The sequence below is a fragment of the Pseudomonas sp. TE12508 genome, from assembly GCF_056279485.1.
The window spans coordinates 112374-341547 of the sequence record NZ_JBWCCN010000004.1 but is presented as its reverse complement, the minus strand read 5'-3'; the positions used below and the strand labels follow the sequence as shown (position 1 = coordinate 341547).

Sequence of the window (229174 nt, the reverse complement as noted above, 5' to 3'; positions counted from 1 at the left end):
TCCTACACAAGCCTGCCACCGACTGAAAGGCGATGAGCGCTATCGGGTAGGACGCCACTCTGGTTTACTACCCGATACTTGGCCTAGACTGAGTTCTATCAGCTATGCCCCGCGTCCCGCTTCGTTTCTAAGGCCTTTTGCATGTCCGATCCTCGTTATCAGGTCGACGTCAGCGTCGTCACCCGCTATCTGGCAGAACAATCGCAACCCGAGCAAAATCGCTTTGCCTTCGCCTACACCATCACCGTGCAGAACAATGGCCTGGTGCCCGCCAAACTGCTTTCACGGCATTGGGTGATCACCGACGGTGACGGGCATGTCGAGGAGGTTCGTGGTGCAGGCGTCGTCGGCCAGCAGCCGTTGATCGACGTGGGCGAGAGCCATACTTACAGCAGCGGCACCGTCATGACGTCCAAGGTCGGTACGATGCAGGGCACTTATGAGATGGTCGCCGACGACGGTAAGCACTTCGATGCCATCATCGCTCCATTCCGTCTGGCGGTACCCGGAGCCCTGCACTGATGGCGACGTATGCCGTCGGCGATTTGCAAGGTTGCCTTGAGCCGCTGCAATGCCTGCTCAAGCAAGTCTCTTTCGACCCGGCAAAGGATCGCTTGTGGCTGGTGGGTGACCTCATCAACCGTGGCCCACAGTCGCTGGACACCTTGCGCTTCCTTTATAGCCTCCGCGAGTCGCTGGTGTGCGTACTCGGCAACCACGACCTGCACTTGCTGGCGGTCGGGCAAAACATCGAACGCCTGAAGAAGGCCGACACGCTTCGCGAGATTCTTGAAGCACCCGATTGCGCGGAGCTTCTGGAGTGGGTTCGGCAACAAAAGCTCATGCATTACGACGAACAGCGCGATATCGCCCTGGTCCATGCGGGCATTCCGCCGCAATGGTCGCTGCGCAAAGCCTTGAAGTGCGCCGCCGAAGTCGAAGAAGCCCTGCACGACGACAACCGCTTCGCGCCTTACCTCGACGGTATGTACGGCAACGAGCCGGTGAAATGGGACAACGACCTCAAAGGCGCAGCGCGCTTGCGAGTCATCACCAACTATTTCACCCGGATGCGCTTTTGCACCAGCGACGGCAAACTCGATCTCAAGGGCAAGGAAGGCATCGACACCGCGCCGCCGGGTTATGCGCCATGGTTTGCCCACAAGGAGCGCAAGACCAAAGGCCTGAAGATCATCTTCGGCCATTGGGCGGCGCTCGAAGGCCAGTGCAACGAGCCAGGTCTGTTTGCGCTCGACACCGGTTGCGTCTGGGGTGGCGCCATGACCCTGATGAACGTCGACACCGGTGAGCGCCTGCAATGTAAATGCGACGCCAGAGGTAAAACCCGGCCGCCAGTCGCCACCTCTATCCCCGAACAAACGTCAGCCAGCGCCCCGCGCTAGACTGCGCTTTCAGCCGAGCCACAGGAGCCCGCCATGAGCGAATTCAAACGTATCCCCCCAGAACAGGCCCAGGCCCTGCGCGAACAAGGCGCGGTAGTGGTCGATGTCCGCGATCCGGCAACGTTTGCCGCGCTGCACATTGCCGGCTCCAAGCATCTGGACAATCATTCTCTGCATGCTTTCATTCAGGGCGCTGACCTGGACGCGCCGACGGTAGTGGTCTGCTATCACGGCAATTCCAGCCAGGGCGCGGCTGCGTATCTAGTCAGCCAAGGCTTCTCCGACGTCTATAGCATGGATGGCGGTTTCGAGTTGTGGCGTACGACCTATCCTTCGGAAACGGCGCAAGGCACTTCCGAATAATTATTTTCAACGCGCGCAAGCCCCGGTCCCCGCGGGCTAGCGCGGTGACAGACGAACGGTCTGCCACAACTTATTACGCATCTTGCATTTACCTTCCAAATTCCCAACTATCCTTAAGCGCAGGCCATCCAAAACAGGGGAGAGCCGGTACACCGGCGCGCGGGTCATCGGGAGTAGCTTTCGGAGTCGTCAGCTCCGGGAGAGTTCTGGGGGGTAAACAGCAACTGCCTGTTCGGTTGCTGCCAGCATCGACTGAGTGATCCGGCGTCGGCTCCACGTATCGAGCGAGGTGACGTCATGAGTATCTTTAGCCACTTCCAACAACGCTTCGAGTCCACGCGCCAGGAAGAACTCTCTCTGCAGGAGTACCTGGAGCTGTGCAAAAAGGACCGCAGCGCCTACGTTTCCGCCGCCGAGCGTCTCTTGCTGGCCATCGGAGAACCGGAGCTGCTCGACACCTCGACCAACTCGAGGCTGTCGCGAATCTTTTCCAACAAGGTGATCCGCCGCTATCCGGCCTTTGAAGACTTCCATGGGATGGAAGAATGCATCGACCAGATCGTGTCGTATTTCCGCCATGCGGCCCAGGGTCTGGAAGAGAAGAAACAAATCCTCTACCTGCTGGGCCCTGTCGGTGGCGGTAAGTCGTCCCTGGCCGAAAAGCTCAAACAACTGATCGAGAAAGTGCCCTTCTACGCAATCAAGGGCTCGCCGGTTTTCGAGTCGCCCCTGGGTCTGTTCAACGCCACCGAAGATGGCGCGATCCTCGAGGAAGACTTCGGCATTCCCCGGCGCTATCTCAATACCATCATGTCGCCATGGGCCACCAAGCGCCTGGCCGAATTCGGCGGCGACATCAGCCAGTTCCGCGTGGTGAAACTCTATCCATCGATCCTCAACCAGATCGCAGTCGCGAAAACCGAGCCGGGAGATGAAAACAACCAGGACATCTCGGCACTGGTGGGCAAGGTCGATATTCGCAAACTGGAAGAGTTCCCGCAGAACGACGCCGATGCCTATAGCTACTCGGGGGCGCTGTGCCGGGCCAACCAGGGCTTGATGGAGTTCGTCGAAATGTTCAAGGCACCGATCAAGGTGCTGCACCCATTGCTGACGGCCACCCAGGAAGGCAACTACAACAGCACCGAAGGTTTGGGGGCGATTCCGTTTACCGGGATCCTGCTGGCCCACTCCAACGAATCGGAATGGCACACCTTCCGCAACAACAAGAACAACGAAGCATTCATCGACCGGATCTATATCGTCAAAGTGCCGTACTGCCTGCGCGTCAGCGACGAGGTGAAGATCTACGACAAGCTTCTGTTCAACAGCTCGCTGGCCAAGGCCCATTGCGCGCCCGACACGCTGAAAATGCTCGCTCAGTTCACCGTGCTCTCGCGCCTCAAGGAACCGGAAAACTCCAACATCTACTCCAAGATGCGCGTGTATGACGGCGAAAATCTCAAGGACACCGATCCGAAGGCCAAGTCGATCCAGGAATACCGCGACGCAGCGGGTGTCGACGAAGGCATGAACGGTCTGTCGACCCGCTTCGCCTTCAAGATTCTTTCGAAGGTCTTCAACTTCGATCCGCACGAAATCGCCGCCAACCCGGTACATCTGCTCTACGTACTGGAACAGCAGATCGAACAGGAACAGTTCCAGGCCGAGACCCGGGAACGCTATCTGCGCTTCCTGAAAGAGTACCTGGCGCCGCGTTATATCGAATTCATCGGCAAGGAGATCCAGACTGCCTACCTTGAGTCTTACAGCGAGTACGGTCAGAACATCTTCGATCGCTACGTGCTGTACGCCGACTTCTGGATTCAGGATCAGGAATACCGCGACCCGGAAACCGGCGAGATCCTCAACCGCGTAGCCCTGAACGAAGAACTGGAGAAAATCGAAAAACCGGCCGGCATCAGCAATCCGAAGGATTTCCGCAACGAAATCGTCAACTTCGTACTGCGCGCCCGAGCCAACAACAACGGCAAGAACCCAACCTGGCTCAGCTACGAAAAACTGCGGGTGGTCATCGAGAAGAAAATGTTCTCCAACACCGAGGATTTGCTGCCGGTCATCAGCTTCAACGCCAAGGCCAGCAAAGAGGACCAGCAGAAGCACAACGACTTCGTCACACGGATGGTCGAGCGGGGCTACACCGACAAACAGGTACGACTGCTGTCCGAGTGGTACTTGCGGGTCAGAAAATCACAGTAACCCGCTGCCGGTCAGACCGGTTGTCGTTAGCCCGAGGCCTGTTTACGCTTTTTCTGTTACACAGGCCTCTGGAGGTGTCCGAAATGCGGTAGCGAGGTTCAGGCAGCATCAAAGCGCTTGGGGGAGCGTGTACACCCTCCGGCACTGGCCTTATGCTGCGTTAACGCTCGCCCCTTTCAGGACAGCTTCTAAGGAGCAGTCATGAGCTATGTGATCGACCGACGTCTCAATGGCAAGAACAAGAGCACGGTGAACCGCCAGCGGTTTCTGCGGCGCTACCGTGATCACATCAAAAAGGCCGTCGAAGAGGCGGTCAGCCGACGCTCCATTACCGATATGGAACACGGCGAGCAGATCAGCATTCCCGGCCGCGACATCGACGAGCCGGTGCTTCACCACGGTCGTGGCGGCAAGCAAACCATCGTGCATCCCGGCAACAAGGAATTCACCAGCGGCGAGCACATTGCCCGCCCGCCAGGAGGTGGCGGCGGCAGAGGCCCTGGCAAGGCCGGTAACACGGGTGAAGGGATGGACGAGTTCGTCTTCCAGATTACCCAGGAGGAATTCCTCGAATTCATGTTCGAGGACCTTGAACTGCCTAACCTGGTAAAACGCCACCTGACCGGCACCGACACCTTCAAGACCGTACGCGCCGGTATCAGCAACGAGGGCAACCCGTCACGGATCAACATTATCCGCACGCTGCGTTCGGCCCATGCCCGACGCATTGCCTTGTCCGGCAGCAGCCGGGCGAAATTGCGCGAAGTCAAAGAGGAACTGCTGCGACTTAAACGGGAAGAACCGGACAACTTCGGCGATATCCAGGAGCTCGAAGCAGAAATCGAGAAGCTCAGCGCGCGCATTCACCGAGTGCCGTTTCTCGACACCTTCGACCTCAAGTACAACCTGCTGATCAAACAGCCGAACCCCAGCTCCAAAGCCGTAATGTTCTGCTTGATGGACGTGTCCGGCTCCATGACCCAGGCGACCAAGGACATCGCCAAACGCTTCTTCATCCTGCTGTACCTGTTTCTCAAGCGCAACTACGACAAAATCGACGTCGTGTTCATTCGCCACCACACCAGCGCCCGTGAAGTGGATGAGGAGGAGTTTTTCTATTCCCGGGAAACCGGCGGCACGATCGTCTCCAGCGCCCTGAAATTGATGCAAGAGATCATGGCCGAGCGTTATCCGAGCAACGAATGGAATATCTATGCCGCTCAGGCGTCCGACGGCGACAACTGGAACGACGATTCGCCGATCTGCCGCGACATCCTGATCAATCAGATCATGCCGTTCGTGCAGTACTACACTTATGTTGAGATTACCCCGCGCGAACACCAGGCCTTGTGGTTCGAGTACGAACGCATCGCCGAAGCCTTCTCTGACACTTTTGCCCAGCAGCAACTGGTCTCGGCCGGGGATATCTATCCGGTCTTTCGTGAACTCTTCCAGCGCAGGTTAGTGACATGACCGCCAAAGAGCAGAAGCGCCAACCCATTTCCACCGGCTCCGAATGGACATTCGAGCTGATCCAGGCCTACGACCGCGAAATCAGTCGTCTCGCGGCCCGCTACGCGCTGGATACGTATCCCAACCAGATCGAAGTGATCACCGCCGAGCAGATGATGGACGCTTATGCCTCTGTCGGCATGCCCTTGGGTTATCACCATTGGTCCTATGGCAAACACTTCCTCAGCACCGAAAAATCCTACAGTCGCGGCCAGATGGGGCTGGCCTACGAGATTGTGATCAACTCGGACCCCTGCATCGCCTATCTGATGGAAGAAAATACCATCTGCATGCAGGCGCTGGTGGTGGCTCACGCCTGCTATGGCCATAACAGTTTCTTCAAAGGCAACTACCTGTTCCGCACCTGGACCGACGCCAGCTCGATCATCGATTACCTGGTGTTTGCCAAGCAGTACATCATGCAGTGCGAAGAACGCCACGGCATCGACGCGGTAGAGGATTTGCTCGACTCCTGCCATGCGCTGATGAATTACGGGGTCGACCGGTACAAACGCCCGTATCCGATTTCCGCCGAAGAAGAACGCCGTCGGCAGAAGGATCGGGAAGAGCATCTGCAGAAGCAGATCAACGATTTGTGGCGGACCATTCCAAAAGGCGCGGACAAGTACAGCGACAAGGACAATGCACGCTTCCCCGCCGAACCTCAGGAAAACATCCTGTATTTCATCGAAAAACATGCGCCGTTGCTGGAGCCCTGGCAACGCGAAATCGTGCGGATCGTACGCAAGATCGCCCAGTATTTTTATCCACAGCGCCAGACCCAGGTGATGAACGAAGGCTGGGCCACGTTCTGGCACTACACCTTGATGAACGACTTGTATGACGAAGGCCTCGTCACCGATGGCTTCATGATGGAGTTTCTGACCTCCCATACCAGCGTGGTCTTCCAGCCCGGTTTCGACAGCCCCTATTACAGCGGAATCAACCCCTACACCCTGGGTTTTGCCATGTATCGTGATATCCGCCGGATATGCGAACACCCCACCGAAGAGGACTATCGCTGGTTTCCGGAAATCGCCGGAACCGACTGGTTGTCCAGTATCAAATTTGCCATGAGCAGCTTCAAGGACGAGAGTTTCATCCTGCAGTACCTGTCACCCAAAGTGATCCGTGACCTCAAGCTGTTCAGCATCCTCGATGACGATCAGAAGGACGATCTGCTGGTTCCGGCGATACACGACGAAGACGGCTATCGAACCATTCGTGAAACCCTGGCGGCGCAATACAACCTGGGCAATCGCGAACCCAACATACAGATCTACAGCATCGACCGACGTGGCGACCGCTCCCTGACCTTGCGCCACCAACAACACGACCGCAAACCGCTGGGCGATTCCACTGATGAAGTGCTCAAGCACCTGCACCGCCTCTGGGGCTTCGACATCCACCTGGAAACCCTGCAAGGGGATCAGGTGATGAAAACCCACCATGTTCCGCCCAGAAGCGAGCATGGCGAGGGGGATTACGGCCGGCTGGACTTGGCAGTCATTCATCTTTGATCCTGTTTTCTGCCTCCGGAAGTTCGACGCAAAGGTTATTCTGTCGGGCTAACGGAGGTTTTTTATGCAGATTTATAAAGTCGGCGGTGCGGTCCGCGATCGCCTGCTGGGCAAACCTGTCACCGATATCGACTGGGTCGTTGTAGGCGCCACCACCGAAGAAATGCTCGCCAAGGGCTTTCGTCCGGTGGGCGCGGACTTCCCGGTGTTTCTTCACCCCAAAAGCGGTGAGGAATACGCCCTCGCCCGCACCGAACGCAAAAATGGACGCGGCTACGGCGGCTTCATCTTCCACGCCAGCCCCGACGTCACCCTCGAAGAAGATCTGATTCGTCGCGACCTGACGATCAACGCCATGGCCGAGGACGATCAACAGAACCTGACCGACCCTTACCACGGTCAACAGGACCTCGTGGCTCGCTTGCTGCGTCACGTTTCCCCCGCGTTCGCCGAAGATCCTCTCCGAGTTCTACGCGTTGCTCGCTTTGCCGCGCGTTATGCGGAACTGGGTTTCACCGTCGCCCCCGAGACATTGGAGCTGATGCGTCAACTCAGCGAATCCGGTGAATTGGAGGCGTTGACGCCCGAACGCAGTTGGAAAGAAATCGCCCGCGCGCTGATGGAAGACCAACCCCAAGTCTTCATCGAGGTGTTGCGCGAGTGCGGCGCGCTCAAGGTACTGATGCCGGAAGTCGACGCGCTGTTCGGTGTACCGCAACCCGAAGCCCATCACCCGGAAATCGATACGGGCGTGCATACCCTGAGCGTGCTGGAGCAAGCGGCGCTGCACAAACAACCGCTGACCGTACGCTGGGCCTGCTTGCTGCATGACTTGGGCAAAGGTTTGACGCCCGAGGAAGAATGGCCCCGCCACATAGCCCACGAGCACAAAGGCCTGAAGCTGATCAAAGCGGTCAATGAGCGCTTCAAGGCACCGAAAGACTGTCAGGAGCTGGCACTGCTAGTGGGCAAGTATCACACCCATGGCCATCGTGCTCTGGAGCTGAAACCGTCGACCTTGCTGGAGTTGCTGCAGAGTTTCGACGTCTATCGTCGACCTCAGCGCTTTGAAGAATTTATCGCGGCGTGCGAGATGGACGCTCGAGGGCGTAAAGGCCTGGAGCAGAGAAGTTATCCACAGGCGGATTATTTACGGGGCGCGGCAACTGCAGCGCGAAGTGTTGCCGTTCAGCCGTTGCTGGAGAAGGGATTCAAGGGACCGGAATTGGGCGAGGCGATCAAGGGCGAGCGGCTCAAGACGTTGAAGGCTTACAAAGCGGCGGCGCCTGCTTGAAAAGCATCGCGGGCAAGCCCGCTCCCACAGGTGCGAGTCGTTTGTCGATTATGTAAACGACGCTAACTTGTGGGAGCGGGCTTGCCCGCGATGGCGTCATCCGCCTCACAACAAATTCAAAGGAGTCAGCTGCTCGCCGCGCCACTCAAAAGCCACCGGTGCTAACACCTGATCGATCTGCGCCTCATCCCACAGGGTTGCAAAGCTCTTGCCTACGCCCGGATGCACTCTATCCGGCGCAATCAGCGACAACGGCCACAGCACGAAGGCATTTTTCAGAATCTCTGCCCGCGGCAAGATCAAGCCATCGAAATTGCCCACCAGATCGCCGAAGAGCAGCACGTCGATATCCAGCGGCAAGCCCTTGCGGTCCGGCGCGTAACGGCCGTTATCCGCCTCGATGAATTTCAACCGTCGATCCAGCTCCATCAGCGGCAGATCGGTGAAGGCCGAGACCACAAAGTTGAAAAACGGCCCGCTCTTGATCCCCACCGGCTGGCTTTCGAATACCGCCGAGCAGCGCATATCCACCAGGAAACCCGCCAGGGCGTCCAGGCCTGCCTGCAAATGGGCTTCGCGCTCGATGTTGCTACCGAGCCCGAGATACACCTGAGTCAGCGACATCCGCGCTCGATCTCCACGCCAACACCACCCGTGGCAGCCGGAATGGCACCTGGCTTGGTCAGCTTGAGGCGCATCCAGGTGATATTGAATTCGCTCATCAGCACTTGCGCCAGGCGCTCGGCAAAGGTCTCCACCAGCTGAAACTGCGCCTGCTCGGCAAACGCCTGAATGCGCGACGAAACGCTCGCGTAGTCGAGCGCCAGGGTCAAGTCATCACCGGCGGCGGCCGGACGATTGTCCCAGGCGAAGCTCAGATCAAGTCGAAGACACTGTCGGATGCCTCGTTCCCAGTCGTAGGCACCGATCACGGTGTCGACTTCCAGGCCCTCGATAAACACTCTGTCCAAGCACTTCTCTCCACTGCACGACAAGGGCGCAATGCGCCGTTAGAATCAGGGCGTCCTCGCCCGGAATAGTTAGCATGTTTTGGTTACTGGCGATCCTCGCCTACCTGCTCGGCTCTCTGTCCTTCGCCATTTTGCTCAGCCGCCTGACCGGTAACCCCGATCCGCGAATGAGTGGCTCGGGCAATGCCGGCGCCACCAATATGTTGCGTCTGGCCGGCAAAAAACTCGCCATTCTGACCTTGCTCGGCGACCTGAACAAAGGTCTGCTGCCCGTATTGATCGCAGGTGCAGTGGGCCTTTCACTACAAGAACAGGCCTGGATCGGCGTCTGCGCCGTTATCGGTCACCTGTTTCCGCTGTACTTCCGCTTTCGCGGTGGCAAGGGTGTCGCCACCGCGGCTGGCATGCTGCTAGGGCTCTACCCGCCCGCCGCGCTGCTGGCGGTCTGCGCCTGGCTGCTGACGTTCTACCTGACCCGCACCAGCTCACTCGCAGCCCTGATTGCCACACCATTGACCCTGCCACTGCTCGCCTGGCAAGAACCAGCGGCATTACTGCCCATGAGCGCGCTCACAGGCCTGATCGTCTGGCGTCATCGCGGCAATCTACGCGACCTGTTTGCCGGGCGCGAACGGCATTTTTAAATACCGCACGTGAGCGCCGCTCATCACAGCGCCGACAATTGCTCCATCGGCCAGCGCGCCTGCACGCTGATCGCCAGGCTTTCATGCTGGCCGGCCTGCAAGCGCTGGCAACCGGCAAACGCAATCATCGCGCCATTATCGGTGCAGAACTCCGGACGGGCATAAAACACATCGCCCTTCATGTCGCCGAGCATTTTTTCCAGTGAAACCCGCAGTGCTTTGTTGGCGCTGACGCCCCCTGCGATCACCAGACGCTTGAGACCCGCCTGTTTCAGGGCACGCTTGCACTTGATGGTCAAAGTCTCCACCACGGCCTGCTGGAACGCCAGCGAGATGTCGCAACGGGCTTGCTCGCTGTCGTCCCCGGCGCTGACGCTCTGCTGCCAGGTGTTCAGGGCGAAAGTTTTCAGGCCGCTGAAGCTGAAAGCCAAGCCTGGACGATCACACATCGGACGCGGAAAAGTGAAACGTCCTTCAACGCCCTGCTCCGCCAGACGCGCGATCTCCGGGCCGCCCGGATAATTCAGGCCCATCATCTTCGCGGTCTTGTCGAACGCTTCGCCGGCCGCATCGTCGAGGGTCTCGCCCAAGAGCGTGTATTGGCCGATCCCATCGACCTGAACCAGCTGCGTATGACCACCCGACACCAACAAAGCGACGAACGGGAACTCCGGTGGTTGCGGCTCCAGCATCGGCGCCAGCAAGTGACCTTCCATGTGATGCACGCCCAAGGCCGGAATGCCCCAGGCAAAGGCCAGCGCCTGGGCGCAGGAAGCCCCCACCAGCAAGGCTCCGACCAGGCCAGGACCCGCGGTATAAGCGATGGCGTCGATCTCGGTCGGCACACAGCCGGCCTCGGCCAGAACCTGACGAATCAAGGGCAGCATGCGTTTGACGTGATCACGCGACGCCAGCTCCGGCACCACGCCACCATAGGCACGATGCAGATCGATCTGACTGAACAGCGCGTCGGCCAACAACCCGCGTTCACTGTCGTAAAGTGCGACACCGGTTTCGTCGCAAGAGGTTTCTAATCCCAGTACTAGCATGGGTTTGCGCCTTGTAGAGGCTGAATTCGAAGGCGCGCATAATAGTCGTCGCGTGATGCCCCGACCAGCGGTTTTCGATCAGAGGCTTTGCATTCCGAGCGATGAGGGGTTAACATCCGCAACCCTTAAAAACCGACGTCTTCAAGTGCTCTTTTGCCGCGAGGATGTTGACCCCGGTAATGAATGAAGGTAGCTCTGGATGCCAGCCGTCAAAGTAAAAGAGAACGAACCCTTCGACGTAGCTCTGCGTCGTTTCAAGCGCTCCTGCGAAAAAGCCGGTGTACTGGCTGAAGTTCGTAGCCGCGAATTTTACGAGAAGCCAACTTCTGAGCGTAAGCGTAAAGCAGCAGCCGCTGTTAAGCGTCACGCCAAGAAAGTTCAGCGCGAACAGCGCCGCGCCGTTCGTCTGTACTAATACACAGACGATCGTAGCAAGCTTCTGCCAAGCCCGGCCCCAAGCCGGGCTAATGGCATTTGCGGACAACGCTTGATGCTTCACCGTCAAAGCCGCAGACGCGACCGAGACAAATCTGCTTCACAGCGTCAGACCTGGCTCTTTTGCCAGCGGTGCACGTCTTTTCTGACGAGCCTTCCAAGGCTACTGACGAGCACACCCACTGATTCCTCTCACGACGATCAGCCCAAGGCACCTTCTTGCGTGCCCGCTTATGAGCTATCCGAGGCCAACGACTGGCCGTCGCCGGATTCAGCGAAACACTTTCAAATAGTCGAATACTGATTGGTATTAACGTCAGTGGATTTTCGGCAGATACACTTCCCGACAGCGATACGCAGACGACACAGGTCGAGCCGCACACCCTGCGTGCCTCGAACAACGACCCGCGTTTGGCCGCCCTTCGTTTTGGGTCCATTTCAGCGCAGATGACGAGAACGCCATGGCCGGGCTAATTCCCCAGAGCTTCATTGACGACCTTCTGAACCGCACCGACATCGTCGACGTGGTCAGCTCGCGCCTGCAAATGAAAAAAGCCGGCAAGAACTACACTGCCTGCTGCCCGTTTCACAAAGAGAAAACCCCCTCCTTCAGCGTCAGCCCCGACAAACAGTTCTATTACTGTTTCGGCTGCGGCGCTGGCGGTAACGCCCTCGGCTTCATGATGGACCACGACAATCTGGATTTCGTCCAGGCTGTCGAAGAACTGGCCAAAGCCGCCGGCATGGAAATTCCCCGCGAAGAAAGCGGTCGGGCGCACAAACCGCGCCAGCCTACTGATTCGCCGCTGTATCCGCTACTCACCGCCGCCGCCGACTTTTATCGTCAAGCCCTGAAAAGCCATCCGTCGCGCAAAGCCGCCGTGGATTATTTGAAGGGTCGTGGACTAACGGGTGAAATCGCCCGGGACTTCGGTCTCGGTTTTGCCCCGCCTGGCTGGGACAATCTGTACAAGCACTTGAGCAGCGATACCCTGCAGCAAAAAGCCATGATCGATGCCGGCCTGTTGATCGAGAACGCCGAAACCGGCAAGCGCTATGACCGCTTCCGCGATCGCGTGATGTTCCCGATCCGCGACAGTCGCGGGCGCATCATTGCCTTTGGCGGCCGGGTACTGGGCGACGACAAGCCGAAATACCTGAATTCACCTGAAACTCCGGTTTTCCATAAGGGCCAGGAACTCTACGGCCTTTATGAAGCACGCAAGAACAATCGCAACCTCGACGAAATCATCGTCGTCGAAGGCTACATGGACGTCATCGCCCTCGCCCAGCAAGGCCTGCGCAATGCCGTCGCAACACTGGGCACCGCCACCAGCGAAGAACACATGAAGCGCCTGTTTCGCGTCGTGCCCAGCGTGCTGTTCTGCTTTGATGGCGACCAGGCGGGCCGAAATGCCGCCTGGCGGGCACTGGAGGCAACCCTGCCATGCCTGCAAGACGGACGTCGGGCGCGCTTTCTGTTCCTGCCTGAAGGCGAAGATCCGGATACCCTGGTTCGCTCCGAGGGCACTGACGCCTTCCGCGCACGGATCAATCAGCACGCCCAGCCGTTGGCCGATTACTTTTTTCAACAGCTGACCGAGGAATCGGACCCGCGCTCCCTCGAAGGCAAGGCCCATATGGCCACCCTCGCCGCGCCGCTGATCGACAAAGTCCCGGGCGCCAACCTGCGCATCTTGATGCGCCAGCGCCTGAGCGAAATTACCGGGCTTAGTGGTGAAGCCGTGAGCCAACTGGTGCAAAGCACGCCTCAGCCTCAGGAAGCGCCACCCGCTTACGATCCAGGCATCGATTACGACGCCATGCCGGATTACAGCGACTACCATCAGCCGCAGGCACAAGAGATGTACGCGCCGCAGCAGGAGTGGACGCCGAAGAAGCCTGGCGCAGGCGGCAAAAAATGGGACAAGAAGCCGTGGGACAAGAATGGCAAACGCGGCGGTGATCGCGATCAACCGCGCGCGCCACGGATTCCGGCCGCTGTAGAGCCGCCTACCCTGGCCGCCTTGCGCACGCTGCTGCATCATCCGCAACTGGCTGAGAAAGTCGAGGATGCCGGGCACTTCGCTGCCGAGGACCATACCAACACGCAACTGCTGGTCGCCCTGCTCGAAGCCGTACAGAAGAATCCCAAGCTAAACTCATTTCAACTGATTGCGCGCTGGCACGGCACCGAACAAGGCCGACTGCTCAAAGCGCTGGCAGAAAAGGAATGGCTGATTGATGGAGATAACCTTGAACAACAGTTTTTCGACACCATTACTAGCTTGTCAGCCCGCCAACGCGAGCGAAACCTGGAACAACTTCTTCGAAAAGCACGTCAAAGTGAATTGAGTGCCGAAGAGAAAAATCAACTGCGCGACCTTTTAAGTCGCAATGTTTCCGCATCAAGCCCGACCTCAACTGGCGCGTGAGGTCATAGCTCAGGTATAATCCTCGGCTTGTTTTTTGCCCGCCAAGACCTTCAGTGGATAGGGTGTTATGTCCGGAAAAGCGCAACAGCAGTCTCGTATCAAAGAGTTGATCACACTTGGTCGTGAGCAGGGCTACCTGACTTACGCGGAGGTCAACGACCACCTGCCGGAGGATATTTCAGATCCGGAACAGGTGGAAGACATCATCCGCATGATTAATGACATGGGGATCAACGTATTCGAGGTTGCGCCAGATAAGGATTCCCTTATGCTGGCCGACGCCGATACCGACGAAGCCGCGGCCGAAGAGGCAGCAGCAGCGTTGGCAGCGGTCGAGACCGACATTGGTCGCACCACCGACCCAGTGCGCATGTACATGCGTGAAATGGGTACGGTAGAGCTCCTCACACGTGAAGGCGAAATCGAAATCGCCAAGCGTATTGAAGAGGGCATCCGCGAAGTGATGGGCGCAATCGCGCACTTCCCTGGCACGGTTGACCATATTCTCTCCGAGTACACTCGCGTCACCACCGAAGGTGGCCGCCTGTCCGACGTCCTGAGCGGTTATATCGACCCGGACGACGGCATTGCGCCGCCTGCAGCCGAAGTGCCACCGCCTGTCGACCCGAAAGCCGTGAAAGCGGACGACGACACCGACGACGATGACGCCGAAGCGAGCGATGACGAAGAAGAAGCCGAAAGCGGTCCGGATCCGGTCATCGCCGCACAGCGCTTTGGCGCTGTCGCCGATCAGATGGAAATCACCCGCAAGGCCCTGAAAAAGCACGGTCGTGGCAACAAGCTGGCAATTGCCGAGCTGGTAGTCCTGGCTGAGCTGTTCATGCCAATCAAACTGGTGCCGAAGCAATTCGAAGGCCTGGTTGAGCGTGTTCGCAGCGCCCTGGATCGTCTGCGTCAGCAAGAGCGCGCGATCATGCAACTGTGCGTTCGTGATGCCCGTATGCCGCGTGCCGACTTCCTGCGCCAGTTCCCGGGCAATGAAGTCGACGAAAGCTGGACCGATGCACTGGCCAAAGGCAAAAGCAAATACGCAGAAGCCATTGGTCGCCTGCAACCGGACATCATTCGTTGCCAGCAGAAGCTGACCGCGCTGGAAACCGAAACCGGTTTGACGATCGCCGAGATCAAGGACATCAACCGTCGCATGTCGATCGGTGAGGCCAAGGCCCGCCGCGCGAAGAAAGAGATGGTCGAAGCGAACTTGCGTCTGGTGATCTCCATCGCCAAGAAGTACACCAACCGTGGCCTGCAATTCCTCGATCTGATCCAGGAAGGCAACATCGGTCTGATGAAAGCGGTAGACAAGTTCGAATACCGCCGCGGCTACAAATTCTCGACTTATGCCACCTGGTGGATCCGTCAGGCGATCACTCGCTCGATCGCCGACCAGGCCCGCACCATCCGTATTCCGGTGCACATGATCGAGACGATCAACAAGCTCAACCGTATTTCCCGGCAGATGCTGCAGGAAATGGGTCGCGAACCGACCCCGGAAGAGCTGGGCGAACGCATGGAAATGCCTGAGGACAAGATCCGCAAGGTATTGAAGATCGCTAAAGAGCCGATCTCCATGGAAACCCCGATCGGTGATGACGAAGATTCTCATCTGGGTGACTTCATCGAAGACTCGACCATGCAGTCGCCAATCGATGTCGCCACTGTTGAGAGCCTTAAAGAAGCGACTCGCGAAGTCCTGTCCGGCCTCACTGCCCGTGAAGCCAAGGTTCTGCGCATGCGCTTCGGTATCGACATGAATACCGACCACACCCTTGAAGAGGTTGGTAAGCAGTTCGACGTGACCCGTGAACGGATTCGTCAGATCGAAGCCAAGGCGCTGCGCAAGCTGCGCCACCCGACGAGAAGCGAGCATTTGCGCTCCTTCCTCGACGAGTGATCACAGAACCCCCGGCCCAGGCCGGGGGTTTTGCTTTATGCAGATTAAATGCCCCGTACATCCCCCCCGCCGCATAGCCCGTCTACACTCGAAGCATTCCCCCAAGCCGTAACGAGACCGTTATGCCCAGATGGCCGACCGTGTTTTTTTTGCTGTCGCTGATGACCTGGACCGCAACGGCTGGCGCGTTGACTCTGACCGACGAAGAACGTAGCTGGCTAACGGCTCACCCGGAATTGCGCCTGGGCGTGGACGCGTCCTGGCCGCCGTTTGAGTTTCGCGACGAGCACGGGCGTTATCAGGGCTTGGCAGCGGACTACATCAACGTCATCCGTCAACGGCTGGCCATCAAACTCACGCCCATCGAGCCGGTCAGCTGGACTGAAGTCTTGCAGCAGGCCAAACAAGGCAAGCTAGACATCTTGCCGGGCATTATGTCGACTCCCGAGCGTCAGACGTATCTGTCGTTCACCCGCCCCTATCTCGACTTTCCGATTGTCATTCTGGCTCACGTCGGAGGCCCCCAACCGCGCAAACTCGAAGACCTCTACGGGCTGAAGATCGCCGTGGTGGAAAACTACGCCCCCCATGAACTATTGCGCACCCGCCATCCCGACCTGAATCTGGTGGCGATGCCCAACGTCAGCTCGGCGCTGCAAGCGCTCGCCACCGACGCCGTGGACGCCGTAGTAGGCGATCTCGCCTCCAGTGTCTGGAGCCTGCGCCAGCTCAAGCTCGACGGACTTTACGTCAGCGGTGAAACGCCCTATCGCTACCAATTGGCGATGGCCGTGCCACCGAACAACAAACTGTTGGTCAGCATCCTGGACAAAGTCCTGGCAGACATGACCCCAAGTGAAATCAGTGCGATCCAGGAACATTGGGTCGGTAACGTCCTGGACCATCGAACCATCTGGCTCGACGTGCTGATTTACGGCCTGCCTGGATTACTGTTTCTGATGATCGTGCTGGCAGTGGTTATCCGGATCAACCGCCGACTCAGTTCGGAAATTGCCCGACGGGTCGCTCTGGAACAGGAGCTGCGCAGCAGCGAATACCATTATCGCGGGCTGGTAGAGAGTCTTTCGGCCATCGCCTGGGAAGCCCGGATCAGCGATTACACCTACAGCTACGTGTCACCTCATGCTGAGGAGCTCCTTGGTTACCCATTGCCCCACTGGCTGATTCCAGGCTTCTGGCGCAACATCATCCACCCGGCGGATCTGACCCGGGCCCAAACCTTCTGCGACCGTGAAGTGGCAGCCGGGCGCGATCACAGCGTCGATTACCGGGTCATCACCGCCGACGGCCGCTGCCTGTGGGTCCGCGATATCGTCAGCCTGATCGAGCACGCCCATGAACCGGTACTGCGCGGGCTGATGATCGACATCAGCGAAGCCAAGCGCACCGAAGAGGCGTTGCGCCTGTCGGAACAGAAGTTCGCTTCAGTGTTCCAGCAATGCCCGGATATTCTGGTGATCGCGCGGCTTTCCGACGGTTGTCTGCTGGAAGTCAATGAAGCGTTCGAGGAACAGATCGGCCTCAAGGCCGAAGACGTCATAGGCCAGACCGCCACCGACCTGAACATCTGGGGCGTACCCGGCGTGGGGCCAGGTTTGTTGCAGCGTTTGCAGGCCGGCAGCATCCGCAACCTGGAGATGCCCTTTCGCCGCAGCAATGGCCAGGTGTTTACCGGCCTGATTTCCGCCGAGCCTTTCGATCTCGATACGACCCCGGCCCTGGTGGTCGTCGTGCGGGACATCAGTCAGCTCAAAGAAACCCAGCAACAACTGCAAACCTCCGAAGAAAAATTCGCCAAGGCCTTTCATGCCTCCCCCGATGGCTTGCTGCTGTCCCGGCAGAGCGACGGTTTGCTGTTGGAAGTCAACGAAGGCTTCAGCCGTATTACCGGTTTCAACAGCGCGATGTCCGTGGATCGGTCGGCCCTGGACCTGGGGATCTGGGTCAATCTCAACGAACGCAAGCAGATGCTCGAGTTGCTGCACCGGGATGGTTTCGTGCGCGACTTCAGTTGCCACATCCGTCGCAAAGACGGGCAGATCCGGCTCTGTGAGGTTTCAAGCCGGCCGTTGCCCATCGGCGATGAAGACTGCATGTTGACCATTGCCCGGGACATTACCGAGCGGCATCTGATGCAGGAGAAACTGCAGCAGGCCGCCACGGTGTTCGAGAGCACTGCCGAGGGTGTATTGATCACCGACACCCAGCAGCACATCAGTGCAGTCAATCGTGCGTTCACCGAAATTACCGGCTACAGCGAGAGCGAAGCTCTGGGCCATACTCCTCGCCTGCTCGCCTCGGGCCTGCATGACAGCGCATTTTATGCGGCGATGTGGCATCAGTTGACCGCCGACGGTCATTGGCAGGGCGAGATTTCCAACCGGCGCAAGAATGGCGAGCTTTACCCGAGCTGGCTGACCATCAGTGCAGTGCGCAACCGGGAAAAATTCATAACCCACTTTGTTGCGGTGTTCGCGGACATTTCCAGCCTCAAGCACGCTCAGGCCAAACTCGACTACCAGGCGCACCACGACCCGCTGACCGGCCTGCCAAACCGCACATTGTTCGAGAGTCGGCTGCTGACCGCACTGAACAGCCAGCAGGAAAACGGCGGCCAAGGCGCAGTGCTGTTCCTCGACCTGGACCGCTTCAAGCACATCAACGACAGCCTCGGCCACCCGGTCGGCGACCTGTTGCTCAAAGGCATCGCCGTGCGCCTCAAGGAGCAGCTACGCGATATCGATACCGTGGCACGGCTCGGTGGCGACGAATTCATCATCCTGCTCCCGGGCCTGCAACAGTCCAGCGATGCCGACAACATAGCCACCAAGCTGTTGAACTGCTTCGCCGCCCCTTTCCAGGCCGGTGAACACGAGTTTTTCATCAGCGCCAGCATCGGCACCAGCCTGTATCCCAAGGACGGCTGCGACGTCGCCACGCTGGTCAAGAACGCCGATGCCGCGATGTATCGCTCCAAGGCCAAGGGTCGTAACCGGGTTGAAAGCTACACCCGCGACCTCACCGCCCAAGCCAGTGAGCGCGTGGCGCTAGAACATGAACTGCGGCGCGCCATCGAGCGCAATGAGCTGTTTTTGTACTACCAGCCCAAAATCAGTCTGAATGACCATCGAGTGGTGGGTGCCGAAGCGCTGATCCGCTGGCATCACCCCACCTTTGGCGATGTACCTCCCGAGCACTTCATTCCCCTGGCTGAAGAAAACGGCATGATCCTGCAAATCGGAGATTGGGTACTTGAGACCGCCTGCCGACAGATGTACGAGTGGAATCAGGTCTATGAGTGCCTGGGCCCACTCTCAGTCAACCTCGCAGGCGCGCAACTGCGCCAGCCGAACCTGCTCGGCCGGATCGAGCAATTGCTCAAAGACAACCACCTCAATCCCGGCTTCCTGCAACTGGAAATCACTGAAAACTTCATCATGAGCCAGGCCGAAGAAGCGCTGGCGGTGCTGCATCAACTCAAACGCCTGGGTGTGCAACTGGCGATCGATGATTTCGGTACTGGCTATTCGTCCCTGAGCTACCTCAAACGCCTGCCGCTGGACATCCTCAAGATCGACCAATCCTTCGTCCGCGGCCTGCCGGACGACCCACACGACGCGGCCATTGTTCGCGCAATCATCGCCCTGGGCCGCAGCATGCAATTCACCGTCATCGCCGAGGGCGTCGAAACCCAGGCGCAGCAGCAATTTCTCACCGCCGAAGGCTGCGAACAGATCCAGGGTTACATCGTCAGCCTGCCACTTCCCCCCGACGAATTCGCCGCGACGTTTCTTCGTACAGCCATATTGGATTTTTCGGATAGCACAGCCGAGAAACCATCGCTATAATCCGCGGCCTACTGAGGGCCTATAGCTCAGTTGGTTAGAGCAGGGGACTCATAATCCCTTGGTCGTAGGTTCGAGTCCTACTGGGCCCACCAAACACGAAAGCCGCGCAAATGCGCGGCTTTTTCGTGTCTGTCACTCAGGTTTTCCTAACGCTTTTGTTTTTTCAACGCAGCTGAAACGTCCACAAAGGTCGCAGACACACAATAGAATTTGACAAACCAATCTTGCACTTCAGGATGGCACAACCTATAAATACTATAGAAAACTAATGACCATCCTTCTCCCCTTTCCACTGCCAAAAAAGAAAGCTCTTGAAATAATACGTGAGCTTTCGGAGGTATCGGAACGCATCTTCTACTCGCCGCACGCCAAGGCGCGGATGATTGAGCGAGGCGTGAGCATGCCGGATGTAATGGACTGTTTAGGTAAGGGGCAGATCACCGAAGGGCCGTTTCAGCAGCCTGGGGGTGATTGGAGGTTTACTATTTCTTGGTTTAGAGCTGGGTCACCTCTCCAGGTCGTCGGCGCAATCGACATCGATGACGACGGGACATTTCTCGTCATAGTGACCACGATACAAAAGAAGGGGTGAGTTTTATGTACCACTACGTAGAAAGCGGCCTACCAAACGTATGGCTTAGCAATGGCTTCGTGGTGAAAGAGACCGCATATGGCGAGTCTGTTGCCATCACGGATGTGAAAGGCCTACATGACGTAATCGGCAAGGCCATCGCGGAGAAGCCTTCATTACTGACAGGCGCCGAGTTCAGATTTTTGAGAAAAGAGCTTGGGCTGTCCCAGGAAAGCCTCGCCGAGATCGTAGGTTTGACGAGCCAGGCCGTCGCGATCTGGGAAAAAACCGATAAAATCCCGATGGTGAACGACCGGTACCTGCGGGGTCTTTATCTTGAAGCCAAAACTGGCGAAGCGGATCTGATGGCCGCTATCAATACCATCAACAAATTGGACCACGACCTTTACAAACTCAATCTGGAGTTTGCAGGTGAATGGCACAATCAAGACAAAGCATGCGCTTGAGCCTGAATGCTGCGATAGAGCCCGGCAAAAACGCCGGGCTTTTTTAGGCACTTTTCAGCCCCAGACACTCAACAATGGAATGGCCTGCACAGGCCGCAACCGCTCAAGCATTTCCCTCGTCAACACGACCTCATAAGTATCCGCCGGCCTACCCCATTGCTCCACAATGACCATGCCGTCTACCAGCGCCGCGCCCAGTCCGGTAATCGTATCGGCCAATGCCTCTACGATTTGTTGGGTCCGCAACCACACACGATCAGTGATTTCTTTAAGCTCGGCAGTTATGCGCTCGGACGACGCAGGATCCGTAGCAGGGTAGGATATATTTCGCAGCAAGTGCCGTAACTCCCTTACTTTTGCGTAATCCTGTTCTGCCCCGAGCTCTCCATTCAGGATGGCTGTCGCTTTCAATTTATCGACAAGTTTCCTGGCCGAATGCTTTGCAGGTAAGGTCTGACTCATGGCTCCTGCAAAGAGGACGATCAGCCGACCTTCCAGATGCTCCTTCATTTCTTCTATCGAGGAAATTGGCCGCGTCAAGATAATGGAAGCCCCGGCCTGATGCCTCAGGTCCATGGTGACTTTCAAGGTCACATCACCCGTTTCAAATCCCAAGGCTCGGGCAACCACGTAGTGCCCCATTTCGTGATTCGCGATCTGCAATGCATGTTCCCGTATAGCGGGAGGCATTTTCTTCATCATTCCCATCATCTCCCGTCACAGCCCTCCGTTGCGTATTCGACTATGAGAGTAACGGCTCGTGTCCATGCTATCGACCAGTGTTTAGCCAACCTAAATCAATCATTAACCATTTCGTTACATCAGTGTCCTGGTAAACCGACCGAGACGCATCTGATGATCCGGAAAAGGAATTTTTATGGTCGATATCACGCGTCGTTCAATCATGGGGTTTGCTGCCGCCCTGCCGTTTTTGGCGCACACACCGTGGGTTCGGGCGCAGAGTCCGACGGTCGCCGCGCCCGTTCCGTCCGATGAAATACTGATCAACTTCAATGAAAGCCCATGGGGGCCTACGCCTGCTGCCCGGCAAGCGATGGAACGAGGGATCGCCTTATGCGGGCGCTACCCCTATAAAACCCAATACAAACTCAATGCCCTGTTCGCCCGCCAACAAGGCGTGCCGCAAGAGTACGTTCAGACCTATAGCGGCTCCAAAGCGGCCTTGCAGCACGCGGTGCATGCCTTTACACAGAACGCCAGTCTGGTGGTCGCTACGCCCTCCTATGAAGATCCCGTTGAAGCGGCGCGCGGTATAAAAGTCCCGGTGCATGAAGTGCCGCTCAATGCTCAACACGCCCACGACGTTCAAGGAATGCTGGCAGCTGACTCGAATGCCGGATTGATCTACCTGTGCAATCCGAATAATCCGACAGGCACAATTACCCCGCGCGCGGACATCGAACGGGTGCTCGCCGGGAAACCCAAGGGCTCGATCCTGCTGGTTGATGAGGCCTACCTCGACTTTTCGGATGTGCCGACCTGCATTCCGCTGGTCAAGGATCATCCAGAGCTGCTGGTGCTGCGCACGTTCTCCAAGATCTACGGCATGGCCGGCGCCCGCCTCGGCGTGGCGGTGGGTCATCCGGCATTGCTTGAGCAACTGGAAGTATTCGGCAATTACAACGTGCCTGCCGTCTCGACGCTGCTCGGCGGGATTGCCAGCCTTGAAGACGCCGAACTGTTGCCCCAGCGAAAGCACAACAATGCCCGACTGCGTGATGAGACCATCGCCTGGCTGAAAACACGCGGCTTTCGCTGCACAGCGTCGCAGGCGAACTGCTTCATGATTGATGTCGGGCGCCCGGGGGATGAAGTCGTGAAGGCACTGGCCGATCGTGGCGTGCGGATTGGTCGGGTCTGGCAGAGCTGGCCGACCTGGGTTCGGGTCAGTGTGGGGACCGACGCGCAAATGCGACGGTTTCGCGAGGCGTTTGGTCAGGTCATCCAAGGCTAGTCCAGACAACCGCCACGAGCACCGTGCAGGATGTGCCTGTAACATGCCTGCCCATTGATCTGTGCCGCTGGAGATGCCCCTTTGCCTGACACCCGCCCGCCCGTCCTTGACGAAATCGACCGCCAATTGATCGCGGCCTTGCAAATCAACGCGCGCGAAAGTGTCGCCATGCTCGCCCGTCAACTGGGCATCGCCCGCACCACCGTCACGTCGCGCCTGGCGCGGCTGGAAAAGACCAAGGTGATCACCGGTTACGGTGTGCGCCTGGGACAGCGCGTGGTGGATGGGGGATTGCAGGCGTACGTCGGGATTACCGTGCAACCGCGGTCCGGCAAGGAAGTGCTGCGTCGTCTCAGCGCCATGGCGCAGGTGCAGCAACTGTGTGCGGTGAGTGGCGAATTCGATTATGTAGCGTGGTTGCGCACCGACTCGCCGGAGCAGCTGGATCAGTTGCTGGATCAGATTGGCAGTGTGGATGGGGTGGAGAAAACGACGACTTCGATCATCCTGAGTAGCAAGATTGATCGGGGGCAGCCGGTTTGAGTTTCAACCGATAATTCTTCATTGCCTGATCGAGCCTCATCGCGAGCAGGCTCGCTCCCACATTGAACAGTGTGTAGCGATACGTCGTCATATTGATCAAGTAATTAGCAAAATGACGACACATTGCGTCTTATTAACGTGTTCTACGCTCTCTAGAATGGCTGCCATCTTTTCCTATACTCAGACGCGCACTCTGCGTCAGGTCGCCAGCAAGGTCAGCCATGAACAAGAACAATCGCCATCCTGCAGACGGTAAAAAACCGGTCACCGTTTTCGGCCCGGACTTTCCTTTCGCTTTCGACGACTGGATCGAGCACCCGGCCGGGCTGGGCAGCATTCCGGCACACAATCACGGCGCCGAAGTGGCGATTGTCGGCGCCGGCATTGCAGGCCTGGTGGCCGCCTACGAATTGATGAAGCTGGGCCTTAAACCCGTCGTCTACGAAGCCTCGAAGATGGGCGGCCGTCTGCGCTCGCAGGCCTTCAATGGCGCTGAAGGCATCATCGCCGAGCTCGGCGGTATGCGTTTCCCGGTGTCGTCCACTGCGTTTTATCACTACGTCGACAAGCTCGGCCTCCAGACCAAACCCTTCCCGAACCCGCTGACGCCTGCGTCGGGCAGCACGGTAATCGATCTGGAAGGTAAAACTCATTACGCACAGAAACTGGCGGATCTTCCTGCACTGTTCCAGGAAGTCGCTGACGCCTGGGCCGATGCTCTGGAAGCCGGCTCGCAGTTCTCCGATATCCAGCAAGCGATCCGTGACCGCGACGTGCCGCGCCTCAAGGAACTGTGGAACACCTTGGTGCCGCTGTGGGACGACCGCACGTTCTATGATTTCGTCGCCACCTCCGAAGCCTTCGCCAAGCTCTCGTTCCATCATCGCGAAGTATTCGGCCAAGTCGGTTTCGGTACTGGCGGCTGGGACTCGGACTTCCCCAACTCGATGCTGGAAATCTTCCGCGTAGTGATGACCAACTGCGACGATCACCAGCACTTGGTAGTCGGCGGCGTGGAACAAGTGCCGCTGGGCATCTGGCGCCATGTGCCGGAGCGTTGCGTGCATTGGCCTGAAGGCACCAGTCTCAGTTCGTTGCACAGCGGCGCGCCACGCTCCGGCGTGAAAAAAATCGCCCACGCACCGAACGGGCGTTTTACCGTCACCGACAACTACGGCGACACACGCGAATACGCGGCCGTACTGACTACCTGCCAGAGCTGGCTGCTGACCACCCAGATCGAATGCGACGAAAGCCTGTTCTCGCAAAAGATGTGGATGGCCCTGGACCGCACACGCTACATGCAATCGTCGAAAACCTTCGTGATGGTCGATCGCCCATTCTGGAAGGACAAGGACCCGGAAACAGGCCGCGACCTGATGAGCATGACCCTCACTGATCGCCTGACCCGCGGCACATACCTGTTCGATAACGGCGACGACAAGCCAGGGGTGATTTGCCTGTCGTACTCGTGGATGAGCGACGCCCTGAAAATGCTCCCGCACCCGGTGGAAAAACGCGTGAAGCTGGCGCTGGATGCATTGAAGAAGATCTACCCGAAAGTCGATATCGCCGCGCGGATCATCGGCGATCCGATCACCGTGTCCTGGGAAGCCGACCCGCATTTCCTCGGAGCGTTCAAAGGCGCCCTGCCCGGCCACTACCGCTACAATCAGCGCATGTACGCGCACTTCATGCAGGACGACATGCCGGCCGAGCAGCGCGGGATTTTCATCGCCGGCGACGACGTTTCGTGGACGCCGGCATGGGTCGAAGGCGCGGTGCAGACGTCGCTCAACGCGGTGTGGGGGATCATGAAACACTTCGGCGGTGAAACTCACGCCGAAAACCCGGGTCCAGGAGATGTGTTCAACGAAATCGGTCCGATCGCCCTGCCCGAGTAAGAGGAATCCGAAATGCGCGTAGCCCTTTACCAATGTCCACCGCTGCCCCTGGATGTCGCAGGTAATCTGCAACGCCTGCATCAACTGGCGCTGGAGGCCAAGGGCGCAGACTTGCTGGTGCTGCCGGAGATGTTCCTGACCGGCTACAACATCGGCATCGATGCGGTCAGCGTGCTGGCGGAGGTGCACAACGGTGAATCGGCGCAGCAAATCGCGCGCATTGCCAAAACGACAGGGATCGCCATTTTGTATGGCTACCCGGAGCGTACCGAAGACGGGCAGATCTACAACGCCGTGCAGTTGATCGACGCCAATGGCGAGCGGTTGTGCAACTACCGCAAGACTCACTTGTTCGGCGACCTCGACCACTCAATGTTCAGCCCCGGGCCGGACGAGTTTCCGCTGGTTGAACTCAACGGCTGGAAGCTTGGCTTTTTGATCTGCTACGACCTGGAGTTCCCGGAAAACGCCCGGCGCCTGGCATTGGCCGGTGCAGAGCTGATCCTGGTACCGACGGCGAACATGATTCCCTACGATTTCATTGCCGACGTCACCGTCCGCGCACGGGCCTTCGAAAACCAGTGTTATGTGGCTTACGCCAACTATTGCGGGCACGAAGACGAGATCCAGTATTGCGGCCAAAGCAGCATCGCCGCTCCGGATGGTAGCCGCATCGCCCAGGCCGGACTTGATGAAGCGCTGATTGTCGGTGAACTGGATCGTCAGCTGATGATCGATTCCCGCGCCGCCAATCGCTACTTCCTCGACCGCCGTCCCGAGCTATACGGCGAGCTGAACAAGCCCTAATCCGCTAGCATTAGCGCTTCTCTGTTCTGGAAGTGCTCATGCCTGCGCTGAATCACCCTCGCCTTCATACTGAAACCCTCGCCAACGGCCTGCGGGTGACGTTGCGTCATGCGCCGGATTTGAAGCGCTGCGCCGCTGCGTTGCGGGTCGCTGCAGGCAGTCACGACGTGCCACTGGCCTGGCCGGGGCTGGCGCACTTTCTTGAGCATTTGCTGTTCCTGGGTACAGAGCGCTTTCCTGCAGGGCAAGGGTTGATGGCCTACGTGCAAGGTCATGGCGGGCAAGTGAATGCGCGAACCAGCGAACGTACGACGGACTTATTTTTCGAGCTGCCGCCTCAGGCGTTTAACGGTGGGCTGGAGCGTTTGTCAGACATGCTCGCTCATCCGCGTATGAATCCAGACGATCAGCGGCGAGAACGGGAAGTGCTGCACGCCGAATTTGTCGCTTGGTCGCGGGATGCGGCGGCCCAACAACAGTTCGCGCTGTACGATGGACTCTCGGCGGCTCATCCGTTGCGGGCATTCCATGCTGGTAACCGTTACAGCTTGCCGGTGCCGCACCCGGAATTTCAGCAAGCGTTGAAGGGCTTTTATCAGCAGTTTTACCAGACCGGGCAGATGACCCTAAGTTTGGCCGGGCCACAGAGTCTCGATGAGTTGAAGGAGATGGCACAGGCGTTTGCCGATGCTATTCCCTCCGGCGAGAAAGTCCCTCAGACAAAACCCACCCTGTTGATGGATTCTTCAGACAATAGTTATCAACAGGCTGGAGAACGTCGGCTGGATCTGCTGTTCACCTTCGAAACACTGCCCGACTCATCGCCCGAAGCGCTGGCGTTCCTGTGCCACTGGCTGAACGCCAAAAAACCCGGAGGCCTATTGGCGCAGCTGCGAGAGCATGGGCTGGCGGACAACCTGAAAGCCACGCCGCTCTATCACTACGCTGGCCAAGCCTTGCTGCACATCGAACTCACACGGCCCGCCCACGCTACGCAACCGGACAATGTGATCCGCGAACGGCTTCTGGATTGGCTGGGCTTTTTTGCCTCCCATCAGGATTGGGCCGAATTGCGCGAAGAGTACGCCGCCCTGCTGCAGCGCCAACAGCAAGTCAGCAGCGCCCTGCAACTGGCCCAACGAGACAGCGAACAGCTTGAACTCGGATTATCCGAACAGGGCGTTGTCGCCCTCAAGGCAATCCTCAAACAAATCGGCGCTGTGGATAACTTCACCGACCAGTGGCAACTGCCGACCCCCAACCCGTTTTTGCGCGCCGAGACGCCAGCCCCGAATGCCGGATTGATTCGCGGCCAGACCAGCGCCCATCGCGGCCTGCGGACTTTTGCCCAGGATCGCTCACGCAGTCGGCGCGAACGTTCGCCGATGCAGTTCAGTCAGGCGTTGCCGGATAACACGGATGAAGGTGCGGTTTATCTGCGCTGGCGTCTGGGATTCGCTCCTCACAGCCGACTTCAGTCGAATTTGGAAAACAACCTGCGGATGTTGCGTGAAGATGCGCGTCAGGCCGGTGTCGACTTTTCCTTCAGTGCTTCGGGCAACGAGTGGCTGTTGAAAATGACGGGGCTGCAGGAACCGATGCCGACAGTCCTCGAACATGCGCTGGAAGAACTGACAAAACCTGATGCCGATTTCTCACAGGAAGAGCCGGCGGCCGTTGCATTGATGCCGATTCGACAATTGCTCAAGGCACTGCCCGATCTATGCCTTGAGCACACCGTAGTCTCAGATGACCTACAGCAACTCTGGTCGGGCGCACGCTGGGACGGTCTGGCAACAAGCCTGTCTGCCCAGACACAAGCGGCGATGGGGCTTGCCTTGAGTCGTATTCCCGGCACTGCGGACAGTCAACTGACGCCGCCTCCGTCGATTCGGTCGCAGCATCTCTGGAACTCCGTCGATACCGCCTCCAGCGAACACGCGCTGTTGCTCTTTTGTCCGACAGCAACCCATGACATCGCCGATGAGGCCGCCTGGCGTTTGCTCGCACACGTATGTCAGACGCCGTTCTACCAGCGCCTGCGGGTGGAGCTGCAGCTCGGTTACGCCGTATTCAGTGGACTACGCCAGCTAAACGGTCAGACCGGGCTGCTGTTCGGCGTGCAATCGCCGAGCGTCGCGCCCATGAATTTACTGGAACACATCGAACAGTTCCTCAGCGAACTGGAAGGGATGATCGAACGCATCGATGACGCGACCTTCATCGCTCAGCGCCAAGCCCTGGCCGATCAATTCGACAGCATCGCCCTGCCCAACGCCCAGGCCGCCGAGCTGCTCTGGCAAGGCAAACTGGCCGGCCACTCGTCTGATTACCTGCAGCGTCTGCCTCAGGCGATTCTGATGGTCGACCGTGAAGCCTTGCTGGCAGCGGCACAACGACTGAACCGAGCCGACGGCGGATGGCGCTGCCTGGCCAATGAACCTTGCCCGACTACGCTTTGGCAAGTGGCAAAATGATCATTACCGGCGCTGCAATTAGCTTTCTCAAAGATTCGTGGCCAATCGCTCTGTAATTTTGAGTAACATAGCCACCTAACTATCTGAACATCTCCAGCTGGAGGTGGACTATATGTATAGGTCTCAACTGTCCCATCCACCTGAAGGAGCGCTTCTATGTCCTGGTCCAAACCTGCTTACACCGACCTGCGTATCGGCTTCGAAGTCACCATGTACTTCGCAAGCCGCTAAGCTCTGCCGTCTGGTAGAGAATGCAGTGCTACGCCTCGGCTCGCCGGGGCGTTTTTATTTTCAGCTTTCAATGATGGAGCGGCCATGTTTGTCCAGATTCTAGGTTCCGCCGCCGGCGGCGGTTTCCCCCAGTGGAACTGCAACTGCGTGAACTGCGCAGGTTTTCGCGACGGCAGCCTGCGGGCCGAGGCGCGCACCCAGTCGTCCATCGCGATTTCCGATGACGGCGTGAACTGGGTGCTGTGCAATGCTTCACCGGACATCCGCGCCCAGCTCCAGAGTTTTGCGCCAATGCAGCCGGGCCGCGCGCTGCGTGACACCGGCATCAGCGCAATCATCCTGATGGACAGCCAGATCGATCACACCACCGGCCTGCTCAGCCTGCGCGAAGGTTGCCCGCATCAGGTCTGGTGCACCGACATGGTCCACGAAGACCTGAGCACCGGTTTCCCTCTGTTCACCATGCTGACTCACTGGAATGGCGGGTTGAACTGGAACCGTATCGAACTCGATCAGAGCTTCACCGTCCCGGCCTGCCCGAACCTGCGCTTCACCCCGCTGCCCCTGCGTAGCGCTGCACCACCGTACTCGCCGCATCGGTTCGACCCGCACCCGGGCGACAACATCGGCCTGATCGTCGAAGATCTGAGCACCGGCGGCAAACTGTTCTATGCACCGGGCCTGGGCAAGGTCGACGTATCGCTGCTGAAGATCATGGCCAGCAGCGATTGCCTGTTGGTGGATGGCACGATGTGGGACGACGACGAAATGCAGCGCCGTGGCGTCGGCACGCGCACTGGCCGGGAAATGGGCCACTTGGCGCAGAACGGCCCTGGCGGCATGCTCGAAGTGCTGGAACAGCTGCCCAAGCAACGCAAAGTGCTTATCCACATCAACAACACCAACCCGATTCTCGATGAAGATTCGCCGGAGCGTGCGGAGCTGGTTCGGCGCGAGGTTGAAGTGGCGTATGACGGCATGAGTATTGTGTTGTAGGAAACCGAGACCGCTGCGCGGTCTATCGCGAGCAGGCTCGCTCCCACACTGGATGGGGTTGCCACGCGAAACCCTGTGGGAGCGAGCCTGCTCGCGATGAGGCCCGCACAAGCGCTACACATCTAGGTTTGTTTCCCGGAGAACCGCAATGACTGACACCGCAATGTCCCCCGCCGAATTCGAAGCGGCCCTGCGCGCCAAGGGTGCCTACTACCATATCTATCACCCGTATCACGTGGCGATGTATGAAGGCCGGGCGACGCGCGAGCAGATCCAGGGTTGGGTCGCTAACCGTTTCTATTACCAGGTGAACATTCCACTCAAGGATGCCGCGATTCTGGCCAACTGCCCGGACCGGGAGATTCGTCGCGAGTGGATTCAGCGTTTGCTGGACCATGACGGCGCCCCCGGCGAAGAGGGTGGTATCGAAGCCTGGCTGCGCCTCGGCCAAGCCGTCGGCCTCGACCCGGATCAACTGCGCTCTCAGGAACTGGTGCTGCCTGGCGTGCGTTTCGCCGTCGACGCCTACGTCAACTTCGCCCGCCGGGCCCGTTGGCAGGAAGCCGCCAGCAGTTCGCTGACCGAGCTGTTCGCGCCGCAGATCCACCAATCGCGCCTCGACAGCTGGCCGCAGCATTACCCGTGGATCGACCCGGCCGGCTACGAGTATTTCCGCACTCGCCTAGGCCAGGCGCGCCGGGATGTGGAGCATGGTCTGGCGATCACTTTGCAGCACTACACTACCCGGGAAGGCCAGGAGCGCATGCTGGAAATTCTCCAGTTCAAACTGGACATTCTTTGGAGCATGCTCGATGCCATGAGCATGGCCTACGAACTGAACCGCCCGCCGTACCACAGCGTGACCGAACAGCGGGTCTGGCATAAAGGAATCACCTTATGAGTTTCGATCGCAGCAAAACCCCGACCTGGCGTCCCGGCTACCGTTTCCAGTACGAACCGGCGCAAAAAGGCCATGTGCTGCTCTACCCGGAAGGCATGATCAAACTCAACGACAGCGCCGCGCTGATTGGCGGCTTGATCGATGGCCAGCGGGACGTCGCAGCGATCATCGCCGCACTGGACGCGCAGTTCCCCGACGTGCCCGAGCTTGGTGAAGACATCGAGCAATTCATGGAGGTTGCCCGTGCTCAGCACTGGATCGAACTTGCCTGACTCCACGTCAATCAAGTTACCGCCCAAGCCTGAAATCGGCCTGCCACTGTGGTTGCTGGCCGAGCTGACCTATCGCTGCCCGTTGCAATGCCCGTACTGCTCCAATCCGCTGGATTTCGCCGAGCAGGGCAAAGAGTTGACCACCGAGCAGTGGATCAAAGTCTTTCGCGAAGCCCGGGAGATGGGTGCGGCGCAGCTGGGTTTTTCCGGCGGTGAGCCGCTGGTGCGCCAAGACCTCGCCGAGTTGATCTTTGAAGCGCGCAAGCTGGGTTTTTATACCAACCTGATCACCTCCGGCATCGGCCTCACTGAACAGAAAATCAGCGACTTCAAGAAGGCCGGTCTGGACCACATCCAGATCAGTTTTCAGGCCAGCGACGAGCAAGTGAATAACCTGCTGGCCGGCTCAAAAAAGGCCTTCGCGCAAAAGCTCGAAATGGCTCGCGCGGTGAAGGCTCACGGCTACCCGATGGTGCTGAACTTCGTCACCCATCGGCACAACATCGACAAGATCGACCGGATCATCGAGCTGTGCATTGCCCTTGAAGCGGACTTCGTCGAACTCGCGACGTGCCAGTTCTACGGCTGGGCCCAGCTCAATCGGGTTGGCCTGTTGCCGACTAAAGAACAATTGGTTCGCGCCGAACGCATCACCAATGAATACCGCGCCAAACTGGAAGCCGAAGGGCATCCGTGCAAGCTGATTTTCGTGACGCCGGACTATTACGAAGAACGCCCGAAAGCCTGCATGAATGGCTGGGGCAGTATTTTTCTGACAGTCACCCCGGACGGAACCGCCCTGCCTTGTCATGGTGCCCGACAGATGCCGGTGCAGTTTCCCAACGTGCGCGACCACAGCATGCAGCACATCTGGTACGACTCGTTCGGTTTCAACCGCTTTCGCGGTTACGACTGGATGCCCGAGCCGTGCCGCTCCTGTGACGAGAAAGAAAAAGACTTCGGCGGCTGTCGCTGTCAGGCGTTCATGCTCACGGGTGACGCGAGCAACGCCGACCCGGTGTGCAGCAAGTCGGAACATCACGGCGTGATTCTCAAGGCCCGCGAAGAAGCCGAACACGCGACCCAGACCATTGAACAACTGGCCTTTCGCAATGAACGAAACTCACGCCTCATCGCCAAAAGCTGAACCCTTGAGCGCCGCCAGGGCTGTCGCGTCCGGCATCGACTTCGCCGAGTTACAGGTCGGGCAACATGGCCTGTTCTGGAACGAATACCGCCCCGAGGACGCCGCCTGCCGGATCTGGCAGTGGCGCGACGGCCAGGCTCGTTGCCTGACGCCGCCCACCTTCAGTGTGCGCAGCCGGGTGTACGAATATGGCGGCGGCGCGTTTTGTCTGACCGATGACGGGCTGGTTTTCGTCAACGAGGCCGATCAGCAGCTGTATCGGCAATCGCTGACGGGTGAGGCACCTGAGGCCCTGACTTCAAATGAATGCCGTTACGGCGATCTGCAATTCGCCGACGGGCAGGTGCTGGCGGTGGAAGAGAACCGCGATCAACATCGCCTGGTGGCTCTCGATCTGGTTGACGGCCAACGTCATCTGCTGGCCGAAGGTGCCGATTTCTACTCGGCACCGACCGTGAGCCCTGACGGGCAGCGTCTGGCCTGGATCGAGTGGAATCGCCCGGATCAGCCCTGGACCGTTACCCGCCTGATGGTTGCCGAACGCCAGAGCGATCGCAGTTTTGCGCAACCTCGATGTGTGGCCGGCGATAGTGCCCAGGAGTCACTGCAACAACCTCGATTCGATAACAGCAGCCGCCTGTATTGTCTGACGGATCGCGGTGGTCTCTGGCAGCCGTGGGTGGAGTCGAGCAACGGTCTGAGTCCACTTCCAAGCGCTGCCGCCGACCATGGACCCGCGCCTTGGCAACTGGGTGGTTGCACCTGGTTACCGTTGAGCGAAGACACTTATCTGGCGAGTTGGACCGAAGGTGGTTTTGGTCGACTGGGGCTTTGTCATGGCGATGGTTCCCGTGACGATTTCACTGGCGACTACAGCCGCTTCCGCCATCTCGCACAGGATGAGCACTTCATCTACTGCATCGCCGCTTCACCGGTCAGTTCATCGGCAATCATTGCCATCGACCGTGAAACACGCCAGGTCAACGTTCTGGCCGGCGGTATCTCACCGCTGCCCGCCGAACAGATCAGTCGCCCGCAAACCCTGCGTTATCCAAGCGGTTCGGGCGAGGCCCACGGTTTCTTCTACCCGGCAATGACCAACGACACGAAACCGCCGTTGGTGGTGTTTATTCACGGCGGCCCGACTTCAGCCTGTTACCCGATGTTCGACCCGCGAATCCAGTATTGGGCGCAACGCGGCTTCGCCGTGGCCGACCTCAATTACCGAGGCAGCAGCGGCTATGGCCGCGCTTATCGCCAGGCGCTGCATTTGAGCTGGGGCGAGGTGGATGTGGAAGATGCCTGTGCGGTGGTGGCCTACCTCGCCGATCAGGGACTGATCGACGGCGACAAAGCGTTTATTCGTGGAGGCAGCGCCGGTGGCTACACCACGTTGTGCGCACTGGCCTTTCACAAGGTCTTTCGTGCGGGTGCCAGCCTGTATGGCGTCAGCGATCCTGTTGCGCTAGGCCGTGCTACGCACAAGTTCGAAGGTGATTATCTGGATTGGTTGATCGGCGACCCTGAACAAGACGCCGAACGCTACGCCGCACGTACGCCATTGCTGCACGCGAATGACATCAGCGTTCCGGTGATTTTCTTTCAGGGCGAACTGGACGCCGTGGTGGTGCCGCAACAGACCCGCGACATGGTCACTGCGCTACAGGACAACGGCCTTCTGGTCGAAGCGCATTATTACGCCGACGAGCGCCATGGCTTTCGCAAGGCCGGCAATCAGGCCCATGCGCTGGAGCAGGAGTGGCTGTTTTATCGGCGGGTGATGGAGTTGGCGGACTGAAGCCTGCGCTCAGTGCAGGTGTTTGCGGTGCCCATTTGTGAGCAAGCCCGCTCCCACACTGGACCTTCTGTGAACACATTATGTGTGAACAGCAGAGATCAAATGTGGGAGCGGGCTTGCTCGCGAATGCGATCTAATCGGCGCGGCCAGACTCAGCGCTTGGCGATGATATACACCGCATGCACGATCCCCGGAATGTAACCGCACAACGTCAGCAGAATGTTCAGCCAGAATGCCCCGGCGAAACCGACTTGCAGAAACACACCCAGTGGCGGCAACAGAATGGCGATGATGATGCGAATAAAATCCATGGGGAAGCTCCTGATTGATGTTGGCTCTATGGGCCATACAGTTTATCGACACTGCGGTGTTCTTCAGGGTTCAGTGTGGATTCGGATTGCAGCCCTTAGTTGCGGACTTTGCTGGAGGAAATAGAAGTCTGGAGGAATACCTGAGCAGGCCGGGGATACTGGACGGGTTGAGCTGAGCACTTTTTTCCAGGCAAAAGAAAACCCCGCCGAAGCGGGGCTTTGCAGACTGTTTCCCTGACATCCATTTCACTCCGCCGTCCTGGCAGAATCCTACGTGTCCGTGTTGTTGCTTTGCGCTTCCTGCGCGACGTCCATGTGAAGTAGATTAGCTCTGGATCCAATCTTCGCCTATGGGAAAACAGCAGCACGTTATGTAAGAGAATGCTTACATAACGTTAAAGGGTCAGAATTGTCCTGCGTCCAGCAGGAACAGCGATTCGCTGCCCGCCTTTACCGACGCGCTCAACGAGTGAATACGCGGCAGCAGACGTGCGAAATAGAACCGCGCCGTACCGAGTTTGCTCGCGTAGAAATCGTCCTCCGCTTCCTTACCGAAAGCTGCCTTGGCCATCAGTGCCCACATGTAGGCGTAGGCCATGTAGCCGAATGCCTGCAGATACTCGACCGACGCCGCGCCGATCTCGTTCGGGTTATTTTTTGCACGATCCAGCAACCACGCGGTCAGTTCGTCGAGGGTGTCCACTGCATCATTCAGCGGCTGGGTGAACTCCGCCAGGTCAGCATTGGCTGTCGCGGTGAAGTGACGAATCTCGTCGGCGAACAGTGTGTAGAACGCCCCGCCGCTGCCGACGATCTTGCGTCCTACAAGGTCCAGCGCCTGAATACCGTTGGTGCCTTCGTAGATTTGCGTAATGCGAACATCGCGCACCAGTTGCTCCTGGCCCCATTCACGGATGTAGCCGTGACCGCCAAACACCTGCTGGCCGTGAACCGTGGTTTCCAGACCCAGGTCGGTCAGGAATGCCTTGGCCACCGGGGTCAGCAATGCAACCAGGTCTTCTGCGCGCTTGCGGGTGGTGGCGTCTTCGCTGAACTTGGCGGTGTCCAGCTGCATCGCCACGTAAGTCGAGAAAGCACGGCCGCCTTCGTTCGAGGCTTTCATGGTCAGCAGCATGCGACGCACGTCCGGGTGGACGATGATCGGGTCAGCGACCTTGTCTTTGTTTTGCGCGCCGGTCGGCGAGCGGCTTTGCAGACGGTCGCGAGCATACTCGATAGCGTTTTGGTACGAACGCTCGCCAGTGGCTAGGCCCTGGATGCCGACGCCCAGACGCTCGTAGTTCATCATGGTGAACATCGCCGCCAGGCCTTTGTTCGGCTCGCCGACCAGGTAACCCACGGCTTCGTCGAAGTTCATCACGCAGGTCGCGGACGCCTGGATGCCCATCTTGTGTTCGATCGAACCGCAGTTTGCCGGGTTGCGTGCACCCAGGCTGCCATCGGCATTGACCATGAACTTCGGCACCAGGAACAAAGAGATGCCTTTCGGCCCCGCTGGTGCGTCTGGCAGTTTGGCCAGTACCAGGTGAATGATGTTCTCGGTCAGGTCGTGCTCGCCGCCGGTGATGAAGATTTTGGTGCCGCTGACTTTGTAGGAACCGTCGGCCTGAGGCTCGGCCTTGGTGCGGATGATCCCCAGATCGGTACCGGCGTGCGGCTCGGTCAGGCACATAGAGCCGGCCCAAACGCCGGCGTACATGTTTGGCAGGTACGCCGCTTTCAACTCTTCGCTGGCATGGGCATTGATCGACAGGCAGGCGCCGGCGGTCAGCATTGGATACAGACCGAACGACAGGCTCGCGGAGTTGACCATTTCTTCGACCTGCGCCGAAACCGCCTTGGGCATGCCCATGCCGCCATAGGTCGGATCGCCACCGACACCGACCCAACCGCCTTCAGCATAAGTCTGATAAGCCTGTGGGAAACCGGACGGGGTGGTGACGGCACCGTCGGCCCAGTGGCAACCTTCTTCGTCAGCTGCACGGCTCAGGGGCGCGATGCTTTTGCTGGTGACCTTGCCGGCTTCTTCGAGAATGGCTTCGACCGTTTCAGCATCGACAGTCTCGGCCAGCGCAGGCAGTTCGGCCCAGAGTTTGGCGACCTCGAAAACTTCATTGAGGACGAAGCGCATATCGCGCAGGGGCGCTTTGTAGTCAGCCATGGCAAACCTCGCAAGATCTAAACAGGTGGTTCGTAGAATAGTGATTTCGTTGTGTCCGAGTGTACCTCAACAACTTTTACGACACATAGGGTCAACTCATGACTGTTTTGTTATTTTTAGTCACCAGCATTTCAGCGGAGATAGTTATCGCCTGCCAGAACGCATTCGCGGGCAAGCCTCGCTCCTACAGGTTGTGTCGCATGCATTTCACATGGACGACATAAAACCGTAGGAGCGAGGCTTACCCGCGAAGCTTTTCGGGTAACCGTCAGAGCGCAAACAACTCCGCCGGCAGCTTCATCAGGCAATCGCTGCCCGCCTCGATGGCCGCCCGATGAGCAGCCGTACGCGGCAGCAAACGCTTGAAGTAAAACTCGCTGGTCGCCAGTTTGCCTTTGCAGTAATCGGCATCGCCGCCGCTCGCATCCAACTGCGCCTGAGCCACCAACGCCATGCGTAGCCACAGGTAGCCGAGGATGATATAGCCGCTGTACATCAGGTAATCCACCGAGGCAGCGCCGACTTCATCCGGATTTTTCATCGCGGCCATGCCGACCTTGGTGGTCAACTCGCCCCACTGCTGATTCAGACTATTGAGCTGCGCCACGTAGCTGCCGAGTTGCGGATGCTCAGCGTTTTCCGCGCAGAATTTATGGACGATTTTGGTGAAGCCGCGCAGCAGTTTTCCCTGACTGCCAAGGACTTTTCGCCCAAGCAGATCCAGCGCCTGAATGCCGTTGGTGCCTTCGTAGATCGGCGCGATCCGGCAGTCGCGAACCAGCTGCTCCATGCCCCACTCACGAATGAAACCGTGGCCGCCAAACACCTGCATGCCGAGGTTGGTCACCTCCAGCCCGGTGTCGGTCATGAAGGCTTTGCAGATCGGCGTCAGGAATGCCAACAGGTCTTCGGCGTCCTGACGCGCCGTTTCATCCGGGCTCAGATGTGCAGCATCCAACAACTGTGCGGTGAAGTAAGTCAGCGCCCGGTTGCCTTCGTTGAAGGCCTTCATGGTCAGCAACATCCTGCGTACATCGGGATGAACGATGATCGGGTCGGCGACTTTTTCCGGTGCTTTCGGGCCGGTCAGCGAGCGCATTTGCAGGCGGTCGTTGGCGTATTTGATCGCACCCTGGAAACTTGCCTCACCCAGACACAGACCTTGCATGCCGGTGCCGAGCCGCGCGTGGTTCATCATGGTGAACATGCAGTTCAGGCCCTTGTTCGGCTCACCGATCAAGAATCCCTTCGCGTCATCGAAATTCAGCACACAGGTGGCCGAGGCCTTGATGCCCATTTTGTGTTCGATCGAGCCGCAGGAAACGCCATTGCGCTCACCCGCCTCGCCCTCGGCATCGGGTAGGTATTTAGGAACGATAAACAGCGAAATGCCCTTGGTACCGGCAGGCGCGTCCGGCAGTTTGGCCAGCACCAGATGAATGATGTTGTCACTCATGTCGTGCTCGCCAGCGGAGATGAAAATCTTGCTGCCGGAGATCGCGTAACTGCCATCGGCCTGAGGCACGGCGCGGGTCTTGATGATGCCCAGATCGGTGCCGCAATGGGCTTCGGTCAGGCACATGGTGCCGGTCCATTGGCCTGCGGTGAGCTTGCTCAGATAGGTTTGTTTCTGTTCTTCGGTGCCATGGGCGTGAATCGCCGACATCGCACCGTGAGTCAGGCCGGGGTACATGCCCCAGGAGGTATTGCTGGAACCGACCATTTCACTGATGACCAGCCCCAAAGAACTGGGTAAACCCTGGCCGCCGTAAGCCGGATCCGCCGCCAGACCATGCCAGCCGCCTTCCACGTACTGCGCGAAAGCCTGCTTGAAACCTGTAGGCGTTGTGACCACGCCGTTGTCGAAATGGCAGCCTTCTTCGTCGCCGCTTCGGTTCAGCGGTGCGAGAACGTTCTCACAGAATTTCGCGCCTTCTTCAAGGATCGCATTGATCATGTCCGGGCTGGCATCGGTGGCGCCCAGCGCGGCGTAGTTGCTGTGAAAATCGAAGACGTGGTCGATCAGAAAGCGCATATCGCGCAGGGGAGCTTTGTACTCGGGCATGGTCATTTCTCCGGCAGCAGATTGCTCAAACCTACTGCCGCGCACCACGCCTCACAATCACAGTCCAGACGCTGAATGCGCCATCATCACTCAACCCGCAGCGGCGTCCATGCGCACCGCGCCACGGCGGTTCTGACCGAAAGCCATCACACAGTTTCGCCCCGCGCCTTTGGCGCTGTAGAGCGCCTGGTCAGCGGATTTGAGCACTTCTTCCGGCGTGCGCTGCTCCAACCGTTCGGCGACGCCGATGCTGACGGTGACCGATACACTCGAGGCGCCTGAACCCGCGCGACGCTGGCGTCCTTGCTGGTCATCCTGGGGACGACTGTCCTGATTGCGCAGCTGGATGTTGTAGGTGGCGATGGATTCGCGGATGACTTCCAGGTGCGGCATGCACTCTTCGAGGGTTTTGCCTGCGAACACCAGAGCAAATTCTTCACCGCCGTAGCGATACGCCCTACCGCCCCCGCTGATTTTCGACAGCTTGCTGGCGACCAAGCGCAACACCTGATCGCCGACATCGTGGCCGTGGGTGTCGTTGAATTTCTTGAAGTGATCGACGTCGCCCATGGCCAGCACGTAATTGCGCCCCAGCCGTTGCATGCGTTCGTTCAGGGCGCGGCGACCCGGCAGGCCGGTGAGCTCATCGCGGAACGCCATCTGATAGGCTTCATGGGCAACTGCAGCGGCAATCATCAACATCACCTGGCTGCACATGATGTTCAGGGTAAACGGCAGGATGAAGGTCTTCGGCAACATCCAGAACAATCCCAACAGACCCACCAATTGCGCAGCATGCAAGGGTCTTGGGTTGCGCCAGTATTGCCAGGCCAGTAACAGGAACGAGGCGATGAATACCGGGTAGGACAACTGGATCAGGCTCATCCAGGCGCCATGCAGGGCTGGCCAGCGGATCTCCGAGAGCCACATCAACAGCGCCTGTGGGTAACTCTGTTCCAGCCCCAGCGCCACGCTGCCGAACGCCAGCAACACGGCGAAACGCGCCACCATGTCCTGAAACAGATGGGTGCGCTCCTGCCAGGCGGCGAACAAGCCGAAGAGTAATGGCAGCAACAGACAGCACAGATGGAAGACCACGCCGGCATCGTCACGGACTCTACCGTTGTCGCGGTAGTAGTCGGTCTGGGTGTCAAGCAAAAAGTAGGCGATGTACACCGTGACCATCAGGAACAGCTCGCGCTGTCGCCGATAAACCGCACAATACGACCCGCCAAGCAGCAGGACCATGGTCGGCAGGACATTGAACAATGACGTGAAGAATACGTTGAGATCTTTGACGTAGGCCGCGGCAAGCCCCGCCAGTAACAGGACCAGCGACGGCAGGAAATGGTTGATATGAACAGCAGAAGAACGCGGCAAGGGGTTGAGCTCCGGCCCGGGCAAATCAAAGATGGCATTGCGCCTTCACTTGGCGCAATTAAGCACACGCAATGTGATCTGCATCACACCACACCCTCTATAACGGCAGGAATTCGGTTTTTCTGAGCGATTTGCCAGGTATTTCAGAAAAAAAGTGGCTGATAGCCATTAGATCGATCAACCATGGCTTTTGACAGACTTTGGATCGCCGGAGCAGGAAAGCCTTCAGAGCCTGGCGTTTGGCAATACCATGCCTCATGCAACATGCGCGCCACTTACAACTGTCATTTCTGACAGTATCGGTCGTTGTTTTAACGGCGTTTAATTCCCTGTACCACTCACCGGAGCCCGACCACCACTTTCGGGATAGGAGAGTGTCGTCCGAACCTGACAGGAGTGACACGTATGGAAGAGCCAATTATCGGGGCAGTCAGCACCACTTCACTTGCTCTGATTCGTGATGCGATACCCAGGCTGCTACCGCTGAGCGTGGCGGAAGCCATACCCAATTCCGGTAACTTGATTCCCCTGACGGCGGCGGCACGTGACCTGCGTATTGGCATCCCGGCATTGCCACAGCCCGGTCCCGCCGGGTCGCGCCCCATTATCCGGATATACGCAGAGTTACCGTCTCCGGGTGAGTATGAAATCCTTGCCCACCATCAAATGGCGGCGTATCCCACCGGGGATTTCGAGGTGCTTGTACCGCGCCGTAAGGTCGGCAGTGAAGGCGAGTATCGGCTCACGTACGTTCTGGATGACGGCGACAATCGACTGAGCGCCACCGCCAGCACCCGGTTGCTGATTAAGAAGACTGCACCTTTTGGCTACCTGTCCATCACACCACCGCGCCCACTGCCGCCGGAGAATCTGGCGACGCCACTGATTACCGATGAATACCTGGCCAACAATGACCCTGTCTTGTTTCGGATTCCTGAGCATGCAGAGATCAACAACCAGACAGCGTTGCGCGGAGTGTTCTACTACGGACACACCGACGTCCACATGCAGGTGCCGTATACCCCACCGATTACCCTGCCTGACTTGCCGGCTGATCGCCTTATTCCCGTGTCGGCGGCCACTATTCGCAACCGTGGCAACGGCACGCAGCAACTGACCTACCGCCTCATTGACCAGGCGGGTAACCGTGCGCGGGACTCGCAGATACTTGAGATCAAGGTAGCCGTGCGAATCACCCCTACGAACATCGCCATACCCCGGGTGCCTCTGGCGATTGCGCCCGACAACACAGTGACTCTGGGGGATATCAACCAAAGTGAGCCGGCCGGGATGGAGGTGTGGCTGGACAGTGTTGACGGTTTGCAGATCGGCGACTCCATCACGGTGCTCGTCGGTGCGCTGGCGGCATTGGTTGTTGTGTATGCAGGGCAGTCGTTGCCGATGCGGTTGGTGGTACCTGCGGCACGCGTGCAAGCCGCTGTTCCGGGAGCCACCACCAATGATACGCCGGCCTCCGTCAGGTTCAGGATCATCAGTGGCGGGCGAAACTTCGACGGGCTGGACGCCAGGAATCTGATCTTCAATCTGTCGACCTTCATGCAGTTGCTGCCGCCAGTGGTGAGAAACCTGAACGACGGCAATCTCACCTGCAACTCCCCACAACCCGGCAACCTGCCCTATTCCAACCGTTTCATTGAGGTGTATATCCCTCCCTCGGTGCTCTTGCGGGCCAATGCGACCGTTACTGTGAACTGTGCACTCAGTCGACAGGACGATGGCTCGACGCTGATCAATCCGCCAGTCACCGTCTCCGCCTTGCTGTCAGCCGACGCTGCGACGCTGGGTCAGACCTTGAACGTGCCGTATCCATTGACCATGGGCCTGATCGGCAGAGGGGTAATGTACGTTTTCTATACGACGCTCAATGCGGCCGGGCAAGCGATTCGGTCAGCACCGGTGGCTGTACCGGTCAGGGGGGTTTTGCCGGGGAACTTCTATTGCGACGGCACGCCTTTTATCCCGACGCCTTGATGGATGCTGCAGCGTTGCGCGTCTGGCGCCCATAAAAAAACCGCCGCTCCCAAAAGAAGCGGCGGTTTATTGAAGAGTGGCGTGAGGCTTAGTAACCCAGCGCGAAGTCTTCTTCTTTCATGTCCATCAGGTTGTTGGCGCCCGACAGCATGGTTACAACGTGAGTGCGGGTACGCGGCAGGATACGCTGGAAGTAGAAGCGCGCAGTCTGCAGCTTGGCGGTGTAGAACGCCTCTTCGGTGGTGCCGGCAGCCAGTTTCTCGGCAGCCAGACGCGCCATGTCAGCCCAGAAGTAGGCAAGGCAGGCGTAACCGGAGTACATCAGGTAGTCCACCGACGCGGCGCCAACTTCTTCGCGGTCTTTCATGGCAGCCATACCGACCTTCATGGTCAGCTCGCCCCACTCTTTGTTCAGCGCAGCCAATGGCTCGACGAACTCTTTGACCGCGTCGTTGCCTTCGTTGGTCTGGCAGAACTTGTGGACGATCTTGGTGAAGCCTTTGAGCGCTTCGCCTTGAGTCATCAGCACTTTACGGCCCAGCAGGTCGAGTGCCTGGATACCGGTGGTGCCTTCGTACAACATCGAAATGCGGCTGTCGCGAACGTTCTGCTCCATGCCCCACTCGGCGATGAAGCCGTGGCCGCCGTAGATTTGTACGCCGTGGTTAGCGGATTCGAAACCGACTTCAGTCATGAAGGCTTTGGCGATCGGCGTCATGAAGGCCAGCAGTGCGTCGGCTTTCTTCTTCTCTTCTTCATCGACGCCGTACTTGACGATGTCGACTTGCTTGGCGGTGAAGTAAACCATCGCACGGTTGCCTTCGGCGAACGCCTTCATGGTCAACAGCATGCGACGTACGTCAGGGTGAACGATGATCGGGTCAGCGGCTTTGTCCGGCGCTTTCGGGCCAGTCAGGGAGCGCATTTGCAGACGATCGCGAGCGTATTTCAGGCCGCCCTGGAAACCGATTTCGGCGTGAGCCAGACCTTGCAGCGCGGTACCCAGACGTGCGGTGTTCATGAAGGTGAACATGCAGTTCAGGCCTTTGTTCGCCGGGCCGATCAGGTAACCGGTGGCCGCGTCGAAGTTCATCACGCAAGTGGCGTTACCGTGGATGCCCATCTTGTGTTCCAGGGAACCGCAGGTCACAGCGTTGCGTGCGCCAATCGAGCCGTCTGCGTTCGGCAGGAACTTCGGAACGATGAACAGGGAAATGCCTTTGGTACCGGCCGGTGCATCCGGCAGACGTGCCAGAACGATGTGGACGATGTTGTCGGCCATGTCGTGTTCGCCGGCCGAGATGAAGATCTTGGTGCCAGACACTTTGTAGGAACCGTCGGCCTGAGGTTCGGCCTTGGTGCGCAGCATGCCCAGGTCGGTGCCGCAGTGCGGTTCGGTCAGGCACATGGTGCCGGTCCATTCGCCGGAAACCAGCTTGGTCAGGTAAGCCTCTTGCTGCTCAGGCGTGCCGTGCTCGGAAATGGTGTTCATCGCGCCATGGGACAGGCCTGGGTACATGCCCCACGACCAGTTGGCTTCGCCAACCATTTCGCTGACGGCCAGACCCAGAGACTCTGGCAGGCCTTGGCCGCCGTGCTCTACGTCGTGAGCCAGGCTTGGCCAGCCACCTTCGACGAATTGCTTGTAGGCTTCTTTGAAACCGGTCGGCGTTTTAACGCCGGACTCGCTCCAGGTGCAGCCTTCGGTGTCACCCACGCGGTTCAGCGGAGCCAGCACCTGCTCACAAAACTTGGCGCCTTCTTCGAGAATGGCGTCAACCATGTCTGGAGTTGCGTCTGCACAAGCCGGAAGGCTCTGATAGTGCGCTTCGTAGCCGAGCAGTTCGTCACGAACGAAGCGAATATCACGCAAGGGGGCCTTGTAGTCAGGCATAGCGATAAACCTCTGCTGATGTAACCGGGAATGAACGACCGCGTTGATTTGTTGTGGCGGTCAAACAGTTGTTTGAAACATACGTTTACGCCCAATTCTTGTCAAGCGCCGATCTTTTGCCGTTCGTCATCGCGTCATGAAAACCTCGGACACGCCGCTGCCCACCGCCGTTGACTGAGCAACACGCCATGTAGGAGAGATTAGTTGAGGCAGAAGGACTTACGCAGAAAAACGCCGCGAACAGGCGCGGCGTTGGAGTAGCGGATTCAGCGAGGGTTCAGGCAAATGTATCGATCAGCGTACCCAGCATTTCATCGGATGCCTTGGCGACTTTGACGCCCAGTTCCACCTGGAACTTGCCTTGGGACATCTCGACCATATTGCTGGCCAGATCCGATTGCTGGCTGCGGTCTACCGAACGCAGGCGATCAACCTGAACCTCGGAGGATTGACTGGTGACCGAACGCTCGATGGTGTTGTTGGCGATCTGACCCGAAGCCTGATCGACGCGGTTCTGCCCGGTCTGAATAGTGCTCAGACCGGCATAAAAAGCGGTGTTTCCTGAGATTTCCATGGGGGGAACTCGTCCGACAAAGGATCAACAGCGGCCATTGAACCAGACACGCCGACAAAAGGCCCGACAAAAACACTAATGGCACAGTGCCTTGTCATAGGTAAAACCCAAGCAACAAATTCAGTCCAGCAGGTCCAGCTGCAAATGCGCGGCCACCGCGTCGGCGGTCACCGACTTGAGTTTTGGCACTCGCCCCAGGCATGGCGCGGGGATGCGCTCGGCCAATGTCGCGAGGTTCTCTTCAAGGCGCGACGTCTTCGGATCGATGATGTTGGCCACCCACCCTGCCAACTGCAAACCATCTCGTGCGATCGCCTCGGCTGTCAGCAGCGCATGATTGATGCAACCCAGCCGTACGCCGACCACCAGGATCACCGGCAGACCCAGCGCCATCGCCAGGTCCGACAGATTGTCCTGATCCGCCAACGGCACTCGCCAGCCGCCAGCACCTTCGATCAAGGTGAAGTCCGCCTGCATATCGAGAATCTGCCGCATCGGTGTCAACAGTGATTGCACGGTCAACGCCACGCCAGCCTCTCGCGCCGCCAGATGCGGTGCAATCGCCGGTTCGAACGCGACCGGATTGACCTGATCGTAGGTCAACGGTATCGAGCACTCGGCAAACAGTGCCAGCGCATCGGCGTTGCGCAACCCCTTGGGCGTCAGCTCGCAACCGGAGGCCACCGGTTTGCCCGCTGCCGTGCTCAAGCCCGCCAATCGCGCGGCATGCAGCAAGCCTGCGGCGACGGTGGTCTTGCCGACATCGGTGTCAGTACCGGTGATGAAATAGGCTGCACTCATAAGGGTTTCTCCAACACGGCGTAAACCACTTGATAAGTCGCCGGCAGTCCCTGTGCCTGACGATACTGCTCGTAAGCCTCGATCAGGCCGAGGATCCGCGCCCTGCCGGTCAAACCGCCTGGCCGACCGGGGTTCAGGTTATGCGCCCCAAGTGCCTTGAGCTCATGGGTCAGGCTGCGGACATCGGGGTAATGCAACACATGCGGCTGCGTTTCGAGGCTGACGATCTTCAAGCCGCTGCCCGCGCAAAGCTGTTGGTAAACACCGAACTCGCGGAAGCGGTTGACGTGCACCATGCCGTCCACCTGACGCCAGCTGTCGCGCAATTCGTACAGCGTGCCTACACACAGACTAGCAAACGCAAAAACACCGCCCGGTTTCAGTACCCGATACGCCTCATTGAGCACCGAGGCGAAATCCGCGCACCATTGCACCGCCAGGCTGGAGAAGACCAGGTCGCAGGTCGAGTCTTGCAACGGCAAGCGCTCGGCATCGCCCGCGATGAAATGAGTCGCGCCGCCCAAGGGCCGGGCGTGATTGAGCATCCCTTCTGCGATGTCCAACGCCACGCCAGCGCTCGCAGGAAACTTCTGCGCCAAGGCTCGGCTGAAATACCCTGTGCCGCAGCCCATATCCAGCCAACGAGCAGGGACAAAATCTTCCGGTAACCGACGTAACAACTCGCTGCCCACGTCGCGCTGCAATTCGGCCACGCTGTCGTAGCTCGCCGCCGCGCGGGAAAAGGATGCCGCCACCTGGCGCTTGTCGGGCAAGCCGCCGGGCAGGTTGGGAAGGGATAAATCAGTCATCACCGAACTCATGCAAAAAGGCCTGAATCGCCCCCGCCACACCGTGAGGGTCTTCCAGAAGAAACGCGTGGCTGGCCTGCTCAATCAGACCGATTTCGACATCCGGCAGCAGCACCAGCAAATCCCCCGCCGCTTCGGCCGGGACCAGCCCGTCGAGGCCGGCGAACAAGTGCAATTGCGGGCCGCGAAACGCTTGCAACGCTTGCCGGGTATCCAGCTGGGCAAGCAACTCCAGGCCGCTCATCAGCACCGGCGAAGATGTATGCGGTGCGCCAGCGAGCAACAGTCGCGACATCCCACGCGGGTCTTCGGCACCTTGGGCGCACAGCAGCGAAAAACGTTTCAACGTCATGCGCGAGTCAGCCTTGCAGCCGGCCAGAAACGCATCGAAGGTTTCGCCGGGCATCGCGCTCGACCATCGTTCATGGGCGACAAAAGAAGGGTTGCTCGCCAGGGTCACCAAGCCGCAGCAGCGGTCACCGCGTCGTGCCGCCAACTCGGACGCCAGCATGCCACCCAATGACCAGCCACCGAGCCAGGCATCCTGCGGCAACGTCGAGTCCAACTCATCGAGCCATTCTTCGAGGTCGCTCGATTCCAGTTCCGGCAATGGCTCGATCTCGACGCGCAGGTGCTCATCCAAACCCCGCAAGGCAGCTGCCAAGGGCTCCAGCGGCGAAATCCCGAGACCCCAGCCCGGCAGCAGAATCAGACGATCACGCATGGCTTGGCTCCGGTCCCAGTTGTTGAAAACAATCGGCCAGTCCATTTAACAATAGCTGTACCTGCGCCTCGCTGTGAGCGGCGGTCAGGGTCACCCGCAATCGGGCACTGCCGGCAGGTACGGTCGGTGGACGAATCGCAGTCACCATCAGCCCGCGTTCGCGCAGCATCTGCGACAACCGCACCGCGCGCCCGGCATCACCAATCATGATCGGCTGGATCGGCGTGAAGCTCTCCATCAACTCCAGCCCAATCTGTTCGGCGCCTTGGCGGAACTGACGAATCAGCGTCTGCAGATGCTCACGTCGCCAGTGTTCGCTGCGCAACAGCTCCAGGCTTTTCAGCGTCGCGCAGGCCAGCGCTGGTGGTTGGCTGGTGGTGTAGATGTAAGGCCGAGCGAACTGGATCAGGCTTTCGATCAGCTCTTCACTGCCAGCCACAAAAGCACCGGCCGTACCGAAAGCCTTGCCGAGGGTGCCGACCAGTACCGGCACATCTTCCTGACTCAGACCGAAATGCTCGACGATCCCGCCGCCATTGGCGCCCAGCGGACCAAAACCGTGCGCGTCATCGACCATCAGCCACGCGCCTTTGGCCTTGGCTTCCCGCGCCAGCGCCGGCAAGTCGGCGACGTCACCGTCCATGCTGAACACGCCATCAGTGACCACCAGCGTATTGCCGGTGGCCTTCTCAAGGCGCTTGGCCAGACTGGCCGCGTCGTTATGCAGATAGCGATTGAAACGCGCACCGGACAACAACCCTGCATCCAGCAACGACGCATGATTGAGCCGGTCTTCCAGCACCGTATCGCCCTGCCCGACCAACGCGGTGACCGCGCCGAGGTTGGCCATGTAACCGGTGGTGAATAGCAAGGCTCGCGGGCGGCCGGTGAACTCGGCGAGGGCTTCTTCCAGTGCGTGATGTGGGCCGCTGTGGCCGATCACCAGATGCGAAGCGCCACCGCCCACGCCCCAGCGCGACGCGCCGGCGCGCCAGGCTTCGATCACTTGCGGATGATTGGCCAGGCCCAGGTAATCGTTGTTACAGAAGGCCAGCAATGGCTGACCATCGACCACCACTTCCGGCCCCTGAGGGCTTTCGAGCAGCGGACGCTGGCGATAAAGGTTTTCGGCACGACGGGCAGCAAGGCGTGCGGCGAGATCAAAAGACATGCAGGCCTCGAAGGTCATTTCACAATCTGATGCAGGAACATTGGACTTGGCTGCAAACCGAGTCGCGGCCATCGCGGGCAAGCCACGCTCCCACAGGTTCTACGCAGTTCCTTGTGGGAGCGAGCCTGCTCGCGATGAGGCCATGACATCCAACATCTGTGTTGAATATCTAATTGCTATCGCGAGCAGGCTCGCTCCCACAGGGTTTTGCATTCCTTCAGAGAAATCGGTGAAGGTCTCAGACAGCCGCGTTATAGAACTGCTCGCTGCTCTTCTGCTCCACCAGCGCCTGTTCGATGGCGGCCTGATGCACTTCGTCGGCATGCTCTTCGCGGGCTTCCGGCAGGATCCCCAGACGCGAGAACAGCTGCATGTCCTTGTCCGCCTGCGGGTTGGCGGTGGTCAGCAGTTTTTCGCCGTAGAAAATCGAGTTGGCGCCGGCAAAGAACGCCAGGGCTTGCATCTGCTCGTTCATCGCTTCACGGCCCGCGGACAGACGCACGTGGGATTTTGGCATCAGGATGCGAGCGACAGCGAGCATGCGGATGAAGTCGAACGGGTCGACGTCGTCAGCATTTTCCAGCGGCGTACCGGCGACTTTCACCAGCATGTTGATCGGCACCGACTCTGGATGCTCAGGCAGGTTGGCCAGCTGAATCAGCAGGTTGGCGCGGTCGTCGAGGGACTCGCCCATGCCGAGAATGCCGCCGGAGCAGATCTTCATCCCCGAATCACGCACGTAAGCCAGGGTTTGCAGGCGCTCGCTGTACGTACGGGTGGTGATGATGCTGCCGTAGAACTCCGGCGAAGTGTCGAGGTTGTGGTTGTAGTAGTCCAGGCCGGCTTGGGCCAGGGCGACGGTCTGGTCCTGATCGAGACGACCGAGGGTCATGCAGGTTTCCAGGCCCATGGCTTTCACGCCTTTGACCATTTCCAGCACGTACGGCATGTCTTTGGCCGACGGGTGCTTCCACGCCGCGCCCATGCAGAAACGGGTCGAACCGATGGCCTTGGCACGAGCAGCCTCTTCGAGGACCTTCTGCACTTCCATCAGTTTTTCTTTTTCCAGGCCGGTGTTGTAGTGACCGGACTGCGGACAATATTTGCAATCTTCCGGGCAAGCACCGGTCTTGATCGACAGCAGCGTCGAAACCTGGACACGGTTAGCGTCGAAATGCGCGCGGTGCACCGTCTGCGCCTGGAACAGCAGGTCGTTGAATGGCTGAACGAAGAGTGCTTTGACTTCGGCCAAAGACCAGTCATGACGCAGGGTTGCAGTGGTGCTGGCGCTCATGGGCGTTTCCTTGTTTATGCTTGGCAAGCGGCTGGGGAATGGAATACCCACAGACGCGACACGGATGTTCGGCATATTTAAGGAAGAGCGATGCGCTGTCAACCACGATACGTAGGACCGGTTTACAACTGGTTAAACAATAACCAACACTGCTTACTCTGCAGCGAAGCGACAGAAGATATCCGGCCAATCTGTATGGCCTGCGAAACCGACCTGCCCTGGCTGGGCGAGCACTGCCAAACCTGTGCCCTGCCCTTGCCTTCCACGGGCCTGACGTGCGGCCAATGCTTGAAACAACCGCCGGCCTTCGAGCGAGTCGCAGCGCCCTGGACTTACAGCTTTCCGGTCGACAGTTTGATCACCCGCTTCAAGCACAGCGCAAAGTGGCCGTTAGGCCGCCTGCTCGCCGAACTTCTTGCTCAGTTCCTGCAACATCGCTTCGATGAAGACCTGGATCGGCCCGACGCGCTGATACCGGTACCGCTGGCCGCCAAACGCCTGCGCCAGCGGGGTTTCAACCAGGCGGCGATGGTCGCCCGCTGGCTCAGCGTCAGCCTCGATATTCCTTATGATGAAACGCTGCTGCTGAGGATTCAGGACACCAGCGCGCAACAAGAGCTGAATGCCGATGCCCGAAAAAAGAATCTGCGCCACGCCTTTGCCCTGGCGCCCAGGGCCTCGATCAAGGGTCGCCACTTCGCATTGGTCGACGACGTGCTGACCACCGGCGCCACCGCCCAGGCCGTGGCTCGCCTGTTGATGGAGGCGGGCGCCGCGCGGGTCGATGTCTACTGCCTGGCCCGTACCCCAAAACCTGGCGACGCGGTTTGACTTAACAACACAAAAAACTGTGGGAGCGAGCTTGCTCGCGATGGCGGCGCATCAGACACATCAATGTTGACTGTAATGGCCTCATCGCGAGCAAGTTCGCTCCCACAACGATTGGGACCTGACTTGACTCCTGCGCGCCAAGCCGCCAACGTCCTGCCCATCGTCACTGCCCAAAGCGTCTCGCCATGTCCTTGCCTACATTGTTGTCCCAGCACATTGCCCGTCGCCCGCAGCGCATCGCGTTGCTGCAACACATCGCCGAACAAGGCTCGATCACCCGCGCAGCGAAAAGCGCCGGCCTGAGTTACAAGGCGGCGTGGGACGCCATCGACGAGCTGAACAACCTCGCGCAGAAACCGCTGGTGGAGCGTAGCGTCGGCGGCAAGGGCGGTGGCGGCGCCAAACTGTCCAGCGAAGGTGAGCGCGTGTTGCGCCTGTATCAAAAGCTGCAAGCCTTACAGACTCAGGTGCTGGAAGCCGCCGAAGAAGCCAGTGATCTGGACCTGCTCGGTCGCCTGATGCTCAGAACCAGCGCGCGCAACCAACTGCACGGCAAGGTCGTGGCGATCGATGCACAAGGACGCAACGACCGCATCCGTCTTGAACTGGCCGAAGGTTTGCGGATCGATGCGCAGATCACCCACGACAGCACTCTGCGCCTGGAACTGCAGACCGGCACCGAAGTAGTGGCGCTGATCAAGGCCGGTTGGCTGGAACTGCTGGGCATCGATCAAACCGCAACGCCCGGCAACAATTGCCTGAAGGGCATGATCGAAGAAATCCTCGACGCCGGCGACGGCCCCAGCGAAGTGCGCATCGGCCTGCCCAATGGCCAGACACTTTGCGCCCTGGCCGAGCCGCTGCACCTGAAGACCCTCGAACTCACCGCCGGAAAACCGGTGCTGGTGCAATTCGCGCCATCCAACATTCTGCTGGGCACACCGCTCTAGCCCAAGTGCATCGCAACCGCTGTAGGAGCTGCCGAAGGCTGCGATCTTTTGATTCTGATTTTAAGAGACTGCAACAAAAGCTTCATCGACCACCATTAAGGTGGCTGCAAAAACCCGCAGGGAGCCTGATGTGAGCCTATTAGAAGACAACCAATCCACCGACCTCGAAAAGATGGTCGGCCTCAGCCGTCGTGGCTTCATCAGCGCAGGTGCCCTCTGCGGTGCGGCGATGTTTCTCGGTGGCAACCTGCTGAGTCGCAGCGTGCTGGCCGCCAGCGTCAGCGCCGGTTCCAGCAAACTGTTGGGTTTCGACAGCATCGCCGCCGCCACGACCGATACCATCACCCTGCCGCCGGGCTACAAATCTTCGGTGTTGATCAGCTGGGGCCAGCCACTGCAAAAAAATGGCCCGGCGTTCGACCCGAGCGGCAACGGTACGGCCCAGGCGCAGGAAGTCCAGTTCGGCGACAACAACGACGGCATGAGCCTGTTCGAATTCCCCGGTGAAAAAGACCGGGCGCTGATGGCGATCAACAACGAATACACCAACTACCGCTACCTCTACCCCCACGGTGGTATGCCGCAATCGGCGGAAGATGTGCGCAAGGCCCTGGCCTGCGAAGGTGTGTCGGTGATCGAAGTGCAGCGCCAGAATGGCCAGTGGCAGTTCGTCCAGGGCTCGCGCTACAACCGCCGCATTCACGGCAACGCGCCGATCAGCCTGAGCGGTCCGGCGGCCGGTCACGAGCTGATGAAAACCAGCGCCGACAAACACGGCAAGAACGTCCTCGGCACCTTCCAGAACTGCGCCAACGGCAAGACGCCGTGGGGCACTTATCTGACCTGCGAAGAGAACTTCACCGACTGCTTCGGCAGTAGCAATGCCGAGCAGAAATTCGATGCCGCGCAGAAACGCTACGGCGCGGTGGCGGCCAGTAAAGAAATCAACTGGCATCAACACGATCCGCGCTTCGACCTGGCGAAAAACCCCAACGAACTCAATCGTCATGGCTGGGTGGTGGAAATCGACCCGTTCGATCCGCAGTCCACGCCGGTCAAACGCACCGCGCTGGGCCGCTTCAAACATGAAAACGCCGCACTGGCCGAAACCAGTGACGGTCACGCGGTGGTGTACATGGGCGACGATGAGCGCGGCGAGTTCATCTACAAATTTGTCAGCCGCGACAAGATCAACCATAAAAACCCCAAGGCCAACCGCGACCTGCTGGACCACGGCACTTTGTACGTGGCGCGCTTCGATGCGGGCGACGGCAATGCCGATCACCCGAAAGGCCAGGGTCAGTGGATCGAACTGACCCACGGCAAAAACGGCATCGACGCCAGCAGCGGTTTCGCCGATCAAGCCGAAGTGTTGATTCACGCCCGCCTCGCGGCCAGCGTGGTGAAAGCTACGCGCATGGACCGCCCGGAATGGATCGTCGTCAGCCCCAAGGATGGCCAGGTCTATTGCACGCTGACCAACAACGCCAAGCGTGGCGAAGACGGGCAACCGGTGGGCGGGCCGAACCCGCGCGAGAAGAACGTCTACGGGCAGATTTTGCGCTGGCGCACTGACCGTGACGATCACGGCTCGAAAAGCTTTGCCTGGGATCTGTTTGTGGTCGCCGGCAACCCGGGCGTCCACGCCGGCACGCCGAAGGGCGGTTCATCGAACATCACACCGCAGAACATGTTCAACAGTCCGGACGGCTTGGGTTTCGACAAGGCTGGGCGGTTGTGGATTCTCACCGATGGCGATTCGAGCAATGCCGGTGATTTCGCGGGCATGGGTAACAATCAGATGCTCTGCGCTGATCCGGTCACCGGGGAGATCCGCCGTTTCATGGTCGGGCCAGTGGGCTGCGAGGTGACGGGGATCAGCTTCTCGCCGGATCAGAAAACCTTGTTTGTCGGGATTCAGCATCCGGGGGAAAACGGCGGGTCGACGTTCCCCGAGCATCTGCCCAACGGCAAGCCACGGTCTTCGGTGATGGCGATTTCCCGCGAGGATGGCGGGATCGTCGGCGCCTGATAAGCCCCCCCTCATGATCGTTCCCACGCTCTGCGTGGGAATGCAGCAAGGGACGCTCTGCGTCCCAAAATCGGACGCGGAGCGTCCGGCGAGGCGTTCCCACGCAGAGCGTGGGAACGATCCCATAGGAACGATCCCCCTAAAGAAGCCCCGTCTGCGCTACCATGTTTGGCCCGACGCGGCAGCCTGCTGCGCGCAGGAGTCAGCATGGCCCACCCGTTTGCAACGCTCACCCCAGACCTCGTGCTCGATGCCGTCGAAAGCATCGGCTTTCTCAGCGACGCCCGCATTCTGGCGCTCAACAGCTACGAGAACCGTGTCTATCAGGTCGGCATCGAAGACTCCGAACCGCTGATCGCCAAGTTCTACCGCCCGCAGCGCTGGACCAACGAAGCGATTCTCGAAGAGCACCAATTCACCTTTGAACTCGCCGAATGCGACGTCCCGGTGGTCGCACCGATGATTCACAACGGTGCCAGCCTGCACGAACACAACGGTTTCCGTTTCACCCTGTTTCCCCGTCGCGGTGGCCGTGCGCCGGAGCCGGGCAATCTCGATCAGCTGTATCGCCTGGGGCAACTGCTGGGTCGGCTGCACGCGGTCGGCTCTACCAAACCGTTCGAACACCGTGAAGCGCTGGGAGTAAAGAACTTCGGTCAGGACTCGCTGACGACATTGCTCGAAGGCAATTTCGTACCCAAAAGCTTGCTGCCGGCCTACGAGTCCGTGGCCCGCGACCTGCTCAAGCGGGTCGAAGAGGTCTACAAGGCCACGCCGCACCAGAACATCCGCATGCACGGCGATTGCCACCCCGGCAACATGATGTGCCGCGACGAGATGTTCCACATCGTCGACCTCGACGACTGCCGCATGGGCCCGGCGGTGCAGGATATCTGGATGATGTTGGCGGGTGATCGTCAGGAATGTCTGGGGCAGTTGTCGGAATTGATGGACGGCTACAACGAATTCCACGACTTCGACCCGCGGGAACTGGCGCTGATCGAACCGCTACGCGCCTTGCGCCTGATGCACTACAGCGCCTGGCTCGCCCGACGCTGGGACGACCCGGCCTTCCCTCGCAGCTTTCCGTGGTTCGGCACCGAGCGCTATTGGGGCGATCAAGTGCTGGCGCTGCGTGAACAATTGGCTGCGCTCAATGAAGAGCCACTGAAGCTCTTTTAAATTCAAGATCAAAAGATCGCAGCCTTCGGCAGCTCCTACAGGTGTACGCAATTCCTCCGTAGGAGCTGCCGAAGGCTGCGATCTTTTGCTTTCAGACACGACACATCTATACAACCTCCTTACAATCCCCTCTTTGTTAGCTGCCTAAGCAAGGATTCTCATGCAAGCCGCCAACCCGCGTCGCGGGTACATCCTGGGCCTGAGTGCCTACATCATCTGGGGCCTGTTCCCGCTCTACTTCAAAGCCATCGCCAGCGTGCCCGCCGTGGAGATCATCATCCACCGAGTGCTTTGGTCCGCGCTGTTTGGTGCTTTGCTGCTGCTCGTCTGGAAACATCCCGGCTGGTGGCGCGAGCTGCGTGAGAACCCGCGACGGCTGGCAATCCTGGCCCTGAGCGGCACGTTGATCGCCGCCAACTGGCTGACCTACGTCTGGTCGGTGAACAACGGGCGCATGCTCGAAGCCAGCCTCGGTTACTACATCAACCCGCTGGTAAACGTGTTGTTGGGGATGCTGATCCTCGGCGAACGACTGCGACGCATGCAATGGCTGGCGGTTGGCCTGGCAGCGATCGGTGTCGCGCAGCAGGTGTGGCAAGTCGGCAGTTTGCCCTGGGTGTCGCTGGTGCTGGCATTGACCTTCGGCTTCTACGGATTGATCCGCAAGCAGGCACCGGTCAAGGCGCTGCCGGGGCTGGTGGTGGAAACCTGGATGCTGGTGCCGATTGCTGTCGCCTGGCTACTGTTCAATCCGACGGCGAGCAGCGCGCAAGCCGAATTCTGGACCACCTCTGAAGCCTGGTGGTTGGTGGCTGCAGGTCCGGTGACGCTGGTGCCGCTGGTGTGTTTCAACGCCGCCGCACGGCACTTGCCCTACACCACCCTCGGATTTCTCCAGTACCTGGCGCCGACATTGGTGTTGCTGCAAGCCGTTCTGCTGTTTGGCGAACACTTGTCGTCCAGCACGCTGGTGGCGTTCATCTTTATCTGGGCCGGTCTGGCGGTTTACAGCGTCGATGCGTGGATAAGTCTGCGCCGCCGCAGCTGATCAGAAAACGTACAAACCTCTACAGGCCACGTCTCCCGTGGCCTGCATCCATCCTTCCCAAGGTTATCCACAGCGTGATCCCCGGCGATTGTGCGCAAGTCACTGAAACTGCTGGTTTTTTGATCAGATCCTGAAGAGCCCCGGCCGACGTGGCCTGGCGAGGTGTCTCTACAGGTTATCCACAGGCAGGTGCACGTATAACTTGGATAACCTTTCAGGGTTCGCTACGCAGCACCAATTCGACCATCAGATCGTCCGCCAGGGTTTCCAGGCGCGATTGCAGCACCTCCAGCGACAAAGTCAGCGGCACCGCGAGAATCGCTTCAGCGTGGAACAAAGGCTCGCTGCTCATCGGCGCCGGGCGTACTTCGGTCACCAGACTTTCCAGGTTCACGCCCTGTTCGCTCAGCAGGCGCGTAATGTCTCGCACGATGCCCGGACGATCATTGCCCACCAGTTCCATGGCAATCGGCTTCCAGGTGCAGGATTGTTCGATGCCGCTTTCGGCGATCATCACGCGAATCCCCTGGGCCGACAGTCCCTGTAGGGCGTCTACCAGTTCATCGTAAGCCTCGGCCGGTACACCCACACGAAGGATCCCGGCGAACTGCCCGGCCATCCGCGACATGCGGCTCTCCAGCCAGTTGCCACCATGCTCGGCAATGCATTGGGCAATGCGCTCGACCTGCCCGGGCTTGTCCAGAGCGAATACCGTGAGTACGAGGTGGTTCATGGCGCAGCCCTCTTGTCATGACTTTTGTTATAGAAAAGCAAGTATAGGCAAGGGGCTGGTTGTGGCGAGGGGGCTTGCCCCCGTTCGGCTGCGCAGCAGTCGCCAAATTGCCAAAATGCGGACTGTTCGGATAGATGCAGGGGGCCGCTTCGCGCCCCAGCGGGAGCAAGCTCCCTCGCCACAAAGAGCAGTGCCCCATAGCAGGGCTTCGAAGATTATGTGTACAAGTTTTTATATTTAACTGGAACAATCTAATAGTTTTTTGAGAACATCCCGTTCCTCGCCATGACCGCAATGCGTCATGGGGTCGCAGAACGACGTAATTAGTCTAATTTTCACAACCGCAATTCATCATGTAGTATGCCGCAGCGCGCACTACATAACGCTGGATCGATGTCTGCCGCAGGTGCCGTCGCAACCCCTGAAAGCCCTGTCAGCAAGGCCGCAAAGCCGTTGATCGGATCGAACCCAGCCGCCAGCAATGGCATGTACTGGTAGATGGGTTTGTGGTTTAAATGGCCAGAGGCTTCATTGTTAAATTGAAGAGCTGAAAAGCGAAATAGCTGAGCAGAGTGAGGCAAGCAATGACTGAACACGTTCAAGTCGGTGGCCTGCAGGTCGCCAAAGTCCTGTTCGACTTCGTGAACAACGAAGCCATTCCCGGTACCGGCCTCAACGCCGACACGTTCTGGGCCGGTGCCGACAAGGTCATCCATGACCTGGCGCCGAAGAACAAAGCCCTACTCGCCAAACGCGATGATTTCCAGGCACGTATCGATGCCTGGCACCAGGCTCGTGCAGGTGTTGCGCACGATGCGGTGGCCTACAAAGCCTTCCTGCAAGACATCGGTTATCTGCTGCCAGAAGCGGCTGATTTCCAGGCAACGACACAAAACGTCGATGACGAAATCGCCCGCATGGCCGGTCCACAGCTGGTGGTGCCGGTGATGAACGCGCGCTTCGCGCTCAACGCCTCGAACGCCCGCTGGGGTTCGCTGTATGACGCGCTCTATGGCACCGACGCCATCAGCGAAGCGGACGGCGCGGAAAAAGGCAAAGGCTACAACAAGGTTCGCGGCGACAAGGTCATCGCCTTCGCCCGCGCCTTCCTCGACGAAGCCGCGCCATTGGCTGCCGGCTCCCACGTCGACTCCACAGGCTACAAGATCATTGACGGCAAACTGGTGGTCGCCCTCAAAGGCGGCAGCAACACCGGCCTGCGCGACGATGCGCAACTGATCGGTTTCCACGGCGATACAGCGGCTCCAACTGCGATCCTGCTGAAAAACAACGGCCTGCACTTCGAAATCCAGATCGACGCCAGCACCCCGGTCGGCCAGACCGACGCGGCCGGCGTCAAAGACATCCTGATGGAAGCCGCGCTGACCACCATCATGGACTGCGAAGACTCGGTCGCCGCGGTCGATGCCGATGACAAAGTGGTGATCTACCGCAACTGGCTCGGCTTGATGAAGGGCGATCTGTCGGAAGAAGTCTCCAAGGGCGGTCAGACCTTTACCCGCACCATGAACGCCGATCGCACTTACACCGGTGTCGATGGCAAAGAACTGAGCCTGCACGGTCGCTCGCTGTTGTTCGTGCGCAACGTTGGTCACCTGATGACCATCGACGCGATCCTCGATAAAGACGGCAATGAAGTACCGGAAGGTATTCTCGACGGTCTGGTGACTTGCCTCGCGGCGATCCATAGCCTCAACGGCAACAGCTCGCGCAAGAACAGCCGTACCGGTTCGGTCTACATCGTGAAACCGAAGATGCACGGCCCGGAAGAAGCGGCGTTCACCAACGAGCTGTTTGGTCGCATCGAAGACGTGCTGGGCTTGCCACGCAACACCCTCAAAGTCGGGATCATGGACGAGGAGCGCCGTACCACGGTCAACCTCAAGGCCTGCATCAAGGCTGCCGCCGAGCGCGTGGTGTTCATCAACACTGGCTTCCTCGACCGCACGGGCGATGAAATCCATACCTCCATGGAAGCCGGCCCGATGGTGCGCAAGGCCGACATGAAGGCTGAAAAATGGATCAGCGCCTACGAGAACTGGAACGTCGATATTGGCCTGAGCACCGGCCTGCAAGGTCGCGCCCAGATCGGTAAAGGCATGTGGGCCATGCCGGACCTGATGGCAGCGATGCTCGAACAGAAAATCGCTCACCCGATGGCGGGTGCCAACACCGCCTGGGTCCCATCGCCGACCGCCGCCGCGCTGCACGCGCTGCATTACCACAAGGTCGACGTGTTCGCCCGTCAGGCCGAGCTGGCTAAACGTGCTCGCGCTTCGGTGGACGACATTCTGACCATCCCGCTGGCCGTCAACCCAGACTGGACCGCGGAGCAGATCAAGAACGAACTGGATAACAACGCCCAGGGCATTCTTGGCTACGTGGTGCGCTGGATCGACCAGGGTGTGGGCTGCTCGAAAGTGCCGGACATCAATGACGTCGGCCTGATGGAAGACCGTGCGACGCTGCGTATTTCCAGCCAGCACATCGCCAACTGGCTGCGCCACGGCATCGTCACTGAAGATCAGGTGATGGAAAGCCTCAAGCGCATGGCGCCGGTGGTTGACCGTCAGAACGCCAGCGACCCGCTGTACCGTCCGCTGGCACCGAACTTCGACAGCAACATCGCCTTCCAGGCGGCGGTCGAACTGGTGGTCGAAGGCACCAAACAGCCGAACGGCTACACCGAGCCGGTTCTGCACCGTCGTCGCCGCGAATTCAAGGCTGCCAATGGCCTTTGAGTAAACGCTGATGTCGGACATGAAAAAGCCCTGATCGAAAGATCAGGGCTTTTTTTTACGCCGCGGCGGTCCCCTGTGGCGAGGGAGCTTGCTCCCGCTCGACTGCGCAGCAGTCGTAAATCCTGTGTATGCGGTGTACCAGGTACATTGGGATTGCTGGTTTTGGGGCTGCTTCGCAACCCAGCGGGAGCAAGCTCCCTCGCCACAGGCAAGCCCCCTCGCCCACAGCTGCTACACATCCATCCCCAGCTCATGCTTGACCAATTCAAGCAGTTTGCCGCTATCGATGGGCTTGAGCAGAAAGTCCACTACGTGCAAGTGCATGGCTTCGATCGCATCCTTCACGTCGGCGTCGCCGGAGACGATGATGATCGGCAATGCCGCACGAGCCGACTCCCGCACCTGACGGATCAGTTCCAGACCATCGACGTGCCCCATCCGCAGGTCGGTAATCACCAGCCCGATTGATGACTTCGTCTCCAGCAATTTGAGCGCCGTTTCGCCACTGGCCGCCATCATGCAGTGAATGCCGTCCAGCCCCAGAATTTCCGACAGCAATTCCCTGGAGTCCTTATCGTCATCGACGATCAGCACCCGCTGCGGCGGCAAGTCTGGTTCCAACATAACGGCACTGAGCGCTTCGCGCTCGGCATCACTCAAAATATCGTGGTCGGACATGGCTTTCTCAACGTTTTCGATTCGATCCCTGACACAGTGGTCAGACATCGCTCAGCAGACTTCAATGTGCACTTCGTCGGAAATTATTCCAATAGACAATGTAGGAGGTTTTTCCCTCAGTTGTGTCAGACATTTCCCATATTCCGACGGTGGCACTGCCTACCTAGACTTACGTCCAATGGGCACCCTGCCCGTAGGGGCCGACCATGCCTGTAACGATCTGACACAACGATCCGACACAACAATCAGAAAAAGACTGCGGTAATGGTTATGAGTAAAGCGGACGCCTTCACCCAGGCAGGGAAAACCGCGGTGTTGCAGAACATCCAGGGCACTTTGCAATTCCTACAGCGCTTCCCGCCGTTCAATCAGATGGAAAACGCCCACCTGGCCTATCTGGTCGAGCAATGTCAGCTGCGTTTTTATGCCCCCGGCGAAAGCATCATCAAACCTGCCGATGGCCCGGTTGAGCATTTCTACATCGTCAAACAGGGCCGGGTCGTGGGCGAACGTCCGCACACGGCCAAGGGGGGGACCGAAACCACCTTCGAAATCACCACCGGCGAGTGTTTCCCCCTCGCCGCGTTACTGGGGGAGCGGGCGACTCGCACCGAACACCTGGCGGCCGAAGATACCTTTTGCCTGCAGCTGAATAAGCTGGCGTTCATCAAACTGTTCGCACTTTCCAGCCCGTTTCGCGACTTTGCCCTACGCGGAGTCAGCAGTTTGCTGGATCAGGTGAACCAGCAAGTCCAGCAAAAAGCCGTGGAAACCCTCGGCACCCAGTACTCGCTCAATACCCGACTGGGTGAACTGGCCATGCGTCACCCGGTGACCTGCAGTCCGAGCACTGCGCTACGTGAAGCCGTAACGCTGATGCACAATCAACAAGTCGGCAGCATTGTGGTGGTTGATGAGCAAAAGGCGCCGCTGGGCATTTTCACCCTGCGCGACTTGCGGCATGTGGTGGCCAACGGCACCAGCGACTTCAATGAAGCCATCGAAGGGCATATGACCCGGGCGCCGTTTTACCTGACGCCGGACCACAGCGCCTTCGATGCCGCGATTGCAATGACCGAACGGCACATCGCCCACGTCTGCCTGGTCAAGGATCAGCGCCTGTGCGGCGTGGTCTCGGAACGCGACCTGTTTTCCCTGCAACGGGTCGATCTGGTGCATCTGGCGCGGACTATTCGCAGTGCCCAGAAGCTGGAAAACCTGGTGGCGATGCGCGGCGAGATCGGCCAATTGGTGGAGCGGATGCTGGCACACGGAGCATCCTCGACCCAGATCACCCACATCATTACCCTGCTCAACGACCACACCGTGTGCCGGGTGATCGAACTGGTGCTCGCCGAGAAAGGTGACCCCGGCGTGCCGTTCAGTTGGCTGTGCTTCGGCAGCGAAGGCCGCCGCGAGCAGACGCTGCACACCGATCAGGACAACGGCATTCTGTTCGAAGCCCGCGACGCGGCCCACGCCGCCGAGATTCGCGGCAAGTTGCTGCCCATCGCCCAGCAGATCAATCAGAACCTGGCGCTGTGCGGCTTCACCCTGTGCAAAGGCAACATCATGGCCGGCAACCCCGAGCTGTGTTTGTCTCGGGCCGAATGGGCGCGACGTTTTGCGGCGTTTATCCGCGAGGCGACTCCGGAAAACCTGCTGGGGTCGAGCATCTATTTCGACCTGCGCGTGGTCTGGGGCGATGAGCGAGGCTGCGAGCAACTGCGCCAAGGCATTCTCGATCAGGTCGGCGACAACCGCTTGTTCCAACGCATGATGGCCGAAAACGCCCTGCGCAACCGTCCACCCGTAGGACGTTTCCGCGAATTCGTGCTGGCTCGCAAGAATGGCGAGAAAGCCACCCTCGACCTGAAGCTCCAGGGCCTGACTCCCTTCGTCGACGGTGCGCGAGTGCTGGCCCTGGCCCACGGCATCGACGCCAACAACACCCTGGAGCGTTTTCGCCAATTGGTGGACAAAGAAGTCATCGAACGGCTGGACGGCGCGGCGTATGAAGAGGCGTATCACTTCATCCAGCAAACCCGCATGCAGCAACATCAGCTGCAGACCCGGGAGAATTTTCCCTACTCCAACCGCGTCGATCCCGACAGCCTCAATCATCTGGACCGACGCATCCTGCGTGAATCCCTGCGCCAGGCCCAACGCCTGCAAAGCAGCCTGACCCTGCGGTATCAGTTATGAGCCTGTTTTCATGGCTGCGCCCGGTCAGCCCCATTTTGCCCGGCGAACTGCAACAACGTCTGGAGCGCTTGCCTGCCATGGCCGAGCTGGGCGATTGCAGCCTGCGCGAACAACGCTGGGTAGTACTCGACCTGGAAACCACCGGGCTGAACCTGAATAAAGATCGGCTGTTGTCCATCGGCGCGGTGGTGATCGAGGACGGAGCGATCGATTTCAGCCAGCAGTTCGAACGCACGCTGCAATGCACCGAACTCAAACTCGGCCCCAGCGTGTTGATTCACGGTCTGGGCCCGAGCGCCATTGCCGCCGGCAGCGACCCCGCACAAGCCTTGCTCGAGTTCATGGAGTTCGTCGGCGACAGTCCGGTGCTGGCCTTTCATGCACCGTTCGACCAGCACATGCTGGGGCGGGCGCTGAAAGAACATCTGGGCTACAAATTGCAGCATCCGTTTCTGGATGTGGCCGACATCGCGCCATTGCTTTGTCCACAGGCACATATTCGCGAGGCCGGGCTGGACGAGTGGATCGACTGGTTCAAGCTGGAGGTTTTCGAGCGGCATAACGCCAGTGCCGATGCCTTGGCGACGGCGGAGCTGGTGCTGATTTTATTCAGCCGGGCGCGACAGCAGCAGATTCATAGCCCGTTGAATTTGCAACAGCGGCTGAGTCAGTGGAAGCGGCGGCGACAGGCTCCGTCTTTCTAGATCTTCGGTGACTGTTCGGGCCCCATCGCGGGCAAGCCACGCTCCCACAGGTTTTTCGTCGTCCGCCGATTTCGCAAACGGCACAAAACCTGTGGGAGCGTGGCTTGCCCGCGATGAACGATAACTTGGTCTGACTGGATATTTCCCCCGCCAAAACCACCCGACCAGCGCCAATTGCTTACCTCCCCCGCCTCTGCCACAATCGCGAACAATTCTCGTTACTTAACACTTCCCCTTCGGTGATGTTGCGTGTCGTCAGTCCAAAGCCCCCAGAGTGAGCTCGTTGGTGCGTTGTATCGCGACCATCGCGGTTGGCTATTAGCCTGGCTACGGCGCAACGTGGCCTGCCCGCAACGGGCCGAAGACCTGAGCCAGGACACCTTCGTGCGCTTGCTGGGCCGTGACGAACTGAAGGCACCTCGCGAACCCCGGGCATTTCTGGTGGCGATCGCCAAGGGTCTGCTGTTCGACTATTTCCGCCGTGCCGCACTGGAACAGGCCTACCTCACCGAATTGATGCTGGTTCCCGAAGGCGAACAACCCTCGGTGGAAGAACAGCAACTGATCCTCGAAGACCTCAAAGCCATCGATCGCCTGCTGGGCAAGCTCTCGAGCAAGGCCCGGGCAGCGTTTCTCTATAACCGTCTCGATGGTCTCGGCCACGCCGAAATCGCTCAGCGTCTGGGTGTGTCGGTGCCGCGAGTTCGTCAGTACCTCGCCCAAGGCATTCGCCAGTGCTACATCGCGTTGTATGGTGAGCCGGTATGAGCCCGGTCAACTCTAAGCCCGTGTCGGCGCAGGTGCTGGATGCCGCGATTGCCTGGCAACTGTCGCTGGATTCCGGCAACGTAGTCGAGCGCGAAGAGTTTGCCAAATGGCACGCCGCCCACGAAGAACATGCTCGGGCGTGGCGTCAGTTAGGCATGCTCGACCAGCGTTTCAGCGTCGCCAGCGGCCCGGCCCGCACTGCCCTGCTGCAATCGCGCGAAAGCATCCGGCGCCGGGTGCGCAAGCTCGGCAGTGGTCTGGCCAGCGTCGTCGCGGTGATCGGCCTGGCGCTGTTCGCCGGTGATCGTTATCTGCCCATCGACTATTGGCTGGCCGACCAGCGCACCGCCACCGGCGAGCAACGCACCCTGCGCCTGACCGATGGCACGCAGATCAACCTCAACACCCACAGCGCAGTGGATGTGCGTTTCGATGAGAAGCAGCGGCTGATCGTCCTTCAGGAAGGGGAAATCCTCGTCGAAACCGGCCATGGCGATGCCCGGCCGTTTATCGTCGAAACTCGCGAAGGCAGCATGCGCGCACTGGGGACACGGTTCCTGGTCAAGCGTGAAGATGAAGGCACACGCCTGAGCGTGTTGCAATCAGCGGTAGCCGCCCATCCCGAATCGAGCCCCGAGGAACAGATCCTGCGCGAAGGCCAGCAAGTGCTGATGCGCAGCAATGGCCTGGGCCCCATCATCGCCCTCAACCTCGGCGCCGATGCCTGGACCCGCGGCATGCTGGTGGTGGACAACGCGCGGCTAGAGGATCTGGTCCAGGAACTCGCTCGCTATCGTCGCGGGCATCTTGGCGTCACGCCAGAGGTCGCCGACCTGCGCATCACCGGCAGCTTCCCGCTGAACGATACCGACAAGGCGTTGAGTGCGCTTTTACCGACCCTGCCGGTGCAGATCGAACAGCACACGCCATGGTGGGTGACGGTCGCAGCAAAAACTGACGCTAAATGATCGTTCCCACGCTCTGCGTGGGAATGCAGCGCGTGACGCTCCGCGTCACATGCCGAAGCGGACGCAGAGCGTCCATTGAGGCATTCCCACGCAGAGCGTGGGAACGATCCCTTAGCGACTGGTTTACTGAATAGAAATTATTTTCATCTCGCCCTATCACTTTTCGATTCTCGTCCGGCACCTAGGCAATTGAGAAATATTTCCATTCAGGAGCCGCTGTATGTCCCGTTCGCTAGACACCGTGTTGCGCCCCCATTTGCTGGCGGTCGCCATTGCCCTTTGCGCCCCTTTGGCCAGCGGCCCACTGATTGCCGCCGAACAGGCGTCCAGCGTTCGCGCCTACAACCTGCCGGCTGCTCCATTGGCCAGCACCCTGAACCAGATCGCCAGCCAGGCCGGCCTGGCGCTGTCGTTGAATCCATCGCTGGCGGCGGGCAAGACCTCGGCCCCGGTGAAGGGCCAATTCGACGCCACCGGCGCCCTGCGTGAAGCCCTGCGCGGCACCGGCCTGCAACTGGAACAGAGCAGCGCCGGTACCTACAGCCTGGTGGCCGTGCCCGAGGGCGTGATGGCCTTGCCGGAAACCGCCGTCATTGGCCTGGAAAATGCGGAAACTGCCTGGAGCCCGGTCGAAGGTTACGTTGCCACGCGCACCGCCGCAGGCACCAAGACCGACACCGCACTGGTCGAAGCACCGCGTTCGATTTCCGTCGCCACCCGCCAGCAAATGGAAGATCGCGGTGTGCAAAACATCGATGATGCCGTGCGCTACATGCCCGGCATCGTCGCCAGCAGCTACGGCAGCGACACCCGCGCCGACTGGTTGCTCGTGCGCGGTTTCGAACCGACGCAATTCCTCGATGGCCTGCCACTGCCTAAAGGCGTGTACGCCAACCCGAAACAGGAAACCTGGAACCTTGATCGCCTCGCCCTGTTGCGCGGCCCGGCCTCTTCGGTTTACGGCCAGACCCCGCCGGGCGGTCTGCTGGACATGGTCAGCCGCCGTCCCAGCGCCGAGTCGAGCCATGAAATCCAGCTGCAATACGGCAGCGACAACCATCGTCAAATCAGCTTCGCCAGCACCGGCAAGATCGATGACGAAGGCCGGTTTACCTATGGTCTGAGCGGTGTATTGCGCGACAGCGGCACACAGGTCGATCACATCGACAACAAACGCTACAACATTGCACCGAGCCTGACCTGGAACATCGACCCTGACACCAAGTTCACGCTGCTGACACAATTTACCCGTGACGACACAGGCATCACCAGCCAGTTCCTGCCGGTGCAAGGCACGAAGATCCATTCGCCGCTCGGCGATATCTCCCATCACAAAAACCTCGGTGACCCGGACTGGGAATACTACGACCGCACCTACTACGCACTGGGCTACGCCTTTGAACATCGCTTGAACGATGTCTGGCAGTTCAAGCAGAACCTGCGTTACACCAAGTCGGACCTGTCCTTCCAGGCTCTCACGCCGGGCGCCTACCCGTTCACCCAGGTCGATGCCGAGGGCAACGTTGGCCGCTCTAGCACCAGTGTCGACGAGGACATCAGCCAGTTCGCCGTGGACAACAACTTCCAGGGCGACTTCGCGACCGGCGACATCCGTCACACCCTGTTGATCGGCCTCGATCACCAGCGCACCAATACCAACTACACCTCGATCTTCGGTGACGGTCTGACCACCAACGTCAACAACCCGATCTATGGCCAGCCAATCGTTCGCCCGTCACGCTCGACGGCGTTCTATGACTATGACCAGAAGACCTACCAGACCGGTTTGTATGTCCAGGACCAAATGGCCCTCGACCAATGGCGTCTGACCCTCGGTGGTCGTGAGGACTGGATCCACACGGGCACCAAATTCTTCAACAAGGGTGATGCCACCAACACCGAACGGGACAAAAAATTCAGCGGCAACGCAGCGATCAGCTATGTGTTCGACTCGGGCTTCGTGCCCTACCTGTCCTACGCCGAGTCGTTCCAGCCGACCAGCAAAGCCACGGCATCGCCGACCGAGTCGTTCAAGCCGACTGAAGGCAAGCAGTGGGAACTGGGCATCAAGTACCAACCGCCGGGCAGCAACACCCTGCTGACGGCTGCGGTCTATGACCTGACCCAGAAAAACGTCTCCGTCACCACGACCAACTCGGACAACGTCTCGATTACCAGCCAGACCGGCGAAGTGAAAGTCAAAGGCCTGGAGCTGGAAGCCGTTTCCGACGTCACCGACAACCTGAAAGTCATCGCCGCCTACACCCTGGCCAAGTCCGAAGTACAAAAGGGTGACTTCAAGGGCAATCGCCTGCAACTGATGCCTAACCAGCAAGCCTCGCTGTGGGCCGATTACACCTGGCACAACGGCGTGCTGGATGGTTTCGGCATCGGTGCCGGCGCACGTTATACCGGCAATACTTATGGCGACCAGGGCAACACCTGGCTGGGCAAGGCTGATGCCTACACAGTGTTCGACGCGACGGTCCATTACGACTTGGGCCGTCTGGATAACAGTCTGAAAGGTGCCTCGCTGGCACTCAATGCCACCAACCTGTTCGACAAGGACTACATCTCCACTTGCGACAGCTTCTACTGCTACTACGGCGACCAACGCAGTGTCGTCGCCAGTGCTACGTACAAGTGGTAATCGCCTGAACTGACACGCGCCACGACCAGGCCGTCCTTCGAGGACGGCTTTGGTCTTTCTGAAGGCCATGAAATGAAAAGCAAAACCATCCGCCGCTGGTCCTGCATTCACACCTGGACCAGCCTGATCTGCACGGTATTCCTGCTGATGCTGGCCCTCACCGGCCTGCCGTTGATCTTCCATCACGAGATCGACCATCTGCTGGGCGATGCCGCCGAGTTGAAATCGATGCCGGCCGATACCCCGCAGCTGGATTTGCAGCAGTTGGTGCACGCGGCTGAAAAGCATCGTCCCGGCGAGGTCATGCAGTATTTCGGCTACGACGACGAAGACCCCAACGGCGTCATCGCGATCATGGCGCCCACTGCCGGCACCGAGCCGAACTCGTCCCACACCTTCATGCTCGACGCTCGCACCGGCGAAGCATTGGAAATGCCCTCGGCCAATGGCGGGTTGATGATGGTCATGTTGCGCTTGCACGTAGACATGTTCGCTGGCCTGCCGGGCAAGTTGCTGCTGGCGTTCATGGGCATCCTGTTTGTGCTGGCGATTGTCTCCGGCACGGTGCTGTACCTGCCGTTCATGCGGCGCTTGAAGTTCGCCACCGTGCGCCACGACAAATCCACCCGCCTGCGTTGGCTCGACCTGCATAACCTGATCGGCGTGGTGACGCTGACCTGGGCGTTGGTGGTCGGCGTGACTGGCGTGATCAGCGCCTGTGCCGACTTATTGATCGCTGCGTGGCGCAACGACAGCCTGAGCGCGATGATCGCGCCTTACCGCGATGCGCCGCCGCTGACTCAATTGGCGCCTGCGACTCGCTTACTCGACATCGCCAAAGACGTCGCGCCGGACATGCAGCCCGACTTCATCGCCTTCCCCGGCACCCGGTTTTCCAGCGAACACCATTACGCCGTATTCATGAAAGGCAGCACTCACCTGACCTCGCACCTGCTGACACCGGTGTTGATCGACGCCAGCACCCTGCAAGTCACGGCGGTGGCCGAACGGCCGTGGTACATGGACGCCATGGGCATGTCGCAGCCGCTGCACTTCGGAGATTACGGCGGCATGCCGATGAAAATCCTCTGGGCGACCCTCGATGTGCTGACCATCATTGTGCTCGGCAGTGGGGTTTACTTGTGGGTGGTGCGGCGCAAGGTCGCGAAACCTGTACTCGAAAACGCGGAGTGCCCGACATGAGACCGAGACAGTCGAGCTTCTGGAAGGTCTTCGCCACGCCCACCGTCATTGCCCTGCTCAGCGCCGCGGGGCTGTTTGCCGCGTTGCTGGGCGATGGCGTGTGGGATGCATTGAGCTGGCTCGGCCTGGGCATCCCTGCCTTCCTCGCCATGCGCGGGCTGCTGCAACGCCATTGAACGCCACAAAACCTGTGGGAGCGGGCTTGTGTGGCAAGAGGGGCTTGTGTGGCGAGGGGGCTTGCCCCCGTTCGGTTACGAAGCAATCGTAAACCGGTCACCACTTTCTGATTCAAGATCGTGGCGGCTGGTTTCAGGGGCGCTGCGCACCCCAACGGGGGCAAGCCCCCTCGCCACACAGGCCCGCTCCCACATTTCGTTCCGTGCTCAGACGTGAGCTCGTGCTTGAGCTCAAGCATTAAAGCGCTATGCTGCCGACACTGCCCACGATCGAGAGGTTGCCATGTCCGCCCCCAGCATGACCTTGTTCCACAACCCCGCGTCGCCCTTCGTTCGCAAAGTCATGGTGCTGCTGCATGAAACCGGGCAGACGAACCGTGTGGCGCTGCAAGCCAGCCAGCTCACGCCGGTCAGCCCGGATCTGGCCCTCAACGAAGACAACCCGTTGGGCAAGATTCCGGCGCTGCGCCTGGCCGACGGCAATGTGTTGTACGACAGCCGGGTGATCCTCGATTACCTCGACTATCAGCACGTCGGCAATCCGCTGATTCCTCGTGAAGGCTCGGCGCGCTGGCGGCGCATGACACTGGCTTCACTGGCAGACGGGATCATGGATGCCGCGGTGATGATTCGCTATGAAGTAGCCCTGCGCGCGCCGGAAAAACACTGGGACGAATGGCTTGACGGTCAGCGCGACAAGATTCGTCGCGCTCTGGCCCTGCTGGAAGCCGACGCGATTGCCGAGCTGACCAGCCATTTCGATGTCGCGGCGATCAGTGTGGCCTGTGCCTTGGGTTACCTGGATCTGCGCCATCCGGATCTGGAATGGCGCAAAGAGAATCCGAAGCTGGCAGAGTGGTATTTTGAGGTGAGTCAGCGGCCTTCGATGATTGCGACGATGCCGAAGGTCTGAAACTCGCGGTGACTGGTCTGCCGTCTTCGCGGGCAAGCCTCGCTCCTACAGGTCCAAGTGATCCGTAGGAGCGAGGCTTGCCCGCGAAGGAACCACCGCAATCCAACGGAAACAACCCGGCAATCCGCGTCGCCAACACCTCACCCACCCGCTGATCCTCGCGCAACCCCAACGACCGGCTCATTCCACGGCTCCAATATCAAAGACCAAAGGTTTCGCGGTTTTCTGCCCGATCCCGTACCAGTCCAGCTTGCGGGTCAGCACCATGAACACGCCCAGCAGCCCGAACAACAGCAGCGAGCCCATCAACAACGCGTAATCCTCGGCACTCAACAAGCCATAGAGCAAGCCATACAACGCCGCCAACCCCGCCGAAAAACTCAAACCGTGACGCACGCTGCGCAGCACATGGCAGACATAGAAACCGATCAACGCCACACAGCCACTCGCCGACAGCAGATACGCCAGGGCGAAGCCGATGTGTTCGGACAGCGACAACAGCAACAGGTAGAAGAACGCCAGCGCCACGCCCACCAGCGCGTATTGCACCGGGTGTACCGCCAGGCTTTTCAACACTTCGAAGAGGAAGAAACCGGCGAAGGTCAGGACGATAAACAGCAACGCATATTTGATTGCCCGGTCGCTTTTCAGGTACTGGTCCACCGGGTCGATGAAACTCACGCCGAAGCTGCGACCGCTGAACGCCTCGCACTGGCCGCCAGACACACAACTGTTCAACGCCTCTTGCAGGTTGGTGGAGAAAAACGAGGTTTGCCAATTGGCGGTGAAACCCTGATCGGTGATTTCACGCTGGGCCGGCAGGTAGTTGCCGATGAAGCTGGGATGTGGCCAGTTGGCGGCCAGTGAAACCTTGCTGGTCTTGCCCACCGGGAGAACCTGCAACTGGCCGGTGCCTTGCAGGCGCAAGTCGAAACCGAAGGCCAGTTCCGTGGCCTGCCGGGTATCCAGCGCTGGTAGCGTCACATGCACACCCTCGCCCAACCAGCCCACCTGGCTACCCGGTACAAAGTCCAGGCTTTGGCCATTGAGTTCGAGTTTCAATGCATTCTCGATGCCGCGAATGTCGCTGATGCCGACGGCCAGGAACGGTTGATCGAAGCGGTAATCGGCGAAGTCCTCTTTGATGCCCAATTGTGCCGGGACCGAGAAATGCCCGCTGATACGGTTGTCGGCATGAAACAGCCGCGCCTCGTAGATACCCCGGGCGCGCAGTTCGGTCTGGACCTGGCCGTCCAGTTCGAAGCGCTCCGGCAGGAAATACAAACGGCCGCGTTCCTCGCGAACGTCCTGGTAACGCTGGTTGGTTTTTTCGTTGGTTTTCCAGGTGCGCACCGTTTTGCGATAGGGCACCACCATCAGCGGGCCGCTCAATTGCTGGCTGTAACTGGAACTGCGGGCGATGTCTTCGAGCACACCGTCGCGCAGTTGCTGGCGCTCCTGGATCACGCCGTTGATCATCAGCAACGGGATCAGCAGCAACAGAATCAAAAGGGCAATCGCCCCCAGTTTTAGGGTCAAGCTACGGTTCATGGGACTCTCCCTGTTTGGATGGGGAAAGTCTGGAGTCGATGTGTGGGGGTTTTGTGGGGGGAATGTGGAGAGTGTGTGGATTTTAGAAAAGATCGCAGCCTTCGGCAGCTCCTACGCCGAACGCGTACCCATGTAGGAGCTGCCGAAGGCTGCGATCTTTATCGGGCTAAAGGCAGATGCAAACTCACCTGCACGCCGCCATCGACATTACCGACACTCATCGCACCGCCATGCAACTTGACCACTTCTTCAACGAAGTTAAGCCCCAACCCCGTACTTTTACGCCCACTGTCCGGACGCGGCAGTGAGTAGAAGCGCTCGCTCAAGCGCGGCAACGCATAGTCGGGAATCGCCTCGGCCTGGTTAAAAAACTTGAATTCGATTTGCTCACCGAGCTTTGCGGCACTGAATCGCAGCAAGCCACGATCCGGGGTGAAATCCAGAGCGTTCTCCAGCAGATTACCCAGCGCCTGGCGCAACAGAAACGGCTCGCCGAGCAGGTTCAGATCCGCTGCAATCTGCAGTTCCACACGCAACTGCTTGCCTTCGATTCGCGCAGCCTGCGCGCTCAATAGCTCATCGACCAAACCCGCCAGCGGCACGGCCACCCGCTCTTCCAGCCCTTGGCGCTGTTCCACCTGCGCCAGGTTCAACAGTCGTTCGATCAACTGCTGCATACGTGCGCTTTCACTGTCGATGTTGCTGACGAAACGCTGCTGCTGAGCCAGCGGCATCTCGCCTTGCAGCAACTCCGCCGCACCACGAATCGCCGCCAGCGGGCTTTTCAATTCATGGGTCAGGGTGTGTACATAACGCTCGACGTAGGCTTTGCCCTCAAGCTGGGTGCGCATCTGCTCCACCGCCGTGGCCAGTTGTTCCAGCTCGCCGCCACGATAATGCGGCACCTCGACCCGCCGGCCTTCGCTGACTGCCTGGGCATATGCCGTCAACCGCCGCAGCGCCGCGCTCAGCCACCACGACAACAGCGCACCGAACAGCAAACCAAGGCCAATCAGCCCGGCGCCATAAATCAGCAATCGCCGTTCGGTGCGATCAACGTAAGGCTGCAGCGAGCTGTTGGGCTTGGCCACCGTCACCACGCCGATGATCTGGCCGTTGTCGCGAATCGGTGCCCCGACATGCATCACCGACGAATTCGAATCATCCGGGTTGCTGCGAGTCGAACGCGCGCCATATTCGCCACGCAGGGTCAGGTAGACGTCGTTCCAGCGCGAGTAGTCCTGGCCCACCGCGATGCCGCTGGAATCCAGCACCACGATACCCTTGGCATCGGTCACGTAAATACGGTGGTTGACCTGATTCTTCGGCATTCCCCAGATATTCGCCTTCGGTTGCCGCTCACCGTAAGCCTTGAGCAACTCGGGCCAGCGGTTCTGGCTGAGGGTGCCGGCCTTGAAGTCATCCCGCAGGATCTCGGCCATCAGGTTCGCGGTGTCCACCAGGGTTTCTTCGGTGGATTGGCGCACGCCGGGGCGGATTTCTTCCATCACGGTGTTGAGCACAAAGTAGCCGGTCAGGCCGATGAACAGCACATAGACCAGAAAAATCCGGATCCCCAGTGGCATCAGCTGTGCCCCGGGCTGTAGCTGTAACCGAGGCCGCGATGAGTCTGGATCGGCTCGGCGTCGGCCTTCACCTGGCGCAATTTGGCGCGCACGCTCTTGATGTGGCTGTCGATGCTGCGCTCGTAACCGGCATCGGCGGCCACACCCAACGCATCGAGCAATTGCTCGCGGCTGAAGACTCGCTCGGGTTGTTCCAGCAGGCATTGCAGCAAACGAAACTCATGGCGAGTCAGGCTCAGCGGCTGGTTGCGATAGCTGATCTGCACCCGTTCGCTGTCGATGCGAAACAGCGCTGAAGCCACCTCCGCCACCGATCGTGGCGCCATGCGCTTGAGAATCGCCCGGACCCGCGCCGCCACTTCCCGGGGGCTGAACGGTTTGACCACGTAGTCGTCGGCGCCGATCTCCAGGCCCACCACGCGGTCGATCTCGGCATCACGGGCGCTGAGGAACATCACCGGCACTTCGCTGAAACGCCGCAATTGCTTGCAGGTCTCAAAGCCGCTGATATCAGGCAGGCCGATGTCGAGAATGATCAAGTCAGCCGGCGTGGCGCGCTGATGCTCGAGCGCCGCTGCGCCAAGGCTCAACCAGGTGGTGGTGAAGCCCTCGCCCTGCAAGGCGAAAATCAGGGTGTCGGCAATCGCCGCTTCGTCTTCGACAATCAGGATATGAGGCATGGCGTCCGAGCCCGCTAGTTAAGTGGGCGAACGTTGCCCCAAGGCTGATTCGCCGTCAATCAGCAGTCGGGTTTGTCTGCCGTGAAACGCCGTGCCGGGTTCACCGCCGCACCGAATTCACGCAGTGCTTTGGCGCCGATCAACAGCGGGTAATTGAAGCTGCTGCGGTCGGTCAGGTTAACCTCGACAGTACGCTTGACGTTGCCCAGGCACAGTTCCAGATCAACCACTGGCCGTTTGGTGGGTTCGATCGCTTCTTTGTCATCGTCGTCTTCTTCGGAGCGAGTCTTGATCTTGCTGATCCGCGCGACCTTGTGTTCGTAGACCTTGTTGCTCGCGCCTTTGGTGGCGAGGCGAAAACGCACCCACTCGTCGCCGTCACGGGTGAAGGTTTCGATGTCTTTGGCCGACAGGGACGCGGTCAGGGCGCCGGTGTCCATTTTGGCCTTGAGGACTTCGCCACCGATTTCCGGCAGCGCGATGTATTCGTAACGCCCGTACAGGGTCGGCTCAGCGGCCAGGACCGGCAGGGCCACGAGGGAAAGCAGTGCAAGGAGAGATTTCACGTAGGGGGGTTCCTTGGAAAGTGGGCAGCGGGATTTTAGACCGTTGTGTGGATGATCGTTCCCATGCTCCGCGTGGGAATGCCTCATGTGACGCTCTGCGTCACGCTTTGGGGACGCGGAGCGTCCCGGACTGCATTCCCACGCAGAGCGTGGGAATGATCGCTATGTCAGTCCAACATACCGCCGCAAACGTGAAACATTCGTCACCACTGATTTGGCCTGTCGCTTGAAGCTGCTTATCATGGCGCGCCCAAACGCTTTCAAGAGTTACTTATGCGCCGCCTGCTCACCGGCTGTTTCGTTACCCTGCTGCTGTTGCTTAACACCCTGGTGCTGTTCGGGCCTTTGATGGTGTTCGCCCTGCTGAAACTGCTCTTGCCCGGGCGCTTTCGCGATGATGCCTCGGCGGCGGTGATGTGGATTGCCGAAACCTGGGCCGAGATCGATAAGCTGATTTTCCGACTGTGCATTCCCACCCGATGGGACATCCGCGGTGGTGATGATTTGCGCCGCGACACCTCGTATCTGGTGATCGGTAACCATCAATCCTGGGTCGACATCCCGGCACTGATCCAGACGCTTAACCGGCGCACGCCGTTCTTCAAATTCTTCCTAAAGAAAGAACTGATCTGGGTGCCGTTCCTGGGCCTGGCCTGGTGGGCGTTGGACTATCCGTTCATGAAGCGCTACACCAAGGCGTTTCTCGCCAGGAACCCGGAGCTGGCCGGCAAGGACCTGGAGATCACCAAACAAGCCTGCGAGTTGTACAAGCGTCAGCCAGTGACAGTGGTCAATTATCTGGAAGGCACTCGATACACCACAACGAAAAGCGCACAGCAGCAGTCACCCTTCACCCACCTGCTCAAGCCCAAGGCTGGCGGCGTGGCTTTTGTGCTGGCGGCGATGGGCGAACAGCTGGATGCCATTCTTGATGTGACGGTGGTGTATCCACAGCAGAAGATTCCGGGGTTCTGGGATTTGATCAGCGGCAACGTGCCGAGGGTGATCATCGACATCCACACACGTGAACTGGACCCGGCGCTGTGGCAAGGCGATTACGAAAACGATCCGGTGTTTCGCGAACACGTCCAGAACTGGGTCAACCAGCTCTGGATCGAGAAGGACCGGCGCATCAAGGCCCTGCGCGCCGAGGGCTGACTCAGCTACCTATGCCGGTGCCGATGCCGGTGCCCCAGATTCCGCCAAGGTTTTGCAGCAGCGAACCGGCGACGCCTTGCTGACCGAGGTATTGCAGAATCACCGGGGCAAACAGGCCGATCATGCCGGTGTCCATGCCCAGGGCACTGAACGCGCTGTTCAGGTCCTTGGTGTCCTTGACGTTACCCAGCAAACCATTGAGCAAAGGGTTCTTGTCGACACCACCGCCGAGCAGCCCGCCCAGCCCACCCAGCCCGCTCAAGCCACTGATGGCGCTGTTGCCGGCGATCTGATCGAGGCCCGGCACATTTTTGCTCAGTTCGGTGAAGTCCTGGCCGCTGAGTTGGTTCCTGGCCAGCCCCAGCATCGCACCGGCACCACCCATGGCCTGTTCTGGCGTGACATTGAGCTGAGACCCCAGGGAAGTGAGCAAACCGGCAGCCTTGGGTAGCGCCGCCACGGCGTCTTCGCTCTCGTCGCTCTCATCGTCCTCGTTACCCTGCATCGCCGTAACCGCATTGGCCGCATCGCTGAAGCTGAACTGCGCAAAGGCCGGGCTGGCGGCCAGCGTCGTCAACGAAGCAACAGCCATGAGCGATGCCAGCGCAAAACCGCGTGAAACGTTCATCCAGACATCCTCTTGTGCCATGAGAACCACCCGGCAGGGCAGCAAAACTGCCGATTTGACCGGGCATCTGCTGGCATGTTCCCCCCCGGTCGTGGAACCCCGAATCCATACGATGAATGGTACGCCCGCTCCCGCCGAACAGGCCTGTGAACAACCCGGCAGAACCTGAAAGCGCAGGCTGCGGTGCTCCATAAAAAAGGGCGACATCACTGTCGCCCCTTTTTCCGTCTTGCTCCCAGCCTTACGCTGCGCTGAACATCTTGTGCGGATCGATCACAAACTTCTTCGGCACGCCCGCATCGAACTCGCCATAACCACGCGGGGCGTCGTCGAGGCTGATGACTTCGACACCCACGATGTCGGCAATCTTGATGCGGTCCCACATGATGGCTTGCATCAGTTGGCGGTTGTACTTCATCACCGGGGTCTGGCCGGTGTGGAAGCTGTGGGATTTGGCCCAGCCCAGACCGAAGCGAATGCTCAGGCTGCCCATTTTCGCGGCGGCATCCACCGCACCCGGGTCTTCAGTGACGTAGAGACCGGGGATACCGATTTTGCCCGCCACGCGAACCACGCCCATCAGCGAGTTGAGCACGGTGGCCGGAGCCTCGTGCTTCACGCCGGCATGGCCGTGACCGCGAGCTTCGAAGCCTACGGCATCGACGGCGCAGTCCACTTCCGGTTCGCCCAACAGTGCAGCGATTTGTTCGTGCAGTGGGGTGTCTGTCGACAGGTCGGCGATTTCGAAACCCTGAGCCTTGGCATGGGCCAGGCGGATCGGGTTGACGTCACCGATGATCACCACCGCAGCACCCAGCAGGCGAGCGGAAGCGGCAGCTGCCAGGCCAACCGGGCCGGCGCCGGCGACGTACACGGTGCTGCCAGGGCCAACGCCGGCAGTCACTGCGCCGTGGTAACCGGTGGGCAGGATGTCGGAGAGACAGGTCAGGTCACGGATTTTTTCCATGGCCCGGTCGCGATCCGGCAGTTTCAGCAGGTTGAAGTCGGCATATGGCACAAACGCGTATTCGGCTTGGCCACCGGTCCAGTCACCCATGTCGACGTAACCATAGGCACCGCCCGGACGCGCCGGGTTAACGCTCAGGCAGACGCCAGTATGTTGCTCTTTGCACGAACGGCAACGGCCACAGGCAACGTTGAAAGGAACCGACACCAAGTCGCCGATCTGCAGGTTCTCGACACCGCTGCCCTTCTCGATCACTTCACCCGTGATCTCGTGGCCCAGCACCAGACCGGTCTGAGCGGTGGTACGCCCGCGCACCATGTGCTGATCGGAACCACAGATGTTGGTGGACACTACGCGCAGGATGACGCCGTGCTCGATCTTCCTGCCGCGCGGGTCCTGCATTTTGGGATAGTCGATTTTCTGTACTTCGACCTTGCCAGCGCCGAGATACACCACACCACGATTACCAGACATGCTTTCACCTCGCTGTTGTTTTTATGTAGCGGTCGCGTCGCCATGGATCGGCGGCGCGTTGATTGCTCGGGTTATTGCCTGTGTGTCTTGTGTTGTTTGTTATGGCGCCATCGCTAGCAGGCTAGCTCCCACAAGGGTACGCATTTCAATGTGGGAGCTAGCCTGCTAGCGATGGCGATCTAAAGAACGACCGTGCGATTGGCGTTCAAAAACACCCGTCGTTCAATGTGATACCCCACCGCCCGCGCCAGGGTCAGCCCTTCGATATCCCGCCCTTTGGCGATCAAATCTTCCGGGTAATGACTGTGGTCCACGGCCTCTACGCCCTGGGCGATGATCGGGCCTTCGTCCAGGTCGTTGTTGATGTAATGCGCCGTGGCGCCGACCAGTTTCACGCCCTTGTTGTAGGCCTGGTGATAGGGCTTGGCACCCTTGAAACCCGGCAGCAGGGAGTGGTGGATATTGATCGCCTTGCCATCGAGTTTGCGGCACAGCTCTGGCGACAGAACCTGCATGTAGCGCGCAAGAATCACCAACTCGGCGCCAGACTCTTCGACCACCTGCCAGACCTGACGCTCCTGGGACGGCTTGTCGTTCGGGTCCAGCGGAAAATGGTAGTACGGAATCTGGTGCCAATCGGCCAACGGCTTGAGGTCCGGGTGATTGGAAACCACGGCGACCACGTCCATCGACAACTGGCCGATGCGCTGGCGGTAGAGCAAGTCGTTGAGGCAGTGATCGGCCTTGGACACCATGATCACCACTTTCGGCCGGTGATGCGGCGGGGTCAGTTCGAAGACCATCCCGAAGGCGTCACCACGTTCCGCCAAACCTGCGCGAAAAGCTTGTTCGTCGAAGCCATCGGGCTGACGGAACTCCACGCGAATGAAGAAACGGCCCGAGAGCCGGTCATCGAAGGAATGGTGCTCGGTGACGTAGCAGCCCTGCTCGAACAGAAAGCGGGTCACCGCATCCACGGTGCCGAGGACGCTGGGGCAGTCGGCGGTCAGAATCCATGTGTCTGGTGCGCGGCTCATAGTGCGGTGACTCCTGTAGCGAAACTGATCGTTCCCACGCTCTGCGTGGGAACGCCGCCATGGACGCTCTGCGTCCGCTTTGGGACGCGGAGCGTCCCGGGATGCATTCCCACGCAGAGCGTGGGAACGATCTTTACGCTGTGTTACGCCTGGACGCTAAGGCCGTATTCAGCGGCCGCATCCTGCAACCACAACCACCAGTAATCCGAGAAGCTGCGACGAATCAGCAGTTCCCAGGTGTCTTCGGCGGTGTGGCGGATCATCAATTGCGACTTGGCGAACACCGTGCCGACAGCCTTGCCCACCGGGAAGCTGTTGGGATGCACGTCATAGCTGGTGGATTTCATCAGCACCTGGCGTACGTTCGGGCCGCTGAGCTCGAGGATCTGCTGGCCGCCGCTGACGTTGACGATCTGGATGTGCAGGTCGCCCAGTGCTTCACGCAGCTTTTTCTCGGCAGCGAACTCTTCACCAGTCGGCACGATCAGCAGCCATTCATCCGGCCCCATCCATTGCAGGCTGGTTTCGCCTTTGATCACCACGGTCAGCGCGGCGGGCAGTTCCAGGCCGAGGGCCTTGTGCACGCCGGCGGCGAACGCGGCATCGTGGCCATCGCCACGGATGGTCAGGTGACCGAGGAGTTTTTTCTCACGCACGATCACGCCGGCGTTCTTGCGACCCTTGCCCACCAGGCTGGCGAGGTCGGCATGATGCAGCGACGACTCGGCCTTGGCCCCGGTGGTTGGGCGTTGTTGGTAAACATTGGCTGCGGTCATAAAGCACCTTTCTTTTGTTGATCGTTCCCACGCTCTGCGTGGGAATGCCGCCATGGACGCTCTGCGTCCGCTCTTGGGACGCGGAGCGTCCCGGGATGCATTCCCACGCAGAGCGTGGGAACGATCGACTTACACGTTCTGGCGATCGCCTTTCGGATCGAAGAACACCGAAGAAACGATTTCCGCCTCGATCACGCTGCCGTCGGCCAGCGGTGCGAACACCCGCTCACCCATGCGCTTCAAGCCGCCCTTGACCACACCCATGGCAAACGAATAGCCCAGGGAGTTGTGCAGGTAACTGGAAGTCACGTGACCGACCATGGTCATCGGGATGGTTTGCTTGGTGTTGAACACCAGTTGCGCCCCTTCCGGCAGCCACTTGGTCGGATCGATCGGCTTCAGACCGACCAGCTGTTTGCGCTGATCACGCACGCAGTCTTCGCGGTTCATCCCACGCCAGCCGATCCACGAGAACGGTTTGGTGCGACCGACACACCAGCCCATGTTCAGGTCGTCCGGGGTCATTGAGCTGTCAGTGTCTTGACCGACGATGATGAAGCCCTTCTCTGCCCGCAGGACGTGCATGGTTTCGGTGCCGTACGGGGTCAGGTTGTACTGCTTGCCGGCCTCGACGATTTTTTCCAGCACGCCCATGGCGTAGTCGGCCTGCACGTTGACTTCGTACGACAGCTCACCGGTAAACGAAATCCGGAACACCCGCGCCGGCACACCACCGACCAGACCTTCTTTCCAGGTCATGAACGGGAAGGCTTCGTTGCTCAGGTCGATGTCGGTGACTTCGCTGAGCAGCTTGCGGCTGTTCGGCCCCGACAGGGTCATGGTCGCCCAGTGGTCAGTGACCGAAGTGAAGTACACCTTCAGCTCTGGCCATTCGGTCTGGTGGTAGATTTCCAGCCATTGCAGCACGCGTGCAGCGCCGCCGGTGGTGGTGGTCATCACGAAATGGTTGTCGGCCAGGCATGCAGTCACGCCGTCGTCGAACACCATGCCGTCTTCTTTACACATCAGGCCGTAACGGGCCTTGCCCACGTCGAGCTTGGTCCAGGCGTTGGTGTAGATGCGGTTGAGGAACTCACGCGAATCCGGGCCCTGGATGTCGATCTTGCCCAGGGTCGAAGCGTCCAGCAGGCCGACGCTGTCGCGCACGGCTTTGCATTCGCGTTTTACCGCGGCGTGCAGGTCTTCACCGTTTTTCGGGAAGTACCAAGGACGTTTCCACTGACCGACGTCTTCGAATTCGGCACCGTTCTTCACGTGCCAGTGATGCAGTGCAGTGAAACGCACCGGTTCGAAGATGTGCCCACAGTGACGGCCGGCCACGGCGCCGAAAGTCACCGGCGTGTAGTTCGGGCGGAACATGGTGGTGCCCATCTGCGGGATGGTCACGTTCAGCGAACGGGCGGCGATGGCCAGACCGTTGACGTTGCCGAGCTTGCCCTGGTCAGTACCAAAACCCAACGCGGTGTAGCGCTTGACGTGCTCGACCGACTCGAAGCCTTCGCGGGTCGCCAGTTCGATGGCGGCAGCGGTGACGTCGTTCTGCAGGTCGACGAATTGCTTCGGCGCACGGGCAGTGGCTTTTTCGTGCGGCACCTGGAACAGCGCCAAAGTTGGCTCTTCCAGACGGCTCAGGGCTTTGGGCAGTACGCCTTCGACCTTGCCGAAACCGGCTTCGCTGGCGGCGCGAGCACCACCTTCAAAACCATCGGCCAACGAATCGCCGAGGCCGTAGACGCCGTTGATGCCACCGACGCACACGCGTTTTTGCGGTGCTTCGCCCGGTACGAAACCGAGGATGTCTTCACGCCAGATCGGCTTGCCGCCCAAGTGCGACGCCAGGTGAACCACCGGGCTGTAACCGCCGGAACTGGCAACCAGGTCGCAATCAAGCCACTCGCCCGGGCTGGTCACGGTGTGTGCTTTTACATCAATCGCGGCAACGCGAGCGGCGGTGACGTGCTTGCTGCCACGGGCCTCGATCACGGCGCTGCCGGTCAGGATGCGGATGCCTTTGGCGCGTGCTTCTTCCACCAGCGCACCACGCGGGTTGCTGCGGGCATCGGCGATCGCGACCACTTGCAGGCTGGCGTCGAGCCAATCCAGCGCTACGCGGTAGGCGTGATCGTTGTTGGTCGACAGCACGAGCTTCTTGCCCGGTGCCACGCCGTAACGACGAACATAAGTCGACACAGCGCCGGCGAGCATGTTGCCCGGCACGTCGTTGTTGCCGTAAACCAGTGGACGTTCGTGAGTACCGGTCGCCAGCACTACACGCTTGGCGCGAACCCGGTGGATGCGCTGACGCACCTGGCCAATCGGGGCACGGTCACCGAGGTGATCGGTGAGGCGCTCGTGAATGGTCAGGAAGTTATGGTCGTGGTAACCGTTGACCGTGGCGCGCGGCAACAGCAGCACGTCCGGGGTGTTTTTCAGCTCGGCGATGACGCTGGCGACCCACTCGGTGGCAGGCTTGCCGTCGAGGCTTTCGCGGGAATCGAGCAGGCTGCCGCCGAACTCTTCCTGCTCATCGGCCAGAATCACACGCGCACCGCTACGGGCAGCCGCCAGCGCAGCCGCCAGACCCGCAGGGCCAGCGCCGACGATCAGCACGTCGCAGTGCTGGTTCATGTAGTCGTAGGTGTCCGGATCGTTCTCGGTCGGCGAGCGGCCGAGGCCGGCAGCCTTACGAATGTACTTCTCGTAGGTCATCCAGAACGATTGCGGGTACATGAAGGTTTTGTAGTAGAAGCCCGGCGGCATCAGCTTGCCGCCGACCTTGCCGAGAATCCCCATCATGTCGTTGTTCACGCTCGGCCAGCCGTTGGTGCTGGTGGCGACCAGGCCCTGATACAGCGCTTGTTGCGTAGCGCGTACGTTCGGGATCTGCGTGGCTTCGGTCGCACCGATCTGCAGCACAGCGTTCGGCTCTTCGGCACCGGCGGCGAAGATGCCGCGTGGGCGCGAGTACTTGAAGCTGCGGCCGATGATGTCGACACCGTTGGCCAGCAGGGCTGCAGCCAGGGAATCGCCTTCAAAGCCTTTGTAGACCTGGCCGTTGAAGGTGAAGCTCAGCACTTTGTTGCGGTCGATGCGTCCGCCGTTGGACAGGCGATTGATCTGGCTCATACCTTCTCTCCCAGAGCCGTGGCGGCCGCTTTCGGGCTGTCGGTCTTGTCGGTGAACTGCGGCTTGGTGCCGATCTTGTAGGTTTCGAGAATCTCGTAGGTCACGGTGTCACGGGTGACGTTGAAGTACTGACGGCAACCGGCGACGTGATCCCACAGTTCGTGGTGCAGACCGCGAGGGTTGTCGCGGAAGAACATGTAGTCGCCCCACTCCTCGTCGGTGCAGCTGTTCGGGTCCAGTGGACGCGGGATGTGCGCCTGGCCGGATGCATGGAATTCCTCTTCGGAGCGCAGTTCGCCACAGTGAGGACAGAAGATATGCAACATAGGGATTTCTCCTGTTAGTGGGCGACTGCTGCAGCGCCGTGTTCGTCGATCAACGCACCGCTATGGAAACGGTCGATGGAGAAAGGTGCAGCCAATGGGTGCATTTCACCCTTGGCCAGACTCGCGGCAAACACGTTGCCCGAGCCAGGTGTTGCCTTGAAGCCACCGGTGCCCCAACCGCAGTTGAAGAACATGTTCGGTACCGGAGTTTTCGAAATGATTGGGCATGCATCCGGCGTGGTGTCGACGATGCCGCCCCACTGACGGTTCATGCGTACGCGGGACAACACCGGGAACATCTCGACGATGGCCTGGATGGTGTGCTCGATCACCGGGTACGAACCACGCTGGCCGTAGCCGTTGTAGCCGTCGATACCGGCGCCGATCACCAGGTCGCCCTTGTCGGACTGGCTGATATAACCGTGTACGGCGTTGGACATGATCACGCTGTCGATAATCGGCTTGATCGGCTCGGACACCAGCGCTTGCAGCGGGTGCGATTCGATCGGCAGACGGAAACCGGCGAGTTTGGCCATGTGCCCGGAGTTACCGGCGGTGACCACACCGACGCGCTTGGCGCCGATGAAGCCCTTGTTGGTTTCAACACCGATGCACACGCCGTTTTCCTTGCGGAAGCCGATCACTTCGGTTTGTTGAATCAGGTCCACGCCCAAGGCATCGGCGGCACGGGCAAAGCCCCACGCCACGGCATCGTGACGGGCCACGCCGCCGCGACGCTGGACGGTTGCGCCCATCACCGGGTAGCGAGTGTTCTTGGAGCAGTCGAGGTACGGAATCTCGTCGGCTACCTGTTTGGCATCGAGCAGTTCGCCGTCCACGCCGTTGAGGCGGTTGGCGCTGACCCGACGCTCGGAATCACGAATGTCTTGAAGCGTGTGGCACAAGTTGTAAACACCACGCTGGGAGAACATCACGTTGTAGTTCAGGTCCTGGGACAGGCCTTCCCACAGTTTCATCGCGTGTTCGTACAGGTGCGCCGACTCGTCCCACAGGTAGTTGGAGCGAACGATGGTGGTGTTGCGCGCGGTGTTACCGCCGCCCAGCCAGCCTTTCTCGACCACGGCCACGTTGGTGATGCCGTGTTCCTTGGCCAGGTAGTAGGCGGTCGCCAGACCATGCCCGCCACCGCCGACGATGACCACGTCATAGACCTTTTTCGGGGTCGGCGTGCGCCACATCTTCTGCCAGTTTTCGTGATGGCTGAGGGAGTGTTTGAAGAGGCCGAAGCCCGAATAGCGTTGCATAGTCATTTACTCCAAAACCGCGCTCAGCGATAAACCGGGAAGTCCGCGCACAGGGCTGCCACTTGCTGCGCGACATTGGCCTCGACATCGGCGTCGCCGAGGTTGTCGAGGATGTCGCAGATCCAGCCGGCCAGTTCAACGCACTGGGTAACCTTGAAGCCGCGAGTGGTCACCGCCGGGGTGCCGATACGCAGGCCGGAGGTCACGAACGGCGACTGTGGATCATTCGGGACAGCGTTCTTGTTCACGGTGATGTGGGCGCGACCGAGTGCTGCATCCGCCTCTTTGCCGGTAAGGCCCTGACGGATCAGGCTGACCAGGAACAGGTGGTTATCGGTGCCGCCGGACACTACATCGTAGCCGCGTTTGATAAATACGCCGGCCATGGCTTGGGCGTTGTCGATCACTTGTTGCTGGTAAGCCTTGAAGCCTGGCTCCAGCGCTTCCTTGAAGCACACGGCTTTACCGGCGATGACGTGCATCAGCGGGCCGCCCTGGGCACCCGGGAACACGGCAGCGTTGAGCTTCTTCTCGATTTCTTCGTTGGACTTGGCCAGGATCAGGCCACCACGCGGACCGCGCAGGGTCTTGTGGGTGGTGGTGGTGACCACGTCAGCGTACGGCAGCGGATTGGGGTACAGACCAGCGGCAACCAGACCGGCCACGTGAGCCATGTCGACGAACAGCAGCGCACCGACCTTGTCGGCGATCTGACGGAAGCGCGGGAAGTCCAGGGTCTTGGAGTAGGCAGAGAAGCCGGCAACGATCATCTTCGGCTTGCACTCGACGGCCAGGCGCTCGACTTCGTCGTAATCGATCAGGCCGGTCTTGGTGTCGATGCCGTACTGCACAGCGTTGTACAGCTTGCCCGAGGACGACACTTTGGCGCCGTGGGTCAGGTGGCCGCCGTGGGCCAGGCTCATGCCGAGAATGGTGTCGCCAGCTTGCAGCAGGGCCAGGTACACGGCGCTGTTGGCCGAAGAGCCGGAGTGCGGCTGGACGTTGGCGTAATCGGCACCGAACAGTTGCTTGGCGCGTTCGATGGCCAGGGCTTCGACCTTGTCGACGTGCTCGCAGCCACCGTAGTAGCGCTTGCCCGGATAGCCTTCGGCGTATTTGTTGGTCAGGCCGCTGCCTTGCGCTTCCATCACGCGTTTGCTGGTGTAGTTCTCGGACGCGATCAGCTCGATGTGATCTTCCTGGCGTTGCTCCTCGGCATTCATCGCCGCCAGCAGTGCATCGTCGTAACCTTTGATCTGGTCTTGCTTGCTGAACATCGCGTCTCTCCCAGCGGCATCTATGCGCCATTCGTCTCGGTAAGGCACTGGCGTTACGGCAGTGCCCTTTGGATGCGATGGTATGACCGGCGCAGACAGGTCAAATGCCTATGGACGCCACGCAAAGGTGCGTTTACGACATGGCGAGAAATGGCATGCCGAACACAATCCTTGAAGCAGCCAGGATCCCCTGTGGGAGCGGGCTTGCTCGCGAATGCGGTTTGTCATCCGACACTGATGTTGACTGGCCCGGCGCATTCGCGAGCAAGCCCGCTCCCACAAGGTTTGGCGCGCCCTTGTAGAAGGTCAGGGGTCAGGCGATGAGTTGGCGCAAAGCCAGAAGCACGAGGAAATGCGCGGGATAGAGCGCATACGCCCAACGCCGCATCGGTGGTGGTTGAACGCCTTGGGCATGTCGCAATAGCAGCAGGCCCAACAGTGGCGCAATCAGACAAGCGGCAATGCCGAGGATGGCTGCACTGCTGTGAAGTCGCGCGGCGTAATACAGCACTTGCCATTGATTGGCCGCCAGGCAGACCAGCCCCGGCAGCAGGCTGAAATACCAGGGACGCCTGATCACCAGCAACATCGCCAGCGGCAACAGCACGCCGAAGAATCCGAACATCAGTCGTTCCGGGAACAGCGCCGCCAGCAACAAGGCACCCGCCGCCAATAGTCGCGGCTGAGGCATCCTTTGCTGCCAGCCACGGGCGACCAACAAACCCAGAACCAACGTGGGCAACACGTTTAAGGTGTTGTGATCAGGAATGTACATCCGGTAGGGGATTTCGCTCAGAGCGCTAAACAGCGATAACCAACCGAGGTAGCGCCATTGGCCGTCGGTCGTTACTGCCTGTGCCCGCGACAGATTTGCCGCCATCGCCAAACAAAACCACGGGAACGCCAATCTACCCGGCACATACAGCAGATCGATGGAGTAACCGACATATCGCAGGTGATCGAGCACCATGCTCAGCAGCGCCAGCCACTTGAGCAGATCCAGCGCCCCATCCCGTTGAGTCATGTGCATAATTGCCCGTCAACCGTGTATTTTTCTGACAGCAACATCCCGTGTGCTCCCCGGACGATCTTCGGTAAAGTGCGCACCATCATTGACCACGATGCTCTTCACCATTAGAGCCTCGACCACGGAAGCCGGCCATGACCGATAAGAGCCAACAATTCGCCAGCGACAACTATTCCGGTATCTGCCCTGAAGCCTGGGCTGCCATGGAACAGGCCAACCACGGCCACCAGCGCGCTTATGGCGACGATGAGTGGACCGCACGCGCATCCGATCAATTCCGCAAACTGTTCGAAACCGACTGCGAAGTGTTCTTCGCCTTCAACGGCACCGCGGCCAACTCGTTGGCCCTGTCATCGCTGTGCCAGAGTTACCACAGCGTGATCTGCTCGGAAACCGCCCACGTCGAAACCGACGAATGCGGCGCGCCGGAGTTTTTCTCCAACGGCTCCAAGCTGCTCATCGCCCGCACCGAAAACGGCAAACTGACGCCGGAGTCGATCCGCGAAATCGCCCTCAAGCGCCAGGACATCCACTACCCCAAACCCCGCGTAGTGACCCTGACCCAAGCCACCGAAGTCGGCAGCGTGTACACCCCGGAAGAAATCCGCGCCATCAGTGTCACCTGCAAAGAACTGGGCCTGAACCTGCACATGGACGGCGCACGCTTCTCCAATGCTTGCGCATTTCTTGGCTGCTCACCAGCAGACCTGACCTGGAAGGCCGGGGTCGATGTCTTGTGCTTCGGTGGCACGAAAAACGGCATGGCGGTGGGCGAAGCGATTCTGTTCTTCAACCACAAGCTGGCCGAAGATTTCGACTACCGCTGCAAACAGGCCGGGCAACTGGCGTCGAAGATGCGCTTCCTCTCGGCGCCGTGGGTCGGGATTCTGGAAAACGACGCCTGGCTCAAATACGCCCGCCACGCCAACCACTGCGCGCAGCTGCTGGCCGAACTGGTGAGCGATATTCCTGGCGTGGAACTGATGTTCCCGGTGCAGGCCAACGGCGTGTTCCTGCAACTGTCGGAACCGGCAATCGCCGCACTGACCGCCAAGGGCTGGCGCTTCTACACCTTCATCGGCAACGGCGGCGCACGCTTCATGTGCTCGTGGGACACCGAAGAAGAGCGCGTGCGCGAATTGGCAGCGGATATTCGACACGTGATGGCAGCCTGATCCCCCCACCGCACCGATCGTTCCCACGCTCCGCGTGGGAATGCCTCTGGGGACGCTCCGCGTTCCTGCCTCACCGCTGACGTCCCAATACCGTTGTGACGCAGAGCGTCACGGGCTGCATTCCCACGCGGAGCGTGGGAACGATCATGTAGAGGCACGTCGACATTTCCCACACTCTCTGCGGCGCTGTCCGCTAGCCCCACTACTTCACCTCCCTCACCCTACTCATTCCCCCGCAAAGGAATGCATCCATGGGCCGAAGCCGCTACACCATCACCGAACCCGACAAACCCCATTTCCTGACCTGCACAATCATGGAATGGCTCCCACTGTTTATCCGCCCCTACATTGTCGATCACCTGCTCAATTGCTGGCGCTATCAACAAATCCACCAAGATCTAAAGTTGTATGGTTACGTCGTCCTGGAAAACCATCTGCATTTCGTTGCCGAGGCTCCAGACCTGAGCAAATGCCTGCGCCAGTTCAAATCCTTCACCGCCCGCCAAATCATCGACGATCTGCAAAACAAAGGCGCAGAGCGCGCATTGCAACGACTGCGCTTCAGCAAACGGGCACATAAGCAGGATCGGGTTTATCAGTTGTGGCAGGAAGGTTCGCACGCGGAAATGGTGTACAGCGAAACGGTGATGCGCCAGAAGCTGGATTACATCCACTACAACCCGGTGAAGCGTGGGTACGTGGATTTACCTGAGCACTGGCGCTATTCCAGTGCGAGGAATTATGCAGGGATGGAGGGGCTGATCGAGATACAGCGTTGGTATTGAGGCTCATAGCACTCCCCAACCTGATCGTTCCCACGCTCCGCGTGGGAATGCAGCCCGTGACGCTCTGCGTCACAACAGTGTTCGGCATTGCATCCGCGGTGAGGCAGGAACGCAGAGCGTCCCGAGAGGCATTCCCACGCGGAGCGTGGGAACGATCAGTTTCGGGGAGTTGGTCTACATTGACTGGCGAGCTGTTTCGATCCGCTCAGATAACAACAATCAGGAGCGTACGCATGTCATTACAAGGCAAAACCCTGTTCATCACTGGCGCCAGCCGTGGCATCGGGCGTGAGATTGCGCTGCGGGCAGCAAAGGACGGGGCCAACATCGTGATTGCCGCCAAAAGCGCCACCCCTCACCCCAAACTGCCCGGCACCATCTTCAGCGTGGCGGCGGAAGTTGAAGCCGCGGGAGGCAAGGCGTTGGCCTTGCAGGTGGATGTGCGTGATGAAGTTGCCGTGCGCCAGGCCATGGCCGACGCCAGCGCACATTTCGGCGGCATCGATGCGCTGATCAACAATGCCGGAGCGATCAAGCTGACCGGGGTGCAACACATCGAACTCAAGCGCTTCGACCTGATGCACCAGATCAACACCCGCGCGGTGCTGCTGTGCAGTCAGGCTGCCCTGCCCTATCTGAAAAAAACCGCCGGCCACATCCTCAACCTGTCACCACCGCTGAACCTGGCCACCAAGTGGTTCGCCCAGTACAGCCCGTACACGGTGACCAAATACGGCATGAGCATGCTGACGTTAGGCATGAGTGAGGAATTCGCCAACTACGGCATCAGCGTAAATTCCCTGTGGCCGCAGACCATGATCGCCACTGCCGCCATCGAGTTTCAGCTGGGGTCGCGCGAGTCGTTCAAGCATGCACGCACGCCGGCGATTATGGCGGATGCGGCTTACGCGATTCTGAGCAGCAGTGGCCGCAGCATCACCGGTCGGTTGCTGATTGATGAGGAGATTTTGCGGGAGCATGGCGTGACCGAGTTCGATCATTACCGCTTTGAGCCCGACACCAAAGACAAGCTGATGCCAGACCTGTTTGTGGACTGAAATACCAACCATTGTGGGAGCGAGCCTGCTCGCGATGAGGCCGGAACATTCAACATTGATATTGACTGATCCACCGCTATCGCGAGCAGGCTCGCTCCCACATAGGTTCTGCGGTGAGAATCAGAACTCGATCCGCACGTCGCCCTTCGGCACGCTGCAGCACGACAGGATGAACCCTTCGGCCTCGTCTTCCTCGGTAATCCCGCCGTTGTGGTCCATTTCGACCTCGCCGCCCAGTTTCATCACCTTGCACGTCCCGCAAATCCCCATCCCGCAGGCTTTCGGGATCAGCAGGCCAAGCTTGGCCGCCGCCGCATGCACGGTCTCCCCTGGCGCCACGCGAATGCTTTTGCCGGAAGCGGTGAATTCCACCTGATGCAGATCCGCCGCGTCGATTTCCGGAGCGTCTGCCGCTTGTTCGGCTTGCTCCACCGCGTCGGCACGGGCTTCCGCTGGCGTCGCGCCGAAGGATTCCTCGTGATAACGCTTCATGTCGAAACCCGCCGCCTCAAGCATGCGCTTGACCGCGTTCATGTACGGGGTCGGACCGCAGCAGAAGACTTCACGTTCAAGGAAGTCCGGCGCCATCAATTCGAGCATCTTGTGGTTCAGGTAACCGCGATAACCGGCCCACGGCTCGCCCAGACCATGTTTCTCGCAAATAAGGTGCAGACTGAAGTTATCGATCCGCGACGCCATGTGTTCCAGCTCGCGGTGGTAAATGATGTCTTTCGGTGAGCGGGCGCTGTGGATAAACACCATGTCGACATTGCCGTTGGTGTCATAGAACCAACGGGCCATGGACATGCACGGCGTAATACCGACGCCGCCGCTGAGGTAGAGCACTTTCGGCGCAGGGAAGTCCATGGCGTTGAACAGCCCGACCGGCCCGTGCACCGCCAGCTCCTGGCCTTCATGCAGGGTGTCGTGCAGCCAGTTGGACACCTTGCCCCCTGGCACGCGCTTGATGGTCACCGAAAAGCTGTACGGCACCGACGGCGAGCTGGAAATGGTGTAGGAGCGCATGATCGGCACGCCGTCGATTTCCAGCTCCAGGGTGACGAACTGCCCGGGCTTGAAGAAGAACAGGATCGGCTGGTCGGCCATGAAGCAGAAGGTGCGCACATCCCAGGTTTCCTGGATGACTTTGACGCAACGGACAATGTGTCGACCATTGGCCCAGGTCTGGGTGGTTACCGGGTTCAGGAAGCTGTTGGACATGCTGATCTCCACGGCCGACTACCGGCCTTTATGTTGGCGATTCTGCGTATAGCGCAGCCCCTCCATTTACCTATCTGCGACATTCACATACTTATCGCGACCAGCCCCCAATTACCGGGGGTTGCGCGTCGGGAACAGATTGGGCCATGTCGCCCATGGATAAGGTTCTGGCAAGCGCCGGCCCCACACTCGCCCCATACCAAGACATAATCTTTACACCTTGCGTAGCAAACCTGATCAGCCACTTTCGCGGCCACGCAGATGGCCTTGAGGAAACACACGATGGACGTCACCACTACCCTGAGCCTGGGCGATCCACTGGAACCCGCACGCAAGGCCACCGCGCAGATGCTACAAGAGCGCGAGCGCACTTTCTCGCTGCCGCAGCCGTTTTACTCTGACGAGCGGCTGTTTGATATCGACATGCAGGAAATCTTCCAGAAAGAGTGGTTGATCGCCGGCATGACCTGCGAAATCCCGACCAAGGGCAACTACCTGACTCTGCAAGTCGGCAAGAACCCGATCATCGTGATTCGTGGTGCCGACGGCGTGGTCCATGCGTTCCACAACGTCTGCCGTCACCGTGGTTCACGGCTGTGCACCAGCGAAAAAGGCAAAGTCGCCAAACTGGTCTGCCACTACCACCAGTGGACGTATGAGCTGGACGGTCGCCTGCTGTTCGCCGGTACCGAAATGGGCGCCGACTTCGACATGAAGCAGTACGGCCTCAAGCCGGTGAACGTGAAAACCGCTGGCGGCTACATCTTCATCAGCCTGTCGGAGAACCCGCCGGCCATTGATGACTTCCTGTCGACGCTGAACCATTACATGGAACCGTACGACATGGAGAACACCAAGGTGGCAATTACCACCACTTTGATGGAAAAAGCCAACTGGAAACTGGTGCTGGAAAACAACCGCGAGTGCTACCACTGCAACGCGTCGCACCCGGAACTGTTGAAAACCCTGCTGGAATGGGACGACGTCACCGACCCGCGTGCCGACCAGGCCTTCAAGGACCACGTCGCTGCCTCCGCCGCAGCCTGGGAAGCCGAGAAGATCCCTTACGCCCACGCCAGTTTCGGCCTGCGTAACCGCATCGTGCGCATGCCACTACTCAAGGGCACCGTGTCGATGACCATGGACGGCAAACAGGGCTGCGCCAAACTCATGGGCCGCATCAAGAACCCGGACCTGGGTTCGATGCGCATCCTGCACCTGCCGCACTCGTGGAACCACTGCATGGGCGACCACATCATCGTGTTCACCGTGTGGCCGATCAGCGCTCAGGAAACCATGGTCACCACCAAGTGGATCGTGCACAAGGACGCGGTCGAAGGCGTGGACTACGACGTGGAGCGCATGCGCCAGGTCTGGGATGCGACCAACGACCAGGACCGTCGCCTGGCCGAAGAAAACCAGCGCGGGATCAACTCCACCGCGTACCAGCCAGGGCCTTACTCCAAGACCTATGAGTTTGGCGTGGTGAACTTCGTGGATTGGTACAGCGAGCGGTTGCTGAACAACCTTGGGGCCGAGCCTGCTCCGTACCTCAAAGGGGTTCCGGTTCAAGGCTGATCTGTCACGCTGATCGTTCCCACGCGCAGCAAAGGAATGCCTCAACGGACGCTCTGCGTTCGGCTCCTGGGACGCAGAGCGTCCCGGGCTGCATTCCCACGCAGAGCGTGGGAACGATCAATGGGCTGACGAAGACCACCGCACCGACCCATCCTCCCCAATAAACGTCTCTTCGATGTTCTCCCCCACCAGCCTCACTTTCACATAACCGTTCAACACCCGATCCGGGTACGCCTCATCCCGCGCATTTTGGGTTTCCGACCACAGCACCCGCGAATGCCCGTCCAGCTCGCTGGCATTGCCGTAGGGAATCGCCCCATGCCCGGCGCAGCGCGCATGCAACCCGCCTTGAGCGGCGTAGCAGATGCCGTTGTGCAGATGCCCCCAATACCAATAATCCGGCTCGCGGCCCAAGGCATCGCACACCGGTTGATACAGCGCCGTCTTGTTGTGCCCGGTAATGTCGAAACCCTGGTGATGACTGAGCACCATGATCTTCTTGCGCTGGGGCAAGTCTTTCATCCAGTCGATCTGCTGTTTGTTCAGTGCACCGTCCATGTACAGGTTGATCGCATCGGAGGCGTAAGCCGTGTCGAGCCCGATCACCAGCCAGTCATCGTTGTACAACGCAAAATAACTGGTGCCCTGCTGCGCCGGGAAACGCTTGGCCAGTTCCTTGAAGTAGCCATGGGCGCCGCTGTACATCTCGTGATTGGAGTTGAGGGTGAACGAGCCGTGCTTGCCCATGGGCCAGCCGACCATGTCGACGTCTTCCTGAGAGCGGGTGCCGGCGTAGTACACGTCCCCCAGGTGAATGGTGAAATCAGCCTGGGCCAGTTGCATCTGGTTGGCGACTGAGACCGCCGGGGCGTGGCTATCGAACGGCCCGGTGCCCCAGTCGCCGGCGATGGCCAGGGTCACGTCACTGTCCATGCGCATCAACGCCGGGGTGGTGGCGAACGGCGCGTGATGCCGCAGGTTCTCGATCCACTTGAGCAATGCCTCGCTCCACAACAGATCCAGCAGCTCCCATTTGCGACAACCGAGCAGGCTGCCATCCTTGAGCACGCGGGTTTGCAGCTCATCTACCGATTGCGGCAAAGGGCTGGCGTTACCGATGTGCAGGATCGACAAGCCATGGGCCAACTCCCACGGCACACTCGGCTGATCGTCCGGCATATCGCCGTGCTTGAGCACGTATTGCGCCTGATCGTGACCCCGCTGCAGCAGCGCGACGATAGCCTCGAACTCCTCCGGTTCAAGCTCGCTGACGAGCTTTTTCCAGGCCATTTCCAAACGGGTGAACAAGCCATGTACGCGTAGTTTCACCTTGTCGTACTCGTGTTCCCAATGACTGACCAATGACATGTCGCTTTCCTCCATCCGTAGTGGAATCACAGGGTTTTCATGAACTCGATGAGCGCCCGCTTATCGAGTTCCGACAGCTGCGTGCCGTACAGGTGGCCGCCGTTGTGGTTGCCCTCCAGGCGCGTGTCGTATTTGAAGTCCGCCGAAGCCTTCATCTGCTGGCCACTGGTGACGAAGCCGACTTTGTCCTGGTCGTACACATCGGAGCCGGTGAAGAACACCAGCGGTCTCTTTTCCGGTGGTTGCAGCAAGTCCCACAGAGTCGGCACCGAACCGTTGTGCAAGTACGGCGCGCGCAACCAGACGCCGTCGGTGGGCGTGTTGCTGTAGCTCTGGGTCTTGCGATAGGCGCCGAAGTCGAACGGTGATTTCTTGAAGCCATGGAAAGCCGTCACCAAACCTGTGGTGAACGAGTTCAGCCGATGGGGATCGGTGCCCAGCTCATCAATGCTGGTGGTGACCTGACCGGTGTCGGTGCGGCCGAAATCATGGCAACTGGCGCAGTTGTTTTCCCAGACCGGTCTGCCCCGCGCGACTTTGGCCTGATCCAGCGCGAACGGCCATGCCGGCGCCTTGTGGCCCAGCAACCAGTTGGTCACCCGGTTGAAACTGGCCGGCAGCACTGACTCCGGCGTCGCGCCCACGGCCATGGCGGCCGCGTAGTTGCGCTCATGGATGTCGTTGTTGTTACCGTCCCAGTGCAGGTACAGCGACTCCCGAGGTTTCTGGTTCCACACTTGCGGCAAGTCGACGGTGCCGATGGTCGAGTCATCCGGGAAGCCGAACACCACCATTTTCGTCGGGTTGAAGGTGTCGGTGCGCCCCGGCCCTTGCGGTGCGCGCAGGCGTTGCCAGGCATAGGCCTGCTTCTGCTTGACCAGCGCGCTCGTGGCCATCGGAATGATCACGTAGCGGTTGTACAACCGCTCGAAGAACCCGAGCTGGAACTTGCTGTTGATCGCCGTCATCACCGCGTCGGGGGTGAATTTCGGGTCGCTGGCGCAATTGTAGGCGAACCACTGGAAGGCCTGCAGTTGCAGGGTATTGGCGGGTGCGGTGGCCACCGGGATGGCGACGTCGCTGGTATTGGCCCGATAGGAACCGGTGTGGCACAGGGCGCAGTTGGGCTCCACGGTCGGGTAACCGATCTGCCGCTTGGCCATGCCGATCGGCAGGTTCTTGCCGTTCTCGTAGAGGAAACCGAAGACTTCGTAGCCGCCAGGTTTCGGCAGCTTATCCGGGCACATCTGCGGCAATACGGCGAACAGGTAATAGGGAATCCGTGCCTCGATGCCCAGGCCGATGGCGCCGTACTTGTAGTGGTCCTCATCGGAGGCGTATTGTTCTTCCGGCACCACCCGCAGCATCTGGTACCAGGTTTCGTAGCCGATAAACCCCAGCGCCAGCACCACGACCAGCGTGGCGACTTTGAAGCTGTGCCGCTGCCAGCGTCGCGCCCACGCTGCGCGCCACTCAAGCCAGCCATCGCGAAGCAACGCCAAGGGCCGATTGGCCGGCGCGCTGCCCAGGTACAGCAGAACCCCGAGGATCAGGAACATGCTCAGATCGCCCAGCAGCATCGGCACGAATACCTGAGCCTGGTTACTGGTGTTGATCAGGTAGATCCAGAACGCCACGGCGACCAGTCGCGACAACACGCACAGCCACGAATGCACGACGTATCGTGGCGCGTTGAAGCCTGACGGCATGTAGAACAGACTGATCCCCACCAGCAGCATGCCGGCGTTTTCCAGCCATGGATCGGAGAGTTGCGGCGGCATCCCGAGCATCGAGGTCAGCAACGCCGGCGCGAACAGCGCCGGAATCGCGAAGACCATGTTCATCACGATGCCTATCCAGATGAAGCGTTGAAACCAGCGGATGTAACTGTCCATATTTTTTCCCCAGATCGTTCCCACGCTCCGCGTGGGAATGCATCCCGTGACGCTCTGCGTCACACAAGCGGACGCAGAGCGTCCATGGCGGTATTCCCACGCAGAGCGTGGGAACGATCAGCTAGCCGAGGGCGGTTTTCTCCAGGTGTTGCAGGATGATCGGGTACACATCGAGCACCGCGTTCTTGCCGAACATGCAGTCGATATGCCCATAACCCGGCACTACATGCCGGCTGTAGCGCTCCGGTCCATGGGCTTTGCACACGCGCTCATAGGTCTTGAGCGTGCTTTCCGGCAGATAGCACTGGTTGTCTTCGCCGCTGATGAAGCAGATCGGCATGGTCAGCCGGTCGAAGTGCGGCATGTAGACGTCCTGGCCCTTGAAGTCCACCAGATGACCTTTGCGCAGGATCAGCGCCAGGTGCTCGAAGGTCTGCATGTTCGATTCGCCGAACAGCTCATGCAGGTTGTCATGCAGGGTCTCGTTGAGCGTGTCGTGGCGGTACAGCGACGCGTACATGAAGGTGATGCGATGGCACACCGGGTTGGTGCAGTAGCCCTGAGCCTCGATGCGGGCGTAGCCGTTGAGGGCCTTGTCGTAGAGTTTGTTGAACCAGCTCTCCTTGTTGTCGGCATACGCGGTGAGGGATTTGATGCCGATGGCGTCGAGCATCCCTGGAAGGTGCAGGCCGGCCTTGAGCCCCGTTGCCGTGGCGACCACCGTATCCGCGGCAATTTGCGAACACACCACCGAACGCACCCCCTGCAACCCGGCCAGCAGCGACATGAAGAAAGTCGTCGCCCCGTAGCAATGCACCACGCATTGCACGTCCGCCGCCTTGGTCGCTTGCTGGATCTGCGCGATGGCAGCCTTGAAGTCGTACTGCGCAATCTGATCGCCGTTCCATTCGTGCTTGCTGGCCGGTATCAGAATACTGACCCGGAAATCCAGCAGCCAGACGTCGTACTCGTGCTTGCACAAGAACTCCAGCAGGTTGGTCTGGATGGTGTCGGTGGAGAAAATATTCGAGCCCACGCCCAAGCCATGCACCAGCATCACCGGCCCTTTGCTGCCACCCTTATAGCGGGTCAGGCGTAGCTGTACGTTGTCTTCGGTCTGGAAGAACTGCACGCTCGGGATCGGTGCATCCAATGGGCGTTTCTGCCGCGGAGGTGCATCGGGGTTGAAGTAGATGTCGCCAGCGAACACCCCGCCGTAGCTCTCCCACAAGATGCCGGCGAAGAACTTGCCGAACCGCGCCAACCCTTCGATGCGCTCGCGTTCGTTGCGCGCGTTAAGCACCTTCATAGTGGTCATCTGCTTGGCAAAATCGGCCGGTTGAATGTGCATCACACCCGAACCAATCACCTCACCGGTTTTGTCCGGCCCGCGATACAGCGTCACGTAGAGGGTGCTGGTGTCGTGCCAGACGTTCAGCACGCCATTGTCTTCGGGCACGGTCTTGAACGCACTGAAGTAATAATCGCTGCCGTCCTCGGCGGTCAGTTTCATGTCGTAATTCATGTGCCGCACACCGACCTGTTCCTGATACTCCTCGAACAGGTTGAACACGCCATTGCTGGCGGTCAGCGGTTCCGGCGACAGACCCGGCGCATTGAGCGTGCCGACCAGCGTCGCAGCGTGTTCCGGCTCCTTGATCATGCGGTTGAGGTCGTTGGCGGTGATGGTCAGGGTGAACTCGATCGGCGAGTTCTCCGACTCGCCACGTTTGGCCGCCGCTTCGTAGAGTTTGAGATCAGTGCCTTGAGGCTGAGTGAAGTCTTTGGAGAAATAACCCTTCATGGTTTCGGTGAACTGCACGCCGAGAGTCGGCGGCGCCACCTGTTTGCGCGGTGCCGAAGGCAGCGTGTAGTCGATGTGCCAACCGCGATCGGCCGCCAGCAGGCCCATGTTGCGCTCGCTCACGGCGGAGATGGTCAGCAGCGGATTGACCGCCAGGGAAGTCGGAATCACCGCGCCGTCGGCCACGTACAGCCCGGCATAGACATTGGTACCACTGGCGCTGCTGAATACCTGGCCCTTGTGGTTGACCACGCCCTGCTCCGCGTCCTCGCCCATCACGCAACCGCCCAACGGGTGGACGGAAACGATGCTGTGTTTGAGCAGCTCGGTCCAGATCGGATTCTCCACCCAGATCCCGCCCAATGCCTTGGTGCTCTGGTGCAGCCGCTCGTTACCGAGTTTGACGTTTTCCTGCTCGCCAACACCTGGCCAGTCGATACGCAGCTGATCCTTGCTGTCGAGCACCATGCGCCCCTTGCCGTCGTCGTGGCTCATGATCAGGTAGGTCTGCATGTTATGCAGGGCGCCGTGATACGGGCCGCGCAGGAAGCTTTCGGTTTCGCGCTCTGCGTACTTGAGCTTGCCGGTGAAACTGTCGTCGGTGGGCTTGCCGATCAACCCGGCGAACGCGGCCATGCTCGGCACCATCGGCCGGCCTAGCGCGCCGGGGATCGAGCCTTCTTCGATGACCATGCGGCTGCGCCAGTCGCCTTCGGTGCGCATGTCGATGATCGAGGTGATGCACGGGCCGACCGGTTTCATTTCATTGGCCGGATGCGCGCCGAAACCGATGCCGTTGATCGCTTGGTCGCAGTTGTGGCCGAAACCGAGAATGTCACCGTTGCCGCTCATGCTCTCGCCGAGCTGATTGGACGTCGACAAGCCTTTGTCCCGGGAGCGCAGGAGGATTTCGGTGGAGCCCAGGGTGCCCGCCGAAACCACGACGACGTCAGCCTTGACGAATAGCGTCGGTGCCGAGAACTTCTCGCGGCCGCTGTCCAGGTATTGGAAATGCACAATCCAGCCGTCACCGTCGGCGTCTCGCTCCAGGTGACGCACCTCGGCCTGGCAGAAAATTTCCGCGCCGTGGTTCCAGGCATCCGGCAGGTAATTCATCAGCGTGGTGTTTTTGGCTTTGTTGTTACAGCCCGACACGCAGTCGCCGCAGTGGTTACACGGCAGCTGCTCGACGCCGACGTGGTTGAGGTTGTTCGGCAGTTTGTCGAAGGTCACGTTGATCGGCGGCTTGTAGAAATGCGCCCCTTGCTTGAGGTAGTCCGCAGATTTTTTGTTGGCTTCCAGTTTTGGCAGCACCGGTGAGGTGCTTGGGTAGGGATTGGGCTTGAGCATCTCCCGAGCCCGGGCGTACCCATCCTTGAGCAGCGTGTCGCGGTGTTCACGCACCGCCAGCGGCCAGCGCGGATCGTCGAACACACCGGGCTCCGGCTCCAGCGCGACGTTGGCGTTGATCAAGGATGTGCCGCCCAGGCCACAACCGACCACCACGTTCTGCTGGGCGTTGACATGCAGGTCGAACAACCCGGTGCGCGAACCGATGTGCCCGTCCGGGTCATGGACTTGCAGCTCTTCGGTGGCCGCCAGCATCGTATTGGGGTATTCGCCGGGCTGGATTTCCCGGCCCCGCTCCAGCAGGCACACCCGCTTGCCGGCCCGGGACAGGCGCGACGCCGCGATCCCGCCGCCGTAGCCGGAGCCGATGACGATCACGTCGTAGTGTTCCTTGATGTCGCTGATGGGCGTGGCGATCCGTGTCATGGGTCATTTCCTCTCAGGCAGATGGGCAACTCTGTGGTTGCCTGCAATCGATAGACGAACAAACGCCTGGTCACCGGGCACGGTCGGGCCTCAATGGCAGCGGCGTCAGGGTATGGGGAAAGGCTTCAGGCGCTATAGGCGAGCGCGCTGATTGGTGGCGCGACGGTGAATCCGTTTACGCAGCAAGGTGGCGGGGGTCGGTACACAGGTCACGCAAGGGTTTGGGTGCGAGCGATATGGCTGGCTATCCATCACGCGTTCTCCCTGAACCAGATGTGGATAAGTGACGGCTGTCCTTGTGCCTGAGAGTGAAGACAGGCGACAGATCGAAGTCAAGGAAGTGCCTTAGAACTGTATGAAATCTGATCTATCGCGTTCGGGCCTATACAGACCGTGGCTTGCAAGGTTCAGCGAACAAGTTATCCACATCTCCACCCACAGCTATTGGGGACAACTGTGGACGAGAGCCCAAATTCATTCACAAAAAATGAAGAAAAACCGTGACTTATCCAGAAGCAGAGTTTTATGCAAGCGTTGATCGTTTTTTGATCATAAGTCTGCAAAGCACGGTTTATATGACGTGCAGAGGATGGCGAACACCTTATCCACAGAAGCACCAACAGACTTTGGGGGCAACTTTGCAGGCTCTGTGGAAAACTGCTGAAAGCCGTGAGAATTCGGGGTTTGAGGAAGGATTAACGAGGGAAATCGGCGAATTGAACATTATTTGATCAACTCACTGAAAGCCTCGGTTTATATAGCCTGTAGCGGACAGCGAACATCTTATCCACAGAAGCGCCAACAGAGATTGGGGGCAAGTATCGGCGTGTGAGCGACGTTACTCTGTGGAAAAAGCTCGAAAAAACCGGGGGTTAGGCTGGTTGTTTTTTGTACGGAGGGCTGGAGGGCTTGTTGGGTATGGGGTGTAGCGAGGCGCGAACATGTTATCCACAGAAGCGCTAACAGGGATTGTGGGTAAATGCGCAATCCCAGGAGAGGCAACATCGATGGTGAATGTCAGTCCGTCATCGCGAGCAGGCTCGCTCCCACAGGTGTTCGATGTCCTTACGGCCGATACATCAAATAAGCCTCACCCGTAACCCGAATCATTGGGTGGGGCGTGATCTGGCAGGTATCGACGATCCGGAAGCCATGACGCTCATAAAACCGCCGGGCGCCGGTGTTTGCCGCGTAGTCGATCAAGCTCAAGCCGTTGAGCCCCAACCGGTTGGCACGGTCGTAGGCATAGGCGAGGAATTGTTTGCCCAAGCCCTGATTGCGCCAGCCCTCATGCAGGGCCAGGCTCGAAATATAAAGGGTGTCGGGGATTTCCATCGTGGCATACGGCGCCAGGACCGGGTCGGTCACGGGAGCGGCTTGAGGATCGTGGCGCATCACGTAGCTGTGCAGCATGCCGATGACCTCTCCCTCGGCCTGCGCGATCAGGCAGTTCTGATAGGAAAAATCGACATCTTCACGGGCGTAACGAGCGGCACCCACTTCCAGCAGATCCTGCCCGGGCTCCGCCAGCTGGCTCCAGATGTAATCCGAAGCACCCTCTGACGAAATCTGGAACAAACGGGCGATCTCGCGCGCATCCGTGCGCAATGCCGGACGAAATTCAACAGCCATTATTTCCCCGTAAACTTCGATGAGATGATTTTCAGGTTCTGCGTTTCCGGTATTTCACCTGTTCGGCACGAGCACTCTGTGGGAGCGGGCTTGCTCGCGAAAACGGTGTGTCAGTCAACGATGATGTTGAAGCTGATGACCCCTTCGCGAGCAAGCCCGCTCCCACAAGTGTTGTGTTTGTCCAGGTTTAGCGAACCACGCCTTCTTCAATCAGCAACTTGAGAATGGCTTCAGCACCCGCCTGCGCGGTCACGCCCTTGAGCACCTGCCCGCCTCCGCCACTGGCCTTGGCCGTCGCGGCCTTCATGCGGTCAGCACCGCTCTTGGCCTTGATCACTTTCAAGCGTTTTGGCCGCGGCTTGGCCAGTTGCAATGTCGCCACCGCCAGCAGTTCATCGTCGATCACTTCGACTTCATCCGCCTGCAATACCCCGCGCCGCGCTGGACCGTAGGCGCTCTGCCGAGGCTTGGGCGCTGCGTTATCCACAGTCGCCAGAAACGGCAGGCGTACTTTCAGCCGACGACGCTGCCCGCGAGGCAAGGCCTGCAGTACCAGCGCCGAACCACCGTCGATGGATTCAACCTGCGCCAAACCCACCACCAGCGGCCAGCCAAGGCTTTCGGCCAGCAGGAACGGCAACATGCCCGAGCCCTCACCGGTTTCCGCCTGGCTGCCAGTCAGTACTACCTGAACCCCGGCATCGCGTAGATAAGCGGTCAGCGCTGGCAGCGCGTCAGCACCGACCGGTTGCTCCAGCACATGCAACTGTTCCAGGCCCATGCCCAGATAAGCGCGCAATGCCGGTTCCGCAACGTCACCGGCATGCAGCACTTGCAGGTTATCCCCAGCCAGTTGCAGGCCCAGTTCAACTGCTCGTGCATCCTGCTCGGCGCGGCGTGGCCGGCCGGAGGTCGGGTGGGCGCCGATGGACACCAGGCTGATGATTTTCGTGCTCATAACCCTTTCCTTTCCTTAAGCCGCATCGCGCTTGGCTTCATTGCGGTAAGCCTCTACCGCATCGATCAAGGCTTGAAGAATCTCGGCGCTCTCACCGATCACCGACAGGTCGGCCCGTTTGATCATGTCGCAGCCAGGATCGAGGTTGATCGCCACCACCTTGTCGCAGGCACCGATGCCTTGCAGGTGCTGGATCGCCCCGGAAATACCCACCGCCACGTAAACCCGTGCCGTGACCCAAGTGCCGGACGCACCGACCTGACGGTCGCGGGCCATGAAGCCATCGTCCACCGCCACGCGCGATGCACCTTCGGTCGCGCCCAACGCCTCGGCCGTCCTGTGGAAAAGTCCCCAGTCCTTGACACCGTTGCCGCCGGAGAAGATGAACTCCGCTTCGGCCATCGGAATCGCCGCCGGATCCACCGCCACCGCGCCCAGATCTTCGATCCGCGACAGGCTGCGGGCGACTGCTGTGGATAACTCCACTGGCAGGGCTTCGTGACGGGTTTCGCTGACCGGTTCGGCGCATTCGGCGGCGGCCAGAATCAAGCGAGCGACCGGACGTGCAAGGTCCTGCAAACCAGCACCGGCGCGGCCGATGCACTCCTGATCCTTGACCTGCCAGACCCGCGTGGCCGGGCGTTCGCCCAATGCGGCGGCAAAGCGTCGACCCAGTTCGCCACCACCGCTGCGGCTGTCCGGCAGCAACCAGTGACGCGGGTTGAACTGGTTATCCACAGCCCGCAGGCCCTGGACGCGTTGCTCCGGTGCATAACCGCTGAATTCGTCGCCTTCCAGTACCAGCAAGCGGTCAACGCCCGCCGTGGCGAAGGCGTTTTCCTTGTGCTCACCGAAGACCACCGCCAGTACCGCGCCGTCCTTGCCGGCCAACTGATGGGCCAGGCCGAGCAAGTCGCGGTCGTGGCTGCTCAAGCGGCCGCCGACCATGTCCGGCACCACACTGATGTAGAACGCAGGTTGCGGCACTTGATGCAGCGGCAATTGCACTTCAACTGCGGCCGAGCGTTTAGTCGCCCCGCCCTGCTGAGCGCCGCTGCGGTCAATCCGCTTGATGCCGTTGGGGCCGATAAAACCGATCCCGTGAGGGTTCTTGCGGATGACACCGTTAGGCCCCATCCAGCTGTGTTGCGCCGGTTGCATGGCCGCGTGCAGCGGGTGCAGACGGTTGCGGGCGATCCATTCGGCGCGTGGGTCGCGGCGGATAATGTCGCTCATCAATGCACCTCCGCAGGTTCACGTTTGGCCGGTGCCGAAGGCTTTCCCGGCGCGGCGTCTTCGAGCAAGGCGTCGGCCACCAGTTCGGCGATGTCCTTGATTAGTGGACGCGGTTCGACCACGCCTTCGAGCATCGCTGTGCACTGTGGACAACCCACGGCCACCAGTTCGGCGCCGGTTTCGCGGATGTCTTCCATGCGCATGTCGGGGATCCGCTGCTTGCCCGGAATGTCGGTGATCGGTGCACCGCCACCGCCGCCGCAGCAGCGTGAACGGAAACCGGAGCGTTGCATTTCCTTGATCTCGATGCCCAGGGCGCGCAGTACTTCGCGCGGCGCCTCGTATTCGCCGTTGTAGCGGCCGAGGTAGCACGGGTCGTGATAGGTCACGCTGCTGCCTTTGTGCTGGCCGAGGTTCAGGGCGCCTTCGCCAATGATCTCCGCCATGTAGGTGCTGTGGTGCTGCACGAGGTAGTTGCCGTCGAAGGCGCCGTACTCGTTTTTCAGCACGTGGAAACTGTGCGGGTCGCAGGTGACGATGCGGTTGAAGCTGTATTTGGCCAAAGTCTGGATGTTGCGTTTGGCCAACAGCTGGAAGGTCGCTTCGTCGCCCAGGCGCCGGGCCACGTCACCGCTGTCGCGCTCCTCAAGCCCCAGCACCGCAAAGTCGACCTTGGCCGCTTTCAGCACTTTGACGAAGGCACGCAGGGTGCGCTGGTTGCGCATGTCGAAGGCACCGTCACCGACCCAGAACAGCACGTCGGTGGATTTCTTCTCGCTGAGCAGGTTCAGGTTCAAATCCGCCGCCCAGTTCATCCGCCCGCCTGGCGCGAAACCGCCCGGGTTGTCGGTGGCGATCAGGTTTTCCAGGACTTCGGCGCCCTTGTTCGGGGTCGCGCCTTTTTCCAGGGTCAGATGCCGGCGCATGTCGACGATGGCGTCGACGTGCTCGATCATCATCGGGCACTCCTCGACGCAGGCGCGGCAAGTGGTGCAAGACCACAGGGTTTCAGCGTCCACCAGACCGTTGACGATTGGTTGATGCGGATTGCCACCGTGTTCGCCAATGGCTTTGCCCGGATAAGGGCTGCCAGCGAATTTGGCATCGGTGCCACCGGCCAGGCCAACGACCATGTCCTGAATCAGTTTTTTCGGGTTCAGCGGCTGGCCAGCGGCGAACGCCGGGCACGCGGCTTCGCATTTACCGCACTGCACGCAGGCGTCGAAGCCGAGCAGTTGGTTCCAGGTGAAATCCTTGGGTTTTTCCACGCCCAGTGGCGCGTTCGGGTCATTCAGATCCAGCGGCTTCAAACCGGTGGAACGACCGCCGCCAAAACGCTCGGCGCGACGGTGCCAGGCCAGGTGCAGGGCACCGGCAAAGGCGTGCTTCATCGGCCCGCCCCAGGTCATGCCGAAGAACAGTTCGCTAACGCCCCACAGCACACCGACGCCGAGGATCGCAGCGACCACCCAGCCACCGAAGTTTTCCGGGAGGATGCCGGCGACCGGCAGGGTCAGCAGGAAGAACGATGCCGAGAACGCCATCAGGCTTTTCGGCAGGCGCATCCACGGGCCTTTGGACAAGCGGGCCGGTGGGTTGCGACGGCGCAGGAACATAAAGATCGCGCCGACAAACATCACCGCCGACATCAGCAGCAGTGCATAACCGAGGATGCGGTTATGCAGGCCAAAACCATGCACCAGAATCGCCAGCACAATGGACGCCACTGCACCACCGGCCGTGGCAACGTGAGTGTTGGCGATGTATTTGTCCCGCGCGACGACGTGGTGCAAATCGACCATGTAGCGTTTGGGCATGGCGAACAGACCGCCGATCAGGTCGACTTTCGAAGCCCGGCCCTGACGCCACATAGCCACCCGCCGCAACGCGCCCAGGACAGCCAGGCCCAAGGCAGCGAACAACAGGATTGGAAGAAGGGTGTTCAACATGTGGAGCTCCCACGGGACTCATTGATCGTTCCCACGCTCTGCGTGGGAATGCCTCACCGGACGCTCTGCGTCCGCTTTTGAATGTGACGCGGAGCGTCACGGGCTGCATTCCCACGCAGAGCGTGGGAACGATCAGCTCACCGGCTTAGAAATCCTTGCACAACCGCAACGCGTCATAGATCGCCGCGTGGGTGTTGCGCTGGGCCACGCAGTCGCCGATACGGAACAGCAAGTAACCGTCGCCCGCCTGGCTCAACGAAGGTTGCGGCTTGATCGCGAACAGGGCTTCGATGTCCATCTGGCCTTTGTTGCGCGAGCCTTCCTTCATGGCGTAGTAGATTTCTTCGTCCGGACGCACGCCGTTTTCGACGACGACCTGGTCCACCACCCGCTCCTCTTTGGCGCCGGTGTATTCGTTTTCCAGCACCGCCACCAGCTTGTCGCCTTCGCGGTAGACCTTCTCCAGCATCATGTCGCCGGTCATGATCACTTCTTTGGGGTACATGCTGCGGTAGTAAGTCGGGAACGACGTACCGCCGATGGCCACGCCCGGTTTGATGTCGTCGGTGACGATCTCGACCTGGCTGCCCTTGTCGGCGAGGAAGTCAGCCGTCGACATCCCGGTGAACTCGCAAATGGTGTCATAGACCAGCACGTTCTTGCCCGGCGCAACCTTGCCGTCGAGGATGTCCCAGCTGCTGACCACCAGGCCTTCAGCCGCGCCCCAATGTTCGTTCTGCTCCAGGAACGGATGGCCGCCGACAGCGAGTACCACCACGTCCGGACGCAGGTCGAGAATGGTCGCCGCATCCGCCGCCACGCCCAGGCGCAGATCGACTTTCAAGCGCGCCAGTTCCAGCTGAAACCAACGAGTGATGCCGGCGATCTGGTCCCGTTGTGGAGCTTTCGACGCGGTAGTGATCTGCCCGCCGATGAATTCTTTCTTCTCGAACAGGGTCACGTCGTGGCCACGTTCGGCCGACACGCGAGCCGCTTCCATCCCGGCAGGACCGGCACCGACCACCACGACTTTGCGCTTCACTCCGGTCGATTTCTCGATGATGTGCGGCACGCCCATGTATTCACGGGAAGTCGCGGCGTTCTGGATGCACAAGACGTCCAGGCCCTGGTACTGACGGTCGATGCAGTAGTTGGCACCGACGCATTGCTTGATCTGGTCGACCTGGCCCATCTTGATCTTGGCGATCAAATGCGGGTCGGCGATGTGGGCGCGGGTCATGCCGACCATGTCGACGTAACCGCCTTCCAGAATACGGGTCGCCTGGTTCGGATCCTTGATGTTCTGCGCGTGCAAAACCGGTGCCTTCACCACTTCTTTGATACCGGCGGCCAAATGCAGGAATGGCTCCGGTGGATAACTCATGTTCGGGATAACGTTGGCCAGGGTGTTGTGGGTGTCGCAACCCGAGCCCACGACGCCGATGAAGTCGATCATGCCGGTGTCGTCGTAGTACTTGGCGATCTGCTTCATGTCTTCGTGAGACAAGCCGTCCGGGTGGAATTCGTCACCGCACAGGCGGATGCCGACGCAGAAGTCCGGACCGACTTCCTTGCGTACAGCCTTGATCACTTCCAGGCCGAAACGCATGCGGTTTTCGAAACTGCCGCCCCATTCATCGGTACGCTTGTTGACCCGCGGGCTCCAGAACTGGTCGATCATGTGCTGGTGCACGGCAGACAGCTCGACGCCGTCCAGGCCACCGGCCTTGGCCCGCGCGGCTGCGCTTGCGTAGTTGCCGATTACCCGCCAGATTTCTTCCGGTTCGATGGTTTTGCAGGTCGCGCGGTGCACCGGTTCACGGATGCCCGACGGCGACAGCAGGGTTGGCCAATGCTCGCCATCCCAGCGCGAGCGTCGGCCCATGTGGGTAATCTGGATCATGATCTTGGCGCCATGCTTGTGCATGGCATCGGCCAGGTTCTGGAAGTGCGGAATGATCCGGTCGTCGGCCAGGTTGACCGACTTCCACCAGCCTTGCGGGCTGTCGATGGCCACGCTGGAGGAACCGCCGCAAATCGCCAGGCCGATCCCGCCCTTGGCTTTCTCTTCGTAATATTTGACGTACCGGTCGGTGGTCATGCCGCCGTCGGTGGCGTAGACCTCGGCGTGCGCGGTGCTGAGCACGCGGTTGCGGATGGTCAGTTTGCCGATTTGAATCGGTTGAAACATTGCTTCGAAAGCCATGGCGGGTTCCTCGACTTACAACGGCTTGACGGTGAACAAACCGTCGTCGTGGCCTTCTTCGGAGCCACCGTAAACCTGTTCTGCAACGGTGCGGATCGAGCTGCCACGGGCCTGAAGAATCTGGTCCATGGCGCCGGCGAACCAGCCAGTGAACATGTAGTCGACCTTACGCCCGACCTTGCCGTAAACGTAGACAAATGCGGAATGTTCGAGCTTGACGCTGGCGGTGCCTTTGTCGAGGTCGATGTCCTGAATCTTGAACAGGCCCCAGCCGCGTTGCGACAGACGCTTCATGTAATGCTCAAACACTGCAACGCCTTCCAGGCCGTGGCATTCAGCTTCTTTTTCACACCAGTGCCAGGCGGACTTGTAGCCGGCCTTGTAGAGGATTTCAGCGTAAGCGTCGGCGCCCAGCACTTCCTCGATGCCCATGTGGTTATTGACGAAGAAATGGCGCGGCACATACAGCATCGGCAGGGCGTCAGAGGTCCAGACACCGGTTTCGCTGTCGACTTCGATTGGCAATTGCGGGGCGATCTTGGCCATGGAAACTTAACTCCAGAAAATTCGTTGTGTTGCCCCCGGCACGGACGGCCGGGGGAAAGGATTCAGAAATGCGGTGGCTTATTCGCCCCAGACGTCCTTGAGGACATTCACCCAGTTCTCGCCCATGATCTTGCGCACCACACGCTCGGAATGGCCGCGTTTGAGCAGGGTCTCGGTCAGGTTCGGGAACTCGCCCACGGTGCGGATGCCCAGCGGGTTGATGATCTTGCCGAAGCTGGTCAGACGGCGGGCGTAGCCCTTGTCATGGGTCAGGTATTCGAAGAAGTCCTGGCCATGGCCCTGGGTGAAGTCGGTGCCGATGCCGATGGCGTCTTCGCCGACGATGTTCATGGTGTATTCGATGGCTTCGGCGTAATCGTCGATGGTCGAATCGATGCCCTTGGCCAGGAACGGCGCGAACATGGTCACACCGACGAAACCGCCGTGGTCGGCAATGAACTTCAGTTCTTCATCGGATTTGTTGCGCGGGTGTACTTTCAGACCCGACGGCAGGCAATGGGAGTAGCAGACCGGCTTCTTGGATTCGAGGATGACTTCTTCGGACGTTTTCGAACCGACGTGGGACAGGTCGCACATGACGCCGACACGGTTCATTTCAGCGACGATTTCACGACCGAAACCCGACAGGCCGCCGTCGCGCTCGTAGCAACCGGTACCGACCAGGTTTTGGGTGTTGTAGCACATCTGCACAATACCGACGCCGAGCTGCTTGAAGACCTCGACATAGCCGATCTGGTCTTCAAACGCGTGAGCATTCTGGAAGCCAAAGAGGATACCGGTCTTGCCCTGTTCCTTGGCCTTGCGGATATCGGCAGTGGTGCGCACCGGAATCACCAGGTCGCTGTTCTCGCGGATCAGCTTCTGGCTGGCGGCGATGTTGTTGACAGTGGCCTGGAAGCCCTCCCACACCGACACGGTGCAGTTGGCCGCGGTCAGACCGCCCTTGCGCATGTCTTCAAACAGCTCGCGGTTCCACTTGGCAATAATCAGCCCGTCGATAACGATGCTGTCGGCGTGCAATTCGGCTGGGCTCATCAGGCTGTCCCCTATTAGCGATTCATGCGCCGAATCGTGTGCCGGCGCTTTGGGGCCAGCATATGCCTCGGTGCAGGGGTAGCCGGGTGCAAAAACGACAGGGGGTTTGCCGAAAGCGTCAATCCGCGACAAAGGGTCATCAACAGGCGTCATTGCCTACCTATCCAACGCCGCCCGCTTGGGCCAGAATTCGCCGCATCACTGGGTGTAATCACTGAATTAAGGGCGGCGACGCAATGAAATCGATCTTCCTGGCTTTGGCACTGATAGCGACTGGCGTACACGCAGCTGAAGAGGCCGACGACAACCCTTGCGACGCTGTCGAAAACGAAATCCAGACCCTGGAATGCTCGGCCTACAGCAGAACCACCGCCGAACAGCTGCTGAGCGACAACTATCAGAGCCTGACCGAGCGCATGCAAACGCTTTACGGCAACAACAAGGCGCAACTGACCGACATCACCGCCAAAATCAAGACCGCGCAACAGCAATGGCTGAAAACCCGGGATGCCGATTGCGCAGTGGACGCATTTCCGGCGACCAGCGGCAGCAAAGCGTTCACCATTGCGCAGAATGATTGCATAGCGCGCATGAGTGACGAGCGGTCGGAGTTTTTGGAGTCGATTGGGCAGGAGTGATCCTGAATCGTCCGTCGAAAGCTGGTAGCCCTACCAGCTTTTACCTTCAATCAAGACCTTTCCCACAGGTTTCACCGAGCAAACCTACAACTCCCGCTGGGTAAGGGTTAAAGCAGCTATTTTCGAGCAACATCCCGACAAATTTCGTTTGTTGGCCACCTGAAAAATATAAGTAAAGATTCGCAAAATCTTATAAAAGACTTATATTCTCCATGAACAGCATTCACTGGACTCGAAAGGCCGTTAAGCAGCTCTTGAAATTGCATTCCGTTCATCAGATCCAGGTTCGTGATGCCATCACGGCGCTAGCTGGCATGCCTGATGTAGGCAACGTCAAAGCACTGGTCGGTCATGACTACGCCTATCGACTGCGAGTCGGTAGTTATCGGGTTATGTTCGACTAGGATGGCGCGATCAAAGTGGTCAGTATTCAAGAGGTCAAAAAACGCGATGAACGCACCTACTGAGATTCAAATCATCAACGACGCGGAGGGAAAACCGGCGTTCGTGGTCATTCCCTACGCGCAGTATGTGGCGCAGAAGATCGAGCCCGATCTGATCCCCCACGAAGTGGTCAGTCGCATCGTCGATGGCGCGACGCCCATTCGCGCTTGGCGCGAACACCTGAACCTTACGCAGGATGAAGTTGCCAAACGCATGGGCATTTCCCAACCGGCTTTCGCCCAGCAAGAGACGGTCGCCAAGCCCCGCAAGGCAACCCGTGAAAAAATTGCCGCAGCTTTTGGCATCACCGCCAACCAACTAGAGTTGTAAGCTGAACGCCAGCATCAGGAAAAGGGATTGAAATGAAAATCTGCGGCATCGAAATCAAAGGCAGCGAAGCGATCATCGCCGTGGCCTCCCTCGACGGTCAGGCGCTCAGTCACGTCGCCCTCGCCACCAGGAAAATCGCCCTCGACGAGGACGACGAAGCCGCCAACGTCAAAGTCTTCGCCGCTCAGGTGGCGTCGTTCGTTCGTGAGAACTCTATCGACCGGATCGCGATCAAGAAGCGCAGCAAGAAAGGCGAGTTCGCCGGTGGGCCGACTACGTTCAAAATCGAGGGGATTTTCCAGCTGCTGGAAAATTGCGAGGTGACGCTACTGTCGCCGCAGACCATCAATGCGCAGAACAAGAAGTTCGATTTTGCACTGCCGGAGACGCTGAACAAGTATCAGCATGAGGCGTTTAAAGCGGCCTGCTCAGCGTTGATGAAAAAGTAAGACAGATCAAAACTGTGGGAGCGAGCTTGCTCGCGATAGCGGATCAGTCGACATCAACTTGAATGACAGACCGCCATCGCGAGCAGGCTCGCTCCCACAGGGTTCTCTGGTGTTGTCAAAACTTAAGTTCAGACCAGCTCCCGCCCATCTCCGAGCCGTCGCCGGTCTTCACGCGGGCACCGCTCAAACCTCGCCCGATAACTGCGGGTGAAATACGACGGCGATTCAAACCCGCACGCGATGCTCACTTCCAACACACTCATGTTCGTCTGACGCAGCAACTGCCGCGCCTTCTCCAGCCTTAACCGCAGGTAGAAATTGCTCGGCGTGTCGTTCAGATGCAGGCGAAACAACCGCTCTAACTGACGCCGGGTCACTTTGATCGATTCCGCCAATTGCAGCGTGCTCAACGGCGGCTCGCTGTGCTGCTCCATCTCCCCAATCACCTGCACCAGTTTCTTGTTGCTGATGCCATAACGCGTGGCGACTTCCATGCGCTGGTGGTCTTTGCGCGGGCGAATGCGCCCGAGTACGAATTGTTCGCTGACCTGGATCGCCAGTTCCGGGCCGTGGGCCTGGCCGATGAGGTCGAGCATCAGGTCGATGGAAGCCGTGCCGCCGGCAGAGGTGATGCGCCGACGGTCGATCTCGAACAGCTCCTGGGTGACGCTCAGCTGTGGATAAGACTCCTTGAAGGCGTCGATGGCTTCCCAGTGCAAGGTCAGGCGATGGCCGTCGAGTAGGCCGGCTTCAGCGAGGATGAAGCTGCCGGTGTCGATGGCGCCGAGGGTCACGCCTTCGTTGTCCAAGCGGCGCAACCAGTGCTCCAGCGCCGGGGTGGTGAACTTCAGCGGTTCGAAACCGGCGACCACCAGCAAGGTAGCGCCTTTCTTCAGGGGTTCCAGCGCCGCATCGGCGTTGACCGACATGCCGTTACTGGCCAAAACCGCCCCGCCATCAGCGCTCAACACATGCCAGCGGTACAGCTCGCCGCGAAAGCGATTGGCGACCCGCAGCGGCTCGATTGCCGAGATAAAACCGATCGCCGAGAAACCCGGCATCAACAAGAAGTAGAAATCCTGGGACATGGAGCGCACTCGCTTAGCAGGTAAAAAGAGGCCAGGTAACGAGAGGGCGGTTAGCGTGTGGACGTTGATACGCCACTTGCAACGAGCATTCAAGGGCGCAGGTCGCTGCAGTGCAAGAGCTGGTCGCCGCAGTGCGTTTTTACAGGGGCTTTGCTGCGTAACTTGAGATCACCGGCGCATCAGACACCGGAACCCACAATAACGACCTGCCGAGGAACCCGACATGAAACGACTGATCAGCAGCTGTGTTCTTGCACTCAGCGGTACCGCTTTCTTGAGCGCCAGCGTCATGGCGGCCGAACCCGCGTCGTGCCAGAACGTGCGCATGGGCGTAGTGAACTGGACCGACGTGATCGCCACCAGCGCCATGACCCAGGTGTTGCTCGATGGCCTCGGCTACAACACCAAACAAACCAGCGCTTCCCAGCAAATCATCTTCGCCGGCATTCGCGACCAGCGCCTGGACTTGTTCCTCGGTTACTGGAACCCGCTGATGACCCAGACCATCACCCCGTTCGTCGATGCCAAGCAGGTCAAAGTGCTTGAAGCGCCAAGCCTCAAGGATGCTCGCGCCACCCTCGCCGTTCCTACTTACCTCGCCGACAAAGGCCTGAAAACCTTCGCTGACATCGCCAAATTCGAAAAAGAACTGGGCGGCAAGATTTACGGCATCGAGCCTGGCTCGGGCGCCAACACTCAGATCAAGGCGATGATCACCAAGAATCAATTTGGCCTGGGCAAGTTCCAGCTGGTCGAGTCCAGCGAGGCCGGCATGCTTGCGGCGGTGGATCGCGCCGTGCGGCGCAAGGAAGCTGTGGTGCTCTTCGGCTGGGCGCCGCACCCGATGAACGTCAACGTGCAAATGACTTATCTCACCGGCAGCGAAGACGCCCTCGGCCCGAACGAAGGCATGGCCACCGTGTGGACGGTCACCGCGCCGAAATACGCCGAGCAATGCCCGAACATTGGTCGTTTGCTGAGCAACCTGACCTACACCGCCGAAGACGAGAGCCGGATGATGCAGCCGTTGCTCGATCACAAAGACGCTTTCGAATCGGCGAAGCAATGGCTCAAGGATCACCCGCAAGACAAGCAACGCTGGCTCGAAGGCGTGACCACCTTCGACGGCAAACCGGCGGCTGAAAACCTGAAACTGACCAGTAAATAAACCTGAAATGAACCACCGATTCGCAGCCCGACCGGGCTGCGAACGGAATCGTCACGCCCTGAGCCACACCCAAAAATCACGCCTGTAAGGAACCGCCTCATGAACCACGACGTCATCATCACCTGCGCACTCACCGGTGCTGGCGACACGACCGCCAGAAGCCCACACGTGCCGGTCACCCCGAAACAGATCGCCGCGGCCGCCGTGGAAGCCGCCAAGGCCGGCGCTACCGTGGTTCACTGCCACGTTCGCGACCCGCAAACCGGCAAGTTCAGCCGTGACGTGGCGCTGTACCGCGAAGTGATGGAGCGTATCCGCGAGGCCGACGTCGACATCATCGTCAACCTCACCGCCGGCATGGGCGGCGACCTGGAAATCGGCGCGGGCGAGAACCCGATGGAGTTCGGCCCGAACACTGACCTGGTCGGCCCGCTGACCCGTCTCGCCCACGTCGAAGAACTGCTGCCGGAAATCTGCACCCTGGATTGCGGCACCCTGAACTTCGGTGACGGCGACACCATTTACGTCTCCACCCCGGCACAGTTGCGTGCTGGCGCCAAACGCATTCAAGAGCTGGGTGTGAAGGCCGAGCTGGAAATCTTCGACACGGGCCACCTGTGGTTCGCCAAGCAGATGATCAAGGAAGGCCTGCTGGATAACCCGTTGTTCCAGCTGTGCCTGGGCATCCCGTGGGGCGCGCCGGCCGACACCACCACCATGAAAGCCATGGTCGACAACCTGCCGGCCGATGCGGTCTGGGCCGGGTTCGGCATCGGTCGCATGCAAATGCCGATGGCGGCGCAAGCGGTGTTGCTGGGTGGAAACGTGCGGGTCGGTCTGGAAGACAACCTGTGGCTGGACAAGGGCGTATTGGCGACCAACGGCCAACTGGTCGAACGCGCCAGCGAAATCCTCAGCCGCCTCGGCGCCCGCGTTCTGACGCCGACTGAAGGCCGGGCAAAAATGGGCCTGACCAAGCGCGGTTAACCCCCACCTACACCTAACCCTGTGGGAGCGGGCTTGTGTGGCGAGGGGGCTTGCCCCCGTTGGGTCGCGAAGCGGCCCCAGAACCTGCAGCCGCGGTGTGTCAGCCATACCGCATGCAATGTTTTACGACTGCTACGCAGCCGAACGGGGGCAAGCCCCCTCGCCACACAAGCCCGCTCCCACATTAGGTCACCGAACTATTTAGGACGTCGCCATGAGCTTTATCACTGAAATCAAAACCTTCGCCGCTCTGGGCAGCGGTGTCATCGGCAGCGGCTGGGTGTCCCGCGCCCTCGCCCACGGCCTCGACGTAGTGGCCTGGGATCCGGCGCCCGGTGCCGAAGCGGCCCTGCGCAAGCGCGTCGCCAATGCCTGGGGCGCGCTGGAGAAGCAAGGCCTGGCACCCGGCGCGTCGCAAGATCGTCTGCGCTTTGTCGCCACTATCGAAGAATGCGTTCGCGACGCAGATTTCATTCAGGAAAGTGCTCCCGAACGACTGGACCTGAAACTGGAACTGCATAGCAAAATCAGCGCAGCGGCCAAGCCCAATGCACTGATCGGCTCCAGCACTTCGGGACTGCTGCCGAGCGAGTTCTACGAGAGCTCGACCCACCCGGAACGCTGCGTGGTCGGGCATCCGTTCAACCCGGTTTACCTGCTGCCGTTGGTGGAAGTGGTCGGTGGCAAAAATACCGCGCCGCAAGCGGTTCAAGCGGCAATGAAAGTCTATGAATCCTTGGGGATGCGCCCGCTGCATGTGCGCAAGGAAGTGCCAGGTTTTATCGCTGACCGGTTGCTCGAAGCGCTGTGGCGTGAGGCGCTGCATCTGGTTAACGACGGCGTGGCGACCACCGGTGAAATCGACGATGCCATCCGTTTTGGCGCGGGCCTGCGCTGGTCGTTCATGGGTACTTTCCTGACTTACACCCTGGCGGGCGGCGACGCAGGCATGCGGCACTTCATGGCGCAATTCGGGCCGGCGTTGCAGTTGCCCTGGACCTATCTGCCGGCACCGGAGCTGACCGACAAATTGATTGATGATGTGGTGGATGGCACCAGCGATCAGTTGGGCACGCACAGCATTTCCGCGCTGGAGCGCTATCGTGATGATTGCTTGCTGGCAGTGCTGGAGGCGGTGAAAACCACCAAAGAGAAGCATGGAATGGCATTTAGCGAGTAACCCCTTGTACTGATCGTTCCCACGCTCTGCGTGGGAATGAATCCTGTGACGCTCTGCGTCACGTCGTCTGGGACGCAGAGCGTCCCGGGCGGCGTTCCCACGCAGAGCGTGGGAACGATCATCCACCTGCCGGAACCCCGATCATGCCCACGCTCACCACCTACCAAACCAAAATCATCCCCGATTGGGTCGACTACAACGGCCACCTGCGCGATGCCTTCTATCTGCTGATTTTCAGCTACGCCACCGACGCGCTGATGGATCGACTGGGCATGGACAGCAACAACCGCGAAGCCAGCGGCAATTCGCTGTTCACCCTCGAGCTGCACCTCAACTACCTGCACGAAGTGAAGCTCGATGCCGATGTCGAAGTGCACACCCAGATCATCGGCCATGACCGCAAGCGCCTGCACCTCTACCACAGCCTGCATCTGGTGGGCGGTGACAAGGAGCTGGCGGGCAATGAACAAATGCTGCTGCACGTCGACCTGGCCGGGCCGCGATCCGCACCGTTCAGCGAAGAAACCTTGAGCAAGCTGCAAGCCATTGTCGCCGAGCAAGCCGACCTGCCCGCACCCGCCTTCATCGGCCGAGTGATCGCTTTACCAAAATAACAAGGAGCTCGTCATGAACACCGCCGCCGCTTTTGCCGATTTCCGCACCTATCCGTTGATCAGCGCGTTGACCGCCGTGGACACCCTGGCGGACCGAATTCAAGTGCAGTGGGCGGACGGTCGGGTCAGCCCTTTTCATCATCAATGGCTACGGGATAACTGCCCGTGCCCGCAGTGCGTCTACACGGTGACTCGCGAGCAAGTGCTGGAAATCGTCGATGTCGCGGAAAATCTGATCCCCGACAGCGCTCGAATCGATACCGATGGTTGCCTGTGTGTCGATTGGCAGGACGGCCATCTCAGCCGCTTCGACCCGGGCTGGCTGCGAGCCCACGCCTATGACGACGAAACCCGCGCCGAACGCCGAGCCACCAAACCGAAAAGCAAGCTATGGGACAGCCAGCTGAAGTTGCCGGTGTTCGACTATCAGGCGTTGATGGACGACAACGATGCCTTGCTGCAATGGCTGCTGGCCGTGCGCGACATCGGCCTGACCCAGGTTCGTGGCGTACCGACTGAGTCGGGCTCGCTGAAGCTGATCGCCCAGCGGATTTCGTTCATCCGCGAGAGCAATTTCGGTGTGCTGTTCAACGTGCAATCCAAGGCCGACGCCGACAGCAATGCCTACACCGCCTTCAACTTGCCGCTGCACAGCGATCTGCCCACTCGGGAGCTGCAACCGGGGCTGCAATTTCTGCACTGCCTGGTCAATGACGCCGACGGTGGCGAGAGCATTTTCGTCGACGGTTTTGCCATCGCCCAAGCCTTGCGCCAGGAAGATCCCGAGGCGTTTCAAGCCTTGTGTGAAATTCCCGTGGAGTTCCGCAACAAGGACCGCCACAGCGACTACCGCTGCCTGGCGCCGATCATCGCCCTGGATGCGTTCGGGCAGGTGTCGGAAATCCGTATGGCAAACTTTCTGCGCGGGCCGTTCGATGCTTCAGTCGAGCAGATGCCCAAGCTGTATCGCGCTTACCGGCGCTTCATTGCGATGACCCGCGAGGCGCGCTTCCGGGTAATGACGCGGCTCAAACCCGGTGAGCTGTGGTGCTTCGACAACCGCCGCACCCTGCACGCCCGCAACGCTTTCGACCCCGCTACCGGCGCCCGGCATTTCCAGGGTTGCTATGTTGATCGGGATGAATTGCTGTCGCGGATTTTGGTGTTGCAACGCTAGACCGCGTCATCGTTCATCGCGAGCAGGTTCGCTCCCACATTGGATTTGTGTCGTACACAAATAATGAGGCCGCTGCAGGTCACCTGTGGGAGCGAGCCTGCTCGCGATGGCGCCCGCCCAGACACCAAGTTTCCAGCTGATTCACAGGCAAAAAAAACCCCGATCAAGCCGTGACAGGATCGGAGCTGAGGAGGGTACTGTTGAGGAGCTGTTGCGCGAGGGTGACCAAACCTTCGTGAAGCCAGCTGAATCCAGTGTGCCCATTCCCATGCATGGCAAGTTAGCCGAAAACGACCTGTTCATAGGTATTGCGGCCATTGCGACAAATCGTCCTTGCCGCCATCCCCAGCCCCTACCAGAATCGAGCCACGACACCGTTCCCTGAAGAAGGATTGCGTCATGATGCACGCCGATTTGATTGACCAGGAAGACCTGTTGGGCCAGCTAAAATCGTTGGGTTTTCAAGTACCCAGCGGCTCCACAGCCGAGCAGGCTTGCGAGTGTGCGGTGCGAGGCTTGAACGATGAGCGGGCGATGACGCTGCGCACTATGGTGAAGCAGATGTACACCAGCAGCGCGACCATCCTGCCGGCCGTGCGCCAGGCGATCGACAAGCAATTGCTGCCGGCGTTGGCGGCGTATCAGCAGAGCCGTAGCGCCTGATAGTGATCGTTCCCACGCTCTGCGTGGGAATGGCAGCCCGGGACGCTCCGCGTCCCTGCCGAAGCGGACGCAGAGCGTCCATTGAGGCATTCCCACGCAGAGCGTGGGAACGATCAGAGCATCAAAGCCTTACGCTCGCGAAGGTCGATTCATTGCGCGCCTGACTCAACGCCGACAGCGGCCCGGACAATGGCGACAGCACCAGTGCTTGCGGCAGCGGCATCATCGCCACTTGTTGCGTGGTGTTGGAACCCACGCGCTCGTCGCGCGGCGGAATGCCGAAGTATTCGCGGTAGCACTTGGAGAAGTGCGGCGTAGACACGAAACCACATACCGACGCCACTTCGATGATCGACATCGGCGTTTGCTTGAGCAGTTGCCGAGCGCGGATCAGGCGCAGTTTCAGGTAGTAACGCGACGGCGAGCAGTGCAGGTATTTCTGGAACAACCGCTCCAGCTGACGACGCGAAACAGCGACGTACACCGCCAGTTCGTCGAGGTCGATCGGCTCTTCGAGGTTGGCTTCCATCAACGCCACGATTTCCTGAAGCTTCGGCTGGTTGGTGCCGAGCATGTGCTTGAGCGGCACGCGCTGGTGATCCTGCTCGTTGCGGATGCGCTCGTAGACAAACATTTCCGAGATCGCGGCCGACAGTTCACGACCGTGATCGCGGCTGATCAGGTGCAGCATCATGTCCAGCGGCGCGGTGCCACCGGAGCTGGTGAAACGGTTGCGATCGAGGGTGAACAGCCGGGTGCTCATGGCCACCCGCGGAAAAGCTTCCTGCATCGACGCCAGGCATTCCCAGTGCACGCTGCAATCGAAACCGTCCAGCAGGCCCGCGCAAGCCAGGGCCCAGCTGCCGGTGCAGACCGCGCCGAGACGACGGTGCTGACGCGCCTGGCTTTGCAGCCACGACACGTGTTCACGGGTAACAGTACGCTGAATACCGATACCGCCGCAGACAATGACAGTGTCCAGGGGAGGCGCTTTGTGCATGGAGGCGTCGGGAGTGATTTGCAGTCCGTCACTGGCCCAGACTTGACCGCCATCGACGGTGAGTGTGGTCCAGCGATACAGCTCGCGGCCGGACAATTGGTTGGCCATGCGCAGAGGTTCTACTGCAGAGGCCAGAGAAATAAGCGTGAAATTGTCCAGCAGCAAAAAGCCGATGGATTGAGGCGCACGGTTCTGGGGTTGGGCCCCGGAGTTGAACGTCGTCATCGCGGTATCTCCTCACACAAAGCGGGTGATGGCCTCAGGCGGAGGCTCTTTTTATTGCCATCGTTCTCGCGTGGGAGACGGGCTTTGTAATGACAGAGCAATTGCCATGCCTAAATTTGAATGCGTGTTCAATAACTCCTGAAAACGACGTCGCGATGCGTCTAGATATGGCGCGCAGAGATAAGAGGTCATAAGTGCCATTAGAGGCCGCAAACCCGCTACCCCGTTGCCTGTGAGCAAATCGGTAGCACTTGTGGGAACAGGGCTGCGACGCTCCTGGGGAGAGTGTCACCGCAAGCACAGGTGACGGACGGTCAGGGCCGGTTTGGATCCCTGACCTTGGGTGAGGCGCATATCTGTAAGCGACGCGCCAAAACGTGGCGCGTTTTGGTGCGAGTGTTCACTTGCCGCGCAGTTTTGACTGGTCTGAAGCTATCGCGAGCAGGCTCGCGATTGGGGGGGCAACCCGGTCTCAACACTCGACCGCGCTAACCGCCAACCCACCGCGCGATGTCTCTTTATATTTGTCATGCATGTCGGCACCGGTATCACGCATGGTGCGGATCACCCGGTCCAGCGAGATAAAGTGCTGACCGTCGCCGCGCAGCGCCATCTGCGCCGCGTTGATCGCTTTCACCGCGGCAATCGCATTGCGCTCGATGCACGGCACTTGCACCAGGCCACCCACTGGGTCGCAGGTCAGGCCGAGGTTGTGTTCCAGGCCGATTTCCGCCGCGTTGCACAATTGCTCCGGTGTGGCCCCGAGAATCTCCGCCAACCCGGCCGCCGCCATGGCGCAGGCCGAACCGACTTCACCCTGGCAACCGACCTCGGCACCGGAGATCGAGGCGTTCTTCTTGCACAGAATCCCCACCGCCGCGGCACTGAGGAAGTAATCGACCACATTGGCGTCGGTCACTGCCTCGCTGAACTTCATGAAGTAGTGCAACACCGCCGGAATGATCCCCGCCGCGCCGTTGGTCGGCGCCGTAACCATGCGCCCGCCAGCAGCGTTTTCTTCGTTGACCGCCAGGGCGAACAAGTTCACCCACTCCATGGCGCTCAGGGTCGAGCCGATCACGTTGGGCTTGTTCAGTTCTTGCAGGCTGCGGTGCAATTTGGCCGCGCGACGACGCACATTCAGGCCACCTGGCAAGATGCCTTCGTGCTTAAGGCCTTGCTCCACGCAATCTTGCATCGCACGCCAGAGTTTCATCAGGCCGGCGCGAATTTCCTCTTCGCTGCGCCAGACTTTCTCGTTGGCCATCATCAGCTCTGCAACGCGCAGGTTGTGCTGCTTGCAGAGACTGAGCAGCTCGACGGCACTGGAGAAGTCGTAAGGCAGCACGGTGCGATCCAGATCCACCACGCCGCTGGAAGCCTGTGCCTCATCGACGACAAAACCGCCGCCGATGGAATAGTAGGTGTCGCGATGCAGTTCACCGTGATCGCCTTCGGCAACCAGGGTCATCGCGTTGGGATGGAATGGCAGGTTCTCGTCGATCAGGCGCATGTCCCGGGCCCAGATGAACGGGACCGACAAGCGACCGTCGAGCAATAGCGTGTTGGTTTCACGCAGGGCCTCGATGCGGATGCCGATTTGCGACGGATCGATCGCGTCCGGCCATTCGCCCATCAACCCCATGATCACCGCGTTGTCGCTGCCATGACCGATGCCGGTGGCCGAAAGCGACCCATAAAGCTGAACTTCAACGCGACACACCTGCTCCAAAAGTCCCTGTTCACGCAAACCTTGCACGAACAGCGCCGCGGCGCGCATGGGCCCCACGGTGTGCGAACTGGAAGGGCCGATGCCGATTTTGAACAAGTCGAAAACGCTGATAGCCATTACTGCTGAACTCCTGGATGTGCCTGCTCCAGGCGCAAAAGCGCCCAGTGACGGAGCTGCTACGCTCAAGCTGCAATCCGCCGAGATGGCCGCATCATCAGGCTTTTGTCATGTCGTTCAACGTCTCACACCGACGCACTCATGCCCGCTAGCGCCGCAAGCCGCTTACGCAGTGTTTTCGCCGTTTTTTTGCGGATCAGCGGGGCAAAACGGGCTGAAAAAAGCTGTAAACGACGTTACCGACACTGGATGCGACCATCCCTGTACTGGTTACGACGCACCCTGTAGGCGTCAGATTTTCACTGGTACATGATCGTATCGACTCGATTGCTAGGCGCCGTGGTAGAGATGTCTCCAAAACGCCATCCAACCGCAACAGATAAGTGCGGTGGTCCAGTCGGAACACTGCCAAAAAAAACACCAAGGAGTCGCCCCTTATGAAAGGTTCCCCGTCGTTGTTGTTGGCCGCCATGCTGAGTCTGCCGTTTCTGGCTCAAGCCGCAGAACCGGCCCAATGCAGCACCGTAAACTTCTCCGATGTCGGCTGGACGGACATTACCGTCACTACCGCCACCACCAGCGTCGTTCTCGATGCCCTGGGCTACAAGACCAAGACCACGATGATTTCCGTGCCGGTGACCTACAAGTCCCTGGCCGACGGCAAGAACATGGACGTATTCCTCGGTAACTGGATGCCGACCATGGAAAACGACATCAAGGCCTACCGCGATGCCGGCACCGTGGACACGCTGCGCGCTAATCTGGAAAACGCAAAATACACACTCGCCGTCCCCGAAGAGTTGTATAACAAAGGTCTGAAAGATTTCGCCGACATCGCCAAGTTCAAGAAAGAACTCGACGGCAAGATCTATGGCATCGAACCGGGTAACGACGGCAACCGCCTGATCCAGAGCATGATCGACAAGAACGCCTTCGGCCTGAAAGACGCCGGCTTCAAGGTGGTCGAGTCCAGCGAGGCAGGCATGCTCTCGCAAGTCGATCGCGCCCAGCGCCGCAACACCGCCGTAGTGTTCCTGGGCTGGGAACCGCACCCGATGAACACGCGATTCAAGATGAAGTACCTGACCGGCGGCGACGAATACTTCGGCCCGAACTTCGGCCAGGCGACCATCTACACCAACACCCGCAAGGGTTACGCACAGGAGTGCAGCAACGTTGGTCAGTTGCTGAAAAACCTGGTGTTTACCCTCGACATGGAAAGCACGCTGATGGGCAACGTCCTGGACGACAAAATGAAGCCTGACGCGGCCGCCAAGGCCTGGCTGAAAAAGAATCCACAGGTACTCGATACCTGGCTTGCTGGCGTGACCACCATTGACGGTAAACCTGGCCTGGAGGCCGTAAAAGCCAAGCTTGCGCAGTAATGCTTACGCCGGGCGAGTTCGCTCGCCCGGGCTGTTTATTCCCTTGCATGCGGACGTTCACTACCATGCTGATTGATCAGAAAATACCTTTAGGCCAGTACATCGCGGGCTTCGTTGAATGGTTGACGCAAAACGGCGCCAGCACCTTCGACGCAATCGCCGTGTCACTGGAAACGATGATCCACGGCGTGACTTTTGCGCTGACCTGGTTCAACCCGCTGGCATTGATCGGCCTCATCGCGCTACTGGCACACTTCATCCAACGCAAATGGGGCCTGACCGTTTTCGTCATCGCCTCCTTTCTGCTGATCCTCAATCTGGGGTACTGGCAGGAAACCATGGAAACCCTCGCCCAGGTGTTATTCGCCACCCTGGTGTGCGTGCTGATCGGCGTGCCGTTGGGCATCGTCGCCGCGCACAAACCGATGTTCTACACAGTGATGCGGCCGGTGCTCGATCTGATGCAGACCGTGCCAACCTTCGTGTACCTCATTCCTACCCTGACCCTCTTCGGTCTGGGTGTGGTCCCGGGTCTGATTTCGACGGTGGTGTTCGCGATTGCCGCGCCCATCCGCCTGACCTACCTGGGTATCCGCGATGTTCCGGACGAACTGATGGACGCCGGCAAGGCCTTTGGCTGCTCGCGCCGTCAGCTGCTCTCGCGAATCGAACTGCCCCACGCCATGCCAAGCATCGCGGCCGGTATCACCCAGTGCATCATGCTGTCGTTGTCGATGGTGGTGATTGCGGCACTGGTGGGCGCCGATGGCCTGGGCAAACCCGTGGTCAACGCACTGAACACTGCTGATATCGCCCTGGGCTTCGAAGCAGGCCTGGCGATCGTACTGCTGGCGATCATGCTCGACCGTATCTGCAAACAACCCGACGCTAAAGTAGGGGGTGACGCATGAGCATTATTCGCTTCGAAGACGTGGACGTGATCTTCTCCAAAGACCCGCGCGAGGCGCTCAAACTCCTCGACCAGGGCATGACCCGCAACGAGATTCTGAAAAAGACCGGGCAAATCGTCGGTGTCGAAAAGGCCAGCCTGGACGTCGAAAAAGGTGAAATCTGCGTACTGATGGGCCTGTCCGGCTCCGGTAAATCCAGCCTGTTGCGCTGCATCAACGGCCTCAACACCGTCAGCCGTGGCAAGTTGTTCGTCGAGCACGAAGGCAAGCAGATCGACATCGCCTCGTGCACGCCGGCGGAACTGAAAATGATGCGCACCAAGCGCATCGCGATGGTGTTCCAGAAGTTCGCCCTGATGCCTTGGCTGACGGTGCGCGAGAACATCAGCTTCGGTCTGGAAATGCAGGGCCGGCCGGAGAAGGAACGGAAAAAACTGGTCGATGAAAAACTCGAACTGGTGGGCCTGACCCAGTGGCGCAACAAGAAACCCAATGAGCTCTCCGGTGGTATGCAACAGCGTGTCGGCCTGGCCCGAGCGCTGGCGATGGACGCCGACATTCTGCTGATGGACGAACCGTTCTCGGCCCTCGACCCGCTGATTCGCCAAGGTCTGCAAGACGAACTGCTGGAGCTGCAACGCAAACTGAGCAAGACCATCGTTTTCGTGAGTCACGACCTCGATGAAGCCCTGAAGCTCGGCAGCCGTATCGCCATCATGAAAGACGGCCGGATCATCCAGTACAGCAAACCGGAAGAAATCGTGCTGAACCCTGCGGACGATTACGTGCGCACCTTCGTCGCCCACACCAATCCGCTGAACGTATTGTGTGGTCGCAGCCTGATGCGCACCCTGGATAACTGCAAACGCATCAACGGTTCGGTGTGCCTGGATCCGGGCGGCGATTCGTGGCTGGACCTGGCCGAAGGCAACACCATCAAAGGCGCACGCCAGAACGGTTCGAGCCTGGACCTGCAGAACTGGATACCGGGGCAAGCGGTTGAAGGTTTGGGCCGTCGGCCAACATTGGTGGATTCCAACATCGGCATGCGCGATGCGTTGCAGATTCGTTACCAGACCGGCAATAAGCTGGTGCTGCACGACAACAACAAGGTTGTCGGGATTCTCGGTGACAGCGAGCTGTACCACGCGCTGCTCGGCAAGAACCTGGGGTAAGAAGCAGCAGACACAAAAACGCCGCGAGAGATCGCGGCGTTTTTGTTTATGGGATATCGGGTAATGCAGTGTTGGAGTTGAAGACCCCATCGCCAGCAGGCTGGCTCCCACATTGGAATGCATTCTCTTGTGGGAGCCAGCCTGCTGGCGATGAAGCCGACGCGGTGCTTCGGACCGAAACACCGCGTCCTCGATTACTCAGCTATAAACCCGGCCAAGCAGCTGCCGATGGCTTTCAAACTGATCGAGCACGTCACGAGTGATCTGATCCTGAGTGAAGCCCATCAGGTCGTAATCCTGGCTGCCGTTATGCAGGTACACCTCGGCGCGGTAGTAACGTGCGCGCGGTTCATCAGCGCTTTCAGCAGACACCGTGTCACTCGCCGCCGCCAGATAACCATCCAGGCTCACTTCGTAGACAAAAGGGTTGCCCTCTTCCATCTCGATCCGCACACCCATGCAGCGCTTGGCCTTGCCCAGCAACGTCTGCACATCCAGGCCCTGAGCACGCAATTGCACAGCCGCGTCTTCCAGCGCCGGGCTGACGCGCTTGTCCATGAAACGCTGAACAATCGACTGGTTCGGTTGCAGATCCAGCTGGGTCAGACGCTCGCTGAAACCACGACGACCACGCGCCGCCAGTTCCGCTTGCTCCTGTTCGATTTGCACGTCCTGGCGCATGGCCTTGTGCAAGCCGAACATGAAGAACACCAGCACTACCGAGAACGGCAGCCCCGCCAGCACCACCATGGTTTGCATGGCTTCGAAGTTACCGGCGAACAACAGACCGATGGTCACCAGAGTGATCACTGCCGACCAGAAAATCCGCAGCCAGTGCGGCGCATCTTCGTCAACATTGCCGCCCTTGCAGGAAAGGTTGGCCATCATCACCGCGCCGGAATCCGCCGGGGTCAGGAACAGCACGAAGCCGACAAAAATCGACACGCCGATCACGATCTTCGACGCAGGGTAATGCTCAAGCAACTGGTAGATCGCCATCGACGGCTGTTCCAGCGCCGTCTTCCCGAGTTCCACCGCCCCATGGTTCATCACCAGGTCCAGGGCCGAGTTACCGAAGATCGACAGCCATGCCAGGGTGAAGCCCAGCGGAATCAGCAACACGCCGGCCACCAGCTCACGCACCGTGCGACCACGGGAAATACGCGCGATGAACATGCCGACGAATGGGGCCCAGGAAATCCACCAGGCCCAGTAGAACAGAGTCCACAGGCCCAACCAGCGGTCGGACTTCTCACTGTCGCCTTCATACACATAGAGGTCGAACGTCTTCAGCACCACGCCATTCAGGTAGTCGCCGATGTTCTGCACAAAGCCGTTAAGCAGGTGCAGGGTCGGGCCGAACAGCAGCACGAAAATCAGCAGACCGCTGAACAACACGATGTTCAGGTTGGACAGGCGGCGAATACCGTTTTCCACGCCAGACACAGCGGCGATGGTCGCCACGGTGCTCATCACAATGATCACGATCAGCAGGTTGGTGTTGCTGTGCTCCATGCCGAACAGGTTTTCCAGCCCAGATGACACTTGCAGCGAACCGATCCCCAGGTTCGTCACCAGCCCCAGCAGGGTCACGAACATCCCGAAGCCGTCCACCGCATGACCGGCCGCGCCTTTGACCCAACGCTCGCCGACCAGCGGATACAGCGCCGACCGCAACGCCAGCGGCTGGTTATGACGGTAAGCAAAGTACGCCACGGCCAGGCCGACCAGTGCGTAGATCGCCCAGCCATGCAGACCCCAATGCAGGAATGTCAGTTGCACCGCCTGACGGGCCGCAAGGTTGCTGCCGGCCACGCCTTCCGGCGGATTGAAATAATGATCCAGCGGCTCGGAAGCACCGAAGTACAGCAAGGAAATGCCGATACCCGACGAGAACAGCATCCCCGCCCAGGCGCCATAGCTGAAGTCCGGGGTGTCGTCCTTGCTGCCCAGCTTGAGCTTGCCGTAGGACGAAAACGCCAGGCCAACCACAAAAACCAGGTAGGCAGCGATCACCACCATGTAGTACCAGCCGAAGCTGCGGGACAACCAGGCCTGGGCAATGCCGAGCATTCTGCCGGCCTCTTGCGGGGCGATGATCAGAATGGCGGTCAACAGCAGAATCAACGCGGTAGAGGTGTAAAACACCCAACCGTTGACCGTCACCTTCTCGGGTGGGGTCTTTATTAGAGAGGCAGAACTCATGGCACAGATGCTCCAGGCAGTGCGAGAGAAAAACACAAGGCAACGCGTTACCCGACCATTCGGTTAGTTGGCAGCCGACCAGCGGGTGATATAAAGACAGCCCGAAAAAAGCCCGAAACCCCTGAACGCCTGAGCGTGTGGGTTTCGAGCATTTTCAGATGTCGTTTTTCCGCCAACTACGCGTAGGAAAAACCTGTAGGCAGCGACGAATTGTCGCAGATCTTATTCTTTGTTGATTGAACGTTCAATCAAAACAAAATAGACTGGCCTTCAATCCGATAGACGTTTTACGTCCGCCGGAAGGCCTAAGGAGATGTGCAAGATGCCCAAGGTCGGTATGCAACCCATCCGCCGCCAGCAATTGATCGAAGCCACATTACAGGCTGTCGATCGGGTCGGCATGGGGGACGCCAGCATTGCGCTGATCGCCCGTTTGGCCGGTGTCTCGAATGGCATCATCAGTCACTACTTTCAGGACAAGAACGGCCTGATCGCCGCCACGGCGCAGTATCTGATGAGTGTCCTGAGCGAGAACGTCACCGCGCGCCGTCAGGCGCTGGAGGACACCAGCCCACGGGCTCACCTTCAGGTGATTATCGAAGGCAACTTCGACGCCAGCCAGGTCAATGGCCCGGCAATGAAAACCTGGCTGGCCTTCTGGGCCACCAGCATGCACCACCCGTCTTTGCACCGGTTGCAGCGGATCAACGATCACCGTCTGTATTCCAACCTGTGCTGCCAGTTCCGCCGTGTGTTGCCGCTTGATCAAGCGCGCAGTGCCGCCCGCGGCCTGGCAGCCCTCATTGACGGTTTGTGGTTGCGCGGCGCGCTGTCGGGAGATGCTTTCGACACCGGGCAGGCGCACCAGATCGCTTACGAATACATGGATTTCCAACTGGCCAAGCAGGTGAGTTAGAGCACACAGAACCGCTCAGCACCTGAACCGCTACCGACCGCGACGCCACTGCTACACGGCTCGCCCGGTGGTTAATGCCAACTAACTTATGCACTTGCGAGGACTTTATGGCCCGTTTCGAACTGCAAAAACTCTACATCGATGGCGGCTACAGTGACGCCAGCAGCGACGCCACTTTCGAAGCCATCAACCCGGCTAACGGTGAAGTCCTCGCAACCGTACAACGTGCGACCAAGGAAGACGTTGAGCGCGCTGTGGTCAGCGCCGAAAAGGGCCAGAAAATCTGGGCTGCAATGACCGCCATGGAGCGTTCGCGCATCCTGCGTCGTGCCGTCGACATCCTGCGCGAGCGCAACGATGAACTGGCCGCCCTGGAAACCCTGGACACCGGCAAGGCGTACTCCGAAACCCGTTACGTCGACATCGTCACCGGCGCTGACGTGCTGGAGTACTACGCAGGCCTGGTGCCGGCCATCGAAGGCGAGCAGATTCCGCTGCGCACCACGTCTTTCGTTTACACACGTCGCGAGCCATTGGGCGTCGTGGCCGGTATCGGCGCGTGGAACTACCCGATCCAGATCGCTTTGTGGAAATCCGCACCGGCCCTGGCAGCCGGTAACGCAATGATCTTCAAGCCAAGCGAAGTCACCTCCCTGACTACCCTGAAACTGGCCGAGATCTACACCGAAGCGGGCCTGCCAGCCGGTGTGTTCAACGTGCTGACCGGCAGTGGCCGTGAGGTCGGCACCTGGTTGACCGAGCACCCACGCATCGAAAAAATTTCCTTCACCGGCGGCACTGACACCGGCAAGAAGGTCATGGCCAGCGCTTCCGCCTCGTCGCTGAAAGACGTGACCATGGAACTGGGCGGTAAATCCCCGCTGATCATCTTCGACGACGCCGACCTGGATCGCGCCGCCGACACCGCGATGATGGCCAACTTCTACAGCTCCGGTCAGGTCTGCACCAACGGCACTCGTGTGTTCGTACCGAGCCACCTGAAAGCTGCGTTCGAAGCCAAGATCGTTGAGCGCGTTGCCCGTATTCGCGTCGGTAACCCGGAAGACGAAAACACCAACTTCGGCCCGCTGGTCAGCTTCGCCCACATGGAAAGCGTGCTGGGTTACATCGCCAAAGGTAAGGAAGAAGGCGCTCGCGTTCTGTGCGGCGGCAGCCGTCTGACCGAAGGCGAATTCGCCAAAGGCGCGTTCGTGGCACCGACCGTGTTCACCGACTGCACCGACGAGATGACCATCGTTCGCGAAGAAATCTTCGGCCCGGTGATGAGCATCCTGACCTACGAAACCGAAGAAGAAGTGATCCGTCGCGCCAACGACACCGAGTTCGGCCTGGCCGCTGGTGTCGTTACCAAAGACCTGAACCGCGCTCACCGTGTGATCCATCAACTGGAAGCCGGTATCTGCTGGATCAACGCCTGGGGTGAGTCCGACGCCAAGATGCCGGTCGGCGGCTACAAGCAGTCGGGCGTGGGTCGTGAGAACGGCATCAGCTCGCTGAACAACTTCACACGCATCAAATCGGTACAGGTCGAACTGGGCGATTACGCCTCGGTTTTCTAAAGCCCTGCGAGGTCTCTGTGGCGAGGGGGCTTGCCCCCGTTGGGCGGCGAAGCCGCCCCCTCTCCAGACACCGCAAGTCTTCAGATAGAAAGTGGTCGCAGATTCTACGACTGCTGCGCAGCCGAACGGGGGCAAGCCCCCTCGCCACAGTTGCACGGCGTCCAGGCGACCGCGACCTGACCCAATACCAAAGAGGGTGCATTCAATGTCCCAAGAATTCGATTACATCATCATCGGTGCCGGCTCGGCCGGTAACACCCTGGCGACCCGTCTGACTGAAGACGAAGGCGTCACCGTCCTGCTGCTCGAAGCGGGCGGCCCGGACTACCGTCTGGATTTCCGCACACAAATGCCGGCCGCCCTGGCGTTCCCGCTGCAAGGTCGTCGCTACAACTGGGCCTATGAAACCGATCCAGAGCCACACATGGACGGTCGCCGGATGGAATGCGGTCGCGGCAAGGGCCTGGGTGGTTCTTCGCTGATCAACGGCATGTGCTACATCCGTGGTAACGCCATGGACTACGACAACTGGTCGAAACTGCCCGGTCTGGAAGACTGGACCTACCTCGACTGCCTGCCGTATTTCCGCAAGGCGGAAACTCGTGACATCGGCCCGAACGACTACCACGGTGGCGACGGTCCGGTCAGCGTGACCACACCGAAAGCCGGCAACAACCCGCTGTTCCACGCGATGGTTGAAGCCGGCGTGCAAGCCGGTTACCCGCGCACCGAAGACCTCAACGGCTACCAGCAAGAAGGTTTCGGCCCGATGGACCGCACCGTGACGCCGAACGGCCGTCGCGCGAGTACCGCTCGCGGTTACCTGGACGTCGCCAAGAAGCGTTCGACCCTGACCATCGTCACCCATGCCCTGACCGACAAGATCCTGTTCGAAGGCAAGCGTGCGGTCGGCGTGCGTTACCTGATCGGCGCCGCTGAAGAGCGCGTTGAAGCCCGCGCCCGCAAAGAAGTACTGCTGTGCTCCGGCGCCATCGCTTCGCCGCAGATTCTGCAACGCTCCGGCGTCGGCCCGGCCGAACTGCTGAAGAAACTCGACATCCCGGTGGTCCACGACCTGCCAGGCGTTGGTGAAAACCTGCAGGATCACCTTGAGCTGTACCTGCAATACGCGTGCACCCAACCGGTCTCGCTGTACCCGTCGCTGCTGCTGCACAACCAGCCGGCCATCGGTGCCGAGTGGCTGTTCAACGGCACCGGTATCGGCGCCAGCAACCAGTTCGAAGCCGGCGGTTTCATTCGCACCCGTCCGGAATTCGATTGGCCGAACATTCAGTACCACTTCTTGCCGGTGGCGATTAACTACAACGGCAGCAATGGTGTGAAAGAGCACGGCTTCCAGGCGCACATGGGCTCCATGCGTTCGCCAAGCCGTGGTCGCATCCAGGCCAAGTCCAAGGATCCGCGCGAGTACCCGAGCATCCTGTTCAACTACATGGCCACCGAGCAGGACTGGCAGGAATTCCGCGATGGCATCCGCCTGACCCGTGAAATCATGCAGCAACCAGCGCTGGACGCCTTCCGTGGCCGCGAAATCAGCCCGGGTATCGAGGTGCAAACCGATGAGCAGCTGGACAAGTTCATCCGCGAACACGCCGAAACCGCGTTCCACCCGTCCTGCTCGTGCAAGATGGGCAGCGACGAGATGGCCGTGGTCGATGGCGAAGGTCGTGTGCACGGCATGCAAGCCCTGCGTGTGGTCGATGCCTCGATCATGCCGATCATCACCACCGGCAACCTGAACGCACCAACGATCATGATGGCCGAGAAAATCGCCGACAAGATCCGCGGTCGCAAGCCGCTGCCACGTAGCAAGGCTGCCTACTTCGTGGCCGGCGATGCGCCGGTGCGTGGCAAGCCGTTGCGGGATGTGAGCCTGACCGCGCAGTAAGGCATTTAGACGGCGGCGCGGCCAATCGCGAGCAGGCTCGCTCCCACAGAGTTCAGGTCGAATTACAGATTTGTGATCAACCTGGATCCCCTGTGGGAGCGAGCCTGCTCGCGATAGAGCCCGACCAAACGACGCATAACTTCCTGACTCACCCGGCGTAACCCCCTTCCTCCGCCCTTGATCTACCCCCCGCCCAGGCCTAATCTAGCGCCACGCAAACGCTTCACCCCCTCGCAACACCGATACATCGCAACTCCATACCAAGGAGGTTCCCGAATGTTCGATTTCCACCCCCAGCTCAAGCAGCGCTTCGCTGCCTTGCGCACGGGCGCTGAGTTCTTTTCGCTACGTTATGTACGCGAGTCCGGCCAGTACCTGTCGGTGCGCAAGAACGTCGCCGAACCGCCGAGCCTGAGCCGTGACGAAGGCGCGATGCTGACCGTTCGGGTCAACGGCGTCGAAGCCTATGCCGCGACCAACGACTTGTCCCAATCCGGCCTGCAAGCCGCGCTGGAGAAAGCTGAGCAACAAGCCCGTCGACTCAAGCCTCACGCCCTGCTCGACCTGCGCGAGCAAGCCGTCTCCAGCGACCGCGCCGACTATTTCTCGCCCAACCTCGACCAGCCCTTCCCGTCCCTGAGCGACTGCTACCAACTGCTCGGCGCCGAATCTGCCGCCGTGCCCAAGGACGAGCGACTGGTGAACTGGCAGGCGAGCATCGGCATCACCAACGTCGAGCAAATCTACCTCAACAGTGCCGGTGCCGAATTGCGTCAGGCCCAGCGTTTCGTCTATCCGAGCGTGGACGTCACCGCCTACGACGGCAGCGACAGCCAGACCCGTAGCCTGGGCCGCGAGAACTTCGGCCAGCAGGGCGGCTTTGATGTGATCAGCCGTTGCGGCCTGATCGGTGCTGGCCCGAAAGTCGCCGATCAGGCGCTGCAATTGCTGCTGGCGCCGAACACCCCGCAAGGCCCGCGCGACTTGCTGCTGATGCCCGACCAGATGATGCTGCAGATCCACGAGTCCATCGGTCACCCGCTGGAACTGGACCGCATCCTGGGCGATGAGCGCAATTACGCCGGCACCAGTTTCGTCAAGGCAGAAGACTTCGGCAGCCTGCAATACGGCTCCGAACTGCTCAACGTCACGTTCGACCCGGACATCCCCGAGCAACTCGCCAGCTACGGCCATGACGACGACGGCAGCGCTGCCAGCAAGCAATTCCTGATTAAAGAAGGTTTGCTGCTGCGCCCATTAGGCGGAGCACTTTCACAATTCCGGGCCAGCATGGAGGGCGTCGCCAACAGCCGCGCCTGTGGTTGGAACCGTCCGCCGATCGACCGTATGGCCAACCTCAACATCGAGCCCGGCGATCAGCCGCTTGAGCAACTGATCGGCAATATCGAGCACGGCATTTTGATGAGCACCAACCGTTCGTGGTCCATCGACGATGCGCGCAACAAATTCCAATTCGGTTGCGAATGGGGCCAGTTGATCGAAAATGGCGAACTCAAAGGCGTGGTGAAAAACCCGAACTACCGGGCGATTTCCGCGCAGTTCTGGAAAAGCCTCAGCGCTGTCGGCGATGCCAACACCGTCAAAGTGCTAGGCACGCCGAACTGCGGCAAGGGCGAACCGAACCAGGTGATCCGCGTCGGTCACGCGTCGCCGGCCTGTGTGTTCAGCAATGTGGATGTGTTTGGGGGAGATGCCTGATGAGTACTGCCACGAGCACTTCAAATAGCCAGGCCGAGTCGTTCAAGGCCCTGGTCAACTGGTTGCGCGATGCGCTGCGCACACCGGAGCAATTCACCCTCAGCTACGCCGCCGAGTCGTCGGCTTTCGTGCGTTTCAACCACGCCAAGGTCCGTCAGGCCGGGCAGGTGCAGCAAGCGAGTGTCGGGTTCAAATTGATTAACGATGGTCGTCATGCCGATCTGAATATCACCCTGTCGGGCGACCACGAAGTTGATCTTCAGCGTCTGGCCGAAGGTCTGCAACAGTTGCGCGAAACCTTGCCACTGTTGCCTCAGGATCCATACCTGCTGCTTAACCAGAACGACTGGCAGAGCAACAACGTGCAGGAGCATCCGCTGCCGGACACCGAGCAAGTGGTCGCTGAAATCACTCAGGCTGCCGAAGGGCTGGATCTGGTCGGTTTCTATGCCGCCGGGCCGATCAGTCGCGGTTTCGCCAGTTCCTCAGGCGCGTTCGGCTGGCATCAGGCCAACAGCTTCAACTTCGATTTCAGCCTGTTTCATGAAAACGGTCAGGCGGTGAAAGCCAGCTATGCCGGGCACGACTGGAGCAGCGAAGGCTTTGCCAGGCGCTTCCAGCAGGCCCGCGAGCAGTTGGCGTTTCTGGGTCGGCCATTGCGCACGCTACCGCCCGGCGAATACCGCGCCTACCTGGCGCCGGCAGCGCTGGAAGAAATCATGGGCATGCTGAGCTGGGGCGGGTTTTCGGCCCAGGCGATTGCCAGCAAGCAGAGCCCATTGCAGAAGTTCTACGCCAGCGAAGCCTGCTTCAGCCCCAACGTATGGTTGAGTGAGCAGGTCAGCGGTTCCTTGAGCCCGGCGTTTTCCGACGAAGGTTATCCCCGCGATGACCTGGGGTTGATCGCCAAAGGCATGGCCAATGCCCGACTGATCAACTCCCGCAGCGCTGCCGAATACGACCTCACTGCCAACGGCGCGAGCAGCCATGAATACCCGACGGCGCTCGTCATGCAAGGCGGCAATCTGGAGCAGGCGGACATCCTCAAGCGCCTCGGCACCGGGCTCTACATCAGTAACCTGTGGTACCTGAACTACTCGGACCAACCGGCGGCGCGCCTGACCGGCATGACGCGGTTTGCGACTTTCTGGGTCGAGAACGGCGAGATTCAGGCACCGGTCAGCACCATGCGTTTCGATGACAGCGTCTACAGCCTGCTCGGTTCGCAGCTCGAAGCGTTGACCGAGGAGCGTGAATTGCTGCTTTCGGCCAGCACCTACAGTCAGCGGGCGACTGCTTCGGCACTGTTGCCGGGCGCGCTCGTCAGCCGACTTACGTTGACGCTCTGACACAGATCGTTCCCACGCTCTGCGTGGGAACGCCGCCCGGGACGCTCCGCGTCCCATTGCAGGCGTGACGCAGAGCGTCACAGGATGCATTCCCACGCGGAGCGTGGGAACGATCATCTCCGCCCACAAGAGGTCCCATGCCCAACCGCCCACCTCTCGACGCCGTCACCGCCCGCTGGGTACCGTGGGTTGTGGCCATTGCCTTCTTCATGCAGTCCCTCGACGGGACGATCCTCAACACCGCCCTCCCCGCCATGGCCCGGGACCTGGCCGAAGACCCGCTGCGCATGCAGGGCGTCATCATCGCCTACATGCTCACCGTCGCCTTACTGATCCCCGCCTCCGGCTGGATCGCCGATCGTTTCGGCACAAAAAAAATCTTCTTCGGCGCGATCCTCCTGTTCAGCTTCGGCTCATTGCTTTGCGCCTTGTCCAGCACCCTGAGCATGCTCATCGGCGCCCGAGTGATCCAGGGCCTCGGTGGCGCGTTGATGTTGCCGGTCGGTCGATTGGTGGTGCTGCGCGCGTATCCGCGCTCGGAGCTGGTGCGGATCATGGGGTTCATTACCATTCCCGGCCTGCTCGGCCCGCTGATCGGCCCGACCATGGGCGGATGGATGGTGCAATACCTGACCTGGCACTGGATCTTCCTGATCAACCTGCCGGTGGGCGTCCTCGGTTGCTACGCGGTGTGGAAATTCATCCCTGACCTGCGCGGCAGCGAACGCACGCGCTTTGATAGCCTGGGGTTTTTGCTGTTCGGCGCGGCGATGGTATTGATCACCATCGCCATGGAAGGCCTCGGCGAACTGCACCTGCCGCACTTGCGGGTGATGTTGCTGCTGTTTGGCGGCATGGCCTGTCTGGCGGCGTATTGGCTGCGGGCCGGGCACATCGACAATCCGCTGTTTGCGCCCTCGCTGTTCAAGACCCGGACCTTCGCCGTGGGCATCCTCGGCAACCTGTTCGCTCGCCTCGGCAGCGGCGCATTGCCGTTCCTGGTGCCGTTGTTGCTGCAAGTGGCGTTGGGATATTCGCCGTCACAGGCCGGGATGAGCATGCTGCCCCTGGCTGCGGCCGCGATGGTCGCCAAGTCGGTGGCGCGGCCGCTGATCGAACGTTTCGGCTACCGCGCCGTGCTGACCGGCAACACACTGGCGCTGGGGATCATGCTGGCAAGCATGGGCCTGGTCAGCGAGCAGACGCCATATTGGCTGCTGCTGGCTCAGTTGGCGGTTCTGGGGGCGATCAACTCCTTGCAGTTCACCGCGATGAACACCGTCACCCTGATCGACCTCGACGACGCCAGCGCCAGCAGCGGCAACAGTTTGCTGTCGGTGGTCGCGCAATTGTCCCTGAGCCTCGGTGTGGCCTGCGCCGGCGCCCTGCTCGGCGGCTTCACGGCAGAGATCGGCAATGACGGCGTGGACACGGTTCTGGGCGCGTTCCAGCTGACATTTGTGACGGTCGGTATCATGGCGATGCTGGCTGCAACCATCTTCTCGCAGCTTTCGCCCAAGGATGGCCGACGGATGGTCAGCCGCGAGCACGATATCGAGCACTGACCCTACGACTTCTCGTCCGGAAATTTCAGGCGAATGGCCATGAGACTGATACACTGCGCGACATTTTGTTTTGCAGGCCAGTCCCGTGACCACCATCGCCACCGCTTTTAATACTTTGCCGCTGTCCGCCGCCATGCTGGCTAACCTCGACTCCCTCGGTTATGCCCAGATGACGCCGATCCAGGCGCAAAGCTTGCCGGTGATCCTCAAGGGGATGGACCTGATCGCCCAGGCCAAGACCGGCAGCGGCAAAACCGCCGCCTTCGGTATCGGCCTGCTGAACCCGATCAATCCGCGCTTCTTCGGTTGCCAGGCGCTGGTCATTTGCCCGACTCGCGAGTTGGCTGACCAGGTTGCCAAGGAAATCCGTCGTCTGGCCCGTGCCGAAGACAACATCAAGGTCCTGACCCTGTGTGGCGGCGTGTCCTTCGGCCCGCAGATCGGCTCGCTGGAGCACGGCGCGCACATCATCGTCGGCACCCCGGGGCGTATCCAGCAGCACCTGCGCAAGGGTTCGCTGGTGCTCCATGGCCTGAACACGCTGATCCTCGACGAAGCCGACCGCATGCTCGACATGGGTTTCTACGATTCCATCGAAGAAATCATCGCCCAGACCCCGGAGCGCCGCCAGACCCTGCTGTTCTCCGCCACGTACCCGGTGGGCATCAAGCAACTGGCGTCGAAATTCATGCGCACCCCGCAGATCGTGAAGGCCGAGGCGTTCCACGACGATACGCAGATCGAGCAGCGCTTCTATGAGATCTCCCCGGAAGAGCGTATGGACGCGGTGGTCAAAGTCCTCGCGCATTTCCGTCCGGCGTCCTGCGTGGCCTTCTGCTTCACCAAGCAGCAGGTTCAGGAAACCGTTGATCACCTGACCTCCAAAGGCATCTCCGCCGTCGGTCTGCAGGGTGATCTGGAACAGCGTGACCGCGATCAGGTATTGGCCATGTTCGCCAACCGCAGCACTTCGGTGCTGGTTGCCACCGACGTCGCCGCGCGCGGTCTGGACATCGATATGCTGGACATGGTGATCAACGTCGAACTGGCCCGTGACTCGGAAATCCACATTCACCGTGTCGGCCGTACCGGCCGTGCGGGCGAGAAAGGCATTGCGATCAGCCTGGTCGCGCCGTCCGAAGCCCACCGCGCCCAAGCCATCGAGCAACTGCAGAAGTCGCCGTTGAGCTGGGATCAGCTGAGCAACCTCAAATCCCAGGGCGGCGCACCGTTACTACCGGTGATGAGCACGCTGTGCATTGGCGCGGGCCGTAAAGACAAGGTTCGTCCGGGCGACATTCTCGGCGCACTGACCGGCGACGCCGGCATCCCGGGCGCCCAGGTCGGCAAGATTGCGATTTTCGACTTCCAGGCTTATGTGGCCGTGGAGCGCGGGATCGCCAAGCAAGCCTTGCAGCGCCTGAACGACGGTAAAATCAAAGGCCGTTCGTTGCGCGTGCGCATCCTCTAACCTGATCGTTCCCACGCTCTGCGTGGGAATGCATCCCGTGACGCTCCGCGTCACATAACGGCGGACGCAGAGCGTCCATGGCGGCATTCCCACGCAGAGCGTGGGAACGATCATTGTGTGAGGACACCGTTTTGCGCTCTACCGAAGTCGTGATCATTGGCGCTGGCGCCGCAGGGTTGATGTGTGCGCTGACCGCCGCCGGGCGCGGGCGCAAGGTGATGTTGCTTGACCATGCGAACAAGGCCGGCAAGAAAATCCTCATGTCGGGCGGTGGCCGCTGCAATTTCACCAACATGTACACCGAACCGGGCAATTTCCTCTCGCAGAACGAGCACTTCTGCAAATCCGCGCTGGCGCGCTACACCCAGTGGGATTTCATCGGTCTGGTGGCCAAACACGGCGTGCCGTACCACGAGAAGAAACTCGGCCAGTTGTTCTGCGATAACAAATCCAGCGACATCCTCGAAATGCTGCTCGAGGAATGCGATCAGGTCGGCGTCAGCCTGCACCTGGACACCTCGATTCAGACCATCGAGAAGCTTGAAAGCGGTTATCTGCTGGATACCACGCTGGGCCAGATCACGTGTGAATCCCTGGTGATCGCCACGGGCGGCTTGTCGATTCCGACCCTCGGTGCCACCGGTTTCGGTTATCAAGTGGCCAAACAGTTCGGTCATGACTTGCTGCCGACCCGCGCCGGCCTCGTGCCGTTCACCATCACCGATCAGCTCAAGGAGCTTTGCACCGAGCTGTCCGGTACGTCGGTGGATTGCCTGGTGAGCTGCAACGACCAGAGTTTCCGTGAAAACATCCTGTTCACCCACCGAGGCCTCAGCGGGCCGGCGATCTTGCAGATTTCGTCGTTCTGGGAATCCGGCGACACGGTGGAAATCAACCTGATGCCGGATCACGACGTGCCGACCTGGCTGCAACAGCAGCAGACCGAACGTCCCAACAGCGAGTTGAAAACCCTGCTCGGTGAAATCTTCACCAAGAAAATGGCCAACCTGTTGGCGGACAACTGGTTCGCCTCCAAACCGATGAAGCAGTACACCCACGCCGAACTGGCAGACATCGCCGAAAAACTGGCGAGCTGGAAAGTCGTGCCGGCCGGCACTGAAGGCTATCGCACTGCCGAAGTAACCCTGGGCGGCGTCGACACTCGCGAAGTGTCGTCCAAGACCATGGAATCGCTGAAAAGCCCAGGGCTGTATTTCATCGGTGAAGTGCTCGATGTTACCGGGCATCTGGGCGGATTCAATTTCCAGTGGGCCTGGGCCTCCGGTTACGCCGCTGCGCAGTACGTCTGATCGAACCAATAACCTGTGGGAGCGAGCCTGCTCGCGATAGCGGTCTGACAGTCGACATAAATGTTGAATGTACCGACCTCATCGCGAGCAGGCTCGCTCCCACATTCGTTATGCATTGATCTTTAAAGGAACAGATTTTGCTGTCAGATGTGATCGGCGCCATTGCGTCGACGTCATTAGTGGCTCAATTTAGCGTCATTGCCTCGGAAGGCCTTCGCACTTCATGTCATCAACCACATTTCGGCAGTCTCTGCGTCGCCTCTGGGCGCTGGATAAATTCAGTTATAGCGTACGGGTATTCATCGCCCTGACCGGCAGCATGGCGCTGTGTTGGTATCAGGATGAAATGGGGCTGCTGATTCCGTTGTTCCTGGGGATCATCGCCAGCGCCCTGGCCGAAACCGACGACAGTTGGCAGGGTCGCCTCAACGCGCTCGCAGTGACGCTGGTGTGTTTTATGGTCGCCGCCCTGTCCGTCGAACTGCTCTTCCCCTACCCCGTCCTCTTTATCATCGCCTTTGCCCTGGCCAGCTTCTGCCTGACCATGCTCGGCGCGCTAGGCGAACGTTATGGCGCGATCGCTTCGGCAACACTGATTCTGTCGGTCTACACCATGATCGGCGTGGACCAGCGCGGCGGCGCGGTCACTGATTTCTGGCACGAACCGGTGCTGTTGGTGGCCGGTGCGGCGTGGTATGGCTTGCTCTCGGTGCTGTGGCAGGCAATGTTTTCCAACCAGCCGGTGCAGCAGAGCCTGGCGCGGTTGTTCCGTGAACTGGGTTATTACCTGAAACTGAAGTCATCGCTGTTCGAACCGATCCGGCAGATGGACGTGCAAGCGCAGCGCCTGGAACTGGCCCAGCAGAATGGTAGGGTGGTGGCAGCCCTGAACGCCGCCAAGGAAATCATCCTGCATCGGGTCGGCGACGGTCGGCCGGGGGTGAAAGTCAGCCGTTATCTGAAGCTGTACTTCCTCGCCCAGGACATCCACGAGCGCGCCAGTTCCTCGCACTACCCCTACAATGCGCTGGCCGAGGCGTTCTTCCACAGCGACGTGCTGTTCCGCTGTCAGCGCTTGCTGCGCCAGCAAGGCAAGGCTTGCCGCGCACTGGCCGAATCGATCCAGATGCGCCAGCCGTTCACCTATGACGCAAGCTTCGCCGAGGCCTTGAGCGACTTGCACGCGTCCCTCGAACACCTGCGTATCCAGAGCAATCCGGCCTGGCGCGGCCTGCTGCGTTCGTTGCGAGCATTGGCCGCCAACCTCGGCACCCTCGACCGTTTGCTCAGCGACGCCAGCAACCCCGATGGGCTCGCAGACGCCACCGACAGCAGCTTGCTCGACCGTTCGCCACGCAGCCTCAAGGATGTCTGGATACGTTTGCGCACGCAGCTGACGCCGACCTCATTGCTGTTCCGCCATGCCCTGCGCCTGCCCCTGGCATTGAGCATCGGCTACGGCATGGTGCATTTGATCCACCCGTCGCAAGGTTACTGGATCATCCTCACCACGCTGTTTGTCTGTCAGCCGAACTACGGCGCCACCCGCCGCAAACTCGGGCAGCGGATTATCGGCACCGCCATCGGCCTGACCGTGGCTTGGGCGTTGTTCGATCTGTTTCCGAATCCGTTGATCCAGTCGAGCTTCGCCATCGTTGCAGGGGTGGTGTTCTTCACCAATCGCACCACCCGCTACACCCTGGCGACTGCCGCGATCACGCTCATGGTGCTGTTCTGCTTCAACCAGGTGGGCGATGGTTATGGACTGCTTCTGCCGCGACTGTTCGATACCTTGCTCGGCAGTCTGATCGCCGGGCTGGCAGTATTCCTGTTCCTGCCGGACTGGCAGGGTCGACGCCTGAACAAAGTGCTGGCCAACACCCTGACCTGCAACAGCATTTACCTGCGCCAGATCATGCAGCAATACGCCGCCGGTAAAAGCGACGACCTGGCTTATCGCCTGGCCCGACGCAACGCGCACAACGCCGATGCCGCGTTGTCGACGACGCTGGCCAACATGCTGATGGAGCCGGGGCATTTCCGTAAAGAAGCGGACGTCGGGTTCCGTTTCCTGGTGCTGTCACACACCTTGCTCAGCTATTTGTCGGGGCTGGGGGCACACCGCGAAACCCAACTACCCACGGAGGTGCGCGAGCATTTGATCGACGGCGCCGGCGTGAGCCTGGCTGCCAGCCTCGACGAAATCGCCCAAGGCCTGGCGAGCAAACAGCCGATTGCGATTCAGAGTGATGAGGAAGAAGCGCTGGCCAATGGACTTGAGCAGATGCCGGATGAGATCGATGAAGGGCAGCGTTTGGTGCAGACGCAACTGGCGTTGATTTGCCGGCAGCTGGGGCCGTTGCGGACGTTGGCGGCGCATCTCATTAAAGACACTAGCGAAGCCTGAGATTTGTGGTGACTGGGCGGGCCTCATCGCGAGCAGGCTCGCTCCCACATTGGATCTGTGTCAGGCACAGATCCGCGATACACCGCAGCCCTTGTGGGAGCGAGCCTGCTCGCGATGAGGCAATCAGCCACACCACGAAACCCGCTCACATCCCATGCTGCCTGAGCAACTTCTCATAACTCCCATCAGCCTTCATCGCCGCAATTTCACGGTCGAAACCGGCAACGATCTGTTCATGCTGCGGGTTCTTCAGGCTCACCAGAATATGCAGGCTGTTCTCGCTCAACGGCTTGGGCAAAAACTCCACGGCATTGCGTACCTTGAATGACTCCCGAGCCAGGTAATACCGAGCGACAAACTCGTCTTCCAGAGTCAGCTTGACCCGGTCGGCCGCGACCATGCGCACGGCCATGGCGAAGCTATGCACGGGGACTTTCTGCAGCGACACATCGTCGTCGAATGCTTGCGAATAGGCATAACCGCGTACTACCGCTATCGGAAAAGTGTGCAGTTGGTGCAGATTACTGAATTCGATCGGCGTGTCTTTGCGCTTGAGAAAGCGCACGCGGTTGAGCAGGTACTCGCCGGAAAACTGCCCCAGCTTCGTGCGCTCATCGGTGTACCAGGCGTTGACCAGCACGTCGTAACGCCCCTCGCCTATCCCAAACAAGGCTCGCGCCCACGGCACCTGTTCGAAATCACTGCCATAGCCGGCCCGGGCCAGCGCGGTGCTAACGATGTCCGTGGCCAGTCCGCCATTGACCAGCGTGGCGTCGGTAAAGGGTGGCCAGGCATCGGCTACCAGGCGCAGCTTTTGCGCTGCCGCACTCTGTGTCAGCAACAGCAATCCAATCAAAGCAAACGCTCGATGCAATCGCGGCATGCCAGAAAATCCTTAGCGGGCGGGCTGCCCGACGTGTTTTCAGCCAAAACTCCAAGGTCCCTTTAGCGGCGAAACCCAGGTCCTAACACTAGCTTATCGACGACATTGCACAGCGCTGCATCGCAGATTACACAAAGAAGACAATCTCGCGAGAAATGAATGATGGCATTTTGGCCTTTGTCACAGATTTCTCTGCCATCAAGACATCCCGCGTCAGGACGCTTAGTATCGGAGCAACGTTGTTCAAGGAATCTGAAGATGACAATCGATTGGGTCTGCAAGCACCACAGCGATCTGGGTAAAGAGCAGCTGTATGCCCTTCTGCAGCTGCGCGCCGAGGTGTTCATCGTCGAGCAGAAATGCGTTTATCAGGACATCGATGGGCAGGATCTGGAAGGTGACACTTGCCATTTGATGGGCTGGGACGGAGACCGTCTGGTGGCCTATCTGCGCTTGCTCGACCCGGAGTTACAGGGCGGCGATGTGGTGATTGGCCGGGTGATCATTGCTCCCGCTGCACGCGGCACCGGGCTTGGGCATGAGTTGATGAGCCAGGCGTTGAAACAGGCCGCCAAACGCTGGCCCGAAGTGCCGATCTACCTCTCGGCCCAGGCGCATTTGCAGGGGTATTACGGGCGGTACGGGTTTGTGGTGGTGGGAGAGGAATACCTGGAGGATGACATTCCGCATATCGGGATGCGTCGTTCCTGAGGATCCTATCGCGAGCAGGCTCGCTCCCACATTGGACTTATGGTGTGAACCCTATCTATGTCACACAGAACCCACTGTGGGAGCGAGCCTGCTCGCGATGGCGTCAGCTGAAGCAGCGCAGGAATTCAGGGGTATTCCAACACCGCTTTAATCTGCCGCAGATTGCGCTCGATCCACCCCCGATCAATCGCCCCCCACTCGCGAATCCGATAGCGCCCCGCATGGTTGCGCGCGCCTTCTTCTTGCTCGAACTCACAAACGATATCCAGATCCGCCAATGCCGCAATGGTGTCCTGGGCCGTGCGCCGGGGCATGCCGGTGACTTCGGTCAACGCCGGGACGCTGCTGGCCAACCCGCTATCGATCAGGTACGCCACGTACAACCGGCGGTAGAAGCTGCTTTTGGTCTTGCTCACGTCCATCCATGCGCTCCTTATTAGAAGATCTTCTATTGCATATCCCGCCACGTCAGGTACACCCGCAAATCGAACTCCACCTGGTGATACCCCGGCAACATGTGTTCGCACAGCTTGTAGAACGCCTTGTTGTGATCCGACTCTTTGAAGTGCGCCAACTCATGCACCACGATCATTTTCAGAAACTGCGGCGCCGCGTCCTTGAACAACGATGCGATGCGAATTTCTTTCTTGGCCTTGAGCTTGCCGCCTTGCACCCGGGAAATCGCGGTGTGCAGGCCGAGCGCACGGTGGGTCAGGTCCAGACGGTTGTCGAACAACACCTTGTCGATCGCCGGGGCGTTACGCAGGTATTCCTGCTTGAGGTCCAAAGCATAGGTGTACAGCGCCTTGTCGCTCTGCACCCCGTGCTTTTGCGGATATCGCTGGCTCAGGTAGTCGCCCAGCCGACCTTCGGCGATCAGCTGTCGCACCTGGTCCTGCAACGTAGCGGGATAGGCTTGGAGGTATTTCAACGCGGTCATTGGGGCGGCAACACGAGTCACGAAAAGGCCGCCAGTGTAACGAATTCAACTCGTCAGCGCGCTCCAGTCGAACGGCTCGACAAAGTGACGGGTGTCCTCGGCCATCAACGGCCGCGCGACCAGAAACCCCTGCACATACTGGCAACCGTTGGCTTGCAGCCATTCATATTGCGCCACGGTCTCCACCCCTTCAGCGATGACTAGCAGACCGAACTGTTTGCACAAGTCGATGACACTGCGCGCCAGCGCTGCATCCCGTTCGGATCCCGGCAACCGGGCGATCAAATGCCGGTCGAGTTTGAGCGTGTCCAGCTCAAGATCTCGTAGGTGCGCCAGCGAACAAGCCCCTGAACCAAAATCATCCAGCGCTACCCGCACTCCCAAATTGCGCAACAAACGCAGCTGCTTGCGGGTTTCGTCGGGGTTAAGCATCAAGGCCTCTTCCGTGACCTCGACCTCCAGCTGCCGCGCCTTCAAACCATGGCGCTCCAGCACCTGGCGCAGCTCGGTGACCAGATTAGGCAAACCAAATTGCGTGCTGCTCAAACTGACGCCCAGTACCAGATCTTCGGCAAACAAGGTTTCCCAGGCTTTTCGCTGTTTGGCCCCACGATGGTAAATCCAGCTGCCCAGGCGACTGATCAACCGCGCCTCTTCCAGCAACGGCAAAAACAGCCCCGGCGGTACATCGCCGACACTCGGATGCTGCCAGCGCAGCAACGCCTCGAACCCGCGAATCTGCCCGTCGGCAATGGCCACCTGAGGCTGATACACCAGGTTGAAATCGCGGTTCTCGATGGCCGTGCGCACGCTCTCTTCGAGCATCAGTCGCGAGCGCGCCCGGCCATTCATTTCGTGATCGTAGAAGCGATATTGCTGACGCCCGGCACGCTTGGCTTCGTACATGGCGATGTCGGACGCCCGCATTAACCCGTCGAGATTAGCCCCACAATCGGGGTAAGTGGCGATGCCGATACTGGCGCCCAAGGCGATGTCCATGCCTTCGATTTGCTGACAGATCGACACCCGCTCGATGAGCTTCTCGGCAATCTTCGCCGCGTGCTCGGGGAGCTCAAGATCCAGCAGCGCGGTGAACTCATCGCCCCCCATCCGCGCCAGGATGTCGAAGGGTCGCAGACACGCCTTCAACTGCTCGGACACCCATCGCAGCACCCGGTCGCCAGCATCGTGGCCGAGGGAATCATTGACCCGCTTGAAGCCGTCGAGGTCCAGGTACAACAGCACCCACGTGCTATCGGAGCGTTCGCCGCGCAGCAGCAGGTTCTCAACGGTTTGATAGAAACCCCGGCGATTGAGCAGCCCGGTCAGCGGATCGGTCACCGCCTGAAACTCCAGCTGCTGATGCAGATGGTGCACCACCGACATGTCCAGCACCGTCACCACCATGGCATGTTGTTCGGTGGGCAAAGGCGCGCAGGACAACGCCACCGGCACTTGCTGGCCAGGCGCGGTACGCAGCAACGCATCGTGCAGGCGCAGGGTTTCACCGCGCTTGTAGCCGGCAAACAATTCGGAGTCGGCCCAGATCGGGATGTGCGGTTTTTGCAGGAAATCCAGAAACTCTTTGCCTTGCAGTTCGTGCACCGTGGCATTGAGCAGGCGAGACATCGCCGGGTTGGCAAAACGAATCAGTCCGTCCTCGCCCACCACCAGAATGCCTTCGGCGGCGTTATCCAGCACCGAGGCATTGAAGGCACGAGCGACTTCCAGGTCATGGCTCAACTGCTGCAAAGCGCGGCGATTACGCTGATGCTCGAGCAGGGCCTGGACTTTGGGTTTGAGAATTTGCGGGTCGAACGGTTTGAACAGGTAATCCACCGCGCCACTGGCGTAGCCCTTGATCACGGCGTCCTGGGATTGTTCGTTGGCGGTAAGGAAAATAATCGGCGTGAGGCGGGTTCGCTGGCTGCCACGCATCAGGCGCGCCACTTCGAAACCGTCCATACCCGGCATCTGCACATCCAGCAGTACCAGGTCGACATCGTGTTCGAGCAGCAGGCTGAGCGCTTCAAACCCGGAAGCTGCGGTGAATACCTGCCAGTCCTGGCGCTGTAACAACGCGCGCATGCTGATCAGGTTTTCGGGGTAATCATCAACGATTAAAAGGATTGAGCTGCCTTCAGCTGGCGTAGGTTGTGCGCATTCCATGCTGCATCTCTTGTTCGGGACCTCAGGCCGGTCTCTTGTGAAAACCGGACACATAATGCGACTTCACTCTAGACCCGGATCCGCAAAAGCAGAAGCTACCGGAGTGCCGTCACTTCAGTAAGTTTCACATAGCCGACTAACGGTCAGTCCTACAGCCCCCGTAAACCGGGAAGGATGGCATTTCGACAGGATGTTGACGTCAACCATCTGCCAAACGGGCATTAACAAACAACCGTTCTACGCTTATAAAGACTGCCCGAAGGCGCGGGCTAGAGCTTCTGGCACGTGCGTACAGAACAAAGTGGAAGCTTGAATATGATCGATCTCGCAACCTGGAACCTCAGCGTTCCTGTCGGCAGTCCGCCGTACACCGTTGAAACAACCAAACTGGTGGACGGCTTCAAGGATCAGTACTTCCACTCCGACACCGGCACCTTGTTTTTCTGGGCCCCGGTAACCGGCACCCGCACTGAAAACGCGATTTACCCTCGCACCGAACTGCGCGAAACCTACAGCAATGGCACGCTGAAAAACTGGTACTACCCCGACGCGGACAACTTTCTGCGTGCGACCCTTACGGTCAGCAAGGTACCCAGCACGGGCAAGATCGTCATTGGTCAGATCCATGCCTACAAAAGCCAGAAGCCCATGGTGAAGCTCGAATATCAATACAAGGACTCCAGCGAGACCGGAAACATCGTCGCCAAAGTCCGCATGCACCCCGACGACGACACCGCCCGGGTCATCACCATCGCCACAGGCATAAAACTCGATCGGGAATTTTCCTACCTCATCCACCTCAGCCCCGGCGGTGCATTGGGCATCAGTGCGGCGGGCTACCAGTGGGACACCGACATCAGCGCGATGTGGCGTGATAAACCGCTGTACTTCAAGGCCGGCGTCTACGTGCAGGACAACACCGGATACACCAGCGAAGGCGGGGAAGTGACGTTCAGCAAGCTGGATATCGATCACGACACCTAATCCCTAAAAGATCGCAGCTTTGTGGCGAGGGGGCTCGCCCCCGTTGGGTTGCGAAGCAGCCCCCAAACCTGTGCGATACGCCGCGCCGGCCGGTTTACGACGGCTACGCCGCCGCTCGGGACGGTGCGGCGTTCCGACAAGCCCCCAGAATAATTCCCCCCCGTAGGAGCTGCCGAAGGCTGCGATCTTTTGATCTTCAGCTCCGAAAACCTCGCAGGAATCCACCCATTGTGGCGAGGGAGCTTGCTCCCGTCGGGCTGCGCAGCAGTCCCTCTTTTTGGGGGGCCGCTTCGCGCCCCAACGGGAGCAAGCTCCCTCGCCACAGGTTCTTTATGTCCAACTCCATCACTTCACTGAGCGGCATCTGGCCCCACTTAAACGCCCACGTTTAAAGACACTCAGCGTTACTTCATGAAGCCTACAACGGCTTGCGTCACCGCCTACAGGTACGCCAGAATCCGCCGGCTTGTGCGCCTTGAAGCCCACCGGTAACTTGATTCGCGTCACTGATTTCCAGTGATCGGGTTTAGTAGCCCGTGGTTTCGAGCTTGGTGCATAAGCATCTGTCAGTCAGGGATTTCGATTCCTGCGCTTGATGGTAACTGTGCGCAGGGCACCTTCGGGTGCGCCGGCTTGCTCGAAACCCCGGTCTACTAACCTGCGTACAGTTGCCTCCACTTTGATTAGTAGCCAGAGAGGGGGCACTCCAATCAGGTTTCGAGCAAATGACAAAATCAACGCCGCATCCGCCGGTCACCGACCCGGCATCACCCTACGAATCCCTCGACTCAAAAAAATTCCACGAAGCCGCCGAACGCGCCCTCGACCATTACCTCAACCCGGCCGCCAACATCATGGCCACCACCAACGAACCCGAGCCCATGTACTTGGCCAATCCGAAGTACAACACCGAATCCCTGCTGGCCAACGCCAGCGAAACACGGGGTCGGCCACCACCATGCTCAACAATTTCGCGGCGCTGCTGGAGACCTCCCATCGCAAGACCCTGCTGGGCATCGCTCAAGTGGTCATGCTCGGCGAACTGGCGGTGAACCAGGCGTTGGACCACGTCGAATTGAAGGAGTAATCGCGGCTCGGTTGGACCAAGGCGAGCAAACTTGCTTCCAATAAAAAACCCGCCTCTCGGCGGGTTTTTTATCAACGCAGTTTAACGCTCAGGCTTAATTAACCTTAGCGCTCAACTCACTGAATAAGGGACGATTAAATGAATCTGTCCCCTTTTCTTTTCCGCTTTTCAAGGAGTAATCACCTACAAGAAACCCGCCTCGCGGCGGGTTTCTTGAATCAGCGAACTAATGCTCAGCCTCAGTTAACCTTGGCGTTCAACTCACCTTTCAGATAATTCTGGAACATCGCTTGCAGAGAGATCGGCTTGATCCTCGAAGCATTACCAGCAGCACCGAACGCTTCATAACAAGCGTTACATACATCACGCATCGCGGTCGCGCCGAAAAATCTACGTCGGTCGAATTCTACGCAAACCAATTATCCTTCAACAATTTCGTCTTTAGACTTATTGAACACAATAGGATGGCTTTCAGCATCAACAACACCCTTAATCGTCCCGTACAATCTATTAAAGCTCCTATCATCCGACTGCAAATTGCATACGTCGAATACCATATCAAGATAGATCGTACTTGCTTGGCCATTCCAATGCAGCCAACCAGAATATAAACTGTGCCCCATAAATTGCCCCTTCCCCCAACGCCCGATAATTTTACCACCATCATGATCAACTGATCTTATTCCAAGCGTATAGTAAGTACCATTGACAGGCTCACTGAAATAAGTAGCCTGAAGACTAGGAACTTCTTTCATAGCTCACACCTCAATTCAATTTAGTTAACATCTGGAATCGCCCAACTATATTCCGATCCAATTAACGGGCTATTTTTTATACCCAGCCTAAGACTGATTGAAAACCACATGAGCTTTAGAGCCATCCTGCTTATTGTAGAGTTCGCCAGACAGCCTCTTGTATTCCTGATTTATGGATAACAAAATACAACTTTCATTTTCGTCAAACGTTAATCTAACACACGACTCATCGCTGGCATCAAGCCGGTGATAACCTGAAGCACCTAAAGGAGAAGTGGGGGCCTGATTTTTTCCCCACTTACCTTCAATGTGACCGGTATCATAATCAGCAAAGCTAATCAAAACGCTGTAGTAATTGCCTTTCGGAGTATTTTCCGAAAGATAGGCACGCTGTAAAGCTGGATTTTGTTTTCCTTTGGACATAATCACAACCTCGATGTAAACCGAACAAAATGCTCGGACAACAACAATGTTATAGGCGCAAGCAATTAAGTCACCTGCAACAAATGACAGTTTTTTATAACTTATTTGAATAAATATTATAGCGAAGTTCTATATTTTGACCGAAGCGGAAATCCGCAAATGGTTTCCCGAAACCGGTTTATTTTCGCCGAACCAATAAGCATCAATAAGGGGACACCCATTAGCCGGTCTCAAGTCAAGGATTTCAATTCCTGCGCTTGATGGTTGAAAGAATAATCACCCACAAAAAAACCCGCCTCTCGGCGGGTTTCTTGAATCAGCGGTTTAACGCTAAGGCTTAGTTAACCTTAGCGTTCAACTCACCCTTCAAATACCGCTGATACATCGCTTCCAACGAGATCGGTTTGATCTTCGAAGCATTACCCGCCGTACCAAACTGCTCATAACGTGCGATACACACATCACGCATTGCAGTCACGGTCGCGCCGAAGAACTTACGCGGATCGAACTCGCTTGGGTTGGTAGCCATCAGGCGACGCATCGCGCCGGTGGAGGCCAGGCGCAGGTCGGTGTCGATGTTGACCTTGCGCACGCCGTGCTTGATGCCTTCGACGATTTCTTCAACCGGTACGCCGTAGGTTTCTTTGATGTCGCCGCCGTACTGGTTGATGATCGCCAGCCACTCTTGCGGAACCGAAGACGAACCGTGCATGACCAGGTGGGTGTTCGGGATGCGTTTGTGGATTTCTTTGATGCGGTCGATGGCCAGCACGTCGCCGGTAGGTGGCTTGGTGAACTTGTAGGCGCCGTGGCTGGTGCCGATGGCGATGGCCAGGGCATCGACCTGGGTGCGTTTGACGAAGTCAGCGGCTTCTTCCGGGTCGGTCAGCATTTGGCTGTGATCCAGAACGCCTTCGGCGCCGATGCCGTCTTCTTCACCGGCCATGCCGGTTTCCAGCGAACCCAGGCAGCCCAGCTCGCCTTCTACCGAAACGCCGCAGGCGTGAGCCATGGCTACGGTTTGTTGGGTAACACGGACGTTGTAGTCGTAGTCGGTCGGGGTCTTGCCGTCTTCGCCCAGGGAGCCGTCCATCATCACCGAGCTGAAGCCCAGCTGGATGGAGCGCTGGCAGACGTCAGGGCTGGTGCCGTGGTCCTGGTGCATGCACACCGGGATGTGCGGGAATTCTTCGATGGCTGCCAGGATCAGGTGACGCAGGAACGGGGCGCCTGCGTATTTGCGAGCACCGGCCGAAGCCTGGACGATCACCGGGGAGTCAGTCTTGTCAGCGGCTTCCATGATGGCGCGCATCTGCTCAAGGTTGTTGACGTTGAAGGCTGGAACGCCGTAGCCGAACTCGGCTGCGTGGTCCAGCATCTGGCGCATGCTGATAAGTGCCATTGTGTGTGTCTCTCCCGGTTGAGGGTCGTTAATCGTGCCAGCCTGCCGTAGCGGCGGCGGCTATTCAAGTTATTGCAGATCGGGGGTTGGCCCGGGCTGCGAATTCGGTACAACAAAAAACCTGTGTCGCTGAAACCTTGTGGCGAGGGGGCTTGCCCCCGTTCGGCTGCGCAGCAGTCGCAAATCGGACGACGCGGTCTAATTGAAGCATCGCGCCCGCTGGCTTCGGGAGCGCTTCGCACTCCAACGGGGGCAAGCCCCCTCGCCACAAAAGCCCGCTCCCACATTTGGATCGCTGTGAATCAAATCAATCGTGTTACTCGGCTTTACAACCGCGGCCGATCAAATCGTTGGTGGCGACCCAATACACCAGGCCTTCCTCACCTTTTACGTGAAACGCCAGCATGTCGTTGCTGTACAGCGAACCTTCGGCGCCCGGCTCTAGCTTCAAACGGTAAACCTGATCGGCACCGCCCAGGCGAACATCGACTTCCTTGCGGTTGATGTCAGTGTAGCGCCAGAGCACTTTGGCCTGGCTGTCGCAGGTCCAGGTGGTCCAGCTGTCCGCTGGCTCGGCAGCGTTGAACAGGTTCAAATTGGCGCAACCTGCCAGCAATGCCAGTGCCGCAACGGCGATAAAGCCTTTCATCCGTGTTCCTCGACTGACGGCACACGCCGCCCGCCTTGAGTAAAGAGTCTGACCCCTCAAGGGCAACCATGTTCCTTGGCCGGGACCTGTGTCTCGTATTTGTCCAGGCCATCGGGCCCGGAACGCTTGTTGATCACCGGGTTGGTTTCCGCTTGCCAATCCGCCTGGTAGCAGCCTTTTTCGTGTGTTTGCGGCGCGGGTTCCGGCGTGGCTTTCGGGTTACTCCCGCAAGCCGCCAGCATACCCGCGGCAATCAACAGCATTAAGGTCCTGACCATGTGAACACTCCTTTGCCTGGTCAAATGCGCGGCCTCAGGCCTTGGCCCGGCTTTCCAGGACTTCGACGGCCGGCAGCACTTTGCCTTCGACGAATTCGAGGAACGCGCCGCCGCCGGTAGAAATGTAGGAGATCTGCTCGGCAACGCCATATTTATCGATGGCTGCCAGGGTGTCGCCGCCGCCAGCGATGGAGAACGCCGAGCTTTCCGCGATGGCCTGGGCCAGCACTTTGGTGCCGTTACCGAACTGGTCGAACTCGAATACGCCCACCGGGCCGTTCCACAGGATGGTCTTGGACGACTTCAACAGCTCGGCGAAATTCGCCGCGGTCTGCGGGCCGATGTCCAGGATCATGTCGTCTGCGGCCACGTCGGCAATCAGCTTGACGGTCGCGGTAGCGCTTTCAGCGAATTCCTTGGCAACCACCACGTCCACCGGCAGCGGAACGCTGACTTTGGCAGCGATTTCACGGGCGGTGTCCAGCAGGTCCGGCTCGTACAGGGATTTGCCGACCGGGTGACCGGCAGCGGCCAGGAAGGTGTTGGCGATGCCGCCGCCGACGATCAGCTGGTTGCAGATCTGGCTCAGGCTGTTGAGCACGTCGAGTTTGGTCGACACCTTGGAGCCGGCAACGATAGCGGCCATTGGCTGCGCCGGGGCGCCCAAGGCCTTGCCCAGCGCGTCCAGTTCGGCGGCCAGCAGCGGGCCAGCAGCGGCGACTTTGGCGAACTTGGCCACGCCGTGGGTCGAACCCTCGGCGCGGTGAGCGGTGCCGAAAGCGTCCATCACGAACACGTCGCACAGGGCGGCGTATTGCTTGGCCAGTTCGTCAGCGTTCTTTTTCTCGCCCTTGTTGAAGCGCACGTTTTCGAACAGCACGATGTCGCCGGCTTTCACGTCGACGCCGCCCAGGTAATCGGACACCAGCGGCACTTCGCGGCCCAGGGCTTTGCTCAGGTAGTCAGCGACTGGCTTGAGGCTGTTTTCGGCCGAGAACTCGCCTTCGGTCGGACGGCCAAGGTGCGAGCAGACCATCACGGCCGCGCCTTTTTCCAGGGCCAGCTTGATGGTCGGCAGCGAAGCCAGGATTCGCGCATCGCTGGTGACAACACCGTCCTTGACTGGGACGTTGAGGTCTTCGCGGATCAGTACGCGCTTACCTTGCAGATCGAGGTCGGTCATCTTCAACACGGTCATGGGTCGCATTTCCTGGATAGCTGTTTTAGAGAGCAGGTTTTGGTTGTGGTGCAGCTGTTTGCAAATAGTGTTCTGCAACGTCCAGCATTCGATTGGCAAAACCCCATTCGTTGTCGAACCAGGCCAGGATGTTCACCAGCCGAGGGCCGGAAACGCGGGTCTGACTGGCATCGACGATGGCCGAATGTGGGTCATGATTGAAATCACAACTGGCGTGAGGCAACTCGGTGTAGGCCAGAAGGCCCTTGAGCGGGCCATGGGTGGCGGCCTCGCGCAGAATCCGGTTGACCTCGGTGGCGTCGGTATCGCTTACGGTCTGCATCGTAATGTCGAGGCAGGACACGTTAACCGTCGGCACCCGCACGGCTTTGGCCTGAATTCGCCCGGCAAGTTCCGGCAGCAGGCGTTCAATGCCTCGCGCCAGACCAGTGGACACCGGAATCACCGACTGGAACGCCGAACGGGTGCGGCGCAGGTCTTCGTGGTGATAGGCGTCGATGACCGGCTGATCGTTCATCGCCGAGTGGATGGTAGTGATCGACACGTATTCCAGACCAATGGCCTGATCCAGCAGGCGCAATAGCGGCACGCCGCAGTTGGTGGTGCAGGAGGCGTTGGACACCAGCAGCTCGTCGCCGGTCAGGCAATCCTGGTTCACACCGTAGACGATGGTGGCGTCGACATCCGCCTCGCTGGCCATCGGCTGGGAAAACAGCACCCGTGGCGCGCCGGCGTCGAGGAATCGCTGGCCATCGGCACGCGTGTGATAAGCGCCGGAGCACTCCAGCACCAGATCGACGCCCAGTGACGCCCAATCGATGCCTTCGGGGGTGGCACTGCGCAGGACCTTCACGCAGTCGCCTTTAATATGCAGACAATCGCCCTCGACCCTCACCTCACCGGGAAACCGTCCGTGAGTGGAGTCGAAGCGTGTCAGGTATTCGATGCTGGCCATGTCGGCCAGATCGTTGATCGCGACAATTTCGAACCCTGCCGTCGAGCCTCGCTCAAACAACGCACGCAAGACGCAACGACCAATCCGGCCGTAGCCGTTGAGTGCAACTTTGTAAGGACGCGGTTGAGGCATGGGGTTCTCGATTACCGTGGTGAATCCGTCAGTGTTGCGTTGAATGTTCTATTGCCATCGCGGGCAAGCCCGCTCCCACATGGACGGTGTAAATCCCTGTGGGAGCGGGCTTGCCCGCGATAGCGTCAGAACAGGCAATACATCACCTGAACTTAGTCTTCCAGCAGCTCTTCAGCCTGACCCAGGATGTTTTCCAGGGTGAAGCCGAACTCTTCGAACAAGGCAGGCGCAGGCGCCGACTCGCCGTAGGTGGTCATGCCGATCACACGCCCTTCCAGGCCCACGTACTTGTACCAGTAGTCCGCATGGGCGGCCTCGATGGCGATACGCGCGCTGACCTGCAATGGCAGAACCGCTTGCTTGTAGCCGGCGTCCTGGGCTTCGAAGACGCTGGTGCACGGCATCGAAACAACACGCACCTTGCGGCCTTGCTCGGTCAGTTTGTCGAAGGCTTGAACGGCCAGGCCGACTTCCGAACCGGTGGCGATCAGGATCAGCTCAGGCTCGCCCATGCAGTCCTTCAACACGTAACCGCCGCGATTGATGCACTCGATCTGCACGGCATCACGGGTTTGGTGCTGCAGGTTCTGACGGGAGAAGATCAGTGCCGACGGGCCATCGTCACGCTCCAGCGCGCATTTCCAGGCCACTGCCGATTCAACGGCATCGGCTGGACGCCAGGTGTCGAGGTTCGGCGTGCAGCGCAGGCTGGCCAGTTGCTCGATCGGCTGGTGCGTCGGGCCGTCTTCGCCCAGACCGATGGAGTCGTGGGTGAATACATAGATGATGCGTTTCTTCATCAGCGCCGACATGCGCACTGCGTTGCGGGCGTATTCCATGAACATCAGGAAGGTCGCGCCGTAAGGCACCAAACCGCCGTGCAGGGCCACGCCGTTCATGATCGCGCTCATGCCGAACTCGCGAACACCGTAGTACATGTAGTTGCCGCTGGCGTCTTCGGCGGTGACGCCTTTGCAACCTTTCCACAGGGTCAGGTTGGAACCGGCCAGGTCAGCCGAACCGCCCAGCAGTTCCGGCAGCAGCGGGCCGAACGCGTTCAGGGCGTTCTGGCTGGCTTTACGGCTGGCGATGGTTTCGCCCTTGGCCGCGACTTCAGCGATGTAAGCAGCCGCTTTTTCCGCGAAGTCTTCCGGCAGGTCACCGCTCAGACGACGAACCAGCTCGTTGGCCAGCTCCGGGAAGGCCGCGGAGTAAGCAGCGAAACGCTGATCCCACTCGGCTTCGGCAGCGCGACCGGATTCCTTGGCGTCCCACTCGGCATAAATATTGGCCGGGATTTCGAACGGGCCGTGGTTCCACTTCAGTGCTTCACGGGTCAGAGCGATTTCCGCGTCACCCAACGGGGCACCGTGGCAGTCTTCCTTGCCCTGCTTGTTCGGCGAACCGAAACCGATGGTGGTCTTGCAGCAGATCAGCGTCGGCTGCTCGCTTTTGCGGGCAGTATCGATGGCGATCTTGATTTCTTCCGGGTCGTGACCGTCGACGTTGCGGATCACCTGCCAGTTGTAGGCCTCGAAACGCTTCGGCGTGTCGTCGGTGAACCAGCCTTCGACTTCGCCGTCGATGGAAATGCCGTTGTCATCGTAGAAGGCGATCAGTTTGCCCAGGCCCAAGGTACCGGCCAGGGAGCTGACTTCGTGGGAAATGCCTTCCATCATGCAGCCATCACCCAGGAACACGTAGGTGTGGTGATCAACGACGTTATGGCCGGGACGGTTGAACTGCGCCGCCAGGACTTTTTCCGCCAACGCGAAACCCACGGCGTTGGCCAGGCCTTGCCCCAGTGGACCGGTAGTGGTTTCGACGCCCGGGGTGTAGCCGTATTCCGGGTGACCCGGAGTGCGGCTGTGCAGCTGGCGGAAGTTTTTCAGGTCATCGATCGACAGGTCATAGCCGGTGAGGTGCAGCAGCGAGTAGATCAACATCGAACCGTGACCGTTGGACAGCACGAAGCGGTCACGGTCGGCGAACGATGGATTGCTCGGGTTGTGCTTCAGGTAGTCACGCCAAAGTACTTCGGCGATATCCGCCATACCCATAGGGGCACCGGGATGGCCGCTGTTGGCTTTTTGCACGGCATCCATGCTGAGGGCACGAATGGCGTTGGCACGCTCACGACGGCTGGGCATCGCTGTTCTCCTGCGGATATTGAATCGAGAGTTAATAAAACGAAACGGAAAAAAGGCGAGCATTTTCCCTCACCGACCGCCTTCGGGGCAATGACAGATAGTCATCCGAAGGCGTTTTTCCAATGGATAACAGCGTATTCGACTGATGAAACCTTTCCGCTGTTCGCTTGCTGACTAAACCTAACGCTGAAAAGTGCCATCTATCGAGCAATATCAAAACTTTTTGATATTGCTCTTGCGATGATTTCTGACCGTCACTAGACTGCTGGCCTTATGAATTTACGCGTGCCTTCCATTCGACATGACGATTGCGATGAACTGGCGGCCCTGTGCAAGGCCGGCGGCGATCCTCTGCGGCTGAATGTATTGCGCGCGCTGGCCAACGATTCGTTCGGTGTACTGGAACTGGCGCAGATCTTCGGCATTGGCCAGTCTGGCATGAGTCATCACCTCAAGGTTTTGGCCCAGGCCGACCTGGTGGCGACCCGTCGTGAAGGCAATGCGATTTTCTACCGTCGCGCCCTGCCCCACACCGATCTGCTGGGCGGCAAGCTGCATGCCGCGCTGCTGGAAGAAGTGGACAACCTGACCCTGCCGACTGACGTTCAGTCGCGGATCGGTCAGGTCCACGGGCAGCGAGCGGCGGCCAGCCAGGACTTTTTCTCACGGGTCGCGGAGAAGTTTCGCGCCCAGCAAGACCTGATTGCCGGCCTGCCACAGTACCGCGACAGCGTGGTGGCACTGCTCGACAAGCTGAGTTTCGGTCCTGGCGCCACGGCGATCGAAGTCGGCCCTGGCGATGGCGGTTTTCTGCCGGAACTGGCGCGTCGTTTCGCTCAAGTCACAGCGCTGGACAACAGCCCGGCGATGCTCGATCTGGCCCGTCAGGTCTGCGAACGTGAAATGCTGGCTAACGTCAGACTGCAATTGGCCGATGCATTGAACGGTGTAAGCCTCAAGGCTGATTGCGTTGTACTGAACATGGTACTGCACCATTTCGCCGCGCCGGCCGAAGCACTCAAGCGCATGGCCGACTTGCTGCAACCGGGCGGCAGCCTGCTCGTGACAGATTTATGTAGCCACAACCAGAGTTGGGCCAGGGAGGCCTGCGGTGATCTGTGGTTGGGGTTTGAACAGGACGATCTGGCCCGTTGGGCCACCGCTGCGGGACTCGCTCCCGGGGAAAGCCTCTATGTAGGCTTACGTAATGGTTTCCAGATTCAGGTCCGCCATTTTCAGCGACCGACTGGCGACACTCACCATCGGTAAATTCAGGAAAAAATCGAGATGAGCGAATACTCCCTCTTCACCTCCGAGTCCGTGTCTGAAGGGCATCCGGACAAAATCGCCGACCAGATTTCCGATGCGGTGCTGGACGCCATCATTGCTGAAGACAAATTCGCCCGTGTAGCGTGCGAGACTCTGGTGAAAACCGGCGTGGCAATCATCGCAGGTGAAGTCACCACGTCGGCCTGGGTCGATCTGGAAGACATCGTCCGTAACGTGATTCTCGACATCGGCTACAACAGCTCCAATGTCGGCTTCGACGGTGCGACCTGCGGCGTGATGAACATCATCGGCAAGCAGTCCCCTGACATCAACCAGGGCGTTGACCGCGCCAAACCTGAAGACCAGGGCGCCGGCGACCAGGGCCTGATGTTCGGCTACGCCAGCAACGAAACCGACGTGCTGATGCCAGCACCGATCACCTTCTCGCACCAACTGGTTCAACGCCAGGCTGAAGCCCGTAAATCCGGCCTGCTGCCTTGGCTGCGCCCGGACGCCAAGTCGCAAGTCACTTGCCGTTACGAAGGCGGCAAGGTTGTCGGTATCGACGCCGTTGTGTTGTCGACCCAGCACAACCCTGACGTATCGTACAAAGACCTGCGCGAAGGCGTGATGGAACTGATCGTCAAGCACGTACTGCCTGCCGAGCTGCTGTCCAAAGACACCCAGTTCCACATCAACCCGACCGGCCAATTCATCATCGGTGGCCCGGTGGGCGACTGCGGCCTGACCGGTCGCAAGATCATCGTCGACAGCTACGGCGGCATGGCCCGTCACGGCGGCGGCGCGTTCTCCGGCAAGGATCCATCGAAAGTAGACCGTTCGGCGGCCTACGCCGGTCGTTACGTGGCCAAGAACATCGTCGCTGCCGGCCTGGCCGAGCGTTGCGAGATTCAGGTTTCCTACGCGATCGGTGTTGCCCAGCCTACGTCGATTTCGTTGAACACCTTCGGCACCGGTAAAATCAGCGACGACAAGATCGTCAAACTGGTTCGCGAAGTGTTCGACCTGCGTCCATACGCGATCACCACCATGCTTGACCTGCTGCACCCGATGTACCAGGAAACCGCTGCGTACGGCCACTTCGGTCGCACTCCGGCTACCAAGACTGTGGGCGACGATACGTTCACCACTTTCACTTGGGAAAAAACCGACCGCGCCGACGACCTGCGTGTCGCTGCCGGCCTGTAAGACTTTTCCTGCGGTACCCAAAGCCCCGCACGGTTCGCCGTGCGGGGCTTTTTATTGTCCGTGCCTTTTGTAGGAGCGAGCTTTTGTGGCGAGGGGGCTTGCCCCCGTTCGGCTGCGAAGCAGTCGTAAATCGGACGACGCTGTCTAACTGAGACATCGCATCCGCTGCTTTCGGGAGCGCTTCGCACTCCAACGGGGGCAAGCCCCCTCGCCACAAAAGCCCTTCACCACAAAAGCCCGCTCCCGATAGGGTTCGTCGACACACACTGAAAAACAGTCAGACTCGTCATTGTGGAAATCCGTCCTAGCCTTCAAGCATCCCAACGAGCAAGGACGCTCTCGATGCTGCCCAACCTGCGCCTGTTTTTCGCTTTCCTGCTGACCTTCGCCAGCCAGACCGCCAATGCCGCCGAATGCCCCGACTGGCCACCGGCCCGCGCGCAGGAAGAAATCACCACCCTGCAACTGCAAATCGATCGTTGGGACGACAGCTACCATCGTGAAGGCCAGTCGCTGATCGCCGATGAACTCTATGATCAGTCCCGTGCGCGACTGACCGAATGGCGCGAGTGTTTTGATTCAGGCCCCGCCACCGAACCATTGCGTACGGCCGGCGGCACGGTTGCTCACCCCATCGCCCACACCGGCCTGGAAAAACTGCGCGATGGGCGCGCCGTCGAAGCCTGGCTGAAGGATCGGGGCGAGGTGTGGATTCAGCCCAAGGTTGACGGTGTGGCGGTGACGTTGATTTATCGCAATGGCTGGTTGCACCGGGCGATCAGTCGGGGGGACGGGGTAAACGGCCAGGACTGGACTGCCTCGGCACGCCAGATCGCCGCCATCCCTCAAAAACTTTCGCAGTCGCTGGACTTGCTGCTGCAAGGCGAACTCTATTGGCGCCTGACCGAACACGTACAAGCCGAGGCCGGCAGCCTCAATGCCCGCGCCACGGTGGCCGGGTTGATGGCACGCAAGGCGCTGAGCTCCGAGCAGGCCGCCGGTATCGGTTTGTTTGTCTGGGACTGGCCGCAAGGCCCGAAAAGCCTGCCCGACCGGGTGGCAGCTCTGGATAAGTTGGGGTTCCCGAGTACGGCACCCTACAGTCAGCCGATCGAGGCATTTGCCGATGCCGAACGCTGGCGCGAGCACTGGTATCGCTCGCCCCTGCCCTTTGCCAGCGATGGGGTCGTACTGCGCCAGGACCAGCGCCCACCGGCCGAGCGCTGGCAGGCGAAAACGCCTTACTGGAGCGTCGCCTGGAAATACCCCTTTGCCCAGGCGCTGGCCGAGGTGCGCAAGGTCCACTTCAAGATTGGACGAACCGGCCGGATCACACCGGTGCTGGATCTGAAACCGGTGATGCTCGATGACCGGCAGATCAGGCGCGTCAGTGTCAGTTCTCTGCAACGCTGGGAAGCGCTGGATATTCGCCCGGGCGATCAGGTCGCCATCAGCCTGGCGGGGCTGACCATCCCCAGGCTCGATGGTGTCGTCCTGCACAGCACCGAACGCCCGGAATTGAACGTACCGCTTGCGGCAGATTTTCATTCTTTAAGCTGCTGGCAGCCCACACCCGGATGCGAAAGCCAATTCCTTGCACGTCTGAGCTGGCTCAGTGGCAAACAGGGGCTGGCCTTGCCTCATGTCGGGCCGGGCACCTGGGAGAAACTCCTCAAGGCCGAACGCCTCGACAGCTTGGTCGATTGGTTGACCCTTGATGAGCAAGAGCTTGCTAAGATTGACGGCTTCGGTGAGCGCAGCAGTGCTCGCCTTTTGGACAGTTTCAACAGCGCCCGGCAACGCCCATTCGCTCGCTGGCTCAAAGCCCTGGGTTTGCCGCCGACTGGCCAGGCACGCCTCGCCGACTCATGGCAGGCGCTGGCACAACGAAACACCGAACAATGGCAGGCCGAAGCCGGCATCGGCCCGGGGCGCGCAGCGCAATTGAGCGCATTTTTCCGCGACCCGCAGGTCCTGGCCTTGAGTGAGACATTACGTGTTGCCGGGATTGACGGTTTCTAGACGCCAGCCCTGCCTGAGAGCCGGGAACCCAAAGGTGCCGATGCGCTCAAACAGCCCATCGCTATATCGAATTTTTCACCTGGAGCTTTTATGAAACTTCTTTCACCGCTTGCCGTGTTGACCCTGTGCAGCGTGATGGCCGCTCCATTGATGGCCGACGAAGATGCCCCGGGCCTGACCGGCTGCGCCGCCAAAAAACAAGGCATCATCAACCAGATCGAACAGGCCAAGTCCCGCGGCAACGCCGATCAACAGGCTGGCCTGGAAACCGCCCTGAACGAAGTCACTGCCCATTGCACCGACGCTTCCTTGAAGAAGGAACGGGAAAACAAGGTGCTCGACGCCAAGCACGAAGTCAGCACGCGTCAGGCCGACCTCGAGAAGGCGATGAAAAAAGGCGACGCCGAGAAGATCAACAAGCGCAAAGACAAACTGGCTCAATCACGCAAGGAGTTGCAGGAAGCACTGGATGAGCTGGATAAGTAGTCCGGCTTGAACAAGGGGCTTTTGTGGCGAGGGGGCTTGCCCCCGTTGGGTTGCGAAGCCCCCCCAAAATGGCAACCGCAATCAATCTGTCAGATTGCATTGGCTGGATTGCGACTGCTACGCAGTCGAACGGGGGCAAGCCCCCTCGCCACGGGAAAGCGCTGCAAATCAATGATCCCGAAACTCTTTATGGCAGGCACTGCAGGCATCTTCGACTTTCTGCACCGCCGGCCCCAGGTTGCTGACCTTGTAGGGCTGAACCTTGCTGACAATCACCAGCTCACCGGTGGCGCCTTCAAGGGTGCGGGCCAGCTCCTGGAAACGTGCCTGCTTCTGCCAGACATCGTCCTTGGCGCTGGTGTGATCCTCTTCGCGCACCTGCGGGAAATGTTTCCACGGCTCATGGGACAACGCGTCAAGCTTCACCGCGCCGTCGACGAATTTCGGGCCATCGAACGGAATACGCCCACGCAACATGCCGCCCAGGTCTTCGCCGGTCTTGAGCATCTGCTTGAAGATCGCCTTGCGCTGACCCAGCGGCGAGTTCGGGTCGACACCACCGCAGGCGGACAAGGTCAGACAGGCCAGCAATACAACGGAAAGTCTTTTAAGAATCATGGTGGCTTCAGGTCACTGGAAACGGCGGCCAGTATCCTCGCGTCACCGGCAAAGACCAATAGCCCTATTATCAATACGGGTTGTTTGAGCGCATGGAGCACTCAGGCAACCGACAAAGGAATTACTCCATGAACAGCCGTTTCAAGGCATGGCGTCACAATCTGGCCTGGACCCTTCCGATGGTGGCCGTGCTGGCAGGTTGCACCGGCGGCGACAGCAGCAAACCGAAAACCCACGCACTGGCAACCTACTCCAGCGCCACCTGGGAAGCGCTTCCGGCAGTGTCCGACAACGACCTCGTCGCCGGCTTCGGCTCGTGGCGCAGCGCCTGCATCCGGCTCAAGGCCGATCCGGTCTGGGGCGGCACCTGTGCGGCTTCCGCCAATGTGCAGCCAACCGCCAATGACATCCGCGGTTTCCTCAAACAGAACCTGGACGTCTATGGCCTGCGTGCCGCCAATGACAACCCCAACGGCCTGATTACCGGTTACTACGAACCGGTGTACCCCGGCAGCCTGACCCAGACTGAGGAAGCCAACATCCCGGTGTACGGTGTACCCGAGGACATGATCATCGTCTCTCTGGACAGTATCTATCCGGAACTCAAAGGCAAACGCCTGCGCGGACGACTCGAAGGTCGCGTGCTCAAGCCATACGACGATGCGGCAACCATTGAAACCAGAGGCGTGAAGGCACCGGTGATTGCCTGGCTGACCGACCCGATGAACCTGCAGTTCCTGCAAATCCAGGGCTCGGGTCGCATCCAGCTTGATGACGGTCGTCAGTTGCGCGTCGGTTACGCCGATCAGAACGGCCACCCGTATCGCCCCATCGGTCGCTGGCTGGTGGACCAAGGTGAGCTGAAGAAAGAAGACGTGACCATGGGCGCTATCAGCACCTGGGCCAAGGCGAATCCTGCGCGCATTCCCGAACTGCTCGGCAGCAACCCCAGCTACGTGTTCTTTACCCGCAACCCCGACAGCAACGAAGGACCGCGCGGCTCGCTGAATGTCCCGCTGACCGCAGGTTATAGCGCGGCGGTGGACCGCAAGGTGATTCCACTCGGCAGCCTGTTGTGGTTATCGACCACACGCCCGGATGGCAGCGCACTGGTACGTCCGGTGGCCGCGCAAGATACTGGCGGCGCGATTGCCGGCGAGGTCCGCGCGGACCTGTTCTGGGGCACGGGGGAGGCGGCCGGGCAATTGGCCGGCGACATGAAACAACAGGGGCAAATCTGGATGCTTTGGCCTAAGGGGGCGGCGTTGCCGCAAGTGCCGCAGGTTGCAGACACACTTTAAAAGCAAAAGATCGCAGGTTTCGCCAGCTTCTACATTGACCGCGTGCGCTGCAATATCGCGGACGAACATCGATCCCTGTAGGAGCGGCCAAAGGCTGCGATCTTTTGGTCTTGCCTTTAAACCGACACCACAAAGAAACTGACAATCAACCCCATTCCAATGGCCCACACCAACGACCGCAGAATCGCCCAGTCCGCCAGATAGCAAATGATGTAGAGCAGCCGACTGGTGATAAACAGCACCGCCAGCACATTGATCGTCACCAGATCGGCATTACCGGCCAGGTGCGCGACGATTACCGCTGCAGCAAACGCCGGTGTCACTTCGAAGCTGTTCAACTGCGCCGAATGCGCACGCCTGGCCACCCCTTCAAGCGAATTCAGAAACGCCCGCGGGTCGTGATTCTGTTTAAGCCCGAACTTGCCGCCGCTGAACTTGGCGACGCCTGTGCATAGATATGGCAAGCAGATCGCAATCAAAATGCACCACAGAGCAACCGTCATAACGCAGTCCCTTCTTCAAGTTATAGAAAATCGAATTCCATCAGGGGTGACTAAAACTTCATCACCAACATGCCGATCAGCACCAGCCCACAGGCTAAGAGCCGGGGCTTGCCGAAAGGTTCTTTCAGATAGCGCATCCCAAACAGCACCACCAGAATCACACTGATTTCGCGCAGCGCCGCGGCTTCAGCAATCGAGCCGAGCTGCATCGCCCACAGCACCAGAGCGTAGCTGAACAGTACGCAAAACCCGACCGCCAAGCCCAACCGCCACTGCTCGCGCCAGAACAGCATGAACGCCGGGCGCTTGCGCACCAGCGCCAGCAACGGGAACGGCCAGGCACTGAGCAATGTGACCCAAACCAGGTAGTCCAGCGGATGGGACCAGCGTCGCAAGGCCTGGCCATCGATGAAGGTGTAGCAACCGATGCACAACCCGATCAGTGCCACCACCGGCAGCATCGACCACGGCAGACGCACCCCGCCACCGCCCTGCCAGAGCAGGCACAACATGCCGAACGGGATCAGCAAAATGCCGAAGATCTGTTGAGCCGTCAGCACTTCCCCGGCGAAGATCAGCGTCAGTGCCAGCACCACCAACGGCGACAGGCCACGCATCAACGGATAGACCAGACCGAGATCGCCGACCCGATAGGCCTGGATCAACAGGTAGCGATAGAGCAACTCAAATGCCGCTGACGCGAGAATCCACGGCCACATCTCCAGTGGCGGCAGCGCCACGAAGGGCAGCATCAGGGCGACAAACAGCAGCGCCACGCTGTCCATGCAGGCCACCACCAACAGCCGCTCCGCGCTGAATTTGATCAGGGTATTCCACGCCGCGTGCAACAGCGCCGCCACCAACACCAGAACCGTCGCAAGCACGGCACACTCCTTATTTTGCCCCCCCACCCACCCCTACATGGGCGGGGCAGAGAATTGATTCGCCATATGTCCGCAGCTGTTTATACTGCAAGCGACCACGCCGCACTCAGTTGCGCACACACTAATTCCAATAATTCCTGCCTCTGCCCGCTCTCACCGAGAACGGTCGTCGGCCTGCGTATGCCTGATCAAAGCGTCAAGACTACCGACAGAGACCTTGCGCATGCCACTCGCCTTGCTTGCACTGGCCGTTGCCGCCTTCGGCATCGGCACCACCGAATTCGTCATCATGGGCTTGCTGCCCGATGTCGCCCGCGACCTCGCCGTGAGCATTCCTCACGCGGGGCTGCTCATCACCGGTTACGCCCTGGGCGTGGTGTTCGGTGCGCCGATCCTCGCGGTCGGCACCGCCAACATGCCGCGCAAAGCCACATTGCTGGGCATGACGCTGATGTTCATTCTCGGCAATATCCTCTGCGCCCTGGCGCCGAACTACGCCACGTTGATGGCCGCGCGGGTGATCACCGCGCTGTGCCATGGTGCGTTCTTCGGCATCGGCTCGGTGGTCGCTGCCGGTTTGGTGGCACCGAACAAACGAGCCCAGGCGATTGCCATGATGTTCACCGGCCTGACGCTGGCCAACGTGCTGGGCGTTCCATTGGGCACCGCGCTGGGGCAATACGCTGGCTGGCGCTCGACGTTTTGGGCCGTGTCGGTGATTGGTGTGATTGCGGCCATCGCACAGTGGGTCTGGCTGCCCAAGGAAATCCCCATGGACAAGGCCAACCTGGCCAGCGAGTTCAAAGTGCTGGGCAAGGTCAACGTGCTGCTGGCGCTGGGCATGAGCGTGCTGGCGTCCACCAGTCTGTTCAGCGTGTTCACCTATATCGCGCCGATCCTGCAAGACATCACCGGTGTCAGCCCGCATGGTGTGACGATCATGTTGCTGTTGTTCGGGGTCGGTCTGACGGCGGGCAGCATGCTTGGCGGCCGATTGGCGGACAGTCGTTTGCTGCCTTCTCTGGTGGGTATGGCACTGGCGGTGGTCGTCGTGCTGGCCGCTTTCAGTCAGACCAGTCACTCAGTGATCCCGGCGGCGATCACGCTGGTGTTGTGGGGCATATTCGCGTTTGCGCTGTGCCCGATCCTGCAATTGCTGATCATCGATCAGGCTCATGAAGCGCCGAACCTCGGGTCGACGCTGAATCAAAGTGCATTCAATCTCGGCAACGCAGCCGGTGCGTGGATTGGCGGGCTGGTTGTAGCCAGTGGCGCGGATCTGGCGGACTTGCCGTGGACCGGCGCACTGGTCAGCGGGTTGACGGTGCTGACGGCGTTGTTTTTCATCTACCTGCAGCGTCGCAGTGCTGTCGCGGTCAATGTGTCCGGCTGATTGACTGCATTGTTGCGCAAACCGCTATCGCGAGCAGGCTCGCTCCCACTTGGGCAGCGTATTTCCCGGTGGGAGCGAGCCTGCTCGCGATGAAGCTTACGCGGTGCTCCTCACTTCACTCATCTTTAGGCTTGCGTGGATCCGGCGTTTGATCCGTGCTCTTCTTCGGCGGCCCGCTTTCACTGCGAATCTGCGCGTGACTGATCAGTGCGAAGATAAAACTGCCACCGATGATGTTCCCCACCAGCGTGGGTCCTGCGAACACCAGCCAGAAATCCTTCCAGGGCAACTCGCCAGCAAACACCAGATACGAGACCTCGACCGATCCAACCACGATGTGGGTGAAATCTCCCAGTGCCATGAAATAGGTGATGAGGATGATGATCCACATCTTGGCGCTTTCCATGGACGGGATCATCCAGACCATGGTGGCGATCATCCAGCCTGAGATGATGCCTTTGGCGAACATTTTGCTCGCGTCGTTCTCCATGACCTTGCGCCCGATGTCGAGGAAAGCCAGATCGGTCTTGGTGTCGAAAATCGGCAGGTGCAGCATCACATACGCCACCAGCAGGGTGCCGCAGAGGTTACCCACCAGCACGACCGACCACAGCCGAAGCAACCGACCGAAATTACCCAGCGTAGGCTTGCTCATGATCGGCAATACCGCAGTCAGGGTGTTCTCGGTGAAGAGTTGCTGGCGGGCGAGAATCACTGCGAGAAAACCTGCGCAGTAACCGAAACTGGCGATCACCTTGAAGCCTTCGCCGTCCGGCAGACGCGAGTTGAGCAGCCCCATGCCCATCAGCGACAAGCCCATGGTCAAGCCCGCAGCCAGGGCCGACCACCACAGCGCCGCAACGCTACGCTCGAGCTCCTGATCGCCTTGGGTGCGAATGATTTCGTGCAGCACCGCCGCGCGCGGTGGCTGGTTCTTGTCGACCTCGCGCTGTTCTTGCGCCGAGAGGTCCGGGGTCTTGCCGTCTTTGGGCGTGTCCATAAAGCTCCTGAACCAGTGGCGGGTCGTTTAACTACGACACGCGGGGTTCGGAGCTGTTCACTACCCGCCGAAACGAAGCAAACCCTGTGGCGAGGGAGCTTGCTCCCGTCGGGGCGCGAAGCGGCCCTAAAATCTGCCATCGGGTTCTTTCAGACAGACTTCACTGTCGGCTTACGACTGCTTCGCAGCCGAGCGGGAGCAAGCTCCCTCGCCACAGAGCGGCAATCACTCGCCGATCACATCATCCTTGAACTGGTCTTTGACGTACCTGATCTCGGTCCGGCCGTGCGGCGCGGGCAGGCCGTCTTCGCCCAGGTTCACGAAAACCATTTTCTCTACCGTCAGGATGCTCTTGCGGGTGATCTTATTGCGCACTTCGCAAGTCAGCGTGATCGAGGTGCGACCGAATTCGGTGGCGGTGATGCCCAGTTCGATGATGTCGCCCTGGCGCGAGGCACTGACGAAGTTGATTTCGGAAATGTATTTGGTGACCACACGCTGATTGCCCAACTGGACGATGGCATAGATCGCTGCTTCTTCGTCGATCCAGCGCAACAGGCTGCCGCCGAACAGCGTGCCGTTGGGGTTGAGGTCTTCGGGTTTTACCCATTTGCGGGTGTGGAAATTCATACTCACTCCTGACCGTCTTGCCGATTGATGCCGGCCATCATGGCAGAGCCCGGACTAGAGCTCTATCAAGCATCGACTATGGTCTCGATTACCGTTCGGACATTGACCAACAGAAACGCTTTGGAAGATCAGCATAGCCCGCTATAATCGCCCCCGTTGTACGACACGCTGAGCGTGTCTCCGAACTTCGAGGTGTCAGGTCATCTTGAAGGGTTCTTTGATTAGAACCAAAGCTCAGGCATCCAACCCTGTGAAACAAAATCCTCCCAGGAGTCCCCTGCCTTCAAGGACTTGGCCGTTGCGGCGGCTGGCGCTTCCCGGTCGATACGCGCTCTATTACTCGACCACAGAACCGGTTGCTCCCGGCTCTGGAGTGCAATTCATCTCAGCCTGTTTCTAGGCACAACCCTGCGGGAAATAATCCCCGCAGGGGTTACTTCCCGCCTCAGACATTCGAGGCAACACTTCTTCGAGCATGCTGCCTTGGCAGTTCCTGCTCTCATCACTCCCGGAGACATGAGCGAAAGCTCTGTCTGTCATTGTCCAACTACCTTGCCTGCAAGGTGGCAGCGGACTCGTTGTGCGACCAACGATAGCCTACGAAGACATGCGTCACTGGTAACGGTGGGGTGTGAAGTTTTTCTGACAATGTGCCCCCTCACGGGTGTGACCTCGCCGCGAGGCAGGACGCAGATGCTCGGAGCAGTACCGGGTTGAGGCGCTAGGCTGACTGGCATGGGTAACCCATGTGAACTGCTGATAAACACCGTAACGATTGACGAGCCCAAACTGCTGACAGGCTCGAACCAAAAGGTATGTGGTCGGATATCGCTGTAGCGGATAGAGATACGTCGCCGTATGACCACCGGTGGAAAGGCAGACCCTAACCCAGTCGTGTGACAGGCAGGGAACGTGGTAAGCCCGTATGGCTGCCTTCGGGCAGGTGAACCGCAAGGGGATCTGTTGGCTGTGCGGGTATGGGATCGCAGAGAAAGCGAACGCCGGGCTGTAATGGTTCGGATAGGGGTTGAGACATTACCCCACGGGAAACCGGGCAGACTTCTGCGTGGTCTTTCGTCGCATGAACTCTGACTGAACCTGTCTCAATGATCTTAGAGGCCAGCAGTAGTGGTCTCCAATTAAACCAACCCTGACGGGAACGTCCATTCCCGTCGGGGGATGCGTACGTCTTCTGTCCGGGGAAACTTGAGAGGAAGGCAGCATGATAGAACACAGCCTAAAGGCCGTGTCTGCGCCCTCCGGCACTCCGCAGCAGTGGCACGACATCGATTGGCGTCGTGTTCAGCGGAATGTTCGGGCAATGCAGGTACGGATTGCGAAGGCTTGTCGGGAAGGCCAATGGCGCAGGGTGAAAGCCTTGCAACGGATGCTAACCCACTCTCGAACGGCCAGGTACTTGGCCGTACGGCGAGTCACTGAAAACCAGGGTAAGCGCACGGCGGGAGTCGACCGCGTGCTCTGGGATACACCCGACGCGAAATGGAAAGCGGCAAACGGGTTGAAGCGCCACGGATATCAGCCACGGCCTTTACGGCGTGTGTTCATCCCGAAGTCGAATGGGAAAGAACGCCCTTTGGGCATTCCGACCATGACTGACAGGGCCATGCAGGCTTTATACCTGCTGGCGCTGGCGCCCATCGCAGAAACCACCGGTGATCCGAACAGCTACGGCTTTCGGATTGAACGCTCGACGGCGGATGCGATGGGGCAGCTGTTCATTTCCCTATCCCAAAAAGCTTCGGCCCAATGGGTACTGGAGGCGGACATCAAAGGTTGCTTCGACCATATCAATCACGACTGGCTGATCGCCAACGTCCCTACGGACAAAACGATCCTTCGGAAGTGGTTGAAAGCTGGTGTGATTCACAAAGGCCAGCTACAGGCAACGAATGCGGGTACGCCGCAGGGCGGGATTATCTCGCCCACCTTGGCAAACATGGTGCTGGATGGTCTGGAAACACAGCTCAAGCAACATCTGGGCGTGACAAGGGCCAAGAAGCTGAAGATCAATGTGGTGCGATATGCGGATGATTTTGTGATCACTGGTAGCTCGAAAGAGATACTGGAAAACGAGATCAAACCTTGGGTGGAGCAGTTCCTCTCAGTACGGGGTCTGCAGCTGTCACCGGAGAAAACCCATGTCGTCCATATTGATGGAGGCTTCGACTTTCTGGGATGGAATTTCCGCAAGTACAAAGGGAAGCTCCTGATCAAACCGAGCAAGAAAAACGTGCAAGCGTTCTACCGCAAAGTAAAGGAAGTCATCAGCACCAATAAAACGGCTAGGCAGGAAGACTTGATCCGACTGCTGAACCCTGTACTCCGAGGCTGGGCGATTTACCACCAGCCAGTGGTGGCCAAGCAGACGTACAGCCGCATGGACCATTTGATTAACTATGCGCTTTGGCGCTGGGCTAAACGGCGACACCCCAACAAGAATGCGTTCTGGATAAAGGAGAAGTACTTTCCCGCGCAGGAGCAGAAATGTTGGGTATTCGCCGAGTCGGTGATAAACGGAAAGGGAGAACGTGTGACCCTAAAGCTGTACTCGTTAGCCGAGACCCCCATTGAGCGACACCGAAAAGTCAGCGGAGGATACAACCCCTTCGATCCTGCAATGGAGGGGATGAGCGAGAAACTGCGTATGGACCGGATGCTGAAAAAGATGAAGTACCGGAAGCAGATTGTCAGCTTGTTCCGAAGCCAGAACGGAAAGTGTGCGTTATGTGGGCAGTCGATAACCAAAGAGACCGGATGGCACGACCATCACGTCATCTACCGCATTCAGGGTGGTGACGACTCTTTGGGCAATCGGGTACTATTGCACCCTGTTTGTCACCAGCGGCTTCACGCGCTGGGTTTGACAGTGAACAAATCGGCCTCTAATTGAGGTTTTGCAAGACTTGAGCCGTATGCGCTGAAAGGCGCACGTACGGTTCTTGGGGGGCCTCATTCCAGCAATGGAATGGGGCTACCCAACTCAAAACGGTAATGTTCACTTGCTACCGTTTTCCCGCCACCTGTCCGAGGGGCGCTGCAGCAGGTTCGACCTGTCAGGCTCGGATGGGGCGTTGACTGGCCACGGCCAGACACTAAACGCACAACGGCGCCCATTCGCATACATTACGAATGGAGGCTCATCATGAGCGCTGTTATCACGCCTGTAGATTTTAACGATTACAAAGTTGCCGACATGTCCCTGGCTGCCTGGGGCCGTCGCGAAACCATCATCGCCGAATCCGAAATGCCAGCCCTGATGGGTCTGCGCCGCAAGTACTCCGCCGAGCAGCCGCTCAAAGGCGCGAAGATTCTCGGCTGCATCCACATGACCATTCAGACTGCCGTGCTGATCGAAACCCTGGTTGCCTTGGGTGCCGAAGTGCGTTGGTCGTCCTGCAACATTTTCTCGACTCAAGACCAGGCCGCTGCCGCTATCGCTGCTGCCGGTATCCCGGTTTTCGCCTGGAAAGGCGAGACTGAAGAAGAGTACGAGTGGTGCCTGGAGCAAACCATCCTGAAAGATGGCGCGCCTTGGGATGCCAACATGATCCTCGACGACGGCGGCGACCTGACCGAGCTGCTGCACAAGAAATACCCGGCGATCCTGGACCGCGTCCACGGCGTCACTGAAGAAACCACCACCGGCGTTCACCGTCTGCTGGACATGCTGGCCAAGGGCGAGCTGAAAATCCCGGCCATCAACGTCAACGACTCGGTGACCAAGAGCAAGAACGACAACAAGTACGGCTGCCGTCACAGCCTGAACGATGCGATCAAGCGCGGCACCGACCACCTGCTGTCCGGCAAGCAAGCGCTGGTCATCGGTTACGGTGATGTGGGCAAGGGCTCGGCCCAGTCCCTGCGTCAGGAAGGCATGATCGTCAAAGTGTCCGAAGTCGACCCGATCTGCGCCATGCAAGCCTGCATGGACGGTTTCGAACTGGTTTCGCCGTTCATCGACGGTATCAACAACGGTACCGAAGCCAGCATCGACAAAGCGCTGCTGGGCAAGATCGACCTGATCGTGACCACCACCGGCAACGTCAATGTTTGCGACGCAAACATGCTCAAAGCCCTGAAGAAGCGCGCTGTGGTCTGCAACATCGGTCACTTCGATAACGAAATCGACACCGCTTTCATGCGCAAGAACTGGGCATGGGAAGAAGTGAAGCCACAGGTTCACAAGGTTCACCGTACCGGTCCTGGCGCTTTCGACGCTCAGAACGACGACTACCTGATCCTGCTGGCCGAAGGCCGTCTGGTTAACCTGGGCAACGCCACTGGCCACCCAAGCCGCATCATGGACGGCTCGTTCGCCAACCAGGTTCTGGCGCAGATCTTCCTGTTCGGCCAGAAGTACGCCGACCTGTCGCCAGCCCAGAAAGCCGAGCGTCTGACCGTTGAAGTACTGCCGAAGAAACTCGACGAAGAAGTGGCCCTGGAAATGGTCCGCGGTTTCGGTGGCGTGGTCACTCAACTGACCAAGCAACAGGCTGACTACATCGGCGTGACCGTCGAAGGCCCGTTCAAGCCGCACGCTTACCGCTACTGATTGGTCCTGCTGCCTGCTCTCCCTTGTGGGAGCGGGCTTGCTCGCGAAGGCGGTTTAACATTCAACATTAATGTCGTCTGACCCACCGCTTTCGCGAGCAAGCCCGCTCCCACATTGGGATGTGCAAGCGTCCGGCTTACGTGCTTCCAAGGATATGACCATGTCCCAAGACCGTCGCTACAGTTTCGAGTTCTTCCCGACGAAGACCGATGCTGGGCATGAAAAACTGATCGCCACTGCTCGTCATCTGGCGTCCTACAACCCCGACTTCTTCTCCTGCACCTACGGCGCTGGCGGTTCGACCCGTGATCGCACCCTCAACACCGTGTTGCAGCTTGAAAGCGAAGTCAAAGTCCCTGCCGCGCCGCATTTGTCTTGCGTGGGCGATAGCAAGGACGACCTGCGCGGCCTGCTGAGCCAGTACAAGGCAGCCGGCATCAAGCGTATCGTTGCGCTTCGCGGTGACCTGCCCTCGGGCATGGGCATGGCCAGCGGCGAGATGCGTCACGCCAATGACCTGGTTGAATTCATTCGTGAAGAAACCGGCGATCATTTCCACATCGAAGTCGCCGCTTACCCGGAGATGCATCCGCAAGCGCGCAACTTTGAAGACGATCTCAACAACTTCGTGCGCAAGGCTAACGCCGGCGCCAACAGTGCGATCACCCAGTACTTCTTCAACGCCGACAGTTATTTCTACTTCGTCGAGCGTGTACGGGCCAAGGGTGTGAACATCCCGATCGTGCCGGGGATCATGCCGATCACCAACTACAGCAAGCTGGCGCGTTTTTCCGACGCTTGCGGTGCGGAAATCCCGCGCTGGATCCGCAAGCAACTGGAAGCCTACGGCGACGACACCCAAAGCATTCAAGGCTTTGGCGAGCAAGTCATCACCCAGATGTGCGAACGCCTGCTGCAAGGTGGCGCTCCAGGGCTGCATTTCTACACGCTGAACCAGGCTGAGCCGAGTCTGGCGGTGTGGAACAACCTGAAGTTGCCGCGTTAATCGTCGTTAAAGCAAGATCAAAAGATCGCAGCCTTCGGCAGCTCCTACAGAGGTACGTATCCCCTGTAGGAAATGCCGAAGGCTGCGATCTTTTGCTTTCCGGCGCCCCTTTATTGTGCAGCCATACCCTGAACCAGAGCATCTGGATCCGGTTTCTGGCTCTTTATGATTTCTCGTCGTAATCTCAACCCCATGCCTTTGATCGCTCAGTTACTGACCATGCTTCTGTTCACTTGCCTGAGCCTCACTGCTCGGGGCGAGAAGTTGCGTATTGTCACCGAACCCTGGGCACCTTACGTGTATGAGGAAAACGGCAAGTCTTTGGGGCTTGACTATGAAACCACCGCCATTGTCTTCAAACGCCTCGGAATCGACGTGGAATGGCAGTTCCTGCCATGGAAACGCTGCCTGTCGATGCTTGAGCAAGGCCAGGCAGATGGCGTGCTGGATATCTTCCACAGCGCTGAACGCGACGCGACCCTGCTCTACCCCAGCGAACCGCTCTCGCAAGTCGAATTCGTAATGTTCTATGCCAACGAGCGACCCTATCCGTTTCGCACCCTGGACGATCTTAAAGGCCTGACCATCGGCACCTCGCCGGGCTACCTGTACAGCAAGGACTTCAGCGAATCGACGCTGTTCACCCAAGAGCCGGCACCCACCCATGAAGCCAACTTCGGCAAACTGGTGCGCGGCCGCATCGACCTGCTGATCACTGATCGCCGGGTTGGCCAGCATTTGCTCGATCAACTGAACATCCGCGACAAAATCACCGAGAACCCGATCATCATCAGCCAGCAAAGCCAGTTTCTGGCGGTACGCCGCAATGCCGGGATGGATTTGTTGGTGCAGCGTTTCGGTGCCGAGCTCAAACGCTTCAAGCGCGAGCCGGCCTACGCCGAACTGAGCGCCCGCTATGGCGCCGGCCCGGCCCCCGAAGCACGGGCCGCCAGCGCCACCGCAACCGGCGGAAAAACCGTTGAGCAGCAGGAAAGCGGCGCGCAGTGATTGCTCTGTTATACTCCGGCCTTCCCGCCAGGCTCACGCCCGGACGCTCGGACTTGTTCAAGGCATCTCGATCCCGCTACAGCGCAGCTTTTCAGCCCGCGCGAGCGCTCCAGACGAGCCTTCGAGGCCCAGCAGGACCGGACGGGATTGCGTCCTCTTAAACGCGATTCGCGCCAGGCAAGACTCCCATTGGGCCAAGCCCTAACTAAAACAGGATTACTCATGTCCTTTGCTTCCCTCGGTCTCTCCGAGGCTTTAGTCCGCGCCATCGAGGCAGCGGGCTATACCGAGCCTACTCCGGTGCAACAGCGGGCCATTCCCGCCGTGTTGCAAGGTCGCGACCTGATGGTTGCGGCACAGACAGGTACTGGTAAAACCGGTGGTTTCGCCCTCCCGATTCTGGAGCGGTTGTTCCCCAACGGTCACCCGGACAAATCCCAGCGTCACGGCCCGCGCCAACCGCGCGTACTGGTCCTGACCCCAACCCGCGAACTCGCGGCCCAGGTGCACGAGAGCTTCAAGGTCTATGCCCGTGACCTGAAGTTCGTCAGCGCCTGCATCTTCGGCGGCGTCGGCATGAACCCACAGGTTCAGGCCATGTCCCGCGGTGTCGACGTGCTGGTGGCCTGCCCCGGTCGCCTGCTCGACCTCGCCGGCCAAGGCAGCGTCGATTTGTCCCACGTGGAAATCCTCGTGCTGGACGAAGCCGACCGCATGCTCGACATGGGCTTTGTCCATGACGTGAAAAAGGTCCTCGCCCGCCTACCGAGCAAACGCCAGAACCTGCTGTTCTCGGCGACGTTCTCCAAAGACATCACCGACCTTGCCGGCAAGCTGCTGCACAACCCGGAACGCATCGAAGTCACGCCGCCGAACACCACGGTCGAGCGGATCGAACAGCGCGTATTCCGTCTGCCAGCCAACCACAAGCGTTCGCTGCTGGCGCACCTGATCACCGCTGGCGCCTGGGAACAGGTGCTGGTGTTCACCCGCACCAAGCACGGCGCCAACCGCCTGGCCGAGTACCTGGACAAACACGGCCTCACCGCCGTCGCCATCCACGGTAACAAGAGCCAGAACGCCCGCACCAAAGCCCTGGCCGACTTCAAGGCCGGTGAAGTGCGCATCCTGGTCGCCACCGACATCGCCGCTCGCGGCCTGGACATCGACCAGTTGCCCCACGTGGTCAACTTCGAACTGCCGAACGTCGACGAAGATTACGTGCACCGTATCGGCCGTACCGGCCGTGCCGGTCGTTCGGGCGAGGCGATCTCGCTGGTCGCTCCGGACGAAGAAAAGCTGCTCAAAAGCATCGAGCGCATGACCAAGCAGAAGATTGCCGACGGCAACCTGATGGGCTTCGACTCCAGCGCTGTGGAAGCCGAGAAACCTGAAGTTCGCGAGCGTCCGGATGTGCGTAATCCGCGCAACCCACGTGGCCCGCGCGGCGATGGTCCGAACGGCAGCGGTGGTGGTGGCGGTCGTAAAGACAAAGGCAAGGACAAGGGCGGCAAGGAAAAACCTGCTGCCACTGGCCGTGGCGATCGCCCCGCCCGTGAACACAAGCCTCGCGAAGGCACCCCGGCCCGTGAGCAACAGCGTCCGGCACCTCGTGCCGCCGCTGACCGTGCTCCGGACGAGTTCCTGGACGACGATGTCGATAACTTCGGTAACCGCGTCGATTACGTGCCTCAAGCCAAACCTGCTCAGGGCCGTGGCCGCCGTCCGGGCGCTCCGGCACAAGGCGCAGGTGCTCCGCGCACCGGTCAGCCACAAGGTCGCCAAAATGGTCCGCGCAGCAGCAGCGGCGCAACCACCGGCACGCCGCCAGCCAAGCGCAGCGGCCCACGCAACGGCGCTCCACGTGATGGCCAGGCCCGTCGCGAAGAGTCCCGCAACCGTCGCCCGGCCCGTGACGAGCAGCCTCGTTCGGAACCGGCCGTGCAGAACCCGCGGGGCCCGGCACCGAAGATCATTCACAAGGAGTCGAAAAGCGATCGCTTCCCGACACCTGAGCAACTGGATCAACTGCCAGGCCGTCCACGCGGCGAAAAACCAGCCTTGCTGACCCGCAATCGCTGAGTTTTTAAAAGCCATGAAAAATGCCCCGGATCTCACGATCCGGGGCATTTTTTTATGCTGGCGAAGCCCCCTGTGGGAGCGGGCTTGCTCGCGAAGGCGGTGGTTCAGTTGACATTAATGCTGAATGCTCGATCGCATTCGCGAGCAAGCCCGCTCCCACATTGGATTTGCGGTGCCTGTACAGATTTTGCCCGCCAATAAAAAACGCCCCGGATCGCGAGATCAGGGGCGTTTTTGTTCAAGCAGCGAATTTCACTTCGCTTTCACACCTTCAAACGTAATGTACAGCTCGACTGCGTCGGACGCTGGGCCCAGGTCTTTCTGCTTGCCGAAATCGGAGCGCTTGATGCTGGTGGTGCCTTCGAAGCCGGCACGGTAGCCGCCCCATGGATCCTTGCCTTCACCCAGGAAGGTGGCTTTGACCACGATTGGCTTGGTCACACCCAGCAAGGTCAGGTTACCGGTTACGTCGGCAGTGTCTTTGCCAGCGGCGTTTTTGCCGGTGGATTTGACGCTGGTGGAAACGAACTTGGCGTCGGCGAATTTGCCCACGTTCAGGAAGTCACCGCTGGAGATGTGCTTGTCGCGTTCGGCGTGGTTAGTGAACACGCTGGCGGTGCGCACATTGAACTCGATCTTGCTGTCTTCAGGCTTGGCGGCGTCGAAGCTGAACTTGCCGTCGATGTCCTTGAAGGTACCGGTGATGTAGCTGTAACCCAGGTGGCTGATTTTGAAATCAACGAAGGCGTGCTGGCCTTCTTTGTCGACAACATAATCGGCCGCCATTACGTTAGCGGACAGCAGAGCAGAACCGATTGCCAGGGCGGCGAGCGTCTTTTTCAACATGCTTTCTATTCCTTTGGAGTCGAGGTTGAACATCAGGCTTTGCGACCCAGCATTCGTGTCAGGGTCGCATCACGATCGATAAAGTGGTGTTTCAATGCTGCCAACGCATGGAGGCCGGAAAAAATTACCAGCGCCCAGGCCAGGTACAAATGGATCACACCAGCGGTGTCTGCCTGGTCCGGTAGTCCGGAAACCAGTGCAGGCACTTCAAACAGGCCAAACACCGGGATCCCGACACCGTCTGCGGTGGAAATCAGGTAACCGGCAATCATCACAGCGAACAATCCGAGATAGAGGAAGGCATGGCCGAACACGGCACCAAGACGCGTCATGCGGCTATAACTTTGCAGGGCCGGCGGCGGCGGACTGATGAAGCGCCACAACACCCGCAGCAACATGACCGCGAACAACAGCAGGCCAATGCTCTTGTGCAGATCCGGCGCATCTTTGCGCCAAGAGCTGTAGTAGTCGAGACCCACCATCCACAACCCCAACGCGAACAGACCATAGACCGCGAGCGCCACACCCCAATGCACGGAGATGCTGATCCAACCGTAGCGGGAAGAAGAGTTACGTAGTTGCATTGCCCAAATCCTGTAAGAACTGCGCCCAAGACTATCGAGTTATCTATCGATTTAAAGCGGAAAATTTCGCTCTGAAATATCGAGAAATACGATCAAGACCTTGCGGCCGAGATGTTAAGAGAGTGTTAACCGAACGAAAAAACCTACAAATGCCGTCCCCATTCCCACTTAAAAAAAGCCTTTACCACTCGTCAGAACTGTCATATCTGACAGTAGCCAACATTGCAGGTCATTGATGAACCTGATCTCGGGCGTTTGTCCGAGCGTCTGAACAGGAGTTCTACCATGAGTCACCATTCGAGTTCATCCCCCGCGACTACGCGCAACCTATCCAATTCGATACCCGTAGGGGCAGGGCCACGAGGGATAGCCATCAACAACGATGGATCACGGGTTTTTGTTTGCAATTACATTTCAGGCAACGTGTCAGTGATCAACACCCGGAACAGAAAGGTAATCCACACCATCGCCGTCGAGCATTACCCCCAAAACATCGTCCTTGCCCATGGAGGGAAAAGAGCTTATGTGACCAACTACGGGTCAAGTTCGGTTTCGGTTATTGATACTGAAACCTATGCGGTGGGTAACGTCACGGTGGGAAAATATCCTCGGGGAATCGTCGTGAGCCGAGACGGCAAGCATGTTTACGTGACCGTTCGACAAAATAAAGAGTGGCTGGCCATTATCGACACCCGCACTTATGCGGTGAGCAGAGTGAGAGGATTGCCCTCTCCCTCTATAAGTGTGGATATCAGCCAGGACGATTCGCGTCTTTACATTTCCAGCACGAACTCTCCTGATGGCCCTTATCAGGACGCACTAACGATCATCAGCAGCAAGACTTTCAAAGTCCTCGATATCATCAGAACCGAAAGGTATCCGTCAGCAGTTACCGTCAGTCCCGACGACAAAGAAGTGTATATCGTGTGTCTGGACGCTCAAAAACTGACCGTACTGGACCCTAAGTTATCGACCACCAGGCATTTCGATTTTGTGACTTGCGAAGGGAAAATAGTGTTCGGCGAAAAAAACGCTTATGCCGTTGATCAAATCAAAAAAGAGGTCGTGGAAATTAATACCGCCACGTATGAAATTGTTCGCCGGGTGCCCATCCCTGGTGCTTCCGAACCGTATGACATGGTTCTTGATCAACATAACCATGCCTATGTCAGCGACTACCAAAGCGACGAAGTCCATAGTGTCGATCTAGCTTAGCGTCAAAGAAAAATCAGCAGCGACATACGCAAGACATAAAAAAAGCGCGGCATCACTGCCGCGCTTTTTTTGATTCCAGAACTTACTGCGTCTTGGTTTCAGTCGTCACTGGGGTCTTCGCAGCAGTATTGACCGCTGGCTTCTTCACCGGCTCAGTCTTTTTCACCGTCGCCTTGACCGGGGCTTTTTTGGACTCGGTTTTGGCCGCAGGCTTTTTCACTGGCGCTTTGGCCGGCGCTTTCCTGGCAGGCTCTGCTTTCACCGGTGCCGCAGGTTTCGGCGCCTCAACCGGTGCTGGCGCTGGAGTCGGCGCAGGTACTGGCGCGGGTGCCGGAGCAACCGGTGCCGCGGGTGCTGGCGCCTTGGCCGGTTCCGGTTTGTCGTCAGAACCACCGAACAGGTTGGTGAAGAAGTTGCCTTTCTTCGCCGCCACTGCACCTGCCGCTGCTGCGGTCGCCGCCGGAACAACTTTCGCCGGCTCAAACGATTTGCCTGCCGCCAGGTCTTCTACCTGACTGGCTGCACGCTGGCCGGTGCGCAATGCGCCTTCCAGAGTGCCTGGGTACAAGGCGTCGGTGTGTTCGCCGGCAAAGGCTACACGTTGCAGCGGACGCTCCCACAGGCGCCAGTACTTGCTGATCTGGCCCGGGCCGAAGGCCAGGTAAGCGCCACCCATCGACGGATCGGTGCTGTAGCGACGGATTTCATAACCGGTGAACGAACCGCGTGCCTGTGGATAAAACGCATGCAGGCGAATCAGTACCTGATCAACCATCTGCTTGTCGCCGAAGGCCTGCATCACGCGCGCATTGTCGCCGGACAGGTTGATCACCACATTGGCGCCGCCTTTCAGGGCCGGCTCGACCCACAACATGCCCAGGCCGGTGTTGCTGTAGATCTCGCCGGACATGCGCGCCTTGCTTTCCCACACTGGCGTCTTGAACTTCAGCATGATCTGGTCACGCCAGCCGTAGTTGGTGCCTTTGATGGCGCCCATGTGCTGGGCATCCAGCGCCGGGGTCATCTGGATCTTGTTCAGTGCCCGCAATGGCACGGCCAGCACAACGTAGTCCGCCTGATAGCCAACACTGCCGACCTTCACGGTCACGCCGTCCTTGTCTTGAGTAATGGCCGAAACCGGCGAGCTGGTCTTGATGGTTTTCAGTTGTTTGACGAAGGCCTGGGCCAGCACCGGGCTGCCACCGGGCAGACGCGAGGCGCGCAGGTCACGGTCGGCAACGCCACGGTAGACGCGGCTCTGTTGTGCGAAGTACAGCAGCGACAGGCGCGAAGGTTCGTCATAGCGGGTACGAATCTGCTGATTCACCAACTGACGCGCAGTGGCTGGCAGATTCAAGCGATCGAGCCAGTTGGACACGTTGATCTGGTCCAGTGCGAACAGTGTGCTGTTGGCGGCCGGGTTCTGCGGGTCTTCGATCGAACGCGCCAGATCATCCAGAGTCTTTTCGTAGCGTTTCAGCGCGTCGCTGGTGGCCGGCTGTTTAGTCGCCAGATCGGCGGCGGTGAAATATTCACCGTCGATCAGGTAGCTCGGAGTCCGCACGAATTCAGGGGCTGGCGTGGTGGTCAGCTTGAACGTCGAGACGTACTTGTTCAGCACCGGTTGGGTCTTGTCGTTGCCGATCCACTCACTGGTGGCCATGCCGGAGCGACCGCCCAACGTCGGTTTGGCTTCCAGCAGGGTGACCTGCCAGCCTTTGTTCTGCAGCTCGTACGCCGCGGTGAGGCCCGAAAGCCCGCCGCCGACCACGATCACCGTTTTATCCTTGGCCAGCGCCGAAACGCTGAACAGCCCCAACATCACCAGCGCACAGGCGCGCAGCCAACCAGCAGACATTCAGCGAACTCCGGAAATACACGAGGAAATAGCGGTTTTACGAGTCAGACGACTCAAAGAACCGCGAAGAATACGTCAGCCATCAAAACGCCGCCAGCAACGTCTATCGTCCTATACAAAGTAGCTCAATCGACACAATGGGTTGTCCCGATGACGCGCATTGCATAGGCTTGCGCGATTGTTTACCCGCCTACGTCACGGGTAGCCTCGAGGAGACAGAAAATGGGCCTGAATAAACAGTGGATGGAACGCGATCTCGCGGTGTTGTGGCATCCCTGCACCCAGATGAAAGACCACGAACAGCTGCCGCTGATCCCGATCAAGCGCGGTGAAGGCGTCTGGCTGGAAGACTTCGAAGGCAAACGCTACCTCGACGCGGTCAGCTCCTGGTGGGTCAACGTGTTCGGCCACGCCAACCCGCGGATCAACCAGCGCATCAAGGATCAGGTCGATCAACTGGAACACGTGATCCTCGCCGGTTTCAGCCATCAACCGGTGATCGAACTGTCCGAGCGCCTGGTAAAGATGACGCCCGAAGGCCTGACCCGGTGCTTCTACGCCGATAACGGTTCGTCGTGCATCGAAGTCGCGCTGAAAATGAGTTTTCACTACTGGCTCAACCGCGGCCAGCCGAACAAGAAGCGCTTCGTCACCCTGACCAATGGCTACCACGGCGAGACCATGGCGGCGATGGCGGTGGGCGACGTGCCGCTGTTCACCGAAACCTACAAAGCCCTGCTGATGGACACCATCAAGGTGCCGAGCCCCGACTGCTACCTGCGCCCCGAGGGCATGAGCTGGGAAGAACACTCGCGCAACATGTTCGCCGCCATGGAGCAGACCCTGGCCGAAAATCACGACACCGTGGCCGCCGTGATTCTGGAGCCGCTGATTCAGGGCGCAGGCGGCATGCGCATGTACCACCCGGTGTACCTGAAGTTGCTGCGCGACGCCTGTGATCGTTATGGCGTTCACCTGATCCACGATGAAATCGCCGTCGGCTTCGGTCGCACCGGAACGATGTTCGCCTGCGAACAGGCCGGCATCCGCCCGGATTTCCTCTGCCTGTCCAAGGCCCTGACCGGTGGTTACCTGCCGTTGGCGGCGGTGCTGACCACCGATGAGGTCTACAGCGCCTTCTACGACGACTACCCGACCCTGCGCGCCTTCCTGCACTCTCACAGCTACACCGGCAATCCCCTGGCGTGCGCGGCGGCATTGGCGACGCTGGATATCTTCGAAGAAGACAACGTCATCGAGAACAACAAGATTCTGGCTCAACGCATGGCCTCCTCCACCGCGCACCTGGCCGATCACCCGAACGTTGCCGAAGTGCGCCAGACCGGCATGGTCCTGGCCATCGAGATGGTCAAGGACAAGGCCACCAAGGAAGCTTATCCGTGGCAGGAACGTCGTGGTTTGAAAGTGTTCCAGCATGCGCTGGAGCGAGGTGCCTTGCTGCGGCCGCTGGGCAGCGTGGTGTATTTCCTGCCGCCGTACGTGATTACCCCGGAGCAGATCGATTTTCTGGCCGAGGTGGCCAGTGAAGGCATCGACATCGCCACTCGTGACAGCATCAGCGTGGCGGTGCCGAAGGACTTTCATCCGGGCTACCGTGATCCGGGCTAGTTTCTCTCGTTCCCACGCTCTGCGTGGGAATGCAGCCGGGGACGCTCTGCGTCCCAAAAGCGGACGCGGAGCGTCCGGTGAGGCATTCCCACGCAGAGCGTGGGAACGATCAGTTCAGACGAATTACAGAGACCATTGATGAGACTGTCCCGCTTCTTTATCGACGCCCCCTTGAGCACCGGCGAACACGAGCTTCCCGAGGCCCAGGCGCATTACATCAGCCGCGTGCTGCGCATGGCCGAGGGTGATGCGGTGCAATTGTTCGATGGCTCGGGCCATGAGTTTCGCGGCACGCTGGCGGAAGTCGGCAAGAAGCGCGTCGTGGTGCAAATCGATGAAAGCTTCGCCGGGCAGGTCGAGTCGTCGCTTGCGGTCCATCTCGGCCAGGGCTTGTCCCGTGGCGAGCGGATGGACTGGGCGATTCAGAAAGCCACCGAACTGGGCGTCAGCGAAATCACCCCGATCTTCACCGACCGCTGCGAAGTCCGCCTCAAGGACGAGCGCGCCGACAAACGCCTGATGCATTGGCGTCAGGTGGCGATCAGCGCTTGCGAGCAGTGCGGGCGTTCACAGGTGCCAGTGATTCATCCACCGCTGTTGTTGGCTGATTGGCTGAAGCAGACGGAAGCCGAATTGAAACTGGTGCTGCACCCGGTGGCCGAGCCATTGGTGAGCCATGCGAAACCGGCGACACTGGCGTTTCTGATCGGCCCGGAAGGCGGGTTGTCCGACGCTGAAGTCGAACAGGCCAAGGCCGGCGGTTTTCATGCCGCCCGCCTCGGCCCTCGCGTGTTGCGTACCGAAACCGCGCCGGTGGTGGCGTTGGCGGTGGCTCAGCAGTTGTGGGGCGATTTTTAGGTTTGATCGTTCCCACGCTCCGCGTGGGAATGCAGCCCGGGACGCTCCGCGTCCCATCAAAAGTCGAACGCGGAGCGTCCGTAGAGGCATTCCCACGCAGAGCGTGGGAACGATCTTTCAGGAACTACTGCACCGGATCACTCACCGGTTTCGCAATGATTGCCTTGAGTTCGCTGGTCATCGGAAACTCAAGATTCAAACCTTTAGGCGGAATCGGCTGCTGGAACCAGCGATTGTAGATGCCATTGATTTCCCCTGAGCTATACAAATCGGCGAGCGTTGAATTCACCAGTTCGAGAAATTGCGGATCGCCCTTGCGCACCATGCAGCTGTAGATTTCCCGCGACTGCTCCTCGCCCACCACGACCCATTTATGCGGATCGCGGGCCTTGGCCCGTTCACCGTAAAGCAACGCATCGTCCATATAGAACGCCGCCGCCCGCCCCGACTGCAGCATCTGGAAGGCTTCGCCGTGGTCCTTGGCGCTGATCACGAACATGTCGATCTTGTGATCGACGTTGTAGCTCTTCAGAAAACGCTCATTGGTGGTGCCGGCGGTGGTCACGACGTTCTTGCCGCGCAGGTCGGCGAAGCTTTTGATGCCGCTGTCCTTCGCCGTGAGCAGTTGCCCTTTCACGTAGATGAACCCATAGGAAAACGCCACTTGCTGCATGCGCTCGGCGGTCACGCCAGTAGAGCCGCATTCAAGGTCGACCGTGCCGTTTTGCACCAGCGGGATACGTGTTTGCGAAGTCACCAGGTTGTACTTCACCTGCAGATCCGGAAGCTCGAGTTTTTGCTTGATGCGCTCGACAATCTTGCTCGCCAGGTCCACCGAATAGCCCATCGGCTGCCCCGTGTGATCACCCACGTAAGAGAACGGCACCGACGCATCGCGATAGCCCAGCGTGATGCTCTTGGCATTGGCGACCTTGTTCAGCGTGCCGGTCAGCGGCGCTTCATTGGCCTGGACCTGACTGGCGAGCAGCAGGCCGAGGGTGCAGCCGATCAACGTGATTTTTTGCATTGTTATTCTCCGTTGTGGGTAGATCGAATTAGCGGCGGGCGGCGATCACGGTGATTTCCACCAGGACCTCTGGACGGGCCAGTTGCGCCTGCAAGGTGGTGCGGGTCGGCGCTTTGCCCGGCGACAGCCATTGTGACCAGACCTCGTTCATTGCGGCGAAATCGCGGCCAATGTCGTTCAGGTAAATGGTCGCGTTGAGCAGATGATCCTTGTCGCTGCCAGCCTCGGCCAGCAACCCATCGATCTTCGCCAGCACCTCTGCGGTTTGGCCGGCAGCGTCGGTGCTGTCACCCGGCACCTGGCCCGATAGAAACACCAGTTCGCCAAAGGTCACGGCGCCAGAGAGTCGACTGTTGCTGTTGAAACGCTTGATGCTCATCAGTTCTTCCTTTTCCAGTCAGGCGACGCGGGGTGCGAGGCCCTGCATTTCGATCGAGGGTGCGCGCCGGGCAATCAACTCACTCAGCAGCCGAGCGCTACCGCAGGCCAAAGTAAAACCCAGGGCGCCATGGCCGAGGTTGAGCCAGAGGTTGCGGTACGCCGTGGCGCCAATCAACGGCACGCCGCTGGGGGTCGCCGGGCGCATGCCGGCCCATTCGATGGCGGCGTCATAATCGCCGGCATTGGGCAAGGTTTCCTGCGCCTGGCGTTTGATCAGCGCCAGACGCTTGGGATCGAGTGCCGGGTCGAAACCGACAATGTCGACCATCGCCGCCACCCGCAGTTGTGCACCGATGCGGGCGTAAACGATCTTGCGGTTGTAATCGGTGATGCTCAGCTCCGGCGCGCGGTGTTCGGCGCGGATCGGCATGGTCAGGCTGTAGCCCTTGAGCGGATACAGCGGCAAGTTCATGCCCGGCAACGCCAGCGCCGGGCTGCGATGACCGGCAGCGATCACCAATTGCTCAACCGGCAATACCTGCGCGCCCATTTCAACGGCCTGCACCACGCCGTCCCCGTGGCGAATGCCGGTGACCGTGCGCCCCGGCAAAAACTCGCAACGCCCCGACGCCTTGAGCCGGGCCACCAGTTGCAGGCAGAAAGCATGGCAATCGGCGACTTCTTCATCGGGCGTGTAGATCGCCCCTACGAACGGCGCCTCGGCGAGTGCCGGCTCCAGCTGTGCGCACTCGGCCCGGGACAACACCTGTTGCTGTCGCGGATCAGCCAGCCCTTGGCGCGCATGCTCGAAGCTTGCGGCTTCGCGAAACGTCACCAGTTTGCCGTTGCGCCGCCAGTCGAAACCGTCGAGGCGGTCTTCGTCGCGCCAGCCTTGCAGCGTGGCCTGGCTCAGCAGCGCCAGGCGCAGCAGATGCGCGCCGTTGCGCTGATTCACCGAACGCCGGCAGGCCGCCAGAAAGGCCGCCATCCAGCGCCATTGCGCCGGGTCTAGGCGCGGGCGCAGCTTCAACGGCGAGTCACCGCGCAACATCCATCCCAGCGCCTGCAACGGTACGCCTGCATCGGCCAGTGGCGCGACATAGCGGTAGGACAGCTGGCCGCCGTTGGCGAAACTGGTCTCGCTGGCAAACGAATCCCGGGCCTCGATCAGCGTCACGTCGATGCCGTCGCGCACCAGTGCGTAAGCCGTTGTCAGCCCGATGACGCCGCCACCGATGATGCAAACCCGCTGAGCCATGTCAGTCCTTAAGCGTTGTTGAAACGTGCCCTCAGCTTAGGACCAGGTGACAGCCGTTGAACAATGCATAAAGATGCCTGACCCATAAACAAAGGTTATGGACTTGCCATGCGACTGCGACACATCGAGATTTTCCAGGCCATTCGCCAGACCGGTTCGGTCAGTGGCGCCGCCCAGTTGCTGCACGTGTCGCAGCCGGCGGTGAGCAAAGTGCTGCAACACGCCGAACAGCAATTGGGCTTTGCGTTGTTCCTGCGGGTGCGCGGTAAATTGCAGCCGACGCCCGAAGCCCTGGAGCTTGAGCGCGAGGTCGACAAGGTCACCGAAAGCCTGCAAGGCGTGCGACGTCTGGCCCAGAGCCTGCGACGTGAGCCGGGCCACAGTGTACGGATCGGCGCGATCCCGGCGCTGGCCTTGTCGCTGCTGCCGCCGGCGATCAACGAATGGACGCAACGTTACCCGCAAATCGCCTGCGAACTGTCCAGCGCCCACAGCCGCGAGCTGATGCAGAACCTGTTGATGCGCGAAGTGGATGTCGCCCTGACGCTGCAACTGCCCGATCATCCAGGCCTTAAGGCGCAGGCCCTGGCCTGTGGGATGCTGGTGGCACTGGCGCCGAAAGGCTTTTGGGCCGACGACACTCACGGTAAACCGTTGCCGTTGATCGAACTGGCCGGTGCGCCGCTGATTGGCTTGTCCAGCGCCGACCCGCTGGCCGCCAGGCTCGACAGCTACCTTGAAGCGGTCAATCCGCCGCCAAAGGTACGCATCGCGGTGCAGACCTACTCGCTGGCGCGGGCAATGGTTGAATCCGGTGCCGGGTTGGCGGTAATCGACCCGTTCACCGCGCTCGGCGCGTCCCCCGCCACCACGGCGATTCGACCTCTGGCGCCGGCGCTACCAATCACCCTGTACGCGGTGACCCGCGCCGACGAACCACCGCCACACACCTTGAGCGACTTGTTGCAGGTGTTCAGCCGACGGGCGCAGGCGCAACTGGATCGCTTGATCCCGTAGCAGCCTCAAAGGACATAAAACAAAATCGCCACAAAGTGCAGCAAGCTCCCGGCAATCACAAACAGATGCCAGACCCCGTGGGCATGGCGCAAACGGCTGTCCAGCGCAAAAAAGACAATCCCCACGGTGTACAGCACCCCGCCCGATGCCAACCAAGTAAAGCCGACGGGCCCAAGCGCCGCCAGTAATGGCTTGACCGCCACCAGCACGATCCAGCCCATCACCGCGTAAATCACGATCGACAGAATCCGCGCTTCCGAGCGGGGTTTGATCTCTTGCAGGATGCCGATCAGAGCCAGCCCCCAGACAATACCGAACAACGTCCAGCCCCACGGCCCGCGCAGGGTCACCAGGCAGAACGGTGTGTAACTGCCGGCAATCAGCAGGTAGATCGAAAAGTGATCGACCTTCTGCATGATCGCTTTCTTGCGCCCGCGCACGCTGTGGTAAACGGTCGACGCGCTGTAGAGCACCAGCAAGGTGAACGCGTAAATCGCCACGCTGACGATCTTCCACGGACTGCCGTCCATACTGGCGATCACCAGCAGCCACACACCCCCGACAAGCGCCGCCACCGCCCCGACCAAATGCGTCCAGGCGTTCAATCTTTCCCCGTGATACATGTGTTGCTCACCTTAAAAATTCATTAACACAAAGCCCCTGTAAGACCGGTGTAGGAGCTGTGTAGGAGCTGTCGAGTGAAACGAGGCTGCGATCTTTTGATCTTGATCTTAGGATGCCAAAGATCAAAAGATCGCAGCCTTCGGCAGCTCCTACAAAAAGCCTTCGAGCCAAACCTCAGCCAATTGGGCACAATCGAGCGATTCGAATAAGAGTCACGCCCATGCTGATCGATGAAGAGTTGACCCTGAAAAAACTCGAGGTGTTCCTGGCCTTCATGCGCACCGGCAACCTGACCCGCGCTGCCGCCGAGTTGCAAACCAGCAACGTCAGCGTGCACCGCGCCATCCACTCTCTGGAAAGCGCCCTGCGTTGCCCGCTATTCAAACACGAAGGCCGCAACCTGACCCCACTCGAAAGCGCTTATGTGCTGGAAGAACGGGCGCAGAAGCTGATTCAGGACGTGCTCGAAAGCGTGCGCCTGACCCGCGAAGCTGCCGGGTTCTCGGCTGAGCGTTTCAAGCTAGGGTCACTGTATTCGTTGACGGTGAAGACCGTGCCGCAGCTGATCATGGGCCTGAAGATTCGCCGCAGCGAACTCAATATCGACCTGATCCTGGGCTCGAACATCGACCTGCTATACAAGCTCAAGAACATGGAAGTCGACGCAATCCTGGTGTCGCTGGATGACAGCGTGAATGACCCGGACTGCGAGCAGATTCCGTTGTTTTCCGATGACATCTTCCTCGCCACCCCGGCTGACTCCCCCTTTGCCCAACGAACAGAAGTCGATCTGGCCGAGGTGCGCGACGAGACATTCATCACCTTGACCCAAGGCTTCGCCACGCACCAGGACGGTATTCGGGTGTTCAAGCAGGCGGGGTTCGAGCCGAAGGTGGCGATGCAGGTCAACGACATCTTCACCCTGCTGAGCATGGTCAGCTCCGGGGTCGGTTATGCGTTGCTGCCGGGAAGGATTGCGGCGGTGTATGAGAACCGGGTGAAGCTGATTCCATTGCAGCAAAAGTATCGGTTACAGCAGCACATCGGGGTGGTGTTTCTGAAGGCCAAGGAGCGTGACCCGAATTTGCTGGCGCTGTTGGCGGAGTGCCGGATGTATGCCAATCGGCAGGCCACCCAATGATCGTTCCCACGCTCTGCGTGGGAATGTCTCAATGGACGCTCTGCGTCCGCTTTGGGACGCGGAGCGTCCCGGGCTGCATTCCTTTGCTGCGCGTGGGAACGATCAGTCAGCCGACAATCCCGCGAACAATGAAGTACAGCAACGAAGGCCCAAGCAAGCACCCAAGCCCGGTGTGGAACGTCGCGGTCAACGCGCCATACGGCACCAGCCGCCGATCCGTCGCCGCCAACCCTGCGGTCACCCCACTCACCGTCCCGGCCAGGCCGCCAAACACCATCGCCGAGCGCGGGTTATCCAGCCCCATCCAGCGCGCCGCCATCGGTGTGCCGACCATCACCAGAATCGCCTTGATCAGCCCGGTGGCAATCGACAACGCCATCACGTCGGACGTGGCACCAATCGCGGCCCCGGTCACTGGCCCGACGATGTACGTCACCGCGCCCGCGCCAATGGTGGTCATGCTGATCGCATCGCGATAACCGAACACCCAGGCCATGCTCGCCCCGACAATGAACGGCAGAATCGTGCCCAGCAGCAGCGCGATGACGCCAATCATCCCGGCCTTTTTCGCTTCCGTGGCCTGCACCTCAAACGCCGTGGCGACAATGGCGAAGTCCCGCAGCATCGCGCCGCCCATCAAACCAATGCCGGAAAACAGTGACAAATCCGCCAGGCCTTTTTGCCCGCCGGTCATGGTGCCGCCGACCCAGGCCAGCACCAGGCCGATGACGATGGCAATCGCCGAACCGTGAATTCGCCCGAAGGTCAGGCGTTTGGACAACACCACCGACACCCACATGATCACGCCAACGAACGCGAATGCCGTGATCAGACCGTTATGTTCCAGACCTTTCTCGATGAGATCCCACATATCAGCGACCTCCTGCCGGTGCGCCAACCGACGTTATGTCCGCCGGTTCATCGGGCAAGGGCTCGCCTTTGTGGGTCCGGCTGATCAGCGCAATGGTGCAGCCGCAGAGCACCACCGAACCGATCGCCGCCAGCACCGCCACCGGCCCGCCGTGCAAGGCGGTAACGACGTTCTGTTGCGCGGCCATCGCCACCACCACCGGAATGTACATGGCGCCCCAGAAGCCGACGCCCATCTCGCAGTCCTTGGTCATGCCGCCGCGTTTTTGCATCCACAACCGCGCGCAAATCAGCAGGATCATCGCGATCCCGACCCCGCCGACGTTGGATTTCACGCCCAGCAATGCGCCGAGCATGTCACCCATGATCACCCCTGCCAGCGTACAGATCGCCAACAGCGCCACACCGTAAATAATCATTGTTGTAGTCCTCAAAGTGCATCGTCGGATTTGTTGTTCTTGTAGTTCGCAGCCTGAGTCGGTGGTCTAGGGTTGGCGTCTTCCCTCCTCACGCAACAGCGCCTGCAAGGTATCGAGCCGCGCACCGTCGAAGGCAATCACGGTACCCTGCTCGAACACCCGGCGCGCCAGCCCGGTCAACACCGCACCGGGCGGCAGTTCGATCTGTAGACGTACGCCACGCTCATAAGCGCTTTGTACCGTGCCGCGCCAATCCACCACGCGGCACATGTTGAACGCCAGGTCGTCACGCAGGGCGTCGGTATGGGTGACAGGCCGTGCGCGGCTGCCGCTCAAATAACCCAGTGTCGGCGCCTTCAACTGCACCTTGGCGAAGGCTTCGGCCAAGGCTCTTGCCGGTGTATCCAGCAACGGGCAATGGGACGGCACGCTGACCGCCAGACGCTTGGCCAGACCGGCGCCGCACCCTTTCGCCAACTCGGCAACCGCTTTCATCGCCTCGTCGCTGCCAGCGATCACCACTTGGTTATCGGCGTTGATATTGGCCAGGTAAACCGGTGTATCGACGCTGTGAACCTGCGCCAGCAAACCTTCCACCGTCGCCAGATCGAGACCGATGATCGCGGTCATGCCATAGCCCTGAGGATAAGCCTGCTGCATCAGCTCACCGCGCAGACTGACCAGATGCAGCGCATCGCAGAAGCTCAAGGCGCCGGCGACCACCGCCGCCGGATAGGCGCCGATGGACAATCCGGCCACGTAATCCGCGCTCAATGACAACTGACGTGAAGCGGCGACTCCGGCAATCAGCAGGCATAACTGAACCGCCCTCGTCGACTGCAACGCCTCGGCAGAATCAAGCAACAAAACATCTTCACCCAGCACCTCGCTCGCCTCGATCAGCGTTTCCCGAGGCAAACGATGGAGCATGCCCGGTTGCTGCGCGCCCTGGCCGGGGAACACCAGCAAACTGCTCACGCTGCTTGCTCCTGCGGGTTCCAGGGATCGGTGACCAGACAGGCGACCTGAGCGTTTTTGAGCAGCACCCGCTGCGACGGGCCGGCCCATTCGCGCAGGGCCACAGCGCCGTAAGGCGTCTGCAACTGCATATCCACCAGACACTCAGCGGCACCGAGAAAAGTCGCCAACTCTCGCGCTTGAAGCCGGCTCAACGGTTGCGGTGTACGCAGGATCAAATCGAGATCGCTGCGCTCATGCAACGCCGCAAAACCACTGGCCAATTCAAACCCGGCGCTGCCGCTGACACCCCACACCCAACCGCAGGCGTCGAGCATTGGCCGCAGCTGCACCAGTGCTCGCAAAGCCGGGAGATCCCGCGCCGTCTCGACATGACAAAGCTCTTCCGGACTTACCCGACGTGAAATCGCCGTGATCGCCATCGACGTTGCATAACGCTGCTCGCGCAAGCGTCCGCGTACCCCGACCGCGATCTGATCCGGCGCACTGATCGCACGCCGAACCACCACTGGCTGACCCGCGCTGATCGACTCGACCGCCCACGCAGGCGCATCCGCAGGCAACTGCTCCGGGGTCATCCCCCAAAGCAGGTCGTGGGCCAGAAACGTATTCACCACTGCTCTCTCAGCAGTTGGCGAACCTTGCTCGACGCGCCACGGTTGGGCGCCCCCAAGCGGCTGCTCAAATCGCGACGACCAGCCCCGACATTTTCAATCGCCTGAACCAGACACTCGTTCACCCGCGCCAGATCCGCCGCCGTCGGTTGTTCGATCTGCTCCACCGACAGGGTTTCCCAAAGCAGCCCCAGGCTGGCAAAGCTGTCGATGTCATAGGCCATCGGCGGCACGCTGGCGGCCAAGGCTTCAAGCTCTTCGACGCTGCGTAATGTGACCCGCGCCGCCGAAGCCTTGCCCATCGCATGCACCATCACGCCCGGATCACGTAGCGCGATCAGCCGGTTGGCCTGATAGCCATGAGCGAGAAAGGCGCCAGACATCGCCTTGCCCACCAGCAAACCGATCACCGCATGCCCGGCGAGTCGGGCGCGGGCATAACTGTCCGCAGCACCGGCCAAGGCTTGATGAATGCCGAGGGCTTCTTCGCGTCGACCGTAAGCCTGGCTAGGAACATCGACGATGGCGATCAGGGCGCGTTTTTGAGGTTTGTCGTTATCCGCAGCAATGATTTCATCCACCGCTTTGGCCAGGCCCCAGCCTTCCAGCAAACCGACCTCGCCATTGCGGGCGCGGACGAAACGGTTGTCGGGATCGGCCACCACTGCGATAAACCGCACGGGTAGATCGCCCAATAAACCATCGGCGACTTTCAACGACGCCGGCAAATCCGCGACCGGTTTCGCGCCGGCACTCAAGGCGTGGAACCAGTTCAAGCCTCTCAGGGAATACGAACTCATGAGCGCTCTCCTTGATACAGATCGCGAACCGTCGCCGGCTCGATTTGTGGTTCGGCGTCCAGACGCGCCAGCCGTTGCAGGAACCATTCGGCCTGGCGGCTGCGTTGCTGCGCCGGCAAACCCTGCTGGAGCAACTCGCTAACCTGCTGCTGAATCTGCGCCACGTCGTCAGCCACGTAGCGATCCACCAACCCACTGGCGAAACGTTGCTCGCCACCGGTCAGACTCCAGATAAACGGCCGGTCACGGGAGTCGTATTCCTCAAGTCCGGCTTCCTGTTCGATCACCTGAGGGCCGTTGAGGCCAAGGCGCGCTTCCTGAGTCACCAGCAAATAGCTGCACAACCCGGCGGCAATCGACATGCCGCCAAAACAGCCGACACTGCCGGCGACCACGCCGACTACCGGCTGGTACTGGCGCAGATCGACAATCGCTGCATGAATATCGGCAATCGCCGCCAACCCGAGATTGGCCTCCTGCAAACGCACGCCACCGGTTTCCAGCAGCAGCACGGCGCGAGTGGGAATGCCTTTGCGGTTGTCCTCGGCGGCCAATTCCAGCGCACCGGCAATTTTCGCCCCGCCGACTTCACCGAGGCTGCCGCCCTGAAACGCGCCTTCGATGGCAGCGATCACCACCGGAAAACCGCCGAGGCTGCCCTTGGCGATCACCACGCCGTCATCGGCTTGCGGCACCACGCCCTGGCGCGACAGCCATGGCGACATGACGCGCTGAAACGGGTCGAGCAGTTCACGGAAGGTCCCGGCGTCGAGCAACGCTTTCGCTCGTTGCCGGGCGCCGAGTTCGACGAAGCTATGCCTTTCAAGGAATGGGTTGAGAAGCGCTGTGCTGTCAGTCATGGCTGATCTCCTCGAAGCCTTGTTCCAGGCGCAAGCGCACCACGCCGGGAGTGGCGCCGAAATCGTGGATATCGATCGCCATTGCGGGCGGTGTCTGGCCGTCGAACATCCGCGCGAACAGATGCTGCCAGCGTTGTTCGCTGCCGTTGACCGAGGTCTGCACCTGGATCGTCAGCTTGCCCGCCAGCCCCGGTTCAATCAGCACTTCCAGATCGCCCGAGCCCACGCAGCCCACCAGCGCCCTGCCCCGTGGCGGCTGCCCGGCGGGGAATTCAAAGGATAAGGTTTCCATCAAAACGCTCCCTGGAGGACGCCGGCGCCCGACTCGATGCGGTCGATAAACAGGCAGGCTGCGAGCAAGTCCGCAGCGCCGCCGGGCGAGGCATTCAACGCGATTAATTGTTGGTCCAGCTCATGCAAACGGCGGCGACCGGCCAGGCTCGCACTGCCGCCGGCGTCGAGCACTGCTTGGGCACCGAGTTGCATGGTCTGCAGGCCGGTTTCGCCTGCGCGGTAGAGCACGCAGGTGTCGGCCAATGTCGTCATGATCGCCAGCAAGGCATCGAGCCGGGCGTTCTGTTCGCCATGGCCGGCGGCGCGGCTGCGCTTGAGTTGCGGCAGGCCACGTTGCAGCACGGCCGGGAAACCAAGCTGTGCTTCTTCACGGGCACCGCGAGCGCCATAACGTTGGGCCACTTGAGCGCCATGGCTTAGGGGACGCGGGGCGTAGCGGTCATCGAGCAAGGCCAGGCGTGCGGCGCGCAACGTGATGCCGCTGGCGGTGCTGGATTCAGGTTCCAGCGCAGCGGCGGCTACCAACAGCCCCAACGCCCAGATCGCCCCACGATGAGTATTCACGCCGTCGGTGGTGGCGAGCATCGTTTGTTCACCGTCGCGGCCAATCCGCCCAAGGGCTTCGCGCAGGGGTAAACCGACTTCGCCAAATTCGCCGGCCGCGTCCGCCATTGCCTTGAACGCCGGCCACAACGACAGCGCCGAGGCGTGCATCAGGTTCAGGTGTAAATCGGTGTGCGCGCCATTGCCGCGACGATCCACCAGCGCCGGTTTCGGCGACAGATCGGCTTCATCGATCAGAGCGTCCACCGCCAGGTCCGCCAGCCGCTCAGTCAGGGTTAAAGGTTTCGGTTGCAGGTTGAATGCGTGCATTACCAGCTCCTGAACTTGGCGGGCGGGTTGTAGAGGCCACCGGACCACTCCACCAGATCGGCCACGCTTTTCGCTGCGAGCAACTCACGGGTGGCGTCGGTGCGGCGGATGCCGAGGTCTTCGGGCAAAGCGATCAGGCCTTCGCGGCGCATACGGGCGGTGTCTTTCGGGTTGTGGCGCAGGCCGATGGCGGTCACGCCAGCGACGGCAGCGATCATCGCCTGACGTTCCTCGAGGGAACGCGCCTTGTACAAATAGGCGATGCCTTCTTCGGTCAGCAAGTGGGTGACGTCGTCGCCGTAAATCATGATCGGCGCCAGTGGCATGCCGCTTTTCTTCGCCACTTCCACCGCGTCGAGGGTTTCGACGAAGGTCGGTTTGCCGCCCTCCTGAAAGGTCTCGACCATTTGCACCACGAGTTTCTTACCGCGTTCCAGCAACGCTTCGGGCGCATCGTCGTGACGCATGTCGAGCCAGGCCGGCGTGCCATGGCGGCGACCGCGCGGGTCGTGGCCCATGTTCGGTGCCCCCCCGAAACCGGCCAGGCGACCGCGCGTCACGGTGGAGGAATGACCGTCGCCGTCGACTTGCAGGGTTGCGCCGATGAACAGGTCCACCGCGTATTGCCCTGCCAATTGGCAGAACATCCGGTTGGAGCGCAGTGAGCCGTCGCGGCCGGTGAAGAACACGTCAGGGCGGGCGGCAATGTAGTTTTCCATGCCCAGTTCAGTGCCGAAACAATGCACGCTTTCGACCCAGCCGCTTTCGATGGCCGGGATCAGGGTTGGGTGAGGATTGAGCGTCCAGTTACGGCAAATCTTGCCCTTCAAACCGAGGGATTCGCCGTAGGTCGGCAGGATCAGTTCGATGGCCGCGGTGTTGAAACCGATGCCGTGGTTCAGGGACTGGACGTTGTGTTTTTCGTAGATCCCGCGGATCGCCATCATCGCCATCAACACGTGTACCGGCTTGATGTGCCGTGGGTCGCGGGTGAACAGCGGTTCGATGTAGAACGGTTTGTCCGCCACCACCACGAAATCCACCCAGGACGCGGGGATGTCGACGCGGGGCAAGTCGCTGACGTCGTCCACCAATTGGTTGACCTGGACGATGACGATGCCATCGCTGAAAGCGGCCGGTTCGATCAACGCAGGGGTGTCTTCGGTGCTCGGGCCGGTGTAGATGTTGCCGGCACGGTCGGCCATGAAACCGGCCGAGAGCACGACGTTGGGGATCAAGTCGACCACCAGCCGCGCATAGAGCTCGATGTAGGTGTGGATCGCGCCGATTTCCAGCAGGCCGTCTTCGAGCAACTGACTGATGCGCAGGCTTTGGGTGCCGGCAAAAGAGAAGTCGAGCTTGCGGGCAATGCCGCGCTCGAACAGGTCCAGGTGCTCGGAACGCCCGACGCTGGGCATGATCATGTGCAGGTCATGCAGCTTGCCCGGATCGGCCTTGGCCAGGGAGCGGGAAAGGAAATCCGCCTGCTTCTGGTTATTGCCCTCCAGCACCACACGGTCGCCGGGCAGAATCAACGCCTCCAGCGCCGCAATGATCTTGTCGGTGGGCAGCACCACACCGTCGGCAAGCCCCTTCACCAATTCGAGGCGCCGCTGCTTTTCGCTGCGCCGCCGCGTCCATCGCGAGTCGGGGGATATTGTTGTTGTCATGACCACTCCACGGGTTCGCTGTCGTGGGGGTCACCTTAGGAGTGTTGGGCGGGGGGCATCAATCAAGTAGAGGGACGGATCGTTACGCTGACCGTAATGATCGAACACCGTCCCGATCGTTCCCACGCGCAGCAAAGGAATGCCTCAAGGGACGCTCCGCGTTCCAGCTCTCGAATGGGACGCGGAGCGTCCCGGGCTGCGTTCCCACGCAGAGCGTGGGAACGATCAGGTCCGCGATGAACTGAAGGACGCCATCTGTTCCTGCACTCGAATCAGGAGCTGTTCAGCACTTTCCAATAGCTGCGCCAACAACGCCGGATCTTCATCCATATAGCCTTCGTACTCCGCCAGGTTTCGTCGCTCATGACACAGGGCGAATAGCCGAACCTGTACTTTGCCAATATCAGCGGTATGAACCAGGCACTGAAACACCAGATATCGCTTGTCTGAACGGTAGCCGCACAAGCGAAGAGCCGTCAGTGCAAGGGCATGGGCAGCGTTGTAAGCCAGGTCGAAACGACTCGCGAAGGAAAGCGAAGACGTTTGCGCGTCTTTCAATCGGTCCACAGCCGAACGCATCAGTCCTTCGCATTCCTTGCGATCCGGCGGCTCAGCTTTCAGTCCACCGCTACGTAACAGGTTTTCCAGGTTCTCGTTGCTGCCCATCCTTGGACTCCAAAGGGTTTCCCCCCATCAGATTGATCTTGTCCTGCTGCGCTACCCGCACGACAAAGCTGTTTTCAGCCGCCAGTTTTGCGGCCCAGTCGTCGGGGGTGTAGAGCGTCGGGTTGAGGACGCGGCCCAACAGCTCCTCCATCGGCATGAGCCGCTCCATCACTTCACTGTAGTGCAGGCCCTCGCCGATCAGCATGAGATCAATGTCACTGGATGCGTTTGCCTGATCCTTGGCGATAGAGCCGTATACAAATGCCCAAGTGATCTGTTCGGCAAAGGGTTGGAGCGCCTGACGCAGAGGCTCGGCAATGCCGAAGGTTTTGCGGGCGATGCCCAGCAGTTCGGCATAGATCGGGCAGTCGGGATTGGCTTGATAGTGGGTCTGGTTGCCCTGACGGGTCATGGTCAACACGCCTGCCCGCTGCAACCGATCCAGCTCGCGCATGAGGCTGCCTTTACCCACTTGAGCCCAGCGGGCGATCTCGTTGGCGTAAAAGCTTTGGTCGGGTTTACCAAACAGCAGGCCGAGCACTTTTTGCTGGGTGGTGGTGAACAAGGCTTCGCTCAATGACAGGTTTTTCACGGCAACGACCGATAAGTCCCAAAAAAGGAACGATAGGTCCCTTTTTGGGAATCTTCAACCTTGCGCAGCGTAAACCATTATTCTCGGTGTACCTGATACACCCCGGTTGCAGGTTTTGGGGCTGCTTCGCAACCCAGCGGGAGCAAGCCCCCTCGCCACAGGGTCCGACCGCTTGGGGTTTTGTGTTTAAAAGTTTGTCCTCAGGAATGGTGTGAGGCTACGCAGTCTGGCGTCGCTGCCTACAGCAATGCCGGAACCCGCTGACTGGTGCGGTTTTGCGTTGATCTTTATCGTTTGGGGGTCGCTGCAAACGCAGCGACCGGGATTGGAACCCCGTGGTGTTAACGAGGCAAAAGCGCCTTTCATAACGTATGCTTGCGCACCTTTAATGTGTGCACTCCGTTATGGCGGCTGTGCGCGGGAGACCTTAGTGTCTGTCGGGTTTTGTCCGTTTGCCCGGGTTCCAGCCCGCGTACAGCTGCCACCCCTTCGATTGGAACCCGATGGAGCAGCTGAAACTCATTAAATGGAGCTTCACTATGTTCAAAGCTACTCCCAATCCCCCGGAAACCGACGCCGATTCCCAAGCATCCCTCGATGCAGAAAAAATGAAGGAAGCCGCTGACCGCGCCTTTTCCCATTACTTCCCCCCACTCCACGAAAAACCGGCCAAACGCCGTAAATCCCAGCTCTTCACCGTCGCCCCCGATATCGACACCGAAGCCCTTCTGGCCAATGCCTCCGAAGACCTGCTGTCCATCAGCGCCATTGCTGCCGATCTGGCGGACGATGTGGAAGGCTCACGCCGCTCTGTAGCCTTGGCGCTCAGCCGTTTGGCCGATGGCGTGCAGTTGTTGGTGGAGCGAGTGCTGGATCATCATGAGTCGTTGCAGATGAAGGCTCGGGCTGGGGTTTAACGCAGAAACCTGATCGTTCCCACGCTCTGCGTGGGAATGCAGCCCGGGACGCTCTGCGTCCCAAAAAGCCGAACGCGGAGCGTCCGTTGAGGCGTTCCCACGCGGAGCGTGGGAACGATCAATGGGCTAACCCTGCTGTAACAAGCAACTCTTCCAACGCCAACAAATCCGGCACCTTGGCCACTTGCTCCCCCACCTGCACCGCCGCCTGTTCCAGCGAACACAACGGCACATCCACATAGCTCAACTGGCTATCCAGTTTGTAAGACCGCGGAATCCCCTGCACCAGCAGCGCAATGAACTTCAGCTCCGGTCGCCCGCCGAGGGCGTTGAGGATAACGATCCGTGCTCGCTCACCGATCACCACTTTGTTGCCACACGCCGACTCAAAACTAAGCAACGGAATCTGCCGATCCCGCCACTTCACCAACCCCAGATACCACGGAGGTGTATCGAGGTCGAAGGCGCCGGGTTGGTAATCGATGAGTTCAGCGACAGCGACGTTGGGCAGGATCAGGTTGCGATCAGCCAGGGGCAGCAGCAGGCCGGTGAGGTTGCTGGAGCGCTTGTTGAAGCGCAGCTCATGCATGGGTTTTGCTCCACAATGCGATGCTGTCGAGCAGCACCGATTCCTGGTATGGCTTGCCGAGGTAGTCGTTGACGCCGATGGCCATGGCGCGGTCGCGGTGTTTCTGGCCGGTGCGGGAGGTGATCATGATGATCGGCAGATGCCGCAAGCGTTCGTCGGCGCGCACCTGGGTCGCCACTTCGAAGCCGTCCATGCGCGGCATTTCGATGTCCAGCAGCATCAGGTCGGGCATGTGTTCTTCGAGCAGCAACATCGCGTCGACACCGTCCTTGGCGATTAGCACGTTCATGCCGTGGCGTTCCAGCAAACGGCTGGTGACCTTGCGCACGGTGACCGAATCGTCGACCACCAGCACCAGCAACGGCCGTTGCGGCTCGGGCTCTACGTCTTGAGTCACAGGCCGCTTCGGCACCTGTGCCTGCATGGCGCGGATCGGCGCCAGCAAGTCGAGAATCAGTACCACACGGCCATCACCGAGAATCGTCGCCCCGGACAAACCCTGCACCGCGGCGAACTGCGGGCCAAGGCTTTTGACCACGATTTCCCGGGTGCCGGCCATGGCATCCACCTGCACCGCAACGTGCCGCTCGTTGCATTGCACCAGCAACACCGGCAACGGCAGGCTCTGGCCCAGCAGTTTGGGGCGGGTGCTGGTTTTCAGCAGTTCACCGAGATAGCACAACTCGTAACGTTGCCCGGCGTATTCGTAGGTCGGCGGATCGAGCCGGTAATGCCCTTCGAGTTCGTTGGGCAATACACGCACGATGCCGTCGATGGTGTTCAGCGGGATCGCGTATTGATCCTCCCCGCACTGCACCATCAGCGCACGGTTGACCGACACGGTGAACGGCAGGCGAATCCGGAAATGCACGCCCTGCCCTGGCACAGAGTCGATGGTCATACTACCGCCGAGCTGCCGGACTTCTTCGTGAACCACATCCATGCCGACGCCACGCCCGGAGATCTGAGTGATTTTCTCGGCGGTGGAGAACCCCGGTTGCAGGATGAATTGCAGCACGTCGCGATCGCTGATGTCGCTGTCCGGGTCGAGCAAGCCGCGCTTGATCGCCTTGCGCCGCACGGCGTCCAAAGGCACGCCGGCACCGTCGTCGCGGATGTCGAAAATGATGTCGCCACCCTCTCGCGACAAGTCCAGGGTGATCTTGCCCTGAGCCGGTTTACCCGCCGCGATACGCACCTCGGCAGATTCCAGCCCATGGTCGACGGCATTGCGCAGCATGTGTTCCAGCGGCGCGGCCATGCGTTCGAGGACGTTGCGGTCCATCTCGCCTTCGGCGTTGCCGACGACGAAGTCCACGTCCTTGCCCAGTTCGCTGGCGACCTGCCGAACGATGCGTTTCAAACGCGGCAGCATTCGCTCGAACGGCACCATGCGCGTACGCATCAGGCCTTCCTGCAATTCGGTGTTGATGCGGCCCTGCTGTTGCAGCAGGTTTTCCGCGTCGTGATTGCGCCGCTCGAGGGTTTCCTTGAGGTCAAGCAGGTCGGAGGCAGACTCGAACAGCGCCCTCGACAACTGTTGCAGCTGCGAGTGACGGTCCATCTCCAATGGGTCGAATTCTTCGTACCCCAGGCGTTCGGCATCGACTTGCTGACGGCTGAGGATCCGCCCCTGGGTTTCGGTATCGAGGCGGCGCAACTGGTCGCGCATGCGCTCGATGGTGGTTTCCATCTCGCTCAGGGCCACCCGTGCATCGTTGACCTGTTGTTCGATGCGGCCACGGAAGATTGAAGTTTCCCCGGCCAGATTGACCAGGTCATCGAGCAATTCCGCCGAGACCTTGACCGTGTCGGTGCCTTCCGGTTGCAGCGCGGTTGGCTCGGCTTTGGGCGCTACGGGCAGCGTCACGGGTGCCGATGTTTCGGGCACTGCCGGATGGCTGAAATTCTTGATCGCATCGATCAGCCGATCGGCCGGCGGCAATGGCTGACCGGCACGGGTGGCGTCGAGCATCTGCGCCAGTCGGTCATGGCTGCGTTGCAACAGCGAGAATAGCTCGGCGGTGGGTTGCAGCACGCCAGCCGACAAGCCTTCGTAGAGAAATTCCAGTTCATGGGCCAGGTCGCCAATCGGCACAATCTCCACCATCCGCGCGCCACCCTTGAGGGTGTGCAAGTCGCGCAGCAGGGTTTCCATTTCCTGGCGATTCGACGGCTCGGCCTGCCAGCGCAACAGCGCCGCACCGGAGTTTTCAATGATGTCGAAACCTTCCTCGAGGAAGATCTCCAGAAGCTCGGAATCATGACCCGCCGAGTCATTGCTGACCGCTGGCTCGACCACCTCGGCGCTGCCGGCATTGCCCTGGCGAAACTCACGAATGGCCGTGATCAACTCACCCGGATCACCCAACGGACGGTTGTGCTGCAACTGATCAAGGAACAGGGCCAGTCGGTCATGGCTCTGTTGCAGCAATTGCGCCAATACTTCGCTGTGGCTGTAACGGCGGTCCACCAGGCCTTCGTAAAGGTTTTCCAGTTCATGGGCCAGATCGCCGACCGGCTCGACCTCGGCCATCCGCGCACCGCCCTTGAGGGTGTGCAAATCGCGCTGCAAGGACAACAGCGGCGCGGCGTTGTCCGGGTCACTCAGCCAGCGCTGCAAAGCCTGGCCCGCGCTCTCGAGGATATCCACCGCCTCTTCAAGGAAGATCGAAACGATTTCGTCGTCCAGCTCCACCTGCGTCGCGCTCTGCTCCAGCTCGGCGGTGGCGCTGCCCAGTTCGCGGATGCTCAGGGTGCGGCTGCCGTCACTGCGGATCAGGCCCATGGAGGATGGATCGAGACTCTCATCGAGCAAGCCGCGCAAGGCACGCACCCGCTGCGGTTGCGCAGTGACTTCCTGGCCGGCGGCCAGTTCGTCGAGCATGTTGATCAGCGCTTCATGGGCACTTTGTGCCTCATGAAAAAACCTGTCGCTGACCGCCAGGCTGCTTTCTTCCACAGCGCCATACAGGTCGAGCAAAGCTTCGCAGAGTTCATCCACCGGATGCAGATCGGCCAGGTGCGCGCCTTCGCCGAGGGTGGTCAGTTCGTCGAGCAGCGCGCTGAGTTCCTGCCGCTCGCCGGGATGCTGCTGCCAGCGCAGTAACAGGCTTTCGGCGTCCAGCAGGATGTCCATGCCCTGGGCAAGGAAGTTGTTGATCAGTTGCGGATCGCGCTTGATCCGCAGCTTGGTATTGGGCGTGCTCAACAGGCTTTGCAGACGCTCGGCCAGCAATACCTGGGTTCGCTCGATCAGCGAGCGGGCGTCGGGGATTTCAGCCAGCGGATCGCTCTTGAGTTGTCGCAGCCCAAGGCGGAATAGCCCTTCGGCTTCCAGCAACAACTCGACTTCGTCCAGGTCGAGGGCAATCCGGTGCGCCTTGTACTCCCGGGCCAATTCATCCAGCGACGCCGCCAACTCGGCAATCGGCAGCACGCCGGCCATCGAGGCGCTGCCCTTGAGCGTGTGCAACGCCCGCTGCAACTCGTCGCTGGCCTGAAGCGGTACATGCTCGGCGGCTTGGTCGAGGAAGCGGTTGAGGCTGCTCAAATGGGTTTCGGCTTCGTTGCGGAAGATCTCCAGCAACAGTGGATCGAGCGCCGCGACATCCTGCACGTCTTCATCGGACACCGGTTTATCACCCTTGGCGAGGGCATGGGCGCGGGCGGCCAATTGATCGACATCGTTGCGTTGGCGCTGGGCATTGGCGGCGAACTCGGCCACCAGTTCCGGCAACAGCTTCAGCGCATCGCCCGCCAGTTGTTGCACCGCAGGCGAAGGTGCAACGCTGTGTTCCAGCACGCGATTGAGCAGGTTTTCCACCGCCCAGGCCAACTCACCCAGCACCAGCGCACGGACCATCCGGCCACTGCCTTTAAGGGTGTGGAAGGCGCGGCGCAATTCAGTCAAGACCGATGTGCTGTCGGGGCTGGCCGACCAGCGCGGCAGATACTCCTCGAGGACTTCCAGCACCTCGTCAGTCTCTTCGAGGAAGACGTCCCGCAGCTCATCGTCCACCGGCTCTTCACCGGCGGGCGGCGGCAACAGGCTACCGGGCGTGGTCAGGGCTGGCGGGTTGACGGACGACACCGGGCTGGCCAACACATCGGCCAGGGACTGAACGGTTTCGGGGTCGTCCAGTTCCTGCATGTCCTGCATGACCAGGGCTTCATTGGGGCTGAGTACATCCTTGAGCATCGGCACCTGCTGTTCACTGGGGAAGAAGCCGAGTGAGGCCAGGCCTTTTTCCGCGACGTCGAGCAGGTGTTCCCCCGGCGCTTCGGGGTCGTCGCTGAGGCGCTCCAGGTAATACTCGATGCTGGTGATGACGTCGGCCAGGCTGTCCAGTTGCTGCCAGCCGGGCTGGCCCGGGTCCACCAGCAGATGTTCGCGGATGAAGCCGTTGCAGGTCTCGACCAGGCTCGCCGCGCGGGCCAACGGAATCATCGCCAACGCACCGCGCACCTGGGTCAGCAACGCCGGCAAGGGTTGTAAATGCTGGCGGTCCCAGTCGGCGTCGATGTAGTCGACGATCATGTCCTTGGCCTGTTGCAGGCAAATGCGCGCTTCCTTGATCACGATCTGATGGATCTGCGTCAGATCAGTGGTCGGCAGACGGCTGTCTTCCTGGCTTTCCGGCTCCACGGTACCGACCATGCCGGCCAGGGTCGCTTCGACGTAGAGCAAGGCCCCGGCGACATCCATGAGGGTCGCGTCGTTGGGTTCACGCTGGCCCTGAGCAAGGCTCAGCACCACTGCCAGTTGATCGATGATGACCTTGCGTGGCTGGCCGAAACCGAGCACCGCCAGGGTGTCGGCGATTTGCCGCAGGGGCGCCAGCAGGCTTTCGAGGTCCGAGGTGTGCTGACGGTCGCTGCGCACGAACAGGTCCAGGCGCTCCTTGACCCGCACCAGCTCTTCGCACAGCGCCGCCAATACCGAGCGCATGGCGTCGCGGTCAGGGCCGGCCAGCCTTGCCCGTTCTTCATCGACCATCGCGCCGTCGGGTAGCGCGTCGTCAAGTGAGTAGCGATCTTTCATGGTCAGCATCTGCCCGGTGGGGTGTTCGGCCTTGGCAATATAGAACAACAAACTCTTGAGCAGCTCCGGCGGTGCCGGTTGATTGATTGCGGGCATGCCTTGTTCGAGCAGACGCTTGAGCTCTTTATCGGCATCCTTGAACAAGCTGCGCAACGCCGGGCTGTTGGCGATCGAGCCATTACGCATGCCTTCGACCAGTGCTGAAGCGACTTGCCATAACGGGCTCAAGGGCGCGTTGTCGCACAGCGCTTCGAGGCGCGCAAACACCTTGGCCAGATAACCGAAGTGGGTTTCGTCATCTTGCTCGCGCAACAAACCGACCAGGGACATCTGCAACATTTGCCGCAATTTGCGCAGCACATTCGGCAAGTCGGACGGTTCCAGCAGCGCCAAGGCCTCTGGGCCCAGAGGTAGCAGCTCCGGCAGTTGCGGGCTAAACAGGCTGGTTTCCGATAACAGGCTTTCGCCACGGGCGCTGCGCAGGTCGTTGAGCAGCGGCAACACCACCAGCGGTAAATCACGACGGGCGCCTTGCACCCGGTCGAGGTAAGTCGGCAATTGCCCCAGGGCTTGCAGTAACAGGTGGATCGCCTCGTCGCGATGGCTGACGCGGTTCTGCTGAAGGGCGCTGGTCAACTGCTCGATTTCTTCGGCGAGCAGGGCCGCGCCGTAGAACTCGACCATCTGCAAGCTACCGTGAACCTGATGGACACAGGCCAGACACTCACTCAGCGTGTGTGTCGCCTGTGGATCGTCGATCAGGGTTTCGATCGCCTGATGAGCCTGTTTCAGCGTTTCGGCAATCTCGCCTTTGACCCACTCGAGGGCCACATAGTCGTGCCGATCACCCATAACCACTCCAATCAAGATGCATCCGCCCAGAGGCGGTTCAAGCGTTGTCCGCAGACTTGGCCGGCAAGGTGAAACCGGACACCGAACGCCGCAGCTGGCTGGCCATTTTCGCCAGGTTGCCAATGCTCTCGGCGGTGGCGGTGGAGCCGGACGAGGTCTGCGTGGTGATCTGCTGGATCACGTTCATCGTCAGGGAAATCTGGCCGGCCGACGAAGTCTGTTGCTGCGCGGCGTTGGAAATACTCTGGATCAATGCCGCGAGGGTCTTCGATACGCCTTCGATTTCTTCCAGGGCCACCCCGGCATCCTGCGCCAGACGCGCGCCGCGCACCACTTCGGTGGTGGTCTGTTCCATGGAAATCACCGCTTCGTTGGTGTCGGCCTGAATCGCCCGCACCAGCGTTTCGATCTGCCGGGTCGCCGCGGATGAACGCTCGGCCAGACGCTGTACTTCGTCGGCCACCACCGCAAAACCGCGCCCGGCGTCACCGGCCATGGACGCCTGAATCGCCGCGTTGAGGGCGAGGATGTTGGTCTGATCGGCAATGTCATCGATCAGGCTGACAATGTCGCCGATTTCCTGAGAAGACTCACCCAGCCGCTTGATGCGCTTGGCGGTGTCCTGAATCTGCTCGCGAATATTGTCCATGCCATGAATGGTGTTGTGCACCACTTCGTTGCCCTTGTTAGCGATCTCCACCGAGCGTTCGGCCACCGCAGAGGATTCGGCGGCGTTGGCCGAGACCTGATCGATGGACTGGGCCATGTCGTTGATGGCCGTGGAGGCTTCGGAAATCTGCTGCGCCTGATGCTCCGAGGCCTGGGCCAAGTGCATGGCGGTGGCCTGGGTTTCCTGCACGGCGGCGGCGACCTGGCCGGCGGTGAGGTTGATGGTCGCCACCAGATCGCGCAATTGGTCGACGGAATAGTTGATCGAATCAGCGATGGTCCCGGTGAAGTCTTCGGTCACCGAGGCGGTCACGGTCAGGTCGCCATCGGCGAGGTCTTCGATTTCGTCCAGCAAACGCATGATCGCGTTCTGGTTGCGCTCGTTCTTCTCGGCGGTTTCACGCAGTTGACGGTTGGTTTCGCGCACCATCACCAAGCCGATGAGAATGATCGACATCAGCGCCAGCAAGCCCAGTACATAACCCCCGATAGTGCCGGTGTTACGCCCGCCAGCGAGGTTTTCGAAACGGCTGGCCAGGTGTGAAGCTTCATCGAGCAGGGTTTGCGACAGGGTAAAAATATTGGTGGCCGATTCGCGGACCTTGAGCAGCTCCGGCGAGGTTTCGAGGATTTCATCCACCGAACCCGATACGAATTCGAACAGTTCGGAAATCTCGGTCAGCCGGGCGCGCGCATCACGGTCTTCGACCTGGCTGATTTTCAGCGCCGCATTGCCCTGAAGCATGCCGTTGAGCACCAGGCCGAAACGCGCCGCGTCGCGACCGAAAGCGTCGGCCGCCTGCTGCGAATTTTCATCGCCGGACAGCACGGTATTCACCGCACCAAGAATCCGCTCGGCCAGCAGCGACTGACGCTGGGCCATCGCCACTTGAGTGGCCGGGGCGCCGCGTTGCAGGAGGGTTTCGACGACCTTCTCATACTCGACCTGCAACTGCGGCACGGTTTCGGCCAGCGTTGCGGCGACTTGATGCAAAGACAACACAGTCTGTTCGCTGGAGAGGATGGCGTCGGTGTTTTTCAGCAGACGCTCCCAATCCAGCTGCACGGCGCGCATTTCCGGGCGCACGGTGGATGGTGCCGGCGGCAGGCCGGTGGAAGGATCGCCTTTCTTCAGATAGCCCCAACGCTGGGCGAAGTCGTTGCGCGCATCGCTGAGCAACTTGAACGCCGCGGCCTTGCCGGCGGCGGCTTCGGTGGCGTTCTTGGCGATGCGTTGGGACAGCACGCGCAGCTCACCGGCGTGGCCGATGTACTGTTTGTCGTAATTCGCCTGGGTGTTGAGGTACGCGAAGTTGGCGAACAGCAGCATGATGAAGACGATCAGCGCGATGAACAGCGCAATGATCTGCGACCGACTGCGCGACCCTTCTGGTTTGCCTGTTTTTGCTTTTATCATCGGTCCTCGCCTGTTAACCAACACCCTGTAATGCTTGCCGAGAACCTGTGGGAGCGAGCCTGCTCGCGATTCAGGCGCCGCGATGTATCAGGAAGCACCGCGTTATCGTTCAATCGCGAGCAGGCTCGCTCCCACAGGGTTTACAGCGCTACGTTCATGAAGCTCTGTGACTGCGCCAATGCAAACGGGCTGAATACCTGCCAATTCTGCTCACGCTGAAACCGGCCTTTGATGAACGGTGCAATCGGGCCGCTCAAGGTATCTACCGGTTCCAGGCTGTCCTGGGCAAAGTGCTGCAAGCCAAACACTTCATCGACCAGTAACCCGGCAAACACCTCATTGTGCTCCACCACCAACACCCGTCGCTGCTTGCGCAGATTCGACAGTTCATGACCGATGAAACCACTCAAATCCATGATCGGCAGCAGGCGCCCGCGCAGGTTAGCCACGCCCTTGACCCAGGGCTTGACGCCCGGCAATTGGGTAACGCGCGGTTCGTGCAGGACTTCGCTGACTTCGCGCATGGGCGCGACGTACCAATGCTCGCCCAAGCGAAAGCCGATGCCGCTCCAGCTGTCCTGTCGGGTCGGCTGGGACGGCAAGTCCGCCGCCAGCAGACGACAGCGCTGGTCAATCTGCAGCAGCAGTTCGAAAGCCGTCAGCGACTCGGTCATGACCGGACGATCAACCGGCCAGCACGTTGTTCAGGGTCTTGATCAGGGTCTCTTCGTCGACCGGTTTGGTCAGGTAGTCCTTGGCGCCCTGGCGCGTGCCCCAGACTTTGTCGGTTTCCTGATCCTTGGTGGTAATGATGATCACCGGAATGTGCCCGGTTTCCGGGTCTTTGGTCAGCTGACGGGTCGCCTGGAAACCATTGAGGCCGGGCATGACGATGTCCATCAGCACTGCGTCGGGTTTTTCCTGACGAGCCAGGGCCACGCCGTCGGCGCCGTTTTCGGCTTTCAACACCTCATGACCGTGCTTTTCGAGCATGCCGGTCAGTTTGTACATTTCGGTCGGCGAGTCATCGACGATCAGAATACGTGCCATGGTCTTCCCCATTTTTGTCGACACCGGGCCCCATGGCCGAGCGTCACTGTGCGTGTCCTACTGCGGCGAAACGGCGGTGAAGCCCGGTACATGGGCCTGAATCGCGTTCAGCAGTTCTTCCTTGCTGAAAGGCTTGGTCAAAAACTGGTCGGAACCGACGATCCGCCCCTTGGCCTTGTCGAACAACCCGTCCTTGGACGACAGCATAATCACTGGCGTGGACTTGAACGCACTGTTGTTCTTGATTAAAGCGCAGGTCTGATAACCATCCAGACGCGGCATCATGATGTCGACAAAGATGATGCCGGGGTGATTGTCGGCAATCTTGGCCAGGGCATCGAAACCATCGATTGCGGTGATGACTTCACAGCCCACGTTTTTCAACAGCGTTTCGGCGGTGCGACGAATCGTTTTCGAATCATCGATCACCATGACCTTCAAGGCGCTGGAATGCTGTTCCATAGTGGCTCTACCGTCGCCTTTGTGAATCAAATTGTCCGTTTGCCGCTCATCGCTGGCTCGAAACCCTTGATACTTAAGGGCCAACACGGCATGGCAGCCTTTTTAGCACAGTCTCCCCATCCAATCTATCGGGCGACCCTGGCGGTGGTTTTTCCTTGACCGGGAACCCACTCAGCGCCACTCTGACGCCACTTTTTCACAACACTTTCCACCCCAATTTCGAGGAAAACCCCATGAGCGTTCGCGTCGGGATTGTCATGGATCCTATCGCCAGCATCTCCTATAAAAAGGATAGCTCGCTGGCCATGCTGCTGGCCGCGCAAAAGCGTGGCTGGGAACTGTTCTATATGGAACAGCGCGATTTGTATCAGGCCGAAGGCGAGGCTCGCGGGCGGATGCGTCCGCTGAAGGTGTTCGCCAACCCGGAAAAATGGTTTGAGCTGGGCGCCGAAAGCGATGCACTGCTGAGTGACCTGGACGTGATCCTGATGCGCAAGGATCCGCCGTTCGACATGGAATTCGTCTATTCCACGTATTTGCTGGAACAAGCGGAAAATGCCGGCGTACTGGTGGTCAACAAGCCGCAAAGCCTGCGTGACTGCAACGAAAAGCTGTTCGCCACGCTGTTCCCGCAGTGCACGCCGCCGACCATCGTCAGCCGTCGCCCCGACGTGTTACGTGAATTCGCCGACCATCACGGTGACGTGATCCTCAAGCCGCTGGACGGCATGGGCGGCTCATCGATCTTCCGTCACACCGCGGGCCACCCGAACCTGTCGGTGATCCTCGAAACCCTGACCTTGCATGGCCGTCAGCAAATCATGATCCAGGGTTACCTGCCGGCGATCGTTGATGGCGACAAGCGCATCCTGATGATCGACGGCGAGCCGGTGGATTACTGCCTGGCCCGGATTCCCGCGCTCGGTGAAACCCGTGGCAACCTCGCCGCCGGTGGCCGTGGCGAAGCCCGACCGCTGACAGAGAAAGATCGCTGGATCGCCGCGCAAGTCGGCCCGACCCTGCGTGAGAAGGGCTTGCTGTTCGTCGGTCTCGACGTGATCGGTGAGCATCTGACCGAAATCAACGTCACCAGCCCGACCTGCATTCGCGAGATCGATAACGCGTTCGGCACCGACATTGGTGGCCTTCTGATGGATGCCATCGATCAGAAGCTCAAGGCTCGTTGATAGAGACAACCAACATTGCGTTATCATCCCCGGCTTGTAAAAAACGCGATGTTGGTTTTCTTGTTATGACACTCCCGTCCGATCTGCCCCCTGAACTCGCCCACCTTGGTGTGCGCCCGGCTGATCGCCTCGGTTTCACCCTGTTTCTCGCGGCGCTGATTCACCTGGCCTTGCTGTTGGGCGTCGGGTTCTCCATGGTCGAACCCCAGCAAATCAGCAAAACCCTGGAAATCACCCTCGCCACGTTCAAAAGCGAAAAGAAGCCGGAAAAAGCTGACTTTCTCGCCCAGGAAAATCAGGAAGGCAGCGGCACTCTGGAAAAAAAGGCGACGCCCAAGACCACCGAGGTCGCGCCCTTCCAGGACAACAAGGTGCAGCCAGTCACCCCACCGCCAACCGCCACGCCTCAAGTGCCGGAAGCAGCCCCCAAGGCAGCCGTGACGACCGTCGCGCCGAAACCGAAAAAAACCGCGACCAAGCGCGAAGAGATCAAGACCGAGACCAAACCCAAGGTCGTGGCACCGACCTTCGACAGCGCGCAGCTGTCCAGCGACATCGCCAGCCTGGAAGCGGAACTGGCCAGTGAACAACAGCTTTACGCCAAGCGCCCGCGCATCCATCGCTTGAGCGCCGCATCGACCATGCGCGACAAGGGTGCCTGGTACAAAGATGAATGGCGCAAGAAGGTCGAGCGCATCGGCAACCTCAACTACCCCGACGAAGCCCGGCGCAAACAGATTTACGGCAATTTGCGACTGATGGTCTCGATCAACCGCGACGGCTCGCTGTATGAAGTGTTGGTGCTGGAGTCTTCCGGCCAGCCGCTGCTGGACCAGGCGGCGCAGCGCATCGTAAGGCTCGCGGCGCCGTTTGCACCGTTTACCGGGGATCTGTCGGACATCGATCGTCTTGAAATTATTCGGACGTGGAAGTTTGCGCGTGGGGACAGGCTCTCCAGCAACTGACACCCCACAAAATCCCTGTGGGAGCGAGCCTGCTCGCGATGGCGGTCTGCCTGACACCTCAATTTTTGAACGTACCGCCGTCATCGCGAGCAGGCTCGCTCCCACATTTGGTCTGTGCCGACTGCCAAATTGCGGCATCCTCGGCTTGTCAGTTCGCCCCTCCAACGCCACACTAGCGCTCATGAAGAACGTCAGCCCCAGCTACCTCAAGCATCACTTCCTGATCGCCATGCCTCACATGGCCGACCCGAACTTTGCGCACACCTTGACCTACATCGTCGAGCACACGGCCAATGGTGCCATGGGGCTGGTGGTCAACCGCCCGCAGGACCTGAACCTGGCCGATATTCTCGAGCAATTGCGCCCCGATATCGAACCACCAGTGCTCTGCCAGCACGTGCCGATCTTTATGGGTGGCCCGGTGCAAACCGATCGCGGTTTTGTCCTGCATCCATCGGGCAAATCTTTTCAGGCGACCGTTGATCTGGAAGGCGAGCTGTCCCTGTCGACTTCCCAGGACGTGCTGTTCGCCATCGCCGACGGCGTCGGCCCCGCGAAAAGCCTGATCACCCTCGGCTACGCCGGTTGGGAAGCCGGGCAACTGGAAGCCGAACTGGCCGACAACGCCTGGCTGACCTGCCCGTTCAATGCCGACATCCTGTTCAATACCAGCAGCGAATTACGTCTTGAAGCGGCGGCCAAACACCTGGGCGTCAATCTCAGCCTGCTCACCAACCAGGCGGGGCACGCCTGATGGCCCTGCGGTTGATTTTGGGTTTCGACTACGGCACCAAACAGATCGGCGTTGCGGTCGGTCAGGTGATTACCGGTCAGGCCCGCGAGCTGTGCACCTTGAAGGCACAAAACGGCATTCCTGACTGGAATCAGGTCGAAGCCCTGATTAAAGAGTGGAAACCCGACGCCGTGGTGGTCGGCCTGCCGCTGAACATGGATGGCACGCCGAGCGACATGTGCCTGCGGGCCGAGAAGTTCGCCCGCCGCCTGAACGGCCGCTACAACCTGCCCTTTTATACTCACGACGAGCGCCTGACCACCTTCGAGGCCAAGGGCGAACGCCTGGTCCGTGGCGGCCAGAAAGGCAGTTACCGCGACAACCCGGTCGATGCCATCGCCGCCGCCCTGCTGCTGCAAGGCTGGCTCGACGAAAACACCGCGCTGTTCGAATCCTGACCGCACCTAATTCTGAAGAGCCGCTGCGGCGTCTCCCTTAGCTACAACCCGAGCCACCACTCAAGCGGCATCCGGCTCGGGACAAAGAAGGAGCAAACCATGAGCCTGCCCAATCCCGCCGAACTGATCAGCCAGATGGCGATCCGTCTTGACACCTATCTGGCCAAACGGGGCATCAGCGAACCGCGTTACATCGGCATTCGGACCGGTGGCGTCTGGGTCGCGCAGGCGTTGCTCGATGAACTGGGCAGCGATTCGCCCTTGGGCACCCTGGATGTTTCGTTCTACCGCGACGACTTCAGCCAGAACGGCCTGCACCCACAAGTACGCCCATCGGCGCTGCCGTTCGAGATCGAAGGCCAGCACCTGGTGCTGATCGATGACGTGCTGATGAGCGGTCGGACCATCCGCGCCGCGATGAACGAACTCTTCGACTATGGCCGCCCGGCCAGTGTGACGCTGGTATGCCTGCTGGACCTGGACGCCGGTGAACTGCCGATCCGCCCGAACGTGGTTGGCGCGACGCTGTCGTTGGCGGCCCACGAACGAGTGAAACTGTCCGGCCCGGAACTCAAGCTCGAACTTCAAGACCTCGCCCTTTAATTTCGCCCTATTGAGAGTCCCCCTCGCGATGACGCCTCTAGAAACCAAGCGCCCGCTGCAGCTCAATGATCAGGGCCAGCTGCGCCACTTCCTCTCGCTCGACGGTTTGCGCCGCGAGCTGCTGACGGAAATCCTCGACACCGCTGACTCGTTCCTCGAGGTTGGCGCCCGGGCGGTGAAAAAAGTCCCGTTGCTGCGCGGCAAGACCGTGTGCAACGTGTTCTTCGAGAACTCCACCCGCACCCGCACCACTTTCGAACTGGCGGCTCAGCGGCTGTCGGCTGACGTGATCACCCTGAACGTGTCCACGTCGTCGGCGAGCAAGGGCGAAACCCTGCTCGACACCCTGCGCAACCTGGAAGCCATGGCCGCCGACATGTTCGTCGTGCGTCACGGTGATTCCGGCGCGGCGCACTTCATCGCCGAGCATGTTTGCCCGCAAGTGGCGATCATCAACGGCGGCGACGGCCGTCACGCCCACCCGACCCAGGGCATGCTCGACATGCTCACTATCCGTCGGCACAAGGGCGGCTTCGAAAACCTTTCAGTGGCCATCGTCGGCGACATCCTGCACTCGCGGGTAGCGCGCTCGAACATGCTGGCCCTGAAAACCCTTGGTTGCCCGGACATCCGCGTGATCGCGCCGAAAACCCTGCTGCCGATCGGCATCGAGCAGTACGGTGTGAAGGTCTACACCGACATGACCGAAGGCCTGAAAGACGTCGACGTAGTGATCATGCTGCGCCTGCAGCGTGAACGCATGACCGGCGGCCTGCTGCCGAGCGAAGGCGAGTTCTACCGCCTGTTCGGCCTGACCACCGCGCGCCTGGCCGGGGCCAAACCGGATTGCATCGTCATGCACCCGGGGCCGATCAACCGTGGGGTGGAAATTGAGTCGGCGGTGGCCGACGGTCCGCACTCGGTGATCCTCAACCAGGTGACCTACGGCATCGCGATTCGTATGGCTGTGCTGTCCATGGCCATGAGCGGGCAAACAGCCCAGCGCCAATTCGAGCAGGAGAACGCCCAGTGAAGCTCAGCATTCTCGGCGCACGCGTTATCGATCCGGCCAGCGGCCTGGATCAAGTGACTGATATCCACGTTGAAGCCTGCAAGATCGTCGCCCTTGGCGCCGCTCCAGCGGGTTTCGTTGCAGTAGACACCATCGACGCCAAGGGCCTGGTGGCGGCCCCGGGCCTGGTTGACCTGAACGTCGCCCTGCGCGAGCCGGGTTACAGCCGCAAAGGCTCGATCGCCAGCGAAACCCGCGCAGCAGCGGCCGGTGGCGTGACCAGCCTGTGCTGCCCACCGAAAACCAAACCGGTGCTGGACACCTCCGCCGTGGCCGAACTGATCCTCGACCGCGCCCGCGAAGCCGGCAACACCAAAGTCTTCCCGATCGGCGCCCTGAGCAAAGGCCTGGATGGCGAACAGCTGGCCGAACTGGTCGCCTTGCGCGATGCCGGCTGTGTGGCCTTCGGCAACGGTCTGGAGAGCTTTCGCAACACCCGCACCCTGTGTCGGGCGCTGGAATACGCAGCGACGTTCGACCTGACGGTAATTTTCAACTCGCAGGACCATGATCTGGCCGAAGGTGGCCTGGCTCACGAAGGCCCGACTGCGAGTTTCCTCGGTTTACCGGGCATTCCGGAAACCGCTGAAACCGTAGCCCTGGCCCGGGACCTGCTGCTGGTCGAGCAAAGCGGCGTGCGTGCGCACTTCAGCCAGCTCACCAGCGCCCGCGGTGTGGCGCTGATCGCTCAGGCCCAGGCCCGCGGCCTGAAAGTCACGGCGGACGTGGCGTTGTATCAGCTGATCCTCACCGACGAAGCGCTGATCGACTTCAGCAGCCTCTATCACGTCCAGCCGCCGCTGCGCACCCGCGCCGACCGCGACGGCTTGCGGGCAGCGGTGAAGTCGGGGGTGGTCTCGGCCATTTCCAGCCATCACCAACCCCATGAACGCGATGCCAAACTGGCGCCGTTTGGTGCCACCGAACCGGGCATCAGCAGTGTTGAGCTGCTGCTGCCGCTGGCAATGACCCTGGTGGAAGACGGGTTGCTCGACTTGCCGACGCTGCTCGCACGCTTGAGCGCCGGCCCTGCCGACGCGTTGCGTTTACCAGCGGGCAAATTGGCGGTGGGAGGGCCGGCAGATATCGTGCTGTTCGACCCTGCGGCCTCGACCGTGGCCGGTGAAACCTGGCTATCCAAGGGTGAAAACTGCCCGTTCATTGGCCATAGCTTGCCGGGTGTGGTGCGTTACACCCTGGTGGATGGACGGATCAGTCACCAGGCTTAACACCTGTGGCGAGGGAGCTTGCTCCCGCTGGGCTGCGCAGCAGACCTGTTTTGGGGTCGCTTCGCGACCCAGCGGGAGCAAGCTCCCTCGCCACAACTTACTGGAAGGCGCCTCTGTTCTGCGCGTTGCGAATCGACACTTGGTCATTCAACGTCCAGAAGTCATACAACACCCCCAGAAAGAACACCCCGCCTGTCACCAGATACAGCAACCCGCTGATCCATTTCCCCTGATACATCCGGTGCACACCGAATACCCCCAGAAACGTCAGCAGAATCCACGCAACGTTGTATTCGATGGGGCCAGCGGTAAAGCGCAGGTCCGCTTCACGGTCCATGGAGGGGATCAGAAACAGGTCGATCAACCAGCCGATACCCAGCAAACCGAAGGTAAAAAACCAGATGGTCCCGGTCACCGGCTTGCCGTAATAGAAGCGGTGAGCCCCGGTAAAACCGAAAATCCACAACAGGTAACCAATCACTTTGCTGTGTGTGTCTTGCTCTGAAACGGGGTGTTGATAGGTGTTCATGGATGACCTCGACTCACACGATAGAGAAATATTCTTGAATTCTTTGTGACTTTTTTACAGGCGGCCGACATACGGCAAATGCTAACTTCATTCCTGCCAAAGCCTTGTAATACCTGACTTTTGTCCGACAACTGCGTCAATTTTGCCGCTTTTTTAGTTCCGTGGCCCGCCGCCTGAATCGACCAACGGCCTCGGAAGGGCCAAAAAAGCTGTTATAAAGTTGCGCGTTCACCCATATGAGCCTTGCCTAATGCGTCCATTTTTCAAGACATGGCTAACCATTTGCCTATTATTGCCCCTGGCCGCCCACGCCACCAATCGTGAGCAACGTCTTCCCAACGTTAATGGTTACACCCCCAAATCCCATGTTTCTGCTCCTTCAAGCAAAAACAACAAACAGACAGTAAAACGCTCCACCCAACTGAGCAGCGCTAACCGCACGCTGGTACCGCCAATGGCCAGCAAGGAAAGCAGCAACGTGTTGAGCCGCGCGGTAAACGTGCTCGGTACGCCTTATCGTTGGGGCGGCAGCAGCCCAAGTAAAGGGTTCGATTGCAGCGGTCTGGTGAAATACGCGTTCAACGACGCTACGTTTGACCTGCCTCGTACCTCCAACGCCATGGCCAGCGGCCATGGCGAGAAGGTCGATCGCAACGATCTGAAGCCAGGCGACCTGATTTTCTTCAACATCAAGAGCCGCCGGGTCAATCATGTTGCCATCTACCTGGGCAACGACCGCTTCATCCACGCACCCCGCCGTGGCAAGTCGGTCAGCATCGACACCCTGAAGAAACCGTATTGGGAAAGCCACTACGTGGTTGCCAAGCGGGTTCTGCCGAAAGAACAGAACGAATTGCGGGTTGTTCAGCGCTGATCCGACACTGATCGTTCCCACGCTCTGCGTGGGAACGCAGCCCGGGACGCTCCGCGTCCCCCCTGCCAAAGCGGACGCGGAGCGTCCATTGAGGCATTCCCACGCAGAGCGTGGGAACGATCAACTTCCCGTCAGAAGTTATCCGGCGACCGCGCCTTCTCCCGCGCATGCTCGCGACTGATCACGCCCTTGGTCACCAACTCCTTCAGGCACATATCCAGCGTCTGCATCCCCAGCGACCCTCCGGTCTGAATCGACGAATACATCTGCGCCACCTTGTCTTCGCGGATCAGGTTACGGATCGCCGAAGTGCCAAGCATGATTTCGTGGGCGGCAACTCGCCCGCCGCCGATTTTCTTGATCAATGTCTGCGAAACCACCGCCAGCAATGACTCGGAAAGCATCGAGCGCACCATCGATTTTTCGTCGCCCGGAAACACGTCCACCACCCGGTCGATGGTTTTCGCCGCCGACGTGGTGTGCAGCGTGCCGAATACCAGGTGACCGGTCTCGGCGGCAGTCAATGCCAGCCGAATAGTCTCCAGATCACGCATCTCCCCCACCAGAATCACGTCCGGGTCTTCGCGCAGGGCCGAGCGCAGCGCCGTGGCGAAGCTGCGGGTATCACGATGGACTTCGCGCTGATTGATCAGGCATTTGCGCGATTCGTGGACGAACTCGATCGGGTCTTCGATGGTGAGGATGTGGTGATGGCGATGGTTGTTCAGGTAATCGATCATCGCCGCCAATGTGGTGGACTTGCCCGAACCGGTCGGGCCGGTCACCAGCACCAGGCCCCGGGGGGCTTCGGTAATCTTGCGAAACACTTCCCCCATCCCCAGATCGTCCATGCTCAGCACCTTGGACGGAATGGTCCGGAATACCGCGCCCGCACCCCGATTCTGGTTGAAGGCATTGACCCGAAAACGCGCCACGCCGGGCACTTCGAAGGAAAAGTCGGTTTCAAGATGCTTCTCGAAGTCCACCCGCTGGAGGTCGTTCATGATGTCGTAGATCAGCTCATGCACTTCCTTGTGATCCAGAGCCGGCAGGTTGATGCGTCGTACATCGCCGTCGACACGGATCATCGGTGGCAGGCCGGCGGACAGGTGCAGGTCAGACGCGCCTTGTTTGGCGCTGAAAGCCAGCAGCTCAGTGATATCCATAGCGCTCCTCAATTCCAGTAGAATGCCGCGAACCTTCAGACCGCTGGCGCCTCTTGATGTCCACGATAGCAGACAACATCGCTCAGGTTAGTTCACGCATCCGTGCTGCCGCCCTCGCCGCCGGGCGCAACGAGCACAGCATCCAGCTGCTAGCCGTGAGCAAGACCAAACCCGCCGAAGCACTGCGTGAAGCCTACGCCGCCGGGATCCGCGACTTTGGCGAAAACTACCTGCAGGAAGCCTTGGGCAAACAGCTCGAATTGGCCGACCTGCCCTTGATCTGGCACTTCATCGGCCCCATTCAATCGAACAAGACTCGCGCTATCGCCGAGCATTTCGACTGGGTGCATTCCGTGGATCGCTTGAAAATCGCACAACGCCTGTCCGAACAACGCCCTGCCGATTTGCCTCCATTGAACATCTGCATCCAGGTCAACGTCAGTGGTGAAGCCAGCAAGTCCGGCTGTACCCCGGCCGACCTGCCCGCCCTGGCCAATGCCATCAGCGCGCTGCCGCGCTTGAAATTACGCGGGCTGATGGCGATTCCCGAGCCGACTGAAGATCGCGCCGCCCAGGACGCGGCTTTTGCTGCCGTACAGAGCCTGCAAGCCAGCCTGAACCTGCCACTCGACACACTTTCCATGGGCATGAGCCACGACCTCGAGTCGGCCATTGCCATGGGCGCCACTTGGGTCCGTATCGGAACGGCCCTGTTTGGTGCCCGCGACTACGGCCAGTCTTGAAACAATGGCTGACACCTCTCTTTATAAGGACCTGACATGAGCAAGACTCGTATTGCCTTTATCGGAGCCGGCAACATGGCCGCCAGCCTGATCGGCGGCCTGCGCGCCAAAGGTCTGGACGCCGCGCAGATCCGCGCCAGTGATCCGGGTGAACAAACCCGTGCCCGCGTGAGTGCCGAACACGGCATCGAAGTGTTTGCTGACAACGCCGAAGCCATTCAGGGCGTGGACGTGATCGTGCTGGCGGTCAAACCCCAGGCGATGAAAGCCGTGTGCGAAGCCATTCGCCCAAGCCTTGCGCCGAATCAACTGGTGGTCTCGATTGCGGCCGGCATCACCTGCGCCAGCATGAACAACTGGCTTGGCGCCCAGCCGATCGTGCGCTGCATGCCCAACACCCCGGCGCTGCTGCGTCAGGGCGTGAGCGGGCTGTACGCCACCAACGAAGTGAGCGCCGGGCAACGCCAGCAAGCTGAAGAATTGCTGTCGGCGGTTGGCATTGCCCTGTGGCTGAACGAAGAACAGCAACTGGACGCGGTCACCGCCGTTTCCGGCTCAGGCCCTGCGTATTTCTTCCTGCTGATCGAAGCCATGACCGCCGCGGGCGTGAAGCTCGGCCTGCCAGCGGACATCGCCGCGCAACTGACCGTGCAAACCGCTTTGGGTGCTGCACACATGGCGGTCGCAAGCGATGTCGACGCGGCTGAACTGCGTCGTCGCGTGACGTCACCTGCGGGCACCACCGAAGCGGCGATCAAGTCGTTCCAGGCCGGCGGCTTCGAAGCCCTGGTAGAAAAAGCACTCGGCGCCGCTGCGCACCGCTCGGCCGAGATGGCTGAGCAACTCGGTCGCTAATCAGCTCTTACAAGGAATCAATGATGCTCGGACTCAATGACGCTGCCATTTTCATCATCAAAACCTTGGGCAGCCTGTACCTGCTGATCGTGCTGCTGCGCTTCATCCTGCAATTGGTTCGGGCGAATTTTTACAACCCGCTCTGCCAGTTCATCGTGAAAGCCACTCAACCGCTGCTCAAGCCCCTGCGCCGGGTCATCCCGAGTATGTTCGGGCTGGACATGTCGTCACTGGTACTGGCGCTGATCGTGCAGATGGTGCTGATAGCAGTCATCCTGCTGCTCAAGGGCTTCGAGGTCGATTTGCTGCTTTTGGTGCCTTGGGCACTGATCGCAATCTTCTCGCTGTTTCTGAGTGTTCTGTTCTACGCGATGATCATCAGTGTGATCCTGTCCTGGGTCGCTCCCGGCAGCCACAACCCGGGCGCAGAGCTGGTCGCGCAGATTACTGAACCAGTACTCGCGCCGTTCCGCCGTATCATTCCGAACCTGGGCGGCCTCGACATCTCGCCGATCTTCGCGTTTATCGCGATCCAGTTGCTGCAAAGCTGGCTGATCCCGCGACTTGCGTACTATGCCCTCATGCCGCAGGGGCTGCTCGGCCTGATCTGATGAGCTACTTTCGCTGGGACGGTGATGACCTGATTCTGGAATGTCACCTGCAACCGGCGGCCCGCAGCGATGATTTCTGCGGGCTGCATGGCGATCGCCTGAAGATCCGCCTGACCGCACCGCCGGTTGAAGGCAAGGCCAATGCGTACCTGATGGCGTTTCTGGCCAAGGCGTTCGGGGTTTCCAAGAGTCAGGTGAGTTTGATCAGCGGAGAGCTGAACCGGCAGAAACGGGTGCGGATCTGTTCGCCGAAGAAACTGCCGGATTTGCCGGATCTCACCCTCCCCTGATCATTCCCACGCTCCGCGTGGGAATGCAGCCCGGGACGCTCCGCGTCCCAGCCGAAGCGGACGCAGAGCGTCCAGCGAGGCATTCCCACGCAGAGCGTGGGAACGATCGTTAACGGTGGGGAAGTTAGCTTGCTGCTAGGGTCAGCGGTCTTTAGACTTACGCCTCATTTCAATGAGAGCAGGGTCGATGCCAGCTGCCTTCCCCCCCGATTCTGTTGGTCTGGTGACGCCGCAAGTGGCGCACTTCAGTGAACCCCTGGCCTTGGCCTGCGGACGTTCGCTGCCCGCTTATGACCTGATCTACGAAACCTACGGCACGCTGAACGCTACGGCGAGCAACGCCGTGCTGATCTGCCACGCCTTGTCCGGTCACCATCACGCCGCCGGCTTCCACAGCCCCGACGACCGCAAACCGGGTTGGTGGGACAGCTGCATCGGCCCCGGCAAGCCGATCGACACCAACAAGTTCTTCGTGGTCAGCCTGAATAATCTCGGCGGGTGCAATGGCTCCACCGGCCCCAGCAGTGTCAATCCGGAAACCGGCAAGCCATTCGGCGCCGATTTCCCGGTACTGACCGTGGAAGACTGGGTCCACAGCCAGGCACGTCTCGCCGACCTGCTCGGCATCCGCCAATGGGCGGCGGTGATCGGCGGCAGCCTCGGCGGCATGCAGGCCTTGCAGTGGACCATCACTTACCCGGACCGCGTGCGGCACTGCCTGGCGATCGCCTCGGCACCAAAACTGTCGGCGCAGAACATTGCGTTCAACGAAGTCGCACGTCAGGCGATCCTCACCGACCCGGAGTTCCACGGCGGCTCGTTCCAGGAAGCGGGTGTGATCCCCAAGCGCGGCTTGATGCTGGCGCGGATGGTCGGGCACATCACGTATCTGTCCGACGACTCCATGGGCGAGAAATTCGGTCGCGGCCTGAAGAGCGAAAAGCTCAACTACGACTTCCACAGCGTCGAGTTCCAGGTCGAAAGTTACCTGCGGTATCAGGGCGAAGAGTTTTCCGGACGTTTCGACGCCAACACCTACCTGCTGATGACCAAGGCACTGGACTACTTCGACCCGGCGGCAAACTTCGACGATGACCTGGCGAAAACCTTCGCCAATGCCCAGGCCAGGTTCTGCGTGATGTCCTTCACCACCGACTGGCGCTTCTCCCCTGCCCGCTCGCGGGAACTGGTGGACGCGCTGATGGCGGCCAGGAAAGACGTCTGCTACCTGGAGATCGACGCTCCGCAAGGCCACGATGCCTTCCTGATTCCGATCCCGCGTTATTTGCAGGCCTTCAGCAATTACATGAACCGTATAGCGCTTTGAGGAAGACATGAGAGCCGATCTGGAAATCATCCAGGAATGGATCCCCGCCGGCAGCCGCGTGCTCGACCTCGGCTGCGGTGACGGCGAGTTGCTGACCTGGCTGCGCGACCACAAACAGGTCACCGGCTATGGCCTGGAAAACGACCCGGATAACATTGCCGAGTGCGTGGCCAAGGGTATCAACGTCATCGAGCAAGATCTGGACAAGGGTCTGGGCAACTTCGCCAGCAACAGCTTCGACATCGTGGTCATGACCCAGGCCCTGCAAGCCGTGCATTACCCGGACAGGATCCTCGACGAAATGCTGCGCGTCGGTCGCCAGTGCATCATCACCTTCCCCAATTTCGGTCACTGGCGCTGCCGCTGGTACCTGGCGAGCAAGGGCCGGATGCCGGTTTCGGATTTTCTGCCATATACCTGGTACAACACGCCGAACATCCACTTCTGCACTTTCGAAGACTTTGAAGCGCTTTGTCGCGAACGTGAAGCCAAGGTCATTGATCGGCTTGCCGTGGATCAACAGCATCGGCACGGGTGGGCCAGTAAGCTATGGCCTAATCTGTTAGGTGAAATCGGTATTTACCGAGTCAGCAGCCCCGGGCTGCAGGACCACAAGGTCGCGGTCTGAATCACGACATTTCGAGGAGAACGATCATGGGTCGTCTAGCGCTGTTTTTACTTACTGCCTGCCTGAGCGTCACCGCCATGGCCGCCGATGTCATCAAGGGCGAGCGCAAGGAAACCTTTGGCGATGTGACGGTGCATTACAACACCTTCAATTCCACCTTCCTGACACCGGATATCGCCAAAGCGGCCGAGCTGACCCGCAGCAAGAATCAGGGCGTGATCAATGTCTCGGTACTCAAGGAAGGTAAACCACAGACGGCTCAGGTCAGCGGCACGGTCAAAGACCTGACCAGCCAAAGCATCCCGCTGAAGTTCAAACAGATCACTGAAACAGGCGCGGTGTACTACATCGCCCAGTTCCCGGTGGATCAGCAGGAAATCCGCACCTTTGACATCAAGGTGCAGACCGGCGACAAAACCAACACCATCAGTTTCCAACAAGAGCTTTTCCCCGGCCAATGATGAATTTCACCCAACTCGTACTGGCCAGCCACAACGCCGGCAAACTCAAGGAACTCCAGGCCATGCTCGGCGAATCGGTGCACTTGCGCTCGATCGGCGAGTTCAGCAGCGTCGAGCCTGAAGAAACCGGCCTGTCGTTCGTCGAGAACGCCATTCTCAAGGCCCGCAATGCCTCGCGCATTTCCGGTCTGCCGGCCTTGGCCGATGATTCGGGGCTGGCGGTGGATTTCCTCGGCGGTGCGCCGGGCATTTATTCGGCCCGTTACGCCGACGGTAAAGGCGATGCGGCGAACAACGCCAAACTGCTCGACGTCTTGAAAGACGTGCCGCAAGCCGAGCGCGGCGCGCAGTTCGTCTGTGTGCTGGCGCTGGTGCGTCATGCCGACGATCCGTTGCCGATTCTCTGCGAAGGCCTGTGGCATGGGCGCATCCTGACCCAGGCCAGCGGCGAACACGGTTTTGGCTATGACCCGCTGTTCTGGGTCCCGGAGCGTGAATGCTCCAGCGCCGAGCTTAAGCCCAGCGACAAGAACCAGATCAGTCACCGCGCCCGTGCAATGGATCTGCTGCGCCAGCGTCTGGGCCTGAAATGATCCATGACTCGTCCGCGTCGCCGCTGATCTTCGGCGGCGCCGCCCAATCGCCTCGAGCGGCCCTGCCTGTGCTGCCGCCCCTGGCGCTGTACATCCACATCCCGTGGTGTGTACGCAAATGCCCTTATTGCGACTTCAACTCCCACACCGCCAGCCCCGTGCTGCCGGAAGAAGAATATGTCGACGCCCTGCTGGCCGACCTCGATCAAGACCTGCATGCGGTCTATGGCCGCGAGCTGAGCTCGATCTTCTTCGGTGGCGGTACGCCGAGCCTGTTCAGTGCCAAGGCACTGGGTCGCTTGCTCAAGGGCGTCGAGCAACGAATTCCGTTTGCCAGCGACATCGAAATCACCCTGGAAGCCAACCCCGGAACCTTCGAGCAGGAAAAGTTCGTCGCTTACCGGGCGCTGGGTATCAATCGCCTGTCGATCGGCATCCAGAGCTTTCAGGAAGAGAAGCTCAAGGCCCTGGGGCGGATTCACAACGGTGATGAAGCCGTGCGTGCCGCCGGCATGGCCCGTCAGGCCGGTTTCGACAACTTCAACCTGGACCTGATGCATGGTTTGCCCGATCAGTCCCTGGACGATGCCCTGAACGACCTGCGCCAGGCCATTGCCCTGAAACCGACGCACCTGTCCTGGTATCAGCTGACGCTGGAACCGAACACGGTGTTCTGGAACCAGCCGCCGACGCTGCCGGAAGACGACACCCTGTGGGACATTCAAGAGGCCGGTCAGGCGCTGTTGGCCGAACACGGTTACGCGCAATACGAAGTCTCGGCCTACGCCCTGCCCGGTCGTCCGGCGCGGCATAACCTCAATTACTGGAGTTTCGGCGACTTCATCGGCATCGGTGCCGGGGCTCATGGCAAGCTCAGCCATCCGGACGGGCGCATCGTCCGTACCTGGAAGACCCGCTTGCCGAAGGACTACCTCAATCCGGCCAAAAGCTTCAAGGCTGGCGAGAAAGCCCTGACCAACGAAGAACTGCCGTTCGAGTTCCTGATGAACGCCTTGCGCCTGACCGAGGGCGTCGAAGCGCGGTTGTATCCAGAGCGCACCGGGCTGCCCCTGGAAAGCCTCGCCGAAGCTCGCCGCGAGGCCGAACAAAGTGGCTTGTTGCAGGTCGAACCGTCACGTCTGGCGGCCACGCTGCGCGGACAACTCTTTCTCAATGACTTGCTGCAAAAATTTCTGACATAAGGAAATCGAATGGATCTGGTACTCGACCTGCTCGCCACCGTGTCCCGCTGGAGCCGTAGCAACCTGTCGGAAATCTCGCTGGCGCTGGTGGGCTGCCTGCTGGTGCTGTTTGGCGCCGACATCAAGGGTTGGGTCGACCAACGCCTGGGCAGCATCGCCGGCGCCTTGCGCGTCCCGCTGATGGCCCTGCTGTGCATGGTCGGCAGCGGCGTGGCGCTGATCTATGCAACTCCATGGATCATCAAAGGCCTGAGCCAGTTCAACAACTACAGCCTGGCGCCGGTGTTGTTGGTGGTGCTGGTGTTGATTGGCGTGGTCGCTGATCGCCGCTGACTTCAGTTACAACCGAAAACAACTGTGGGAGCGAGCCTGCTCGCGATAGCGGTCAGACAGTCAACGAAGATGTTGAATGTTGTGACGCTATCGCGAGCAGGCTCGCTCCCACAGTTTTTACAGCGTTGTACTTAAGACTGTTTTTCGAACTTCAGATCCCACACGCCATGCCCAAGGCGTTCGCCGCGGCGTTCGAACTTGGTGATCGGGCGCTCGGTCGGGCGCGGGACGCATTTGCCGTCTTCGGCGAGGTTGCGATAGCCCGGCGCGACGTTCATCACTTCCAGCATGTACTCGGCGTACGGTTCCCAGTCAGTGGCCATGTGCAACACACCGCCGACCTTCAACTTGCTGCGCACCAGCTCGGCGAACGACGCCTGAACGATACGACGCTTGTGGTGACGGCTCTTGTGCCACGGGTCCGGGAAAAACAGCATCAGGCGATCGAGGCTGTTGTCGGCGATGCAACGGTTGAGCACTTCGATTGCATCGCAATCGTAGACGCGCAGGTTGGTCAGGCCCTGAGTCAGCACGCCATTGAGCAGCGCACCGACACCCGGACGGTGAACTTCAACGCCAATGAAATCCTGCTCCGGCGAGGCCGCGGCCATTTCCAGCAGCGAATGGCCCATGCCAAAGCCGATTTCGAGCGAGCGCGGCGCTGAGCGACCGAACACCTGATCGAAGTCCACCGGTGCATCGGCCAAAGGCAGCACGAACAGCGGTGTGCCTTGGTCCAGACCACGTTGCTGGCCTTCAGTCATGCGCCCGGCGCGCATCACGAAACTCTTGATGCGGCGGTGTTGACGCTCGTCGCCTTCTTCCGTCTGGATTGGCGTGTCGTTTGATTCAGTCATCAATGGCTCTTACTTGATCAGACCATCCAGCGGCGAGGAGGCGCTGGCATAGAGTTTTTTCGGCATGCGGCCGGCGAGGTAGGCCAAGCGACCTGCAACGATGGCGTGTTTCATGGCTTCAGCCATCATGATCGGCTGCTGGGCATGGGCGATGGCCGAGTTCATCAGCACCGCTTCGCAACCCAGCTCCATGGCGATGGTGGCGTCGGAGGCGGTACCGACACCGGCATCCACCAACACCGGGATCTTGGCTTCTTCGAGGATGATCTGCAGGTTGTACGGGTTGCAGATCCCCAGGCCCGTGCCGATCAAACCGGCCAGCGGCATCACCGCGATGCAACCGATTTCCGCCAGTTGACGGGCAATGATCGGGTCATCGCTGGTGTAAACCATCACGTCGAAACCTTCCTTGACCAGCACTTCGGCGGCCTTGAGGGTTTCGATCACGTTGGGGAACAGGGTTTTCTGGTCCGCCAGCACTTCCAGCTTCACCAGGTTGTGGCCGCCGAGCAGCTCACGGGCCAGGCGGCAGGTGCGCACAGCCTCGGTAGCATCGAAGCAGCCGGCGGTGTTAGGCAGGAAGGTGTAGCGATCCGGCGACAGGACTTCGAGCAGGTTCGGTTCGCCCGGGTTCTGGCCGAGGTTGGTGCGGCGCACGGCGAAGGTGACGATCTCGGCACCCGAGGCTTCGATGGCCAGGCGGGTTTCTTCCATGTCGCGGTACTTGCCGGTGCCTACCAGCAAACGCGACTGGTAAGTACGACCGGCCAGGACGAAGGGCTTGTCGCTACGAACGATGCTCATGGGAAATCCTCTGTAGGGGTGAGGTTCTTGCAGAATAATTCTGTGGCCTCTTGGGCCAGACGACTAGCCGCCGCCGATGGCGTGCACGACTTCTACGGAGTCACCATCATTTAGGGTGGTTTCTGCGTGCTGGCTGCGCGGGACGATATCCAGATTGAGCTCGACCGCCACCCGGCGCCCGGTCAGTTCCAGACGGGTCAGCAGGGCCGCAACGGTTTCACCGTCGGGCAGTTCAAGGGATTCGCCGTTCAATTGAATGCGCATACCGAATGCCGCCATCACTTTTAGGGGCTGGCATTCTAGCCCGATCAGTCAGGCCGACCCAAGCCATTCGTCACGAAATGGACCGCGTGGTCAGCTCAACCGCCAGGCGGCAAGCCCCAGGCAAACCCAGCCGACCAGGAACGCCAGGCCACCGAAGGGCGTAACGATCCCGAGCTTGCTGACGCCGGTGATCGTCAGCAGGTACAGGCTGCCGGAAAACAGCAGAATGCCGATGGCAAAGGATGCGCCGGCCCAGGTGATCAGTCGACCGGGAATTTGCGTGGCGAGCAGCGCGACACCCAGCAGCGCCAGGGTATGCACCAGTTGATAGGTGACGCCCGTATGGAAAATCGCCAGGTACTCGGCGCTCAGGCGGCTTTTCAGGCCATGGGCGGCGAATGCGCCCAAGGCAACACCGGTGAAGCCGAAAAAAGCAGCCAGCATCAGGAAGCCACGCAACATGAAGAACTCCAGTCAGACTCGATCAACAGGGTCTGTATAATGGCCGGCTCAACGGGTTCGGCCAAGCCATCTCTATGCTGCAGTTAATTTTCCGTCGCTTCACAAAGGCCCTGCTCTGGTTCGCGGGCGGCAGCATATTGCTGGTGTTGCTGTTTCGGGTGGTGCCGCCACCGGGAACGGCGTTGATGGTCGAGCGCAAGATCGAATCCTGGTTCGACGGCGAACCCATCGACCTGCAACGCACCTGGAAACCCTGGGATGAGATCTCCGACGACCTGAAAGTCGCAGTGATTGCCGGCGAAGATCAGAAGTTTCCCGAGCATTGGGGCTTCGATTTCGGCGCAATTCAGGCAGCGTTTGCGCATAACGAGCGCGGCGGCTCGATTCGTGGTGCCAGCACTCTGAGCCAGCAAGTGTCGAAGAACCTGTTTCTGTGGTCTGGCCGCAGCTGGCTGCGCAAAGGCCTGGAGGCCTGGTTTACCGGGCTGATCGAGGTGCTCTGGCCCAAACAGCGGATTCTTGAGGTGTACCTCAACAGCGTCGAGTGGGATGAAGGCGTGTTTGGCGCCGAAGCGGCGGCTCGGCATCACTTTGGTGTAGGCGCTCGCTCGATATCCCGACAGCAGGCAAGTTTACTGGCTGCGGTACTGCCAAACCCGCGGGTGTGGAGCGCCAGTCATCCAACCTCTTACGTTGCAAGACGGGCCGGGTGGATTCGCCAGCAGATGAGTCAGTTAGGTGGGGATAGCTATCTGCTCGGCCTCAACGATTCGCGCCGGGCACCTTGGTCTCAGTAACCGCTCACGATTTTTCGGGCACTACAGAACCCTGTGGGAGCGGGCTTGCCCGCGAAGGCGTAGTGCCAGTCGACATCAATGTTGAATGATCAGCCGTCATCGCGGGCAAGCCCGCTCCCACAGGGATCAAGGCGAGCCTGAAAAATGGGCACCAACAAAAACGCCCCGATCAATGATCGGGGCGTTTTTTATTGCCGGCGCGCAGGTTATGCGGCGATCGACAACTTGAGCTTGTTCATCGCGCTCTTCTCGAGCTGACGAATACGCTCGGCCGACACGTTGTACTTCTGCGCCAGGTCGTGCAGCGTGGCTTTTTCTTCTGCCAGCCAGCGCTGGTAGAGGATGTCACGGCTGCGGTCGTCCAGCACTTCAAGCGCTTCGTGCAGGTTGTGGTTGGAGTTGTCGCTCCAGTCAGCGTCTTCCAGTTGACGGGCCGGATCGTACCGGTGGTCTTCCAGGTAGTTGGCCGGCGACTGGAATGCACTGTCGTCGTCCGCTTCCGCAGCCGGGTCGAAAGCCATGTCATGGCCGGTCAGGCGACTTTCCATCTCGCGCACTTCCCGCGGCTCTACGCCGAGGCTTTCCGCCACGCGATGGACTTCCTCGTTGTTCAGCCAGGCCAGACGTTTCTTCTGGCTGCGCAGGTTGAAGAACAGCTTGCGCTGGGCCTTGGTGGTCGCGACTTTCACGATCCGCCAGTTGCGCAGGATGAACTCGTGGATTTCTGCCTTGATCCAGTGCACCGCAAAGGACACCAGGCGTACACCCATTTCCGGGTTGAAACGCTTGACCGCTTTCATCAGGCCGACGTTGCCTTCCTGGATCAGGTCAGCCTGGGCCAGGCCGTAGCCGGAATAGCTACGGGCAATGTGTACGACAAAACGCAGGTGGGCGAGCACCATCTGCCGAGCCGCCCCCAAATCCTGCTCATAATAGAGACTCTCGGCCAGTTCACGCTCCTGCTCCGGTGTCAGCAATGGAATGCTGTTCACCGTGTGCACATAGGCCTCCAGGTTTGCACCCGGGACCAGAGCATATGCAGGCTGCAAAGAATTGGTCATACGAAAAAACCTCCGACTTACATAACTCGTGCAGTTCAGCACTGCGAAAATTGACCGGAAACCAAAAGACAAGTTCCCATAAACGCTGAAAGGTCAATACGAGCAAAATGATATTACTTTGGCGCAAGCTCCCGCAGGTGGCGTGCGACTGCAATCCATGCACCGATATACCCCAACAGCACCGCGCCAAGCAAGAGCGATAGACCGTCGGCAACTGGCACTCCGGCCAGCGCAAAATCACTGCCGTACAAACCGGCCAGTCCAACCACCGCGTCGTTCAGCCAGTTCAGGCCGAACGCCAATACACCCCAGGAAAGAATCCCCGCACCAAAGCCATAAAGCGCACCCATGTACAGAAAGGGCCTGCGCACATAGCTGTCAGTGCCGCCGACGAGTTTAATCACTTCTATCTCTGTGCGGCGGTTTTCAATATGAAGACGAATGGTATTGCCTATCACCAAAAGTAATGCAGAAACCAAAAGCACGGTCAGACCGAAGACAAATCGGTCGCCCAGCTTGAGGATGGCTGCCAGACGCTCGACCCAGACTAGATCAAGTTGCGCCTGTTGTACCTTCGGCAATTCGGAAAGTTTTTGTCTCAATGCTTCAAGCGCGGGCTTGTCGACCTCGTTAGGGGTCACCAGGACCACGCCCGGCAGCGGGTTTTCCGGGAGTTCCTTGAGCGCTTCGCCCAGCCCGGACTGCTGCTGGAACTCTTCCAGCGCCTGATCGCGCCCCACGTATTCGGCTTCGGACACGCCCGGCATGCCCTTGATCTGCTCACGCAACGACTCGCCCTGTTCAGGGCTGGCATCGAGTTGCAGGTACAGGGAAATCTGCGCCGCACGCTGCCAGGAACCGCCGAGACGCTCGACGTTACTTAGCAAAAGTGACAGGCCCATCGGCAAACTCAGGGCAACTGCCATCACCATGCAGGTGAAAAAGCTGCCGATCGGGTGTTTGCCCAAGCGGCGCAAGCTGTCCAGCAGACTGGCGCGATGGCTTTCGATCCAGGCGCGGAACAGCGTAGGGAAATCCGGGCCATCGTCATCGTCGCGCTTTTTCTTCTGCGACTGCGGTTGCGGATCGGCAGCCTTCGGGGCCACGCGCTCGGAAACCTTGGGGCTACGTGTTGCACTCATACGCCAGCCTCCCCGTCGCCGATCAATCGGCCACGCTGCAGGGTGAGCATGCGATGACGCATGCGGGCAATCAGAGCCAGGTCGTGACTGGCGATCAGCACGCTGGTGCCCAAACGGTTGATGTCTTCGAACACGCCCATGATTTCTGCCGCCAGACGCGGGTCGAGGTTACCGGTGGGTTCGTCCGCCAGCAGCAAGGCCGGACGGTGAACGATGGCGCGAGCGATGCCGACCCGCTGTTGCTGGCCGGTGGACAGGTCGCCGGGATAGAGATCGGTTTTGTCCGAGAGCGCCACGCGCTCCAGGGCCGAGTCCACGCGCTTGGCGACTTCGGCCTTCGACAGGCCAAGGATCTGCAGCGGCAACGCGACGTTATTGAACACCGTGCGATCGAACAGCAGCTGGTGATTCTGAAACACCACACCGATTTGCCGACGCAGGAAAGGGATTTGTGCATTGCTGATGGTGCTCAGGTCTTGCCCTGCCAGCAGCAACTTGCCGGTGGTCGGACGTTCCATCGCCAGCAGCAGGCGCAACAAGGTGCTTTTACCGGCGCCGGAATGGCCGGTAACAAACAAGAATTCGCCCCGACGGACTCGAAAGCTCAGCTCATGCAAGCCGACGTGACCATTCGGGTAGCGTTTACCGACCTGTTCGAAACGAATCATGAACGCTCCCGCTCGGCAAACAATGCCTGGACAAAGGGTTCTGCTTCAAAAGTACGCAAATCGTCGATGCCTTCGCCGACACCGATATAGCGAATCGGCAAGCCAAACTGCTTGGCCAGGGCGAAAATCACCCCGCCCTTGGCGGTGCCATCGAGTTTGGTCAGCGCCAGGCCGGTCAGTTCGACGGTCTGGTTGAATTGCTTGGCCTGGTTGATGGCGTTCTGGCCGGTACCGGCGTCAAGCACCAGCAGCACCTCATGGGGCGCGTCGGCATCAAGCTTGCCGATCACCCGGCGAACTTTTTTCAGTTCTTCCATCAGGTTGTCTTTAGTGTGCAAACGACCGGCGGTGTCGGCGATCAGCACATCAATGCCACGAGCCTTGGCGGCCTGCACGGCATCGAAGATGACCGAAGCCGAGTCGGCGCCGGTGTGCTGGGCGATCACCGGGATCTTGTTGCGCTCGCCCCAGACCTGCAATTGCTCGACTGCGGCGGCACGGAAAGTATCACCGGCGGCGAGCATGACTTTCTTGCCTTCCAGTTGCAGTTTCTTCGCCAGTTTGCCGATGGTGGTGGTCTTGCCGGCGCCGTTGACGCCCACCACCAGAATCACGAACGGCTTGTTCTGCGAGGTGATTTTCAGCGGTTGCTCGACGGGCTTGAGCATCGCCGCCAGTTCCGCCTGCAAGGATTTGTACAACGCGTCGGCATCGGCCAGTTCTTTGCGGGCGACTTTCTGGGTCAGGCGCTGAATGATCACTGACGTCGCTTCGACGCCGACATCGGCGGTCAGCAGACGGGTCTCGATGTCTTCGAGCAACTCGTCATCGATGATTTTCTTGCCGAGGAACAGGCTGGCCATGCCCTCGCCGATGCTGGCGCTGGTCTTGGACAAGCCTTGTTTGAGACGGGCGAAGAAACCGGCTTTGGTCTCCTCGGTACGCACAGGCTCGACCGGTGTTTCGACGGGAGCGATGGGCGTGGTGGCGACAGGAGCGATAACCGGTGCAGGTGCAGGTGCAGGTGCAGGTGCAGGCTCTGGCACCTGAGCAACCGGAGCAACCGGAGCAACAAATACCGGCACTTCAGGCTCTGGAGCAACCAGCACAGGCTCGGCCACGAACACAGGTTCAACGACCGGCTCAACCACCGGCGCGCGAACCGGCTCAGGAGCAAACGCAGTCGGGGCCGGAATCGGCGGCGTGATGTGAGCTGCTTGTTCATCTTCGACCAACGCCACCGGCTCTTCCGCCACCGGCAACGTCAGCCACGGCTCGGCGGCTGGCGTCAGCGGCAATGGGGCCACGACTTCGGTTTCAGGCGCAGGCTCGGCCGCGGATTGCA

Annotated in this window: 203 protein-coding genes, 1 tRNA gene, 3 pseudogenes and 1 riboswitch (2 of these 208 only partly in view); of the genes and pseudogenes, 109 read left to right on the top strand and 98 right to left on the bottom strand. The window is 59.8% G+C overall.

Going from position 1 to position 229174, the window contains the following annotated elements; translation table 11 throughout:
* From rsmA to ACZ9IM_RS07725, 8 genes are all read left to right on the top strand, one after another.
* Positions 1-26, top strand: partial view of a 16S rRNA (adenine(1518)-N(6)/adenine(1519)-N(6))-dimethyltransferase RsmA gene (rsmA, locus tag ACZ9IM_RS07760; protein WP_427627064.1) — the 3' end only. The gene continues 793 nt to the left of window position 1, outside the view; only the last 26 of its 819 coding nucleotides appear in the window; its start codon lies off the left edge, out of view; the stop codon is at positions 24-26.
* 115 nt (positions 27-141) lie between these two features.
* Complete coding sequence (apaG, locus tag ACZ9IM_RS07755; protein WP_476223653.1) at positions 142-522, top strand: Co2+/Mg2+ efflux protein ApaG; 381 nt, start codon at positions 142-144, stop codon at positions 520-522.
* A complete protein-coding gene (locus tag ACZ9IM_RS07750; protein WP_427627060.1) occupies positions 522-1403 on the top strand; it encodes a symmetrical bis(5'-nucleosyl)-tetraphosphatase in 882 nt (293 codons plus the stop codon). Before apaG ends, ACZ9IM_RS07750 begins: the two co-directional genes overlap by 1 nt.
* A 33-nt stretch (positions 1404-1436) precedes the next feature.
* Positions 1437-1766 carry a thiosulfate sulfurtransferase GlpE gene (gene glpE / locus ACZ9IM_RS07745; protein ID WP_007904261.1) on the top strand — a complete coding sequence of 110 codons (330 nt, stop codon included), beginning with the start codon at positions 1437-1439 and terminating at the stop codon, positions 1764-1766.
* A gap of 297 nt (positions 1767-2063) precedes the next feature.
* The gene (locus tag ACZ9IM_RS07740) at positions 2064-3986 is read left to right on the top strand and encodes a PrkA family serine protein kinase (RefSeq protein ID WP_007904259.1); all 1923 of its coding nucleotides are present in this window, start codon (positions 2064-2066) and stop codon (positions 3984-3986) included.
* 201 nt (positions 3987-4187) lie between these two features.
* Entirely contained in the window at positions 4188-5459 is a 1272-nt protein-coding gene (locus ACZ9IM_RS07735; protein ID WP_007904257.1) for a YeaH/YhbH family protein, read from the top strand.
* Positions 5456-7018 carry a SpoVR family protein gene (locus ACZ9IM_RS07730; protein WP_007904256.1) on the top strand — a complete coding sequence of 521 codons (1563 nt, stop codon included), beginning with the start codon at positions 5456-5458 and terminating at the stop codon, positions 7016-7018. The genes ACZ9IM_RS07735 and ACZ9IM_RS07730 overlap by 4 nt, the downstream gene beginning before the upstream one ends.
* Positions 7019-7082: 64 nt before the next feature.
* A complete protein-coding gene (locus ACZ9IM_RS07725) occupies positions 7083-8312 on the top strand; it encodes a multifunctional CCA addition/repair protein (protein ID WP_427627057.1) in 1230 nt (409 codons plus the stop codon).
* A 105-nt stretch (positions 8313-8417) separates the two neighbouring features.
* Here ACZ9IM_RS07725 and folK read toward each other — a convergent pair whose 3' ends face one another.
* On the bottom strand, positions 8418-8936 hold the full coding sequence (gene folK / locus ACZ9IM_RS07720) for a 2-amino-4-hydroxy-6-hydroxymethyldihydropteridine diphosphokinase (RefSeq protein WP_063342356.1): 519 nt from the start codon (positions 8934-8936) through the stop codon (positions 8418-8420).
* Positions 8927-9283: a dihydroneopterin aldolase gene (gene folB / locus ACZ9IM_RS07715; protein WP_476223652.1), complete on the bottom strand. Its 357-nt coding sequence runs from the start codon at positions 9281-9283 to the stop codon at positions 8927-8929. Before folB ends, folK begins: the two co-directional genes overlap by 10 nt.
* Positions 9284-9357: 74 nt before the next feature.
* Here folB and plsY point away from each other — a divergent pair, with 74 nt between their 5' ends.
* Positions 9358-9927 (top strand): glycerol-3-phosphate 1-O-acyltransferase PlsY, encoded by a 570-nt coding sequence (plsY, locus tag ACZ9IM_RS07710; protein WP_427627054.1) that lies wholly within the window; start codon positions 9358-9360, stop codon positions 9925-9927.
* Positions 9928-9950: 23 nt separating this feature from the next.
* Here the strand turns inward: plsY and tsaD are convergent, their stop codons facing one another.
* Complete coding sequence (gene tsaD, locus ACZ9IM_RS07705) at positions 9951-10976, bottom strand: tRNA (adenosine(37)-N6)-threonylcarbamoyltransferase complex transferase subunit TsaD (protein WP_476223651.1); 1026 nt, start codon at positions 10974-10976, stop codon at positions 9951-9953.
* Positions 10977-11175: 199 nt separating this feature from the next.
* Here tsaD and rpsU point away from each other — a divergent pair, with 199 nt between their 5' ends.
* The 7 genes from rpsU (at position 11176) to ACZ9IM_RS07670 (ending at position 20668) form a co-directional block, all read left to right on the top strand.
* On the top strand, positions 11176-11391 hold the full coding sequence (gene rpsU, locus ACZ9IM_RS07700) for a 30S ribosomal protein S21 (protein ID WP_002551877.1): 216 nt from the start codon (positions 11176-11178) through the stop codon (positions 11389-11391).
* Between the two features lie 481 nt (positions 11392-11872).
* Positions 11873-13846 (top strand): DNA primase, encoded by a 1974-nt coding sequence (gene dnaG / locus ACZ9IM_RS07695; protein ID WP_476223650.1) that lies wholly within the window; start codon positions 11873-11875, stop codon positions 13844-13846.
* A gap of 67 nt (positions 13847-13913) precedes the next feature.
* Positions 13914-15761: an RNA polymerase sigma factor RpoD gene (gene rpoD, locus ACZ9IM_RS07690; RefSeq protein ID WP_192344798.1), complete on the top strand. Its 1848-nt coding sequence runs from the start codon at positions 13914-13916 to the stop codon at positions 15759-15761.
* A 122-nt stretch (positions 15762-15883) separates the two neighbouring features.
* Positions 15884-19630, top strand: coding sequence for a bifunctional diguanylate cyclase/phosphodiesterase (locus ACZ9IM_RS07685; protein ID WP_427626481.1), 3747 nt, complete (start codon positions 15884-15886; stop codon positions 19628-19630).
* Between the two features lie 15 nt (positions 19631-19645).
* A tRNA-Ile gene (locus tag ACZ9IM_RS07680) sits at positions 19646-19722 on the top strand.
* Between the two features lie 176 nt (positions 19723-19898).
* Positions 19899-20222, top strand: a complete 324-nt coding sequence (locus ACZ9IM_RS07675) for a DUF4258 domain-containing protein (RefSeq protein WP_427626483.1) — start codon at positions 19899-19901, stop codon at positions 20220-20222.
* Between the two features lie 5 nt (positions 20223-20227).
* The gene (locus tag ACZ9IM_RS07670; RefSeq protein ID WP_008067397.1) at positions 20228-20668 is read left to right on the top strand and encodes a helix-turn-helix domain-containing protein; all 441 of its coding nucleotides are present in this window, start codon (positions 20228-20230) and stop codon (positions 20666-20668) included.
* Between the two features lie 54 nt (positions 20669-20722).
* Here ACZ9IM_RS07670 and ACZ9IM_RS07665 read toward each other — a convergent pair whose 3' ends face one another.
* Complete coding sequence (locus tag ACZ9IM_RS07665) at positions 20723-21370, bottom strand: peptidase M41 (protein ID WP_427626485.1); 648 nt, start codon at positions 21368-21370, stop codon at positions 20723-20725.
* A 175-nt stretch (positions 21371-21545) separates the two neighbouring features.
* Between ACZ9IM_RS07665 and ptaA the strand changes: the two genes are divergently transcribed.
* The 11 genes from ptaA (at position 21546) to ACZ9IM_RS07610 (ending at position 33719) form a co-directional block, all read left to right on the top strand.
* Positions 21546-22643, top strand: a complete 1098-nt coding sequence (ptaA, locus tag ACZ9IM_RS07660) for a pyoverdine biosynthesis transaminase PtaA (RefSeq protein ID WP_427626487.1) — start codon at positions 21546-21548, stop codon at positions 22641-22643.
* An 81-nt stretch (positions 22644-22724) separates the two neighbouring features.
* Positions 22725-23186, top strand: a complete 462-nt coding sequence (locus ACZ9IM_RS07655) for an Lrp/AsnC family transcriptional regulator (RefSeq protein ID WP_090179061.1) — start codon at positions 22725-22727, stop codon at positions 23184-23186.
* 221 nt (positions 23187-23407) lie between these two features.
* Entirely contained in the window at positions 23408-25090 is a 1683-nt protein-coding gene (locus ACZ9IM_RS07650) for a flavin monoamine oxidase family protein (protein WP_008067390.1), read from the top strand.
* Between the two features lie 12 nt (positions 25091-25102).
* Positions 25103-25897 carry a carbon-nitrogen hydrolase family protein gene (locus ACZ9IM_RS07645; protein WP_427626489.1) on the top strand — a complete coding sequence of 265 codons (795 nt, stop codon included), beginning with the start codon at positions 25103-25105 and terminating at the stop codon, positions 25895-25897.
* Between the two features lie 38 nt (positions 25898-25935).
* Positions 25936-28374, top strand: coding sequence for a pyrroloquinoline quinone biosynthesis protein PqqF (gene pqqF / locus ACZ9IM_RS07640; protein WP_476223649.1), 2439 nt, complete (start codon positions 25936-25938; stop codon positions 28372-28374).
* A gap of 156 nt (positions 28375-28530) precedes the next feature.
* Positions 28531-28605 (top strand): pyrroloquinoline quinone precursor peptide PqqA, encoded by a 75-nt coding sequence (pqqA, locus tag ACZ9IM_RS07635; RefSeq protein WP_009045898.1) that lies wholly within the window; start codon positions 28531-28533, stop codon positions 28603-28605.
* Positions 28606-28689: 84 nt separating this feature from the next.
* Positions 28690-29601, top strand: coding sequence for a pyrroloquinoline quinone biosynthesis protein PqqB (gene pqqB / locus ACZ9IM_RS07630; RefSeq protein ID WP_192344806.1), 912 nt, complete (start codon positions 28690-28692; stop codon positions 29599-29601).
* Positions 29602-29749: 148 nt separating this feature from the next.
* Entirely contained in the window at positions 29750-30502 is a 753-nt protein-coding gene (gene pqqC, locus ACZ9IM_RS07625; RefSeq protein WP_063342344.1) for a pyrroloquinoline-quinone synthase PqqC, read from the top strand.
* Complete coding sequence (gene pqqD / locus ACZ9IM_RS07620) at positions 30499-30774, top strand: pyrroloquinoline quinone biosynthesis peptide chaperone PqqD (protein ID WP_192344807.1); 276 nt, start codon at positions 30499-30501, stop codon at positions 30772-30774. The genes pqqC and pqqD overlap by 4 nt, the downstream gene beginning before the upstream one ends.
* A 10-nt stretch (positions 30775-30784) precedes the next feature.
* Entirely contained in the window at positions 30785-31921 is a 1137-nt protein-coding gene (gene pqqE, locus ACZ9IM_RS07615; protein WP_192345008.1) for a pyrroloquinoline quinone biosynthesis protein PqqE, read from the top strand.
* Entirely contained in the window at positions 31887-33719 is a 1833-nt protein-coding gene (locus tag ACZ9IM_RS07610) for a S9 family peptidase (protein WP_427626494.1), read from the top strand. Before pqqE ends, ACZ9IM_RS07610 begins: the two co-directional genes overlap by 35 nt.
* A gap of 152 nt (positions 33720-33871) precedes the next feature.
* On the opposite strand, the gene ACZ9IM_RS07605 is transcribed toward ACZ9IM_RS07610, so the two are convergent.
* The 4 genes from ACZ9IM_RS07605 to ACZ9IM_RS07590 form a co-directional block, all read right to left on the bottom strand.
* Entirely contained in the window at positions 33872-34030 is a 159-nt protein-coding gene (locus tag ACZ9IM_RS07605) for a YqaE/Pmp3 family membrane protein (RefSeq protein WP_007904205.1), read from the bottom strand.
* Positions 34031-34433: 403 nt separating this feature from the next.
* On the bottom strand, positions 34434-36212 hold the full coding sequence (locus ACZ9IM_RS07600) for an acyl-CoA dehydrogenase C-terminal domain-containing protein (RefSeq protein ID WP_476223648.1): 1779 nt from the start codon (positions 36210-36212) through the stop codon (positions 34434-34436).
* A 268-nt stretch (positions 36213-36480) separates the two neighbouring features.
* The gene (locus tag ACZ9IM_RS07595; RefSeq protein WP_427626499.1) at positions 36481-38277 is read right to left on the bottom strand and encodes an acyl-CoA dehydrogenase C-terminal domain-containing protein; all 1797 of its coding nucleotides are present in this window, start codon (positions 38275-38277) and stop codon (positions 36481-36483) included.
* A 90-nt stretch (positions 38278-38367) separates the two neighbouring features.
* On the bottom strand, positions 38368-39657 hold the full coding sequence (locus ACZ9IM_RS07590; protein ID WP_476223647.1) for a GGDEF domain-containing protein: 1290 nt from the start codon (positions 39655-39657) through the stop codon (positions 38368-38370).
* Between the two features lie 405 nt (positions 39658-40062).
* On the opposite strand from ACZ9IM_RS07590, the gene ACZ9IM_RS07585 reads away from it, so the two are divergent.
* The gene (locus ACZ9IM_RS07585; protein WP_427626503.1) at positions 40063-41649 is read left to right on the top strand and encodes a hypothetical protein; all 1587 of its coding nucleotides are present in this window, start codon (positions 40063-40065) and stop codon (positions 41647-41649) included.
* A gap of 88 nt (positions 41650-41737) precedes the next feature.
* Here ACZ9IM_RS07585 and ACZ9IM_RS07580 read toward each other — a convergent pair whose 3' ends face one another.
* The 7 genes from ACZ9IM_RS07580 to bioB form a co-directional block, all read right to left on the bottom strand.
* A complete protein-coding gene (locus ACZ9IM_RS07580; RefSeq protein ID WP_007904189.1) occupies positions 41738-43543 on the bottom strand; it encodes a phenylacyl-CoA dehydrogenase in 1806 nt (601 codons plus the stop codon).
* A gap of 277 nt (positions 43544-43820) precedes the next feature.
* Positions 43821-44117: a hypothetical protein gene (locus ACZ9IM_RS07575; protein WP_008076394.1), complete on the bottom strand. Its 297-nt coding sequence runs from the start codon at positions 44115-44117 to the stop codon at positions 43821-43823.
* 120 nt (positions 44118-44237) lie between these two features.
* On the bottom strand, positions 44238-44918 hold the full coding sequence (gene bioD, locus ACZ9IM_RS07570) for a dethiobiotin synthase (RefSeq protein WP_063342337.1): 681 nt from the start codon (positions 44916-44918) through the stop codon (positions 44238-44240).
* Positions 44915-45727: a malonyl-ACP O-methyltransferase BioC gene (bioC, locus tag ACZ9IM_RS07565; protein ID WP_123497340.1), complete on the bottom strand. Its 813-nt coding sequence runs from the start codon at positions 45725-45727 to the stop codon at positions 44915-44917. Before bioC ends, bioD begins: the two co-directional genes overlap by 4 nt.
* Positions 45720-46451, bottom strand: coding sequence for an alpha/beta fold hydrolase (locus ACZ9IM_RS07560; RefSeq protein WP_427626508.1), 732 nt, complete (start codon positions 46449-46451; stop codon positions 45720-45722). Before ACZ9IM_RS07560 ends, bioC begins: the two co-directional genes overlap by 8 nt.
* Positions 46444-47622: an 8-amino-7-oxononanoate synthase gene (bioF, locus tag ACZ9IM_RS07555; RefSeq protein ID WP_476223646.1), complete on the bottom strand. Its 1179-nt coding sequence runs from the start codon at positions 47620-47622 to the stop codon at positions 46444-46446. Before bioF ends, ACZ9IM_RS07560 begins: the two co-directional genes overlap by 8 nt.
* 238 nt (positions 47623-47860) lie before the next feature.
* Positions 47861-48916: a biotin synthase BioB gene (gene bioB / locus ACZ9IM_RS07550; RefSeq protein ID WP_427626512.1), complete on the bottom strand. Its 1056-nt coding sequence runs from the start codon at positions 48914-48916 to the stop codon at positions 47861-47863.
* Positions 48917-49006: 90 nt separating this feature from the next.
* Between bioB and ACZ9IM_RS07545 the strand changes: the two genes are divergently transcribed.
* The 5 genes from ACZ9IM_RS07545 to rarD all read left to right on the top strand — a co-directional run bounded on the left by ACZ9IM_RS07545 (position 49007) and on the right by rarD (position 54959).
* On the top strand, positions 49007-49747 hold the full coding sequence (locus ACZ9IM_RS07545) for a ComF family protein (RefSeq protein ID WP_427626514.1): 741 nt from the start codon (positions 49007-49009) through the stop codon (positions 49745-49747).
* A gap of 185 nt (positions 49748-49932) precedes the next feature.
* Complete coding sequence (locus tag ACZ9IM_RS07540; RefSeq protein ID WP_476223645.1) at positions 49933-50697, top strand: TOBE domain-containing protein; 765 nt, start codon at positions 49933-49935, stop codon at positions 50695-50697.
* 130 nt (positions 50698-50827) lie between these two features.
* Complete coding sequence (locus tag ACZ9IM_RS07535) at positions 50828-52729, top strand: PhoX family protein (protein WP_427626518.1); 1902 nt, start codon at positions 50828-50830, stop codon at positions 52727-52729.
* Positions 52730-52936: 207 nt separating this feature from the next.
* Positions 52937-53911 carry a serine/threonine protein kinase gene (locus ACZ9IM_RS07530; RefSeq protein ID WP_192344821.1) on the top strand — a complete coding sequence of 325 codons (975 nt, stop codon included), beginning with the start codon at positions 52937-52939 and terminating at the stop codon, positions 53909-53911.
* 160 nt (positions 53912-54071) lie between these two features.
* The gene (gene rarD, locus ACZ9IM_RS07525) at positions 54072-54959 is read left to right on the top strand and encodes an EamA family transporter RarD (RefSeq protein ID WP_427626520.1); all 888 of its coding nucleotides are present in this window, start codon (positions 54072-54074) and stop codon (positions 54957-54959) included.
* Between the two features lie 214 nt (positions 54960-55173).
* On the opposite strand, the gene ACZ9IM_RS07520 is transcribed toward rarD, so the two are convergent.
* Both ACZ9IM_RS07520 and ACZ9IM_RS07515 read right to left on the bottom strand, forming a co-directional pair.
* Positions 55174-55692 (bottom strand): glycine cleavage system transcriptional repressor, encoded by a 519-nt coding sequence (locus ACZ9IM_RS07520; protein ID WP_123497323.1) that lies wholly within the window; start codon positions 55690-55692, stop codon positions 55174-55176.
* 335 nt (positions 55693-56027) lie between these two features.
* Positions 56028-56294, bottom strand: a complete 267-nt coding sequence (locus ACZ9IM_RS07515; protein WP_131816009.1) for a hypothetical protein — start codon at positions 56292-56294, stop codon at positions 56028-56030.
* Between ACZ9IM_RS07515 and ACZ9IM_RS07510 the strand changes: the two genes are divergently transcribed.
* Positions 56277-58454 (top strand): malate synthase G, encoded by a 2178-nt coding sequence (locus ACZ9IM_RS07510; RefSeq protein WP_427626525.1) that lies wholly within the window; start codon positions 56277-56279, stop codon positions 58452-58454. The genes ACZ9IM_RS07515 and ACZ9IM_RS07510 overlap by 18 nt on opposite strands.
* A gap of 231 nt (positions 58455-58685) precedes the next feature.
* Here the strand turns inward: ACZ9IM_RS07510 and ACZ9IM_RS07505 are convergent, their stop codons facing one another.
* A complete protein-coding gene (locus ACZ9IM_RS07505; RefSeq protein WP_007904163.1) occupies positions 58686-59132 on the bottom strand; it encodes a response regulator in 447 nt (148 codons plus the stop codon).
* Between the two features lie 264 nt (positions 59133-59396).
* On the opposite strand from ACZ9IM_RS07505, the gene ACZ9IM_RS07500 reads away from it, so the two are divergent.
* The 8 genes from ACZ9IM_RS07500 (at position 59397) to ACZ9IM_RS07465 (ending at position 68719) form a co-directional block, all read left to right on the top strand.
* Positions 59397-61337: a putative nucleotidyltransferase substrate binding domain-containing protein gene (locus ACZ9IM_RS07500; RefSeq protein WP_123497319.1), complete on the top strand. Its 1941-nt coding sequence runs from the start codon at positions 59397-59399 to the stop codon at positions 61335-61337.
* The gene (locus tag ACZ9IM_RS07495) at positions 61334-62041 is read left to right on the top strand and encodes a 3'-5' exonuclease (RefSeq protein WP_476223644.1); all 708 of its coding nucleotides are present in this window, start codon (positions 61334-61336) and stop codon (positions 62039-62041) included. Before ACZ9IM_RS07500 ends, ACZ9IM_RS07495 begins: the two co-directional genes overlap by 4 nt.
* A gap of 249 nt (positions 62042-62290) precedes the next feature.
* A complete protein-coding gene (locus ACZ9IM_RS07490) occupies positions 62291-62809 on the top strand; it encodes an RNA polymerase sigma factor (RefSeq protein WP_032830771.1) in 519 nt (172 codons plus the stop codon).
* Complete coding sequence (locus ACZ9IM_RS07485) at positions 62806-63777, top strand: FecR domain-containing protein (protein ID WP_476223643.1); 972 nt, start codon at positions 62806-62808, stop codon at positions 63775-63777. Before ACZ9IM_RS07490 ends, ACZ9IM_RS07485 begins: the two co-directional genes overlap by 4 nt.
* A 220-nt stretch (positions 63778-63997) precedes the next feature.
* Positions 63998-66427 carry a TonB-dependent siderophore receptor gene (locus ACZ9IM_RS07480; RefSeq protein ID WP_476223642.1) on the top strand — a complete coding sequence of 810 codons (2430 nt, stop codon included), beginning with the start codon at positions 63998-64000 and terminating at the stop codon, positions 66425-66427.
* A 72-nt stretch (positions 66428-66499) separates the two neighbouring features.
* Entirely contained in the window at positions 66500-67630 is a 1131-nt protein-coding gene (locus ACZ9IM_RS07475; protein ID WP_427626532.1) for a PepSY-associated TM helix domain-containing protein, read from the top strand.
* Positions 67627-67806: a hypothetical protein gene (locus ACZ9IM_RS07470; protein ID WP_427626534.1), complete on the top strand. Its 180-nt coding sequence runs from the start codon at positions 67627-67629 to the stop codon at positions 67804-67806. Before ACZ9IM_RS07475 ends, ACZ9IM_RS07470 begins: the two co-directional genes overlap by 4 nt.
* Positions 67807-68089: 283 nt before the next feature.
* A complete protein-coding gene (locus ACZ9IM_RS07465; protein WP_427626536.1) occupies positions 68090-68719 on the top strand; it encodes a glutathione S-transferase in 630 nt (209 codons plus the stop codon).
* 180 nt (positions 68720-68899) lie between these two features.
* Here the strand turns inward: ACZ9IM_RS07465 and creD are convergent, their stop codons facing one another.
* The 4 genes from creD to rloA2 form a co-directional block, all read right to left on the bottom strand.
* On the bottom strand, positions 68900-70270 hold the full coding sequence (gene creD, locus ACZ9IM_RS07460) for a cell envelope integrity protein CreD (protein ID WP_476223641.1): 1371 nt from the start codon (positions 70268-70270) through the stop codon (positions 68900-68902).
* A gap of 158 nt (positions 70271-70428) precedes the next feature.
* The gene (creC, locus tag ACZ9IM_RS07455) at positions 70429-71856 is read right to left on the bottom strand and encodes a two-component system sensor histidine kinase CreC (RefSeq protein WP_476223640.1); all 1428 of its coding nucleotides are present in this window, start codon (positions 71854-71856) and stop codon (positions 70429-70431) included.
* Positions 71856-72536 (bottom strand): two-component system response regulator CreB, encoded by a 681-nt coding sequence (gene creB, locus ACZ9IM_RS07450; protein ID WP_476223639.1) that lies wholly within the window; start codon positions 72534-72536, stop codon positions 71856-71858. Before creB ends, creC begins: the two co-directional genes overlap by 1 nt.
* Before the next feature lie 59 nt (positions 72537-72595).
* A complete protein-coding gene (gene rloA2, locus ACZ9IM_RS07445; protein ID WP_007904116.1) occupies positions 72596-73102 on the bottom strand; it encodes a retropepsin-like aspartic peptidase RloA2 in 507 nt (168 codons plus the stop codon).
* A 273-nt stretch (positions 73103-73375) separates the two neighbouring features.
* Between rloA2 and ACZ9IM_RS07440 the strand changes: the two genes are divergently transcribed.
* Positions 73376-74260, top strand: a complete 885-nt coding sequence (locus ACZ9IM_RS07440) for an acyltransferase (protein WP_427626543.1) — start codon at positions 73376-73378, stop codon at positions 74258-74260.
* A 1-nt stretch (position 74261) separates the two neighbouring features.
* On the opposite strand, the gene ACZ9IM_RS07435 is transcribed toward ACZ9IM_RS07440, so the two are convergent.
* The 9 genes from ACZ9IM_RS07435 to ACZ9IM_RS07395 all read right to left on the bottom strand — a co-directional run bounded on the left by ACZ9IM_RS07435 (position 74262) and on the right by ACZ9IM_RS07395 (position 85187).
* Positions 74262-74888 (bottom strand): DUF2780 domain-containing protein, encoded by a 627-nt coding sequence (locus ACZ9IM_RS07435; RefSeq protein ID WP_476223638.1) that lies wholly within the window; start codon positions 74886-74888, stop codon positions 74262-74264.
* Positions 74889-75129: 241 nt separating this feature from the next.
* The gene (fdhA, locus tag ACZ9IM_RS07430; protein ID WP_305424815.1) at positions 75130-76329 is read right to left on the bottom strand and encodes a formaldehyde dehydrogenase, glutathione-independent; all 1200 of its coding nucleotides are present in this window, start codon (positions 76327-76329) and stop codon (positions 75130-75132) included.
* Positions 76330-76508: 179 nt separating this feature from the next.
* Positions 76509-77366, bottom strand: coding sequence for a formyltetrahydrofolate deformylase (gene purU / locus ACZ9IM_RS07425; RefSeq protein WP_007907570.1), 858 nt, complete (start codon positions 77364-77366; stop codon positions 76509-76511).
* 143 nt (positions 77367-77509) lie between these two features.
* Positions 77510-78142 carry a sarcosine oxidase subunit gamma gene (locus ACZ9IM_RS07420; RefSeq protein WP_007907568.1) on the bottom strand — a complete coding sequence of 211 codons (633 nt, stop codon included), beginning with the start codon at positions 78140-78142 and terminating at the stop codon, positions 77510-77512.
* A 129-nt stretch (positions 78143-78271) separates the two neighbouring features.
* On the bottom strand, positions 78272-81289 hold the full coding sequence (locus ACZ9IM_RS07415) for a sarcosine oxidase subunit alpha (protein ID WP_008008143.1): 3018 nt from the start codon (positions 81287-81289) through the stop codon (positions 78272-78274).
* Positions 81286-81615 (bottom strand): sarcosine oxidase subunit delta, encoded by a 330-nt coding sequence (locus ACZ9IM_RS07410; protein ID WP_007907563.1) that lies wholly within the window; start codon positions 81613-81615, stop codon positions 81286-81288. Before ACZ9IM_RS07410 ends, ACZ9IM_RS07415 begins: the two co-directional genes overlap by 4 nt.
* 14 nt (positions 81616-81629) lie before the next feature.
* Positions 81630-82880 carry a sarcosine oxidase subunit beta gene (locus ACZ9IM_RS07405; RefSeq protein WP_007907561.1) on the bottom strand — a complete coding sequence of 417 codons (1251 nt, stop codon included), beginning with the start codon at positions 82878-82880 and terminating at the stop codon, positions 81630-81632.
* A 23-nt stretch (positions 82881-82903) separates the two neighbouring features.
* Entirely contained in the window at positions 82904-84157 is a 1254-nt protein-coding gene (gene glyA / locus ACZ9IM_RS07400; RefSeq protein ID WP_007907559.1) for a serine hydroxymethyltransferase, read from the bottom strand.
* 313 nt (positions 84158-84470) lie between these two features.
* Positions 84471-85187 carry a TraX family protein gene (locus ACZ9IM_RS07395; protein WP_427625054.1) on the bottom strand — a complete coding sequence of 239 codons (717 nt, stop codon included), beginning with the start codon at positions 85185-85187 and terminating at the stop codon, positions 84471-84473.
* A gap of 131 nt (positions 85188-85318) precedes the next feature.
* Between ACZ9IM_RS07395 and ACZ9IM_RS07390 the strand changes: the two genes are divergently transcribed.
* The 3 genes from ACZ9IM_RS07390 (at position 85319) to ACZ9IM_RS07380 (ending at position 88202) form a co-directional block, all read left to right on the top strand.
* A complete protein-coding gene (locus ACZ9IM_RS07390) occupies positions 85319-86359 on the top strand; it encodes a threonine aldolase family protein (RefSeq protein ID WP_476223635.1) in 1041 nt (346 codons plus the stop codon).
* 251 nt (positions 86360-86610) lie between these two features.
* The gene (locus ACZ9IM_RS07385; RefSeq protein ID WP_476223634.1) at positions 86611-87144 is read left to right on the top strand and encodes an REP-associated tyrosine transposase; all 534 of its coding nucleotides are present in this window, start codon (positions 86611-86613) and stop codon (positions 87142-87144) included.
* 233 nt (positions 87145-87377) lie between these two features.
* Entirely contained in the window at positions 87378-88202 is an 825-nt protein-coding gene (locus ACZ9IM_RS07380; RefSeq protein WP_192344844.1) for an SDR family oxidoreductase, read from the top strand.
* 120 nt (positions 88203-88322) lie between these two features.
* Here the strand turns inward: ACZ9IM_RS07380 and gbcB are convergent, their stop codons facing one another.
* Positions 88323-89423: a glycine-betaine demethylase subunit GbcB gene (gbcB, locus tag ACZ9IM_RS07375; RefSeq protein ID WP_476223633.1), complete on the bottom strand. Its 1101-nt coding sequence runs from the start codon at positions 89421-89423 to the stop codon at positions 88323-88325.
* Between the two features lie 282 nt (positions 89424-89705).
* Between gbcB and gbcA the strand changes: the two genes are divergently transcribed.
* A complete protein-coding gene (gbcA, locus tag ACZ9IM_RS07370) occupies positions 89706-91001 on the top strand; it encodes a glycine-betaine demethylase subunit GbcA (RefSeq protein ID WP_032830499.1) in 1296 nt (431 codons plus the stop codon).
* A 117-nt stretch (positions 91002-91118) separates the two neighbouring features.
* On the opposite strand, the gene ACZ9IM_RS07365 is transcribed toward gbcA, so the two are convergent.
* From ACZ9IM_RS07365 to ACZ9IM_RS07355, 3 genes are all read right to left on the bottom strand, one after another.
* Positions 91119-92369, bottom strand: coding sequence for a metallophosphoesterase family protein (locus tag ACZ9IM_RS07365; RefSeq protein WP_476223632.1), 1251 nt, complete (start codon positions 92367-92369; stop codon positions 91119-91121).
* Positions 92370-92395: 26 nt separating this feature from the next.
* Positions 92396-94264, bottom strand: coding sequence for a c-type cytochrome (locus ACZ9IM_RS07360; RefSeq protein ID WP_476223631.1), 1869 nt, complete (start codon positions 94262-94264; stop codon positions 92396-92398).
* Between the two features lie 121 nt (positions 94265-94385).
* Entirely contained in the window at positions 94386-97844 is a 3459-nt protein-coding gene (locus tag ACZ9IM_RS07355) for a GMC oxidoreductase (protein WP_476223630.1), read from the bottom strand.
* A 500-nt stretch (positions 97845-98344) separates the two neighbouring features.
* Between ACZ9IM_RS07355 and ACZ9IM_RS07350 the strand changes: the two genes are divergently transcribed.
* The gene (locus ACZ9IM_RS07350) at positions 98345-98575 is read left to right on the top strand and encodes a hypothetical protein (RefSeq protein WP_476223629.1); all 231 of its coding nucleotides are present in this window, start codon (positions 98345-98347) and stop codon (positions 98573-98575) included.
* A 334-nt stretch (positions 98576-98909) separates the two neighbouring features.
* On the opposite strand, the gene ACZ9IM_RS07345 is transcribed toward ACZ9IM_RS07350, so the two are convergent.
* The 7 genes from ACZ9IM_RS07345 to ACZ9IM_RS07315 all read right to left on the bottom strand — a co-directional run bounded on the left by ACZ9IM_RS07345 (position 98910) and on the right by ACZ9IM_RS07315 (position 107427).
* Complete coding sequence (locus ACZ9IM_RS07345; RefSeq protein WP_007907549.1) at positions 98910-99476, bottom strand: GNAT family N-acetyltransferase; 567 nt, start codon at positions 99474-99476, stop codon at positions 98910-98912.
* 187 nt (positions 99477-99663) lie between these two features.
* On the bottom strand, positions 99664-100434 hold the full coding sequence (etfB, locus tag ACZ9IM_RS07340; protein ID WP_427625037.1) for an electron transfer flavoprotein subunit beta: 771 nt from the start codon (positions 100432-100434) through the stop codon (positions 99664-99666).
* Between the two features lie 15 nt (positions 100435-100449).
* The gene (gene etfA, locus ACZ9IM_RS07335; RefSeq protein ID WP_008008117.1) at positions 100450-101670 is read right to left on the bottom strand and encodes an electron transfer flavoprotein subunit alpha; all 1221 of its coding nucleotides are present in this window, start codon (positions 101668-101670) and stop codon (positions 100450-100452) included.
* A complete protein-coding gene (gene dgcB / locus ACZ9IM_RS07330) occupies positions 101670-103619 on the bottom strand; it encodes a dimethylglycine demethylation protein DgcB (RefSeq protein ID WP_008008116.1) in 1950 nt (649 codons plus the stop codon). The genes etfA and dgcB overlap by 1 nt, the downstream gene beginning before the upstream one ends.
* A 145-nt stretch (positions 103620-103764) precedes the next feature.
* A complete protein-coding gene (gene dgcA / locus ACZ9IM_RS07325; protein ID WP_007907545.1) occupies positions 103765-105825 on the bottom strand; it encodes a dimethylglycine demethylation protein DgcA in 2061 nt (686 codons plus the stop codon).
* A gap of 15 nt (positions 105826-105840) precedes the next feature.
* Positions 105841-106371 (bottom strand): DUF5943 domain-containing protein, encoded by a 531-nt coding sequence (locus tag ACZ9IM_RS07320; RefSeq protein ID WP_007907543.1) that lies wholly within the window; start codon positions 106369-106371, stop codon positions 105841-105843.
* A 78-nt stretch (positions 106372-106449) separates the two neighbouring features.
* Complete coding sequence (locus ACZ9IM_RS07315; RefSeq protein ID WP_007907542.1) at positions 106450-107427, bottom strand: dipeptidase; 978 nt, start codon at positions 107425-107427, stop codon at positions 106450-106452.
* Positions 107428-107663: 236 nt separating this feature from the next.
* On the opposite strand from ACZ9IM_RS07315, the gene ACZ9IM_RS07310 reads away from it, so the two are divergent.
* The 4 genes and pseudogenes from ACZ9IM_RS07310 to ACZ9IM_RS07295 all read left to right on the top strand — a co-directional run bounded on the left by ACZ9IM_RS07310 (position 107664) and on the right by ACZ9IM_RS07295 (position 109288).
* The gene (locus ACZ9IM_RS07310; protein WP_123497263.1) at positions 107664-108065 is read left to right on the top strand and encodes a lysozyme inhibitor LprI family protein; all 402 of its coding nucleotides are present in this window, start codon (positions 107664-107666) and stop codon (positions 108063-108065) included.
* A 212-nt stretch (positions 108066-108277) separates the two neighbouring features.
* Positions 108278-108532 (top strand): annotated as a pseudogene (locus ACZ9IM_RS07305) (type II toxin-antitoxin system RelE family toxin).
* A complete protein-coding gene (locus tag ACZ9IM_RS07300; protein ID WP_123719627.1) occupies positions 108516-108839 on the top strand; it encodes a helix-turn-helix domain-containing protein in 324 nt (107 codons plus the stop codon). The pseudogene ACZ9IM_RS07305 and the gene ACZ9IM_RS07300 overlap by 17 nt, the downstream one beginning before the upstream one ends.
* A 32-nt stretch (positions 108840-108871) precedes the next feature.
* Positions 108872-109288 (top strand): DUF3010 family protein, encoded by a 417-nt coding sequence (locus ACZ9IM_RS07295; protein ID WP_476223628.1) that lies wholly within the window; start codon positions 108872-108874, stop codon positions 109286-109288.
* Between the two features lie 128 nt (positions 109289-109416).
* Here ACZ9IM_RS07295 and ACZ9IM_RS07290 read toward each other — a convergent pair whose 3' ends face one another.
* Positions 109417-110376, bottom strand: coding sequence for a GlxA family transcriptional regulator (locus ACZ9IM_RS07290; RefSeq protein WP_476223627.1), 960 nt, complete (start codon positions 110374-110376; stop codon positions 109417-109419).
* Positions 110377-110599: 223 nt separating this feature from the next.
* On the opposite strand from ACZ9IM_RS07290, the gene choX reads away from it, so the two are divergent.
* The 6 genes from choX to ACZ9IM_RS07260 all read left to right on the top strand — a co-directional run bounded on the left by choX (position 110600) and on the right by ACZ9IM_RS07260 (position 116165).
* Positions 110600-111544 carry a choline ABC transporter substrate-binding protein gene (gene choX, locus ACZ9IM_RS07285; protein ID WP_476223626.1) on the top strand — a complete coding sequence of 315 codons (945 nt, stop codon included), beginning with the start codon at positions 110600-110602 and terminating at the stop codon, positions 111542-111544.
* 99 nt (positions 111545-111643) lie between these two features.
* On the top strand, positions 111644-112531 hold the full coding sequence (gene cdhC / locus ACZ9IM_RS07280) for a 3-dehydrocarnitine:acetyl-CoA trimethylamine transferase CdhC (RefSeq protein WP_476223625.1): 888 nt from the start codon (positions 111644-111646) through the stop codon (positions 112529-112531).
* A 214-nt stretch (positions 112532-112745) separates the two neighbouring features.
* Complete coding sequence (locus ACZ9IM_RS07275; protein WP_033060346.1) at positions 112746-113711, top strand: L-carnitine dehydrogenase; 966 nt, start codon at positions 112746-112748, stop codon at positions 113709-113711.
* A gap of 143 nt (positions 113712-113854) precedes the next feature.
* Complete coding sequence (locus tag ACZ9IM_RS07270; protein WP_123497253.1) at positions 113855-114325, top strand: thioesterase family protein; 471 nt, start codon at positions 113855-113857, stop codon at positions 114323-114325.
* Positions 114326-114338: 13 nt separating this feature from the next.
* Complete coding sequence (locus ACZ9IM_RS07265) at positions 114339-115502, top strand: gamma-butyrobetaine dioxygenase (protein ID WP_476223624.1); 1164 nt, start codon at positions 114339-114341, stop codon at positions 115500-115502.
* Positions 115503-115901: 399 nt separating this feature from the next.
* Entirely contained in the window at positions 115902-116165 is a 264-nt protein-coding gene (locus ACZ9IM_RS07260; RefSeq protein ID WP_007907528.1) for a hypothetical protein, read from the top strand.
* Between the two features lie 121 nt (positions 116166-116286).
* Here the strand turns inward: ACZ9IM_RS07260 and gbdR are convergent, their stop codons facing one another.
* Together gbdR and ACZ9IM_RS07250 are read right to left on the bottom strand one after the other, a co-directional pair.
* The gene (gene gbdR, locus ACZ9IM_RS07255; RefSeq protein WP_008072536.1) at positions 116287-117390 is read right to left on the bottom strand and encodes a choline metabolism transcriptional regulator GbdR; all 1104 of its coding nucleotides are present in this window, start codon (positions 117388-117390) and stop codon (positions 116287-116289) included.
* 472 nt (positions 117391-117862) lie between these two features.
* Positions 117863-119239, bottom strand: coding sequence for an L-serine ammonia-lyase (locus ACZ9IM_RS07250; RefSeq protein WP_427625026.1), 1377 nt, complete (start codon positions 119237-119239; stop codon positions 117863-117865).
* 437 nt (positions 119240-119676) lie between these two features.
* Between ACZ9IM_RS07250 and ACZ9IM_RS07245 the strand changes: the two genes are divergently transcribed.
* From ACZ9IM_RS07245 to choV, 3 genes are all read left to right on the top strand, one after another.
* Complete coding sequence (locus tag ACZ9IM_RS07245) at positions 119677-120624, top strand: choline ABC transporter substrate-binding protein (RefSeq protein ID WP_008072543.1); 948 nt, start codon at positions 119677-119679, stop codon at positions 120622-120624.
* A 65-nt stretch (positions 120625-120689) separates the two neighbouring features.
* Positions 120690-121535: a choline ABC transporter permease subunit gene (gene choW / locus ACZ9IM_RS07240; protein ID WP_007907521.1), complete on the top strand. Its 846-nt coding sequence runs from the start codon at positions 120690-120692 to the stop codon at positions 121533-121535.
* On the top strand, positions 121532-122710 hold the full coding sequence (choV, locus tag ACZ9IM_RS07235) for a choline ABC transporter ATP-binding protein (RefSeq protein WP_052966693.1): 1179 nt from the start codon (positions 121532-121534) through the stop codon (positions 122708-122710). Before choW ends, choV begins: the two co-directional genes overlap by 4 nt.
* Before the next feature lie 198 nt (positions 122711-122908).
* Here the strand turns inward: choV and ACZ9IM_RS07230 are convergent, their stop codons facing one another.
* On the bottom strand, positions 122909-124858 hold the full coding sequence (locus tag ACZ9IM_RS07230; protein ID WP_229768770.1) for a BCCT family transporter: 1950 nt from the start codon (positions 124856-124858) through the stop codon (positions 122909-122911).
* 379 nt (positions 124859-125237) lie between these two features.
* Here ACZ9IM_RS07230 and betI point away from each other — a divergent pair, with 379 nt between their 5' ends.
* The 9 genes from betI (at position 125238) to yccS (ending at position 139141) form a co-directional block, all read left to right on the top strand.
* Complete coding sequence (gene betI, locus ACZ9IM_RS07225) at positions 125238-125831, top strand: transcriptional regulator BetI (protein ID WP_123497243.1); 594 nt, start codon at positions 125238-125240, stop codon at positions 125829-125831.
* Positions 125832-125938: 107 nt separating this feature from the next.
* Positions 125939-127411, top strand: a complete 1473-nt coding sequence (betB, locus tag ACZ9IM_RS07220; protein WP_427625022.1) for a betaine-aldehyde dehydrogenase — start codon at positions 125939-125941, stop codon at positions 127409-127411.
* Between the two features lie 205 nt (positions 127412-127616).
* Positions 127617-129320 (top strand): choline dehydrogenase, encoded by a 1704-nt coding sequence (gene betA, locus ACZ9IM_RS07215; RefSeq protein WP_476223623.1) that lies wholly within the window; start codon positions 127617-127619, stop codon positions 129318-129320.
* Positions 129321-129596: 276 nt separating this feature from the next.
* Positions 129597-131039 (top strand): TldD/PmbA family protein, encoded by a 1443-nt coding sequence (locus tag ACZ9IM_RS07210; RefSeq protein WP_427625020.1) that lies wholly within the window; start codon positions 129597-129599, stop codon positions 131037-131039.
* The gene (locus ACZ9IM_RS07205) at positions 131039-132388 is read left to right on the top strand and encodes a TldD/PmbA family protein (RefSeq protein WP_427625019.1); all 1350 of its coding nucleotides are present in this window, start codon (positions 131039-131041) and stop codon (positions 132386-132388) included. Before ACZ9IM_RS07210 ends, ACZ9IM_RS07205 begins: the two co-directional genes overlap by 1 nt.
* 137 nt (positions 132389-132525) lie before the next feature.
* A complete protein-coding gene (gene mdtD / locus ACZ9IM_RS07200; protein WP_427625018.1) occupies positions 132526-133953 on the top strand; it encodes a multidrug transporter subunit MdtD in 1428 nt (475 codons plus the stop codon).
* A 133-nt stretch (positions 133954-134086) separates the two neighbouring features.
* Positions 134087-135424: an ATP-dependent RNA helicase DbpA gene (gene dbpA, locus ACZ9IM_RS07195; RefSeq protein ID WP_238542572.1), complete on the top strand. Its 1338-nt coding sequence runs from the start codon at positions 134087-134089 to the stop codon at positions 135422-135424.
* Between the two features lie 131 nt (positions 135425-135555).
* On the top strand, positions 135556-136734 hold the full coding sequence (locus ACZ9IM_RS07190; RefSeq protein WP_476223622.1) for a BaiN/RdsA family NAD(P)/FAD-dependent oxidoreductase: 1179 nt from the start codon (positions 135556-135558) through the stop codon (positions 136732-136734).
* Positions 136735-136957: 223 nt separating this feature from the next.
* A complete protein-coding gene (yccS, locus tag ACZ9IM_RS07185; RefSeq protein WP_476223621.1) occupies positions 136958-139141 on the top strand; it encodes a YccS family putative transporter in 2184 nt (727 codons plus the stop codon).
* A 145-nt stretch (positions 139142-139286) separates the two neighbouring features.
* Here the strand turns inward: yccS and ACZ9IM_RS07180 are convergent, their stop codons facing one another.
* Positions 139287-140024: a substrate-binding periplasmic protein gene (locus ACZ9IM_RS07180; RefSeq protein WP_476223620.1), complete on the bottom strand. Its 738-nt coding sequence runs from the start codon at positions 140022-140024 to the stop codon at positions 139287-139289.
* Between the two features lie 258 nt (positions 140025-140282).
* Here ACZ9IM_RS07180 and ACZ9IM_RS07175 point away from each other — a divergent pair, with 258 nt between their 5' ends.
* Positions 140283-140735 (top strand): GNAT family N-acetyltransferase, encoded by a 453-nt coding sequence (locus ACZ9IM_RS07175; RefSeq protein ID WP_476223619.1) that lies wholly within the window; start codon positions 140283-140285, stop codon positions 140733-140735.
* Positions 140736-140860: 125 nt separating this feature from the next.
* Here ACZ9IM_RS07175 and ACZ9IM_RS07170 read toward each other — a convergent pair whose 3' ends face one another.
* The 3 genes from ACZ9IM_RS07170 to ACZ9IM_RS07160 are packed head-to-tail and all read right to left on the bottom strand — an operon-like array spanning position 140861 to position 143844.
* Positions 140861-141157, bottom strand: a complete 297-nt coding sequence (locus ACZ9IM_RS07170) for a winged helix-turn-helix domain-containing protein (protein WP_007894945.1) — start codon at positions 141155-141157, stop codon at positions 140861-140863.
* Between the two features lie 26 nt (positions 141158-141183).
* Positions 141184-141675 (bottom strand): M48 metallopeptidase family protein, encoded by a 492-nt coding sequence (locus tag ACZ9IM_RS07165; protein WP_476223663.1) that lies wholly within the window; start codon positions 141673-141675, stop codon positions 141184-141186.
* A 45-nt stretch (positions 141676-141720) separates the two neighbouring features.
* On the bottom strand, positions 141721-143844 hold the full coding sequence (locus ACZ9IM_RS07160) for a putative bifunctional diguanylate cyclase/phosphodiesterase (RefSeq protein WP_476223618.1): 2124 nt from the start codon (positions 143842-143844) through the stop codon (positions 141721-141723).
* 315 nt (positions 143845-144159) lie between these two features.
* Here ACZ9IM_RS07160 and ACZ9IM_RS07155 point away from each other — a divergent pair, with 315 nt between their 5' ends.
* Complete coding sequence (locus ACZ9IM_RS07155; protein WP_476223617.1) at positions 144160-144828, top strand: polysaccharide lyase family 7 protein; 669 nt, start codon at positions 144160-144162, stop codon at positions 144826-144828.
* 725 nt (positions 144829-145553) lie between these two features.
* Positions 145554-145915, top strand: a pseudogene (locus tag ACZ9IM_RS07150) (DUF6124 family protein).
* A 239-nt stretch (positions 145916-146154) separates the two neighbouring features.
* Here ACZ9IM_RS07150 and ACZ9IM_RS07145 read toward each other — a convergent pair.
* The 9 genes and pseudogenes from ACZ9IM_RS07145 to tkt all read right to left on the bottom strand — a co-directional run.
* Positions 146155-146322: pseudogene (locus ACZ9IM_RS07145) on the bottom strand (class II fructose-bisphosphate aldolase); the annotation flags it as partial.
* 12 nt (positions 146323-146334) lie between these two features.
* Positions 146335-146670 (bottom strand): hypothetical protein, encoded by a 336-nt coding sequence (locus ACZ9IM_RS07140; protein WP_427625009.1) that lies wholly within the window; start codon positions 146668-146670, stop codon positions 146335-146337.
* An 87-nt stretch (positions 146671-146757) separates the two neighbouring features.
* Complete coding sequence (locus ACZ9IM_RS07135; protein ID WP_192344873.1) at positions 146758-147093, bottom strand: hypothetical protein; 336 nt, start codon at positions 147091-147093, stop codon at positions 146758-146760.
* Between the two features lie 337 nt (positions 147094-147430).
* Positions 147431-148495 (bottom strand): class II fructose-bisphosphate aldolase, encoded by a 1065-nt coding sequence (gene fba, locus ACZ9IM_RS07130; RefSeq protein ID WP_007894938.1) that lies wholly within the window; start codon positions 148493-148495, stop codon positions 147431-147433.
* 316 nt (positions 148496-148811) lie between these two features.
* The gene (locus tag ACZ9IM_RS07125) at positions 148812-149144 is read right to left on the bottom strand and encodes an MliC family protein (RefSeq protein WP_192344874.1); all 333 of its coding nucleotides are present in this window, start codon (positions 149142-149144) and stop codon (positions 148812-148814) included.
* 56 nt (positions 149145-149200) lie between these two features.
* Entirely contained in the window at positions 149201-149422 is a 222-nt protein-coding gene (locus tag ACZ9IM_RS07120) for a hypothetical protein (protein ID WP_427625008.1), read from the bottom strand.
* A 34-nt stretch (positions 149423-149456) separates the two neighbouring features.
* Positions 149457-150620 carry a phosphoglycerate kinase gene (locus ACZ9IM_RS07115; RefSeq protein ID WP_007894933.1) on the bottom strand — a complete coding sequence of 388 codons (1164 nt, stop codon included), beginning with the start codon at positions 150618-150620 and terminating at the stop codon, positions 149457-149459.
* Between the two features lie 25 nt (positions 150621-150645).
* On the bottom strand, positions 150646-151707 hold the full coding sequence (gene epd, locus ACZ9IM_RS07110) for an erythrose-4-phosphate dehydrogenase (RefSeq protein ID WP_007894931.1): 1062 nt from the start codon (positions 151705-151707) through the stop codon (positions 150646-150648).
* A 152-nt stretch (positions 151708-151859) separates the two neighbouring features.
* Positions 151860-153857, bottom strand: coding sequence for a transketolase (tkt, locus tag ACZ9IM_RS07105; protein ID WP_476223616.1), 1998 nt, complete (start codon positions 153855-153857; stop codon positions 151860-151862).
* A gap of 273 nt (positions 153858-154130) precedes the next feature.
* Between tkt and ACZ9IM_RS07100 the strand changes: the two genes are divergently transcribed.
* The 4 genes from ACZ9IM_RS07100 to ACZ9IM_RS07085 all read left to right on the top strand — a co-directional run bounded on the left by ACZ9IM_RS07100 (position 154131) and on the right by ACZ9IM_RS07085 (position 158843).
* Positions 154131-155126, top strand: coding sequence for an ArsR/SmtB family transcription factor (locus ACZ9IM_RS07100; RefSeq protein ID WP_427625005.1), 996 nt, complete (start codon positions 154131-154133; stop codon positions 155124-155126).
* A gap of 18 nt (positions 155127-155144) precedes the next feature.
* The gene (gene metK, locus ACZ9IM_RS07095; RefSeq protein WP_008010319.1) at positions 155145-156335 is read left to right on the top strand and encodes a methionine adenosyltransferase; all 1191 of its coding nucleotides are present in this window, start codon (positions 155145-155147) and stop codon (positions 156333-156335) included.
* 342 nt (positions 156336-156677) lie between these two features.
* On the top strand, positions 156678-158357 hold the full coding sequence (gene ligB, locus ACZ9IM_RS07090) for an NAD-dependent DNA ligase LigB (protein ID WP_476223615.1): 1680 nt from the start codon (positions 156678-156680) through the stop codon (positions 158355-158357).
* A 90-nt stretch (positions 158358-158447) separates the two neighbouring features.
* A complete protein-coding gene (locus tag ACZ9IM_RS07085) occupies positions 158448-158843 on the top strand; it encodes a DUF1090 domain-containing protein (RefSeq protein ID WP_427625002.1) in 396 nt (131 codons plus the stop codon).
* A gap of 168 nt (positions 158844-159011) precedes the next feature.
* Here the strand turns inward: ACZ9IM_RS07085 and ACZ9IM_RS07080 are convergent, their stop codons facing one another.
* Positions 159012-159461, bottom strand: a complete 450-nt coding sequence (locus ACZ9IM_RS07080; RefSeq protein ID WP_427625001.1) for a c-type cytochrome — start codon at positions 159459-159461, stop codon at positions 159012-159014.
* Between the two features lie 128 nt (positions 159462-159589).
* Between ACZ9IM_RS07080 and mltA the strand changes: the two genes are divergently transcribed.
* Positions 159590-160762 carry a murein transglycosylase A gene (gene mltA, locus ACZ9IM_RS07075; protein ID WP_427625000.1) on the top strand — a complete coding sequence of 391 codons (1173 nt, stop codon included), beginning with the start codon at positions 159590-159592 and terminating at the stop codon, positions 160760-160762.
* Positions 160763-160878: 116 nt separating this feature from the next.
* On the opposite strand, the gene ACZ9IM_RS07070 is transcribed toward mltA, so the two are convergent.
* A complete protein-coding gene (locus ACZ9IM_RS07070) occupies positions 160879-161265 on the bottom strand; it encodes an MAPEG family protein (RefSeq protein ID WP_476223614.1) in 387 nt (128 codons plus the stop codon).
* A gap of 50 nt (positions 161266-161315) precedes the next feature.
* Positions 161316-162149, bottom strand: a complete 834-nt coding sequence (locus tag ACZ9IM_RS07065; protein WP_427624998.1) for an EamA family transporter — start codon at positions 162147-162149, stop codon at positions 161316-161318.
* Between the two features lie 223 nt (positions 162150-162372).
* Here ACZ9IM_RS07065 and ACZ9IM_RS07060 point away from each other — a divergent pair, with 223 nt between their 5' ends.
* A complete protein-coding gene (locus ACZ9IM_RS07060; RefSeq protein WP_008071958.1) occupies positions 162373-163542 on the top strand; it encodes an MFS transporter in 1170 nt (389 codons plus the stop codon).
* 115 nt (positions 163543-163657) lie between these two features.
* On the opposite strand, the gene ACZ9IM_RS07055 is transcribed toward ACZ9IM_RS07060, so the two are convergent.
* Positions 163658-164542, bottom strand: a complete 885-nt coding sequence (locus ACZ9IM_RS07055) for a formate/nitrite transporter family protein (RefSeq protein WP_476223612.1) — start codon at positions 164540-164542, stop codon at positions 163658-163660.
* Between the two features lie 225 nt (positions 164543-164767).
* Positions 164768-165172, bottom strand: a complete 405-nt coding sequence (locus tag ACZ9IM_RS07050; protein ID WP_030130199.1) for an acyl-CoA thioesterase — start codon at positions 165170-165172, stop codon at positions 164768-164770.
* A 1222-nt stretch (positions 165173-166394) separates the two neighbouring features.
* Between ACZ9IM_RS07050 and ltrA the strand changes: the two genes are divergently transcribed.
* The 5 genes from ltrA to ACZ9IM_RS07025 all read left to right on the top strand — a co-directional run bounded on the left by ltrA (position 166395) and on the right by ACZ9IM_RS07025 (position 173841).
* Positions 166395-168083, top strand: coding sequence for a group II intron reverse transcriptase/maturase (ltrA, locus tag ACZ9IM_RS07045; protein ID WP_476223611.1), 1689 nt, complete (start codon positions 166395-166397; stop codon positions 168081-168083).
* A 130-nt stretch (positions 168084-168213) separates the two neighbouring features.
* Positions 168214-168312: riboswitch (S-adenosyl-L-homocysteine riboswitch) on the top strand.
* Between the two features lie 23 nt (positions 168313-168335).
* Positions 168336-169745 carry an adenosylhomocysteinase gene (gene ahcY, locus ACZ9IM_RS07040; protein ID WP_007898042.1) on the top strand — a complete coding sequence of 470 codons (1410 nt, stop codon included), beginning with the start codon at positions 168336-168338 and terminating at the stop codon, positions 169743-169745.
* A gap of 160 nt (positions 169746-169905) precedes the next feature.
* Positions 169906-170751, top strand: coding sequence for a methylenetetrahydrofolate reductase [NAD(P)H] (gene metF / locus ACZ9IM_RS07035; RefSeq protein WP_427624995.1), 846 nt, complete (start codon positions 169906-169908; stop codon positions 170749-170751).
* Between the two features lie 192 nt (positions 170752-170943).
* Positions 170944-171759, top strand: a complete 816-nt coding sequence (locus ACZ9IM_RS07030; protein WP_427625056.1) for a substrate-binding periplasmic protein — start codon at positions 170944-170946, stop codon at positions 171757-171759.
* A 222-nt stretch (positions 171760-171981) separates the two neighbouring features.
* Positions 171982-173841 carry an RNA helicase RhlE2 gene (locus tag ACZ9IM_RS07025; RefSeq protein WP_063342280.1) on the top strand — a complete coding sequence of 620 codons (1860 nt, stop codon included), beginning with the start codon at positions 171982-171984 and terminating at the stop codon, positions 173839-173841.
* Between the two features lie 252 nt (positions 173842-174093).
* Here the strand turns inward: ACZ9IM_RS07025 and ACZ9IM_RS07020 are convergent, their stop codons facing one another.
* A complete protein-coding gene (locus ACZ9IM_RS07020) occupies positions 174094-174687 on the bottom strand; it encodes a YceI family protein (RefSeq protein WP_063342279.1) in 594 nt (197 codons plus the stop codon).
* A 32-nt stretch (positions 174688-174719) separates the two neighbouring features.
* Entirely contained in the window at positions 174720-175271 is a 552-nt protein-coding gene (locus ACZ9IM_RS07015; protein ID WP_427624992.1) for a cytochrome b, read from the bottom strand.
* A gap of 285 nt (positions 175272-175556) precedes the next feature.
* On the opposite strand from ACZ9IM_RS07015, the gene ACZ9IM_RS07010 reads away from it, so the two are divergent.
* Positions 175557-176486: a YncE family protein gene (locus tag ACZ9IM_RS07010; RefSeq protein WP_427624990.1), complete on the top strand. Its 930-nt coding sequence runs from the start codon at positions 175557-175559 to the stop codon at positions 176484-176486.
* An 82-nt stretch (positions 176487-176568) separates the two neighbouring features.
* Here the strand turns inward: ACZ9IM_RS07010 and ACZ9IM_RS07005 are convergent, their stop codons facing one another.
* Positions 176569-178344 (bottom strand): FAD-dependent oxidoreductase, encoded by a 1776-nt coding sequence (locus ACZ9IM_RS07005; protein ID WP_427624988.1) that lies wholly within the window; start codon positions 178342-178344, stop codon positions 176569-176571.
* Between the two features lie 222 nt (positions 178345-178566).
* Between ACZ9IM_RS07005 and ACZ9IM_RS07000 the strand changes: the two genes are divergently transcribed.
* Together ACZ9IM_RS07000 and ACZ9IM_RS06995 are read left to right on the top strand one after the other, a co-directional pair.
* On the top strand, positions 178567-179973 hold the full coding sequence (locus ACZ9IM_RS07000; RefSeq protein ID WP_427624986.1) for an adenosylmethionine--8-amino-7-oxononanoate transaminase: 1407 nt from the start codon (positions 178567-178569) through the stop codon (positions 179971-179973).
* Positions 179974-180111: 138 nt separating this feature from the next.
* A complete protein-coding gene (locus ACZ9IM_RS06995; RefSeq protein ID WP_476223610.1) occupies positions 180112-180831 on the top strand; it encodes a 16S rRNA (uracil(1498)-N(3))-methyltransferase in 720 nt (239 codons plus the stop codon).
* Positions 180832-180955: 124 nt separating this feature from the next.
* On the opposite strand, the gene ACZ9IM_RS06990 is transcribed toward ACZ9IM_RS06995, so the two are convergent.
* From ACZ9IM_RS06990 to ACZ9IM_RS06980, 3 genes are read right to left on the bottom strand one after another with little or no spacing between them, the layout of a single operon-like run.
* Positions 180956-181858, bottom strand: coding sequence for a transporter substrate-binding domain-containing protein (locus ACZ9IM_RS06990; protein WP_007898005.1), 903 nt, complete (start codon positions 181856-181858; stop codon positions 180956-180958).
* A 28-nt stretch (positions 181859-181886) separates the two neighbouring features.
* Positions 181887-182237 (bottom strand): RidA family protein, encoded by a 351-nt coding sequence (locus ACZ9IM_RS06985; protein WP_476223609.1) that lies wholly within the window; start codon positions 182235-182237, stop codon positions 181887-181889.
* A gap of 18 nt (positions 182238-182255) precedes the next feature.
* A complete protein-coding gene (locus tag ACZ9IM_RS06980; RefSeq protein ID WP_476223608.1) occupies positions 182256-183497 on the bottom strand; it encodes a D-amino acid dehydrogenase in 1242 nt (413 codons plus the stop codon).
* 108 nt (positions 183498-183605) lie between these two features.
* Here ACZ9IM_RS06980 and ACZ9IM_RS06975 point away from each other — a divergent pair, with 108 nt between their 5' ends.
* Positions 183606-184514, top strand: coding sequence for a LysR family transcriptional regulator (locus ACZ9IM_RS06975; protein WP_476223607.1), 909 nt, complete (start codon positions 183606-183608; stop codon positions 184512-184514).
* Between the two features lie 5 nt (positions 184515-184519).
* Here the strand turns inward: ACZ9IM_RS06975 and trhA are convergent, their stop codons facing one another.
* Positions 184520-185137, bottom strand: a complete 618-nt coding sequence (gene trhA, locus ACZ9IM_RS06970) for a PAQR family membrane homeostasis protein TrhA (RefSeq protein ID WP_427624979.1) — start codon at positions 185135-185137, stop codon at positions 184520-184522.
* Between the two features lie 221 nt (positions 185138-185358).
* On the opposite strand from trhA, the gene ACZ9IM_RS06965 reads away from it, so the two are divergent.
* The gene (locus tag ACZ9IM_RS06965) at positions 185359-186279 is read left to right on the top strand and encodes a LysR family transcriptional regulator (protein ID WP_427624978.1); all 921 of its coding nucleotides are present in this window, start codon (positions 185359-185361) and stop codon (positions 186277-186279) included.
* A gap of 106 nt (positions 186280-186385) precedes the next feature.
* Here ACZ9IM_RS06965 and madM read toward each other — a convergent pair whose 3' ends face one another.
* The 11 genes from madM to ACZ9IM_RS06910 form a co-directional block, all read right to left on the bottom strand.
* Positions 186386-187150 (bottom strand): malonate transporter subunit MadM, encoded by a 765-nt coding sequence (madM, locus tag ACZ9IM_RS06960; RefSeq protein ID WP_008007473.1) that lies wholly within the window; start codon positions 187148-187150, stop codon positions 186386-186388.
* A 1-nt stretch (position 187151) separates the two neighbouring features.
* Entirely contained in the window at positions 187152-187568 is a 417-nt protein-coding gene (madL, locus tag ACZ9IM_RS06955; protein WP_007897996.1) for a malonate transporter subunit MadL, read from the bottom strand.
* A 66-nt stretch (positions 187569-187634) separates the two neighbouring features.
* Positions 187635-188546 (bottom strand): malonate decarboxylase subunit epsilon, encoded by a 912-nt coding sequence (gene mdcH, locus ACZ9IM_RS06950; RefSeq protein ID WP_476223606.1) that lies wholly within the window; start codon positions 188544-188546, stop codon positions 187635-187637.
* The gene (locus ACZ9IM_RS06945) at positions 188543-189163 is read right to left on the bottom strand and encodes a malonate decarboxylase holo-ACP synthase (RefSeq protein ID WP_476223605.1); all 621 of its coding nucleotides are present in this window, start codon (positions 189161-189163) and stop codon (positions 188543-188545) included. The genes mdcH and ACZ9IM_RS06945 overlap by 4 nt, the downstream gene beginning before the upstream one ends.
* Positions 189157-189960, bottom strand: a complete 804-nt coding sequence (gene mdcE / locus ACZ9IM_RS06940; RefSeq protein WP_476223604.1) for a biotin-independent malonate decarboxylase subunit gamma — start codon at positions 189958-189960, stop codon at positions 189157-189159. Before mdcE ends, ACZ9IM_RS06945 begins: the two co-directional genes overlap by 7 nt.
* The gene (locus ACZ9IM_RS06935; protein ID WP_476223603.1) at positions 189957-190820 is read right to left on the bottom strand and encodes a biotin-independent malonate decarboxylase subunit beta; all 864 of its coding nucleotides are present in this window, start codon (positions 190818-190820) and stop codon (positions 189957-189959) included. Before ACZ9IM_RS06935 ends, mdcE begins: the two co-directional genes overlap by 4 nt.
* Positions 190813-191112, bottom strand: coding sequence for a malonate decarboxylase subunit delta (locus ACZ9IM_RS06930; RefSeq protein WP_007897982.1), 300 nt, complete (start codon positions 191110-191112; stop codon positions 190813-190815). The genes ACZ9IM_RS06935 and ACZ9IM_RS06930 overlap by 8 nt, the downstream gene beginning before the upstream one ends.
* Positions 191112-191987, bottom strand: a complete 876-nt coding sequence (locus tag ACZ9IM_RS06925; RefSeq protein WP_427624969.1) for a triphosphoribosyl-dephospho-CoA synthase — start codon at positions 191985-191987, stop codon at positions 191112-191114. Before ACZ9IM_RS06925 ends, ACZ9IM_RS06930 begins: the two co-directional genes overlap by 1 nt.
* Complete coding sequence (mdcA, locus tag ACZ9IM_RS06920; RefSeq protein WP_476223602.1) at positions 191987-193657, bottom strand: malonate decarboxylase subunit alpha; 1671 nt, start codon at positions 193655-193657, stop codon at positions 191987-191989. The genes ACZ9IM_RS06925 and mdcA overlap by 1 nt, the downstream gene beginning before the upstream one ends.
* Positions 193658-193882: 225 nt before the next feature.
* Positions 193883-194323, bottom strand: a complete 441-nt coding sequence (locus ACZ9IM_RS06915) for a hypothetical protein (RefSeq protein WP_111452973.1) — start codon at positions 194321-194323, stop codon at positions 193883-193885.
* The gene (locus ACZ9IM_RS06910) at positions 194286-194915 is read right to left on the bottom strand and encodes a nucleotidyltransferase domain-containing protein (RefSeq protein WP_476223601.1); all 630 of its coding nucleotides are present in this window, start codon (positions 194913-194915) and stop codon (positions 194286-194288) included. Before ACZ9IM_RS06910 ends, ACZ9IM_RS06915 begins: the two co-directional genes overlap by 38 nt.
* A gap of 539 nt (positions 194916-195454) precedes the next feature.
* On the opposite strand from ACZ9IM_RS06910, the gene ACZ9IM_RS06905 reads away from it, so the two are divergent.
* On the top strand, positions 195455-195832 hold the full coding sequence (locus ACZ9IM_RS06905; RefSeq protein WP_123500217.1) for a DUF6124 family protein: 378 nt from the start codon (positions 195455-195457) through the stop codon (positions 195830-195832).
* A gap of 118 nt (positions 195833-195950) precedes the next feature.
* Here ACZ9IM_RS06905 and ACZ9IM_RS06900 read toward each other — a convergent pair whose 3' ends face one another.
* The 6 genes from ACZ9IM_RS06900 to pilG all read right to left on the bottom strand — a co-directional run bounded on the left by ACZ9IM_RS06900 (position 195951) and on the right by pilG (position 205915).
* Entirely contained in the window at positions 195951-196421 is a 471-nt protein-coding gene (locus ACZ9IM_RS06900) for a chemotaxis protein CheW (protein ID WP_476223600.1), read from the bottom strand.
* On the bottom strand, positions 196414-202317 hold the full coding sequence (locus ACZ9IM_RS06895) for an Hpt domain-containing protein (RefSeq protein WP_476223599.1): 5904 nt from the start codon (positions 202315-202317) through the stop codon (positions 196414-196416). Before ACZ9IM_RS06895 ends, ACZ9IM_RS06900 begins: the two co-directional genes overlap by 8 nt.
* A 37-nt stretch (positions 202318-202354) precedes the next feature.
* Positions 202355-204403 carry a methyl-accepting chemotaxis protein gene (locus tag ACZ9IM_RS06890; protein ID WP_427624957.1) on the bottom strand — a complete coding sequence of 683 codons (2049 nt, stop codon included), beginning with the start codon at positions 204401-204403 and terminating at the stop codon, positions 202355-202357.
* A gap of 140 nt (positions 204404-204543) precedes the next feature.
* Positions 204544-205077, bottom strand: coding sequence for a chemotaxis protein CheW (locus ACZ9IM_RS06885; protein WP_476223598.1), 534 nt, complete (start codon positions 205075-205077; stop codon positions 204544-204546).
* Between the two features lie 10 nt (positions 205078-205087).
* Positions 205088-205453 carry a twitching motility response regulator PilH gene (pilH, locus tag ACZ9IM_RS06880; RefSeq protein WP_008068134.1) on the bottom strand — a complete coding sequence of 122 codons (366 nt, stop codon included), beginning with the start codon at positions 205451-205453 and terminating at the stop codon, positions 205088-205090.
* 57 nt (positions 205454-205510) lie between these two features.
* A complete protein-coding gene (gene pilG, locus ACZ9IM_RS06875) occupies positions 205511-205915 on the bottom strand; it encodes a twitching motility response regulator PilG (protein ID WP_008068133.1) in 405 nt (134 codons plus the stop codon).
* 233 nt (positions 205916-206148) lie between these two features.
* On the opposite strand from pilG, the gene gshB reads away from it, so the two are divergent.
* The 7 genes from gshB (at position 206149) to ACZ9IM_RS06840 (ending at position 212162) form a co-directional block, all read left to right on the top strand.
* Positions 206149-207102: a glutathione synthase gene (gene gshB / locus ACZ9IM_RS06870; RefSeq protein ID WP_123500226.1), complete on the top strand. Its 954-nt coding sequence runs from the start codon at positions 206149-206151 to the stop codon at positions 207100-207102.
* A gap of 65 nt (positions 207103-207167) precedes the next feature.
* On the top strand, positions 207168-208067 hold the full coding sequence (locus ACZ9IM_RS06865) for an energy transducer TonB (RefSeq protein ID WP_008068130.1): 900 nt from the start codon (positions 207168-207170) through the stop codon (positions 208065-208067).
* A gap of 181 nt (positions 208068-208248) precedes the next feature.
* Positions 208249-208821 (top strand): YqgE/AlgH family protein, encoded by a 573-nt coding sequence (locus ACZ9IM_RS06860; RefSeq protein WP_401173696.1) that lies wholly within the window; start codon positions 208249-208251, stop codon positions 208819-208821.
* Positions 208821-209258 carry a Holliday junction resolvase RuvX gene (ruvX, locus tag ACZ9IM_RS06855; protein ID WP_007897947.1) on the top strand — a complete coding sequence of 146 codons (438 nt, stop codon included), beginning with the start codon at positions 208821-208823 and terminating at the stop codon, positions 209256-209258. The genes ACZ9IM_RS06860 and ruvX overlap by 1 nt, the downstream gene beginning before the upstream one ends.
* A gap of 99 nt (positions 209259-209357) precedes the next feature.
* Positions 209358-209861, top strand: coding sequence for a bifunctional pyr operon transcriptional regulator/uracil phosphoribosyltransferase PyrR (pyrR, locus tag ACZ9IM_RS06850; RefSeq protein ID WP_008068126.1), 504 nt, complete (start codon positions 209358-209360; stop codon positions 209859-209861).
* 28 nt (positions 209862-209889) lie between these two features.
* Entirely contained in the window at positions 209890-210894 is a 1005-nt protein-coding gene (locus ACZ9IM_RS06845) for an aspartate carbamoyltransferase catalytic subunit (RefSeq protein ID WP_007897943.1), read from the top strand.
* Positions 210891-212162 carry a dihydroorotase gene (locus ACZ9IM_RS06840; RefSeq protein WP_427624949.1) on the top strand — a complete coding sequence of 424 codons (1272 nt, stop codon included), beginning with the start codon at positions 210891-210893 and terminating at the stop codon, positions 212160-212162. Before ACZ9IM_RS06845 ends, ACZ9IM_RS06840 begins: the two co-directional genes overlap by 4 nt.
* Before the next feature lie 97 nt (positions 212163-212259).
* Here the strand turns inward: ACZ9IM_RS06840 and ACZ9IM_RS06835 are convergent, their stop codons facing one another.
* Positions 212260-212691 carry an NINE protein gene (locus tag ACZ9IM_RS06835; RefSeq protein WP_007897940.1) on the bottom strand — a complete coding sequence of 144 codons (432 nt, stop codon included), beginning with the start codon at positions 212689-212691 and terminating at the stop codon, positions 212260-212262.
* Positions 212692-212941: 250 nt separating this feature from the next.
* Between ACZ9IM_RS06835 and ACZ9IM_RS06830 the strand changes: the two genes are divergently transcribed.
* Complete coding sequence (locus tag ACZ9IM_RS06830) at positions 212942-213565, top strand: C40 family peptidase (protein ID WP_476223597.1); 624 nt, start codon at positions 212942-212944, stop codon at positions 213563-213565.
* A 131-nt stretch (positions 213566-213696) separates the two neighbouring features.
* Here ACZ9IM_RS06830 and ACZ9IM_RS06825 read toward each other — a convergent pair whose 3' ends face one another.
* Entirely contained in the window at positions 213697-214731 is a 1035-nt protein-coding gene (locus ACZ9IM_RS06825; RefSeq protein ID WP_123500239.1) for a type IV pilus twitching motility protein PilT, read from the bottom strand.
* A gap of 56 nt (positions 214732-214787) precedes the next feature.
* On the opposite strand from ACZ9IM_RS06825, the gene ACZ9IM_RS06820 reads away from it, so the two are divergent.
* The 10 genes from ACZ9IM_RS06820 (at position 214788) to ACZ9IM_RS06775 (ending at position 221774) form a co-directional block, all read left to right on the top strand.
* Positions 214788-215474 (top strand): YggS family pyridoxal phosphate-dependent enzyme, encoded by a 687-nt coding sequence (locus tag ACZ9IM_RS06820; RefSeq protein ID WP_007897937.1) that lies wholly within the window; start codon positions 214788-214790, stop codon positions 215472-215474.
* A gap of 36 nt (positions 215475-215510) precedes the next feature.
* Complete coding sequence (gene proC / locus ACZ9IM_RS06815) at positions 215511-216329, top strand: pyrroline-5-carboxylate reductase (protein ID WP_476223596.1); 819 nt, start codon at positions 215511-215513, stop codon at positions 216327-216329.
* A gap of 23 nt (positions 216330-216352) precedes the next feature.
* Positions 216353-216940, top strand: a complete 588-nt coding sequence (locus ACZ9IM_RS06810) for a YggT family protein (RefSeq protein ID WP_427624945.1) — start codon at positions 216353-216355, stop codon at positions 216938-216940.
* Positions 216940-217230 carry a DUF167 domain-containing protein gene (locus ACZ9IM_RS06805; RefSeq protein WP_183680893.1) on the top strand — a complete coding sequence of 97 codons (291 nt, stop codon included), beginning with the start codon at positions 216940-216942 and terminating at the stop codon, positions 217228-217230. Before ACZ9IM_RS06810 ends, ACZ9IM_RS06805 begins: the two co-directional genes overlap by 1 nt.
* A 187-nt stretch (positions 217231-217417) precedes the next feature.
* Positions 217418-218557, top strand: coding sequence for a homoserine O-succinyltransferase MetX (gene metX, locus ACZ9IM_RS06800; protein ID WP_007897931.1), 1140 nt, complete (start codon positions 217418-217420; stop codon positions 218555-218557).
* 7 nt (positions 218558-218564) lie between these two features.
* Positions 218565-219185, top strand: a complete 621-nt coding sequence (metW, locus tag ACZ9IM_RS06795; protein ID WP_476223595.1) for a methionine biosynthesis protein MetW — start codon at positions 218565-218567, stop codon at positions 219183-219185.
* Positions 219186-219211: 26 nt separating this feature from the next.
* Positions 219212-219646, top strand: coding sequence for a DUF4426 domain-containing protein (locus ACZ9IM_RS06790; protein ID WP_052964987.1), 435 nt, complete (start codon positions 219212-219214; stop codon positions 219644-219646).
* Complete coding sequence (gene rdgB, locus ACZ9IM_RS06785; protein WP_007897921.1) at positions 219643-220239, top strand: RdgB/HAM1 family non-canonical purine NTP pyrophosphatase; 597 nt, start codon at positions 219643-219645, stop codon at positions 220237-220239. The genes ACZ9IM_RS06790 and rdgB overlap by 4 nt, the downstream gene beginning before the upstream one ends.
* Complete coding sequence (gene hemW / locus ACZ9IM_RS06780) at positions 220236-221441, top strand: radical SAM family heme chaperone HemW (protein ID WP_476223594.1); 1206 nt, start codon at positions 220236-220238, stop codon at positions 221439-221441. Before rdgB ends, hemW begins: the two co-directional genes overlap by 4 nt.
* Positions 221442-221450: 9 nt before the next feature.
* Positions 221451-221774: a DUF3392 domain-containing protein gene (locus tag ACZ9IM_RS06775; RefSeq protein WP_007897907.1), complete on the top strand. Its 324-nt coding sequence runs from the start codon at positions 221451-221453 to the stop codon at positions 221772-221774.
* A gap of 131 nt (positions 221775-221905) precedes the next feature.
* Here the strand turns inward: ACZ9IM_RS06775 and trmB are convergent, their stop codons facing one another.
* From trmB to ACZ9IM_RS06755, 4 genes are all read right to left on the bottom strand, one after another.
* Entirely contained in the window at positions 221906-222631 is a 726-nt protein-coding gene (trmB, locus tag ACZ9IM_RS06770; protein WP_007897906.1) for a tRNA (guanosine(46)-N7)-methyltransferase TrmB, read from the bottom strand.
* A gap of 9 nt (positions 222632-222640) precedes the next feature.
* Positions 222641-223435, bottom strand: coding sequence for a thiazole synthase (locus ACZ9IM_RS06765; protein ID WP_007897902.1), 795 nt, complete (start codon positions 223433-223435; stop codon positions 222641-222643).
* A 63-nt stretch (positions 223436-223498) separates the two neighbouring features.
* Positions 223499-223699, bottom strand: a complete 201-nt coding sequence (gene thiS / locus ACZ9IM_RS06760) for a sulfur carrier protein ThiS (protein WP_007897898.1) — start codon at positions 223697-223699, stop codon at positions 223499-223501.
* Between the two features lie 90 nt (positions 223700-223789).
* The gene (locus ACZ9IM_RS06755; protein WP_427626215.1) at positions 223790-224161 is read right to left on the bottom strand and encodes a DUF423 domain-containing protein; all 372 of its coding nucleotides are present in this window, start codon (positions 224159-224161) and stop codon (positions 223790-223792) included.
* A gap of 74 nt (positions 224162-224235) precedes the next feature.
* Here ACZ9IM_RS06755 and mtgA point away from each other — a divergent pair, with 74 nt between their 5' ends.
* Positions 224236-224958, top strand: coding sequence for a monofunctional biosynthetic peptidoglycan transglycosylase (gene mtgA, locus ACZ9IM_RS06750; protein WP_476223593.1), 723 nt, complete (start codon positions 224236-224238; stop codon positions 224956-224958).
* Positions 224959-225164: 206 nt separating this feature from the next.
* Here the strand turns inward: mtgA and rpoH are convergent, their stop codons facing one another.
* From rpoH to ftsY, 4 genes are all read right to left on the bottom strand, one after another.
* A complete protein-coding gene (gene rpoH / locus ACZ9IM_RS06745) occupies positions 225165-226019 on the bottom strand; it encodes an RNA polymerase sigma factor RpoH (protein WP_007897890.1) in 855 nt (284 codons plus the stop codon).
* Between the two features lie 113 nt (positions 226020-226132).
* Positions 226133-227161: a permease-like cell division protein FtsX gene (ftsX, locus tag ACZ9IM_RS06740; protein WP_427626213.1), complete on the bottom strand. Its 1029-nt coding sequence runs from the start codon at positions 227159-227161 to the stop codon at positions 226133-226135.
* Complete coding sequence (gene ftsE / locus ACZ9IM_RS06735) at positions 227158-227829, bottom strand: cell division ATP-binding protein FtsE (RefSeq protein WP_007897888.1); 672 nt, start codon at positions 227827-227829, stop codon at positions 227158-227160. The genes ftsX and ftsE overlap by 4 nt, the downstream gene beginning before the upstream one ends.
* Positions 227826-229174, bottom strand: the 3' portion of a protein-coding gene (gene ftsY, locus ACZ9IM_RS06730; RefSeq protein WP_476223592.1) for a signal recognition particle-docking protein FtsY. 166 nt of this gene lie beyond the right edge of the window; 1349 of the gene's 1515 nt are visible here — the last part of the coding sequence; its start codon lies off the right edge, out of view; its stop codon occupies positions 227826-227828. Before ftsY ends, ftsE begins: the two co-directional genes overlap by 4 nt.

Bases quoted from the DNA above. Each gene is read 5' to 3' on its own strand.
- apaG (WP_476223653.1), top strand. From the start codon at position 142: ATGTCCGATCCTCGTTATCAGGTCGACGTCAGCGTCGTCACCCGCTAT.
- ACZ9IM_RS07750 (WP_427627060.1), top strand. From the start codon at position 522: ATGGCGACGTATGCCGTCGGCGATTTGCAAGGTTGCCTTGAGCCGCTG.
- glpE (WP_007904261.1), top strand. From the start codon at position 1,437: ATGAGCGAATTCAAACGTATCCCCCCAGAACAGGCCCAGGCCCTGCGC.
- ACZ9IM_RS07740 (WP_007904259.1), top strand. From the start codon at position 2,064: ATGAGTATCTTTAGCCACTTCCAACAACGCTTCGAGTCCACGCGCCAG.
- ACZ9IM_RS07735 (WP_007904257.1), top strand. From the start codon at position 4,188: ATGAGCTATGTGATCGACCGACGTCTCAATGGCAAGAACAAGAGCACG.
- ACZ9IM_RS07730 (WP_007904256.1), top strand. From the start codon at position 5,456: ATGACCGCCAAAGAGCAGAAGCGCCAACCCATTTCCACCGGCTCCGAA.
- ACZ9IM_RS07725 (WP_427627057.1), top strand. From the start codon at position 7,083: ATGCAGATTTATAAAGTCGGCGGTGCGGTCCGCGATCGCCTGCTGGGC.
- folK (WP_063342356.1), bottom strand. From the start codon at position 8,936: ATGTCGCTGACTCAGGTGTATCTCGGGCTCGGTAGCAACATCGAGCGC.
- plsY (WP_427627054.1), top strand. From the start codon at position 9,358: ATGTTTTGGTTACTGGCGATCCTCGCCTACCTGCTCGGCTCTCTGTCC.
- tsaD (WP_476223651.1), bottom strand. From the start codon at position 10,976: ATGCTAGTACTGGGATTAGAAACCTCTTGCGACGAAACCGGTGTCGCA.
- rpsU (WP_002551877.1), top strand. From the start codon at position 11,176: ATGCCAGCCGTCAAAGTAAAAGAGAACGAACCCTTCGACGTAGCTCTG.
- dnaG (WP_476223650.1), top strand. From the start codon at position 11,873: ATGGCCGGGCTAATTCCCCAGAGCTTCATTGACGACCTTCTGAACCGC.
- rpoD (WP_192344798.1), top strand. From the start codon at position 13,914: ATGTCCGGAAAAGCGCAACAGCAGTCTCGTATCAAAGAGTTGATCACA.
- ACZ9IM_RS07685 (WP_427626481.1), top strand. From the start codon at position 15,884: ATGCCCAGATGGCCGACCGTGTTTTTTTTGCTGTCGCTGATGACCTGG.
- ACZ9IM_RS07675 (WP_427626483.1), top strand. From the start codon at position 19,899: ATGACCATCCTTCTCCCCTTTCCACTGCCAAAAAAGAAAGCTCTTGAA.
- ACZ9IM_RS07670 (WP_008067397.1), top strand. From the start codon at position 20,228: ATGTACCACTACGTAGAAAGCGGCCTACCAAACGTATGGCTTAGCAAT.
- ACZ9IM_RS07665 (WP_427626485.1), bottom strand. From the start codon at position 21,370: ATGATGAAGAAAATGCCTCCCGCTATACGGGAACATGCATTGCAGATC.
- ptaA (WP_427626487.1), top strand. From the start codon at position 21,546: ATGGTCGATATCACGCGTCGTTCAATCATGGGGTTTGCTGCCGCCCTG.
- ACZ9IM_RS07650 (WP_008067390.1), top strand. From the start codon at position 23,408: ATGAACAAGAACAATCGCCATCCTGCAGACGGTAAAAAACCGGTCACC.
- ACZ9IM_RS07645 (WP_427626489.1), top strand. From the start codon at position 25,103: ATGCGCGTAGCCCTTTACCAATGTCCACCGCTGCCCCTGGATGTCGCA.
- pqqF (WP_476223649.1), top strand. From the start codon at position 25,936: ATGCCTGCGCTGAATCACCCTCGCCTTCATACTGAAACCCTCGCCAAC.
- pqqB (WP_192344806.1), top strand. From the start codon at position 28,690: ATGTTTGTCCAGATTCTAGGTTCCGCCGCCGGCGGCGGTTTCCCCCAG.
- pqqC (WP_063342344.1), top strand. From the start codon at position 29,750: ATGACTGACACCGCAATGTCCCCCGCCGAATTCGAAGCGGCCCTGCGC.
- pqqD (WP_192344807.1), top strand. From the start codon at position 30,499: ATGAGTTTCGATCGCAGCAAAACCCCGACCTGGCGTCCCGGCTACCGT.
- ACZ9IM_RS07610 (WP_427626494.1), top strand. From the start codon at position 31,887: ATGAACGAAACTCACGCCTCATCGCCAAAAGCTGAACCCTTGAGCGCC.
- ACZ9IM_RS07605 (WP_007904205.1), bottom strand. From the start codon at position 34,030: ATGGATTTTATTCGCATCATCATCGCCATTCTGTTGCCGCCACTGGGT.
- ACZ9IM_RS07600 (WP_476223648.1), bottom strand. From the start codon at position 36,212: ATGGCTGACTACAAAGCGCCCCTGCGCGATATGCGCTTCGTCCTCAAT.
- ACZ9IM_RS07595 (WP_427626499.1), bottom strand. From the start codon at position 38,277: ATGCCCGAGTACAAAGCTCCCCTGCGCGATATGCGCTTTCTGATCGAC.
- ACZ9IM_RS07585 (WP_427626503.1), top strand. From the start codon at position 40,063: ATGGAAGAGCCAATTATCGGGGCAGTCAGCACCACTTCACTTGCTCTG.
- ACZ9IM_RS07580 (WP_007904189.1), bottom strand. From the start codon at position 43,543: ATGCCTGACTACAAGGCCCCCTTGCGTGATATTCGCTTCGTTCGTGAC.
- ACZ9IM_RS07575 (WP_008076394.1), bottom strand. From the start codon at position 44,117: ATGGAAATCTCAGGAAACACCGCTTTTTATGCCGGTCTGAGCACTATT.
- bioD (WP_063342337.1), bottom strand. From the start codon at position 44,918: ATGAGTGCAGCCTATTTCATCACCGGTACTGACACCGATGTCGGCAAG.
- bioC (WP_123497340.1), bottom strand. From the start codon at position 45,727: ATGACTGATTTATCCCTTCCCAACCTGCCCGGCGGCTTGCCCGACAAG.
- ACZ9IM_RS07560 (WP_427626508.1), bottom strand. From the start codon at position 46,451: ATGCGTGATCGTCTGATTCTGCTGCCGGGCTGGGGTCTCGGGATTTCG.
- bioF (WP_476223646.1), bottom strand. From the start codon at position 47,622: ATGTCTTTTGATCTCGCCGCACGCCTTGCTGCCCGTCGTGCCGAAAAC.
- bioB (WP_427626512.1), bottom strand. From the start codon at position 48,916: ATGAGCGCCAGCACCACTGCAACCCTGCGTCATGACTGGTCTTTGGCC.
- ACZ9IM_RS07545 (WP_427626514.1), top strand. From the start codon at position 49,007: ATGCGCTGTCAACCACGATACGTAGGACCGGTTTACAACTGGTTAAAC.
- ACZ9IM_RS07540 (WP_476223645.1), top strand. From the start codon at position 49,933: ATGTCCTTGCCTACATTGTTGTCCCAGCACATTGCCCGTCGCCCGCAG.
- ACZ9IM_RS07530 (WP_192344821.1), top strand. From the start codon at position 52,937: ATGGCCCACCCGTTTGCAACGCTCACCCCAGACCTCGTGCTCGATGCC.
- rarD (WP_427626520.1), top strand. From the start codon at position 54,072: ATGCAAGCCGCCAACCCGCGTCGCGGGTACATCCTGGGCCTGAGTGCC.
- ACZ9IM_RS07520 (WP_123497323.1), bottom strand. From the start codon at position 55,692: ATGAACCACCTCGTACTCACGGTATTCGCTCTGGACAAGCCCGGGCAG.
- ACZ9IM_RS07510 (WP_427626525.1), top strand. From the start codon at position 56,277: ATGACTGAACACGTTCAAGTCGGTGGCCTGCAGGTCGCCAAAGTCCTG.
- ACZ9IM_RS07505 (WP_007904163.1), bottom strand. From the start codon at position 59,132: ATGTCCGACCACGATATTTTGAGTGATGCCGAGCGCGAAGCGCTCAGT.
- ACZ9IM_RS07500 (WP_123497319.1), top strand. From the start codon at position 59,397: ATGGTTATGAGTAAAGCGGACGCCTTCACCCAGGCAGGGAAAACCGCG.
- ACZ9IM_RS07495 (WP_476223644.1), top strand. From the start codon at position 61,334: ATGAGCCTGTTTTCATGGCTGCGCCCGGTCAGCCCCATTTTGCCCGGC.
- ACZ9IM_RS07485 (WP_476223643.1), top strand. From the start codon at position 62,806: ATGAGCCCGGTCAACTCTAAGCCCGTGTCGGCGCAGGTGCTGGATGCC.
- ACZ9IM_RS07480 (WP_476223642.1), top strand. From the start codon at position 63,998: ATGTCCCGTTCGCTAGACACCGTGTTGCGCCCCCATTTGCTGGCGGTC.
- ACZ9IM_RS07475 (WP_427626532.1), top strand. From the start codon at position 66,500: ATGAAAAGCAAAACCATCCGCCGCTGGTCCTGCATTCACACCTGGACC.
- ACZ9IM_RS07470 (WP_427626534.1), top strand. From the start codon at position 67,627: ATGAGACCGAGACAGTCGAGCTTCTGGAAGGTCTTCGCCACGCCCACC.
- ACZ9IM_RS07465 (WP_427626536.1), top strand. From the start codon at position 68,090: ATGTCCGCCCCCAGCATGACCTTGTTCCACAACCCCGCGTCGCCCTTC.
- creD (WP_476223641.1), bottom strand. From the start codon at position 70,270: ATGAACCGTAGCTTGACCCTAAAACTGGGGGCGATTGCCCTTTTGATT.
- creC (WP_476223640.1), bottom strand. From the start codon at position 71,856: ATGCCACTGGGGATCCGGATTTTTCTGGTCTATGTGCTGTTCATCGGC.
- creB (WP_476223639.1), bottom strand. From the start codon at position 72,536: ATGCCTCATATCCTGATTGTCGAAGACGAAGCGGCGATTGCCGACACC.
- ACZ9IM_RS07440 (WP_427626543.1), top strand. From the start codon at position 73,376: ATGCGCCGCCTGCTCACCGGCTGTTTCGTTACCCTGCTGCTGTTGCTT.
- ACZ9IM_RS07435 (WP_476223638.1), bottom strand. From the start codon at position 74,888: ATGAACGTTTCACGCGGTTTTGCGCTGGCATCGCTCATGGCTGTTGCT.
- fdhA (WP_305424815.1), bottom strand. From the start codon at position 76,329: ATGTCTGGTAATCGTGGTGTGGTGTATCTCGGCGCTGGCAAGGTCGAA.
- purU (WP_007907570.1), bottom strand. From the start codon at position 77,366: ATGAGCCGCGCACCAGACACATGGATTCTGACCGCCGACTGCCCCAGC.
- ACZ9IM_RS07420 (WP_007907568.1), bottom strand. From the start codon at position 78,142: ATGACCGCAGCCAATGTTTACCAACAACGCCCAACCACCGGGGCCAAG.
- ACZ9IM_RS07415 (WP_008008143.1), bottom strand. From the start codon at position 81,289: ATGAGCCAGATCAATCGCCTGTCCAACGGCGGACGCATCGACCGCAAC.
- ACZ9IM_RS07410 (WP_007907563.1), bottom strand. From the start codon at position 81,615: ATGTTGCATATCTTCTGTCCTCACTGTGGCGAACTGCGCTCCGAAGAG.
- ACZ9IM_RS07405 (WP_007907561.1), bottom strand. From the start codon at position 82,880: ATGCAACGCTATTCGGGCTTCGGCCTCTTCAAACACTCCCTCAGCCAT.
- glyA (WP_007907559.1), bottom strand. From the start codon at position 84,157: ATGTTCAGCAAGCAAGACCAGATCAAAGGTTACGACGATGCACTGCTG.
- ACZ9IM_RS07395 (WP_427625054.1), bottom strand. From the start codon at position 85,187: ATGCACATGACTCAACGGGATGGGGCGCTGGATCTGCTCAAGTGGCTG.
- ACZ9IM_RS07390 (WP_476223635.1), top strand. From the start codon at position 85,319: ATGACCGATAAGAGCCAACAATTCGCCAGCGACAACTATTCCGGTATC.
- ACZ9IM_RS07385 (WP_476223634.1), top strand. From the start codon at position 86,611: ATGGGCCGAAGCCGCTACACCATCACCGAACCCGACAAACCCCATTTC.
- ACZ9IM_RS07380 (WP_192344844.1), top strand. From the start codon at position 87,378: ATGTCATTACAAGGCAAAACCCTGTTCATCACTGGCGCCAGCCGTGGC.
- gbcB (WP_476223633.1), bottom strand. From the start codon at position 89,423: ATGTCCAACAGCTTCCTGAACCCGGTAACCACCCAGACCTGGGCCAAT.
- gbcA (WP_032830499.1), top strand. From the start codon at position 89,706: ATGGACGTCACCACTACCCTGAGCCTGGGCGATCCACTGGAACCCGCA.
- ACZ9IM_RS07365 (WP_476223632.1), bottom strand. From the start codon at position 92,369: ATGTCATTGGTCAGTCATTGGGAACACGAGTACGACAAGGTGAAACTA.
- ACZ9IM_RS07360 (WP_476223631.1), bottom strand. From the start codon at position 94,264: ATGGACAGTTACATCCGCTGGTTTCAACGCTTCATCTGGATAGGCATC.
- ACZ9IM_RS07355 (WP_476223630.1), bottom strand. From the start codon at position 97,844: ATGACACGGATCGCCACGCCCATCAGCGACATCAAGGAACACTACGAC.
- ACZ9IM_RS07345 (WP_007907549.1), bottom strand. From the start codon at position 99,476: ATGGCTGTTGAATTTCGTCCGGCATTGCGCACGGATGCGCGCGAGATC.
- etfB (WP_427625037.1), bottom strand. From the start codon at position 100,434: ATGAGCACGAAAATCATCAGCCTGGTGTCCATCGGCGCCCACCCGACC.
- etfA (WP_008008117.1), bottom strand. From the start codon at position 101,670: ATGAGCGACATTATCCGCCGCGACCCACGCGCCGAATGGATCGCCCGC.
- dgcB (WP_008008116.1), bottom strand. From the start codon at position 103,619: ATGTTGAACACCCTTCTTCCAATCCTGTTGTTCGCTGCCTTGGGCCTG.
- dgcA (WP_007907545.1), bottom strand. From the start codon at position 105,825: ATGGCTTTCGAAGCAATGTTTCAACCGATTCAAATCGGCAAACTGACC.
- ACZ9IM_RS07320 (WP_007907543.1), bottom strand. From the start codon at position 106,371: ATGGCCAAGATCGCCCCGCAATTGCCAATCGAAGTCGACAGCGAAACC.
- ACZ9IM_RS07315 (WP_007907542.1), bottom strand. From the start codon at position 107,427: ATGAGCCCAGCCGAATTGCACGCCGACAGCATCGTTATCGACGGGCTG.
- ACZ9IM_RS07310 (WP_123497263.1), top strand. From the start codon at position 107,664: ATGAAATCGATCTTCCTGGCTTTGGCACTGATAGCGACTGGCGTACAC.
- ACZ9IM_RS07300 (WP_123719627.1), top strand. From the start codon at position 108,516: ATGAACGCACCTACTGAGATTCAAATCATCAACGACGCGGAGGGAAAA.
- ACZ9IM_RS07295 (WP_476223628.1), top strand. From the start codon at position 108,872: ATGAAAATCTGCGGCATCGAAATCAAAGGCAGCGAAGCGATCATCGCC.
- ACZ9IM_RS07290 (WP_476223627.1), bottom strand. From the start codon at position 110,376: ATGTCCCAGGATTTCTACTTCTTGTTGATGCCGGGTTTCTCGGCGATC.
- choX (WP_476223626.1), top strand. From the start codon at position 110,600: ATGAAACGACTGATCAGCAGCTGTGTTCTTGCACTCAGCGGTACCGCT.
- cdhC (WP_476223625.1), top strand. From the start codon at position 111,644: ATGAACCACGACGTCATCATCACCTGCGCACTCACCGGTGCTGGCGAC.
- ACZ9IM_RS07275 (WP_033060346.1), top strand. From the start codon at position 112,746: ATGAGCTTTATCACTGAAATCAAAACCTTCGCCGCTCTGGGCAGCGGT.
- ACZ9IM_RS07270 (WP_123497253.1), top strand. From the start codon at position 113,855: ATGCCCACGCTCACCACCTACCAAACCAAAATCATCCCCGATTGGGTC.
- ACZ9IM_RS07265 (WP_476223624.1), top strand. From the start codon at position 114,339: ATGAACACCGCCGCCGCTTTTGCCGATTTCCGCACCTATCCGTTGATC.
- ACZ9IM_RS07260 (WP_007907528.1), top strand. From the start codon at position 115,902: ATGATGCACGCCGATTTGATTGACCAGGAAGACCTGTTGGGCCAGCTA.
- gbdR (WP_008072536.1), bottom strand. From the start codon at position 117,390: ATGACGACGTTCAACTCCGGGGCCCAACCCCAGAACCGTGCGCCTCAA.
- ACZ9IM_RS07250 (WP_427625026.1), bottom strand. From the start codon at position 119,239: ATGGCTATCAGCGTTTTCGACTTGTTCAAAATCGGCATCGGCCCTTCC.
- ACZ9IM_RS07245 (WP_008072543.1), top strand. From the start codon at position 119,677: ATGAAAGGTTCCCCGTCGTTGTTGTTGGCCGCCATGCTGAGTCTGCCG.
- choW (WP_007907521.1), top strand. From the start codon at position 120,690: ATGCTGATTGATCAGAAAATACCTTTAGGCCAGTACATCGCGGGCTTC.
- choV (WP_052966693.1), top strand. From the start codon at position 121,532: ATGAGCATTATTCGCTTCGAAGACGTGGACGTGATCTTCTCCAAAGAC.
- betI (WP_123497243.1), top strand. From the start codon at position 125,238: ATGCCCAAGGTCGGTATGCAACCCATCCGCCGCCAGCAATTGATCGAA.
- betB (WP_427625022.1), top strand. From the start codon at position 125,939: ATGGCCCGTTTCGAACTGCAAAAACTCTACATCGATGGCGGCTACAGT.
- betA (WP_476223623.1), top strand. From the start codon at position 127,617: ATGTCCCAAGAATTCGATTACATCATCATCGGTGCCGGCTCGGCCGGT.
- ACZ9IM_RS07210 (WP_427625020.1), top strand. From the start codon at position 129,597: ATGTTCGATTTCCACCCCCAGCTCAAGCAGCGCTTCGCTGCCTTGCGC.
- ACZ9IM_RS07205 (WP_427625019.1), top strand. From the start codon at position 131,039: ATGAGTACTGCCACGAGCACTTCAAATAGCCAGGCCGAGTCGTTCAAG.
- mdtD (WP_427625018.1), top strand. From the start codon at position 132,526: ATGCCCAACCGCCCACCTCTCGACGCCGTCACCGCCCGCTGGGTACCG.
- dbpA (WP_238542572.1), top strand. From the start codon at position 134,087: ATGCTGGCTAACCTCGACTCCCTCGGTTATGCCCAGATGACGCCGATC.
- yccS (WP_476223621.1), top strand. From the start codon at position 136,958: ATGTCATCAACCACATTTCGGCAGTCTCTGCGTCGCCTCTGGGCGCTG.
- ACZ9IM_RS07180 (WP_476223620.1), bottom strand. From the start codon at position 140,024: ATGCCGCGATTGCATCGAGCGTTTGCTTTGATTGGATTGCTGTTGCTG.
- ACZ9IM_RS07175 (WP_476223619.1), top strand. From the start codon at position 140,283: ATGACAATCGATTGGGTCTGCAAGCACCACAGCGATCTGGGTAAAGAG.
- ACZ9IM_RS07170 (WP_007894945.1), bottom strand. From the start codon at position 141,157: ATGGACGTGAGCAAGACCAAAAGCAGCTTCTACCGCCGGTTGTACGTG.
- ACZ9IM_RS07165 (WP_476223663.1), bottom strand. From the start codon at position 141,675: ATGACCGCGTTGAAATACCTCCAAGCCTATCCCGCTACGTTGCAGGAC.
- ACZ9IM_RS07160 (WP_476223618.1), bottom strand. From the start codon at position 143,844: ATGGAATGCGCACAACCTACGCCAGCTGAAGGCAGCTCAATCCTTTTA.
- ACZ9IM_RS07155 (WP_476223617.1), top strand. From the start codon at position 144,160: ATGATCGATCTCGCAACCTGGAACCTCAGCGTTCCTGTCGGCAGTCCG.
- ACZ9IM_RS07140 (WP_427625009.1), bottom strand. From the start codon at position 146,670: ATGAAAGAAGTTCCTAGTCTTCAGGCTACTTATTTCAGTGAGCCTGTC.
- ACZ9IM_RS07135 (WP_192344873.1), bottom strand. From the start codon at position 147,093: ATGTCCAAAGGAAAACAAAATCCAGCTTTACAGCGTGCCTATCTTTCG.
- fba (WP_007894938.1), bottom strand. From the start codon at position 148,495: ATGGCACTTATCAGCATGCGCCAGATGCTGGACCACGCAGCCGAGTTC.
- ACZ9IM_RS07125 (WP_192344874.1), bottom strand. From the start codon at position 149,144: ATGAAAGGCTTTATCGCCGTTGCGGCACTGGCATTGCTGGCAGGTTGC.
- ACZ9IM_RS07120 (WP_427625008.1), bottom strand. From the start codon at position 149,422: ATGGTCAGGACCTTAATGCTGTTGATTGCCGCGGGTATGCTGGCGGCT.
- ACZ9IM_RS07115 (WP_007894933.1), bottom strand. From the start codon at position 150,620: ATGACCGTGTTGAAGATGACCGACCTCGATCTGCAAGGTAAGCGCGTA.
- epd (WP_007894931.1), bottom strand. From the start codon at position 151,707: ATGCCTCAACCGCGTCCTTACAAAGTTGCACTCAACGGCTACGGCCGG.
- tkt (WP_476223616.1), bottom strand. From the start codon at position 153,857: ATGCCCAGCCGTCGTGAGCGTGCCAACGCCATTCGTGCCCTCAGCATG.
- ACZ9IM_RS07100 (WP_427625005.1), top strand. From the start codon at position 154,131: ATGAATTTACGCGTGCCTTCCATTCGACATGACGATTGCGATGAACTG.
- metK (WP_008010319.1), top strand. From the start codon at position 155,145: ATGAGCGAATACTCCCTCTTCACCTCCGAGTCCGTGTCTGAAGGGCAT.
- ligB (WP_476223615.1), top strand. From the start codon at position 156,678: ATGCTGCCCAACCTGCGCCTGTTTTTCGCTTTCCTGCTGACCTTCGCC.
- ACZ9IM_RS07085 (WP_427625002.1), top strand. From the start codon at position 158,448: ATGAAACTTCTTTCACCGCTTGCCGTGTTGACCCTGTGCAGCGTGATG.
- ACZ9IM_RS07080 (WP_427625001.1), bottom strand. From the start codon at position 159,461: ATGATTCTTAAAAGACTTTCCGTTGTATTGCTGGCCTGTCTGACCTTG.
- mltA (WP_427625000.1), top strand. From the start codon at position 159,590: ATGAACAGCCGTTTCAAGGCATGGCGTCACAATCTGGCCTGGACCCTT.
- ACZ9IM_RS07070 (WP_476223614.1), bottom strand. From the start codon at position 161,265: ATGACGGTTGCTCTGTGGTGCATTTTGATTGCGATCTGCTTGCCATAT.
- ACZ9IM_RS07060 (WP_008071958.1), top strand. From the start codon at position 162,373: ATGCCACTCGCCTTGCTTGCACTGGCCGTTGCCGCCTTCGGCATCGGC.
- ACZ9IM_RS07055 (WP_476223612.1), bottom strand. From the start codon at position 164,542: ATGGACACGCCCAAAGACGGCAAGACCCCGGACCTCTCGGCGCAAGAA.
- ACZ9IM_RS07050 (WP_030130199.1), bottom strand. From the start codon at position 165,172: ATGAATTTCCACACCCGCAAATGGGTAAAACCCGAAGACCTCAACCCC.
- ltrA (WP_476223611.1), top strand. From the start codon at position 166,395: ATGATAGAACACAGCCTAAAGGCCGTGTCTGCGCCCTCCGGCACTCCG.
- ahcY (WP_007898042.1), top strand. From the start codon at position 168,336: ATGAGCGCTGTTATCACGCCTGTAGATTTTAACGATTACAAAGTTGCC.
- metF (WP_427624995.1), top strand. From the start codon at position 169,906: ATGTCCCAAGACCGTCGCTACAGTTTCGAGTTCTTCCCGACGAAGACC.
- ACZ9IM_RS07030 (WP_427625056.1), top strand. From the start codon at position 170,944: ATGCCTTTGATCGCTCAGTTACTGACCATGCTTCTGTTCACTTGCCTG.
- ACZ9IM_RS07025 (WP_063342280.1), top strand. From the start codon at position 171,982: ATGTCCTTTGCTTCCCTCGGTCTCTCCGAGGCTTTAGTCCGCGCCATC.
- ACZ9IM_RS07020 (WP_063342279.1), bottom strand. From the start codon at position 174,687: ATGTTGAAAAAGACGCTCGCCGCCCTGGCAATCGGTTCTGCTCTGCTG.
- ACZ9IM_RS07015 (WP_427624992.1), bottom strand. From the start codon at position 175,271: ATGCAACTACGTAACTCTTCTTCCCGCTACGGTTGGATCAGCATCTCC.
- ACZ9IM_RS07010 (WP_427624990.1), top strand. From the start codon at position 175,557: ATGAGTCACCATTCGAGTTCATCCCCCGCGACTACGCGCAACCTATCC.
- ACZ9IM_RS07005 (WP_427624988.1), bottom strand. From the start codon at position 178,344: ATGTCTGCTGGTTGGCTGCGCGCCTGTGCGCTGGTGATGTTGGGGCTG.
- ACZ9IM_RS07000 (WP_427624986.1), top strand. From the start codon at position 178,567: ATGGGCCTGAATAAACAGTGGATGGAACGCGATCTCGCGGTGTTGTGG.
- ACZ9IM_RS06995 (WP_476223610.1), top strand. From the start codon at position 180,112: ATGAGACTGTCCCGCTTCTTTATCGACGCCCCCTTGAGCACCGGCGAA.
- ACZ9IM_RS06990 (WP_007898005.1), bottom strand. From the start codon at position 181,858: ATGCAAAAAATCACGTTGATCGGCTGCACCCTCGGCCTGCTGCTCGCC.
- ACZ9IM_RS06985 (WP_476223609.1), bottom strand. From the start codon at position 182,237: ATGAGCATCAAGCGTTTCAACAGCAACAGTCGACTCTCTGGCGCCGTG.
- ACZ9IM_RS06980 (WP_476223608.1), bottom strand. From the start codon at position 183,497: ATGGCTCAGCGGGTTTGCATCATCGGTGGCGGCGTCATCGGGCTGACA.
- ACZ9IM_RS06975 (WP_476223607.1), top strand. From the start codon at position 183,606: ATGCGACTGCGACACATCGAGATTTTCCAGGCCATTCGCCAGACCGGT.
- trhA (WP_427624979.1), bottom strand. From the start codon at position 185,137: ATGTATCACGGGGAAAGATTGAACGCCTGGACGCATTTGGTCGGGGCG.
- ACZ9IM_RS06965 (WP_427624978.1), top strand. From the start codon at position 185,359: ATGCTGATCGATGAAGAGTTGACCCTGAAAAAACTCGAGGTGTTCCTG.
- madM (WP_008007473.1), bottom strand. From the start codon at position 187,150: ATGTGGGATCTCATCGAGAAAGGTCTGGAACATAACGGTCTGATCACG.
- madL (WP_007897996.1), bottom strand. From the start codon at position 187,568: ATGATTATTTACGGTGTGGCGCTGTTGGCGATCTGTACGCTGGCAGGG.
- mdcE (WP_476223604.1), bottom strand. From the start codon at position 189,960: ATGAGTTCGTATTCCCTGAGAGGCTTGAACTGGTTCCACGCCTTGAGT.
- ACZ9IM_RS06935 (WP_476223603.1), bottom strand. From the start codon at position 190,820: ATGACTGACAGCACAGCGCTTCTCAACCCATTCCTTGAAAGGCATAGC.
- ACZ9IM_RS06930 (WP_007897982.1), bottom strand. From the start codon at position 191,112: ATGGAAACCTTATCCTTTGAATTCCCCGCCGGGCAGCCGCCACGGGGC.
- ACZ9IM_RS06925 (WP_427624969.1), bottom strand. From the start codon at position 191,987: ATGCACGCATTCAACCTGCAACCGAAACCTTTAACCCTGACTGAGCGG.
- mdcA (WP_476223602.1), bottom strand. From the start codon at position 193,657: ATGACAACAACAATATCCCCCGACTCGCGATGGACGCGGCGGCGCAGC.
- ACZ9IM_RS06915 (WP_111452973.1), bottom strand. From the start codon at position 194,323: ATGGGCAGCAACGAGAACCTGGAAAACCTGTTACGTAGCGGTGGACTG.
- ACZ9IM_RS06905 (WP_123500217.1), top strand. From the start codon at position 195,455: ATGTTCAAAGCTACTCCCAATCCCCCGGAAACCGACGCCGATTCCCAA.
- ACZ9IM_RS06900 (WP_476223600.1), bottom strand. From the start codon at position 196,421: ATGCATGAGCTGCGCTTCAACAAGCGCTCCAGCAACCTCACCGGCCTG.
- ACZ9IM_RS06895 (WP_476223599.1), bottom strand. From the start codon at position 202,317: ATGGGTGATCGGCACGACTATGTGGCCCTCGAGTGGGTCAAAGGCGAG.
- ACZ9IM_RS06890 (WP_427624957.1), bottom strand. From the start codon at position 204,403: ATGATAAAAGCAAAAACAGGCAAACCAGAAGGGTCGCGCAGTCGGTCG.
- ACZ9IM_RS06885 (WP_476223598.1), bottom strand. From the start codon at position 205,077: ATGACCGAGTCGCTGACGGCTTTCGAACTGCTGCTGCAGATTGACCAG.
- pilH (WP_008068134.1), bottom strand. From the start codon at position 205,453: ATGGCACGTATTCTGATCGTCGATGACTCGCCGACCGAAATGTACAAA.
- pilG (WP_008068133.1), bottom strand. From the start codon at position 205,915: ATGGAACAGCATTCCAGCGCCTTGAAGGTCATGGTGATCGATGATTCG.
- gshB (WP_123500226.1), top strand. From the start codon at position 206,149: ATGAGCGTTCGCGTCGGGATTGTCATGGATCCTATCGCCAGCATCTCC.
- ACZ9IM_RS06865 (WP_008068130.1), top strand. From the start codon at position 207,168: ATGACACTCCCGTCCGATCTGCCCCCTGAACTCGCCCACCTTGGTGTG.
- ACZ9IM_RS06860 (WP_401173696.1), top strand. From the start codon at position 208,249: ATGAAGAACGTCAGCCCCAGCTACCTCAAGCATCACTTCCTGATCGCC.
- ruvX (WP_007897947.1), top strand. From the start codon at position 208,821: ATGGCCCTGCGGTTGATTTTGGGTTTCGACTACGGCACCAAACAGATC.
- pyrR (WP_008068126.1), top strand. From the start codon at position 209,358: ATGAGCCTGCCCAATCCCGCCGAACTGATCAGCCAGATGGCGATCCGT.
- ACZ9IM_RS06845 (WP_007897943.1), top strand. From the start codon at position 209,890: ATGACGCCTCTAGAAACCAAGCGCCCGCTGCAGCTCAATGATCAGGGC.
- ACZ9IM_RS06835 (WP_007897940.1), bottom strand. From the start codon at position 212,691: ATGAACACCTATCAACACCCCGTTTCAGAGCAAGACACACACAGCAAA.
- ACZ9IM_RS06830 (WP_476223597.1), top strand. From the start codon at position 212,942: ATGCGTCCATTTTTCAAGACATGGCTAACCATTTGCCTATTATTGCCC.
- ACZ9IM_RS06825 (WP_123500239.1), bottom strand. From the start codon at position 214,731: ATGGATATCACTGAGCTGCTGGCTTTCAGCGCCAAACAAGGCGCGTCT.
- ACZ9IM_RS06820 (WP_007897937.1), top strand. From the start codon at position 214,788: ATGTCCACGATAGCAGACAACATCGCTCAGGTTAGTTCACGCATCCGT.
- proC (WP_476223596.1), top strand. From the start codon at position 215,511: ATGAGCAAGACTCGTATTGCCTTTATCGGAGCCGGCAACATGGCCGCC.
- ACZ9IM_RS06810 (WP_427624945.1), top strand. From the start codon at position 216,353: ATGCTCGGACTCAATGACGCTGCCATTTTCATCATCAAAACCTTGGGC.
- ACZ9IM_RS06805 (WP_183680893.1), top strand. From the start codon at position 216,940: ATGAGCTACTTTCGCTGGGACGGTGATGACCTGATTCTGGAATGTCAC.
- metX (WP_007897931.1), top strand. From the start codon at position 217,418: ATGCCAGCTGCCTTCCCCCCCGATTCTGTTGGTCTGGTGACGCCGCAA.
- metW (WP_476223595.1), top strand. From the start codon at position 218,565: ATGAGAGCCGATCTGGAAATCATCCAGGAATGGATCCCCGCCGGCAGC.
- ACZ9IM_RS06790 (WP_052964987.1), top strand. From the start codon at position 219,212: ATGGGTCGTCTAGCGCTGTTTTTACTTACTGCCTGCCTGAGCGTCACC.
- rdgB (WP_007897921.1), top strand. From the start codon at position 219,643: ATGATGAATTTCACCCAACTCGTACTGGCCAGCCACAACGCCGGCAAA.
- hemW (WP_476223594.1), top strand. From the start codon at position 220,236: ATGATCCATGACTCGTCCGCGTCGCCGCTGATCTTCGGCGGCGCCGCC.
- ACZ9IM_RS06775 (WP_007897907.1), top strand. From the start codon at position 221,451: ATGGATCTGGTACTCGACCTGCTCGCCACCGTGTCCCGCTGGAGCCGT.
- trmB (WP_007897906.1), bottom strand. From the start codon at position 222,631: ATGACTGAATCAAACGACACGCCAATCCAGACGGAAGAAGGCGACGAG.
- ACZ9IM_RS06765 (WP_007897902.1), bottom strand. From the start codon at position 223,435: ATGAGCATCGTTCGTAGCGACAAGCCCTTCGTCCTGGCCGGTCGTACT.
- thiS (WP_007897898.1), bottom strand. From the start codon at position 223,699: ATGCGCATTCAATTGAACGGCGAATCCCTTGAACTGCCCGACGGTGAA.
- ACZ9IM_RS06755 (WP_427626215.1), bottom strand. From the start codon at position 224,161: ATGTTGCGTGGCTTCCTGATGCTGGCTGCTTTTTTCGGCTTCACCGGT.
- mtgA (WP_476223593.1), top strand. From the start codon at position 224,236: ATGCTGCAGTTAATTTTCCGTCGCTTCACAAAGGCCCTGCTCTGGTTC.
- rpoH (WP_007897890.1), bottom strand. From the start codon at position 226,019: ATGACCAATTCTTTGCAGCCTGCATATGCTCTGGTCCCGGGTGCAAAC.
- ftsX (WP_427626213.1), bottom strand. From the start codon at position 227,161: ATGAGTGCAACACGTAGCCCCAAGGTTTCCGAGCGCGTGGCCCCGAAG.
- ftsE (WP_007897888.1), bottom strand. From the start codon at position 227,829: ATGATTCGTTTCGAACAGGTCGGTAAACGCTACCCGAATGGTCACGTC.